The sequence below is a fragment of the Paenibacillus sp. J31TS4 genome, assembly GCF_018403265.1.
Taxonomy (GTDB): Bacteria; Bacillota; Bacilli; order Paenibacillales; family NBRC-103111; genus J31TS4.
Map to the genome: position 1 here is coordinate 690,799 of NZ_BOSI01000001.1, position 225,936 is coordinate 916,734.

A 225,936-nucleotide genomic window follows, 5' to 3' on the forward strand; every position below is an offset into this window, starting at 1 on the left:
GCGGCCACGATTGCGATGATGAACAGGCTGCCGATGACGAGCGTAAAGTTGAACACCTGAAACCCGTAGATGATGAGGTAGCCCAGCCCCTCCTTCGACACGAGGAATTCGCCGACGATGACACCGATCCACGCCAGCCCTACGTTGACCTTGAGCGTGGAGACGATCGCCGGAAAGGAGGCCGGCAGAATTGCCTTAAGGAATTCCTGCCTGCGGCTGCCGCCGAAGATGCGGACGACTTTGCGGTAATGGGCATCCACCTCCTGGAAGCTCGAGTAAATGACGAGCGTCGTGATGATCACCGTAATCGCAAGCGTCATCGCAATGATGGAGAGGAGGCCGGGACCTAGCCCCACGATGAACAAAGGGCCGAGCGCGACCTTCGGCATGCTGTTCAGCACGACGATATAGGGGTCGAGCACGCGCTGCAGAAACGGCGACCACCAGATCAGGATGGCGAGCCCTGCCCCGAGCAGCGTTCCTAGGACGAATCCGGCCACGGTCTCCGCCACGGTGACCCCGATATGAGGGAGCAGCGTTCCTTCGAGCAGCTTGTCGTACAACAGCCTGAATACTTTGCTGGGGTAGCTGAACAGCAGCACATCGATCCACTTGCTACGCCCCGCGAGCTCCCATAACGACAAACCGCCGAGGAGGAGCAGCGCCTGGGTGAGACGAACCAGCCAAGCCGTGCGCCGCCGGCTGGCTCTGTACGCGGCATAGACACGGCCGGTCAGCTTCTCTCGTTCGGCGCCGGCGTTATGTGGCGTCGGCATGGCGGTCCTCCTCCTCTCCGTGCCGGCTTCGCCCGCCGGCGTTCTTGGCCTCCAGCTCGCTCCAGATCTCGTTGAAGATCGGGTAGAAGTCCGGATGCTCCCTTGCCCGGAACGGCGTTTCCTTCCGGATGTCTTCGGGGATCGACACCTCCCGGCGGATGCGGCCGGGATGGCGGTCCAGGACGATCACCCGGTCGCTCATCGCGATTGCTTCGGCAAGATCGTGCGTGACGAGGAGCGCGGTTTTGCCCTTCTTCTTGAGCGTCTCGACGATCAAATCCTCCAGTTGAAGCTTCGTCTGGTAATCGAGCGCCGAGAACGGCTCGTCAAGCAGCAGCAGCTCCGGCTCCGTCGCCAGCGTTCGAACGAGTGCGACCCGCTGCCTCATCCCGCCCGACAGCTGCTGAGGAACCCAATCCTTCGTATGCGCGAGCCCCATCTCCTCAAGCAGCCGGAGCGCCCGCTCCTCGGCCTCCGGCGTCCGGTTTCCGGTCAGCTCCAGACCGATCTTGACGTTCTGGAGAATCGTGCGCCACGGAAATAGATAATCGCTCTGCAGCATGTAGCCGACCTTGCCGTCCGGCCGGCTGACCGCGCGTCCGTTCACCATGACCGCGCCTTGCGTCGGCCGGAGGAGGCCCGCAATTAGGGAAAGAATCGTCGTCTTGCCGCACCCGCTGGGACCGACTAAACTGACGAATTCGCCGGGAGCCAGCGCAAGATTGATCGCTTCCACCGCCAGGGACGCTCCTTGCTCGGTAACGTAGACGTGAGTAACACCTTCCAGGCGAACCTCTTCGTTCATCCGATCCCCTTCCTTTCTCTGTCTGCCGGCGGGTGGCCGGGCGGATTGGCGGGCCGCCCGGTGTCGTTTATTTGATGGTCTCGATCGCTTTGTTAGCAAACCGGTTGTCGACCAGCGCCTTGTGCTCGACCCGGCTCTTCAGCTCCCCGGCCGCCTGCATGACGTCGAGCAGATTGTTCCATTCCTTTTCGTCGACGATCGGATCGGTGGCAAACGAGCCTTGGTCCTTGTAGCGTTTGACGACGGCCTTTACGATTTCTTTGTCCGTGTCTGGAAAATACGGCAGCACGGCGTCCGCAATTTCTTCCACCGATTTGGCTTTCACCCACTGCTGGGCTTTGTAGACTGCGTTCGTAAACTTCTGGATGACCGCCTCGTTTTTGCCGATGAAGCTTTTCTTGGCCATGAAGACGGTATAAGGCAGCTGCCCGCTCTCGACACCGAACGAGGCGATAACATAGCCTTTGCCTTCCTTCTCGAACACCGACGCCTGCGGTTCGAACAGCTGCACATACTCGCCTGTACCGGAGGCAAATGCGCTCGCGATGTTGGCGAAGTCGATGTTCTGGATCAGATTCAAATCTTTTTGAGGATTGATGTTATGCTTCTTGAGCGTGAATTCGCCGGCCATCTGCGGCATGCCGCCCTTGCGCTGGCCGAGGAAGGTGCTCCCCTTGAGCTGATTCCAGTCGAAGCCCGGCATCGGCTTGCGCGCGACGAGGAACGTCCCGTCCGTCTGGGTCATCTGAGCGAAGTTGATGGCCGGATCCTCCGTCCCCTGCTGCTGCAGGTAGATCGACGTCTCCGAGCCAACGAGCGCCACCTCAATGCCGCCCGACAGCAGGGTAGCCATCGTTTTGTCCCCACCCGGAATCGTCGTCAGCTCGACATCCAGCCCCTCTTCCTTGAAGAAACCTTGCGTGATGGCGACGTATTGCGGCGCGTAGAAGATCGAGCGCGTCACTTCTCCTATCCGCACCTTTGTGACTGTGCCTCCCTTGCCGCAAGCGGCCAGCAGCACGCCGGCCAGCAGCAGGACGGCGAGGACGGCCGCCAGTTTCCGTTTCATAGTACCCCTCCCGTAGGTAAGTCGCTTCTTCATCGTATGCGGGCGCCCGGCAAATGGTTATTTGACGGGGGATGGCAGGTTGTGCGGAATCCGGAGGGACAGGCCGGCAACGGCAAAAAGCCCCGCCTTGAGGCGGGGCTGGCTGTGGGAGCGGCGGATGAACGGCTAAAGGCCGTAGATCCGGCTGTATTTCTCTTTCAAATAGTGGACGAGATAGTTCGGATTGAGCTCCTCTCCCGTGACCTGGAGAATGAGCTCGGATGGATCAAGCAGCTTGCCGTGACGGTATATCTTGTCGGTCAGCCATTCCTTGATCGGCTGCAGCCGTCCTTCGGCGATCAGGCCGTCCAGATTGCCCAGCTCGGACGCGAGGGTATGACGGATCTGGGCCGCGTACATGTTGCCGAGTGCATACGACGGGAAGTAGCCGAAGGAGCCGCCGGACCAATGGACGTCCTGGAGCACGCCCTCGCCGTCATTGGCCGGCTCGATGCCCAGATAGTCCTTGTACTTGGCGTTCCATGCCTCCGGCAGATCCGCCACCCGTACCGAACCGTCGAAGAGCGCCTTCTCGATCTCGTAGCGGACCATAATGTGCAGGTTGTAGGTGAGCTCGTCGGCCTCGATCCGGATGAGCGTCGGCTCCGTCACGTTGACGGCCCGGTAGAAGGCACCCGCGTCCATATCGTCGAAGGCACCCGGGAACGCCCGCTGCAGATCGCCGAAGTAACGGGTCCAGAACGGCTCGCTTAATCCGATCATGTTCTCCCAGAACCGCGATTGGGATTCGTGGATCCCCATCGAGGTGCCTGAGCACAGATTCGTTCCGCGAAGCTCGGGCGAGATGTTCTGCTCGTACAGCGCGTGACCGCCCTCGTGGATCGTCCCGAACAGCGCGGTCGTCAGATCGTTCTCCTCGAATTTGGTTGTGATCCGGACATCGCCCGGATTCAGCCCCGTTGCGAACGGATGGACCGTCTCGTCGAGCCGGCCGGCAGCGAAATCGTAGCCCATTTCCTTCAATATGAACAGATTGAACGCCCGCTGCTGCTCTTTCGGAAAGCGCTGGCGGAGAAATCCGGTGTCAGGGCGGCGGCCCGCCTGCTGCACGGACGCGAGCAGCGGGACAACTTCCTTGCGCAGAGCGCCGAACACCTCATCCAGCTTGGCGACCGTCATCCCCGGCTCGTATTGGTCGAGCAGTGTATCGTATTTGTTCGCGCCGTAGCCCCAGCGCTCGATGAACTCGTGCTGGAAGGCGACTATCTGCTCCAGATAGGGCTGGAACCGTGCGAAGTCGGACGCGGGCTTCGCCTCCTCCCATACCGATTCGGCCTTGCTTGTCAGCACGACGTAAGCCTCGTAGCGGTCCTGAGGGATCTTTTTGCTCCGCTCGTATTCCTTCTTGCTCTCGACGAGCATTTTGCGTTCGATCGGGCCAAGCCGGTCCTGCACCTCCGGACGGGTCAGCTCGTTTATGTAGTCACCCATCTCGTCCGAGACGGTCAGCTTGAACATCTCCCCGGACAAGAGGCCGATGACCTCCGAACGGCCCTCCACCGCTTTTTTCGGCGCACCGGTGCGCAAATCCCAATAGAGCAGGCCCAGCGCCTCGTCATAGCTCCTGATTTTTTTGACCAGCTGCTTGTAGCCTTCCAGCTTGTTCTCGAATCCGTTCATCTGCTCGCTTCCTTTCCTTCTGGGAATAGTTGTTGCGTCTCTCCTGATCATACTTCGTCCCCGTCCTCTTATCAATGTCACGCGCCAACGTGGTACAATACGGGAGAAAGGAGGGAATCCGATGAACATTCGCATCACGCAGGAAGCCGCGGACGAGCTGAAGCGCCGCTACGGAGCCGGCGGCTACGCCCTCCGGCTTGTCTACGACACGGAAGGGTGCGGCTGTGCGGTGAACGGCGTTCCTCAGCTCCAGGTGGTGGAGGCGGATGAAGCCGGACTAGCCAAGCTGCGGCAGGCAGCGGACGAACCGGTGCCGCTTTTATACGATCCGCTGCAGGAGATCTACTTCGAAGATACTCTGACGCTGGGCTTCCAGCCGAACAGAGGAGCGTTCCGCCTCGCCAGCGCCGGCCAGATTTACAGCGCCGACCTGGTGCCCTCCGACCGGAGGAACTAAGGGAAGACTTACCAAACAAGAGGCTGTCCTCCATGATCCGAACGATCATCGGAGGACAGCCTCTCGTTATGCCGGGCAAGTACCCTGCTTACAAATTGTCGTATCCGTCGTCCACGAGGTCGATTCTGCCCGTCGTCGGATCGATAACGAGGCCGTGAACCGGAATCTTCGGCACGAGCGGGTGTTTGCGGATCAAATGCACGCTGCTCTTGATGCTCTCGGTAACATCGTCGAAGCCTCTCAGCCAGCGTTCGATGTTCATACCGGAATGTTCCAGCACCTCCAGCGTCTGAGGGTCGATGCCTCTCTCCACGAACTTGCGCTTCATCTCCTGCGGGTTGATGCTGCTCATGCCGCAGTCGTGATGGCCGATAACGAGTACCTCCTGGGCGCCGAGCTCGTAAATCGCGACGATGATGCTGCGCATAATCCCGCCGAAGGCGGTCGACACCATGCCTCCTGCGGACTTAATGATCTTCACGTCGCCGTTCTTTACGTTCATGCTTGCCGGCAGCAGCTCGATCAGCCGCGTATCCATGCATGTGAGAATGACGAATTTTTTGTTAGGGAATTTAGAGGTTAGGTAAGGCTCGTACATCTTGTTCTCGACAAACTCGCGGTTGTAATCCAGCACTTCATCCAACAATCTCTCCACGTTGCGCTCCCTTTCTCCGGTCCTTTCGTTTGCACGTGACCGCTCTAGATTCAATTCCTCTCGGCCCGACGGCCTATCCCTTTATTGTAAGCAACGTACGGCCCACTTTCAACGCTTAAGCGCTCGAAACACAAAAAAAGACCTCCCCGTTGGAGGCCTCTAAGAGGATGGATTCGCTGGAGAAAAGAAGATAATGCCTCTGATTCTCCGTTCGATCTCGGGAAGTTCGGGACTCGCTTGGTTATTGGAGATCAATCAACAGAAAGCGCGCCCCCGTCCGCCCTCCTAGCAGAAGAAGGTCCGGAACGCCTTCGATTCTGGCTGCATCACGGCGGCCCAGCTCCCGAGTTCCGTTCACGATTAGAGACCCCTCCAATACCTTCAGATAGAGCCGCCTGCCCGGCTCCTGCTCGTAGGCGAGCATATGAATCGGGTCCAGGTCGGACAAAAAGAGGGTTGCGTCCTGATGGATTCTGGCGGTACCGGCGCCCCCCTCGGGAGAGACGACCGGCAGCAGCTTGTTGCGCATCCCCGCCGGGTCAAAGCGAGCCACCTCGGTCGACGGCGGAAGTCCTGCCGTCTCGGGCAGAAACCAGAGCTGCAGATAATGCGCCGCCTCTTCCCCCGGATTGGATTCGGCGTGCTGCAATCCGGTACCCGCCGAGATTCTCAGCACCTCGCCGAACCCTGCGGTATGGATTTTGCCCAGATTGTCCTCCGACTTAAGCTTTCCTTTCAGGACGAGCGTCACCATCTCCATCTCCCGATGGGGATGAGCGCCGACTCCCCTCTTGGGGAGCAGCGTCTCGTCGTTCAGCACGCGGAGTGCCCCGAAGCTTTGATTATCGGGATCGTAATACTCGCCATATGAGAAGGAATAGCTGCTGCTCAGCCAGCCGAGATCGACGCTTCGGCGGGAGGAAGCGGGATAAACGTTTATCATCGGGATCGGGTGTCCACCTTTCTGTACCTGCCGAACGGGCGCCCCGCGGGTCGGCCGGTCATCGGCCTTCGTTTTACGGCCCTAACGGCCGCAGCGGATTCGCACGATTAGCTTGCTGAAGTTTTAGCGGCAGCTGTCTAGTTACCTGCAAGCTTCTTTGGCGTTTTTACCCAATTCCCCCGCTGCTTTAACAGCCAAAATAAGGAAAGGGAAAGAAAAAAGCTCAGCCGCTTAATGGCTGAGCTTGCAGGACCTGCCGCGCCGCAAGGGCTGGTGCCTGGGCCGGTCGCTTAGTTGAGGACCTTGACCAGACGTTTGACCGGTCCGTTCGGCGTCTGGACGACCTCGTAAATTTTGATTTTCCGGTTGAAATCGATTTGATCGCTCGTATTCGTGAACGTGAACAGCTTGGAGCCGGTAATCAGCTTCTGCGTGCCGGTCAAATTCGCCTCGGCGGTTCCGATCACCCGGTCCAGCGAATCGACGACCTCCATATACAGCTTGCTGAACGATTCGTTCACGACCACCGGATCCTCTCGGCCGATGTCTAGAATCATCCGAAGCTTGTACGCGTAAGCCCCGTTGTTGTACGTAGCGCTGATCGAATAATCACGGAAGTCAATCGAGAACGGATAGAACGAGACGGGACCGCTCTCTTCCTCTGCCTGAATGCCTACCCGGTAGGAGCCCAGGTACGTCCTCGCTCCTGCCAGCGTCTTGTCCTCGAACAGATTCAGCACGTAGGCGTCCTCGGTGGCTTCCGCCTCCTCCGGCGGGATTAGGAAGGAGTAGGTGACGAGCGTGCTTCCGTTGTTCACGAGCTGCTCGGTCACTGTCTGCTGCCGGGTCCCCCCATAGCCCGCTCCGCTTTTGCTGACGAGCTCGGTCTGCAATGCCGGCAGCGAGAGCGTCGATCCGCTCCGATTCGTAACCTTTACCTTCGCAACTGCGATCGAGTAGCCGTTGTCGTCTGTATGGTACGAGCGCAGGGATACGAGCGAGATGTCCATCTTCTTGTCGACGAGCGAATTCTTCTCGAGGGCAAACGAATCCCCAATCCGGTAGTCCTGCACCCGCGCCGCCGTGAGCTGTGCGTCCTTGATCGCCTTGTCCATTGCGATCACCTGGACGGGCAGCGCTCCCGAGCCCGCAGAGCCCGCAGCAGATGAAGAAGGACTGTTCGCGGCGGCATTGGTCCCGGAGGCAGTCTGTCCGGTTCCGGCGGCCGCTCCCGTACCGGTGCTAGCCCCCGTTCCCGCTGAGCTGCCGGTGCCCGTGGTCCCAGTGGCAGTGCTCCCGGTAGAGTTAGAGGACGTGCTCGACACGCCTTGCGCCGAGCCTTTCTTCTCAAGCAGCACGAGCTGAACATCCGCCGGATCGGTACCGGCGGGCAGCAGTGCGGTGAACCGGTAGGTCGCCGATTCCTTCGCCCCCAGATAGGCCGGGCGGGACGACGTATCCGCCGAAGCGGAGATCGCCGCGCCGCCCTCGAGCTGGTACAGACCGCTCAGTGACGGCAAGGCCGTCAGCTTGCCGTTCTCGTTCGTCAGCGTCACCGAGGCCGTATAGAGGATGCCGTCGGTTTTGTCCGTGAAGGTGGCGCTGTCCGCGGTGATTCGGAGTCCTTCATAGCCTGCCGGGGAGTAAGCTCTTGTATCACCGATCGCGAGCGGCTCGAGTCCCGCCCTGCCGTCAATGGTGCCGATCGTTTGCTGTTCGGTGCCCGCTTTCTTCGTAAACTGGAGGGAAAAGGCCTGCTCGCCGAACGTCTCGGGGACACTCGCCTGGAACGTCAGCTTGGTCGGCTGATGCGGAAGCAGTGCCTCGGACAAGCTCGCGAGAGCGGCTGTGTAGAGATAGCCGCTCGCGTCGCGTAAATCGTAGGTCAGCCCTGCGGGAAGCTTGACGCTGGCGGTTCCTTGGTTCTCGGCCAGCACATCGACATACATCGTCCATGTTCCGTCTTTTGCTACCCGGAAGCTTTGCAGCGGGCGGAAAGCGATGCCTCCCGTGTCGGACAGCGTACTATCGATGTCGTGCAGGTTGATCACGAGCCGGTCGCCCGCTTCCTGGCTCTGCGCCGCCCGGTGGGCCGACAGTGTCCCTAACTCCCTCGTATAGTCCGGCTCGGAGGCATCCCAGGCGAACAGCTCGACCTGCAGATCTTCAAAGCCGGCCGCCGAACCTATCTGGGAGCTGAACTTGAACTCCTCGGTTTTTCCCGGGTAGACGCGTGCCTGCCCTGCCTCAGTCAATGATGCGGTATAAACGTTACCGGCTCCGTCCAAGACGTGAACGCCATACTGGTTGAAGTCGATCGCGCTTCCGCCTCCGTTGTTCAGCTCAAGCGAAAAGCGAAGCGTCTGAGAGCTGGACCCGACGGCCAAGCTGACGTCGTCCAGTGTAAAATAGACCGAATCGCTCAGAAACACGCCCTGTTTGCCGGCCATCGCCGGATAGGGAGCCATTGTCATCGCGGAGACGGAAAGAACCAGCGCGGCTTGTTTCCATTTGCGGGTGAAACTGCTTATGCGTAAAACCAATTCGTTCTACCTCCTCATTGAGTAAGCTTGCTGCTGTGCGGCCGAGCCCGTCAATCGAACCGAAGCGCATCGATCGGCCGCAGCCGGGAGGCCTTGTTCGCGGGATAAATCCCGAATACGATGCCGACCAGCACCGAGAACAGAAAGGCATACAGGCTGATTTTGACCGAGATGCTGGTCGCCTGACCGGGCTGCAGATAGGGCAGCGCGAGCGACAGGGCGACGCCGAGAACCAGGCCGATCAAGCCCCCGAGACCGCTGATCACGATCGATTCGAACAGGAATTGCAGCAGAATGTTCCGCCGCTTCGCCCCAATCGACTTGCGGATGCCGATCTCTCTCGTTCGTTCACTCACGGTGACCAGCATGATGTTCATGATCCCAATGCCGCCGACCACGAGCGAGATGCATGCGACGCTGACCAGCTGGCTCGTCAGCGTGTCGGTTGCCGCCGTCCGTGCCGCGATGAGCTCGTCCTGGTTAACGAGCATGAACCCGCTCGTCGATTTGAATTTATAGGTCAAATATTGGGTCATCGTCTGCTTGGCTGCGGCGATGTCCTCCTTGCTCGTGGCCTCGAGATACGTGGTGCGGATATTGCCAAGCTTGAACTGGCGCCTCGCGGTCTCGAGAGGAACGATCACCGAGCCGTCCACGGAGGTTCCGCTCATGTTGGAGCCTTTCTCCTTCAGCACGCCGATGATCGTGAAGACGATGCCGTCGATGTTCAGTTCCTCCCCGACCGGGTCGGCAGATCCGAAGAACTTCTCCGACACCTTGCTTCCGAGCACCGCCACGTTCTGCCGGAATTCCAAGTCGCTCGCGGACAGGAACCGTCCGGAGGCCAGCTCCGTCTTCGTTATGGCGCGGTACCGGTCGTTCGTTCCGATGACGGTATAGCTCTCCTGCTCCGTCGCATACTTCACGTTCGATCCCGCCTTGGTCACGGTCGGCGCGATCGTATCGATTTCGGGCAGCTGCTCGAACTTCATCAGCTCCGCGTAATCGAGCTGGGTCGCGCGGCCGGTGCCCAGAATGTTGACCACTATTGTATTGGCGCCGAGACTTTCGTACTGCTTGGCAATTCTCTCCGTGGTCCCTTGCCCGATAGCGACCAACGTAACGACTGAGCCGACGCCTATGATGACGCCGAGCATCGTCAGGAATGTCCGGAGCGGGCTACCGGTGACGGTGCGCATCGCCATGCGAATCAATTCTGTCAGCTTCATCCTGCAACCTCCTGCCGGCTCGGTTCGGCGGGTAGAGGCGCCAGCCGCTTGTCATCTACGATTTGACCGTCTCGAATGGAGACAACCCGTCTGGCGCTCTCGGCGATATGGGCATCGTGCGTGATCAGCACGATCGTATTCCCCTGTTCGTTCAGCTGGATCATGAGCTCAAGCACCTCAGCGCCGGTTCGCGAGTCGAGTGCGCCCGTCGGCTCGTCCGCGAGCAAGAGGGACGGCTGCATGGCGAGCGCCCGCGCGATCGCCACCCGCTGCTGCTGCCCGCCGGACAGCTCGCTCGGCTTGTGGTGCCCGCGGCCCTCCATCCCGAGCAAGCCGAGCATTCTTAGCGCCCGCTCTCTGCGCTCCTTGCGCGGCACCCCGGAATAGACAAGCGGAAGCTCGACATTCTCGATGGCGTTCAGCTTCGGCAGCAGGTTGAATTGCTGGAAGATGAAGCCAATCTTCGTATTCCGAAGCTCGGCCAGCCGGTTGTCGGACATTTTCTCAGTAGCGACACCCTCAAGCACATACGAGCCCGAGGTCGGCACATCGAGGAGGCCGATCGTGTTCATCAACGTGGATTTTCCCGAACCGCTCGGTCCGATGATGGCGACAAAGTCGCCCTGCTCGACCGACAGCGATACATTTTTCAAGATTTGGAGCTCCTCGGAGCCCCTGCGGTAGGACTTTACAATATTTTTCAGTTCGATCATGGGCATGACGAGCCTCTCTCCTTCCGTCCGCCTATTGCCTGCCGCCGGGATTGGCGCCGCCGCCCTGGCCGCCTTGACCGCCTTGGCCACCCTGACCGCCTCCGCCCTGGAAGCCTCCCGTCGGTCCTCCTTGACCGCCGGCCCGGTCCGCGCCACCTGCAGGTATCATTTGACCGCCTTGACCGCCTTGGCCCCCCTGGAACTGCTGGCGCATCTGGTTGGCGTCCTGCTGGTTCATCTTCTGCGAACGCTGGATCACCGGTACGACGACCTCTTCCCCTTCTTTCAGGCCTTCCGTGATCTCGATCTGCGTCTTGTCCTTGATGCCGATCTTGATCTCCCGCTTCTCCGTCGTGCCGTCCGGCAGCTTGACGGTCACCATTCGCTTGCCCTGCTGGGTCTGGATCGCTTCCGTCGGCAGCACCAGAATGTCCCGCTTGTCCTGAATGAGAATCTGGCCCGTGGCGGTCATTCCGTACCGGAGGTCCTTGGTGTCGCTGACCAGCAGCACGACGTCGAAGAACGTGACGCCGTTCGTCGTGGTCCCGACCGTGGAGACCTGGCTGACGACGGCCTGGAATATCCGTCCCGGCAGGGAATCGACCCGGACCTCCGCCTTAAGGCCGGTTTTGATGCTGGGCAGGTCGAGCTCGTCCACCTGAATCGGCAGCTGCATCTTGTCGGTCGCGGCTACCGCGCCAAACTGGACGCCGTTCGCCACCTTCGCCCCAACCGGATAGCTGGCGAGAATATTCGTCCTCTTGTTGACGAAGTCGGTGGAGAAGACGCCGTCGATGGGAGCGGTTACCGTAAGCGCGTTCACTTTTTCCTGCAGTTCGTCGACGGTCACCTGCTGCTCCTCGTAGCTGATCCGCTTGCTCTCGAGGTTATCCTTGAGCGAATTGTTCACGATCGCGGCGATCGGCTCGCCTTCCTTCACCATCTCCCCATTTTTGAAGGGCAGCGACTGAATCGTCCCGCTCACTCCAGCCATGACGGAGACGACCTTGGAATATTGCAGCGTCCCTCCAGAACGAGACTCGCTGACGCGGCCGCTCAGCGGGAAACTGCCCTTCGTGATGACGATGCCGGCTTCGAGCGTCGATTCGCTGCCTACCGCAATCTCGACATCTACGAGCTTGCCGCCTTTCGCATCGGCCTTGGGCGTTGTACCCACCGCCTTGACGGTTCCCGTCTTCGTAAGCAGGAAGCCTTCCGGCGTCAGATCGATCGTGTCCCCCTGCTTCAGCTGAACCGCGTCCTCAAGCGGGAACGTCAGCGTGACGCCCAGTGAGCTCGGATCGGCGATCGTGGCGATCTTGCTCGCCTCGTTCACGTTGGAGCCGACGTCCAGATTGTTCGCATACGTGAGCTTGCCCGAGAGGGGTGCCGTCTTGTTGAGTGAATTCATTTGCGTTTGCAGGTCGTTCGCTTCCTTGGCCAGCTTGTCGAGCGTGGTTTTCGCCTTCTCAAGACTCGTCTCCAAGGTGGCGTTCGACAGCTGAAAGAGCACATCGCCCTTCTTGACGCTTGTATTGCGTGACAAATTCATCACCTTGACGGTGCCTTCGCTCGGCGCGACGATCATCTGGGAATCGGTCGCCTCCAGCTGCGATGTCCCCGATACCGAGGATCGGATGCTGCCCTTCTTGACCGTGGCCAGCACCTCCGCCGGCGCCTGTTCCGCCGCCTTGGTCTTGCCGACGGACAGGTAGAAGGCGGTGCCGCCTCCGCAAACCACGACGGCCGCCAGTCCCGTGAGAACCCATCTGCTTTTCCACCAACCCATTGCTCTCTCCCCTTCTTCGCTACTGGCCCGGAGGTGCACTCGGCACGCGGCGAACCTCCGGGCAAAAAAAAGATCCTGTCTAGACAGACAGGATACCGGGCAAACGTGATCAAACTATGCGATAAGTGTAAAAGATGTGTGAAATTTTGCCAGTTCCGGCCGCCACTACGAGGCGTTCCGCGTCTGCTCGCGTTCCCGATACAGCGGGAAGCGTATCGTAAAGGAAGTGCCTTCGCCCACCCGGCTGTCCACCGCAATCGTCCCGGACATGCCGAGCACGAGGTGCCGCACTATGGTCAGCCCTAGCCCGGTTCCCTCCGTTCCGTGTCCCCGCGACGGATCCGCCTTGTAGAAGCGATCCCAGATCCGGCTCAGCTCCTCCGGCGTCATGCCGATCCCTTCGTCCGCCACCTGAAGCGTGACGGCATCCGCCGCCATGCCTACCCGCACCGTAATACGCTGGCCGGCCGGCGTGAACTGCATGGCGTTGTACAGCAGGTTGTTCACGATTTGGGCGTACCGGTCGGGATCGAGGCGCGCGACCAGCTTTTCTTCCCGGCCGTCCTCGTCCTCAGGAAGCCACACCTCGAGCCGCACTCCTTTCTCGAGCATGGACGGTGCAAGCACGTCGACCGTCTGCTTCGTCAGCCGGACCACGTCGACCGGACGGATGTGAAAGCTAGCCGAGCTGTTCTGAATTTTGGCCAGATCAAGCAGCTCGCTCACCAGCCGCTGAAGCCGCTGCACCTCCTGATCGCAGATCTTGAGGTAATGCGGCAGCTTGTGGTCGGGGATGACCTTGTCGTTCATTGCGAGGATCAGGCCGCGCAGCGTGGTAAGCGGAGAGCGCAGCTCGTGGGACACGTTCGCGAGGAATTCCTGCCGCGTATCCTCCCACTGCTGCAGCTGCTCGACCATGAAGTTAAAGCTCCTCGCGAGCTGACCGATCTCATCGTCGGTCTTCCCTTCCACCCGGATGGTGAAGTCGCCCTCCGCGAGCGCGAGCGCCGCCTGATTCATCTGCTGCAGCGGGCCCGCGAGCTTGCGGGACAACGTGAACAGGATCAGGCCGACCGCCGCCAGGCTGAACAGGAGGGGCACCCATATGTTCCAGCGGACAGCTGCGATCAAGGAGGAGATATCGTTCACCGGCGTCAGCAGGAAGAACACCGCGCCCCCCTCCCCGTCCGGCTTCTCCGGCATAAAGTAGACGAGGTAGTTCTCGACGAAGCGGCCGTCCGGCGAGCGCAGCTGGCTGATCGTGTAGCCGGTCCCGCCCTTCGCCGCCTGGTGGAAGCCCTCGGCGAATTCCGGCGAGAGCGGCCGGCCCTCTCTCTCGGGCTCGGTGCCGTATTGGATCGATCCGTTCGGCCCGACGATCCACACCTGGCCGTTGAAGCTGCGGGCGATGAGACGGATGCCGAAGCGGAGCTCCCGGCTGTACAGCGAGCCCTCGTTATAGCTGCGGAGCATCTGCCGGAGCTCCTCAGACCGGTCGAGCAGCAGCTCTTTTTTATCCTTATAGAAAAGATCGGAGAAGTAGGAATTCCAGAACAAAGCCAGACCGACGAAAAACAGGATGCAGGTGGCCAGAAACGACAGAAACAGCTTCAGGTAGAGGCTTTGGCGGAAGCGGTTAAGCATGCGTCACCTCGAACGAATACCCGATTCCCCAGAGCGTCTGGATCGACCAGTTCGGATAAACGCCCAGCTTCTTGCGGATGTTCTTCACATGCGCGTCGACCGTGCGGGTCCCGCCGGCAAAATCGTAATTCCATACGTGCACGAGCAGGTCGTCGCGCGTGAAGACCCGGCCGGGCGAGCTGGCCATGAAGTAGAGCAGCTCGATCTCCTTGGGCGTGAGATCCGCCTTGATCCCGCCGGCCACCACCCTGTAGCGGTCGAGATCGATCCACAGCGTGCCGAAATCGAGCACCCGGTGCCCGGCTGCCGCGGCTGCCGTCTCTCTGACAGCCGGCTGCGGCCGGGGAGCGGCACGGCGCAGCACCGCCTTAATCCTGGCGACGAGCTCATTCGGATCGAACGGCTTGACGATGTAATCGTCGACGCCGAGATTAAAGCCGCGCAGCTTGTCGATGGGCTCGTCTTTAGCCGTCAGCAGGATGATCGGAATGTCCGCCACCTCTCCGCCCTCCTGGCGGATGAGCCGACACAGCTCGAAGCCGGAGATGTCCGGCAGCATGACGTCCAGCAGGACCAGCCCCGGCGGGTCCACGCGCAGCTGGTCGAGCAGGCCGTGCCCGTTCGGACGGAGCACCGGCTCATAACCGGCGTGCTCCAGGTAGAGCCGAATCACCTCCCGGATATTCGGCTCGTCGTCGACGATCAGCACTTTGTTCGCATTCATTCGCTCCGCCCTCCCTTCTGCCGCAGCCTCGCCTGCTCGCGCAGCAGCCGCTGCCGCTCACGCTCGCGGATGACCTCGGAGCGGTCCCGCAGCTTGTGCTTGTGCAGCAGCCAGTTAGCGGCGGGATCGCTCGGTTTGCCCCAGCCGCTTCCGGCATCCGGCAGCGCGGCGAGACAAGCCTGGAGCAGCCGCTCATCGGTGATAGGCAGATCGAGATCGCGGAACGTCCGCTCCCCGCCCGCGCCCGCAGCCTCTAGGCTCGACAGCCGTTCGCGAAGCCGTGCAAGCAGCTCCTCGCCCGCCAGCCCCAGCTCGGCGAGAGGCTCCCGCTCGAGGTGCCGGAGCGCGCCGGCCGTCATCTTGCGGGCGCCTGCCAGATTGCCCCGGCGCTCGTGGTACTGGCCGACCGCCAGCTGGATCAGCCCGAGCCAGGCGCCCCGGTACGGGCTCCCCGGCTCGCTCTTCCAATGCTCCTCCATGATCTCGTGGCACTCGAAATAATCTCGCTCCGCATGATAGGCTACCAAATACTCGACGTATGCTTTTGGATACTTGTCCATCCATTCTCCCCGTCCCGAAAAAAGTTCTGCCAACATTTTAGCAAATCGGCATAAAAACTGAAACCAATGTCGAGGTTATACGTATCTAGTAGAGCAGAACTATACCACCTACCCTATTTATTACAGGAGGAATGACATGAAACTGAAAAAAATGATCCTGGTTATGCTATCCGCTTTCGTCTTCGTTGCAGCGGCCGGTATCGGTCCGTCCGTGGTCGACGCGAAGCCGAGGGGGGGAAGTTATAAGTCGAATTCGGGCTCGTTCAAGGCCCCGTCCAACAGCACGAATCAGTCGTCCACGAACGGGGCGACGAAGAAAGCCGACCCGTCCACCACGAAAAGCACGAACGGGACGGCCGCGAATACGGCGTCCAAGCCCGGCCTCTTCGGCGGCGGCGGCTTCATGAAGGGCATGCTGTTCGGCGGTCTGGCCGGCATGCTGCTCGGCGGCATGTTCGGCACCGGGTTCTTCGGCAGCATGATGGGCCTGCTCGTCAACCTGATCGCCATCTATCTCATCATCATGGCCGTTGTCATGGTCGTGCGCTACTTCCGCCGCAAGAAGGACAACGATCGCGATGAGAAAAGGACACAGTTTGACAGATGACGCTGAACGAACAAGAGATTATGAACGCGATCTGCCTGCATATCGCGGAACGCAAGCAAATCCAGCCGTCGCAGGTGCAGGTTCAGCTCATGTGGGACGAGGATCTTGGTTTCTCCGCCGAGGTGATCGCGGAGGGGCGCAGCCAGTACCTCATCGAAGCGAACATGAAGGAAGCGATTGAGCGCTACATGCTGAACCAGCACGGGCGCCGCGTCTTCCGCAGCCAGATTGAGCTGGACGTAGAGGACGAGATGTTCGCCGTCATCCACGAGGAGTAGTGCGAGGCGCCATTCTTTTAACCAGAAGAGGCAGACCCTAGGTCTGCCTCTTCTTTGTTTGTTCCGCATCCATTAAGCGATACGTCGGCTTGGGCATCCCGATGCACGTCTTGGCCTGAAAGTGTTGCAGCACCCACTGACCGGGATTGCCTCCAAAACACCGCCAGGACACCATTACAGAATCGACGCCCAAGTCTTGACGGCGGTGAGCGCGATCAGAACGACCAGGCCGTAGCGCAAATACTTGACGTTCAGCTTGGAGCTGACGGCCGAGCCGATCGGCGCTCCAATCAGGCTGCCTATGACGGTGAACAGGATAGGAAGGATGGGGAGAGTGCCCGTCGTCAGCTTCCCGATCACGCCGCCGATCGAGGAGAGGAAGACAATCGCCAGAGAAGAAGCGATCGTCACCCTCGTCGGAATTTTTAATATCGTAAGCATGATGGGAATAAGGATGAACGCTCCGCCCGCCCCAACGATTCCGGATACGATCCCGACCAGAAAAGCCGAGACGGCGGCGATCGTCCGGTTGAACGAAACGTCCCCCTCCGCATGCCGGCTCCCCCGGTTCGGAATGAGCATCAGAATGACGGCAACAATAGCAAGGACGCCATAGATCAGATTGATGACGCCGCTGTCCAGAAATCGCGAGCCGAACCCGCCGAGCAAGCTGCCGAGCAGGATGCTGATTCCCATAACGAGCACAAGAGGTTTGTTCACCACCGCTCCCTGCCCTCTCCTCTGCTTGCGGCGGAATGCGAGCACCCCGGCCAGCGAGGCGAAGAAGACCTGGAACATGCTGATGGACGATACCTGCTGCGCCGAAAAATCGGCTACGCCCGCAGCCGATGGAACAAACAGCAGCAGCGGGTAGTTGATGATGGCGCCTCCGATGCCGAGCAGTCCCGAGAAGAAGGATCCGATCAGTCCCAGCGCAGTCATGACGACCGCGAGCAAGAAGTCCATAAACTATCTCCTCCCTCCTTTGAATAGACCATATCCGCCTATACAATCGAAGTCCGGATAGGATATAATAATTCCTAGTAATTATATAAGATTAAAGGTGGTATCCAGCGATGTCTCTGCTCAAATGGATGTTTGCCAGCAAATGCCCCAAATGCGGCGAGCCGCTGGTCGCAAGCGGCGACGGCGTATGCTCCGTGAAAGCCTGTCCCCATAACCATTATACGGAAGAAACCTACAGCTCGCTCGGTGTCCAAATCGTCTACGATGAGGAGCCGGACAGCTTGAACTAGCGGATGCCGTTCCAGGAGGAACGGGTCCGCTTTTTTTTGTGTGTGCTGCCAGCGGCATTTCTTGTACGCGAACCCGCCTGTCCGAAAAACTGGATCGGAATCAGACCACGCCCTGCGGCCCGGCGTTACTTGTCGTGAACGGCGCAGCGGTTCGGACCGATCTCCATTTCGCGTTGCTCTTCCTCATCCGGCGTCAAAAGGCCCATGTTCGTTTGCCTAATCTCCTGGTAGGCGTTCGGCTGCTGCGGAAGATGCTCGGTAACGGTTGTACGGAACTCCGCCTCGTCCTGGATGTTCAGTCCCGGATTGAATCGGTACAAATCGCCCAGACGGGCCGCTACCTTGCCCCTTTCCCCTAGTTCCGTGATCTTGCCGAAGTGGGCAGGAAGCACGATCAGCTCCTCCGAGAGCTCCTTGTAACGGGCATACAGCGTATGCCGCAGATCGCCTACCCAATCCTCCGCCATGCCGGCCAGATCGGGGCGGCCTATCGATTCGATGAACAGAATGTCTCCTGTCAGCAGATACCGGTCATCGACGAGGATCGACGTACTCCCGCTCGTATGGCCCGGCGAATGCAGCGGCTGGATTCGGATCGTCGTCTTGCCTACCGTCAGATCATGCCCTTCCTCCAACTTCTGATAGGCGTAGACGACTTCACCGGCATCCTTCTCCGGCAGCCAGTAGACGGCACCGGTCCGCTCGGCCAGCTTGCGACCCCCGGAGATATGGTCCGCATGCAGATGGGTATCGAGCACATGCTTGATCCGGACTCCCTTGTCCCTCGCGAAGTCCTCGAAGACGTCGACCATCCGCACGGCGTCCACGACGACGGCTTCCCCGCCCGAGACGATCATGTAAGACAGGCAGCCTTTGCCGATGCGCACAAATTGGTAAATCACGCCTCCGTCCTTCATCCTGCCGACTTCCACCGGCTCGAGATGCTCGCTCCATGCCTTCATGCCGCCCTCGAGGTAAGATACCGTCTCGCGACCGGCTTCCACCAGCTGCTCCGCCACGAACTTGGACGAGCCTTCCTTGGCGCAGACGACGAGCACGTCCTGATCCGCCGGAAGCTGCTCCATGGCGGCGTCGACGCCGTCCAGCAGGTCAAAGTAGGGAATATTGACGATCCGAATGCTCTCCCCCTCGACCTTCCAGTCCTGGAAATCCGATTCGTTGCGAACGTCAAGGATGAACAGCTCTTGCTTGTTCAAGACGTATTGCGTCAATTGTTTGGCCGTCATGGCCTGAAGTCCTTTCTTGGTGCTCATACTGCCCGTCTCCCCTTTCTATGGTCAGCGCCGCAGCGCACTCTCTCTATTGGTTTGCTTCTTTAAACAGACTAGTTTCATGGCCAATATACAAGGGGCCGTCGCCCTTACTCGTCCGATTCCGTAGGACCTGTCCATCCGGCCATCCCAGCCAGCACATTCTTCACATTTCGGTAGCCTTTGCCGGCGAGCTGCCGGCAGGCAAGGTCGCTTCGATTCCCCGTCCGGCAAACGACATAAATCTCCTCGGCTGGGTCCAGCTCCCCTGCACGATCCTCCAGCTCCCCAAGCGGAATGGATTTCGCTTCCGGAATCCGGTGGAACGCGTACTCCGCCGGTTCCCGCACATCCAGAATCGTCATCCGCTCCCCCTTCTCCAGCTTGTTCATCAGCTCACCGGCTGTGATCGTATGCGGGTACCTAGCCTCCTCCTTCGCTTCATGAGGACCGGCTTTGCGCAAATAGTGCTTGAGCACGTCGCCTTCCTGCACAGTGCCCAGGTATTGATGGCCTGTGTTTTTGGCCCAGCTCTGGATGTCGGCCGTGGAGCCTTTGTCGGTCGCCTGGACCTCGAGCACATGACCCGCCTCGAGCACCTGGATCGCTTTCTTCGTTTTAACGATTGGCATTGGACAAGCGAGCCCTTTGCAATCGAGAATTTGGTTCGCATGAATCTGGCTAGCCATTCCACAATCCCTCCGTCTCATCGTGTTGTCTTGTTCATGCCCCGCCTGTCATCTGTCTGTCCGCTCCTGGCGGACGAAAGATGCAGTCAGCCTAAGTTCCTTAGGCTGCCCTCTTATTTGCCAGACGGCTGCAATCTGATGTGCATTGTCATATAATACTTATACCCCTATAGGTATATGGTACGATAATTATTATAGATTCCGCCTAAGAAAATGTCAACCCGGTACGCTTGGAGAAGGGTGCCAGCCCTCTTCGGTCGAATAAGTCAGGAACCTCTGCCCCCGTCCTTCTACCGGCAGAGATGGAATCCGGGAGGTAACTGTTCATGTACAAATCAATAGAAGCTTTTCCGTTCGAAGCTTTATGCGACCGCCTGCAGCTGGGCAAGCTGAAGGAGGATCCTTCCTCTGTCACGGGCGGATTCCTGCACCGGATGTATGTCCTGAATACGGCTTCCGGCAAATATGCGTTGAAGGTGTTGAACCCGGCTATTATGGCTAGGCAGGAGGCGCTCGGGAATTTCGTCCGTTCCGAGCGGATCGCCCAAGAGGCGGCCCATACGATTCCCGCTCTGCCCGCTAAACGGTGGAACGGCGAGGCGCTTCAGAGGCTGGACGGCCGGTTCTTCCTGCTGTATGAATGGCAGGAAGGAGCTCGTCTTATGCCAGCGGAGATAACAGAAGAACACAGCGCGTGCATCGGCCGTTTGCTGGCGGAGCTGCACCGGACGGATTTTTCCGGGCTTGATCTTGCTCCGGCCGCACCGGGCCCCCTCCAGCCCACCGACTGGAGGATGCTGGGTACCCAGGGAGACGCGGCAGGGGCTCCATGGGCTCCCTTGTTGAACAGCTATTTGGACTCTCTCTTCGAATGGCAGGACGAGACATTGCAGGCGGTGGAAGCGCTAACCCGCGGCCAGCGGATCAGCCATCGGGATCTGGATGCCAAAAACGTCCTTTGGTCGGGCGGCCGTCCGGTCATTGTGGACTGGGAATCCGCCGGGTATGTCCATCCAATGGCGGATATGACGGAGACCGCGTTGTACTGGGCCGAAACAGAGGACGGAACGATCGACGGAAGCCGCTTCCTGGCTTTTCTCGGGGCGTATCGCCAAAGAGGCGCCGCTCCGTCCGCCGATTGGCGAACCGTACTTGCGGCCGGCTATCGGGGCAAGCTGGACTGGCTTGCGTACAGCTGCAGACGATCGCTCGGCCTCGAGGGAGCGGACGAACAGGAGCGGCAAACCGGATCGTCGCAAGTCGCACATACCTTGCACGCTCTGCGGCGTTATGCCGATCAGCTCCCGGCGCTGGAGCGGTGGCTCTGCGACGCTTTCCGCTGAAGGCGCCGGGGAGCTGCCCAGAGCCCAGGGCGCTATCCGCCGGCAACCGCTCCGCGCAACAAAAAAAAGCTGCGATGGCCTCGCAGCTTTTTCCTTTGGTCCCCGATCCTATTCGCCGGGTTCCCGGGTGAATTCGAGCAGCAGCCTCTTCTCGAAGCCGCCTCGCTCGGTCTTTTTCTCTAGGCGCACCGCCTCAAAGGCTTCCGGTGAGACTCCGTCGTTCTCCAGAATGGCGTACACCACCTCCATGAGGTCGGCCAGCTCTTCGACCCGCCCGCTCGGCGCGGCCTCCAGATATTCGCGCAGCTCCTCCTGGAGCTTGGTATCCAATGCCTCCGCATACTCCCGTTCGCCGAGTTCCCTAACTTCATAGCGGACACCCCGAGCTTCCAGCAGCCCCGGAATGCGGTCGCGGATGAGCTTCCGATGGACGATCATTTGCCCGCTCCCTCCTTTTCCTCTCTAACTAAACTATCCATTCGTTTCGCTCTGAGTGTAAGGAGGATCAGACGAATGGTCAAGCGTGTCAGTTTGTTAACATAAGAACGATTACCGGACCTCTTCTTCCACCTTGCGAACAGTTCTGACTATAGAACAACCGCAGTGTCCGCTTGCTGTCCGGACGGCCGGCTCGGTGCGATCCGCTGCTTCGCCAATTCAGCCCTGCTCTGCTCCGTAAAGAGCGACTTGTAGTAGCCGCCCCACTCCATCAGCTCCCGATGGCTGCCGCTCTCCGCAATGCCGCCTTGCTTCATGACGAAGATACAGTCCGCGTGAATGACCGTCGACAACCTGTGCGCAACCAGAATGACGGTTTTCTCCCGTCCCGCCTCCATTACCGATTGCTGGACCAGCTTCTCGCTTTCGTTGTCCAAAGCGCTCGTCGCTTCGTCCAGCAGCAGAATCGAAGGATTCTTGAGGAAGACCCGCGCCAGCGCGATGCGCTGCCTTTGGCCGCCGGACAGCTTGATTCCCCTCTCGCCGACCTCGGTTTCATACCCTTCCGGCAGACCGCTGATGAAAGAATGCGCATGGGCTTTTCGGGCAGCCCGCATGACCTCGCTGTCCGCCGCGTCCAATCTGCCGATCCGGATGTTGTCCATGACTGAGGAGCTGTACAAGAAGCTGTCCTGCGTCACAATGCCGATATGGTCCCGAAGGCTGGCAAAGGAAAGCTCCTTGACGTTCACCCCGTCGATCAGCACCTCCCCGTCCTCCACATCGTACAACCGGGTCAACAAGTGCAGAATTGTGCTTTTTCCCCCGCCGCTCTCGCCGACAAAGGCATACGTCCTGCCTTTTTGCAGCGTGAACGACAAATTCCGAATCAGCGGACGATCTTTCCGGTAAGAGAACGAGACGTTGCGAAAGGCGATGGCGTCCCGAAACTCGCCGAGCTCCCGCGGCTGCTCTCTCTCCTGAACGGAAGAGGGAGTATCCAAGAAATCGAAGATTCGCTTCATGGCCACCCCGCCCTCTGCAATGGCCGGGAACGCCTGGACAAGAGCGCTCACGGGCGCTCTCATTCGATCGACGTAAGCGAAGAAAGCGATCAGCGCGCCCAGCGTCAGCCGGCCATCCAGGACTAGGAGACTGCCGGCCAGCACCACAAGGAACGGCGTCGCGTCGGCCAGGACGTTGACTGCGGCAAGCGACATCGCGTTGACGCGCGCCTGGCGGTCGGTCAGATGCTCGAAGCGAACCAGATGCTTTCCCAGCTCTTCTTTATCCTTCCGCTCGGCTGCAAACAGCCGGGACAGGAACGCTCCCTGGATTTTTTCGAAGACGAATCCGCTCAGCACCGAACGATATTTCATCAGCTGCCGCGTCGTCTGCTTGAGCCTCTTGGAGAAGAAATGGGCCAGCGCAAACTGAAGACCGACCAGCAGCACCGCCATTAGTGTCAGCGGCGCATGCAGGCTGAGCATAATGCCGACGACGAAGAGCAGCACGGTCAGCTCGATCCATACGTTCGAGAACATAGCGGTCATATACCCTCTTATCTTCTCGATGTCGTCAAAAAACCGGGTTCCGATCTCGCCGCTTTTATGGTCGGCGAGATAGTCGGCGTCGAGCTTGTGAACCTTCTGAAACGTATCGGTGCGCAAATCCCGGATGATGTTATTGTTAGCCTTGTGAAGAAACCACTGCCGGACGTATTCCATCGGCCCGCGAATGAGGAAGAAGACGGCGAGAACACCGGCCGCAAGCAGAAGCAGCTGGTTCAGCTTCTCTCCATAGGCCATTGTTTTGTCCGGGAGCAGATGGTCGAACAGATACTTCATGATCAGGGGGACGGACAGCGGAATCAGGAATCGGAAAAGACTGCCGATAAAGCCAAGCAGGTACAGACCGATCTGTCTTTGTGCATACGGTCGAAATCGTTTAAACAGCTCCATAACGGACACTCCTTGTCGTTCGCGTGCGAACCAATTGGGATAGCTCCATCTTAGAGCAGTCCGGCTCCCTCTCCCGCGCAAATAACAATCCTCCGCGCGCAAAACTAGAAGCCTCTCCCCGCAAAGAAATGCGTGCCTCCCGCAAAAATTGCCCTACCCGGCATCCTGGCATTCCGCAGACAAATAAAGGCCGCTCCCGAGGGAGCGGCCGATCCAGGACAGGCGGTTATGCCGCCGGTTTGCTGCGTGCTGGCTTGGTCTTGTACTTGCCCGCAAACCAGAACATAAGCGGAACGAGGCAAGCGGTGGGCAGCAGCCAGAGCAGGAGGCTTGTAGCCTCCACCCCGAGCAGTCTCGGCACGCCGAAGACGAGGAACGCCGTCACGGTCGCGATGCAGCAGGACAGCATACCGACCAGGTGCTCCACGATCCAATGCGAAGGCCCGGAGGGTGGTCTCAGCCAGTATTTGAGCTGCAGGAACCCGAGGAACAGCCCGATGAGCGGAAAGGCTTGCAACAGGGGAAAGCCGATCGCCCATCCGTATCCGGATATCCCGAGACCGCTGATAACCAGCAGCGACGGGAACAGAAGGTCGACCGCTCGTCGATGCGGCGTTTTCCGTCTCTTGAAACGCAGCGCACGCAGGCCGTACCAGGCGGTGGCTGAGCTCAGCACGGCTACGAAGATCAGAAACCAGGAATACGGAATGGCGTCCTCGTCGGGGCCCGCATCCCAGGTCAGACGGTAGAGTCCCATCAGCAAGGCGGTGATGGAGACGGCACCCATCGCGGCGACATAGAGCCAGCCGATGACGGCATGCGCCCGTCCTCCCTTCCTGGTGACCAGCGGAAGCCAAAAGACGGCTAGCGCCATGAAGCCTGCGAGAATATGAAGCAAACGAAGAACCGCAAAGAATGTTTGCATGATGGGATCTTTACTCCTTTTCAATTGGCATTAACGGTTCCCCGCGGGGACATTCACCACATACGATGTCGTGACCACCTGCCCGTCTCGCTGAAACTGGGCCCATACTTTGTACAGACCGCTTCCCGGGAACGCCGCTTCGAATTTCGCTTCCGGTCCCGTCCCCTGGCCGGTCTCGGCATGCACGTGAACATACCGTTCCCCGTCCTCCGACAATACGACGACGTGTCCGATCGCGCCGAGATAGGGCTCGAGGTTAGTGACCGGCCTGCCAGTGATCGATTCGGTGATGGTGAATGTCAGTGCGGCTTCCTTGCCGGCCTGCAGGCCTGCCGCCTCAAGCCCCACGGCCAGTCCTCCGGACACTTCGACGTCCGTCGATTCCCGAAGCGCTGAGGAAGCGGGTGCGTCGTTTCCCACGACCTGTACCCACCCCAGCTTGGAGATCGCGTCTCCTCCGACCGGCTTGAAGTCTGCGATGAATCGGTACGTTCCTCCGGATGGGAAGACGTGTTCTACTTCGAACACGCCTTCCCCGCGGTATACCGGATGGAGGTGGGCGAACGCGGACAAATCCCGGCTAACGACGATCAGATGCAGCAGCTTCTCGTGATGCTCTTCGAATGCTTCGATCGGCGTCCCGTCTGCTCGCACAAGCTTGAGACGGATCATTGCCGGTTCGCCGCTGCCGCCAAGGCCTCCTGACACGCTCCACATCGCCGTCACCGTATCTGCCATCAGCCGGCTGCTGACGGCCAGCGCTCTTTCGTTCTCCCAGGAAGACTTCATCCCGCAGCCCGACAGTCCGCTCAGTAATGCAGCAAGTAAGAGTACTAGCGTCATCTTGATGCGCTTATTCATAGCGCAGCGCCTCCCCGAGCTTGGTTTTGGCGGCCCGGGCAGCCGGGAGCAGGCTGGCGGTCAGACTGACGGCCAGGCCGAAGAGGGCAATCAGCAGCAGGATGCCGGGCGATACGCGGAACGGGAAGGTCAGCGAGTGGATGTCGAGGAACCGGGTCGTCAGGTAGAGCAGCAGCGTGCCGAGCAGGATGCCGCCCAAGGTAGCCGCCGCCCCGATTCCCATTCCTTCCAGCATAACCATCCGGACGACCTGGCTCCGGGTCACGCCGACGGCACGCAGCATGCCTAGCTCCCGAATCCGCTCCATGATGTTCATGAGCAGCGTATTCGTAATGCCGATGCCCGAGATGACAGTCGCCAGAATGATGAGGAGATGAACGACGCTGAACGAGCCGGTATAGACCGCGCTGATGACGGACACCCAATCCTCCGGTCCGAACATCTCCTCGATCCGCGCGCCGAACCGGTCAAAGATGTTCTCCCGCAGCTGCAAAGGCGCATAGTCCTCTTGCTTCAGCACGAGAGCGTTCCTTTCGTATTTCACTCCAAAGCTGGTCCGGAAATGCTCCTTGTTCATGAACGCTCCGTAGCCGCTGTTCTTCATTGTCTCGACGACGCCCGCCACCCGGAAGGAACGCGGTCCCTCAGGCGTCTCCAGCAGGATCCGGTCGCCGACCGTCCCGCCCCACAGCTGGTACGAGATACGGTCCATGAGCAGCTCATCGCTCGCCAATCGTCTGATCGTCTCACCGGGCGCCGACCCCTCGGAGGTGAACAATGGGAACCGGTCGATCCAGTCCTCGCCGACCCCGTAAACCGGCAGCTTTCGCTTGTCGCCGTTCAGATGCCAGACGACCGCCTGTAGCGGATACGTCACCGCGTCCGCGACACCTTCCGTGTCTCTCAGCAGCTGCAGATCGTCAGGCTCGATGTGGTGGAGCATGACGTCCAGATTTCCGCCGTAAGTCGCATGAATGACGCGTTCGTAGGTTTGAATGAGAGCGGCGTTCAACGAGCTCATGAGCACGATCATCGCAATGCCGAGACACAGGATGACGGACGTCATCGAGGTACGGCCGAGGCTGCGGGACAGATTCCGGCCGGCCAGCTCTCCCGTGAAGCCGAACAAAGTCCGGTAGAGCGGCTTCAAGCAGGCGACGAAGCCGCGGAACAGGTACGGGAACACAAGCGCGACCCCGGTCAGCAGCGGGACGAGCAGGACGAGATGCGGAATGAAGAAGCCGGACAGAATAAGGACCATTCCCGCTATCAAGGGCCAGCGCCTGCGGACCGGGCGGGTCTTCTTCCGCAGCTCGTCGGCTACGCTCGATCGGCCCGCCTTCCGGATCGGATACAGCGAGGCCGCGAGCGGAATCAGAATGCCCGCCGGCACGGCGGCGAGGAAGCCTGCTGCCAGTGCGGTACCCGCCTCCTGGTGAATACTCAGCAGCAGGAAGAGCAAGGCCTTGAGACCAGCCGCAAGTCCAGAGCCGGCCAGCAAGCCCGCTGCCGTTCCGATCAGCGACAGGAAGAGCACTTCATAAAGAACAAGCAGGCGGAGCTGATCCGAGGTGTACCCGATCGTCCGCATGGCCGCAAATTCGCCGCGGCGCTCCTGAACGCTGACATAGAGGGAGTGGAAGATGACGAATGCGCTAAGCGAGATGCCGAGGAAGCCGGCCATATACAGCGCCAGGAAGAACGTATTGACATCCTTGAACTGAGCATCGGCGTCGAGAAGCACCGGCTGCACGTACAGCTCCTCCCCCCGCTCCTTCAGCTGTCCTGCGACTCGTTCCTGCACCCGGGAAGGGTCCGTTCCGTCCAGTATCTTGATGCTAATGCCTTCGATCTTCCCGGCTAGCCCAAACCAATCCTGAACGGCCGACAACGGCACGACGACTGTCCACGGATGGTATTTGGCCATCGTCCAGCTGGATGGGCCCATCAGCTCAATGGTGTAGCGGACGACGGCCGCTATCTTGATCTCCCGAAGGCCGGTATCGGTCACCAGAGCGATCGTATCGCCGACGTCGGCCCCCCATACGCGGGCGGTCCGGTCCGAGATCACCGCTCCGTCCGTGCCCAGCTTTCCCTTGACGACCTGGAACGCGGTAAGGGCGGTATCCGTGTCGCTGTAGCCACGAAGATCGACCCGCTTCTGAATATCGGTTATGCCTGGAGCGTCCCATTTGAGCTTGGCGCTGTGCTTGAGCATGGCTACGGAGGCGGTGCCTTCCACCGCCTGAATCGAACTGATCGCATTCTCCCGGAAGTAGGCGTCCGTTCCCTGAACGGTAAAGTCGGCTTTCCCGAACACCGACTGCAGGTATTGGGGGAGCGCCTTCTTGGCCGATTCGACGGAGGCGATCACCCCGAGGATGGAGGCGACGCCGATCACGATGGACAGCAGCGTCAGCAGCGATCTTGTTTTGCGGCGCATCAGATTGCGCCATGCGAGCTGCCGGAGTGTCATTTCGCCACCGCCTTTTCCGCTTCGTCCGAAGCGATGGCGCCGTCAAGCAGCGTGACGACCCGGCTGGCCGCTTCCGCCGCATACCGGTCATGGGTTACCATGACGACGGTGATCTGCTCCTCCCGGTTTAGGCGGGACAGGAGCTCCAGGACATCCCGGCCGTTCTTGCGATCCAGATTGCCTGTCGGCTCATCCGCCAGGAGCAGCTTGGGCTTCATAGCCAGCGCCCTCGCGATGGCAACGCGCTGCTGCTGCCCGCCGCTCAGCTGGGAGGGGAAGCTTTTCTCCTTACCCGTCAAATTCACTTGCCCGATCAAGCGGGCAACGGCACGCTCCATCTCCGCCTTCGGCGTTCTGCTGGCGGCCAGCGACAATGCGATGTTCTCGGCCGCCGTCATCATCGGCAGCAGCTGATAATTCTGGAAGACGAAGCCGACCTTGGACCGGCGGAACAGCGTCCGTTCCTTCTCGCTCAGCTTCTCGAGCGGCTCTCCGTCCACCCGAACGCTTCCTGTCGTGGGCAGATCCAGTCCTCCGAGCAGTTGAAGCAAGGTGCTCTTTCCAGACCCGCTCGGCCCCATGACGGCTACGAATTCGCCTTTCCGGATCTCGAGATCCGTTTCCTGCAGGGCGGTGAACGTTCCCGCTTCCGACCCGAATACTTTGGCTGCCTTTTCCAATTTGATCATGATCTTGGTTTCCTCCTCCATGGCCGCCCCCCGGGCGCGCCTGTTCCGATCTGGATTCATCATAAGCCGGCAGACCGTCCTCGAACGCGCAAACGATGGAGTGGGGAGCCGCAATTATTTGCGGCCGGCACGCAAAAACGGTTAGGAAACCATAAAAAAGAGGCCTCCGAGGAGGCCCCTCCCGTGCTTTTCCGGCATCCGGGCGATCTAATACAAATCTTCCGCCGGAAGAATGCCCAGCTGCTTCGCTTTCTTGATCACCTCGACCCGGGAACCGACATGGAGCTTCTGGAACAATTCCGTCAAGCTGTATTCCAGCGAACGCTGACTGATCATCAGCGTTTTGGAAATTTCCTTGTTGCTCTTGCCTTTGGCCAGCTCGCGAAGCAGTTTGTCCTCTTCCTGCGTAATGGTCTGGCGCTCCTTGCCCGGCTCTCCCTGGATGACGATTTCCTGGCGCCGGAGCTGCCTCAGCAGCTGCATCGGCACGATCGCTTCCTTGCGGGCGGCGCAGCGCAGCGCCTGGATGAGCTGCTCGCGGGTGGACGTCTTGGCGATAAACCCGGATACGCCCGATTCCATAAGCAAGTTGAAATGCGGCGCAATTTCGAAGCCCGAATAGATGAGGATGACGGCATCCGGCACGTATTCCAATAGTTTTCTGGTCAAGTCCGCCCCGTTGACATGCGGCATGTACAGATCAAGCAGCATCACGTCAAACGGCTTCAGCCGAACGAGATCCGGCACGGCGTAAACATCCGTCTCAATCGTAACGTTCATGTCCGGCTCGGCTTCTATCAGCATCTTGGTACCTTCCACGACCGAGCGGTGGTCGTCTACCAATAAGATATTCATCTTCATCACCTTGCCTTATGTTTTGGGAAACCGGACCTTCACCCGGAAGCCCCGGCGGGGCGCAGAGTCGAAGGCGATGGTTCCTTCCAGGCTCATGACCCGCTTCTCGATGCCAGCCAGCCCCATATGCTGGAACGAGCCGCCGAAGGCCGACAGATCCAGCCCGACCCCGTCGTCCGCATACTGAAACACGATCTCGTCGTCCGCTTCGTGCAGCGTGATCTGCACGAGGGATGCCCGGGAGTGCTTGTTCGCATTGTTGAGCAGCTCCTGAACGATACGGTAGAGACCGAGAATCTGCTCTTCGTTCAAGGGGCTTGCGAAGCCGTCGGCGGAAAATACGATCTCATAATTGGCGAACATTCTCGTATAAGAGAACAGGCTCTTCAGTGACTCCACCAGCCCCATCTTTAGCAGGAAGGGCGGTCTCAGCTCGTTGCACGTAATGCGAATCTGGTGGATGGCATCGAGTAGTCCCTCCTCGATTTGGCGTAGGTCCTGCCCGGTTTCCCGGTCGAATTCCCTTTGTGACCGCAGCGACTCCAGCTTGCGGTACCAGATGATCAGGTCTTGAAGGACGGTATCGTGCAGGTCGCTCGAGAGCGTCGCCCGCTCCTTCTCCGACAATTGAAACAGCAGCCTCAGCATCCATCTGGGCGTTTCCTTGGAGGCGACGTTCTCCTCAAGCCGCTTCATCAAATCCTCGATGAATTGGAGGTTGTCGTACAGAATGGTGACGTAATGGACCGCCGTTTCCAGCCACTCCTCCTCGATTCTGGGCAGCATTCCCCGCTGCGCGATCTTCAGGAATACCGGATGCACGTTCTCTCCAATCTGAATCCAGCTGCAGCCCGAATCCTCGGGTGCCAGCCCTTCGCCCCTGGGCACCCGGACGATTGACGCATCGTCGACTTTCAGAACGGTCCTCACCTCTTCGAGCAGCCGGTTTTCGAGCTCCGACACCTTCATGACGTTGGCGAGGTCGTGGGATAATCGGTTCAGGCTTTGCTGCAGCTGCTTGTATCGCTTCTCGCTCTCGACAAGCTCCCGTTCCTCCCGCTTGCGCTCGGTAATATCCTTCACGATTCCGTGAATGCCGTTCAGCTGGCCCGATAAGAAGATCGGCACCAGCGTCATGCTGACGATTCTCTCTTCCCGGCCCAAGGGGGCCAGCCGGCATTCGATAGCCTGGGATTCGCGCAGCCGGATGACGGCGTGCAGCGCCTCATAGACGCTCGGATGATCTTCGTCGTGGACAACACCGAGCAGGCACCGGTTGTACAACCGGTTGGACGGCATGCCGGTGATCGCTTCGAAGACCGGGTTCGCGTTGACGACATAGAAGCCGGTCAGCTCGACGGAAAAGACGCCGTCCAGGTTGTTCTCGAACAGCGATTTGTACCGCTGCTCGCTTTCCTCGAGGGCAAGCGCAGATCGCTTTTTCTCGGTAATGTCGAGCAGAATGCCGTCCAACCGTTCGATGGCGCCTTGATGACCGATCGACGGCTGGACGATGAGCTGGCCCCAGCGCTCTTCATCCGGCACATGAATGAGCCGGATCTCCTGGTTGACCCGCCCTCCCTCGTCCAATCTCTGTTTCACTTCGCCCATCAGCCGGACATTGTCGTCCGGATGGATGTGGTCGTGGAGCCGGATAGGTCGATCCATGATCTCGTCCCGCGGAATGCCTGTGACTTTCCGGATGCTCTCCGAGCAGAAGGAATAGCGCGTAAATTGCTGGTCGGTTGACCAGACCGCGGCATCCACGCTGTCCAGGATGTTCTCGAGCAGTTCCTCCGTCTGCTTGCGCTTCGTCACATCGCGGGCGACCGCAACGACGTAGCGAACCCGCCCGTCGGGGCCCAGCACCGGCTTTACGCGGGATTCGATATGCAGCGTGTGGTCATTCGCGTGAATAACGCGGTAGCCGAGATCCAGCTCCGTTTTGTCCGTCATCACTTTCTCATGAATCGCCCTTACGCGCGCGCGGTCGTCGGGATGGATGATGTCGAATGCATCCATGCCTTCGTATTGATCCAACCGGTAGCCGGTCATCCGGCAGAACGACGGAGAGACGAAGAGAACCCGGGACTCGCTGTCCACAAGCACGATCGTATCCGAAGTGTTCTCAGCTATGATCCGGTACCACTCGTCTCGCTCCTCGTCCGGCCTCTCCGGCCGGATCCCTTTCGGAAATACGGTGTAAGCGGCGATCTCCCCTTCGTCGGTGTAGATCGGGATTCTCGTGCCTTCCTGTAGGGCACTCCCTTGTCCGGCGCCTTCGCCACACAGCCTATTTGCCCACAGCAGTTCTCCGTCGGGACGTAGGATCGTCATGGGGACCGGCATGGTTGTCATCAGGCGTTTGGCCCCTTCGATGATGTCGCTGTACATGGAGAGTTGCATCTGGTTCCCCCTCGGTTCCTCTTTCATGCCTCCATTATAGGGGATTGCTCCCGCCGAATCGCGCAAAAAAATAGCGGCCCTCCGCATTTTCTGCGAGAGGACCGCCTTGTCGTGCCAATTCCGGACAACAAGCAGGTTCCGGACTGTTCATCCGCGAACGCTTGACCGTTCGAGAGGGGCTTTTTCCTTTACTCTACCAGACCGAGCGCCTCATACACCGCCCGCGAGACAACCCCGCTGACCGGCAGCCTGTGATCCCGCTGGAACGCCTTGACGGCGGCCGTAGTCCCGGACCGGAACCGGCCGTCGCTGATTCCCTTGTAGTAGCCGGCGCTCCGAAGACGCGTCTGAATTAGCTGAACGTCTCCTCCGATATCGCCTTCCGCAAGAGACCGCGGATTCTGGTCCGGGTCGCCGAGCACATGGCCGTAAATGGTCACCTTGGTGCCGACCGGAATCATCTCATACAGCTCCGTCACATCCCGGTTGCGCATTCGGACGCAGCCGTGGCTCTGGTGCTGCCCAATCGACTGCGGCCTGTTCGTCCCGTGGATGCCGTACGTCCCCCAAGGCACATTCAAGCCGAGCCAGCGCGGTCCGAACGCCGGCCCCCAATCCTTCCCTTTATAGATCACTTGAAACTCTCCAACCGGCGTAGGCGTCGATAGATTGCCGACCGCCACCGCGTAGGTTTTGACTTGCTGCCCCTGCGCCTTCACGACGAGCCGGTGCTGCCGGGGATAGATGTCGATCGTATAGACGCTCGGAACCGTGACGATCGGCAGCGAGGGATCGGCATGAGCGGGGGAGGAGCGGAGGCCGGCCAAGATGGCGGCAAGCAGCAGAGCCGCGAAGACAACGCGCGGCCGCAGCCGGATGATCCGGTTCATGACATGCAACCATCCTTTGCATTGTGTATTGGACAGGGGGACGGACTCATCGGTGCTTCCAGTAGTATGCCATTCCACGCAGGCATCTATGAACGCCGCCGATTGTCCGCCCGGTTGATGAACTTGTCAGGAAGAGATGGGCACGCTATTGTGGATGGACAGGCGATCCCCTGCACCGAATCCCGGATGCGCATGCAAGTGACTCCTGGTTGCCGTGTCGTTCCGGCACCCCCTTCTTGCATGTCGGAGCGCCTGATATCGGTTCTATCGAAGGAGGCGACTCGTCCCATGAACGAATCCTATTTGCACCAGGCGGTCGAGCTGGCCAGACAGAATGTGACCGAAGCTCGTGGGCGCCCGTTCGGTGCTGTCCTGGTCAAAGACGGCGAGATCATCGCCACCGGCGTCAATGAAATTCTGGCCACGGGCGATCCGACGGCGCACGCCGAACTGCTGGCCATCCGGCGGGCAGCAAGCCGGCTCGGAACGCCCCGGCTGACCGGCTGCACGGTATACGCCAGCGGGCTGCCGTGCCCGATGTGCCTCAGCGCCATCTATCTGGCGGGCGTCGAGGCCGTCTATTTCGCCTTTCCGAACGAAGAAGGGGAAGCCTACGGTTTGTCATCGGCTGCCGTCTATGAGCAGCTCGCTCTTCCGCTCGAGAAGCAGGAGCTGCCGATCCGCAGCCTTCGCGCGCATGTCCGCGGCGAGCATCCGTATGAGCTATGGCGCCGGCTGCAGCAGACGGGCAAGAGCTAATCCTTCCTTCGCGGTGGAAGACCACAACGGCCAGCAGCCTGAGCGTCCGGTTACCCGTTGGCGTTCAGGCTGCTGGCCGTTATCTGTTTGCGCTTGAAGCCATTGCTATCTTCGAACCCATGCCGCTTCCCGACCCGCTGGCCGCTGCTTGCATCCACAGCCGGGTCCTTCCGTGCTTCGACCTATTACACGGGCGATCTCCATTCTTCCTCGAGCCCGAGCCCGGTCAGATCCGCAACCCGGTTTTCCAGTTCCGCCTCGTACAGCCGCCAAATGATCCGAAGCCCCTGCAGGCTCGACGGCCCATCGGTCAGCGGCTTGGCCCCCGTCCGGATGCACTCCAGGAAATGCAGCGCTTCGTACTGCGTTTTTTTGCTTGTGTTGGTATCCTCAAAGAGAATTTCGGTCTTCGACGCAGTCTCCATATTCGCCCGCTCCGCGCGAATGTTGGAATGCAGGTACAGCCGGCCTTCTTTATGATTGTACTCCAGCATGCCCTCCGTGCAGTGGACGTGAATGCTGTAGCCGAGCCGTGTGCCGCGGGCCCCCCAGGTGCCGAAATGGTACGCCAGCTTGCCGCCCTCGAATTCCAGCACGACGTTGCTGGTGCCCTCCTTCTCCATCCACGGCGTGCCGAAGTTGGTCCCCATATGCGTCCCCCGGACCGGCTTGCCCAGAAACCAAAGCAGCAGATCGACATAATGGCAGCCGTGGCTGAAAAATTGACCGCCACCCAACCTTTTGGCCGATTCCGTCCAGTGCCCGGACGGAAACCGGGTATACTGCTCTGTCCAGATCGACATCTGGAACACTTCGCCGTACGTCTTGGCATCGACGAGCTCCTTCAGCTTGCGGATGACCGGCCAGAACCGGACAGGGTAAGCTGTCATCAGCACCAGCCCCGCTCGCTCGGCCGTCTCGATCAGCTCGAGACATTCCGTCTCCGTGTTGCACATTGGCTTCTCCATCAGCACATGCTTGCCGGCCTTCAGGCAGGCCATGCCCACTTCGTAATGCAGGTCATGCGGCAGGGCGATCAGCACCGCATCCACATGGGCCAGCAGCTCCCGGTAATCCGTTACGGCGGTCTCCGCATTGGTCGCTGCCGCAGCAGCCTTCACTCTCTCCATATCGATATCGCATACGGCCGTCACCTTCATGCGGTCCTCCAGCTCCTCAAAGCCTTTCGCATGCGAGCCGGCCATGCCGCCGCATCCAATAATGCCCAATCGAACGACTTCCATCCGCTTTTGCGCCTCCTGTCTTTCGTCCCTTTGAATGGTTAAGACCGACCTGCACCGTTTCCGCTAACACCGGTGGCTTTTCGCCGAGGGCAGCTGCCACCGTCCGGTCCACCTCTATCATAGGGGAATGGCGGCCGTGTGCCTTTATCCAAACGGCCGCTCGTTTTGTCCATTTGGCTTTCTGGACCTGCCCCAAGACGAGGCAGTAAAAGCGCGGACAAGGCTATCAAGCGAAACGGACAAAAAGAAATACAACACCTGCCGATTAGGGCGGGTGTTGTGGGATTGTGGGATTGGGGTTTGTCAGCGAATGGCCGGCAAAAGGTCGGCGGATGCGTGCACCTCTGCCACATGAGCAGCAAACTCTTCGAACGTCTTCCCCCGGAAGGTCACCCCAGTTCGCCCGTTCTACCCCGTTCGCCTTAGCTGCGAGCCGCCTGTCCGCCTGCCGGCCTAAGTGCGGCCGCGAACGGCTGTCCGGCCAAATGCGGATTGCTCTGTATCAGCTTGATCGCCCGCTTCCGCGTCCCGGGGCCGATCGGCACGCCTCCCAGCCGGTCCAGCAGCAGCCACCGGCACCACGCGAGCGCTTCGAAGCGGTCGAGGTCCTCCTGCTCCACCGGGACTTGCGCCAGGTAGGCACGCCGAAAAACGCCAGCGAGCCGGTCGGAGACGTACATCCTCATGATCGTCACCGACCAAGCCAGGTCGTATCGGCCGTCTCCGAACTGGCCGTTCGTCCAGTCGATTATCGTATAGCGGCCGTCGTGCTCGACCAGGTTGCGGAGGTGGTAATCGCCATGAATCAACTGATCCTGCCTGAGAGGGCCCGCCCCCACCAGCGTTTCAACCGCCTCCTGCAGATCGGGGTGAGCGGCGAGCGAAGGAAAAAAATAATCGACGAAGCCGAAGCGCGGGAAATGTCGCTCGTTCTCCAGCTCTATCTGCGTACGGTGTACCGCCGCCAGCATGCCCGCCAATTCCCGGACCTGCCCGGATTCTACCTGCCGGACCGGATAGCCGTCGTCGCTTGTGAGCAATGCTCCCCGGCCCTGCTCATCCGTTCCCCAGCCGACCGGACGCGAGACCGGCAGCCCTGCACTTGCCAGGACAGCCAGCAGACTATACTGCCTCAGCGGATCGGGTCGCGCCGTCTTGTTCCAGTGCTTAAGCACATAGGAAGCGCCTCCCGCCTGCACTCGGCGCATCTCCGCCTCGAACCCCGACTCCATCTGCTCCATATGAAACTCGCCGCTTGAGAGAAACGGCGCGATCTCAGGATGCAGCTCCTTCCATTGGAAATGAATTCCCGCATCATTGCCGGCTGCATGCTCGTTATCGATTGGTTGCACGACGATCTCCATCCCTTCCCGACCTTCTCTTCTATTAGGTGCGAAATCAATACTAGAAAAGATATATAAGTTTTACGCATGTAAGTTGAAATCGACTAAGAAAGAACCAATTTGAACTTTTGACGACTGCCTCCTTCTGGACCATTTGGAATTCGCTCGTCCAATGGAAGGAAGCCCAGCTTCTCGTAGAACTTTCTTGCGGGTTGTCCATCCGGACTATCCTCGCCAAATGTGATGACTGTTACTTCTGCAGGAGCAGGGGTTCGTCTCAAAACATGGCCTACTAAAGCGGTTGCTACTCCTTTGTTTCTTGCTTGCGAGGAAACAGATAACCACCCAATCTTATAGTTCGGGGCATTGGAGGAAGAAAATAAAAGTCCACCTAACAATTTAGATCCAGGCAACCCATCGTTGTCTCTCACACAAAAAGCACTGCCTTGCTTCATATTCTTCTCTACTGCTTGTATAAACTTTGGATCGTTTCCCATAGGTCCAAAAAGGAATTCAACCTCAGAAGCTAGCTCTAACCACCCTTTGAGGTCATCCAGCGTAGCATTTACGACTCTCATAATGAACGTCCTTTCGTCTCCCATAAACCGATGAAAAAACATAATTCCTTTGAACTAATAAGCACCATGTCTTCTTCCTCTTATTCGATGCTGCGTTCACATACTCCTTGCTGTCCAAATAGCGATAACGCCAAAAAAGACGGCTCACGCCGTCCGAGCTTAGCTATCTCCAAGAAAGCAAAAACACGCGCCTCGCCGAATACGGCGTCCGCGCGTGCTTTCCCTATACTCGAGTTTGATCATTAAACAACGTCGTAGCCCTGCTCCTCGATGGCCTCCTTGACTTTGGCAAGGGAGACCTTTCCTTCTTCGTAAGAAACGGCGACCGTGCCGGAGGCCAGGTCGACCTTGCCGTTCGCTCCAATCTCCTCCAAAGCTCCCTCGATGGCGCGCACACAGTGCCCGCACGACATTCCTTTGACCGTTAACGTTTCGTTTTGCATGATTATTCGCTCCTTTTTTCTTATATTGGACAAACGATCGGTTGGATTCGCCTGCCGTATTCGCTTTCGACATATGCTTTCTATTTTTAGAATACCCCAGTACCCTATATTATGTCAATGGATAAACGCTCACCGCTTGCGAAAAAGCCAAGAGTCAAGAATAGGGGCCACTCTAGGGCCCCAGCCCGATCGATCACTTCATCAGCTTGTTCATGGTGGTCAACAGCTCGTTCACTACGTCGCTGTCGCCTTCCTGGAGACGCTCAATGACGCAGCTTTTCATATGATGCTCCAGCAGCAGCCTGCCCACTCCGTTCAACGCCGACTGAATGGACGAAATCTGATTGAGCACATCATCGCAGTAAGTATCCTTCTCAATCAACCCCTTGACTCCCCGGATCTGGCCTTCGATCCGGTTTAGCCTGCTGATTAGGCTGCTCTTCGTCTTGTCAGAATGATGGCTCTTCCGCTCCGTTGCGCAAGCCTCATGCCCGCGGGCTTCTACCGCCGTGCTGCTGTCGTCCGGCGCAAGCTCCCCTACGTTCACCGTCCCTGCTTCCCATTCCCGGTTATCTTCCATCTTGCCGCCCCTTCCTCGATCCTCTGGTTTTCTTCTTATTGTAGCATAGTCCCCCCACCTATACCAGATGGACAGCACCCCGAACAGACAGGACCATACGCCGACCGGCACGCTTGGAAGCCGCCGAATTGTTAGCCCAAGCCCAAATTGTTTCCTTGATGAAAAATTTTGTTGACACTCAAATTTTGTTTGCCTATACTAACATCATCAGACGGATAACTCAGTTAACGGCGTATTTTTTTACTATAAATTTTGCCCGAGGCAAACAATTTGTCCCTATCGAAAAACAGGAGGGTGAACCCTATGTCGAACAAAGAAGTTGCGTTATCGGAAGCGGAAACCGGAAGCCGTCTCGTCCTAAGCCGCATCGAGGTGGATGGCGGCATGCGAAGACGGCTGCTCGATCTCGGCTTCGTCCCCGGCAACGAAGTCGAGGTCATCCAGCGGAGCCCGCTCGGGGACCCGACGGCATTCCGTGTCAGCAATACGACGATTGCGCTTAGACGAGAAGAAAGCTCCCGGATCTTCGGGGAGCCGGAAGGAGAGGAACTTGCATGAACACTTACACCGTAGCGTTGGCAGGCAACCCGAACACCGGCAAGAGCACTCTCTTCAACTCCTTAACCGGCATGCGCCAGCATACCGGCAACTGGGCAGGCAAGACGGTCCTGACTGCGGAGGGCGACTGTGTTCGCGGCGGCACCCGATTCCGGCTGGTGGATCTCCCCGGCACGTATTCTCTCTACTCCAACTCGGCGGACGAGGAAGCCGCCCGGGATTACATTATTTTCGAGAATCCCGACTGCGCGATTGTGGTGCTGGATGCAACCTCGCTCGAACGGAATCTCAATCTGGCCCTCCAGGTGCTAGAGATGACTAGCCGAGTTGTCGTCTGCATCAATCTGATCGACGAAGCTGAGAAGCTAGGCATTCGGATCGATCTTCAGACCTTCCGGCAGCGGCTGGGCGTTCCGGTTGTCGCCATCTCCGCTCGGCACAACCGCGGGGTCGACGCCCTGATGGAGCTCGTCGAACAAGTCGCCAGCGGCCAGCTGGCCCCGCATCCAACCGTTCTAACGTATGGTGACGAGATTGAGCACAAGATCGGGGAGCTTGAGCCCCTGGTCCGTTCCGCTCTCGGCACCCGGTACCCGACCCGCTGGGTCGCCCTCCGCCTGCTGGACGGAGACGAGGGTCTGCTTGCCTCGCTGAAGAAGCGGCTGCATGACCGTGCCATGCCGCAATCGGGCAAGGAGGGGGAGATCCGCTATGAGCGCACCGCATGCCACTAACACTCCGGACCCTCTCGATTCGCTGCTTGCCCAAGCGCAGCGCCTCGCCTCCGGCACAACCGTTCGCGACCGCATCGTCGGCGATATTTACCGCAGCAGCCGCGCGATCTGCAAAGCCGCCGTCCGTTACGAGGATAAGCGCAAGCTTGCGAGCACCCACAAGCTTGACCGCATTCTGACCTCCAAGCTGTGGGGTTTCCCGATTATGCTCGCCGTGCTGGGCGTAATCTTCTGGATTACGATTGCGGGAGCGAACGTGCCATCCTCCCTGCTGGCCGATTTCTTTGGCGTCATCGAATCGTACCTGACCGCAGGCTTCGAGGCGGTTCACGCTCCAGCCTGGCTTCACGGCGTGCTCGTTCTCGGCTTTTTTCGCGGCACGGGTTGGGTTATTAGCGTCATGCTTCCGCCGATGGCGATTTTCTTCCCGGTTTTCGCGCTGCTGGAGAACTTCGGCTACCTGCCCAGAGTCGCCTTCAACATGGATCGGCTGTTCAAAAAATCGGGCGGTCACGGCAAGCAGGCGCTGACGATGTCGATGGGCTTCGGCTGCAACGCCGCAGCGATCTTGTCGACGCGGATTATCGAATCGCCGCGCGAGCGGATGCTAGCCATTCTGACGAACAATTTCGTCCCCTGCAACGGACGCTGGCCGACTCTCATTCTGCTTTCCTCGCTGTTTATGGCTGCGGGAGTGGCGAGCGGCCTCCAGACGCTGGCTACGGCCCTGGTCGTCATGGGCTTCGTCTTGTTCGGCATCGTCGTCACGCTGACGGTTTCCTGGCTGCTGTCCAAGACGGCACTGCGGGGCGTTCCAACGCATTATACGCTTGAGCTGCCGCCTTACCGGAGACCCCAGATCTGGAAGACGATCCTGCTGTCCTCGCGGGACAAATCGTGGAACGTCCTCAAGCGGGCCGTCATCGTGGCCGCCCCCGCCGGCATTCTGACCTGGATTCTAGGCAATATCTACATCTCGGGGGACAGCGTTCTGCAGCACATGGCAGCAATTTTCGAACCGTTCGCCCACGCGATCGGACTGGACGGCTACATTATTATGGCCTTCCTGCTCGGCCTCCCGGCCAACGAGATCGTGCTGCCGATCCTGCTGATGGGCTATATGGCGTCGGGCGCGATGGTCGATGCCGACGGACTCGGCAATATCAAGGAGCTGTTTCTAGACCACGGCTGGACCTGGCTGACGGCCCTCAATATGATGCTGTTCTCATTGCTTCATTATCCGTGCGGCACGACCTTATTCAACATCTACAAAGAAACGAAGAGCGCCAAGTGGACGTTCCTGTCCGCTGTGATTCCGCTGGCGATCGCGATTGGCGTCACCTTTATCACCGCCCAGGCAGCAAGAGCTTTGGGCTGGGTATAACGGCAAAAAGGGAGGAGCCCCATATGGGCTCCTCCCTTTTTGGTATGCCTGGCGGATTGGTTATCCGGTGAAGAAAACTTGCGGTATATTGCCTGCTTACTTCGCGGAGTAACCGCCATCTACCGGGATTTCGATGCCGGTAATGTAAGAAGAATCGTCGGAGGCGAGGAACAGAACCGCCTTGGCGATGTCTTCCGCTTCTCCGAGGCGCGGAATCGGGGTCATGGACAGGAACCAGCCTCTCATCTTCTCGTCGTTCATCAGGTCGACGGTCATCGGGGTTTTGATGAAGCCCGGATGAACCGAATTGACGCGGATGTTGTCCTTGGCGAAGTCAACGGCCGTCGCCTTGGTCAGCATGCGGACAGCACCCTTGGAGGCGGTATAGGCGCCCGCTCCGCTGCCGCCGGTCAAGCCGGCGATCGAGGAAATGTTAACGATCGAACCGCCGCCGTTTTTCTGCATATGCGGAATGACGTGCTTTTGGCCCAGGAAGGTGCCCGTCAGGTTGATCGACATAATGCGGTCCCATTGCTCGAGTGTCATCTCCAGCATCGGAGTCGCGCCGGAGATGCCGGCATTGTTGACCAGAACGTCGATCTTGCCGAATGCTTCGATGGTGCCTTCCACGACGCGGACCCAGTCCTCCTCGGATGCGACGTTCTGCTTGAAGCCGATCGCTTCGCCGCCGTTCTCCTTGATTTCTTGGACGACCTGCTGTGCCTTCTCTTCCTGAATATCCGTGATGACGACCTTGGCGCCCTCTTGGGCCAGGAGCATCGCGTCCGCTTTGCCCATTCCTCCGGCGGCACCGGTTACGATTGCGACTTTGCCTGTCATTTTCCCCATGTTGTGTTCCTCCCCATGATGTTTGCTGTGGTGTGATGAATGGCCGCGGTCCTTATACCGGTTCGTTCGGCCGGCCGTCAAGCCCGGCTGCCTCGCTCCCATACCTTCCGGGACTTGGCGCCGATCCGGTCATAGGAGGCGATCAGCGCATCAAGCTCCTCGCTTGAGGTGTCCTCTAGCAGCTCCTCCATGAAGTCCATCCAATGCTTGTCCATCCGATTGACGACGCCGAGTCCCTCCTCCGTTATGCTCAAGAGGACGGTCCTTCTGTCCGTTTCGGGAACGGTGCGCTCTACATATCCTTTTCGAACCAATTTATTCGCAAGGTTCGTCACCGCCGGCAGCGTGACGCCGAGCGCTTCCGCCAGCCGCGAACTAGACTGCGGACCCTCCATCTTAAGGAGATGGAGGATAGCATACTGCGATGCCGTCAAATCGCTCTCCAGCAGCTTGGAGAACTGGATGACGAACTGCGTGATCTGACCGGAGATCAAACGGGATAGCTGTTCTTTCTTGCTCTGCTCGAACCCTATCACCCCCCATATGCTTAAAGGCGAATCCAAGCGTCATGATAATAGTTAAAAGCTCTTAACAATTCAATATTAAAATAGAAAACGGGCGAAGTCAACCTGTCTTCGAAGGCATGCGGTTGACCACCCTCCTGTAACGCCAAGCACCGGGCTGGGAGACTCGCGCGAAAACATACTACCGTTTTCGGACTCAGCAGCGTTTAGTATGAGGCTCCCTCCCGTCCTTCATGCGGGATTCCTGGTATACCGGCGATCGATAACGCAGAACGGCACCAAGCTCCCCTCCCTTGACAACCACAGCCGGTGTGGCCCGCCGGGCACGGGCTTTTCCCGCTCCATCGCTTCGTGGTATACTTTGATCATAATGACTTTACGGAAGGCAGGGACTCCCATGAAGGTTTGGAAAGAAGTATGGCATTGGGGAAGCTCGCTCGGCATTGCGTTTCTGCTTGCCATGCTGATCGGCGTCTTCGTCTTCCAGCCGACCAAAGTGTCCGGCCATTCGATGGATCCGACACTGCGCGACAATGAGCGGGTGTTCGTCTCCAAGCTGTCTCATACGTTTTCATATGAACCGGATTACAACGACATCGTCATCTTGGACAGCCGCGTCGACCGGGAGCGCACGTTCCGCGACGACGTGCTCGAGAACGGGCTGCTGAGCCTCCTCTCCGGCAAGGCCGACGAACAGATTATCTTCATCAAGCGGGTCATCGGCAAAGCAGGAGATGAGATTGAATTCAAAGACCATAAAGTCTACCGGAACGGGGAACCACTGGACGAACCGTATCTGAACGAGCCGATGACTTATACATCCAGCAAGAAGTGGGTCGTACCTGAAGGCCATGTCTTCGTACTCGGCGACAATCGCAACCATAGCCTGGACAGCCGGGATATCGGCTATATCCCGCTCAGCCACGTTCTGGGCAAAAAAATGTAAGCAGCGGCACGCCGCAGCAGCAAACCCCGCTTCTCCCTACACCGGAGAAGCGGGGTTTTTGCGTACCGGTGCCCCTTTTTCAGCCGGTCACTTGCCGGGGGCCGCTTCACTCCCCCCTTGTTTCGGGTAAGGAAGAGAAGACGGTCGGTGCTCCGGAAGCGCCGCAGCCAGCGAAGAGGAGGAGACTGCCATGAGTTTGACCGAACAGCAAATCGACGAGCTGAAGAAGGAGCTGCTGGAAGAAAAAGAGGACCTGGAAGCCCGCCTCGGCCAGGGGGAAGGAGTCGATGAGGACGAGTCGCTCCGCGAATCGGTCGGCGAGCTGAGCGCCGTCGACAACCACCCGGGCGACCTCGGCACGGAGCTGTTCGAGCGCAGCCGCGATCTCGCGCTTCACGATACCGACGAGGAGCATTTGGAGGAGATCAACCGGGCGCTGGAGAGCATGGAGAACGGACAGTACGGCCGCTGCATAACGTGCGGACGCGAGATTCCGTTCGAGCGGCTCCAGGCGCTGCCGTTCACCGAATACTGCGTCGAGCATACGCCGAACCGCTCGGTCCCCGACGACCGGCCTGTGGAGGAGGACGTCATGTCGCCGAACTCGGGCCAGCTGCACCGGGGCCTGAACGACGAGCGGAACGAATCGCTCGGCGAGAATGCCTGGGACCGGGTGGAGGATTACGGCAACTCGGATTCGCCCGCCATGTCGGAGAACCGGGATATGGCGAGCTACGACGACGGCATGCTGATCGAGGACGACGCCGACAAAGGCTATACGGTCGACAAAACCCTCGCCAACCCTTCGGAGAAACCGGACGAGACGGATCCGGACCGCTGAAGCGCCGCGCGGAAGCGCACAAAAAACCGGATCGCTCCTTGAGCGGTCCGGTTTTTTTACTGCTTGGTCTTGTTACACGCTCGATGCGGTTGGTGCGGGTACACTCTTTTGGTGGTGCGGTACAAGTCCTATACCAGGCAGCGCTCTGCGAGCAGCTTGCCGTACATCGACGCATACTGCTGGGCCGAGCGCCTCCAGCTGAAGTCTTTGCGGCCCATATTGTCCGCAAGCGTCGCCCACAGCTTGGGATCCTGGTACAGCTTGACCGCCCGTTCGATCGTATACAGCATGTCGTGGGCGTTGTAATTGGCGAAGCTGAAGCCGTTGCCCTGTCCGGTGAGTTCGTCGAACGCCTGCACCGTATCCTTGAGTCCGCCTGTCTCCCGCACGATCGGAGCCGCCTTGTAGCGGAGCGCGATCAGCTGACCGAGGCCGCACGGCTCGAACAGCGACGGCATGAGGAACAGATCCGAGCCGGCGTAGATACGGCGGGAGAGCGGCTCATGGAACCGGATATTCGCGGATAGCTTGTCCGGATACCGCCCGGCCGCGTCCCGGAACAGCTCTTCGTAGGTCCGATCCCCTGTTCCGAGCACCACGAGCTGCACGTCAAGCCTCAGGATATCGTCCAGCACGCAGGCGATCAGGTCGAAGCCCTTTTGCTCGACGAGCCGCGAGACGATACCGATGAGCGGCACGTCCTCCCTCACCGGGAGTCCGACCTCCTCCTGCAGCCTCGATTTGTTCAGTCTCTTCTTGGCCATTGAATTCCGGTAGGGCACCGCCAGATTCGGATCCTTCATCGGATCGTAATCGGCGGCGTCGATGCCGTTCAGAATGCCGAGCAGGTCGTCTCCTCTCGCGCGCAGCATGCCGTCGAGCCCTTCCCCGAACGCCCTGGTCCGGATTTCCTCCGCATAGGTCGGACTCACGGTCGTAACCGCATCCGAATAGACAAGCCCGCCTTTCATGCAGCTGCCGTCGCCGTAGAACTCCAGCTTGTCGGCTGTGAAGTATTCGTCGCCGACGCCGAGCAGATCCTGCAGCAGCCCGCGGTTGAACCGTCCCTGGTACTTCAGGTTATGGATCGTGAAGACGGTGCGGATGCGAGCGTACTCCTCCTGGTGGCCATGGTGCACCTTGAGGCAGAACGGGACGAGCCCGGTTTGCCAATCGTTGCAGTGCACGATATCCGGGAGAAAGCCGAGACGCGGAATCGCGTCCGCCACCGCCCGGCTGAAAAAGACGAACCGCTCGGCATCGTCCCCGTAACCGTAAATGCCCTTGCGGCGGAAATAAAATTCGTTGTCGATGAAATAATAGACGACGCCTTCCAGCTCCAGCTGTTCCACCCCGCAATACTGGTTGCGCCACCCGACCGGAACGGTGAACGAATCGAGGAGCGTCATCCCGTCGCGGTACGACTCCGGAATGTCTTCATACTTCGGCAGAATAACGCGAACGTCATGGCCAAGCTCCTTGAGCGCTTGGGGCAATGACCCGATGACGTCCGCCAATCCCCCTGTTTTGACGAATGGGACCGCTTCGGAAGCGGCGAACAAAATCTTCATGCTTACCTTACCCTCCTTGCCCTGACGGCTAGATGCGTTTGCGCTTCGGCGCGAGGAACGGGGCGTTCGGGCTGCCCTTGAGCGTGCTGCCCCTGCCTACCGTGACATCCTTATCCAGGATCGCGTTCTCGAGGGAAACGTCTTCTCCGATGACGCAGTTCTGCATCACGATGCTGTTGCGGATCTTCGCCCCTTTGCCGATCTTGACGCCGCGGAAAACGATGCTGTTCTCGACCTCACCCTCGATCCGGCAGCCATTCGCGATGAGCGAATTGGCGACATGCGATTGCTCCGTATAATGGCACGGAGGCTCATCCTTGATCTTCGTATAGATCTGGTTGCCGGTATCATAAAAAAGCCGCGTCCAGATGTCCGGATTGAGCAGGTCCATGCTGTGCTTGAAGTAGGCGGGGATCGTGTTGACCACGCCCAAATAGCCCTTGTACGCGTACCCGTAAATCTTGAGCCGCTCCCGGTTGTTCATGATGGCGTTCCGGGTGAAATGGTCGTAGCCCTTGGCGAGTGACGTCTCGACCAGGTCGAGCAGCAAATCCTTGCGCATGACGAAGATGTCGAGAGAGATCTTCTCGCTGTTCGTCGGGCCGAAGTGATCGAGGATGTCGGTCACCCGGCCTTCCGCGTCGGTCTCGATCCGCCGGCATTTGCCCAGCTGCGGCTCGCCGGACTGCTGGTACACCATCGTTATATCCGCGCCGCGCTCGATGTGTGCGTTCACGACTTCCTTCAGGTTGATGTTGCACACCATGTGCGAGCGGGCGATGACAACGTACTCCTGCGAGCTGCGGTAGAAGAAATCCCGGTGCTTGTGGAAGTAGTACAGATCGCCCTTGAGCATCTCCTGAACTTCCTCGACGGCCGGGGGCAGCAGAAACAGGCCGCTCCTCTTACGGGCAAGATCCCATTCCCGTCCGGAGCCGATATGGTCCATCAGCGACCGGTACTTCGTATGTGCAAAGACGGCAACCGAGTGGATGTCCGAGTTGACCATGCTCGACAGAATGAAATCGATCAGCCGGTATCGGCCCCCGAACGGGACGGAGGCTATGGTGCGGTTGTACGTCAGCTCTTCGAGATCGTCCAGCTCGTTCACCAGATTGATTACGCCCAATACTTGCTTCATAGGAAACCGCCTCCCCTTCCGTTAGTTGTCGAGCATATCCGAGGTGCCGATCAGCTGGATATCCGCTCCCTCTTCGCTTCTGTATACGGCTCCGTCCTCCACGACGGCGCCTTCGCCGACGATTGCCTTCTCGATGACGACGTTCCGTCCGATCTTGACGTTGGGCATGAGGAACGAATCCTTGATGCGGCTGCCCTCTCCGATCCGGACGCCGTACGATAAGACGGAATGCTCGACCTCCCCCTGGACCAGACAGCCCTCGTTAATGAGGCAGTTTCTCACGTGCGCGGATGCCGCCACGTATTGGGCGGGCTGGTTCGGATTGACCGAATAGATCCGCCAGGAGCGATCGTTCAGGTTGAGCTGGGAGTCCGCCTCAAGGAGATCCATGTTCGCCTCCCACAAGCTCTTGATCGTACCGACGTCCTTCCAGTAGTCCTGGAACGGATACGCCATGATGCGGCGCTCGTCTCCGAGCATGGCCGGAATGATATCCTTGCCGAAGTCGTTGGAAGAGGCCGGATTGGCTTCGTCCTCTTCGAGATACCGCTTCAGCACCTCCCAGGTAAAGATATAGACGCCCATCGACGCAAGATTGCTCTTCGGCTCGGCCGGCTTCTCGACGAACGAGGTGATTCGATTGCCTTCGTCGGTATTCATGATGCCGAACCGGCTCGCTTCGTCCCACGGCACTTCCAGCACCGCAATCGTTGCGTCGGCCTGCTCTTTTTTGTGGAAGTCGAGCAGCAGGTCGTAATCCATCTTGTAGATATGATCTCCGGAGATGACCAGCACGTACTCGGGCTGGTACCGTTCGACGAATCCGATGTTCTGGTAGATGGCGTTGGCTGTCCCCTTGTACCACTCCCCTCCATCCTGACGGACATAGGGCGGCAGGACGGCCACTCCGCCTTCGTTGCGGTCGAGGTCCCACGGGCTGCCGATGCCGAGATAGGAGTTCAGTACGAGTGGCTGATACTGCGTCAAAACGCCGACGGTATCGATCCCCGAGTTGGTGCAGTTGCTGAGCGGAAAGTCGATGATCCGGTATTTGCCCCCGAAGTGGACGGCCGGCTTGGCCAAGTTGCTCGTAAGGGGGCCGAGCCGCTTGCCCTCTCCTCCAGCCAGAAGCATGGCGACAATCTCTTTTCTCTTCATAGACGCTGCTCCTCTCCTCATTTGGATGCGTGAGATGATCGTAAGGACGTTTACAGAGTAGGCTGTTTGGCGTTCCGGGCGGTTGTCCGGCGTGAAACCGACGCTGCCTTCGGCTTGATGGAGGACCGTTCTGCCTTCTGCCGAACGGCCTGCTCCGCCTTGCGCCGCTTGGCCGCCTCCCGTTTCAGGATGAAGCAGCCAAACGGCGGGATGGTGACCTCGGTGCTGTACGGCTTGCCGTGGAACGGCTTCTTCCCTGCCGTCACCGGCGCTCCGTTATATTGGCCGGAGCCGCCGTACTGGGGCCAGTCGCTGTTCCAGACCTCCCGCCAATCGCCCGAAGCGGGAACGCCGATCCGGTACCCGTGGTAGACGGCCGGCGTAAAGTTGCAGACGATGCACAGATCGTCCGCCCTTCTCTTGCCTCTGCGGATGAATGATACGATCCCCTGCTCCGCATTGTCCGCATCGATCCACTCGAAGCCGGCCGGCTCGTGATCAAGCTCCCACAGAGCGGGCTCCTCCGCATAGAGCCGGTTGAGCCCACGGACGTAGTCGTGCATCTGCTGGTGCTTTTCGAACTCAAGCAGATGCCAATCCACCTGCTCGAGATCCTTCCACTCGGAGAACATGCCGAGCTCGCCGCCCATGAATAGCAGCTTTTTGCCCGGATGGGTCATCCAGTAGCCGTAGAACAGGCGCAGGTTCGCGAATTTGCTCCAGTAATCGCCGGGCATTTTGTCGAGCAGCGATTTTTTGCCGTGGACAACCTCGTCGTGGGACAGGGGCAGCACATAATTCTCCGAGAAGGCGTACATAAGCGAGAACGTAATCAAGTTGTGCCGATGCCGGCGTTCTTCCACGGGAAGCGCCATGTAACGCAGCATGTCGTTCATCCAGCCCATGTTCCATTTGTAATTGAAGCCCAGTCCCCCTTCGTGGACCGGACCGGTAATAAGCGGGCGGTCCGACGAGTCCTCGGCGATCATGAGCGCCTGGGGATAATAGTGAAAGACCGTCCGGTTTAGTTCCCGGAGGAACGAGAGCGCCTCGAGATTGTCGGTCCCTCCTTCGGCGTTCAGCGTCCACATGGACGCCGGCTTGTCGAAATTGAGCTCCATCATGCTGGCCACGGCATCGACCCGCAAGCCGTCGATATGATATTCGTTCATCCAGAAGAGCGCGTTGGAGATAAGGAAGCTCCTGACCTCTCCCTTGCTGTAGTCGAACGTCAGCGTGCCCCACTGCGGCTTCTCCGCTTTGCGGGAATCGGCGTATTCGTAGGCGGGGGTGCCGTCGAAAAGCCGAAGGCCCTGCGCATCCTTGCAAAAATGGCCGGGCACCCAGTCCAGGATGACTCCGATCCCCTCTTGGTGGCAGCGGTCAACGAGCAGCTTGAATTGATCCGGCGTGCCGTAGCGGCTCGTCACGGCATAGTAGCCGGTGATCTGGTAGCCCCAAGAGCGGTCGAACGGATGCTCGTTGACGGGCAGCAGCTCGATATGGGTGAAACCTTGTTCTTTCACGTAGGGGACCAGCGTATCCGCCAATTCTTCATATGTATAAAAGCTTCCGTCCTCTTTGGTCCGCCAGGATCCGAGATGGACCTCGTAGATCGCCATCGGCCGCTTGTAGCTCGTTCTCCGCTTCTTGGTCCGTTCCCAGGCGCCGTCTCCCCAGAGGTAGGCTCCCAGCCGGTGGACGACCGAGGCGGTGGCGGGACGCAGCTCGGCATAAAAGCCGTATGGGTCGGCCTTGAAAAGGCGCTCCCCGTCCGGGGTCACGATCACGTATTTGTAAACGGCCCCTTCCTCCACTCCGGGAAGAAAGCCCGTCCATAGGCCGCCTTCCGTTCGTTTCTCAAGCGGATACTCTTCCGCATCCCAGCCGTTGAAATCTCCGGCGACGCTCACGCTCTGCGCGCGGGGCGCCCATACGGTGAAGCGGACACCCGGCATCCCTTCCTCGACGGTCGGATGGGCGCCCATCCATCGATAGCTGTGATGCTGGGTTCCTTGATGAAACAAGAACAAATCCTGCTCGCTCGGCAATGTCGTCTTCATCCGTCTCCTTAGCCTCTTTCTGTACCGTTGTCAGCTGGCGGGGCGTCCGGGGACACCACCGCCGGCACCTGTTCCGGATAGTATTCCCAATGGAAGACAGGCTGTATCTGTTTCCTTACCCGATTCGAAGCGTTAAGAAACCGAGCAGCCAAATGTCAAAGTTTTCTGTCTTCTCATGCCGGCCGGCTGCGGCTGGATAACAAACTCCCGGTCATGTAGAATAAGAACATTATCAAGACTATGACTATTACGAAGAGAGGTTTCCTCATGTATGTGGCAAATGGATGGCAAGACTTTGAATTAATCGATACGGGCGGCGGTGAAAAGCTCGAACGCTGGGGCGGGTTCGTCCTTCGCCGTCCCGATCCCCAGATCATCTGGCCCATCGCCGACGAATCCGGCCTTTGGCTGGAGGCAAGCGCCCGGTATTACCGCAGCTCGAGCGGAGGCGGCCAATGGAAGGAGCGCGTGAAGCTGCCGGAGAGATGGACGATCCGCTACAAGGAGCTGGCCTTCCACATCAAGCCGACGAGCTTCAAGCATACCGGTCTCTTCCCCGAGCAGGCCGCCAACTGGGACTGGATGATGGACAAGATCCGGTCCGCGCGCCGGCCGATCAAGGTGCTTAATCTGTTCGCTTATACCGGAGGGGCCACGGTCGCCTGCGCCTCGGTGGGCGCGGAGGTTGTGCATGTCGACGCCGCCAAGGGAATGGTCCAGTGGGCCAAGGAAAACGCCGCTCTCTCCGGACTCGCCGAGCGGCCGGTCCGTTACATAACGGATGACGTCTTCAAATTCGTGCAGCGGGAGCAGCGGCGCGGCAACCGCTACGACGCGATCATCATGGACCCGCCCTCCTACGGGCGCGGGCCGAACGGGGAGATGTGGAAGCTGGAGACGAATCTGTATCCGTTCGTCGAGCAGTGCTTGTCCATTCTGACGGACAACCCGCTCTTCTTCCTGATCAACTCCTACACGACGGGCATCTCCAGCTCGGTTCTCGTCAATATTCTGACGATGACGCTCAAGCAGCGGTACGGCGGGCAAATCAGCGCAGGCGAAATCGGCCTGCCGATCACCTCCTCCGGGCTCAATCTGCCGTGCGGCATTCTCGGCCGCTGGGAGTCTTGAGATGAGGAGCTCCCGGCCCGCCGTCCCGGTGCTGCACGAGGATAACCATGTGCTCGTCGTCGTGAAGCCGGTCAACATGCCGACCCAGGAGGACGCATCGGGGGACCTCGACCTCCTGACCGCGCTCAAAGAGGATCTCAAGGAGCGGCACCAGAAGCCTGGCAACGTCTTCCTTGGGCTCGTCCACCGGCTCGACCGACCGGTCGGCGGCGCTATGGTGTTCGCCAAGACGTCCAAGGCGGCTTCGCGGCTGTCGGACGCCGTCCGAACCCATAAGCTGGGCAAGACCTATCTGGCGGTCGTACGAGGCCGTCCGGCCGAAGCCTCCGCCCGGCTGGTCCACCATCTGCGCAAGGACAGCCGGACGAACACCGTCTCTGTCGTGCGAGCCGGCAGCGAAGGAGCCAAGGAAGCGATTCTCGATTACGAGACGCTCGCTAGCCGGGACGAACTGTCTCTCGTCCGTGTCCGGCTCAAGACGGGGCGTCCTCATCAGATCCGCGTCCAGCTGGCGACGATCGGCTGCCCGCTCTATGGCGATCAGCGCTACGGAACGTCTGTCAACAAGCCTGGACAGCAGCTCGCCCTTTGGGCGGCCGAGCTCTCCTTCCCCCATCCGACGCTCGGAGAGACGCTGACGTTCACCAGCAGACCGCCTGCCGACGATCCATGGACGCTGTGGCCGGACCTGCTGCCGGCGAGGTTTTGACGTCAGCCTGTCCTAGCGTCGCCCGAGCATACAACAACCCCGCAAACGGGAACCCAGGCTTCTGCCTGGTCTTTCTGCTTGCGGGGTTGTTCATGCTGTCCGTGCATCCGGCTTGACCCGGACGATCTTATTTAGTTGTGTGCCGCTTCTCTCTTCCGCCCAAAGGGCGGAGCTACGAAGCATTGGCTATTTTGCCCAGCAGATACACGAGCAGCTGCTGGTTATGAGCGGAAATTCGGTTTAGATGGCTGTTCAAAAACTGCTCTCTCACCTCGACGCCTCGCGTGCATTCCGAATGGCCGAGCTCGGTCGGCTTGATCCAGACGATCCGGCGGTCGTGGCCGTCCCGCTCGCGGACAATAAGGCCGCCCTTTTCCATCCGGTCGAGCAGCGTTGTAATCGCGGCCGGCGTCGTTTCAAGATAGGCAATGAAATCCGAGGGTTTCATCTTGTCATTGGCCCGCAGAAGCTCCAGAACATGCAGCTGCCCTTCCGTAAGGGTGGGGGCCAGCTGAGTTTCCATATACGTCTTCATGTCCTTGGAAAGCTTAAACCATAGCTTGGCAAAGTCGTTCGTATACATCTGCGCATCCCTCCGGGTATCAGGAATATCTCCATTATACCACCCGGATAGCGGAGCGAAAAGGTTAGTTGCGTTAATACTTTATTACATTAATCGATACGATCAGGCAGGGATGTGTACCATTAGACGGCATTCTACATACTATGCCTATAGGCGCACCCACTGGATCATCGGACTATTACTCTCGGCCCTTCGGGCAAAGGAGGATCCCTTATGGATCAGGAAGCGAAACGAGAGCTCGTCGAACGGGCGCTCAAGGAAGGTTTAATCCACGACCCCAGCTGGCAGCACCGGCTTGAGGAGCCGATGCCCGCCTGGGCTGTTCTGGAACTGGTTCTCCATCTTCTCGAGCGCCTCGATCCTCCCGGGATCGGCTACGACTGACCCGGCGTCTTCTTCAGAAGATGTACAACTGTCACGCCTTTGGTTGCGGGTACGATCTGCTTGCCGTTCGATTTCCGTTCTTCGATCGGGGCTTTCTCGGTGGAGACCGCCACCTTTTCCCCGTTCGACAGAATAGTGGTCAGCTCGAACGCTTCTTTGACGGCGAACGCCTGCACAAGCGCGCTGCCATTGGAACGCACCCGCTTGCCGTCCTTGAACTCAAACGTGAAGACGCCCTTGCCTCCCCGTCCCTGCACCGGATAATCGAGCAGGAGCGACCGCTTGGCGTAGCCGAGATCGGACATGACCAGGATCTCCCCTTCTTCTCCCTCTACCCATTCGGCGGCGACCACCTCGTCGCCTTCCTTCAGTTGGATCCCCCGGACGCCGGCCGCCGCGCGGCCCATCCGGTTCACTTCTTCTTCCGGGAAGCGGATGCACATGCCCGTCTTCGAGACGAGCAGCAGCTCCTTCTTGCCGTCCGACAATTCTACGGCGATCACCTCGTCGCCCTCCGCCACCTTGATAGCCAGTACGCCGCTCGAACGGTTCGTCTGGTATTCCTTCAGCTCCGTCCGCTTTACCTGGCCCCGCCGGGTTACGAACAGGAGCGAGCGGTCCGCCTCCTCGAAGCTCTTGACCGGAATGACGGCCGCGATCCGGTCGTCCTTGGGGAGCGGAATGACGTTCACGATCGCCGTTCCGTTTTCCTTCCACTTGTACTCCGGAATTTGATGGACAGGCAGCAGGTAATACTGTCCCTTCCCCGTGAAGATCAGCAGATTCTCCAGCGTATTCACGTCGAGCAGGAACCGAAGATAGTCCCCTTCCTTGAGACCCGTATTGTCCGTCTCCCCGCCCGAGCGGGTAAAGGACAGCTTGCTGGTCCGCTTGATATACCCTTCGCCGGACAGCGCCACCAGCACATCTTCGGAGGTGACCATAACCTCGACGTTGACCTTCAGCTCCTCGATCTCTCCCTGGATTTCGGACCGGCGGTCGATGCCGTACTTGGTGCGAATCTCCGTCAGCTCGGTCTTGATCACCTTGAGCAGCTTGGCCGTGCTGGCGAGTATGCCGCGCAGCTGCTCGATCAGCTTTCTGAGCTCCTTCAGCTCCTTCTCGAGCGAAGTAATCTCCAGATTGGTCAGCCGGTACAGCTGGAGCGTCAGGATTGCATCGGCTTGCCGCTCGGTGAAGCCGTACTGCTCGATCAGGTTTTTCTGAGCATCCTGGCGATTTTTGGACGCCTTGATCGTGGCGATGACGTCGTCCAGAATGTTCAGTGCCTTGACAAGCCCCTCCAGCACATGGGCGCGGTCCTCGGCTTTTTCGAGCTCGTAGCGGGTCCGGTAGGTGACGACTTCCTTCTGGTGCTCGATATAGGCTTCGAGCAGCTGCTTGAGGCCAAGCTGCATCGGTGTCTTGTTGACGATCGCCACCATATTGAAGTTGTAGTTGACCTGCAGATCGGTTTTCTTCAGCAGGTAGGCGAGAATGCCCTGGGCGTCGGCCTCTTTCTTCAGCTCAACGACGATCCGCAGGCCGTTGCGGCCGCTCTCGTCCCGCACCTCGGCAATCCCCTCGACTTTTTTCTCGAGCCGGATGTTTTCCATCGCCGTAACGAGCCGCGACTTAACGACCTGATACGGGATCTCGGTGATGACGATCTGCTGGCGTCCGCCTTTCAAATCCTCAATCGCCGTGCGGGCGCGTAGGTAGATCCGCCCTTTGCCGGTGCGGAACGCTTCCTTGATCCCTTCCTCGCCCATAATAATGCCGCCGGTCGGAAAGTCCGGACCTTGAACCGTGCGCATGAGCTCCTCCAGCTCGATCTGCGGGTTCTCCATGACTGCGATGCAGGCGTCGATCACTTCCCGCAAATTATGCGGCGGAATCTCGGTTGCGAAGCCGGAGGAGATTCCGCTCACTCCGTTGACAAGCAGATTGGGGTAACGCGAAGGCAGTACGACGGGCTCCTTCGCCGTATTGTCGAAGTTGTCCTTGAACTGGACCGTCCGCTTGTCGATATCTCGCAGCAGTTCCATCGCGATCGGCGACAGCCGGGCCTCGGTATACCGCATGGCGGCCGCCGGATCGTCGTCGATCGAGCCCCAGTTGCCATGGCCGTCGATGAGGACATGCCCCATCTTCCATGGCTGCGCCATCCGCGCCATGCCCTCATAGATCGACGAATCCCCGTGCGGGTGATAGTTGCCCATGACGTCGCCTACCGTCTTGGCCGATTTGCGGTAAGACTTGTCCGGCGTGTTGCCCGCTTCGTACATGGAATACAGGATGCGCCGCTGCACGGGCTTAAGGCCGTCCCGGACGTCGGGAATGGCGCGGTCCTGAATGATATATTTGGAGTACCGCCCGAACCGGTCGCCGACCACATCCTCCAGAAAGGCGGGTAATAGTTGTTCCAGCATACTCATGTGTCGTTACGTCTCCTCTATTCTTCGAATTCCGTAAAGTCCACGTTCTCGATAATCCAGCGCTTGCGCGGGTCGACCTTGTCGCCCATAAGCGTCGTTACCCGGCGCTCCGCCTTGGCCGCATCCTCGATCATCACCTGGAAGAGTGTGCGCCCTTCCGGGTTCATCGTCGTCTCCCACAGCTGCTCGGGGTTCATCTCCCCAAGTCCTTTGTACCGCTGTATTTCGACGTTCTTCCCGAGCTCCTTCAGCGCAGCCTGCAGCTCTTCGTCGGAGAAGACATACTTCTCGACCGAGTTTTTGCCGGCCTTCTTGCTAAGCTTGTAAAGAGGCGGCTGGGCGATGAAGACGCGGCCGGTATCGATCAGCGGCTTCATGTAGCGGTAGAAGAAGGTCAAGAGGAGCACCTGGATGTGAGCGCCGTCGGTATCGGCATCCGTCATGATGATGATCTTGCCGTAATTGCTCTCTTCCTCGGCGAACTCGCTCCCTACCCCGGCGCCGATCGCCGAGATGATCGCCTTGTATTCGTCGTTTTTGAGAATATCGGTAAGCTTGGCCTTCTCCGGGTTCATCGGCTTTCCCTTAAGCGGCAAAATCGCCTGATGCTTGGAATCGCGTCCCTGCTTGGCCGAGCCGCCTGCGGAGTCTCCTTCGACGATGAACAGCTCGTTTTTGGCGTAATCCTTGGACTGCGCCGGCGTCAGCTTGCCGTTCAGGTTCGAGCTCTCGCTTCTTCCTTTCTTGCCGGAGCGGACCTCCTCCCGCGCCTTGCGGGCCGCTTCCCGCGCTTTCGCCGATTGGACCGCCTTTTTCAGCATCATCTGGGCGATCTGCGGATTCTCCTCTAGGAAGACTGCCATCTTATCGGAGACGACCGAGTCGACGGCGCTTCTGGCCGAGGCGCTGCCGAGCTGGTCCTTCGTCTGGCCGACGAATTCGACCTCGCCCATCTTGATATTGATGACGGACATGAGGCCTTCCCGCAGGTCGTTGCCCTCGAGATTTTTATCCTTCTCTTTCAAAATGCCCGCCTTGCGGGCATATTCATTCATGATTCGGGTATATGCGGTCTTGAAACCGGTCTCGTGCGTCCCTCCGCCCCGCGTCGGGATCGAGTTGACGAACGAAACGATCGTCTCCGTGTAGCCGTCGTTGTATTGAAGGGCGATTTCGACCTCGATGTCGTCCTTCTCGGCGGCGAAATGAATGACATCGTGCAGCACCGTCTTGCCGTCGTTCAAATACTGGACGAACTGGCTCGCGCCCCCCTCGTATTCGAACGTGTCCTGCTTATCCGTCCGCTCGTCCTTGATCGTCACCTTGAGGCCCGAATTCAAAAAGGCGATCTCCTGCAAACGCTCGGCGAGTGTGTCGTAGTTCAGGGAGATGCCGCTCTGGAACACGCGCTTGTCCGGCTTGAACGTCACCTTCGTGCCGGTCCGGTTCGTTGTTCCGGTAACCTCCAGGCCGGTGACCGGCTCGCCGACATGCTCCTTGCCGTTCTCATCCGTCCAATATTCGAATCGCTGCTTGTGGATTTTCCCGTCTCGGTAGATTTCGACCTCCAGCCATTCGGAGAGCGCATTTGTTACCGAGGCGCCCACGCCATGAAGGCCGCCGGACTTTTTGTAGCCCGCGCCCCCAAACTTTCCTCCAGCGTGCAGGATGGTGAATACGACCTGCGGAGTAGGGATGCCCATCTTGTGCATACCCGTCGGAATGCCGCGTCCATTATCGCGCACCGTACACGACTGATCCTTGTGGATCGTTACGTCGATCGCGGTGCAATGCTTGGCCAGATGCTCGTCGACGGCATTGTCGACGATCTCCCAGACCAAATGATGCAGACCCGAGCTGCTGGTGCTGCCAATATACATACCCGGCCGCTTACGTACCGCCGCCAGGCCTTCCAGTACTTGTATGTCATCCGCTTCATAGGCAGGAGAAGCGGCTTTATGCTCTTCTGTGAATAAGTCAAGCTGTTCCGTCATGCACGTGCCTCCTGATTTCAGTTCTTGACGATGAATTAGTTCAATATGTCCTTGCGTTCAAAGACAACAAACGCGACTATCAGACCGCATACCGCCCAAGCCGCCAGCACGGCCAGCGAAAAAGAGAGCGTGACGCCGGGGATCGGAGGCATTTGACCGGTCAAGAAGTTGACCGTTTCCAAGTTTACCATAAAAAAATACTTTGCGCTCTGCCACGAGGAGACCATGTTGGACAGGATCGTTCCCGCGATCAGTGTCGCCAGCATGATGCCCATGCTTGCTGCCGTGCTGCGGACGAGAACGGAGACCATGAGGGACAGGCAGGCGACGACGGCACATGAGAACCAGGCCAGGCCGAATTCCATGATGAGATAAAGCCACTGGGGAACGGCATGAACGTTCGCCGTGCTCAGCTCGTCGCCCGCAATCTGGTAACCGGTCAGGACGGGAGCGGTCCAGCCCGCGTACCCGAACACCAGTCCCGCAATGAGATAAGACAGGATGCCCGTCGCCAGCAGGATAAGAGCTACGAACATGAGCAGCGTAAGGAGCTTGCTCAGCAGCACCTTCCACCGGCTGACCGGTCTTGTGAGCAGGAGCTTGATCGTCCCGGTGGAATGCTCCGATGAGACGATGTCTGAGCCGATAACCGCGATAAGCAGCGGTACGAACAGGCCGACCGCGTTCTTCATGAAGTCTCTTGCGAACGTCACTCCGTTAGGCGACTGCGGATCGACATTCTTCTCGAGCGCGTACTGGAGCCGTTTGACCTCTACGCGGATATACTTTTTGATCTCCTCGGGCACCCGATTGCTGCCGAGCCGGTTCGTATAATCGATGATCTGCTGCTGCGTCGTCACGCGCCAATCCTGCGTCCCGAACTGCTTGCGATAATTCTGCGCTACCTTCATCTGCGCATAGGTGAACATGGGAATGAGGATAGCGAGGATCAGCAGCACGACGAGAAACCGCCGCTTCTTGAGCATCTTGATCGTTTCGTTCTGGACAAGCGGATAGATGCTACCCAATGCGCTCACCCTCCGTCAGCCGCAGGAACAAATCTTCCAGCGTAGGATTTTTCTTTTGAATGGAAAATATGCCGATTCCCGCTTCCGCCAATTTGCGATTCACCTCGGGCACGCGCGCTTCCTCCATCGGAACGGACAGCGCACAGCCTGCATTGCGCCCTTCGCCCGGCCTATCCGGGGCGGGGAGATCCTCTTCCGGCCGCTCCTCCGCTTCGGTCCCCTCTTCCTCGGCAAGCCGGACCGGAGCCAGCCCGAGCTCCTGGAGCATCCGCTCGGCCTCGTCCGGACGGTCGACCCGCCAGACGATCGTGTCGTCCGCTTGCCGGAGGAGCTCCTCCACCTCGCCTACTGCGATGACGGTGCCCTGGCTGATGATGGCGACCCGGTCGCACATCAGTTGGATCTCGCTCAGCAGATGGCTGGAGACGAAGACGCTCAGGCCGGTCTCCGCGAGGCGCCGGATGAACTGGCGCATCTCCTTAATCCCCTGGGGATCGAGACCGTTCGTCGGCTCGTCGAGAATCAGCAGCTTGGGATTGCCGAGAAGCGCTTGAGCAATCCCAAGCCGCTGCCGCATACCGAGCGAGTAAGTCTTGACCTTGTCATGGATCCGCTTCTCCATCCCGACGATCGCCACGACCTCCCGGATCCGCTCGGACCCGACGCCAGGCAGCATGCGGGCGAAGTGCTCGAGGTTCTCCCAGCCGGACAGATAGCCGTACAGCTCCGGATTCTCCACAATACAGCCCACTTGCTTCAGTGCCTCATTCGGATGCTTGTCCATCGGAATACCACCAATTTTGATCGAGCCCTCCGTCGGCCGGATCAGCCGCACCAGCATACGGATCGTCGTCGTTTTGCCGGCTCCGTTCGGACCGAGGAAGCCAAAGACTTCCCCGGGGCCTACATCGAACGAGATTCCTTTGATGATCCATTTGCTGCGGATTTTCTTCTTCAAATTCTGAACAGACAACACATGTTCGGTCGAATTGGCCGTCATCTTCTTCTCTCCCCGGATCGCCATTACTGGAGTGCTTGCAGCACCCGCTGCGCCATCCGCTCATAGCCTTCGGCGTTCGGATGGAAGTGGTCGCTGTACAGGTATTGGTTCAGTTGTTTCTCGAACAGATCGTACGTCGGCACGACCGTTATATTCGGATGCCGGTTGGCCAGCTCGTACGCCTTGGCATTCCACTGGCCGAGGAGCCGGGAACCTTCCCGGGCCGGATCGTAATCGAGGAACGGATGATACAGGCCGAGGTAAACGATCGAGGCCTTGGGGTTCAGCTCAGCAACGGCAGCAAAAATTTTGCCAAGCCTCTCCTGAGCCTCCGGCATCTGCTTGCGCACATTGTTAAAATTGAGCGCAGGCTGCGTGGCGTCTCCCGGCTTTTGCGTCTGGCTGAATTGGAACAGGTCGTTGCCGCCGATCGTGATGAGGATAATGTCCGCCTTGCGGAGCGATTGGGGGATCTCGCTCTTCGGATCGGTGACGTACTGGAGCAGCTCATTCGTGCGGATTCCGTTCACACCGTAATTCCATAGAAACACGGGCTTGTCCAGCGTCTTTTCCAGCCCCCGCTTCACCTTCCCCACGTAGCCTTCGCCTGTCGTATCGCCAAGTCCTTTGGTAAGCGAGTCGCCGATGGCGACGATTTGGAGCTTGTCCGGTTCCTTCGTATGGTCCACGGGTGCCGCCTCCTCCGCCTGCCCGGGGCCTGCGGCCTGCGGGTACAGAATATCCCGGACCGCATATGCGAATCCGAATACAAACAGTAACGTGGACAGCAAAGCAGCCAGTCCGGCGATTCGCCATAGCAGCCGCGTAGACGTCATGGGCAGTCTCCTCCAATGGTTGGCGCATCTGATGGTTTCCCTACATTACCATTTAAGAGTAAAGGTTCGACCAGCTTTTTGCAACTTGCCGCCTGGATCCGTTCGGCGAAACAAAAAAGCCCGCCCCAAGGGGCGGGCTGCCGTCCGGCCGGCTAACCACACGGCTTGACAGCTCAAGCTTCCATTTGTTCGATCATCCGGTGCAAATTCCCCAGGCTGGTCCGGAGGCTGTCCAGCGGATTCCCCGGGCAGACATCCTGTTCGACGGCGTACCAATCGACCCCGTAGGCCTCTCCCCACTTCAGGATCGGCACGAAGTCGATCACGCCGGTTCCGACCTCGGCGTACGACTGCTTCTCGTCGCGGCTCATATCCTTCAGATGGAGAATCGGCATGCGGCCGCGGTACGGTTCGAGATAAGAGAGCGGATCCCGGCCTGCCTTCTTCACCCAATAGACGTCGATTTCCGCCAGCAGCTTGTTGTCCGGAACCGGCTCGAGCAAGTAGTCGAGCGCATTCCGGCCATCCACCTCCGTCTCGAACTCGAACGCGTGGTTGTGATAGCTGACCCGGAACCCGCCTGACTCCACCTTGCGGGCGACTTCGTTCAGGAACCGCCGCACGTCCCGGTAGCCGGCTTCATTCCGCATGTCGTCCGTCAAGAAAGGGCAGACGAGGTCGACCGTGCCGAACAGCCTGGCCTGCCTCAACACCTCGTCCAGCTCCTGGTCCAGCTCGGCGTAGGATACGTGCATGCCCGCCGCCTGCAGCCCGGTTTCCCGGAGCACTTCCGCTATCCGCTCCGGCTCATAGCCGTGAAGTCCCGATATTTGCACTCCCGCATATCCCATGGCGCGAATTTCCCTCAGGACGCCCGGAAAGTCCGCTTTTGCTTCGTCTCTTACCGTGTACAGCTGTGCCGCCAGTTTGTTCTTCATGTCCAGTCTCTCCTTTGCGTTCGATAGAATGGAAAACGCTTTCCTTCCTTGCCGGAACAATCGCCTGACGCATGTGCGCCAGGCGGCTCTCCCGTGGAGACGGCCGACTCTTGTCAGCTCGCTTCCTCGGACAAAAACTTGTACTGGGCCTGGATTAACCCGTAGTAAATGCCCTTCTCGGCCATCAGCTCGTCGTGGTTCCCGGTCTCCATAATCCGGCCGTGGTCGAGCACGACGATATTGTCCGCGTGGCGGATCGTGGAGAGGCGGTGCGCGATGATGAACGACGTCCGGCCGGCCAGCAGCGTTTTCATCGCTTCCTGGATCTTCAGCTCGGTCTCGGTGTCGATGCTGGCCGTCGCTTCGTCCAGAATGAGGACGCGCGGATCGGCGAGCAGCGCCCGGGCGAACGACAGGAGCTGCCGCTGTCCCATGGACAGCATGCTCCCTCTCTCCTGCACCTCGGTATCGTATCCGCTCGGCAGCGCCATGATGAAGTCGTGCGCATGCACGGCCTTGGCCGCCGCCTCGACCTCCGCGTCCGTGGCGTCCAGCTTGCCGAACCGGATGTTATCCCGGATCGTCCCCGAGAAGATGAACGTATCCTGAAGCACAATGCCGATCTGGGAACGCAGGCTCGTCAAGGTGACGTCGCGAATGTCGTGCCCGTCGATCAGCACCCGCCCCTCGACCGGATCATAGAACCGGCAGAGCAGGTTGATGATGGTGCTTTTGCCGGATCCGGTATGCCCGACGAGCGCGATGGACTGGCCGTCTTTCACATCGAGCTGAATTCCCTTGAGGGCGGGACGCCCGGGCTCGTACTCGAACACAATGTTGTCGAATTGGATCTCGCCCCGGATCGGCGGCAGATCCTTCGCCTGCTTGGCCTCCGCTACGGTCGGCTGCTCGTCGATGAATTCGAAGATACGTTCCGACGAGGCCATAGCCACCAGCAGCTGGGAGTACAGCTGGCCGAGCCGGTTGATCGGCTCCCAGAAGTGGCCGATGTAAGTAGCAAAACCGACCAGAATCCCGACCGTGATCTCCCCACCCTGCACCAGCTTGGCTCCGTAGAGGAACAGGATGCAGTAGCCAATCGCTCCGGTCAGCTCGATCAGCGGACCGAACGACTGGTTGAGCGCGGACGCCCGGTTCCACGACAGCCGGTTTGTATTGTTCATATCTTCGAAATACTTGATGTTTTCCTTTTCCTGCGTATAGGCCTGGGTAACCCGAATGCCCTGGATGCTCTCGTTCAAGTGGGAGTTGAGGCGGGACTGCTTCATCCGCACGTCCTGCCAGCCGAGCCGAATCTTCTTGCGAAGCTTGGCCGAGACGATGAACATGAGCGGGACCGTAACCATAATCGCCAAGCCGAGCTTGAAGTTCAGCATGAGCAGAATAATGATGATCCCCGCCAGCTGAACGCAGTCGATGAGCACGTTTACGACCCCGTTCGTAAACAGGTCCTGCAGCGAGTTGATATCGTTGGTGACCCTCACGAGTACGGAGCCGGCCGGCCGTTTGTCGAAGAAGCGGAACGACAGCCGCTGGATATGACTGAACAGGTCATGGCGCAAATCGTAGATGACCCTCTGGCCGATGACCGAGGTATACTTGATCCGGTAGTTGCTTGCCAGACACTGCACGATATAGGCGAAGGCCATGAGAGCGACGATGAGGAACAGCAGCCGGGCGTTCTTCACCTCCGGCATGAGCGCATGGTCAATCGCATAAGAGATGAACATAGGAATGGCCAGCTTGGTCAGCGTGACCAGAATGACCGTGATCAGAATGATCGGCAGCATCTGCTTGCTGTACGGCTTCATGTAGGTCGCCAGCCGGCGTACCTGGTTCCAGTCGAACGGCTTTTCGATGATGTCGTCGTCCTGGTAGACGAAGCGCTGCTGCTTGCCTTCGGACGGCTGGACGCCGCCCGTTGCGGCTTGCTGCTTCTTACTCAATTGGCCCACCTCTGCTTAACGGGATAAGTTTCGACCTGCGGGCGGTCGGCATACTGAATATTGTAGGTCTCGAGATAAGGACCATCCTGCTCGAGCAGCTCCGCGTGCGTGCCGCGCTGCACGATCTCTCCTTTGTCCAGAACGATGATCTCGTCGGCATGTCGTAAGGAGGAAATCCGGTGTGCTATAATAAAGGTAGTTCGTCCTCTCATCAGCTCGCTGAAGCCCGCCTGGATCTCATGCTCGGTTTCCATATCGACCGCGCTCGTCGCGTCGTCCAGGACGAGAATCTTGGGATCCTTCAGCAGTGCCCGCGCAATCGCGATCCGCTGCTTCTGACCGCCCGACAGTCCCATGCCGCGCTCGCCAACGACGGTATCGTAGCCGAGCGGCAGCTCCATAATGAAGTCATGTGCTTTGGCCAGCTTGGCCGCGCGGACGATCTCCTCCATGGAGATATCGCGCTTCCCGTAGGAGATATTGTTGCGAATCGACGCGGAGAACAGGAACGTCTCCTGGAAGACGATGGCGATTTGGCTGCGCAGCGATTCGATGTCGAGATCTTCAATCGGAATGCCGTCGATGAGCAGCCTGCCTTCTTTGACGTTGTAGGCTCTCATCAGAAGCTGGATGATCGTTGACTTGCCCGACCCTGTTCCGCCGAGAATACCGATGACACTCCCTGGCGCCGCTTCCAGATTGATGTTCCGAAGCGCGGGACTTTTGTCCGGATAGGCGAACGTGACGTTCTGGTAGCTGACGTGCCCCTTCAATCGGTCGCCCGAGACGTCGATCGCCTTGTCGTTGTTCTTGACGTGGACGAAGTGATGGAGCACCTCCAGAATCCGCTCTCCGGATGCTTTGGATTGCGTGAAGTTGTTGATATGAACCCCGATGCTCCACATCGGGCCGATAATATACCAGATCAGGCTGAAGAAGGCGACGAGCTCGCCGACGGACATGCCGCCCTGGATGACGAAGTAACCGCCGGTGCCGAGCAGGATGACGACGCTCAGGTTCGCGAACAGTTCCATAACCGGAAAGTAGCGCGCCCAGATGTTCGACGTAAAGATGTTCGTCCCTTTGTAATCTTCGCTTCTCGCCGCGAATTTCTCAACCTCATACGGCTCTCTCGCGAACGACTTGACGGTCCGCACGCCGGTAATATTCTCCTGCACCGCGGTGGTCAGGTCGCTCATGGATTTGCGGACGCTGCGGAACGCAGGATGGATCCGGCTCTCGAAGCGGACGGCCGTGAACGCAAGGAACGGCATCGTCACCATCGTGATGAGAGTCAGCTTCCAGTTGATGCTGAACATCATCGCGAAGCCGAAGAGCAGCATGCACAGGACGTTGAGAATTTGCGCGAAGCCGAACCCGATGAATTGGCGCATCGCCTCGAGGTCGGCGGTCAGCCGGGACATGAGGTCGCCGGTTCTCGCCTTGTCGTAATACTGGAACGACAAATACTGCAGCTTGTTGTACAGCGCATTCCTCAAGTTGTACGCGACCCGGTTGCCGAGACGTCCGCCGGCGAAGCCCTGCAGGAAAGCGAACATCCCCTTCACGCTGACCACTACGACGACGAGCAGCGCCAGCATCGGCACCTTGCCGAATTCTCTCGGCGCGATCACATCGTCGATCAGATACCGCAGCAGGTTCGGGTAAACCAGGCCGAGAGCGGTCGCCACCACCATACAGATGATGGACAGGAAAAGCAGCTTTTTCTCATGCCAATAATACTCCTTCAACTGCTTAAATACGTTCATGACGCAGCCCTCCCCAAGCACTCGGCTTTTGTGGCGGACGCCCGCTTCCGCGGCGCCGCACCGGGTCTGTCATCCGCATAATGCCCACTCTGCCTGATTCCCCTTTTCGGTTGTCATTGCCTGCCCGTACGGGAGGCGTAACCCTCAATAATCTTTAGCAATAGTAACACCATCCCCAAGGAGCGGCAATTGGTGTATGGTTGCTTAATTCCGGCTGTGGTTACGTATCTCTATAAATTCATTGGAAGATCACCGAAATGCTTTAAAATCATCCAAATCCCCCCATTTCCTTGCCGTTTTCTTCCGCTTCGCCTTCCCCTCTGATTCCGGGGCTCCTTCCCCTTCCGCTGCTGCCCGCAGAACACAAAAACAGGCATCGGAAGCCGGGGCTTCGATGCCTGTTTTTTGAAGGGTTCGTACCGATCAAACGTCCAATCGCATAAGATTCGCGTGGAGCGATTCCAGCTGTTTCACATCAACATGCTGGTCGAGCGAGGCGCGAATGCCTTCGTAATGCTCCCGAAGCGTGCCCATGTCCTGCTCGAGCAGCTGCGCCATCCGTTCTTCGGCCTGTATGCGGTAAGCATTCTTGAGCAGAGCGAGCTGCTCGTCGAGATACCGGCCGACGTCGGCCAACAGCCGACCCTCCAGCTCTTCCCGCAGCTTCGTTCTGCCGCCCTCCTCGAAAAAGAACTTGCTGTTCTTGTAGAAGCGCGTCAGCCAACGGCTCTCGGGCTCCTCCGCCGCAACCGTCTCCGCCACCTCCGGCGTCTCGAAGGCCAGCGTCTCGGTCTCCGGCTCCGGATAGCCCGGCAGCAGGGCGGATGTCTTGTGCCACAGCTGCCCGCGGCGTTTGCGGGCTTCCTTGGTCAGCGTCTGCTCCAGCCGGAGCGTCGTAGCCAGCACCTCCTGGGAGGCGTCGTAGCTCAAATAGCGAACGAGCTCGTGCCAGCTCGAGCGCAGCGCCGAACGAATGTCGCCCTGATCCTCCCGGAGGGCGCCCGGGTGGAACGAGAGCGCGAAGAAATCACCGAACCGGTAAGAGAGGCGCTGCCGGATGTAATAGACCAGCTCCTCCGCTTCCTTGTCGAGCTGGCCGAGCAGGTCGGTCAGCTCGGCCTTGGCAAGCAGACGGCTCGCTTCCCCGAAACGCTTCTCCAGCTCAGCCAGGCTGCGCCGTTTCTCTTCCTCTCCCTTGCGGGCGTTCGCAATCCATTCAGCCAGCATGCCTGCGGCCCGGTTCACCTCGCCGGCGGCCGACTGGACCGCGATGCCGGTCAGCTCCTCCATCGAGAACCGGATGAACTGCCGTTCGAACTCGGCGATGCCCGACTGCTCGACGAGGCCGTCGTCCCCGCGCTCTTTTCCTTCCAGCGCAAGCATGCTGGAGACCGGGTAGATGCGCGGCTGCCGGACGCCGTGCCGGGCAAGGTTCTCCTCGACGTGGTGGACGACCGCGTCCAGCTCGGCTTCGTCGGCGGCGAGATCCGCCGCGTTGACGAGGAAGAACATTTTGTCGAGCTCGAACGCCTCCTTCACGCGTCCGAGCTGCAGCAGGAATTCCCGGTCAGCCTGGGAGAACGCGTGATTGTAGTAGGTCACGAACAGAATGGCGTCCGCGTTCTTGATGTAGTTGAAGGCGACGCCCGTATGCCGGGCATTGATCGAGTCCGCCCCGGGCGTGTCGACGAGCACCATGCCCTGGTCGGTCAGCGGATTCGCCGCGTGCAGGGCGATCGCCTCCACGAAGCAGGACTTGCTCTCGTCCGCGACGTAGGCGGCGAATGCCTCGAAGCCGACGGTCAGCTCCTGGCCGAGATTCCCGTTCGCCTCTGCCCAGCCCCGCTCGACCGCCTTGAGGAACGTGAAATGCGGCTTGCCGCCCTCGTTCACCTGGCTCGGCGCGAGACCCGCAATCGTCCGGAGGCTGTCCTCCCACCCGCCGGCGCTAAAGCCAAGCACTTGAAGCGAGTGGCGCACCTCATCGAGCATCGCGTCGCTGCGCTTCATGCGCACGATGACCGTGCCATGCGGATGCTCATTCGTCGCCGGCAAAATCGTGTTGATCGCCGCTGTCGTCGGATTCGGCGAAACCGGCAGCAGCCGCTCGCCGACCAGGGCGTTGGCGAGAGACGACTTGCCGGCACTGAAGGCGCCGAACAGCGCGATCGTGAAGCGGTTCGTCTCCATGCGCGAAGCCTTGTCGCGCATCGCCCGAACCGCCGACGCCATCGGCGGCAGCTCCGCGAGCAGCTCCGCCGCCTGCCGCAGCGCGCCCGCCGCCTTGCCGAGCCGCTGCCGCTGGCGCTGCGCCTGGGCTGACGCGCCGCCCGCCGGCTGCCCGGCGGCTTCCCGCGCCCCGGCCGCTGCTGCGGCCCGCGCGGCGAGCGCGCCTGCGGCCGGTGCCGCCGGCGCTTCCGCCAGGGCGGCGGCCGCCTCCGGCGCGCCATCGCCGTCCCGGGCCGGCGGCGCGTAGCTGCGCCAGTCCGGCAGTGCCGCGGCGGGAGCCGCGAGCCCGGCGCGCGCCTCGGCGAGCAGCCGCTCGCGGTAGGCGGCAGCTTCATGCTCGAGGCGCTGCAGCTCGTAGAGCGAGGCGAGCCGCTGCCGCAGCGCCGCCAGCGAGCGCTCCGTCTCCGCCGCTTCGGCAGCCCACCGCCGCTCGAGCAGCTCGAGCAGCGTATCGATCAGCCGAAGCGCCGCCTGGCGGAAGCGGCTTTTGGCCTCCGCCGCGATCTGCCGCGAATACGTCAGCGTGTATTCGCCGGTAAAGCCGGCGCTGGTGTTCACCTGCGAGGCGAGCCATTCGGGCGTAACGCTCTGGTCCAGCTCCGCGAGCGCTTCGGCCGGCAGCTCATCTTGCAGCCGGTACTCCTCGGCGAGACGGCGGAACAGATCCTTCAGATGCCACGACAAGCCGGCCTGGACCTTGGACGCGAAATCCGCATGGAACGCCTCAAGCCGGGTTTCGATCTCCTTCGCCGTCTTCTCCGCTCTGCCGAAAAAGCCGACCTTGAAGCCGGGCTTCCGGCTCTGCAGATAATGCTCGGCAAGATCCCGGGTCGGCGCCGGCGTCAGGTTGGCGTTCTCAATGATCGAGACGGCTTCCTGACGCCACGTCTCCCGTTTCTCGGTAGAGAGGCCGGTCAGCGCAGCCAGCCGGCTCTCCAGTCGGTCCGCTTCGGCGAGCGCCTCCTCCCGGTCCGCCATCTCCTCCGCCTCGCGCGCGAGCTCCGCCCGCTGCTCCGCGCCCTTCGCTTCCTGCCAGTCGGCGTGCGCCTCGATCAGCTGCTCGGCCGAATCGGCCACGCTTCGACGATTGAGCGCGTCCGCCTGCTTCAGCAGCCCATGGAACAGCCACAGCAGCTTGTCCCATTCGTTGTTCGGGTGCTCGGGATGCTTGAGAGAGAGGAACAGTATACCCTCCGGACGGATATGCCAGTGGGCGAACGAGTCGCTCACGCTCTTCCGGTAGTCCTCGAACTGCAGCTCGTTCTCCCGATGCTTGTCGATCTGGTTGACGATCAGATAAAGCGGCTTGCCCCAATCCTGCAGCTTTTTGGTGAACGCAAAATTGAGCTCCGATTGGACGTGATTGTAGTCCATGACATAAAAAATAACGTCCGCCAGGTGAAGGGCGGACTCCGTCGCCAGCCGGTGAGCGTCGTCGGTCGAATCGATCCCCGGCGTATCGAGCAGCGTCGCCCGGTCGCCGAGCAGCGGCAGTGGATGCCGAATCTCCACCGCTTCGATCTCTTCGCCGTTCTTGCAGTAAGCCTCCAGATCGTCCAGTGGCACCGATACCGGCTCGTCCGAGCCCGTCCGATAGACCCGCGCTTCGCTCTCTCCGCTGCGGATCGTCACCAGATTAGCGCTGGTCGGAATCGGACTGGATGGCAGCAGTGCCTTGCCGCACAGGCGATTGATCAGACTGGATTTTCCCGCCGAAAAATGGCCGCAGAACGCAACGTCCAGACGGCCCGCTTCCCATTTATGCAGCAGCTGATTCAGCTTGCGCGCATTGTTGTAATCTCCCGCGGCCAGCATTTGTTCGGCCAACACGCGGATGGTGTCTCCCCCGCTCATCCAAACCCTCCATACGATTCCTTGCCGGAACCGTTCTCTATTCTTATTTCTGGACAAGAAAAAAAACCGAATTTCTTCGGTTTCTAGTGTACCACACTTTCTTTAGACGGGAGAAGGATTTCGAACACGTCGCCGTGCTGCAAAATCGTAATGTCCTTTTCCTTGACCTTCATGACAACCACATCCAGCTTGGCCTTCATCCGGTCCAGGTAGTTCTCCGGCACCTCGCCGGATTCACTTACGACGACGCCTTCGATTTCCTTCTCCTCATTTTCGCCAAGCGGCGTCTTCAGGATTTCCTCGTAGATGTCCGAGAAAACTCCGAAGTTGTTCGTATACACCGATATGCATTTCAAGATTCTTCATCCTTCCTGGGTTTGGTCGAGCGGGAGGTTTGGTTTTGCCTTGCCTGTCCGCCCGGGGAGTTTCCGACTTTTTCTAGTGTCGGCATTCCCTGCCGCTTTCATTCTTCGCTTGCCCTCCTTGCACAGATGGAGAAGCGGGCAGCTTCCGCAAAGCGGGCTCTGGGCCTTGCAGTGATATCTCCCAAAAAAAATCAACCGATGATGCGTCAGCGTCCATTCTTCCCTCGGCACCTGCTTCATCAGCTTCTTCTCGACTTCCAGCACGGAATCGGTCTCGGCCGCAAGTCCCAGCCGCTTGGACACCCGCTCCACATGGGTGTCAACGGCAATCGCCGGCTCTCCGAACGCGTTCGATACGACCACGTTCGCCGTCTTGCGCCCGACGCCGGGCAGCTTGACCAATTCTGCATGGCTGCTGGGCACCTCTCCTCCGTACTCAGCCAGGAGCATGCGGCACAACTGCTGGATATGCTTCGCCTTGTTGCGATACAACCCGATCCGCTTAATGTCCTGTTCCAGCTCCTCGAGCGGGACTGCCAGATAATCTTCGGGGGATTTATACTTCTCGAACAATGTCGCCGTCACTTTGTTGACGGTTTCGTCGGTGCATTGAGCCGATAGCAATACCGCAATGGTCAGCTCGAACGGATTGCTGTGATGAAGCTCGCAGTGGGCATCCGGAAACATGGACCCGATGGTGTCCAGAATTTCCCTTACTTTTTGCTTGGTCATCGCGTCCATCTCCTTCGGCTTCAGCCCTCTTGCGGGTTAATCTTTACTAGTGTAACGAATGCGTCCCACCGGCGCAATGCGTTTTCCGTGCCAATTTTCCGAACAAATAGGGCTTCCGGAGCGCTGACGGACAAAACCGTCTGGCGGCAGGCATAAGCCTTTCGCCAGACGGTTGCCGCGTCGCTGCTCTTCGATTCGGGATGCTGACGCCGGTTCCGCTTATTCATCATCCGTTATCCGTTATAGCCAAAAGCGATCCGCAATGCGATCGGGGCTTGCGCCCTTATCAGCGGACTTCGATTTTATCAAGCGCCTTGCCCTTGAACGTCAGCTTGAGCGAGCTGTTCGCAGCGAGGTCGGTCCAGTTGATGGCCGTGCCGCCGGCGGACAGAAGCTTGGTGTCCGGAGTTCCCGTATAGACCTTGGTGGTGCTGTCCTCTTCCCGGACGGTAATCGACCGGGCGGGCGCGTCCTTCGCCGTCAGCATGACATTCTTGACCGTAATCGTCTGGAGCAGATAAACCGTGTCGGTTGCGGCGTTCAGGCTGGCTCTGACGCTCGTGCCGATCGGCAGCTGATCGATAGGTACGGAATCTTTGCCGAGCTGCTCCGCCGTTCCGTAGGAATTATATTTCAGCGTCAAGTACTGATTGTCGACCGTCTTCAGAATGAGCTCGTTCGTGCTTTTGTTGACGGAGGTCAGAATGCCTTCGTAGCCGTTGTTCAGCGTAATCTTGATCAGATCGCCCGAACCGTTGAAGGTAAGATCCACCTTCTGTCCGGTCGTGAACAGCGACTTGAACGATGCCCACGGCACTTTGGAGCCGCCAAATATGAGATCGATGTTCTCGTTGATCGTATAGACGCTCGGCGTGCCGTTCTCCTCTACGATGAAGTATTTCTTGGTTTCATTGTAGTCCGTAATCGTAGCGCGGTAGGTCGTCTCGAGACGGCGCTCTTCGATGAACGCTTTGACGACCTGGCTCTTGCTGTCGATATACAGGGTCACATCGTCCCCTGTCTTCAAATCGCTGACCGTTGCATACGGCGTTCCCTTAAGCACAACCTCCAGCGATGGCGTGTAGGTGTAGGAGCCGAGGCGGCCGTCCGCCATCTTGATCGTCAGGTACAGGTTGCGGTTGTCGTTCTTCAGGTCGATCAGCTTGCCGGACGCGATCGTATCGACGCTGGATGCTTGGATGTCCAGCGCCACGACGACGTTGTTCTCGACCTGGAAGCGGACCGTATCACCGGCGAACAGATGATCCAGACTACGCTCGCCGCCCCGGTACGTAACCGTTACGTCACCCGACAGCGGGTAGGTGGTCTGGCCGGTATCCGGATCTTGGACGGTAATGCTCTTCTTGTCGTCACTCAGTGAGAGAAAAGGGCCTTCGGCCGTTTTGTTCACAGGCACTTCCTTTACCGTAATGTGAACGACCTTGCCGGTCGCACCCGGCAGCCGTCTCAGCTCGATAGCGCTTCCCGGTGCAAGGCCCGCGAGGCTGAGACCGGAGCCGCCTTTGTCCACTACGGCGACGGAAGCCGAGAGATCGTAGGTAGTGGTCGTTCCGTCATCCGCCTTGAGGCTCAGCTTGCGCGCCTCCACGTCGACAGAGGTCACCACGCCGGCGGCGGACACGAGCTCCGCCGCCTGCTCCGTCTCGAGCATGTACACGACGCCGTCCTGGCCGATGGCGGTGACCTGGTAGCCCGGCTTGATGCCGCTCCAGGTCACGAGGCCGGATTCTCCGTAGAAAAAGGCGTCGGCAAAGAGCGGGAAGGAGCGGGTCTGCCCGTCGGCTCCCACGACCTGAACCGAGGAGGACGAGATGGCCATGACGGTGCCGCTGAACGCATAGTCGGACGGCAGCGCCACGCTTGCAGCCGCACGGCTGAGGAACGCCGACATCTGGGCGCGCGTGACCGCTTCTTTGGGACGGAACGTATTGTCGTCGAACCCGTCGACGATCTTGAGGGCAACCGCAGCACCGACAAACCCTGCATCCGATGCGGACAGCTTGTCCTTATCCTTGAAGGAAGACTGTGCGGTCTGGTTTTCGGCCATGCTCTGCTTGCCGATCGCCCGGATCACGACCTTCGCCACCCATTCGCGCGTAGCGCTCTTCGTGCCCCAGGAGCCTGTACCCGACTCTTCCTTGATGTTGATCAGATTGTGGTCAATCGCCGTCATGACGTAGCCTCTCGCGTAATCGCTGACCGTGAAGGGCAGCACGGCGTTGTCCGTCTTCACCTTCAGCGCTTCGTCTTCGAGGCCCATCAGCCGAACGGCCAGGATGAGCACGTCCTGCTGGGAAACCGCCTGCTCCGGATTGTACAGCCCGCGGTCGTCTCCCTGGATGATTCCCTGCAAAGTAAGCTTAGTTATGTACTTATGGGCCCAATGGCTCGTCGCCACGTCGGCGAAAGTGAATTTCGGAGCGGCTGCTTGCGCAGCCGCCTCCGAAGTATTGCCGACAGGGGCTGCCAAAACGGCCTGACCGGGAACGGCTCCCAATACCATTGAAGATATAACCAACGAATAAAGAACTTGCTGCTTCTTCGATTTGCCCGGTCTCATAAAAAAGATCCCCTCTCCTTAATGAACATCTGGAAAAAAGGGCCAGCGAAGGCTGGCCTTATTGGTTATATTAATTTCGTTTGATCGGATGGGGGAAGGACACATGCCCCATCAGCGATTCCTCCTGCTTGCCTTCCAGCAGGATATCCAGCGTCTTCACTTCACTGAATTGGAAGAGCGTCTTCTTGAGCGCATCAAGTGTCAGCAGCTCGCCCTGGGCGCCCCAGCGTCCGCTCGGATCAATCTTCAAGTCGACGACCAGATTGCCTTCATCGATCTTCGCGCTGGTGAACGTAAAGCCGGAGAGCAGCGCGCCCAGCTTGGGATCGGGGGACGACTTGAGCGTCGCGAGTGCCGCCAGATATTTGGACGAATCGGTCGTATACTTGATTTCGGACGCCTTCTCTACGAGCTTCTCGCCGCTCTCGTCGCCGTAGTAGGACTTGATCTGCATCGTTTTTTGAGCATTGGCGGTCGGAGACGGAGAGACGGCTCCGCCCGAGCCGTTCGCCTGGTTGCCGGACGGCGATGTGACCGGACTTGCCTGGCCGATCGGCTGCTCTTTTTGACCGCACGCAGTAAGGGACAGAACGGCCGCAGCCGAGACGGTGACTAGAACTATGGACAGTTTACGCATGTTGGCTCACCCCTTATTGAATCTTCAAAAACGATTTGATACCGTCTACGATACCTTGAGCAACGCGGTCCTGGAAAGCCGGACTGTACATTTTTGCCTCGTCTCCGCTATTGGAGAGATAGCCGATTTCCAGCAGGACAGCCGGCATGTTCGTTTTGGTAATGACGCGGAAATTGTTTTGGCGCACTTTGCGGTCCGGCAGCCCGGCGGCCTGCGTTACGAAGCGGTGCATGATGTTGGCCAGCTGGATGCTATCTTCCTTCCAATAGTACGTTTCCGTTCCGGTTACGTTAGGCGTGTACTTGTTGCCATGGATGGAGACGAAGACGTCGACGCCGGCGTTGTTTGCTTTGGCCACACGCTCGTCCAGCTCAAGGAACGTGTCGTCCGCACGAGAAAGAATAGGATTGATCAGCGGCTCCTTGTCGAGCAGAGCCTTCACCTTAAGCGCCATTGCCAGGTTGAAGTCCTTCTCGTATTTGCCGGTAAGCGAGACAGCGCCGGAATCATGGTCGCCATGTCCCGCATCGATCATAACGTTATAGCGGGTTTGCTTCAGCTTGATGATAACCTGATTCGCGGTCTTGTTCTCGGTTACGGTGTAAGAGACTTTGCTGTTCAGATCGATAACGACGCGCACGGAGGCAGGGTTGTCCGAATAAAGGGAATAGCGGACCTTCGCGATCGCACCGCTGCCGTTCACCTCTCCGAGCTTGGGATTCAGGGCTTGTCCCAGTCGGTTATTCGGCAGATCCACTACGATCCGCTCCGGGCTCGACAGATAGAAGTGCGATGCGGTCAGTGCAGCGGAGCCTTGAATAACAATCTCGTCGCCGGTTGCCTTGATCGACTGAATGACTGGGCCGGATGGCGTCGGAGGCGGTGTTTGAGAACCGCCAGGCAGCTGAATGCCGCCGCCAGCTCCAGGGTTCGTGCCTCCTCCGGAAGGAGGAGTGGTGGGAGGCGTAATCCCGCCCGGTTTGGTCGTTACATAGACCGCCCGCTTGTCGTTGTCCCAGTCCACCTTGATGCCGAGCGTCTCGGCCACGAAGCGAATAGGCACCAGCGTGTTTCCGGCAATGAGCACCGGAGCAGCGTCCATCGCTACGGTCTTTCCGCCCACTTGTGCATTCCGTTTGTTGATCCAGAGGTCGATGTGGGTGTTGTTCTTGTCAATGGAGACCTTGAGCTCTTGCTGGTTCCATTTGACTTCGGCACCGAGATTCTCGGAGATGATCCGGATCGGAACCATCGTATTCTCATTAATGAGACGGGGGGCAACTTCCGGAACCAATAGTTTGCCGTCCAAGTAGAGTGGGATCTTTTCTTCGGCATGGGTGACAGTCGGAATGATGATTAGGAAAAGACACAACGCCAGCAAGGAAGATACTACCTTTTTCATTATACACCTCTGGAATTTAATAGAATATGCCGTGCACCGATAAATTAGACGCAAATATTACCAAAAAGTTGCGCAAAAAAGCTCCCGATCGACACGAAATTCGTTTCGATCGGGAGCTTTTTGGGTAATGGGGCCGAATTGCGCGTTGCGGCCCGGTTTTTCATAGGACGTTTCATAGGAAGCCCCAGGCCCTTCCTCCGCCGGCGGACGGAGATGGAGCCCAGGGCGAATACGGCCGCTTACGCCAGGCCGGCAGCTGCTTCGCCGGAGCCAAGGCGGCCGGCATGCTTGCGCTCGTACGCCGCGATCTTGTCTTCCTGCTGCAGCGTGAGGCCGATGTCGTCGAGGCCGAGCAGCAGGAATTGACGGCGGTGCTCGTCGAGGTCGAACGACAGCTCAAGCCCCTGCCCGTCTTTGATCGTCTTATTCTCAAGATCGACGGTCAGCTGGTAGCCTTCCTGGGCGGCGGTCCGCTGGAACAGATCCTCGACCTGCTCCTCGGACAGCACGATCGGGAGAATGCCGTTCTTGAAGCAGTTATTATAGAAGATGTCCGCAAAGGACGGAGCGATGACGACCCGGAAGCCATAATCCATAATCGCCCATGGTGCATGCTCACGCGACGAGCCGCAGCCAAAGTTGACACGGGAGATTAGGACGGAAGCGCCATCGTAGCGCGGCTTGTTCATTTCGAAAGCGGGGTTTACTTCGCCGTTCTCCAGAAATCTCCATTCGTAGAACAAATACTGGCCGAAGCCGGTCCGTTCGATCCGCTTCAAAAACTGCTTGGGGATAATGGCATCGGTATCCACGTTCACGCGGTCAACCGGAGCGACGATGCCGGTATGCTTTTTGAAAGATTCCATATGTCAGCGACTCCTCATCTATTAATTGAATGTCCAGTTCCGTACGTCGACAAAGCGGCCTTCGATGGCAGCGGCGGCTGCCATAGCCGGGGACACGAGGTGTGTCCGTCCTCCGCGGCCCTGGCGGCCTTCGAAGTTCCGGTTCGAGGTGGACGCGCAGCGCTCGCCCGGGCTCAGCACGTCGGGGTTCATCGCCAGGCACATGCTGCAGCCGGCATCACGCCATTCGAATCCGGCTTCCTCGAAGATCTTGTCGAGCCCTTCCTGCTCGGCCTGCAGCTTGACGCGGCCCGAACCCGGAACGACGATTGCATTCACCTTCGGCGAGACCTTGTAGCCTTTGGCGACCGAAGCTGCCGCACGCAGGTCCTCGATCCGTCCGTTCGTGCAGGAGCCGATGAAAACGCGGTCGATGGCTAGCTCGCTCATCGGCGTTCCCGGCGTCAGCCCCATGTATTCCAGTGCCTTCTCAGCGGCTTTGCGCTCGTTGTCCGAAACGAAGCTGGCCGGATCCGGAACGAGGGCGTTGATGCCCGTGCCCATCCCCGGGCTTGTTCCCCAGGTCACCTGCGGAATCAACGATGCGGCGTCGAATTCGACGACGCGGTCGTAAACGGCTCCTTCGTCGGTCACAAGCTGCTTCCACTCGGCCACCGCCGCGTCGAAGTCTGCTCCTTGCGGGACGTATTGGCGGCCGCGCAGATAGCTGAACGTCGTCTCGTCCGGCGCGATCAGGCCGGCGCGAGCGCCTGCTTCAATCGACATGTTGCAAACCGTCATCCGCTCTTCCATCGAGAGGCCGCGGATCGATTCGCCAGTATATTCAATGACGTAGCCGGTTGCGAAGTCGGTGCCGTACTGCGCGATGATGCCGAGAATGAGGTCTTTCGCAGTGATGCCCGGCTTCAGCTTGCCGTTCACGCGCACTTCCATCGTCTTGGATTTCGCCTGCTGCAGACATTGGGTGGCCATAACGTGCTCCACCTCGCTCGTTCCGATGCCGAAGGCGAGAGCGCCGAACGCGCCGTGCGTCGACGTGTGGCTGTCGCCGCAAACGATCGTCTTGCCCGGGTGCGTCAGGCCGAGCTCCGGCCCCATGACGTGGACGACGCCCTGGTCGATATTGTCGAGATCATAGAGCGTTACGCCGAAGTCCGCGCAGTTTTGGGACAGGGTGTCGATCTGCTGCTTGGAGATCGGATCGGCGATATTGAAGCGGTCCTTGGTCGGGACGTTGTGGTCCATTGTCGCGAACGTCAAATCTGGACGGCGGACCTTGCGGCCGGCGAGACGAAGTCCCTCGAACGCCTGGGGAGATGTCACCTCGTGCACCAGGTGCAGGTCGATGTACAGAATGCTCGGCTTGCCGGCTTCCTCGTAAATAACGTGGTTGTTCCAAATTTTTTCGTATAATGTTTTGGCCATGTTCGGTTCACCTCTACGCATGATATCCGTTCCACCCGGCTTTGCCTAGATGGCTGCGGGTTTGGAGTTGTCAATAATCGTAGCATTTCTTTCTTCATTGTTCCAAGATATAATATCTATAGCATTGATAGGTAAAACCAATAGAGGCAACATAAAAAGGCGGGCTCTCCGCCCGCCTTCCCGCCTTCAACATCGCACACCAAAGGAGCATCTACCCAATGGAATTACGCCAGCTGCAGTACGCCGTCCAGATCGCCGCGGAGAAGAATTTCTCTCGCGCGGCCGAAAAGCTGCATATCGCCCAACCCTCGCTCAGCCAGCAGCTGTCCAAGCTGGAGAAGGAAATCGGCGTCCTGCTCTTCCAGCGCAACACGAACTCAGTCGAGCTGACCCGCGCGGGAGCCGTCTTCGTCGAGAAGGCGCAGAGCATTCTCGATCAGGTCACCCAGCTGCGCAACGAGATGGAGGATATCTCGCAAGTGAAGAAAGGGAAGCTGGTCGTCGGGACGCTGCCGATCACGGGCTCCCACCTGCTGCCTCTCGTGCTGCCGGTATTCCGCCAGCGCTTCCCGGATATAGAAATCGTCCTCGTCGAGGAGACGTCGTCTCGGCTGGAGGGACTGACCGCTAGCGGGCAGACCGATATCAGCCTCCTGTCTCTCCCCATGGAGGAGAAGTCGCTCACCTATCTGCCGCTAGTCGACGAGGAGATTCTGCTTGCCGTCCCCGCCAAGCATCCGCTGGCCGCCCTGGCCGGCCGCTCCGAGAAGGAAGGCCCCCACGTGGACCTCGCCGACCTGGCCGGCGAGCCGTTCGTCGTGCTCAAGAAGGGACAGGGCTTCCGCCAGATGATGTTCCTCCTGTGCCAGTCCGCCGGCTTCGACCCGCAGGTGGCGGTCGAGAGCGGCAATATCGTCACCGTCCAATCGCTTGTCGCGGCCGGTCTCGGTATCGCCCTGGTGCCTTCGCTTGTCGCCCGGGCGTCCGAGGCGCCGTTCACGCCCGTCTATCTTCCACTTAAGGGACACCCGACCCGGTCGATCGTCATCGCTTACCGGAACGGGCGCTATCTGTCTAAAGCGGCGGAAGCGTTCATCTCCACCGTCCACGAGGTGTTCGGGCCCCCCAAGGAACGAACATCCGGTTAATCGAGGCGGTACAGTCCCGGTTTGCGGTCTTCGAATACGGGGATTTTCCGCCTGACGGCCTCGACCTCCGCGACGGGTACGTCGGCCGTCAGAATCGCCTCCTCTTCTCCCCCCTCGAGGAGAATGTCGCCCCAAGGGCCGATGATCATCGAGTGGCCGAAAAAGGAAGTCGTCCCGCTGGTGCCGACACGGTTGCAGGCGATGACGACCGTCTGGTTCTCGATCGCCCGGGCGAGGAGCAGCGTCCGCCAATGGGCGAGACGGGGATGCGGCCATTCCGCGGGAACGAACAGCAGCTTGGCGCCGCCCAGCGCGTAGGTACGCGACAGCTCGGGGAAGCGGATGTCGTAGCAGATTTGGAGCCCGGCAGGGATACCGTCAATGTCCGCCCGGACGAGACGGTCGCCGGCCAGGAGATGCTTTTCCTCGTCCATGAGACGAAACAGGTGCACCTTGGAGTACTGGGCCGTGACGCGCCCTTCGCGGTCGAAGACATAAGTCGTATTGTATACGCCGTCCTCCCGCTTCTCGGCGATCGAGCCGGCTACTGCATGGATGCTGTGCTCCCGGCAGAACGACCCGATGACCTCCTTGGTTCTCTCCCCGTTCGAATCGGCCAGCTCGCCGATCCGGTCCAGCGCATAGCCGGTGTTCCACATTTCGGGGAAGACGAGGACGTCCGGCTTGGGATCGGCGGACGCCGCTTCGGTCATCATGCGGTGCAGACGGGCGAAGTTCGCCTCGGTGTCGCCGACGGCAATCTCCATTTGCAGAAGACTGACCCGCAGCGACCGTAGTTCAGTATTGGAAGTCAAGACAATCCCTCTTCTCGTTCAAGTTGTTCCTCTATCATAGGAAAAAATGGCGGCAACGGCAATCGGAGTTCTTATTCCCTGTAAACTGCTCGGTTCAATCAGCATTCATCGCTATACAGCGCTCCCTGAATCATGGTAAAGTAGGACTACTGTTAACGGAAAGTAATGGAGCGTGAAACTGTATGCAGCCAACATCCCGAATCGCCATTGCGCCCGCCGAGCGGATGCAGACGCTGCCGGCCCAGTTTTTTGCCGGTCTGGTGCAAAAGGCGAACCAACGCGTGCTGGAAGGCCGCGACGTCATCAATCTGGGGCAGGGCAATCCCGACCGCCCCACTCCTCCTCATATCGTGGCCAAGCTGCAGGAAGCCGCCGCGAACCCGCTCTATCACAAGTATCCTCCCTTCAGCGGCTTCGGCTTTTTGAAGGAAGCGGTCGCCGAGCGCTACCGTGAGGACTACGGAGTCGAGCTGGATCCCGAGACCGAGGTCGCCATCCTGTTCGGCGGCAAAACCGGACTCGTTGAAATCAGCCAATGCCTGCTGAATCCCGGCGATGTGTGCCTCGTCCCCGATCCGGGCTATCCGGATTACTGGTCGGGCGTCGCGCTCGCCGAAGCCCGCTTGGTGCCGATGCCGCTTCTTGCGCAGAACCGGTTCCTCCCGGATTACTCCCTCCTCTCGGCCGCCGATCTCGAGCGCGCCAAGCTGATGTTCGTTAACTATCCGAACAATCCGACGGGAGCGTGCGCCCCCCGCTCGTTTTACGAGGAGACGGTAGCCTTTGCCGAGCGTCACGGCGTCGTCGTGGCGAGCGACTTCGCTTACGGAGCGATCGGCTTCGGGGACAGCCGGCCCGTCAGCTTCCTGGAGATCCCCGGCGCCAAGGAGGTCGGCGTGGAATTTTATACGATGTCCAAAACGTACAACATGGCTGGCTGGCGCGTAGGATTTGCGCTCGGCAACCGCGAAGTGATCCGCCTGCTCAATCTGATGCAGGACCACTACTATGTCAGCCTGTTCGGAGCTGTGCAGGCCGCCGCGGCCGAAGCGTTGACCGCCTCTCAGGACTGCGTCCGCGAGCTTGTCTCCGTGTACGCCTCCCGACGCCGTGCTCTATACGAAGCGTTGGACCGGATCGGCTGGCAGGCTGAGCCGTCGGAGGGGTCGTTCTTCTGCTGGCTGCCCGTTCCGGAAGGATACACGTCAGCTTCGTTCGCAGACAAGCTGCTGCAGGAGGCCGATGTGGTCGTGGCGCCGGGAATCGGATTCGGTGCAAGCGGCGAAGGGTATGTCCGGCTAGGCCTGCTCTCGACCGAAGAGCGGCTCGTGGAAGGAGTCGAGCGGGTCGGCCGGCTCGGCTTGTTCCGCTGATGGGTGTTGTGGCAGGTGACCTGATCCCGGGCCGGGTCGGCCGGGACGCAAGAACGTCGGTAGCCCCGCCAATTTCGCATCTTTGGGCCCTTTCTCCGTTCTTTACAAAGGCGGAACGATAGTGCTATTCTAGCTTCAACAGCAGCCCATGACTGCGACAAGGCGAGGAGCGCTGGACGCTTCCCGCCGCCGCCCGCCGGCGACTGCGGGACCGACTTTCGTCCATCTGGGCGAAAGTTTTTTTGCTAACGAGGTCGTGAAGACCCGTTGTTTCTGAAGGAAAGAAGGGATCGCATGCAGCCGAGGATCGTCGTCAAAATCGGGAGCAGCTCGATCACATCGGATCACGGCGGACTCGACCGCGACAAGGTCGCGTTCTTCGCCTCCGAGCTGAGCTCTCTCCACAAGAAAGGCTACCAGGTCCTTCTCGTCACGTCCGGCGCCATCGCAGCCGGCTTCACCCTGATCGGCTACAAGAAGAGACCGAAACTGCTGCACGAGAAGCAGGCCTCCGCCTCCGTAGGCCAGGCCATTCTAATGCAAAATTATCAGGAGGCGTTCGCAAGAGAAGGCATCCTCGCCTCCCAGATTCTGCTGACGCGCTCCGACTTCTCGAGCCGCAAGCGGGCGCTCAACGCTTCCCGCACCATCGAGGAGCTGCTCGTGCACGGCATCGTGCCTGTCATCAACGAGAACGATACCGTCTCGATCGACGAGCTCAAATTCAGCGAGAACGATACGCTGTCGGCGCTCGTGGCAAATCTCGTGAAAGCCCGGCAGCTCGTCATCATCACCGATATGGATGGCCTGTACACCGAGGACCCGCGCAAAAATCCGGACGCCCAGCGCATCGACCGCGTCGAGGAGATCACGGACGAGATTGTTGGCCTCGCGGGAGGCGCAGGCTCCTCCGTCGGAACGGGAGGCATGCGCTCCAAGGTGGAGGCGGCCCGCATCGCCGTCCGCGGCGGCATCCCGGTCTTCGTCGGCAAGGTAGCCACCCCCGGAGATCTGAATGCGGCGGCTGCGGGCAGCGGCCGCGGGACGTATTTCGAAACCCAGCTGCACAGTCTGCCGATGAAGAAGCAGTGGGTCGGCTTCCACTCGCTGCCCAAGGGAAGTGTCAGCGTGGACGCCGGGGCCGAGCTTGCCCTCCTGAACGGCGGGAAAAGTTTGCTGCCCGCAGGGATCAAACAGATCGAAGGCGAGTTCGAGCGGGGCGACGTCATTGAGGTGCTGTCGCTCGACCGCCGTCCGCTCGGCCGGGGCATCGTCAATTACGCCTCCTGGCAGCTGAAGGAAATAGCCGGGATGACGACCACAGATGTGAAGAACCGGATGGACGTTGCCCGGATCGAAGTCATTCACCGCGACGAATGGGTATCTACCGTATAGACGAATAGGTTTCTACCGTATAAGAAGACAGTGAATTCCATACCATGGGAGGGCGTAGACGAATGAGCGAAGTGAAACAGCTGGCCGAACGCGCCAAACTAACGACCACGCTGCTCGGTACACTCACAACCGAGGAGAAGAACGAAGCGCTGTCCGCGATGGCGGACGCGCTGGTCCGCGAGCAGGAGTCTCTCCTCGCTGCGAACAAGGAGGACCTGAGGCGCGGCCGGGAGAACGGAATGAGCTCGTCTCTCCTCGACCGTCTCGAGCTGAACGAGAACCGGATCGCCTCGATGGCGGACGGGCTGCGGGACATCGTCAAGCTGCCTGACCCGGTAGGCGACAAGCTTGAGGAGATCCAGCGGCCAAACGGCCTGCTCATCCATAAAATCCGGGTGCCGCTCGGCCTCATCGGCATCATCTACGAAGCGCGCCCCAATGTGACGGTAGATGCGGTCGGCCTGTGCCTCAAAACCGGCAATGCGGTACTGCTGAGAGGCGGACGCGATGCTCTGTCCTCGAACCGGCGGATCGTCGAGATTCTCCGCGATGCTCTGGCGTCCACTCAAGTCCCTGCCGATGCCATCCAACTTGTTACCAGCTCGGACCGTTCGTCCGTCGATGAGATGCTGCAGCTGAACGGGCTGCTGGATGTCATCATTCCGCGCGGCGGCGCCTCGCTCATCCAGAATGTCGTCCGCAATGCGACGGTGCCGGTGATCGAGACGGGAGCCGGCATCTGCCATACGTACATCGACGCCTCGGCGGATCCCGACATGGCGGAGCGGATCGCCCTGAATGCGAAGGTGCAGCGTCCCTCGGTCTGCAATTCCATGGAGACGCTGCTCGTCATTGAGGATTTTGCCGGCCCGCATCTGACGGCCCTCGCGGACAAATTGTCCGCCGCCGGCGTGGAGCTCCGGGGCTGCCCAAGGACGAGAGAGCTCGTTCCGAACGCGAAAGAAGCGACTGAGCAGGATTATGCCACCGAATATAACGATTATATTCTCAATGTAAAGGTCGTCTCCCAGCTCGAGGAGGCGCTCGCCCACATCCGTACATACGGAACCATGCATTCGGAGTGCATCGTGACGGAGGACCGCCGCAACGCGGAGCGGTTCCTGAACGAAGTGGATGCGGCGGCGGTGTATGTGAACGCCTCTACACGGTTTACCGACGGAGGCGAATTCGGCTTCGGCGCCGAAATCGGCATTAGCACGCAGAAGCTGCACGTCCGCGGGCCGATGGGCCTGCCCGCTCTTACGTCAACCAAATATTATGTCTACGGCACCGGACAAATTAGAGAGTAATCGACGCCGTCCGGAATCGGATAGGGATATGGAGGAGCTATGCTGACAACCAAAGACCAACCTACCATCTTGTTTATCGGTGCCGGCTCGATGGCCGAAGCCATCATCCGAGGCCTCGTCAAGGGGCCTTTGTTCACCGCCGGCACCATCCTCGCCACAACCCGCACCAACCGGGACAAGGCCGCCGAGCTTGCCTCCCGGTTCGGCATCCGGACAGGCTGCGGCCTGGACGCGACGATCGACTTCCTGCAGCAAGCGGACATCGTTGTCCTCAGCATGAAGCCCAAGGACGTCGCGGCCGCGCTCGCCGAGCTGAAGGGCCATCTGCGCTCCTCCCAGCTGCTCGTGTCGGTGATCGCCGGCCTTACGATGGCGACCATTGCCGCGCTCGTTCCCGAAGGCATGCCGATCGTCCGCACAATGCCGAATACGTCCAGCACGATCGGCCTTGGCGCCACCGGCATCAGCTTCTCGTCCTCGGTGACCGAAGCCCAGCGCGAGCTGGCACTCGCCGTATTCAAGACCACCGGTATGACGGCCGTCGTGGAGGAGCAGCAGCTCGATATCGTGACCGGCGTCTCCGGCAGCGGTCCCGCCTACATCTATTACATGATGGAGGCGCTGATCGGCGCGGGCGTCCGCGGCGGCTTGCCCGAGGAAGAGGCGCGCCGTCTGACGGTGCAGACCGTGCTCGGCGCCGCCCGCATGGTCGAGACGACCGGCGAGAATCCGGCGGAGCTGCGCCGCAAGGTGACATCCCCGAACGGCACGACGCAGGCAGCGATCGACACGCTCGACAGCTACCAATTCCTCGAGGCGGTCCGCAAGGCGGCCATGCGAAGCGCGGAACGCGCCAAGGAGCTGGGAGAGGCGCTGTCCGTCCAGCTGCTTACCGACAAAGCCGAGGCGGCCGGGAATGCGGCATCAATCGTCGGATCCGGCCACGACGGCGGAAAGAGGTGATCCCATGTCCTATTGTGTAGCGACTTATCGGTGTTACGACGAGACAGCCGATTTCGCCAAAAAAGCCGCCGGTATCGCCGTCGGCCTGACCGTCGGCAGCTGGACGGAGCTGCCGGAAGCGCGCAAGGCGGCCATGCAGCCGTATCTTGGCCGCGTGCTCGACGTGCAGGAGCACCGGTCCCCGGACGGCGAGCGGTACGGCGATCTGACCATCGCCTATCCTGACGTCAATTTTAGCCGCGATCTGCCCGCCCTGCTCGTGACCGTCTTCGGCAAGCTCTCGATGGACGGCAAGATCAAGTTGATCGATCTCAAGTTCTCGGACGCATTCCTGTCGGCGTTTCCCGGTCCCCGCTTCGGCATCGAAGGGGTCCGCGAGCTCGTCGGCGTCCATGACCGGCCGCTCTTGATGAGTATCTTCAAGTCCGTCATCGGCCACGACCGCGCCGGCCTGGTGGAGCAATTCGCCCGCCAGGCGCAGGGCGGCGTAGATCTGATCAAGGACGATGAAATCCTGTTCGAGAACCCGCTTACGCCAATCAGCGTCCGGGTGCCGGCCTGCATGGATGTCGTCCGCCAAACGTACGAGCAAACCGGCCAGACGGTTCTGTACGCGGTCAACCTGACCGGCCCGACCTCCGGCCTGGTGGACCGGGCGCGGGAAGCCGTCTCTCTCGGCGCGAATGCCCTTCTCTTCAACGTACTCGCCTACGGGCTCGACGTGCTGCATGAGTTAAGCTCGCATCCCGATATTCAGGTGCCGATTGCGGCGCATCCGGCGATGTCCGGCGCCTTCTATCCGTCCCGCTATTACGGGATTGCGGCTTCCGTCCTGCTCGGCAAGCTGATGCGCCTCGCCGGCGCGGACCTCGTGTTGTTCCCGTCCCCTTACGGCTCAGTCGTTATGCCTCTGGAGGAAAATCTGGCGATTCGACATGCCTTGGTGACGACAGACGGAAACGCCGATTACCGATCGGCCGAGAGCCCAGATGGACTGTCCCTGCGGACAAGCTTTCCGGTTCCGTCCGCCGGCATCCATCCCGGCCTCGTGCCGTGGATTCTCCGCGATTTCGGCCATGACGTCGTGGTGAACGCGGGGGGCGGCGTGCACGGCCATCCGATGGGCGCAGCCGCCGGCGGTCGAGCCTTCCGCCAAGCGATCGACGCTACAATGCAGGGCGTCCGGCTTGCCGATTACGCTGCAAGCCACCCGGAGCTGCAGGCTGCAATCGACGCATGGGGGGTGAAGGAATGACGACACGATCCGGCAAAAAGCCGATCGTCTTTTGCGACTTCGACGGGACGATTACGGTGAACGACAACATTGTGGAGATCATGAAGCACTTTCACCCGCCAGGCTACGAGAAGCTGATGGCGCAGGTCACCCGGCGGGAAATGTCCGTCCGCGAAGGGGTCGGCCGCATGTTCGCACTTCTTCGCTCTGACCAAAAAGAAGAGATCGTCGCCTTCGCCAAAGCAAGCATCCGGATCCGCGAGGGCTTCCCGGAGCTGCTCGCTTACTGCAAAGAGAAGGACATCGACTTTCTCGTGACGAGCGGAGGCATCGACTTCTTCCTGCTGCCCGCCCTCGAGCCGTTCGATCTCAAACCCGAGCAGATCTACTGCAATGCGAGCGATTTTTCGGGCGAGCATATCAAGGTAACCTGGCCCCATCCTTGCGATGAGGAATGCGACAATAACGGCGGCTGCGGCATGTGCAAAACGACGATCATCCGCTCCTACCCGTCCGCCCGGTACGTGAAATTCATGATCGGCGACAGCATAAGCGACTTCCCGGGCTCCAAGCAGGTGGACTACATCTTCGCCCGCTCGCATCTCGCCGAGGAATGCCGGTCGCTGGGTATGCCCTATATGGGCTACGAGACGTTTCATGATGTCATCCGCCAGCTTGACCAATTGCTCGCCAAGGAGGTATTCTGATGTCTGTTTATCTGCTGGAGGACCGGCAGCGCGCATTCGGAGAGCTTATGGAGATCAAGGAGCTCCTCGCCTCGCGCGGCTGGTTCCCCGCGACAAGCGGCAATCTCTCCGTCCGCGTCGGTCCCGTTCTGGACGGTCAATTCCGATTCGCAGTAACGGCAAGCGGCAAGGACAAGTCCGTTCATACTGCGGAGGATTATCTCATGGTGGACGAGAACGGCCAACCGGTGGAAGCGACCTCGCTCAAGCCTTCGGCTGAGACACTCATTCATTGTGAGATTTATAAGGCGACGGGCTGTGGCGCGATCTTCCACGTCCATACCGTTTACAATAACATCGTCTCCGATCTGTTTGGGGACGAAGGAGCTATTCCCATCCAGGGCGTCGAACTGATCAAAGCGTTGAATATCTGGGAGGAGGACGCCCGCATCACCGTCCCGGTGCTTCCGAATTATGCGGAAATTCCGCGCATAGCCGAGCTGGTAGCCGAGGCGATCGTGCCCCGCGTCCCCGGCATCGTGCTGCGCAATCACGGCATCTATGCGTGGGGAGCCAACGCGTTCGAAGCCAAACGCCACCTCGAAGCGTTCGAGTTTCTGTTCGAGCATACGTACCGGACGCGGCTGCTCGGACGTTAATCTGCCTGCGCCTGTCCGCCTCATGCGGCTCAGAGCGTTTCCTAGCATGCCGGAGAACGTAAATCCCGCTTCAAACGACAAACACCCTGCAGGGTCAGCGCCATCGGCCCCTTCAGGGTGTTTTTTTTTTGCGTTGCTATCGTTCATTCGTTTACAAGCTCATGCCTCGCCTACTCACCGGTCAGCTTCTCCGCCTTGTCCGACAGATGCCGGAAAAGCTCGATGAGATGCTGGATGTCCTCCTGGGGAATATCTCCGAACAGGTCATTGAGCAGCGTCTGCCGGCGCTCCTTGAGCTCCACGAGGATTTCCCTTCCCTTCTCCGTAATGCCGAGGTATACGATCCGGCGATCCTCGGCGGAGCGGGAACGTTCAGCCAATCCGGCTTCGATCAATTTGTCCGATATGCCGGTGACGGCGCCGGAGGTGATACATAGATGCTCTGCGAGCGCGGAAATTTTTTGCGGGCCTTCCGTCTGCAGCCTGTTGAGCAGGATGACATTCGTCCGCGAGATATGGATGCCCCGCTTGTTCCACACGCCGTTTATGTTCTTTTGGAAGCGCCGGAACACTTCCTCCAGTTGGTTGATCTCCTCACGCTTGGATATATCGTTCAGCCTCCCTTGCCCTGGCCCAGCCTCCTCGCCGTCCACCGGGCGTTATGCCGGAATGCCGCCGGGTACGCTACTTAGCTGCTAGGTCTCTCTTGACCGGTCCCTCTAGCGGCCGGTCCGGAACCGTTGGGCGTGCTCCTTCGCCTGCTCGACCGAATAGATGCGGTTTCGGCTCCATTCCAGCAGTATGCGGTCGATATAGCGGAAGTGTACCTTGCCCGCGAAGACGGCTTCCTTCAGCGCGGCCAAAATCAGCTCCTGCTTGTAGCTGTCCTGGTCCAGCCACCCGGCAATCGTCTCCAGCTCCATCGGGGTCAGGGGCCGGCCGAATTCCTTCTCGAAGATCGAGAAAATATCCTTGGCGTCGGTCTCCGCGGCCGCCTGCTTGTCCTGCTCCGCCGCACGGCGTTCCCGGTCCGCCCATGCCTCGGCGAGCTTCCGGTATACCCCGTCCAGATTGTAGCGCTCGGACTGGACGCCCGAGACCAGATCGATCTGCTCGTCAATGCTAATCCAGCCGCTCTTCAGCAGCTTCTGAAGCGTCTTGATGACCTGCTCGGGCGTAGCCGCCATCCGACCCTGGATCTGCTCAATCGTCGGAAATTCGAGCTTGTCTTTGTCCAAAAACGCCATCAGCTGAATAATCAGCATCGCTTCGGTTTCATTCAGCTTCAGAGAGGGATAGAGCTTCAGGAACAGATAGGGGACCGGCTGCGTCCCTTCCCGCAACGCTCCCAGCATCCCATCCTCCAGCCGTTTCCATTCCTCCTGCTTCTTCAAAGCACCACCCCGTTCCCCGCTTGTTCCGTACGCATTACGGATACAACCGGTACAGCAGGCGTGGGAACGGTATGGTCTCGCGAACATGGTCGAGACCGCAGATCCAGGCAACCGTCCGCTCCAGGCCGAGGCCGAAGCCCGAATGCGGCACGCTTCCGTATTTGCGCAGATCCATATACCATTGGTATGCCTCTTCGGACAGCTCATGCTCCCGGAAACGCTCCTCCATAAGCTGCGGGTCGTCGATCCGCTGGCTGCCGCCGATGATCTCGCCGTAGCCCTCCGGCGCGATCATATCCGCACAGAGCACAACCTCCGGACGCTCCGGATCCGGCTTCATGTAGAACGCCTTGATCGCCGCCGGGTACTTCGTGATGAAGACCGGCTTTTCGTAGGATTCGGCGATCGCCGTTTCGTGCGGAGCTCCGAAGTCTTCGCCCCACTGAATCTCGTGTCCGTTTTCCTGCAGGAATTTGATCGCGTCGTCGTACGAAATCCGCGGGAACGGCGCTTGGATCTTTTCCAGCTTGGACACGTCGCGCCCGATCGTCTCAAGCTCATGCTTGCAGTTCTCAAGAACCGACTGTACGACGTAGGCGATGAACTCCTCCTGAACTTTGAGGCTTTCATCGTGATTGACGAACGCCATCTCCGGCTCGATCATCCAGAATTCGATCAGATGCCGCCGCGTCTTGGACTTCTCGGCACGGAAGGTCGGGCCGAAAGAGTAAACCTTGCCCAGCGCCATGGCGGCGGCTTCCATATAGAGCTGCCCGCTTTGGGTCAGGTAGGCGTCCTCTTCGAAATATTTGGTATGGAACAGGTTCGTCGTGCCTTCGCAGGAGGATGGCGTCAGAATAGGCGGATCCACGAGGTGGAAGCCGCGGTCATCGAAGAACTGCTGAACCGCCCGGATAATCTGGGAGCGGATAATGAGGATCGCCCGCTGTCTAGGCGCGCGAAGCCACAGATGACGATGATCCATCAGGAAATCGACGCCATGCTCCTTGGGGGTGATCGGGTAATCGTGTGCAATCTGGATCGGCTCGATACCAGTAATACTAAGCTCATAGCCGCTCTGACTGCGCGTGTCCTCGTTCACGACGCCCGTGACGTACAGAGACGATTCCTGGGTCAGATTGGCTGCCGCCTCCCATACCTCCGGCGTCACCTCGCTCTTGACCAGCACGCCCTGGATGTAGCCGGAGCCGTCCCGGAGCTGCAAAAATTGGATCTTGCCGCTTTTCCGTTTATTGTTTAGCCAGCAGCCGATCGTGACGGTTTGCCCGACGTGGCTGCTGACTTCGCGAATGGTGCTTTTGTTCATGCCTGCATCCTTCCTTTGTCCTCAAACTGCCCGTAACCCGGGAGTCTTTATTGTACTATGTTTGCAGACTTTTTGCATGAAGAACCGGACATTCCTTCCACCGCTGCTCCGAAGCGGTTAAGCGATCCGGCCGGTTCCGTCCCCGCGGGCTAGCAGGAGGTGATGGATCTCCTCCTATGACGCCGAACACCACGCTCTGGGCAAAAAAACAGCCTTAGCTCGGGGTCACCCAAACTAAGGCTGTTAGAGCATCGCGCAGGTGCAGCTATCCCGCCGGCAGCAAAGACTGCTTGTCCTGCTTATGCGGAGCTGCGCTGCTTCAAGATCGCCAGCAGATTGCGGAATTGGTCCCCGGAGAGCACTTCTTCCTTCAGCAAAATGCCGAGCGACTGGATAAAGACGGAACGGTACGATTCGAGCACTTCGCGCGTCCGCGCGGTGAGGCTGTCGAGGATGGAGGCATTCGCCTTCATCAGTTCTTCCTTTGTCACCATTTCGCGGTCGACGATGCCAAGACTAGTCAACCCGGAGTCCATCATCATCTTAACGAGGTTCAACGCCTGCTCGAAGTCATTGCGCGAGCCCGTGCTCCGGTTGCCGTAGAACATTTCTTCGGCGACTGCGCCGCCGAGCGCGATCATAATCCGCTCTTCCAAGTACTCTTTGGTGTAGAGGTATTGGTCGTCCTGCGGGTTGTGACGTACGAAGCCGAGCGCCGGACCACGGGGGCTGAGCGAAACCTGAGATACGGTTCCAGGCTTGACCACCTCGGCCATAATCGCATGGCCGAGCTCGTGGTAGGCAACGCGCTCGCGTTCCTCCCGGCTCGTCTCGCGGTCGGTTTTCTCGCCCATCATTACCTTGTCGATCGCGAGCGTCAGATGCCGCTGCTCGATCTTCTCGGCCTGGTCGCGCATCGCGTAGATTGCCGCCTCGTTCATAACGCTCTCCAGCTGCGCGCCAGAGAATTGGAACGATTCCTCGGCAATCTTCTCGAGATTGACCTCGTCGGCCAGCGGCTTGTTCTTCGCATGAATATTCAGGATGTGCAGCCGGCCCTTCTTGTCCGGTAGATCGACCTGAATGTGACGGTCGAACCGGCCCGGCCGCAGAAGCGCCGGATCCAGCATTTCCTTGCGGTTCGTCGCCGCGACGATTAGAATGCGCGGCGTATCCGACGTATGGATGCCGTCCATCTCGGTCAGCAGCTGGTTCAGCGTCTGATCGTACTCGCGGTGCTGGCCGCCGTCGCGCTTGCCGCCGATGACATCAATTTCGTCAATGAAGACGACGGCGCTTTCCTTGTTTTCCTTCTGAGCCATCGTTCTCGCTTTCTTGAATAGATCGCGGATCCGGCTCGCGCCTACCCCTACGTACATCTCGACAAACTCACTACCCGAAGCGGCTACGAAGACCGAGTTCGTGTAATGCGCGGCAGCTTTAGCCATCAGCGTCTTGCCCGTTCCGGGAGGTCCCGTCAGCAGAATGCCCTTCAGCGGACGGATGCCGAATTTTTTAATATCGTCCTGCTTGATAATGAATTCGAGCGCTTCCTTGAGTTCGTGTTTGGCGCGGTCCTGCCCTCCGATCTGGTCGAACGACAGGGGGGCCGGCTTGCGGACGTTTTTGGTGCGGTCCGCCTTGGTGTCCATATTCATTTTGGGGCGTGCCACATACAACAAGGAAACGGCGATAATAGCGACCATCAGAATGGGAATGATATTAAGACCGAGAAACGCAAGAAACAGCAGCACAACGGGAACGATGCCGATCAGAATTTCCTTCCCGTATTTACTCATTAGGCCACACCCCTATCTTAGCCGAGACCCTAGGCAATATGATGAACTTGCTTTTGCCGTTGTAGGTGAGCTCAATATACACATTCTTCGCATCCATCTCGGATTCGGTCTTCAGGCCGGGCAGGCTCGCCGCTTTGTCCGCAAGCGTCTGCGGAATCTGGGCGTATTGGCGCGTCTCCATCGCTTGGGCGATGTCGAATAGTACGACCGACCACCACTTCTCCAGCTCCGGAGAGGATTCGTTCGTGATCTTCACGTCCAGGTTGCGCTTGCCGATGATTCCGGCTCCCTCTTGTTCCAGCTTCTGGTACAGCTCACGCAGGTTTGCCTGCTCGTTCAACTTCAAGTTTATATGAACGGATTCATTCGTTAAATCCATCGTTACATTCTCTACTCCGGGTGCCTCGGAGACGATCTGCGTCAAGGGTGTTTCCATCGCATAGCTCCGATAAACGAACCAGCCACCAAACAACAGGACGCTCGAACAAGCTACAGTCAGTAAGATTGGCAACAATCGCAGCTTCATCGCCACCCACCTTTCTATCCTCTATGATATATAGACAGTATATCACAGAATATATCACGAATGTTAGAATAAAGTGTGAAGAAAAGGAAAGCCGCCCCAGATTGCTCCAAGACGGCTTCCCCCGATTAACGTACGCTTAGTTTGTAAGTATCGATCGGAGATCCGTCTTCGAAATGGTAAAAGTCGTAGTAGTATCTCTCCCCGCCCGCTTCCGGACGCTTATAAAACACTTCCCAAACGAGGACGCCGCCTGTACGGCCGGCGCTTACCCGAAGCACCTCCACGTCCGCTCCCTTGGCCTTGGTGGCCGTCTGCGCCATTTGCGAGGTTACCCCTTCGGACGCGGGTTTTGCAATCATCTCGCCTTCCGACACCCATACGATAACTTCCTGGTCCTCGGCGTTCTTCCCGAACACAACCGTGTACGGCTCGTCCCCCGTGTAGGGCTGGAGCTTGGTGACCGTCGTGACGTGCCCCGCCTGCCTGGCCCTCTCGGCCGCCTGATTCAGCACGGCTTCTTCCTCCGCCTGGATGACGGTGTAATACCGGAAGACGAAGACGAGACAGGCGGCGGCGATGACGCTGAGCGTCCATCCGACACGCTTCCTGGTCAGTACTCGCATCTCTTGTCGCTCCCTCCTCTTACCGGTTCATCAGCGAGGAGAATCGTTTCCCGAATTCCGCTTTGATTTTTTCCTCGTCGAGCGTGACGCATTCGCCGCCGCGTACAATCGCGCGGCCGTCCACGTAGACATCCGTCACGTCCTGTGCAGACGCCGAATAGACGACATGCGAGGCGTAATTGGACGCCGGCTGGAAGTGCGGCCGGTCAATGTCGAGCGCGATAAAATCGGCCTTGGCCCCCGCCTTGAGCACGCCGACGTCGTCGAGCCAGATCGACTTGGCCCCGGCCGACGTTCCCATTTTGAGCGCCTCCCCGGCTGGCACTGCGGTCGGATCGCCCGTCATTCCCTTATGGATGAGGGCGGCGAGCCGCATCTCCTCGAACATGTCGAGGTTGTTGTTGCTCGCCGACCCGTCGGTGCCGAGGGACACGAGAACGCCGGCTTTCAGCAATTCGGGCACCCGCGCCACTCCGCTCGCCAGCTTGAGGTTGCTGCCCGGGTTATGCGAGACCCGGACATCATACTCGGCCAGCTTCGCGATCTCCTCGTCATTCAGATGGACGCCGTGAGCTACGAGGCACGGCCGGCTGAAGACGCCCAGCTTCTCCAGATGGGCAACCGGACGAAGGCCGTACTGCTGGACGTTCTCTTCGACCTCTCGAGCGGTCTCCGACATATGCGTATGGAGCGGAAGATCCAGCTCGTGAGCGGCCTCCACCAGCTTAACGATGTAGTCGGGCGGGCATGTGTATGGCGAATGAGGCGCGATCATCGTGGTGATCCTTCCGTCCGCCTGTCCGTGCCAGTCGCGGGCGAATTGCTTCGCTTCGGCCAGCTTGGCATCCTGCACCTCGGGCGGGCACAGCCCGATGACGCCCCGGGTCAGACAGCCCCGCATGCCCGACTGCTCGACCGCCTGAGCAACCTCGTTCATATGGTCATACATATCCACGAAGCAGGTGGTGCCGCCCTTGACCATCTCGAGAATGGAGAGCAGAGTTCCCCAGCGGACGTCCTCCGCTTCGAATTTGGCTTCATTCGGCCACATCTTCTCCTGCAGCCAAACCTGCAGCGCAAGGTCGTCGCCGATGCCGCGCAGAAGCGACATGGCCGCATGGCCGTGCGTATTCACGAGACCGGGCATGAACAGCTTTTTCCGGCCGTCTACGATTTCGTTTACTGTGTCCGCTTGAACGGGTTTATCCGGCCCGATATAAGCGATACGTCCGTTTTCGACGAGCATGGATCCTTCCACCCACGGGTTCTCCGGATCCATCGTCAGCAATTTTGCGTTTTGAATCAGCAAGGTCGACAATGAACGATTCCTTCCTTTATGTAAATTAGTCCTCTCCTCAAGAGTACAACTAACGGGATGCCAAATCAAGGCGGTTCCCGGCCCGCCTACCGGGCCTTTTGCGCATCCGACGCTTCATTGCTTTTCTCCGGTCCGATGTGCTATTTTTATGGGAGGACTTGCAGTCTTTGAACGCGAGGAAAGGGGCCATAACAACATGCTTGGTAACAAAAATAAGGACGCCGATTTTCTGGCTCTCCTGGTGGAGGCCGCCGAGAACACGCTGGAAGCGGCGCACGTCTTCCGGGAAGCGATAGTAGGTTCCGCTCCCCCTTCCGCTTTTTACAGCCGGCTTAAGGATTTGGAGAACAAAGGCGACCAGATTACCCATACGATCTACAAGGGCTTGAACCAAGTTTTCATTACGCCGATCGATCGGGAAGACATCATGGAGCTCGCCATGAAGGTGGACGATGTCATCGACGGGATCGAGGCGACGATCGCCCGGTTCGATTACTTGAATATTGAAACGACGGACAGCTTCATGAAGGACTTCTCCGCCGTCATCGTCTCCTCCTGCCAGCACATTCTGGATGCCTTCAAGCTTCTGACGAAGAAGAAATTCGCCCAGATCTCCGAGCATACGGTAGCGATAAACAGCGACGAGAACGAAGGCGACCGGCTGATGAGGGAAGGGATCCGGACCATCTTCACTAATCCGAAGGATCCTTATCACGATTTCAAGCTTAAGGAGCTGTACGAGCGGCTCGAGCAGACGACCGACGCCTGTGAGGATGTAGCCAACATACTGGAGAGCGTAGTGCTGCGCTACGGCTAATCCGGCCATCCAGCTCTCTATAACAGAAAGAAGGGGCGGCTGCGCATGAGAAGCGCAGCCGCCCCTTCTTCCTTCACGACGGACCAGAACCGGCTTTCCGTGTCGGGTCCCATGTGGACAGCTACATAGATCTTATGCGACGACCGCGATTCGGTGTGCCACCGGAGAACGGTCGCCTTTTTTTACGCCCTTTTCTTCGCGACTAGCTGATATGCGCAAGAATATTCACTAGCTTATTATAGGGATCGCGGACAAAAAAACGACGAACCCCCCATGGTTCATTCACCGGTCCATATACAATGGGGAATCCGGCTTGCTGCATTCGTTCGTAAGCTTCCTCTATGTCATCCACTTCAATAGATAGCTCTGGCGTCTCGGTTCCGGAGCCTCCTTGTGAGGCAACGCTTATTTGAACTTGGCTGTACTCCTTCGAACCATAGGTCGCTATCCAGCCGTGGTCCATCAATAGGGTAAGACCTAGAGCGTCTTGATAGAAAGCTCTTGCTTTCTCCATCTCGGGCGTATGAATATTGGGAACGATCCGTTTAACAATCATCTGTAGCCCTCCTTTACATCCGCCTATTTACCGATACCCAGGGAAAAGGCCTAATCACCATCAAGAGACCCTTAACGACCTCCATATTATCCCACATTGGTTCCTCCGTCAAATCCGGACACGTGCATCACAAAAACCCCCCTCCTAGCCTACAGGGGGATCCTGTCGGTAGAAAGGGGGTTGCTTCATGGGGCGTCACGATGTCTCTTGGCCAGGCTGGCATGAAAGTGGACCAGCCGTACGTAGGAGCCCCGCGGCTCCTACGCAGGCGGCTCTCCCCCTAGGCGCATCCGTCCAAGGATATCCTGAGGGGCTCTCCCGCTCCAACAGCCGTTAGTCCAGGTAATAAGCGAGGCTTTGCAGCTCGGCCGTAAAATCGGTATGGTGGACCCTAACATGGGAGGGCACCTTGAGCACGACCGGAGCGAAGTTCAATATCGCCTCGATGCCGGCCTCGACGAATTGGTCCGCCACCCCCTGCGCCTCGGCAGCGGGTACGGTAATGATGCCGATGCGGATCTTGTCCTGTCGGATCGTCTCCGCCAGCTTGTCCATCGGCTGGATGACCAGATTGTGGATCTTGGCCCCTACCTTGTCGGGCGTCGCGTCGAAGACGGCGGAGATCTTCATTTGGTCCTGCTTGTAGGCATTATAGTTGCACAAGGCTCGCCCCAGGTTGCCCGCTCCGACGAGCACGACCTGGATCGTCTTGTCGAGCTTGAGAATTTGGCGGATCTTCTCGATCAAATATTCGACGTCGTAGCCGATTCCCTTCTTCCCGAATTCCCCGAAGTACGCGAGATCCTTGCGGATTTGGGCCGGATTGAGATCCAGCTTGCTCCCAAGCTCCTGCGAAGAGACCGTCGTGACGTTCATTCGGCTTAGTTCTGTTAAAAAACGGAGGTAAATCGGCAGCCGCCGCACGACTGCCTCTGAGATGCGTTCCGTCTTCATTCCTGTCCTTCCTCCATCCATTGCCGGATCCGGGGCACCATCTGATGGGTCGGCATATGCTCGATCTTGGGCCCCGGAAGCGAGTATAGAAAATATTTGCCGTAGCTCGTGTCGATCACCCGGGTATCGTACAACAGGACGATTCCTTTGTCGCTGGCGCTGCGCACGAGCCGCCCGAAGCCCTGCTTGAACCGGATGACCGCCTGCGGCACGGAGAGCTTCAGAAACGGGTTCTTGTTCTGCTTCTTCAAGCTCTCGCTCTTCGCCTCGGCCACCGGATGGTTCGGCGGCTGAAACGGCAGCCGGACGATCGCCAGGCACGTGAGCGCCTCGCCTGGGATATCGACGCCCTCCCAGAAGCTGCTTGTGCCGAGCAGGACGGCGGCACCGCTGTCCTGGAACATGCGCGTCAGCTTGCTCCGGTTGAAGCTGTCCATCCCCTGGCCCAGCACCTGGATGCCGAGCGGTGCCAAACGCTCCTTCAGCTCGGGATAGGCCTGCTTAAGCATCCGGTAGGACGTGAAGAGGACGAGCATGCGTCCCTTGGTTGTCTCCGCCACCTCGGCGAGCGACTGGACCAGCTTGTCGACGAAATACGCTTCGCCGCTCGCCCCTTTGATGTTGGGGAAGTCGCGCGGAATACAGACGAGCGCCTGCTTGCGGTAATCGAACGGAGACGGCAGCATGACCGTCTTGAGCTTATCCGACTTCGCGAGTCCGATCGAATCCGTTGTATAGTCGAACGACTTGTCTACGGATAGAGTAGCGGAGGTCAGGACGACGCTGTCCTTCTCGTCGAAGAAATATTGCTGCAGATACGGACTGACGTCCATCGGAACGGCTATGAGATGAAGCGATTTGGCTTTGAACTGCGGGCTCGCTTCCATCCAGTAGACGTAATCCTCGTCGGACCGCTTCATGAAGAAACGAAGGTTGTCGCGATGCCGGTACAAATCCTTGAGCGTACCGGTCAGATCGGTGACGAGGCTCTTGATGTCGAGTTCGTCCTGGACGTCCTTCAGTTCCTGCAGCAATCGCTCGAGCTGGCGCAGCGCGTCGGTCAGCAGGAGGAAGAGGTTGTCCTCCATGCCGCCGAGCAGCGTCCATTCCGCAGGAAGGGCCTCCCCCTTGAGCCGGAGCACGAGTCCCCCCGTCTCGCTGGAATCCGCCTGACGGCCGCCGATGAGCGAATACAGAGCATCCGTGAGTTCGTCCCACTGGGTCCGCACCTCGGTCAGCAGCTCATAGACGCGCTCAATGACGGCCCCCCAGGCGGACGTGCGCTCCCCCGCCTCTCCCTCTCCTTGCTGCAGCTTTATGCGCAGCTGCGGCAGCTGGCCGGTTCGCGAATCCTTATAAAGCCACAGCAGCGTGTTGAAGAAGGACAGGTAGCTGACCTCCGTCCCCATATGCTTGCTCGCCACTTCCTCGAAGTGGTGGGCTTCGTCGACGACGAGATGCTTGTAGCCCGGCAGCAGCCTGTGCTCGGCCTTCACGTCGGTGAAGAGCAGGGAATGATTCGTTATAACCACGTCGGCTTTGTTCGCCTGGTGGCGGGCACGGTGGTAGAAGCACTTTTTGAACCAAGGGCAAGCCTTGTTCAGGCACGAATCGGCGTCGCTCGAGACGCTACGCCAGAATTCCGCCCCCTTGCCGCTGTTCAGATGCAGCTCCTCCTCGTCACCCCTCGCCGTTTCGCTGAGCCAGACGAGCATCTGAGCCGCCGTAATCCGGTCATCCTTCGGGAAGACATAGTCGCCCAGCGTGACCTTGTTCTCAAATTTGCGCAGACACAGATAATGGCTTCTGCCCTTGAGCACGGCAGCCTGAAACGGCACCGGAAAGATCTCCTGCAGAATGGGCAAATCCCGCTCCTGCAGCTGCTCCTGCAGATTGATCGTATGCGTGCTGACGAGGATCTTCTTGTCCTCGCGGATGCCGTGATACAGCGAGGGGATCAAGTAACCGAGCGACTTGCCTGTTCCCGTCCCCGCTTCGATCAGCAGATGCTTGTCCTCCTCGAACGAGCTCGCTACTTCCCGCAGCATAATCTCCTGCGCCTCGCGGTCCTCGTACTGGGCGAACTTGCTCCGCAGCCGGTTCTTGATTTCCTCGTAGAACTGCTCGAACGGCACTTGAGCGGCCGAGCGATCGACCGGAACGGCCTCCTCGTTCTCCTCGCCCCAGTCGTCGACGTTCAGGGCGAACTGCCGGTAATACCGGCGGTCGTCCTCCTCACCGGTCGCCAGACTCTCCCCCCGCTCCGCCATTTCCTGCAGGAACCAGGCCAGATCGCTGTTCGCGTAATCGTTCTCGAAGATCGCCGCCATTCGCTGAACGACTAGAAGCGGCAGCTCCTCAAAGCGACCAAGGCACTGGAGCCAAATCTCGGCAGTCGCCTCCGCGTCCGAATCCGCCTGGTGAGGGCGCTCGTGCCGGATTCCCAGCGCGTCCGTGACGTTCGACAGCTGAAGGCTTCCCATCGTCGGATACAGAATCCGCAGCAGGTCGATCGTGTCGAGCACCGGCCCGGAGAACGGCATATAGCCGCTCGCATCGAGCGCCCGTTGCAGAAAGCCTAGATCGAAATGGACGTTGTGGGCCACCAGCGCGCAGTCGTAAAGCATCGGCTGCAGCTCCATCAGCACCTCGTCGATCCCGGGAGCGTCCTTGACCATCTCGTCCGTAATGCCGGTTAATTGGGTGATAAAGGGCGGTATGGCTACCGATGGCTTCACCAGCGATGCATAACGCCCGACGATACGTTGTTCCTCTATAAGAATAAGACCAACCTGGATGATTTCGTCCGCAGGCTGGCCTCCCGTTGTTTCGAAATCCAATACGGCATAGTTCATGTCGCCTTGTTTCCATCCCTTCCCTTGCGCCTGCTTTCTTAGCATACCAGACTGGCACAAAAAAAGGGAGCGGGAAAATCCTCCCCTCCCTCGCTACATAAGCCGCTTTCCGACCTGCCCGACGACGGAGCCCTCCACGCACGCGGGGTCCTCCAGGTAAGCCTGCTTGAAGCATTCGAGCGCTTGTTCGAGATTGTCGTTCTCGACATGAATGCAGCCCATCGCCGTGTACGAGATGGCCTTGACCCGGCCGTTGTCGGTCAGCGGCAGCAAAAACAGAAACTGTCTCATCGCCTCTCCGTGATGCCCGAGCTGGAGATGGGACATGGCCAGATAGATGCGCGCCAGTAAAAAGTCCGGATGCCGCCGAATCAGCTCGTTCAGCTTGCCGGCGGCGCGGTCGAACATGGATAATTTATAATACCCTTGGGCTTGCACGAATTCTTCCTGCTGGGGCTCCTCTAGGCTTATGGCCGAGGCGGCGGCTGTTGCTGCAGCCGATTCCTCACCCTCCGGCTCGAAGGTGGATTCCCCAGCATGCTGCCGGATGATGGCCATGACCTGGCCCAGCTTCTCCTCGAACAGGAGCCATTCTTCGAGACAGCTGTCTCCCATTGCCTTGAGCACGAGCAGCTGCTCCTGCAGAAACCGCTGCTCTTCCTCGGATGCCGCTTCGTAATCGGTCATAATGTCGGCCAACACGTCATGCATGGTCGCAAACAATGGTTTAAACATTCGTCATCCCACCCTGTATGCGGAGTCGCACGCGGCCTATCCCTCGTGTACCCTCATTGTGCGTCAAGGGGGGTGGTTTCATACCTGCCTATGTCGCCCTGCCCGCCCCTCCCGACATGTTGGGAACCGGGCCGGAGCGTTGCCCGGACGCCGACTTAAGCGGTCGTGGAATGGGGCTCCTGATGCAACAGCCTGTCGATCTTGTTGCCGGCTCCCATGATCGCCACTTTGGGCGCATGGGTCCGGATCTCCTCCTCGTTCAGCAGAGCGTAGGAGATGATGATGACGATATCGCCAGGCTGGACGAGACGGGCCGCCGCGCCGTTTAGGCAAATAACGCCGGAGCCGCGGGGACCCGGTATAATATAGGTTTCAAAACGCGCGCCGTTGTTATTGTTGACGATCTGCACCTTTTCGTTCGGCAGCATATCGACCGCCTCGAGGAGGTCCTCGTCGATCGTAATGCTTCCGACATAGTTTAAATTGGCTTCCGTAACGGTTGCCTTGTGCAGCTTCGCTTTCATCATGGTTCTAAGCATGGACCTCGGCCCCTTTCTTCTCGTTGTTCCATGGCAGCAGGACGTTGTCGATGAGCCGCGTCTTGCCGTAGCGGACCGCGCAGGCGACGAGCAGCCGGTCATCGCCGGGCAGCTCCTGCCGCATAGCTTCCTCTGGGGTCAGCAGGGACGGATAGGTCAATACCTCGACATAGTCGATATCGGCCAGCGGCGACCGCTGAATGCCTTCCATGATGCGGTCCCGCAGTGCGGACGGATCGGCGTTCTCCGCGAGCCACGTCTCCGCCTGCCGGAGCGTACCCGGCAGACTGAGCGCCTGCCGCCGCTCCTCGTCACTCAAATAGACATTGCGGGAGCTCAGCGCGAGTCCGTCAGCGTCCCTCAAGGTCGGACAGGGAACGATCTCAGTCGGCATGTTCAGATCGCTCGTCATCTGCTGCACCACCGCCACCTGCTGGGCGTCCTTCATGCCGAAGTATGCACGGTCCGGCTGCACGACGTTCAGCAGCTTGGACACGACTGTGGCGACGCCGTCGAAGTGGCCGGGCCGGGAGGCACCGCACAGCCGCTCGGTCAAGCCGGACACGGCGACCGTCGTCCGGATCGGACGCGGATACATCTCCTGGGCGCTTGGCAGGAAGACGAAGTCGACGCCGCACTCCTCCGCAAGGCGCAGATCCTTCTCTTCATCACGCGGATATCGGTCGAAGTCTTCGTTCGGTCCGAATTGCAGCGGGTTAACAAAAATGCTCAGCACGACCGTGCCGCATTCCTCTCGCGCCTTCTTCAGCAGGCTCGCATGTCCCGCGTGTAGATAGCCCATCGTTGGGACGAAGCCGACGCCCGCCAACCCGTTCTCCGAGCGGCGCGTACGCCTTTCGGCCAGCTCATGTCTAAGTTCTTGAATGGTACGTACCGCTTTCATGGTCTCCCTCCCTTTCCACTATGTCTCAGTTCTTACTGCCGTATAGATAAGCGGCGACGTCCTGCTCTCCCTTGAACGAATGGGAAGCGTCCGGGAATGTCCGCGCTTTGACATCCTTCACATAGCCGGAGAGACCGTCGCGGATCTGGCTGCCGATATCGGCATACGTCTTGACGAATTTCTTCGGATAGGTTTCCGAAGCGTACTGCAGGAGGTCGTGGAACACGAGCACCTGTCCGTCACAGCTTGGTCCCGCGCCGATCCCGATGGTCGGAATCGACAGCTCCTTCGTCACCAGCTCCGCCAGCTCCTCCGTGACCAGCTCGAGCACGACTGCGAACGCGCCGGCCTGCTCGAGCGCTTTGGCGTCCTCCAGCAGCTTGGCCGCCTGCTTTGACGTCTTGCCCTGCACCTTGAAGCCTCCGATCTGATAGACCGACTGGGGAGTCAGCCCGATATGTCCCATAACGGGCACACCGGCCTTGGTGATAGCCTCTACCGTGTGGGCGATCTCGGTGCCGCCCTCCATTTTGATCGCCTTGCACAGCCCCTCCTGCATGAGTCGCGCCACGTTGGCGAGCGTCGTATCCAGGCTCCCGTGATAGGTCATGAACGGCAAATCCGTGACGACGAACGTGTCGGGCGCTCCCCGCGTAACCGCGCGGGTATGATAGATCATGTCATCGAGGGTTACCGGCAGCGTCGATTCATAGCCCAGCACGACGTTCCCGAGCGAATCGCCTACCAGGATGACGTCGATGCCCGCCTCTTGCGCCAGACTCGCCGACGGATAGTCGTAGGCGGTCACCATCGTAATCGGGTCGCCGTCCTTTTTCATTCGTTTCATACGCGAGGTCGTGATCGGTTTCTTCTCCATCTCCATTCTCCCTTCTTTTCTCCCGCCATCCGTTTGCTTGTTCTCTCTCTGAGCTTGAACATAAAAAAACCTTTTAGCCGCAACTAAAAGGAGGTCATGAATACATAGAAACACACTGTATTTATGATCCTTCTGTCTCGGTCCTTACGGCTCAGAGCAGAATCCGACATAAATGCCAATACGCTTATTAAGGATAGTATCATTGTGTCCGGCGCAGCGCCGGATTAGCCAGGCAGGGAAGTGCAGTTCCTTCACGGATACCGCCTTCGCAGCTTCATTATACCAAATTTTACGCATTGGGTACCATTCTTTTTTCATCCCGTTCGCCTTATAGCGACACGTCTCCCGAAAACACGCGCACCCTTTCGCCTTCCCGAGTGCGAACCAAGAGCGCTCCCGATTCGTCCAGCGCTTCGGCCGTTCCATCCACGGACCCTGTGGGCGTTTGAACGCGCACATGTCGCCCCAATGTGACGCTGAGCGCTTCCCACAGCGTCCGAATCGGGCCGAAGCCTTCCCGGAGATAGAGGTCGTACAGCTCCTCGAACTGCTCCAGGAACCGGCATACCAGCTGAACCCTGTCGACGGCCGCTCCCGATTCGATTCGGAGCGAGGTCGCCCTCTCCTTGAGCTCGTCCGGGTAATCGGCCTCCGTCAAATTGGCATCGATGCCGATGCCGAACACGACATGCGTCAGCCGGTTGTCCTCCGCGCCCGATTCCAGCAGGATGCCGCTGAACTTCTTCCCCCGGGCCAGCAGATCGTTCGGCCATTTGATCCCGGCTTCCACCCCGGTCTCTCTGCGAATCGTCCGGCACAGTGCGACGGCCGTAAGCAGCGTCAGCTGGGACGTGCAGGCCAGCGGAATCGCCGGCTTCAGAACGAAGCTCATCCACACGCCTTTCCCCTTGGGGGAATGCCAATGGCGGCCCATCCTTCCGCGCCCATCGGTCTGCTCCTCGGCGAGAACGAGCGTCCCCTCGGGACAGCCTTGACGGACTAGCTCATGGATGTGAGTTTGGGTCGAGCCTACCTGCTCCAGCAGCTTCAGCGAGCGGCCGATCGTCTTCGTCCGCAGACAGGCGGCCAGCTCGGCGGCGCTCATCCTGGACGGTTCTCCTGTTAGACGGTAGCCCCGTCTCGGCGCCGAATCGAACTCGTAGCCGTCCTTGCGCAAATTCTGCATTTGTTTCCAGACTGCCGTGCGCGAGCAGCCGAGCAGCCTGCTCAGCTCTTCTCCGGACCAATAGCGGCCGGGCTCCTCCTGCAGCAGCGTTAGCAATCGTTCTTTCATCGTGTCCTCACTCTTCGTCATATGTTTTGGCACGGCTGAGAAGCGCCTCCGTCTCGTTGGGAACGGTACCTATCGCCGCTTCCTCCAGCAGCCTCGCCATGCATGCCGCCAGCCAGGGACCGGCCGGCCGGTCCAAACTCCGGATCAGATCGGTACCTTTGACGGCCAGCGCTTTGCGGTCGCGCACCGGCATTTCCTCAAGCCAGGCTCGTCCGTTCTCTACTAGCGTTCGAGCCGTATGCTGCCCGAGCCGCTCAAGAGGCTCCGCTTCTCCCCCTGCTTCCCCGTCTCCAGCGACTGCCGTAATCGCCTCGCTCCATTCCAGCCAGTCTCGAGCCGTTTGCTCGCCATGGGACAAAACCATGCGCTTCCACAGCCGTTCCAGCCGACCGTTCGCTCCCTGCCCGGCCGTCCCATCCTGCCGGACGGCAACGGCGAGATCCCTTTCCAGCCGGAGGATGCCAACAATGCTCTCGATCAGCTTGCCGGGAAACGTCAAGGCCGCGAGCTCGTCCTTCAGTAGGTCGAGCGGGGTTTGCATCCAACGCATCAGCAACGCCCAGCGAAGCTCGGGTCGGATAAGAAGGGGAAGGGCGCTCAGTTCGGCGGGCATCGCCTCCTTGCCCGTCCAGCTGGCCGAGATCGCAAGCGTCGTCTCCCGCTTGAGGTGATGCAGCAGCCGGCTCTCTGCAAGCAACTCCGTCCCCCGGTACGGATCCGGTCCTCCCATCAGCTTGTTCCACTCCGTGAATACGCGTTCGATGGCGACATGCCGCAGCAGCTCCCGGTTGGTGAGAAGCGCCTGCCACGTCTCTTCTTCGACGCGAAACCCCAGATTGGAGGCGAACCGGATGCAGCGGATCATTCGAAGGGCGTCCTCCCGGAACCGCTCCTCCGGCCTGCCTACGCAGCGAAGCACCCCGGCCCTAAGATCGGCTTCGCCGCCGAACGGGTCGATCCGCTCACCATCTCGGTTCAACGCGATGGCGTTAATGGTGAAATCCCGCCGTTTCAAATCCTCCTCGAGGCTGGTGACGAACGCAACTTCCTTTGGCCGGCGATGGTCCTCGTAGTCCGACTCCGTCCGGAACGTCGTGACCTCATAGGGCACCCGTTCCAACATCACGGTGACGGTCCCGTGCTGCAGGCCTGTCGGAATTGTATGCTCGAACAAAGCAACCACCTCGGACGGCTTGGCCGAGGTGGCGATATCGATATCATGGGTCGGCTTCCCGAGCAGCGAGTCGCGGACATAGCCGCCCACGATATAGGCTTCATAGCCGTGCTCCTCCAGCCGCCGGAGCAGGGAGGCGGCCCGCTCCTCTACATGCAGGTTCATCGGTGCTGACCCTCTTCCTTGGCAGCCGCTCCACTGGAATCCGGCGGGAAGCCGGGACACGGCCGTCCCAGCACACGGCTGTAGATTTGCTCGTACTCACGACGGATACGGTCTCCGCCGAACCTCTCGCGGGCCCGCACGAGACAGGCTTCGCGCATCGCTTCGTGCAGCGTGTCGTCCTCCAGCAGGCGCAAGGCAGCGTCGGCCATGCCCTCCGTATCTCCGATTGGCCGCAAATAGCCGGTCTCCCCGTCTGCGACAAGCTCGGGAATGCCGCCCGCATCGGAACCGACCGTCGGCACTCCGCAGGCCATCGCCTCGAGCGCCACCAGGCCGAAGCTTTCCTTCTCGGAGGGCAGAAGGAGGACGTCGGCGAGCGAAATCACTTCGGCGACATCGGCCTGCTTGCCCCAGATCACCACCTGGTCGGAGAGTCCGAGCTCGCGCACCTTGTTGATCGCTTTGTTCAGCTCGGGCCCCTCTCCGACCAGAAGAAGACGGGCTTTCCGCTTCTGCTGGACGCGGGCGAAGATATCGATGACGTCCATTACGCGCTTCACCGGACGGAAGTTCGAAATGTGGAGCAGCAGCTTTTCGTCGTCGCCGGCAATCTCCCGCCTGCGGGCCGTCACGTCGCGCGGATAATAGACACGGGCATCGACGAAGTTGTAGGTCAGCTCGATGGGACGCTCGATCGCAAGCGTCTGCCTCGTCTCGGCGATCAAATCCTCCGATACCGCCGTCACCGCATCGCTGCCTTGAATCGCGAACTGGATCAAGTCGCGCAGCGACCCGTCCCGGCCCAGCACTGTGATATCGGTGCCGTGCAGCGTCGTCACGATTTTGAGATGCTCGCCTACCATCTGCTTGGCCAAGAGCGCGCATACCGCATGCGGGATGGCGTAATGAACGTGCAGAAGATCCAGCTTTTCCCGCTTCGCTACCTGAGCAAGCTTGCTAGCCAGCGATAGATCGTACGGAGGGTAGCGGAAGACATAGTAATCGCTAACCTCCACCTCATGATAAAAAATGTTCTTATCAAAGCTCCCGAGCCGGAAGGGCAGGCTGTTCGTAATGAAGTGCACCTCGTGCCCCTGTTCAGCCAGCAGCTTGCCCAGCTCGGTTGCTACCACGCCGGAGCCCCCGAGCGTAGGGTAACAAGTAATCCCGATCTTAAGCCGGTCTTTGCCCATCTGCTTCCTCCTTGCTGCGGCTAGAGAGCCGCCGGTCTATTCCGAACGGGCGAAGACATCCACTAGATGAGGCAGCTGGGTCACGAAGCCCTCCGCATACCGGATCAGCCGCCTCTGTCCCAGAACACGGTCACGAGCGGCCACGTTGTCGAGATAGCCCTGATTGAGAGGGGTCTTCACGCCCGTGCCGCCTGCTACGAATTGGGAGCCGTACGCCCGTAGCGTCTCCATCTTGGTCTCGTATACATCGGTGACGTCAACCATCAGGTCCGGCTCTGCCGTATCGTTAATGAAATAAAAAACCAGATCCTCCACCTGAACGGGCGGAGAGTCGGGCAGGTACTGCTTCAGCTTGGCGTTGAACACGGCTTCGCGAACCATCTTGCTGCACTGTACATGGTCCGGATGCCGATCCTCCCAATAGGGAGCAAAAACCAGGCGGGGCCGGTAACGCCGGATCGCCCGGACGATGGGGTCGATGTGGACTCGGTCCATCGTCAGACCGCGGTCTGGAAGACCGAGATTGCTTCTGTCCGCCAGTCCGAGGAGACGGGCCGCCTCCTGCGCTTCCCGTCTTCGCGATTCCACCGTTCCGTTCGAGGACATTTCCGCGTTGGTCAGGTCACAGATGCCAACCTTGAGCCCTCGCCGGGTATGCTTGACGATCGTCCCGCCCATTCCGATCTCCGCATCGTCAGGATGCGCGCCGAAGACAAGAATATCGAGCGCCGTCATTTGGCATCTCCCGGCTTGTACTTATGGACAAGCTCTCTCCAGGCGAAATCCCCACGGTCCACCGCCTTCACCAGCAGCTCGGCGGAAGCGACGTTCGTCGCGACCGGCACGCCCTGGACGTCGCACAAGCGCAGAAGCGCCGTAATGTCAGGTTCGTGCGGCTGGGCCATGAGCGGATCCCGCAGAAAAATGAGCAGATCCAGCACATTCGTAGCGACGAGCGCCCCGATCTGCTGATCGCCGCCAAGCGGACCCGACATGAATCGCTCCACTTGAAGGCCTGTCGCATCCATAATTTTCAGCCCGGTTGTTCCGGTCGCGTACAGCTGATGCTTGGCGAATACATGCTTGTAGGCGATGGCGAAATTCACCATCTCGTCTTTTTTGCGGTCATGAGCGATCAGTGCGATTTGCAAACTCACTGCCTGTCCCTTCTTTCCTTGTCAGAATCCTGCTGCCCGCGTATGCGTATGTGCGTCTAAGCGCGCGCTAGTCAAGAAAATGCTCGAAGCCGTATACCATGCCGGTCGTCTGCATGACCTTTTTCACGGACAAATTCACACCCGGCATGTACCCGGCACGGTCGTAGGAATCGTGACGGATTTTGAGCGTCTGTCCATACCCGCCGAAAATGACCTCCTGCTGCGCAAAAACGCCTGGCAGACGCACGCTGTGAATGCGGAATCCTTCGTAGTATCCGCCGCGGCTGCCTTCGATCGTTTCCTTCTCGTTCGGATTGCCCTGCCGCAGCTCCTGGCGGTTCGCAGCGATCATCTCCGCCGTCTTGACCGACGTGCCCGACGGGGCGTCCAGCTTCTGGTCTCCATGATATTCAATGATTTCCACATGCGGCATATAGCTTGCAGCCTGCGCTGCGAATTTCATCATCAGAATCGCGCCGATCGAGAAATTGGGGGCGATCAGCCCGCCGATACCGGCTTCCCGGCATCGTCTGTCCAGGTCCTCGATCTGCTCGGGCGTGAAGCCGGTCGTTCCGACGACCGGCCGGACGCCATGGCGAATCGCGAGCTCGGTATTCGCCATCACGGAGTGCGGCGTCGTGAAGTCAACGAGAACGTCCGGCTTGCTCTCTACGAGCGCGAGCTCCAGGTCCGTCGTAAGGGGAACTCCGCAGGTCTCCTTGCCCACCATGCTACCTGCATCCATGCCGCTGGTGGAATGCGCGACTGCGGCTGCCAGACGAAGCTCCGGGTCCTCAAGGACCATCTTGACGACCTCGCGTCCCATCCTGCCGCTTGCGCCTGCTACTGCTACTTTTATTGGTTCCGACATGTGATTCATCCTTTCGTTGCTGTTGGTAAAAAGGAAGGATGGTCAGCGTCCGATACGGAACGCCTTCCATAGCCGGACAGCGTCAGGATGCCGCGGATCGAGCCGAAGGGCTTCCCGGATCGTGCGCTGGGCCTCTTCTGTCTGCCCGTTCTCCTTATAGGCTAGGCCGAGGAGCACGTAGCCGTCGACAAAGAGCGGGTCAAGCTCCAGCGCTCTCTTAAGCGCCGGGATCGCACGCCGTTCTGCATCTCCCGTTTCTATCGCCTCTTTGGCTTCCTGCGCGAGCACACGCGCCGTGATCCTGGCCAGATGGAGACGATAGGTCTCGTTATCCGGATCCAGGCGGCACGCGGACTCGGCCTGCCCCCTGGCCGGCTCCAGCCGTCCGCTTCTCGCAAGCGTAATGGACAGCCGGTACCGGTAATCCGCGTTGTTGGGATCGGCCTTCAGCGCGGCTTCGAACCAGGCGACAGCCCGTTCGTAATCCCCGTCCAAGATGGCCTCGTAGGCTTTTTGGACCGCTTCCTGTCCGCCGCTCTCCTTCATCGCTTCCCATCCCTTCCGGCTAGAGATGGTACAGCATATGTCTATTCCGTCTGTTCGGTGTTATCGATTCTTGTCCACCGGTCGGCGTCGCGGGTTTGGAACTTGTTCATGACAGCGTCATGTGCGGCCGTCAGATCGATGTTCATCGAATTGGCGAAGCAGATGAGAATGAACAGCAAATCGCCGAGTTCATTCTCGATGGAGTTCTCCTCTTCGGTCGGCTTTTTGGGCTTCTCCCCGAATTGGTGATTCACTTCCCGCGCCAGCTCCCCCACCTCCTCGGAGAGACGGGCCAGCATCGAGAGAGGACTGAAGTAACCTTCCTTGAACTGAGATATGTATTGATCGACTTCCCGTTGCATGTCCTGCAAAGTCTTGTCCGCCATGGGCGAAACCTCCTTCCGTTCGCGCGGGTTGCGCTTCCTGCTGCCAGCTAGAATCCATGTTACCCGATCGCCAAACGGAAAACAAATGCTTTTTGCGGCTCAAACGGGAAAGCGGGTATACTGAGAAGGAACCGATCCTGACTAATTATTCCATACCGCGCACCTCGCCCGGACGAGGCGTCCTGCGCTTCTACGGAGGAGTGTTCATGATGAAGAAACCGTCCGCCGATCTCATTCGCAGTCTGCTTCTCACCCTTGCGGGAACGGCCATCTATGCGTTCGCTCTTCAATATTTTGTCATCCCCAACGAGCTGATGGAGGGCGGGCTTACAGGGGTGGCACTTTTGGCCAAATATGCCGCCAACATTCCTCCCTCTTTGACGACGCTCGTGCTAAACATTCCGTTGTTCGTGCTCGGCTACAGGGTTTTTGGCAAGCAGGCGATGGCCTTCACGATCCTCGGCACCCTTTCCCTCTCCTTATTCCTGTGGGTCATGGAGACGATCCTTGAGCTCGGGTGGATATCGCCCTTCCGGGGACACGATTACTTCCTCGTGACGCTGTACGCCGGGGTATCGCTCGGAACCGGCCTCGGTCTCGTCTTCCGCGGCGGAGCGACGACGGGCGGCGTCGATATTCTGGCCCGTTATCTCAATAAAAAGAGAGGGATGAGCATGGGCCAGGTCATCCTCTCGATCGACGTGCTGGTGATCGGATCTTCCCTTTTCTATATCTCGCAGGAAAAAGTGCTGTACACGATGGTCGTCGTGTTCATCGCCTCCCGGCTGATCGATTACATAACGGAAGGGGCTTACGCGGCCAAATCCTTCACGATCGTCACCGCACAACACCACACGCTGGCCGAAGCGATCACGAACGAAATGGAGCGCGGCGTCACCATTCTGACGGGCAGGGGCGCTTACTCCAAGGAAGAAAAGGATGTGCTCTACTGCGTCGTCGCCCGCGCAGAGGTCAGGAGGCTGACGGCCTTCATCAAGGCGGCCGACCCTTCCGCCTTCATCATCATTTCCGATGTTCACGACGTTCTTGGGGAAGGCTTCAAGACCGACTAATCGCCTGCCGAGACGAGCAAGCTCCCTAACGGAACGTCCGCCGGGAGCTTGTTTGCTTTGCTTACAGGCCGCCCTTGTTGCGAGGGACGCGAGCGATGCTTTTGTCCGAATGAAACATCTTCCAGGCGACGAAGCTCAGCACGGCTATGATGAAGCTTCCCATGAACAGCGTCCAGAGGATGGGCGTGTCGCCTCCCTGGACAGGCAAATACGCGGTTTTGTCCCGCTGCCGGTGAAAAATCTCGCGGAACTCCTGCTCCAGAGCCGCCGCTGTCTTCTGGATGTCTTCGTAATTCGTAGGTGCTGGCTTAAGCAGCTTGTTCAAATGGGTGAACAAGGAATCAAGCTTTTCCACATCCGCCGGCTCCCGGCTGACATAGAGAGAGGGCCGGATCATCCGGTACTTTTGTTCAGCCGACGCCGCCGCCGCGATCGCCTCTCTTTCCAGCTTTTGCGCCGCCGCCGATTTGAGCTGTCGGAGTGCTTCCATCTGGCCTCCTTCGAATTGGAGCCACATCGGGGACTGCTTATGCGTCAGCGCATCCGTGATGAGCCGCAGCTTGACGGCCGCTACCCCCGCGTCCTCTCCGGAGAACCGGACTGCCTGGAAGACGCGCTTGCTCTCCTCAACCGTATCCGTCAGCGCCTTCATGCCCTCCAGTGTCGTCAAGCCCGTATAGGAGATACCGGTCACTTGTTCCTCCAACCGGTCAAGCGTCTGCTTGGCCGCTTCTATGTCGCCTGCAGCCGTTGCCTGGTACAGCTCTTCCGCTGTTCCGCCAAGCCGCTCCAGTTTTGTCCATTCCGCCGAATCCTGTCCGGCCGTCTCGCGCCGAATCGGATCGTTCTCCATCGTCCCGCATCCCGCCAGGAATGCGACGATCAGGACTGCAACCAGTCCACCCAGCAGGCCGTGCCTTGTCACCAACATGGGACATCCCTCCTACCAACATGGTATGGAGGGATGTCCCACTTTAGAACCGATTTGAGGGTCTGTGCGTAGCCGTCTTTTTCTGTGCCGCTTTCCCGTATGTGACAACCAGAATCAGCAGACTGATGACGCTGAGTGTCCAGGTGAACGCTTCGATCGTTCCCAGATCGTCCCACAGCACCCGCGACAGATACGGATAGATCTCTTCCCGGTAATCGAAATAATCGCTTGCGAACAGCCAGATGGCCGATACACCGATTCCGGTCCACGTCAACCGGAAGAAGCCGACGTAAAGCAGTGCTTCGACCGCCATGCCGACATGCGAGGTCATCAGCATGTAGTCCTGCCAGACGAACGGGACGCCATGCGCATTCTCAGCGAGGATCATCGTCACCGCCCAGACGCCGTATTTGAACGAGGCGGCTACCGCCAACGCTTCCCAGATGCTCCGGAGTCTGGATTGTTGACGGGTGCCTCCCCGCTTGACGGCATCCCGAAGCAGATACCCGACCGCGATCGTAAAAAACAAACTGGCTGTTGGACTGTCGGGCACGAGAATTGTCAGCCAGATCGGCTTGGTTGCTACCGTGTCCTCCAGCTGCCCTGCATACCAGTAATAACCGTAGATGGTCCCGACCAAGTTGATCCAGAACAAGCTCCACAAAGCAAATGGAGCCTGCAGCAAGGAACGGATCCACCACCATGCATTGCCGTTTGCCTTCACGCCATTTTGCCTCCTCATTTCCATTAGCAAGCCCGAAAGCTCCAAAAAAAAGCCCGACCACTCGGTCGAGGGTCAGGCTTTCGTTTCGTTATTGGGCTTTTTTCTGCTTCGCCAGCCAATCGGCCAGCTTATCCAGATCGGCATCTGACAGGCCTTGAGCCTTGCTTGCATCATACTGACCAGGCGGCATCGAGCCGACCCCGTTCTTCATGATAGCCAGCAGACCGGCTTTGTCATGCTTGTCGCCCACTCCGCGCAGTGCCGGAATCTTCGCGGCTGCCTGCCCTTTCAGGTCAGCACCGTGACAGGAGACGCAAGTCGACTTCTGGTAGATCTGCGCTGCTGGATCGGATTCGTCCACAATCGCAGCCACCTGAGTCGTCTTGCCTGCCGACGGAGCCGGCTGCCCGGACTTCTTCGCGGCCTGGCGTTCTTCCTCGGCCTTGATATGCTCCGGAATTGTTCCGGTCGCTTCCAGCTCCTTGGTGTAGTGATGCCAGGAGAAGACCGTCAGATAAATGACAGAAATCAAGGACAGGAACATCAGAGCAGATGCAATCGGACGACGGTAGAACCGTCTTTCCTTACCGGTGTCCAGGAACGGCGCGAGGAGCAGGCCCCCGAACAGAAGACCCGGGAAGACCAGCGTTCCGATGACGACGTACTGATCGGACGCGTAAGGATACTTGAGCAGCTGGTACATGAACAGGAAGTACCAGTCCGGCATTGGAATAAACGAAGTATTCGTCGGATCGGCCGGATAGCCGAGTGGTGCAGGATCGGACATGACGAGAACCAGAACCCCGACCAGGGCGACGACCGCTACCATCCATTCTTTCAAGAGGAAGTTCGGGATGAATACTTCGGATTTGCCCGGATATGCGGCGTAGTCATAGGCAACAGGCTTGTTCGATCGCTTGATGACGCGCGAGTCGCCGACGTAGACTATTTTTTCGTTGGACTTGGGACCGTGGGCCACGTTTTCCCCCTCCTTCTCTTATAGCGGACCTGCAATTCCCTGCTTCCGGATCATGTAGAAGTGTCCACCCAGCAATGCCAGGAGAACCGCAGGGAGAAAGAATACGTGTAGAGCAAAGAATCTTGTCAAGGTCTGGGCGCCGACAATATCGCCGCCTTGCAGGAAGGTCTGTATATACCCGCCTAAGTAAGGCACCGAAGCGGCAATCTTGATGCCGACCTGGGTAGCAAAGTAGGCTTTGTTATCCCAAGGGAGCAGGTACCCGGTGAATCCAAGGCCCAGCATGACGAAGAAAATCAACATACCCACTACCCAGTTCATCTCGCGGGGTGCCTTGTAAGAGCCCGTGAAGAAAACTCTGAGCGTATGTAGGAACATCATGACGATTACCAAGCTAGCACCCCAGTGGTGCATCCCCCGTACGATTACCCCGAACGCGACTTTGTGCTGGAGGTAGTCGACGCTCTTATACGCGTTGATAATATCCGGTACGTAGTACATAGTCAGGAACATTCCGGATAAAATCTGGATCAGCGTAATGAAGAATGTCAAGCCGCCGAAGCAGTACACAAAAGCGGAAAAGTGGTGAGCCGGGTTAACGTGCTCGGGAACCTCGTGGTCCGCGACGTCCCTCCACATTGGGGTAATGTCAAGGCGTTCGTCTATCCAGTTGTAAACACCTTTCATCATTGTAGAGCACGCCTCCTTATTTCACAATCGAATTCGCATGCAGTTCACCCAAGTAGACGAAACCGTTCTCGATCTTTACGTCATACTCGTCAAGCGGCGCAGGCGCTACAGCCAGGTTCTTGCCTTCCTTGGTGTAGTGGGCGCCGTGGCACGGACAGAAATACTGATCCTTGTAAGATGGGTTATTGTTCCAGTTAACGGTGCAACCCAGGTGCTTACAGGTTGGGTTCAGCGCGAAAATCTTCCCGCTGCTGTCCTTGGCAATCCACGCTTCCAGCTCCGGATCGCTCTCGTACCAGCCATCGACCTGATGAACCTGGAATTTGAAGGACTTCGGCTCAGCCGTAATCTTGCTCTCCTCCACGACCTTTACCCAGTCGGAAGCGCTCTTAGGCTGGAGAACCGGATCAACGGCAAACCGCACCATAGGAACGATGACACCGGCAGCCAAAAAACCAGTGGTTCCGCCGAGCGTGTACGCCAGGAACTGGCGGCGCGACATCTCCCGCTTAGCGCCGGGCTTCCGTTCGGAATGCGAATGGCTTGTGTTCTCGCTCATGTACTTGTTCTACCCCCTTTAACCATATATGTCACGTCGCATTCGACAAGGCATTACATAATATTCTAGGACATAACTATAATAGCCTACGCCCATGGGGGCGTCAAGAATGGCAATGGAAGGGCATACGGCCGTTTCCGACCCTTTCGCGAAAGATTTAACGAATTTGTCACAACTTCCATGACAATAGCGTGTCCATCCCTGGACAAATCATGCACTTTCTGTCACGCGCTTATGCTTCCACCTGTTCTTCCGCCTCTTGCTGGGACTCCCGCCATAGCTCCTCGACGAGAGAGCGGACATGCTCGCGTCCTTTGGCCGCTGTAGCCGGTGTCAGCACGAGATCCGCCTCGTCGAACGCCAGCTCCTCGATGAGCGGGCTTGCGGTGATCAGGATCACGTGCCGGAAGCCGGTTTGCTTCAGATTGCGGCAAATCAAATTGACCTGCTGCTGGAACGCTTCTCCGATCGCGGCATAGTGAAGTGCCGGGTAGGTTACCATCCTCCCCTTGTACGCTGTCTCGAGCCCGATCATTTGCTCGCCCAGTTCCTCCAGCGCTTTGGTCGCCTGCCAGGGCGACTGTTTTCCGGTCATCCCCGTGACCGGCAGCAGGCACGTATCGAGGTACGGCATCAAGCTTTCCCAGTCTTCTTTTGAAATATCGCTGAATTTCATATACGTCCGTTCCCCTCTCTAAATTCTCTCCCCTTGGCCACATAGTTGTCCGTCGTGCGCTTCAGTCTCGCCAGATCCGCCTCGGTCAGCTCCCTGACCACCCGGGCTGGGGAGCCCATGGCCAATGTGTACGGCGGGATGGTCTTGTTCTCCGTGACAATGGAGCCGGCTGCGATCAAGGCATATTCACCGATCGAAGCGCCGTTCAGGACAATCGCTCCCATCCCGATCAGCGAGCCTCTGCCGATCGTGCAGCCATGAATAATGGCCCCATGTCCGACGGAGACATCCGGTCCTACGAGGAGCGGCTGATCCGTATTCACATGCCCGATGCAGCCGTCCTGAATGTTGGAGCGCGCGCCGATCCAGATAGGAGCCAGATCGCCTCGCAGCACGGCATTGTACCAGATGGAGCAGTCCTCCTCCATCGTGACATCCCCGATCAATTGAACGCCCTCTGCCTGAAAGACAGAGGGATGAAGGGACGGGGTGATTCCGCGGTAAGGAATATGCATGGTGGCACCTCCGATAGCTTGTTCTGTGGGCGATTGTAGCAATGCGGCTATAGCTTGTCAATCGAGAGCTCGATGCCCTTCTCTTCCTCGGGTACATAAATCCCCCGTATGACCACGCGGCCGAGAGGCGTGATGCACGCCACCTCTCCATGTCCCTCGTCCTGGCCGAGCCGCAAGAGTCCGAGATGCAGCAGATTCGCCAAAATCCGCTGCCGCAAAATGGACGAAGGCGCATCGTAATAGTAAGGCTTGATGAGTGGCAGCAGCACCTGCTCCAGCGAGTCGACCGTTACCCAGTCGCCGGCAAGCTGTTCAATCCAATGGACGATCGCTTGTAAGTTGGGGATCGGCCCTTTGTACAGCTTGAGCCAGAATTCATACAGCTCCTTGACCCGGTCCGCCGGTGCGGCCGTCGCCGCGGCTTGTCCCGCCGGGGTTAGCGTCAGCTCCGGTCCCGTCTCCTCGAGCAGGCCCGAGAAGTAGCAGAAGTCGTAGAGCAGGGAGAACCGGTCCGGGTATTCTTTGTACCGGCGGCCGTAGCCGAACCGCCAGGCTGTTCGACCGATCATCTCCTCGGGCACCGCGAGACCGTCGAGCAGCTGCTGCAGATTCTTCTTATATAAATAGCCGTCGGCAGACAGCGGAAGCGGCTGCTTTCCCACTGTCCGAAGGAATGCCTGAAGATCGGCAGACAGCAGTGTCTGCTCGTCCCGATAGACAGCCGGTTCCCGGCCGGTCGCGACCAGGGAGGTGCCGAAGCGCTTCGCCATCGCTTCCCGAAAGCGTCTCTTCAAATCTTCCGGAACGAGGAACAGATAGCGCGTATGCTGGGAATGCCCGTTGAACAGCCAGCCGCGGCGCTTGAATTGCGCGATCAGCTCCCTCGGGTTCCATTCTGCCCTTTCCTCAGGGTCGAACTTGGTTTGATTGGCTCTTGCCATTAGTTCTTCCAGACTGAATTTGTTCCGCCGGTCGAACAGCAGCGAATTCAGAAACCGGATATCCTCTGTCTGCAAGCCGCCGATCTGCTCCTCGAACAGTTCGCGCTTGCCGATTACGGACAGTATCGATTGAATGAGCTGATGCTTCGAGTTCGAACTGCAGTCGCAGTCGTATGTCTTGGCAATGCGGCACAAGTCCTGGATATCGGCGTAGGCCAGCATCTCTGCCAGGTTCATAAGTCGTCCCTCCGGTTCCTATCGTGTTACGTTTAGTATGAACCGGAATTAGCAGGATATTCCTTTACCTCTGAATGGCCGAAATGCGAAAGAAGCGCCTAGGCGCTTCTTATGCGGTGTTGTGTTTTCGGATCTTAGCGCTGGTACATGCTCATAAGAAGCGCCCTGGCGCTTCTTATGCGGTGTTGTGTTTTCGGATCTTAGCGCTGGTACATGCTCATAAGAAGCGCCCTGGCGCTTCTTATGCGGTGGAGTGTTCTTATCCATTAGAGATCTTTCGTGGACATAAGAAGCGCCCTGGCGCCCCAATCCTCCTCATGATCGGATACGGGAGAGCCAGTTCATGATGAGCAGCGTGCCGATCAAGCCGAGAAGAGAGACGACGATCCAATAATTCGGGTTTGTCTGGATCGGACCCAGCTTGAGAGGCTCGATCAGAGAGGTCGCGGCGAATGAGCTCCCGGCCATCTGCTTCGCCACCATCGGTTCGTAGCTCGTCGGCCCCGATGCACTAGCGGTAGGGTGCAGCCCGAATTTGTCGCCGTCCTGCGCGAGCAGCTCATTCTTGCTACCCGGCCCCCCGATGGCATAGACGAAGCTGAATAGAAACAGCGCCAGGCAGAACGCAACCATGATCAGCATATTTCTTCTCAACTTGTAGGGAAGCGAGTAGATTCGTTCGGCCACCGGAATCCGCCAGGATTCCTGCTCGTAGATCTGGCCCATGACCCGGCTCGCGACCGATGGCGCTGGCTGCTCCTGCAGCCGATCCGGAAGCGGAACCGCCTCTTCGGGAATCATCTGCCCTTCACTTTCTAGAAATAGCAGGCTCTCCTGCCAGATGGTCCACTCTTCCCGGCAGCTATCGCAATGCTCAATGTGCCGGTCGACTGCCTGTCTTCGCTGCTCCTCTTCCGGAAGGTCAAAATACTCCGCGATCCATTCCTGGATCTGGGTACACTCCATTGTTCGTCACCCTTCGCAGTCTCCGAATATCGGTTCCATGATGTAAGGTTCCAGCTGGAGTCTGACGCTTGCCCGAGCGCGGAACAGCAGGGATTTGACGGCACTGACTGTTTGCCCCAGCATGGAGGCAATCTCCTGATAATCCAACTGATCGTATTCCCGGAGAATCAGCGCAGTTCTCTGCTTGTCGGGCAGGTTGTTGATCGCTTCCCGGACGAGCGAGACCTTCTCGTTGCGGAGAATGGTTTGCTCCGGCAGTGCTTCGGGTGCCGTTTGAGGGGTATGGCCGCTCTCCTCGAGAGACACCTTGGCGTGCTTGTTGCGCCTGAGCTCGCTCAGTACCGTATTGCGGGCGATCGTATATAACCATGTCGAGAAGGCGGCTTCCACTTCCCGGAAGGTCTGCAGGCTGCGAAACGCCTTATAGAACGTCTCCTGGCAGAGATCGTCCACCATGCCCTCCATATGGGAACTCTTCAGCATGTGATAAATGAAAGCGTAAATTTTACGCTCGTAACGACTCATGAGTTCAGCATACAGCTCCACATTGCCGTCCTTAATCTCACGAATTAACTGCGAATCCGTCATTACAAGCGGTCCTCCTCGGCAGTCGCGGCGTCACCTAGCTGCCTTGTACTTGTTTGTACTGCGCCGGCGGCAAAAAGTTGCGTTGCTCCTTGAAGCATACGTCGGAAAAAAGAAAAGATGACGAAAGAGCGCCAGTCGATCCGTGCGCTCCTCATCCCCAATATCTTCAAATAAGGTCAATTTGGGTCGATAATTGGTGCCGTCTTCCAGTAGCTCTTAATTACTTCTTTGATAATACTCAAAATCCTTCCTCTTTCGCTAAATTTTTCGCAGAAATCTGTGAAATTTATGTAAACATGGTTCTTTTCGACCAGACAAAGACAAAAAAAAAGACCTGCCGGATGCCGGCAGGCTGCACAGAGTGCAAATATTCGGATAGGAGTGGAGAGAAACCATACTGTACTTTTATTATATGTATCCGTTTTCATTCTGTCAATACCATTTATGAAAACGTTTTTATGGCATTTACGCATGGACGGCGTACTCCTCCGCCAGCAGTTCCTTGGCCCGTTCATAATGACTGGCCTCCCGAAAGGACAAGCGGAGAACACCTGGGACATCCGCGCGGCTCTCCATGATCTCAATGTTGCTCAAGTTCACCCCGTGGCTTCCAAGTAAGCCGGTTATGCTGCCGATGACGCCCGGATGGTCCGGCACGTCGACGTACACGTCATGCATGATGGCCTGGAAGCCTTTGCGCCGCTCCGGCAGCTTGGCCCGGAACGTGCGGGCGGACTCGAACTTCCGCTCGATCCCTTCGCCGTCCGCCGTTTCCAGAAGACGAGCCATATCAGTAAGCTCGCGGTTCCAGTCGGCGATCAGCTTTAGGACTACGTCGCGGTTATTCACTAAAATGTCGCGCCAGACGACAGGGTCACTGTAGGCGATCCGGGTAAAATCGCGAAACCCACCCGCCGCCAAGCGTTGATAGAAGGAATCCTCTTCGTTGTAGCCGGCGATCTGGTTCACTAAGGCAACCGCAATGACATGCGGGAGATGGCTGATCGCACCAATAATGGAATCGTGCTGCTCCGCATCCATCCGGACGACCTGCGCCTTGGTCTCCTGCAGCAAACCGACCAGCCTGCTGTACGAATGCTCGGGCGTTCCCGGCAGCGGAGTCAGGATGTAGAAAGCATTCTCGTACAGAATGGCCGAGGCCGCCTCAACACCGGAGCGCTCGGAACCAGTCATCGGGTGCCCTCCGATGAAGCAGGCACTGCCAAGCGGCAAGCGGGCGGCGGTTGCCACGATAGACGCTTTGGTGCTGCCAACGTCGGAGATGATGCAGCCGGGCTTGAGTGGAAGAGCGGACAGCCGCGTAAGATAGTCCCCCAGTACCCCGACCGGCACGCACAGGAAGATGAAGTCCGCTCCCTCCGCCGCCGCTTCAAAGTCCGTCGTCGCCTCGTCCACGACGCGGCGCTCCAAATATTTAATTACTTCGGCTGGATCCGAGGAGTGGCCCACCACGGTCAACCCCGGCTTGCCCTTGAAGCAAAGCGCGAGAGACCCTCCCATCAGACCTACGCCGTATATCGCAATTCTTGCCGATGTTCCAAACGATCCTTCCATGCTACGCCTGGACCGCCGCTTCCGGAACTTCCGCAAGAACCTCTTCGAGGTATTGGATGAACTTCTCGTTCTGTTCCCGGCTGCCGACGGTGACACGGATCCGGGTCGGCAGGCCCCATCCCTTGTCGCTGCGCACGATCATGCCGCGGCGAAGCAGGCCGTTGAACACCTCGTCTGCGGGGCGTTTCACGTCGATCATCACGAAGTTGCCGTGTGCCGGATAGTAGCTCAGTCCGAGACGGTCGCACTGTTCATTTAGATAACGGATGCCTTCGGCATTGGCTTGTCTGCATTTCTCGACGAATTCCTTGTCCAGCAGTGCTGCTTTGGCCGCCGCTTGAGCCATGCGTCCCGTGTTGAACGGCTCCCGCACCTGATTGATGGAACGAATAACCTCGGGCATCGCAATCCCGTATCCGATCCGTAGCGAAGCCAGACCGTGAATCTTGGAGAAGGTGCGCAGAAGAATCAGGTTCGGATACGCGTTCAGCAGCTTGACGCCGTCCGGGTATTCGTCCGTCATGTTGAATTCAGCGTACGCTTCGTCCAGCACGACAAGCACGCGCGAAGGCACCTTGGCCAAGAACGCCTCGACTTCTGCTTGTGTCAGCATGGTGCCAGTCGGGTTGTTTGGATTGCAAATCCAGACGATCTTCGTTTTCTCGTTTACGCGGGCCAGCATGCCATTCAGATCGTGCTTGCCGTCCTGAAGCGGTACCTCGATGCAGACTGCGCCTTCGACCTCGGCATTGTGCTTGTACTGAGGGAAGGTCGTCTCAGCCATCACCGTTTCGTCGCCGCGCTCGAAATAAGCACGGGCAATGAGGAGAATCAGCTCGTCGGAGCCCGCGCCGAATATCAGCTGGTCCTTGCGTACGCCGTAGTGCTCGGCGACGACCTCGGAGAGGGAGACGGCGGCTCCGTCCGGGTACAGGCTCAGATTGCCCATCTCGGACAGAATCGCTTCCTTGGCATTCGGCGAGCAGCCGAACGGGTTCTCATTGGACGCCAGCTTGATGACTTCGGTCAGGCCGAGCTCCCGCTTTACGTCCTCGATCGGTTTACCCGGCTGGTAAACCGGCAGGTGGACAATATTTTGTTTGGGCTGCACGGTTAACACCTCGATTATCGAAAATAGTTACGCCTTTAATTGTCGCACAAAATCGCGAATTTGCAAGAGACCTTCTTCTCGCGTCGCGGCTTGCGACAGAAGCGGCATCGCTTCTTCGATCTGTCTGACGATCGCGCTGCCCACCACGACTCCATCGCTGATGGACGCCATCTGCAGCGCCTGCTCACGGTTCGAGATGCCGAAGCCGATCGCTACGGGCAGGTCAGTCGCCTGCTTCACCGAATCGACGAACGCTTGCAGCCCGTCATAAAATTCCGAGCGCGTCCCGGTGACCCCAAGCGAGGACACGCAGTATAAGAAGCCGGCAGCCTGCGAGGTGATCTGCTGGATTCGCTCTCGGGACGTCGGGGCGACGAGCGGAATCAGGTGAATTTGATACGCCTGCGCCCGTTCGCGGACCGGTCCGCTTTCCTCAATGGGCAGATCCGGAATGATCAGGCCGCTGATGTCGTGTTCGGCGATCGTCTCGAAGAAGTGGTCGAGCCCCAGCTGCAGCACCGGATTGTAATAGGTGAACAGAATGAAAGGCAGCTGGCTGCCTCTCTTCCGGCAGGCGCTCGCCGTCCGGATGCAGTCCAGGATGGTCACCTGATGGGTGAGCGCGCGCTGGGAAGACCGCTGGATGACCGGGCCGTCTGCCAGAGGATCCGAATAAGGCACCCCCAGCTCGATCACGTCGGCGCCGGCTTCCTCAAGACGAAGTATGATGTCGACTGTCGTGTCCAAGTCGGGATCTCCGACGGTTAAGAATGGAATAAGTGCCTTTTCGCCTCTTTCTTTCAGCTCGGCGAAGCGTTGGTCAATGCGGTTCATAGTCCGTCTCCTCCCAGATACGACATGATGGACTCGACGTCCTTGTCGCCGCGTCCCGACAGGCTGACGACGATGATGCTGTCCTTGGGCATCGTCGGCGCAACCTTGATCGTCTGTGCAATCGCATGGGCACTCTCGAGCGCAGGGATGATGCCTTCCTTGCGGCTGAGCAGCTGAAGCGCCTCAAGCGCTTCGGCGTCCGTGACCGGGACGTACTCGGCTCTGCCCGAATCGCTAAGGTAAGCGTGCTCCGGCCCGATTCCCGGGTAGTCCAGTCCCGCAGAGATCGAATGCGCCGGCTGGACCTGCCCGTATTGATCCTGGAGCAGGTAGCTTAGCGACCCTTGGAACACCCCTTCGGTTCCCTTGGTGATCGTCGCCGCGTGCTCGTCAGTATCGACGCCCCTGCCGGCCGCTTCCACACCCATCAGCCGGACGCTTTCGTCACCGACAAACGGATAGAACAGACCCATGGCGTTGCTTCCTCCGCCAACGCAGGCGATTGCCAGATCCGGCAGCCTGCCCTCTTCCTCCAAAATCTGTTTGCGCGCTTCGTCGCCAATAACACGCTGGAAGTCACGGACGATCATTGGGTACGGATGCGGACCTACAACGCTGCCGAGAATGTAAAAGGTGTCTTCCACATTGGCCACCCAATAGCGCAGCGTCTCGTTGCCGGCGTCCTTCAGCGTGCGGGTTCCGGACGTGACGGGTACCACCTCAGCTCCAAGCAGCTTCATGCGGAATACGTTCAATTGCTGCCGTTTCGTGTCTTCCTCGCCCATGAACACCTTGCACTCGAGTCCGAGCAGCGCGGCGATCGTCGCCGTAGCGACGCCGTGCTGGCCGGCTCCGGTTTCGGCAATCACTTTTTTCTTGCCCATCCGCTTGGCCAGAACGGCCTGTCCAATCGTGTTATTGATCTTGTGGGCGCCCGTATGGTTCAAATCTTCGCGCTTAAGATAGATTTTGGCCCCTCCGAGATGCTCGGTGAGACGCTCCGCATAATAAAGCGGTGTCGGCCGTCCCGAGTATTGCTTCAGCAAGTAATTGACTTCTTCTTGAAAAGAAGGATCCTTCGCATTCTTGTGGTACGCTTCCTCCAGCTCCAGCAGAGCATTCATCAGCGTTTCCGGCACATAACGGCCGCCGAACCGGCCGAATCTTCCATATTGATCAGGCACTTGTGTCACGCCTGCTTCACCCTCTCTACGAATCGTTTTATTTTGTCGGCGTCCTTGCGTCCGTCCGTCTCAAGCCCGCTCGAGACGTCAACTCCGTCGGGCGTGTAGCTGTCCAGCAGCCGGCCGACATTGTCCGGCGACAGCCCGCCCGCCACGAGCAGGCGGATCCCCGCCTGGCGCGCCGCCTCCTGGGCCTCCGGGATGCGTTCCCAGGCGAACCGCTTGCCGCTACCGCCCCCGTATACCGGATCGTGTGTATCGAGCAGCACCGCATGTACCGAGCCGGCGTAACGGGCGATCCGCTCCGCGAGCGTATCCGCCTCGCTGCCCCCTTCTCCTGCAGCAGCCAGCGGCAGCGCCTTGATCACCTCAACGCCGAGCGTATCCGCCGCCCAGCGGCAAAGCTCCGGCGGCTCCTCGCCGTGCAGCTGCACGACGTCCAACGGCGCCGCAGCCAGCGTCTCCGCGAGCTCCTCACGGCTCGGATTAACAAAAACGCCGACCGACCGGGCAGCTCCCAGCGGGAAGCCTCTAGCTTCCGAACGCAGGAAGCCGGCCAGTTCGCCGGCTTGGCTGGGCGTCACTCTCCGCTTGCTTGGCGCGAGTAAGAGGCCGATATAGTCAACCTCCAGCTCCTTCATCTGCTCAAGCGTACCGCGCTCCGTTATTCCGCATACCTTGACCGCTATCTTCATGGACGAGCCGCCCCAGTCCGCTCCGAAGCGCCGAGCAGGTCGTGCACCGCCCGGCCTACATCGGGCTGGCGCATGAACGACTCTCCAATCAACACGGCGTCGGCTCCCGCCTTGACCAGCCGCTCAATGTCGGCCGGATAGCGGATGCCGCTCTCGCTGACCACTGTCTTCCCGTCCGGAATGAGCCCGATCAGCGCCTCGGTGGCCGCCAGATCCGTGACGAACGTGTGCAGATTGCGGTTGTTGATGCCGATCAGATCCGCATCCAGCTTCAGCACGCGCTCGAGCTCCTCACGGTCATGCACCTCGACGAGCGCATCCATGCCGAGATCGCGTGAGAGCGTGAGAAACTCCTTGATCTGTGCGTCGTCCAGGATGGCCGCTATCAGCAGCACCGCATCGGCACCCAGTAGACGGGCCTCGTAGATCTGCAGCGGATCGATCGTAAAGTCCTTGCGCAGAATCGGCACGTCCACGGCTTGCCGGATGGCGGTTAAATATTCGCTCGCTCCCTGGAAATATTCGCGGTCCGTCAGAACGGACAGGCAATCCGTACCGGCCTCCACATACGCCTGAGCGAGCAGCACCGGGTCAAAATCCGCCCGGATCAGCCCCTTGGACGGCGACGCCTTCTTGACCTCGGCGATGAGGCCAAGCGAGCGCTTGCGTCCTTCGTCCAACGCACGGGCGAAGCCGCGGCAGGCTCTTCCTTCCGCCGCAATACGCCTCTCGGCGTCCGCCGCGGTCAGCGTCTCCCGCAGCCGCTCTACTTCCAGCTTCTTGGTTGCTACGATTCGATCAAGATACATGGCTCAGCTCTCCCGTACATTGAATTAAGTCTTCCAGCTTCCGAAGAGCGGTACCGGAATCGATGACCTTCGCCGCCAATTGTACCCCATCCGTCAAGGTGGAACAATGCCCTGTCACATAGAAGCAGGCGCCTGCGTTCGCAAGCACGATGTCGCGGTAGGCTCCGCGGGACCCATGGAGAATGGACCGGAGAATATCGGCATTCTCTCTGGCGTCTCCGCCCGCCACATCCGCGAGCGAGTATGTGCCGAGACCGAGGTCGCCCGGCGAAATCTGGTACGTGGCCACTTGCCCGCCCTTCAACTCCGTCACCTGGGTCGAAGCGGAGATGCTGATCTCGTCGAGGCCGTCCTCGCTCGAGACGACCATCGCACGCTTCAGGCCGAGCTCTCCGAGCACCTGCGCGATCAGCTCCGTCTTGGCCCGGTCAAACACGCCCAGCAGCTGGCGGTCGGCTCCGGCCGGATTGGTCAGCGGGCCGAGCAGATTGAACACCGTGCGTACGCCCAGCTCGCGGCGGGGTCCGGCCGCGTGCTTCATCGACTGATGGTACGTCTGGGCGAACATGAAGCAGATGCCGATCTCGTCGAGGCAGCGGGCCGCCTGCTCGCTGTCGAGCGAGATGTTGACGCCAAGCGCCTCCAGAACATCGGCGCTGCCGCTCTTGCTCGACATCGCCCGGTTGCCGTGCTTGGCGACCCGGATGCCGCCGGCTGCGGCCACGATTGCCGATGCGGTCGAGATGTTGAACGTATTCGCGCCGTCGCCGCCCGTTCCGCACGTATCGAGGAGGTCGAACTGCTCCGTGGCGACCCGGCGGGATTTGTCCCGCATCGCTTGAGCGAATCCCGTAATTTCGTCCAGTGTCTCTCCCCGCATGCGCAGCGCCGTAAGCAGGCTGCCGATTTGGGCAGGAGTTGCTTGCCCGTCCATGATGGCGGACATGACGTTTCTTGCCTCCGTCCGTCCGAGTGTGCCGCCGCTAATCGTAACGGCTATCGCCTGCTGAACCGTGAATTGACCGTCCATTCCGTTCTCCCCCTTATCCCTGTTTAGCGCGTTTGCCCGCTCATGTAATAATCCCGATTGACCTCGACTTCCCTCTTCTTTCCGGGGAACAGCAGCTCCGCCGTCCGGATCGCCTTGAGCATCGCCTTGGCTTTGTTCTGGGTCTCTTCGTATTCCTTCTCCGGAACCGAGTCCCAAACGATGCCTGCACCGGCTTGCACATAGGCCTTACCGTGTTTGAAGACGATCGTCCGGATGGTAATGCACGTATCCATATTGCCCGTAAAGCCGAGGTACCCGATGGCGCCCGCGTAGCTGCCTCTCGCTTCGTTTTCGAGCTCCGCGATAATCTCCATCGCCCGAATCTTGGGCGCTCCGGAGACGGTGCCCGCCGGCAGACAGGACAGGAAGGCGTCGAAGAAATCCTTGTCTTTGCGAAGCTTGCCGGAGAGGTTCGAGACGATGTGCATGACGTGGGAATACCGCTCGATCTCCATGAACGTATCCACCTTGACCGATCCGAACTCGGAAACGCGGCCGATGTCGTTGCGGCCCAGGTCCACCAGCATGAGATGCTCCGCCCGCTCCTTCTCGTCGGCCAGCAGCTCCCGCTCGAGCGCCACATCCTCCTCGGGTGTCGCGCCCCTCGGCCGCGTGCCGGCGATCGCTCTGGTCTCGACTTTGTCTTCTTCAACACGGACCAGAAGCTCGGGAGACGTGCCGACGATGATCTCGTCGTCCAGCTTTAGATAATACATGTAGGGAGAAGGGTTCATCGTTCTGAGTACCCGGTACACCTGCAGCGGCTCAATCTCCGTCTCCGTCTCGAACCGCTGGGACAGCACCACCTGGAAAATATCCCCCGCCTGGATATAAGCCTTGGCTGCCTCCACGTTGGCGAGGAACGCTTCCTTGGTCACGTTCGAGCGAACATTTCCGAGCTCGACGTTGTCCGGAGCGAAGCCGCTTGGAGCGGGAAGCGGAGCGGACGGCTTCCGAAGCCGCTCGACGGTCTGGTCGATCCGCCGGCACGTCTCTTCGTAGGCCAGCCGGATGTCCGTATCGGTCGCCCCTTCCGGGATGTGGACGTTCGCGATAATCGTGATCTGCTGCTTGAAGTGGTCAAAGGCGATCACTTGATCGCAGAACAGGAAGTTGAGATCGTCCATCTGCAGATCGTCGTTCCGGTGTGCCGGAAGGTCCTCGTAGTAACGAAGCAGATCGTAGCCGAAAAAACCGACTGCGCCTCCCGTGAATCTCGGCAGGTCCGGAAGCGACGGGCTCCGGTAGGTCCGCATGTACGCTTTGAGCACCTCGAGCGGCTTTTCGTCCCGCCGCTGGGTTCCCGACCGGGTGGTCACCTGGATGCTTCCATTCTTTGCGCGCATGGTGAGGAACGGATCCGTTCCGATGAACGAATAACGCGCCCATTTGGCGCCGCCCTCTACGCTTTCCAGCAGGAAGGCATGAGGCTGCTCCGCCACGTGCTGGAAGAGCCGGATCGGCGTCTCGGTGTCGGCCATCAGCTTCCGGGTCACCGGAATCAGGTTGTACGCGGACGAAAGCCGCGTCACTTCGTTCAAATTGGGCGTATACATCGTCATCTCTCCTCCGTTCCTCTCTCCCTCTGGCCTGTCAGGTCGCCCTGCGGCGGGGAAAGGGCCAAGCACTTCGCTTGCAGGAAATCAAAAAAGGTCTCTGCCGGAAGGCAGAGACCTTGAAATGAGCAAATGATAGGCTACAATGGGAGATAGTTCGAAATAAGCCAATACAAGTTCGACAGATTTCCCTGCATACCCAGCCCCCTCAACGGCGCCGGCGCATGCTTCTGTCTTCCTCGATCGTCTCTCCCCTAGGCTCAGCTCAACTTCACTCATCTCAACTCTAACTCACTCGGCTAATCTAAGTTAAACTATACCAGTCGCAGAAGCAGCCGTCAACCCGCAAGTTGCTAGGAGGAGGTTCCCGCCTTGGCAATATCGGGCCGCAGGCTGACTGCGTTGTTCAGGTAGACGTGGCGAATTTCGTCCTGCTTCTTGTCGGTGTTCACGTGTGCCATAACCCGGATGCACTTGGGGAGGCTCGGTTCCACCGGAATTTCAAGCGAGCACATGACCGGCACCAGCTCCCAGCCCGGCATCTGGCGAATGGCCTTGGCCGGGAAAGCGGCGGTCAAATCATGCGTAGAGGTGACCCACACGCTCGCTATCTCCTCCGTCCGAATTCCGTTTCTAGCCACGATCTCCTGCAGGAGCTCGGCGGCCGCTTGAAGAATCTCCGTCTCTTCATTCCTCTCGACTGTCGTCGCTCCCCGGATTCCTCGTACCATCATGTCGGCTGCTCCTCCCGTTTCAGTTCCTCGACGATCTCTCGAACCCATTCGACCGGTATCTCCTTGTTGATCTCCACCGCTCCGATTGCGGTCGGCACGATGAACACGGCCCGGCCTTCCTTGAATTTCTTGTCATGCATAAGCGCGCTCATGATCGCATCCGTCCCGAGATGGGACGGGATGCGCACGGGAAGGCCGAACCGACGCAGCACGCGCTCGGTCGTCTCCTCAATCTCCCGCGGCCGGCCTAGGCGCACGGCCAGACGCGCCGATCCGATCATGCCGATCGAGATCGCTTCTCCGTGAACCAGCTCGTTATAACCCGAAACGGCCTCCAGCGCATGCCCGATCGTGTGCCCCAGGTTCAGAGTGGCACGCCGACCGTTTTCCTGCTCGTCTTCGGACACGACCTCAGCCTTGACGCTGCAGCCCTTATAGAGGGCGTAGGCCAGCGCTTCCGGATCCAGGCCCAGCAGCGCGTCGGCGTTAGCCTCCAGCCAGTCGACGAACAAACGATCGTTGATTAGCCCTTCCTTGATGACCTCGCTCAGTCCGGCCTTCACTTCCCGTTCAGGAAGGGTTTGCAGTGTCGCCGTATCATAGAGCACCATAACCGGCTGATGGAACGCGCCTATGATGTTCTTAGCAAGGCGGTGGTTGACCGCCACCTTGCCCCCTACGCTGCTGTCGTGAGCCAGAATCGTAGTAGGGATCTGGACGAACCGGACGCCGCGCATATAGCTCGCGGCTACGAAGCCGGCCAGGTCTCCCACAACGCCGCCGCCCAGAGCGACGACCGTCGAGCTGCGGTCCAGCCCCGCCTCCAGCGCGACTCCCACCAATTCGTCGAGCATGGCCAGAGACTTGGACGTCTCTCCCGACGGCACGACCCGGCTGACGACCCGATAGCCGCCTGCCTCCAAAATGCCAGTAAGCTTCCCCAGATAATGCGGGGCTACCTGGTCGTCCGTCACAATCAGGAGTGGCGACGCCTTGCGTATATCGTGCTTCTCAAACAACTCGCCGGCCCGTTCCAGCAAGCCTTCTCCAATATAAATAGGATAAGAGCGTTGTCCCAGATCAACCGTCAATTCCTTCATTAGTATTGCTCCACTTGCTTCAGATAGTTGGTGTAGTTCGTACGGATCTCCTCCATGGAATCGCCGCCGAACTTCTCCATGAATGCCTGCGCGACCTCCCAGGCCACCACATGCTCCATAATGACGCCCGCCGCGGGAACCGCACACGTGTCGGAGCGCTCGATTTGGGCCGTGAACGCCTCTTTGGTGTCAATATCAACGCTCGGCAGTGCCTTGTACAGCGTCGAGATCGGTTTCATGACGCCGCGCACCACGATCGGCTCCCCGGTTGTCATGCCGCCCTCGAAGCCGCCCGCCCGGTTGGTCGCGCGGTAGAATCCGCGGTCCTGCTCGTAGCGGATTTCATCGTGGACCTTGGAGCCCCGCCGTTCGGCCGCTTCGAACCCGATCCCGAACTCGACACCCTTGAACGCCTGGATGGAGACGACCGCCTGCGCGATCCTCCCGTCCAGCTTGCGGTCCCATTGGACGTGGCTGCCAAGACCCACGGGAACGCCTTCGATGACGACCTCCACGACGCCGCCGAGCGTATCGCCGTCCGCCTTCGCCGCGTCAATCGCCGCAATCATCTTGGCTTCGGCTTCCTTGTCCACGACGCGGACCGGCGATTCCTCCGTGATGCGCACCAGCTCGTCGATCGGCAGATCGCTGCGTTCTGCCGTTACGTCTCCGATCCGAAGCACCTGAACCGCCGTCTTGATGCCGAATTCAGCGAGCAGCTGCTTGGCGAGAGCGCCGATCGCCACGCGCATCGTCGTCTCCCGGGCGCTAGACCGCTCCAGAATATTGCGCATGTCGCGCTGATTATATTTGATGCCGCCGTTCAGATCGGCGTGACCCGGACGCGGCCGGTTAATTCTTCGGCGGCCTTCGCTGTCCTCCGGCACGGGCTCCGCTCCCATAATCTTCGTCCAGTGCTTCCAATCGTTATTCTCTACGACGAGCGTAATCGGCGCACCGGTCGTCCGTCCATGACGAACGCCTCCGCGGAACTGGATCGTATCTTTCTCGATCTGCATGCGCAAGCCGCGGCCATAGCCTTTTTGTCTCCGGCCGAGCTGCTCGTTCAGCTGCTCCTCGGACAAGTCCAGGTTGCTTGGCATTCCTTCCACGATGGCCGTCAGCTGCGGGCCATGAGTCTCACCGGACGTTAAGTATCTCACTATCGTTTCCCCCTCATCATATCCGATGCACGGACTCTCCAGGTTTTGCGCTTTAGCGCTTTTATGTGCTAATTATAGTATAGGCCCCCCGGTTTGACAAGGAATGGCCGTTTCTTTTTCCTGCCGGCGACACTTCCCGGGTCCCCCATCCCGCTGGGCAAAAAAAAGCACGCCGCAGTCCTACGACCGGGCGTGCCTTGAGAGGAGCAGGCGCTCCGTTGTGAGCCGTGCCTAGCTTATTTTGAACCGGCGCGGATTCGTTCGCCGGGCTTCGGCGCGCTGACCATGCCCATCACCCGCATGGAGTCGATGCCTAGAATCTGCGCGCATTCGTGGATGCTGAGCAACCCCCGCTGGTAGGCGGCGATCACCTTCCGCTTGTCCATCCCATCCACCTCCGTCACTCTAGCAGCTGCCGGCGTGCTTGTCCGGCTTTGCATCTAGCTTGGACAAGTTTGACAGCCGTTATGCAGGTCGGCTAAAGCTTACGGTAGAAAAAGGTGTCGGCCGGCTCGAACCCGTAGCGTCCCGGCGAGAAGATCTGCTCGGTGCTGCCGACGAACAGGATGCCGCCGGGCTTGAGCGCCTGAGCGAACTTCGTGTACAGCACCTGTTTGGCTTCGTCGGTGAAGTAGATCATGACGTTGCGGCAGACAATCCAGTCGAACTGCGAATCGAACGGATCGTTCAGCAGATTCTGGCGGCGGAACATCACCGCCTGCTTCAAGCGGTCCGCAACCCGGTAGGTCCCGGTTTCCTTGATGAAATACGTATCTCGGTACGAGGACGGTACCTCACGGAGCGAACGCTCCTGATAGACGCCCTGCTTCGCCCTGGCGAGCACACCCTCATCAAGGTCCGTCGCCAGCAGCTTGGCATCGCCCAGCGCTCCCAGCCGGTCCAGAATCATGGCCATCGTATACGGCTCTTCTCCGGTCGAGCAGGCGGCGCTCCAGCATTTTAGGCTGCGGTTGTTCTTCAGCATCTGGGGCAGATACGTCTTCTCCGCCACCTCCCACCGATTCGCATTGCGCCAGAATTCGGAGACGTTAATGGTCATCCGGTCCAGAAACTCGGCAAGAAGTGAAGGATCCTTCGCCATCTCCCTATAGAAGGCATCGAACGTCGGAAAGCCTTTCTTGCTGCGGAACGTGGTCAACCGGCGTTTCATCTGCGTCTCCTTGTACAGGTTCAGGTCGATTGCCGTCAGCCGTTTCACGCTCTCTACGAACGATTCAAAATCCTTGTCCTCCACGGGCGGTTCCTACTCTCCCCAAAAAACTTAGATCCACTTGCTGATGACGCGGTCGTAGCTGACCAGCTCGTCGGCCTTGAAGAAGTTGTTGATCTCGCGCTCGGCGCTCTCCGGAGAATCGGAGCCGTGGATCAGGTTCATTCCGGTATGCAGCGCGAAGTCGCCGCGGATCGTACCCGGCTGCGCGTCGGCCGTATTCGTTTTGCCCACCATCAGACGGGACAGAGCGATTACGTTGTCCGCTTCCCAGACCATGGCGAACACGGGACCGGAGGTGATGAAATCAACGAGCTCACCGAAGAACGGCTTTTCCTTGTGCTCGTCATAGTGGAATTCCGCCTGCTCGCGGGAGATGGTCATCAGCTTGCTGCCTACGAGCTGAAAGCCCTTTTGCTCAAAACGCTTGACGATCTCGCCGATCAGACCGCGCTGGACGCCGTCCGGTTTTACCATCAGAAATGTTCTTTCCATGTTCAAATCTCTCCTTGATTGTAGGTAGTGGTTGGTGATTCTCGGGTTGCTGCTTATCTATGAAAATCGTTCAATACGAACGGTCTCCAACAAAATAGGCGATATTGACAAGATCCTTCTTGGCTTGGATGTTCGGCAGCGCATCAAGGGATCGGATCGCTTTGTCGATGTAGCGGGACGCCCAGCGTTCCGCCTGAGGAATTCCGCTGCTGTCCCGGATCAGCTGCAGAAACCGGCTGACATCCGTCTGTCCATCCAGCCCGCGGATGCGCTCCAGCTCGTCCAGAATCGGCTGCCGGAACCGCTCCTCGCGCAGGGCAAAGATAACAGGCAGCGTAATGTTACCCTGCTTCACATCATTGCCCGGCGGCTTGCCGAGCTGCTTCTCGGTTCCGCTCAAATCAAGCACGTCGTCGCGGATCTGGAAAGCCATTCCTACATTATACCCATATTCGTACAGCTTGCGAGCGATACGGGGGTCCGCCTCGGCGGCGATGGCGCCGAGCTGACAGCTGATGGCGATGAGCAGCGCCGTCTTGCGCTTGATCCGCAGCAGGTAATCCCGCACCGACTGGCCGGTGTGGAAGAAAAACCGGATCTGCTCGATCTCCCCGATCGTCAGCTCGACGATCGCTTTGGACATGATCTGGTGAATCTGCGGATTCGGCAGCTGGGTCATGACGTCAAGCGCGCGGGCGAAGATATAATCGCCGGTGTACATGGCCACCCGGTTGTCCCATTTCGACTTGACGGTCAGCTGACCCCTCCGGGTCTCGGCGTCGTCGATGACGTCGTCGTGGACGAGCGAGGACATGTGAATGAGCTCCATCGGCACCGCGATATGCTTCAGCTTGTCCAGGTCGTACGTGCCGAACTGCCCGGCCAGCAGCACGAACACCGGGCGCAGCCTCTTGCCGCCCGCCTTCAGCAGATGGGCGGATGCTTCTCTAAGCTCCGGATGGTCCGAATGGACGCTGCGCTCCAGTTCCTTCTCGATTGCAGCGACGTCCCTCTTGATCCGAGCATAAATGGTTAACAAGTTCATCGGTTCACCTGTATGACGGTATTGTCTTGCCAAATCTGCAGCTTCACCGGTTCGTCCAGAAGTCCAAGCTCCCAGGCATACCGGTAAAACAGCTCGAGTCCCTGCCACTGGGGCTGTCCGAAATCGTAGCACAGGTTGCGGAAATAATCCGCCCAGTAGACTTTGTCGCCTCCGATCGACGAGACGGCGGCCTCGATCATCTCCTCCGGCTCGTCCAGGCCCTTGCTCTTGCTCCACAGAAACGCTTCGTACATCCGTTTCACGAGCTCCGGATGTCTAGCGATCGTCTCTCGGCGGATGGCCCAGACCGCGAACGACATCCACTGGCCGGTGTGCCGCCTCCACAGCTCGCCGAGATCGGTGACGTGGTAACCGGAATCGACCCATCCGGCACGGATGGCATCGTCGCCAATCAACAGCGCAGCGTCGGATTCCTTCATCATATCATCTAACGAGGGGGAAGCATAGAAATACGACGGGTTCCCGCCGTAAAATTTGGCGATTACTATTTTGAGCAGGTTAACCGAGGAGGCCGAGGTGGTCGGCAGCGCAATCGTCCCGTTCACGATCTCCTCGAACGGCTTGCGGTGGAACAGCAGAATCGACTTGACCGGACCGTATGCGCTGACGGACAGGTCGGGCATCAGGACGTAATCCCGATGAAACTCGCCGTATGCGAACGACGAGATCGGTCCCATATCGATCGTGCCTTCTGCAAGCGCCTTGTTAAGCCCGGTCGGGACCCGCTGCAGCAGCTCCACCTCTTCGCCGAACCGCTCCATAGGAAAGTAGTAAAAGATCGGCCAAACGTTCGTAAAGTCGATCCTTCCAACGCGAACCTTGTGCTGGTTAGTCTCCATTGTGTTCTCCCCATCTTTTGTACAGCTTGTGTTCGATCTCCATCGCATCCATCACCTTACCGACGAGGAAATCAACGATTTCGTTCAGTGACTGCGGCTTATGATAGAATCCCGGCATGGCGGGCAGAATGCGCACGCCCATGCGGGCCAGCGTCAGCATATTCTCCAAGTGAACCGCATGGAGCGGCGTCTCGCGCGGGACGACGATGAGCCGTCTTCCCTCCTTGAGCATGACGTCGGCGGCACGCTCGAGAAGATTGTCCGACGCTCCGCGCGACAGGCCGGCAAGGGTTCCCATCGAGCAGGGGACGATCACCATTCCCTGCGTGCGAAACGAACCGCTTGCGATGCTCGCCCCGATGTCCTGGATCGGATGGTAGACGAGCTGGCCCTCCTCCCCGCCCAGATGCTCGGCCAGCATCTCCCGCCGCTTGGCGGCGTTCCAGCCGAGCTCGTCGTGCAGCACCCGCCAGCCGGCATCGGTCACGACCAGATGGACCGTCTGCCCGGTTCTCAGCATCTCCTGCACGAGCCGGACGCCATAGACAGCACCGCTGGCTCCCGTCATTCCGATTACCCACGGTCTGCTCACGACAACACCACCAGATCAAGCAGAGTGAAGGCAAACACGACGATGCTGAGGACGCCGTTCATCGTGAAGAAGGCGGTGTTCAGCTTCGACAGATCCTTGGGCGAAACGAGCAGATGCTCATAGATCAGAAGGAAGTATGCGATCATAATCCCCGTAAAATACCACCAGCTGAGGTCGGTCATGAAATACAATGCGATCAGCCCGATCCCCATCACCAGATGGAAGACCTTGGCTAGCGCGAGCGACTGCGCAATGCCAAATCTGCTCGGAATGGAATGAAGCCCTTCCTTCTGGTCGAACTCCATATCCTGGCAGGCATAGATAACGTCAAACCCGGCGGTCCAGAAGGCGATCGTGAAATAAAACACAAGTGCCGTCAAATTGACAGACCCGGTAACCGCCACCCATCCGCCCAGCGGAGCCAGGGCGATCGTGAGCCCGAGGAACAAATGGCACAGCCAGGTGAACCGCTTGGTATACGAATAAAAGACGGTCATGAAGACGGCGATCGGCATCAGCTGCAAGGCCAGAGTGCTCAACTTCGAGGCGGCAACGAACAGCAGGACGAACGAAACGATAATAAACAGATAGACCTCTTTGGACGATAGCAGGCCGGCCGGGATGGCGCGTCCCGCCGTCCGCGGGTTTTTCTTGTCGATGACGCGGTCGATGACCCGGTTCAGCCCCATGGCGGCGCTTCTCGCTCCCACCATCGCCAGCGTGATCCAGCCAATTTGGCCCCAGGATGGCAGTTCGCCGTTCATGACATAGGCGCCGAGCAAGGCTCCCATGTATGCAAAGGGGAGCGCGAAAACCGTATGCTCGATCTTGATCATTTCCAGGAAGATTTTAATTTTCTTAACCATGATTTCTCTCCTCTGCCGGTTCTGGCTTGAGGCCGATATGTAATGCGGCGATTCCGCCGGTGAGCGGATAAGCCTGGACATCCGTCAAGCCCGTGCTGCGGAAGATGTCGGCCAGCTGCTTGTGATCGGGAAAATGAACGAGCGATTCGGGCAGCCATTTGTACTGCTCGTATCGTTTAGCAATCAGTTTGCCGAGCAGCGGCAGCAGGTGGCGGAAATAAAAATAGTACAGGCTCTTGAACGGCTCCCAGGTCGGCTTGGAGAGCTCGAGTGAGACGACCATGCCGCCCGGCTTGACGACTCTCCGCATTTCTCTGAGCACCTGTTCGAGATCGGGAACGTTTCGAAGGGCAAAGCCGATCGTCGCGTAATCGAACGTATTGTCCTCGTACGGGAGGCTCATCGCGTTGCCCTGCACGAGCGAGATCTGCTTGTCCATGCCCAGCTTCTCGATCTTGGCCGCTCCGTAATCGAGCATATGCTGGCTGAAATCAAGTCCCACAACCCGCCCGGTTCCGCTCGCTTCGGCCAGCGCAACCGTCCAGTCGCAAGTGCCGCAGCACAGGTCGATGGCCTGGCTGCCCGGTGCCACGTTCATCTTCTTCATCGTGAACCTGCGCCACACCTTGTGCTGACGGAAGCTCAGAATGTCATTCATCAGATCGTACTTGGGCGCGATGCTCTCAAATACGGAGTGAACAAATTCTTCCTTGGATTTCATGTTTCTCTCTCCTCAATGTTCTTCGATCAGCCTCGGCTTCTGGACGAATCCGCGGAACGTATCGCCGATGGCGGACAACTCGTCCGCCAGCGCTTTGGGGCTGATTTGCCCGACCAGCTTCATGACGATCTCCAGCTGGTCCGCCAGTAGGTCGTGCAGGTGCGGCCGCACGTCGTACTTGAGCATCATCGCCTTGAGGCGGCCCGCTTCCGGCTCTTCGGCAAGAAGCGTCCGCCGCTCTTCGCGGCTTGCCTTCTGCAGCAGATGCCAAAACGCCCAGCTGAACCGAAGCGGCTGCTGCTTGTCGAGCGAGAGCAGCTCCCGGGCCAGCACTTCGCAGCGGGTGAAGGCTTCAAGAATATCCGGCCACAGCTTGAGAGTACCGTCCTTGAACATGCTGTTGAACGAGCGGAACAGCTGGGTTTTGATCGCCACGGACTGCTCCAGGTAGTCCTCTGCGGACAGCTTGAGCTGCTTCATCCGCTGGTACAGGTTCATCTTGAGCCGATTCGCCTCGCAGATGGACTGGGACAGCTGGCGGATCACTTCGATCTGTCCGGCCTGGGACAGCAGCTGGTAAAAACGCGCGCTGAAGTAGTCGCCGGCCAGCACCTTGAGCTGACGGGACCGGGCGGCCGTTTGTTCCTTCCGCTCGCTTGATTCGGGCACGAGGTCATGGGTATCCATGCCGAGCTGAACAAGTGAGGTGACGAGGGCGTACAGCTCGCCGGATTCCTCCCGGATGCCGTTCGCTTTCATAAAAGCAAGAAGCAGCCCTGCGCGCGCCTCCGGGAAGTCCGGCAGGGACGTATGGCTCAGAATCATGTCGTATTCGATGTACGGCTTAGCCATGTCTTGAATGCGGGATGTGGTCATAGGGGCCTCCGAACGTCTAGCTTGTAACTACAACTTACAATTATAGCATAACCGCGCGGACAGGGCACCATCGGCGGTGATTTGGCCTCTTGAGCTGGCAGGAAGCTCCACCCTCCGTTAACGGGTTACCCGGCCCTTCCATTGGCTCGTATAGGCAACGCGATAGGTGGACTCCAGAAACCCGGCCAGCTGGTTCACGTTCGTCAACGCCGGCAGCGTATCGGTGTCTTCCTTCCTGGCGTCCATGGTGGCGAGTAATTCTCCGCGGCGTGAGGCGGAGTCGACGACGCGGACCCGGACCTGCGTCACGTTCGTCTGAGATTGAAAGCCGAACGAAGCGAGCTCGTACAGATCCTGATAGACGCCTGCCGAGCCGGCCTCTGTGTCGTACACGAGGTCGATCGAAAGAACGCCGTTCTTCCATTCGGCCCGCTGAATCGGAAGCTTCAGCTTCACCCGTGTCAGCTTGTCGACCAGATTGTGGTCGCTCAGCTTGTCAGACGACGCCTGACGGAAGACGGTCAGTTCGTTCTCGTCCATCCGGTTCATCCGGTCCCACTCGGGGATGAGGCTGAGAAAGAGCGCCAGCATGGCGGTAACGAGCGAGGTGGTCAGGACAGCGGATAGCCATTTCAAGAGACATCCCCTCCTACCACCATTGTACAATGAAAAAATGCAGGCTATGCCTGCATCCCTCATTCGTCCGTCTCGACCGATCCGAACTTGGTGAGAATGACTGCCTTGCCGCGCACCTTCACGGCAGAGGTGTGATCGGTAAACTGGGCGATCATGACCTCGCCCTTATCCAGCTTCTCGGTATGATGGAACTTGGTATCCTGTCCTCTCGTCAAGCCGATGACATGTACCCCGTTCTCTTTGGCTTTGATAATGAAGAAGTCATTCTGGCCTGCGTTATTCAACTGGAGCAGCCTCCCTGTTGTGTTGACTCATACTCCCCCTATGATGCTAAAAAAGAAGGCGTCTGTCAACCTGCCCTCCTGTACGCAACGCCCTCTTCCACGAGAAGCGAACAGCAAGAAAAAACGCTCCCTACTCAACGTTTCTGGAAGAAACGGTTGAATACGAAGCGCTTGGTCTTTGGATGCGAATGACGAGGCAAGCCATCGTTTCCATCCTATGCAAGAGTATGGTCGGAGTAACACGATTCGAACGTGCGACCTCACCCACCCCAAGGGTGCGCGCTACCAGGCTGCGCCATACCCCGACATCCTTTGCAAATAATATTATAGTAAGTCTTCCGTGCGGCGTCAACCCACTTACCAAAAAAAATGCAAACCGCAGCGCACCCTCGTAGACGGTACGGTCCGTACCCGGTTCCCCAGGCAGACGCACGAAAAAACCGTGAAGGCCGAAGCGCTCACGGTTCAGGATTTGATCATAAGGAAAGTCCATTATGTAATGGATTATTGGATTCCGTCTTTCAGAGCTTTCCCTGGCTTGAAGGAAGGAATTTTGCTGGCAGCGATCTCGATCTCCTCGCCGGTTTGCGGGTTACGGCCTTTGCGGGCGGAACGCTCGCGAACCTCGAAGTTGCCGAAGCCGACCAGTTGTACCTTGTCCCCGCTCTGGAGTGCTTCTGCAATCGCTTCGAAGACGGATTCCACTGCTTTCGTAGCGTCTTTCTTCGACAGTTCGGAGGTCTCCGCTACTTTGGCAATCAATTCGGATTTGTTCATTCTGTTCACCTCCTCTTGAAATATACGACACGCTCATACTTTCTGTTTTAACGGTTTCCGTCTAAATTATACGTATTCACCGCAAAAAACGAACAAACTTATAGTAATATACATGTTCTTCAAATTCAAGTATTCAACATGAATTTCACAAAAATGCGAGGCAAATCCGGGCTTTTTCGCCTGTCTGACTATACGGAAATACGCGAACAACCCAAAAACGGGCACCGGATGTCCGGTGCCCGTTCTTTCCTTTTCCTACAAGATAATGGCAATCAGTCCGCCGGAGCCTTCGTTAATGATGCGTCCGAGCGTTTCCTGAAGCTTATACCGCGCGTTATCCGGCATCATCGCCAGCTTGCCCTGGATGCCCTCTCGGACGATGGAATGAAGCGAGCGGCCGAAGATGTCCGAATCCCAGATTTTAAGCGGGTTTTCTTCGAAATCCTGCATGAGGTAACGCACCAGCTCTTCGCTCTGCTTCTCCGTTCCGATAATCGGCGAGAACTCCGATTCCACGTCCACCCGGATCATATGGATGGAAGGTGCGGTCGCGCGCAGTCTGACGCCGAAGCGGGAGCCCTGCCGGATGAGTTCCGGCTCGTCGAGCGACATCTCGGCGAGAGTCGGCGGGGCGATCCCGTAGCCGGTCGTTTTGACCATCTCGAGCGCCTCGGCATACTGGTCGTACTCCCGCTTTGCATGCGTGAATTCCTGCATGAGCTGGAGGAGATGATCCTTGCCGCGGATCTCGACGCCGACCACTTCCTGCAGGATGCGGTCGTACAGCTCGTCGGGCGCGTACAGATCGATCTCTGCGACTCCCTGGCCCATGTTCATGCCCGCCAGCGCAGCCTTGTCGATGAACTCATATTCGGCGAATTGGCCGACCACCCGGTCGACATCCCTCAGCCGGCGGATGTCCTGAACGGTTTCGCGGACCGACTTTTCAAAATCGGTGCGCAGCCAGTGATTTTCCTTGAGAACCATCACCCAGCTCGGCAGGTTGACATTCACCTCGTGAACCGGGAATTCATAAAGTACCTCGCGCAGAACCGACATGCAGTCCTCTTCGCTCATCGTCGCGACGCTCATTGCCATGACCGGAATGTCGTACTTGCTTGCCAGCTCGTGCCGTAGCTCCTGAGCCGACTCCCCGTGAGGCTTCATCGTATTGATGATGAGGATGAACGGCTTGCCGACCTCCTTCAGCTCTGCGATGACCCGTTCTTCCGCATCGACGTAGGACGAACGGGGAATTTCGGAGATGCTGCCGTCCGTCGTCACGACGACGCCGAGCGTCGAGTGCTCCTGGATTACTTTACGGGTCCCGATCTCGGCTGCTTCCTGGAACGGAATCGGCTCGTCGAACCAGGGGGTGGAGATCATTCTCGGCCCGTTCTCGTCTTCGTAACCTTTGGCTCCCTCCACCGCGTAGCCGACACAGTCGACCAGCCTAACGTTGACGTTGAGGCCGTCCGTTACGTTCAGCGTCACCGCGTTGTTCGGCACGAACTTGGGCTCGGTCGTCATGATCGTCCGGCCGGCGGCGCTTTGCGGCAGCTCGTCGGTCGCCCGGATCCGGTCGGCCTCATTCTTGATGTTCGGCAGCACGCCGGCTTCCATGAAACGTTTGATGAACGTGGATTTTCCCGTGCGGACCGCGCCTACGACTCCCAGGTAAATGTCTCCGCCGGTTCGTTCTGCGATGTCCTTGAAGATATCTACTCTTTCCAAAATGATCCCCTCCCACAGGATTTTAGCGAAGCAAGCGCTCCAACGAACCCCGGTTGACTTCCTTAGGAAACGGTTCGTATGCGGCCACACTCGTACTTTCACTTGGACTAGTATTACTATATGAGCCGTTTCATAGAGTATTCCGCTTTTTTTTTGGCGAACCTGCGTCCGCTAGAAAAGAAAGACCGCAGTCAAAGGAAGGGCCTCTGCTTATAATGCTATATGACCGCTGCCTCCCGGATATGCAGGCCTCGAAGGTACCGGCGGTAGGGAGAGAATTGGTGGGAGAATTCGGCATGCGAAGAAGACCGCTGGCGTTTGAGTAGAGGGCGTCATTAACGAGGCTGGCGTTTGAGAAAAGGGCGTCATTAGGACAGGCCCGTCATTAGAGGAGGGCCTCCCTCATATTGGGGCTTGCGGATAGAGGAAAGCCGAACAAGCCCGGCTGCATGCAGCCGGGCTTCTGTCGATGCCGCACCTTAGCGCGGCCGTCTTTCTTTCTTATTCTAAGCTCATTCTGTATGTCTAGCTGAGCCTCCGTGTTCCCGAGGAAGCCCGCTAAGGCATGATGCGAGGCTCCCCGTTCACGAGCTTATAAGGCTGCGACAAAGCCGGAACGTAAGGCGAATCCTTAACGAGCAGCTCGCGCAAATCCTCCACTCCCTTGGCCGCGTCCGCTCCCTGTTTGGCCAGCGTCTTGACCAAATCAAGCGAATAGTCGATATAGACCCGGCCTCCCTGGTTCATGACGACCGGCAGCATCTGGCCGGAGAACGGACTGCGCACCTGCAGCTCCTTGCGGTTCAGCAAGGTGTAGTCGATGGTCGTGTACCCGGAATCGAGCGAATGACCTGCCGGCGGTTTGCTGCCGTTCTGTCCCATATAATCGAAGACCTTCTTCTGCAGCTCCCCGACCTCCTGGTAGGACACGAGATCCATCAGCTTGACCGTCGGCTTGGTCTCCGCATCGACAAGCACATAGATGGAGGAACCGCCATTCTCGAACGCATTAGGCGGGATCGTGCTCAGCAGATGATACTCGCTCAGCTTCTTGAAATCGATCGGATACTTCTCATACAGCGGCGTCGAGCTGTCCTTGGTTTTGATCGGAAGCACGCCGGTTCTCTGCTTGAATTGATCTACGGCATTCTGCACGATGACGATGTATTCGCCGGGTGCCGGCGCCTGTTGGCTCTTCACCTGGCCTCCATACAGGCACCCGCTCAGCGTGGATGCCAGGAGCAACACCACCAGGCCGGCGGCGCCGCGTCTGCAGAGGCCCGTTAAGGCCGTCCATGCGGATGTCATATCGATTGTCTGTCCTTTCTTGTCAGGTTGCTCTCAGGAGAGCAGACAGCCCTTATAAGCCGTCCCGCTCCTCACGCTGCTTTTGCAGTTGCGCTCGAACCGCCGCCTTGAGCGGATCCTCCGGGACCTGGACGACCGCGGCGCCGGCAACCCGCGCTTGGCAGGCCAGCCGGTAGCCTTCGTCCGTCAGCGAGCCGAGCTTCAGCTTTTCGTTGCGTGCCAGCGGGGTCACTCCCTCGCCGCCCGGCACCCGCACCTTGCACATGAGACAGGCTGCCCGGCCGCCGCAGCGGGTGCGGATGGGCACGCCGGCCTTTCGCCCCGCGTCGAGCAGCGTCGTCCCGGGCCGGACGTCGATGCGCTTGTCATCCGGCATAAAGTGAACCTGCGGCATGGCGTCCCCTCCTATCGGCCGGACCCGCCCGGCGACTCCAGCAGGCCGAGCAGTTCAGCGCGGGCTTCAGGCGGAAAGGAGCCGGCATCCAGGAGCGCGCTCAGTGCGGCTGTCTGCTCGTCTCCCTGCCGCTTCATCGTCTCGGCAATCCGCTCATAGCGATCGGGCCGCTCCCGCAGCCAGTTGAAGACCAGCTCATGAGCAAGCGGCATCAGTAGGATCGGCCGGCTGAGGCCGGTCCAGCTGCTCGCATACGGCAGCAGCCGGTTCATGCTGACCTCATAGCGGCAGTCCCTCGCCATGACGCGGAAGCCGCCCACCAGCTCCACCGCCATGCCTTCGATAGCAAAATGGACGAGCTCCGAAGCATAGATTGGCGTTTCGCTGTAGGCGGGCTTGTCCGTCGCGTCAGCGGCGAGAGCTTCGTAGACGAGCTTGGCGCCGGCTTGGTCGGCGTACAGATCCAGATCGCGGGGAGGCCTGTCCAGCTGCACGTCCTGCAGCAGCAGTCCGCAGCTGCCTCCCACCATCCAGACGGCGTCCGCCCCCTCGAGCCGGTCCGCCACGCTTGCCAGTGCCTTGCGTATGGCATCCTCCATTCCGTCTCCTCCTCTTTCTCGCATCGCTCGGTTAAAAATACGGCTTGTTCCTTACTTTCACCGGACCCATCCCGATCACGGCCGTCTGGCACCCGAGCCGGAAGCCCTCTTCCAGTTCCTCTTCGTCCAGCCGGTCCCATTCCCGGTCGTTCGGCTCGGATAGAAACTCCGCCCCCTCCTCCACCAAGCAGCGGCAGCGCGCGCAGGTTCCGCGCGAGCACGAAAATCCCCAATCCACGTCATGCTTAAGAGCCAGCTCCAAGATCGTCATCCCCGTCTCCGGCTCGACTTCCTTGGTCACCCGGCGTCCCTTTAACTCTATCGTCAACCTGTTTCTCCCCCGTTCTATCGATGATGCGGTTACATGATGGATACGAGCATATACAGCAGAATCGGCAAGAACATCAGGAACGCGATCAACGAGAGAATCGACCGCACCCAGCCGTTTTTGCGCGTCCGTGCGAACGAGATGAGGAGCGAAGCCACTACCATCAAGCCGATCGCGATGAACGATGCCCACATTTTATCAAGGCTGCTCACTTCTGGTACCCCTTCCTTACTCCACGATAATGTCCAACCCAGTATACCATTCAAGCTCGCTTTTGTGAAACTTCGCTCCAGCAAACGAACAGCGGCTGCCCGGACGCCGAACGCGGCTGAGACAAGCCCGCCACACGGCGTTCTTTCACCGGTGTTCTCCCGCTTATTGACGCAAAAAAAGGAGCCTGCTCGGCAGGCTCCCGTCCGTTACTTCTTCGTCATCATTTTCATCAGCTGCTCCAGGTTGCCCGCATTGATCTGGCTGGATTTGACAGCCCGGATGATTTCGTTCACCGTGGACTCCTCCACCTTGATATTAACCAAAGCGGAGACCTGCCGGATCAGCTGCCTCAGCTGTTCTTCGCTCTGCAGCGTGGAGGGCTTCACCGTTCCGGCCAGCTTGTTAATGTCCTTCTCGGTGACGTTCTTGCCGGTTTTGCTCTTGACTAGGTTCAGAACGTCCTTTGGCATTTGCTTTCCGCTCATCTGCTTACCTCCCTTTACGGCTATTGCGCTGCCATAAAGTATAGTATGAGCGGGGCGTAATCGGGGTGTGGGCTATTCGGGCCAGGCCTCTACCGCTGCGCGAGCGGCTTCCTCCGCCTCGTGCTTCGGCAGCCGATCCATCAGCTCTTCGACGGCGCTCTTCGGGTCCATCTCCTCGAATAAGACGCGGTACAGCGCCTCGGTAATCGGCATCTCGACGCCGTGCCGGTGCGCAAGGTCCCGCGCCGCTTTGGTGGTTTTGACGCCTTCCACCACCATACCCATAACGGCAAGCGTCTCCTCCAGCGAATGGCCCTGGCCGATCATATGCCCGGCCCGCCAATTGCGGCTGTGGCGGCTCGTGCAGGTGACAATCAGGTCGCCGACGCCTGCGAGGCCGGAGAAAGTAAGCGGATTGGCCCCCATAGCCGCACCGAGCCGGGAGATCTCGGCGAGTCCACGCGTCATGAGTGCGGCCTTGGCGTTGTCGCCATAGCCCAGCCCATCGGACAGGCCGGCACCAAGAGCGATAATATTCTTAAGCGCTCCTCCGAGCTCCACTCCCAGGACGTCGGGATTCGTGTACACGCGCAGCGAGCTGTTGTTCAGCAGGTCTTGGGCTCGATCGGCCGCAGAACGCTTAACGGCTGCCACGACGATGGTCGTCGGAATGCGGCGGACGACCTCCTCCGCATGGCTCGGTCCCGAGATGACGACTATTCGCTCCGAATCGTAGGCGGGCAGCTCTTCGGCAATAACCGTCGTCATCCGCTTCAGTGTATCGGCCTCGAAGCCTTTGGCCGCATGCAGCAGCAGGGCGTCCGGAGAGAGGTATGGCTGAATGCGGCCCGCCACCTCTCGCATGCCCTTGCTCGGAGAGGCGATCAGGACGGCGTCCGCGCCTTTGACGGCTTCCTCCAACGAAGTCGTGGCACGGATTCTCTCGGGTAGCACCGCGTCCGGCAAAAATCGGCTGTTCGTATGCAGCCTGTTGATCTCCTCCACCTGCTCGGCGTTCCGGGACCACAAGATGACGTCTTGTCCGTTATCGGCCAGCACGGAAGCGAGGGCAGTCCCCCAGCTGCCGGCCACCAAAACGGCGGTATGGCGTTTGTTCATTCCTGCACACTCCTTCCCTGCAAGTCGTGGAGCCGATCAGCCCTTTTTGCCGAGCTTGCTTTCGGTCCGGTTAAACAGCTTCACGATATTCGAACGGTGCCTCACAAAAGAAAACACCGCGATAATGAGCGTCGCAATAAGCAGCTGCCAGGGCCACCCCATGAATGCTATAAAAATAGGCAAAAGGGCGGTAAACAGAAGCGACCCCAGCGAGACGTAGCGGGTCAGGACAATCGAGCCGATAGCGATGATGCCGGCGAACAGAGCGGGCAGGAAGCAGAGGGTCGCGGTTACGCCAATGGCAGTCGCGATTCCCTTGCCCCCCTTAAACCCAAAGAACACCGGCCAGTTGTGTCCGATAATGACGGCAAGTCCGCACAGAATCGGAATCCAAAGATTGTCGCCGCCGACCCAGCGGCCGAGCCAGACGGCCGCGATTCCTTTCATCACATCGAGTGCGAGAACGGCGATCGCCGGTCCCTTCCCGAGAATGCGAAGCGTGTTGGTCGCTCCTGCATTCCCGCTGCCGTGCTTGCGAATGTCGATCCCCTTGAGCAGCTTGCCTGCCAGAAAGCTGAAGCTGATGGAGCCTAACAAATAACTGACCACAATGACGACAAAAGCCATCCGTCCGTTCCCCCTTAGTCCTCCGCCGCTTTTCTACGGGTAAACAAACGCAGCGGCGTCCCTTCGAAATCGAATGCGCCGCGGATTTTGTTCTCCAGATAGCGCTCGTAAGAGAAATGCATCATCTCCGGGTCGTTCACGAACAGAACGAAGGTCGGGGGCTTGACGGCTACCTGCGTAGCATAATTGATGCGCAGCCGTCTGCCTTTGTCCGTCGGCGGCGGGTTGACGGCCACGGCGTCGGCGATCAGGTCGTTCAAAATCGAGGTGGTTACGCGCAGCGCATGATTCTCGGCCACCTGATCGACAACCGGCAGCAGCTTCTGCAGCCGCTGCTTCGTCTTGGCCGATACGAAGACGACCGGCGCGTAGGTCATGAAGAGGAAATGGTCGCGGATCTTCTGCGTGAACTGGTGCATGGTCTTGTCGTCTTTCTCGACTACGTCCCATTTGTTCACGACGAACAGGCTCGCCTTGCCCGCTTCGTGTGCGAAGCCGGCGATATGCTTATCCTGCTCAATGATCCCTTCTTCTCCATTAATGACGATCAAGACGACGTCCGCGCGCTCGATCGCCTTCATCGCCCGCATGACGCTATACTTCTCGGTCGTCTCGTAGACCTTGCCGCGCTTGCGCATGCCGGCGGTGTCAATGAGCACATACTTCTGCCCGTCGCGCTCGAACGGGGTATCGATCGCATCCCGGGTCGTGCCCGCGACATCGCTGACGATGACGCGCTCTTCTCCCAGAATCGCGTTGACGAGCGACGATTTGCCCACGTTCGGCCGGCCGATCAGCGCCACCTTGATGACATCCTCGCCGTACTCGTCCTCCCCCTCCTCGGGGAAGTGCTCGGCTGCGGCTTCGAGCATGTCGCCGATCCCGATGCCGTGCGCGCCGGAGACGGCGATCGGCTCCCCGATGCCGAGGCTGTAGAACTCATACAAGTCCTCCTGCCTCTTCAGGTTGTCCACTTTGTTCACCGCCAGAACGATGGGTTTGCCCGATTTGAAGAGAATGCTAGCGATCTCCTCGTCGGCCGGCGTAATGCCTGCCTTGGCGTCTACCATGAAGATGATGACGTCCGCTTCCTCGATCGCGAGCTCCGCCTGGACGCGGACGGAACGGAGAATGACGTCTTCTCCGTCTATCTCGATGCCTCCCGTATCAATCACACTATACGTGCGGTTCAACCATTCACCGGTCCCGTACAATCGATCTCTAGTTATGCCTGGTTTGTCTTCCACGATGGCCAGCCTGTCCCCGATCAGTCGGTTGAAGATAGTCGACTTGCCGACATTCGGGCGGCCAACGATGGCAATGACGGGTCTTGCCATTCCATCCACTCCCTGTACGTACGATTCTTTGCCAATTCAGTCCATGCTTCATCATAGCAAAATAACCGGCAGAAGTGAAGAAGGAGAGCGGGTGGTCTGCTTTCACAGGAAGCCCCTTCCCTCCACTCCGGTCAGTGCTTGACGAGGATCATCGTCCCATTGCCCAAATCGTGGGCCATCGCATCCAGAATCTTTTCCAGCCGAAACGAGAGCGTCTCCTTCTCTTCTTCCCCGTCCGCGACGAAGACGGGAACGCCGCCGCCGACGTGCTTGCCCGAGGTCGTGACGACCGCCATCACCCGCAAATCTCCCATGCTAACTCCCTCCCTTCGCTATCGTTCCTGCAGCCGCTTCCTCCCGTTATCTGCCTGGTGCTTCCGAGGGCAGCTTGACCGCATTCTCCAGCAGGGGAACTCGCCGGAACACCTGGCAGGCGAAATCCGGATCCTGGTTCAGCGGCAGGAGAAAGACGCCGAGCCGGCCGTCCTTCAGATCGAGCTTGGCGAGCGGCGTGAGCGAGGGCTCCCCTTCGTCCCGGTAGATGCCGAGAATAACGGACATGTCGTGCAGCATTGCCTGCCGCTGCCCCGGGTTCGCGAGCGTAGCCCGGCAGTTCGCATTCTTGGGAGTGGCCACCAGCCCCAGCCCCCGTTCCCGGATAATGTCCCGACTGCTTTGGAGGCCGATGTTCATGATGTAGATATCGCCGACATACAGGTCGGCCCCTTCCATTCTTACTTCTGCCGGCCGGATGTCGGCGATGCCACCGAGCGATTTGCCGGATTTGAAGTGCCAGCTGACTAGTACGGCAATGATGCCGACCAACGCTCCCCAATACCAGGCAAACAGAACACAGAACATCGTCGTTAGACACGCCGTTAGGATCGATAGGTAATTGCGCCCCTCGAACACCATGGCGATTCCTTCGATATAGGAGACGCCGCGGGGGACAAGCTCCTTGGTATCCAGTTTCGTGAGCGTCTCCCGTTCCATGCTTCGGACATCGCGGAACTGCTGGGCCGCAAGCGAGAGGAACGTGACGGCCGTGTACTGCTTCTCAAGAATGGACGGGACGACGAGTGCTCCCAGGCCGGCTGCGATGACGCCAAGCGAGAGATGAATGATCCGCCCGTGCGGGTAAGTCGGGTATTGGCGGTAATCGGTCTGCAGCATGACGAGCCGCGACAAGAACCCGAACAGGACGCCGATTCCGACGCCTACGGTATAGGGGTGATTCAGCAGCGCTTGCATCCTAGTCCCTCGCTTTCTTGCGCCTGGCCGCCAGTCGGCCGGCTTTGTCTCGGACCATTCGCGCCGCAGCGGCCAGCAGAATCGTAGTCAGCCGTGTCACGACGAGATACACCCACCAGCGGTCCTGCCACACGCCGTAGCCGAGCGCGGCTGCTCCCGAATTCGCGTATTGATGGAGAAGGGCTTCCGTCAGAACCGCGAGCGACAGGACGCCGATCTGCGGGAGCGGCTTTCGGTACAGACAGAAGATCAGAAGCGCCAGCCAGCACGTCAAAAATCCGTCTGGGCTCGGCAGGAGCATCGGCGCTCCTTCGGCAAGCGAGTGGACGAGAAAGCCAAACAGGCCGACCATGACCCCGCTTGCGAGCAGCTGGGCGCCGTCCATCGGCTTCCTCTGCCTGGCTGCCGCCCAGACCGAGATGCCCGCCAGCAGCAGCAGGGTACCATTCACCGGCCACCCTCCGATCGGTACTTGGACGAAAGAGAGTGCTATCCATCCGGTCGCGAACGCCACAAGGCCTCGTCCGGATATAGATCCGAACAAGAGCGGCTTCCACCCACTGGCCAGTAGAATGAGCGTCATGCCCATGACGACGATTGATGCGTATCCTGCGTTCATGCTTCCTCCCCACCTGCCCTGGCATTCGTTCCCGGTTAGTATGGATCGCATCGCTCCGTCTCATGCGAATCTGCCTGCTCTGCCTCCTCCTGCCGACCGGCATGCCAACAAAAAAAGCGGATTCCCGGAGGAATCCGCTTGTTACGCTAAGGTCTTACTTGAATTTGCTCAGCTTGTCGCCGAACAGCTCGCCAAGCGTCTGGCTGAGCTTCTGGTTCGGCTGGGCCACATAGTCGCCGTGGTTGTTGTCCTTCTCACGGCGGGAAGTTCTCTCCGGACGGGCCGGTGCGGCAGGAGCATCTTCGGTTTCCTTGATGCTCAGGCTGACGCGCTTCTCAGCCGGGTTCAGGTCGAGAATCTTCACGTTGACTTCCTGGCCTTCTTCCAGCACTTCATGCGGAGTGCCGATATGACGATGAGCGATCTGGGAAATATGAACCAGACCTTCTACGCCAGGGGCGATCTCCACGAATGCGCCGAAGCTAACGAGACGCTTCACGGTACCCGGTACGATAGCTCCGATCTCGAACTTGTCGCCCAGCTGCTCCCACGGACCTGGCTGAGCGGCCTTGATGCTGAGGCTGATGCGTTCGTTCTCCGGATCGAGCTTCAGCACCTTCACCTTCACCTGGTCGCCTTCCTTGACGACTTCGGAAGCTTGCTCGACATGATGCCAAGCCATCTCGGAGATGTGCACGAGGCCATCGATGCCGCCGATATCAACGAATGCGCCGAACGGAGTCAGGCGCTGAACGGTACCCTCGATCACCTGTCCGATCTCAAGCTTGTTCATGATATCCTTCTTGTTCGCTTCGTAATCTTCGTCCAGTACGTCCTTCTGGGAGAGGATGACCTTGTTCTTCTCGCGGTCGAGCTCCTTCACCTTCAGGCGCAGCGTACGTCCTTTGTAGTCGCTGAAGTCCTCAACGAAATGACGCTCCACCATGGAAGCCGGAATGAAGCCGCGCAGACCCACGTCAACGACAAGACCGCCTTTGACGACGTCGGCTACCTTAGCTTCGATCGTTTCGTTGTTGTCCATCTTGCTTTGCAGATCGTCCCATGCGTTCTCGCTGTCGATCGCGCGCTTGGACAGAACGAGCTTTTCTTTCTCGTCGTCAATGGTGACAACCTTCAGCTCGATTTCCTGGCCAACCTCAACGATGTCCGACGCATTGTTGATGGCGACGGAAGACAGCTCGCGCAGCGGGATGATCCCGTCGTATTTGTAGCTGACATCCACGAAAGCCTGGTCGTTGTCGACCTTGACAATCTTGCCTTTCACGGTGTCGCCCTTTTTAAGAGCCGTTACGTTCGCGTAATCCGCTTGCTCAGCGGACTCCGCACCTGCGGCATTGATCTCCGTTTCAGGAGTGGTTTCTTGCATTTTGGACTCTTCAGACATTGTCAATAACCTCCTCGTTTACCAACCCATTTATGTAAGGATGGGCATAATCGGCATGGTAAGCACAACTTTATAATTCCAAGATACCATGTCCATGCAGATCAATCAATTTTTCCGGTCGTTTTTATGTTCCGCGACCATCGCTCGAATCGTCTGCATGATGGCTTCGGTTGCCGCCTCCAATTGATCGGAGCCGCCTTCCTTATAAGGGCTAAGATCAATCGGCTTTCCGTAGTATACCCTCATCTTGCGGAACAGGGTGTAGTCCCCGACGACCGCCACCGGAATGACGGTAGCGTTGGATTTGAGGGCCAGCATGGATGCGCCCTTCTTCCCCATTCCGCCGGGATTTTTACGGGTTCCCTCCGGAAAGATGCCCATCACGTGGTTGTTTTTCAGCAGTCCAATCGCATTGCGGATGGATTCTTTGCTAACGCCGCCGCGCTTGACGGGGAAGGCGCCGAGCTGTTTGATGAGCCAGCCGAAGCCGGGAATGCGGAACAGCTCTTCCTTGGCCATATAATGCACCTTCCGGTCGAGCGGTATACCGACAACGGGCGGATCCTTCAGGCTGATATGATTCGCACATAAAATGACGGGGCCGTCGGCCGGGATGTTCTCCAAACCCTTGACTTCCAAGCGGTACAGCAGACCGAAGTACACGCGCAAGATAAAACGGACGATCCTGTAGATCATAGGCTCTTCCCTCCGCTTACCCGGCTGCGGCAAATCTCCAGCACTCGCTGAACAACCTCACCCAGATTCAAATCGGAGCTGTCCAGCAATACCGCGTCCTCCGCTTGCATGAGCGGCGAGGTTTTGCGCGTCCGGTCGAGTTCGTCTCTAGCGGCGATCTCCCGTTCGAGCTCCTCCACCGTGACGGATGGCGGATCCATCTCTTTGTGCCTACGTTCCGCTCTTACCCGCGGGCTGGCGGTTAGAAACACCTTGACCTCCGCATCGGGCAAAACTTGTGTGCCGATGTCCCGTCCATCCATGACGACTCCCTTACGGGCCGCCATCTGCTTCTGCTTGTCCGCCAAAAGCCGGCGCACCTCCGGAATCTGGGCGTACAGGGATACGGATCGGTTGATCTCGGGAGACCGGATCTCCCGGGTGACGTTAACGCCGTCGACGATGACCTGCTGGCCGTCCTCCCCCGGCGTCAATTCGAGACGCATGAGCCTGGCCATCTCGGCCACCTGGTCCTCCTGGTCGGGAGCGATGCCGCTTTGGATCGCCTTCCACGTGACGGCGCGGTACATCGCACCGGTATCCACGTAGACAAAGCCGAGCTCCCCCGCCACGAGACGGGCTACCGTGCTCTTACCGGCTCCCGCCGGCCCATCAAGAGCAACATTGAATCTTTCCAAAGAACGTGCCTCCTACCTGAATCTGCTGACAACCGGCTGAATAAAAAAACAGGCGATTTTGCCTGCTATCGTCCAAAAGTATACCACATGGGGCCCCTCCATTGCAAAAAGGAACAAGGCCTGCCGCAGGCAGGGCAGGGCCTTGATTATTGCTTGCGAAACTCGAGCTGCCGTTCGAAGCAGAACCGGATAAGCGTCTGGCGGTCCCGCTCGGTGATCTCGATAAACTTGACCATGGCAATCTTTCTGCCGGTCTCCAGCGTATGAATGCGGACGATTTCGCCTTCGAACTGCACATGATCGGGCTTGTTTCCACGAAATTGCAGGAGCAGCCAGCAGCTGATCCGCGCCCCCTCCTTGAGATTCGCGTTTTGGGGGCAGAGAAACGAGATCCCCCCTCCGCTCACGTCCTCCGTAGCAGCCAGGAACAAGGGATGGCCCTCCGTCCGGACCGACAGCTCCAAGTCGGCCGGCACGCGGAGGAAGCTGCGCCGCTGAATCTTGCTGATCGAGTCGGGCTTCGGCATGCGGATCGTGACAAGCCGGACCACGTCTTCCTTGAAGCCGGTCACGGACGTCTGGAAGTAATGCTTGATTCCGCCCTCGGTAATGAAATAAACCGACAGCTCGTCCCCCGGGAACAATTTTTTGAGCCGGCCTGACTTTTCGTTGATGGGAATTTCCATATGAATCATATCGCTGCTCATATCGGCGATCCGGGACTTGAACTCCATCCTGGCTTCTTCATCATCTATGGACTGAACTTGGTAGTAGAGAACTTGATTGACCTTCGGCAGCAAAGGAGCCGCACCTCCCGCAAAGTGTACGCTTCATTATACACCCGCCCCGGCGGCCTGGAAAGAAATGCTTTCGTAAAAAAGAGAAGAAGCCGAAGCTTCTTCTCTGGGAACCATGCTAGCGTGCCGCCTGCACATCCTGCTGCCGAACATTCTCAATTTTTTCTTCCGTACCGTTCTCCGCGTTGAGATAGATCTTGTACAGGCCTCCGTTGATCCGACCCATAAACTCGCGGCAGAGCACCTCCTGGTCCATATCTCCCTTGATCAGCGCCAGCTGGTGCCGCTCCACCTTGAAGTTCGGATTGAGCGACTTGCGCGCCTTCTCCTCCGATACCGCCGGCGCGGAGAACTTGCGGTCCTTGTTGTGCTCAAAGATATAATCTGTGGAGTTGAACGAGGTGACATCGCCGTTGTCCATCGCTACCTCGACGACCATCTTCTCCGGATAGACGATAACACCGTCCTTCTTGTTCGCAAAGGTGATGGTGGCTACGTTGGCGTACTCGTCCAGCGCCACCGGCTCCATCGTACCGAAGCCGTGCTGGTCCAAAAACTCCATCGCCTTGTCCCGCGCGGCCCGGACGTCGAGCTTCTTCTCCTTGGCTGTCCGCGGCGCCATATACCAGATCAGCTGGCCGCCCTTCTTCGTATAGTCGACGTGAACCTCCTGGCCGTCAGGCCGTTTGCCCGTCACGCTGTACGTGTTCGCTTCCGTCCCGGCTCCGTTCTCGACGACCTTTAGCTGGTTCGCGTCCATCTTGAGAAACGACGCCGCCTGCTTCTTCACCTGATCCGGACTCGCGTCGGTTCCAGCCAGTGCGCTGAACGTCTTGTTCTGGTTCACCGTCGCCATGGACGGCCCCCAATCGACCTCCGAATATTCGCTTACCTTGCGGTTGACCGTCGTGAAGCCGTCGATGATGGTATTGTCCTGCGTTTTGTTCTCCTGGGCCATGGCAACTTCGACGTCCATCCAGCGCAAATTGTTCGCGATGATCTTGTTCTGAACGCCCCGCATCTCGCCCGTAATTTCCTTGGACCGCTCGTAGAGCGTGGTGAGCGTCTTCACTTCGTCTTGGGAGAGCGGATTCTTGCCCAGATCGCGCACCGCGGTTCGGTAGCTGAACTTCGCCATATTATCCAGGAATTCTTCCGTCTTGTTGAAAGGCAGCAGCGTGAGCGGCAGCTGGTTGATCTCGTTTTGTGCCTCGCTTGTAATCCGCCAGACATTGACGAGTCCTTTCCGGTAGCTATCCTGGGACGCCGAATTGACGGCCAGCGTGTTGCCAAGTTCGGTATGCAGCTTGTCCAGATGGAAGGACAGATCGTGGAAAGCCCGCTGGTATTGGTTTTCCGCTTTAATAAGGACCGCATTTTTCTCCCGGTTTTCCTGGTATCCCCAGACACCGGCGCCAATCAGCCCGACCAGGGCGATTGGCAGCAGAATGGCGCTAACTCGAGCGTACATAAGCTTACTCCCCCTCTTACTTCATAAGTTGGAGATAGCTTTCGTTATTGGCGAAAAGATTATGCATTCCCGCCGCTTCCTTCCGCCCCCGCGGTTCGTCCGCCAATCTACACGAACAAAAGCCTCGTCCTGCAGGACGAGGCTTTTGTTCGACTGGAAGCCGGCCATTCCGCTAGCTATCCATCACGTCGATATCGAATTCCTTCTCGTTGTCGCACAAGCAGCGCTTGAAGCCGGTGTCGATCTTTCCCTTCTGACGGCTGCCCTTCAGAACGAATCGCTCGCCGCAGCGCATGCAGACAATGCTCACCTTCACTCGGTCGTCCGCCATTTCGATGCCTCCGCTTCTATAACAAGCATTGGTCTTTAGTATGGCCCGATAGACGCCGTTTCAAACCGCCGGCTCGGTCAAGCTCCCGGGCCGGTCATGCCCGTTCGTCGAGCATGAGGCCTCGCAGCGGGGACCTGTCGTTGGCGTGCTGCACCTTCCATAGGCTGCGCCCCCACAGGAACAGCATGAGCGGCAGCATCCAGTAGAGCCAATACGTCTCGGCCTTGATCAGGATCAGGTCGAAGACCCCGTGGTACAGGATCGGCGTGGCAATCGAAGCGAGCAGGAAGATATTTTTGCGAGCGGGATGGAACTTGGCGCTGCCCATATAGTATCCCATCGCCACGCCGAATAACGCATGTCCCGATACGGGCATCAGCGCGCGCACCATCAGGTCGAGGAACGACGAATAATTAAGGAAGACGTAGAACACGTTCTCCATCGTCGCAAACCCGAGCGAGACTGCCACCGCATAGACGATGCCGTCGTACGGCTCGTCGAACGCCAGGTGCTTATAGATGACCAGGTAAAGGATGAGCCACTTGAACAGCTCCTCGATCCCCCCGGAGTAAACGAACGAGAACACGTACGGATTCTCGCCGAAGGCAAGGACAAGCGCCCGCTGCACCATCATAATCGGGAAGACGAGCAGCACCCCGAACAGGAAAAGGCGTAGCACCATATGAATAGGCTCCGTTTCGTAGCGGTCCTTCAAATAGAAATAAGAAAGAAGTGCCAGCCCCGGCGCTACCGCCGCGGCCAGCAGAGAAAGCCATGTCATTATATCCAGCCCCGGAACCGTGCGGCTTCCGCCATTTTGCGAACCCCGACCATGTAGGCCGCGAGCCGCATGTCGACGTTCCTCGTCTGATGGAGCGAGTAGACGTTCTCGAAGCCCTGGATCATGACATCCTGTAGCTTCGCATGCACCTCTTCCTCGGTCCAGTAGTAGCCCTGGTTGTTCTGTACCCATTCAAAGTACGAAACGACCACGCCGCCTGCACTTGCAAGCACGTCGGGCACGAGCAGAATGCCGCGCTCGGTCAGAATTTTGGTCGCCTCCAGCGTGGTCGGCCCGTTCGCCGCCTCTACCACGATGCCGGCTTGGATGCGGTCCGCGTTGTCCTGCGTAATTTGGTTCTCAATCGCAGCCGGAACCAAGATGTCGCAGGGCTGCTCGAGCAGCTCCTTGTTCGAGATCGTATTCTTGAACAGCTTGGTCACCGTCCCGAACGAATCCCGGCGGTCCAGCAAATATTCGATATCGAGTCCATTCTCGTCGTACAGCGCGCCGTGCACGTCCGAGATCCCGACGACCTTGGCGCCCGCTTCGTGCATCATCTTGGCGAGGTAGCTGCCCGCGTTGCCGAAGCCCTGGATCGCCACCTTGGCGTCCTTGACGGCGATGCCGCGCTTCTTCAGCGCTTGATCGATCATAATCGTCACGCCTTTGGCCGTTGCCGTCTCGCGTCCTTGCGAACCGCCAAGGACGATCGGCTTGCCGGTGATGAAGCCGGGCGCGTCGAATTCCCGGATCCGGCTGTATTCGTCCATCATCCAGGCCATGATCTGCGAGTTGGTCATGACGTCCGGAGCCGGGATATCCTTGGTCGGGCCGACGATCTGGCTGATCCCGCGGACATAGCCGCGGCTGAGCCGCTCGAGCTCGCCGAACGACATCGTCCGCGGGTCGCAGATGACGCCGCCCTTGCCGCCGCCGTACGGCAGGTTGACAATGCCGCACTTGAGGCTCATCCAGATGGAGAGCGCCTTGACTTCGTCCTCGTTTACGTCGGGGTGGAAACGCACCCCGCCCTTCGTCGGACCTACGGCATCGTTATGCTGGGCGCGATAGCCCGTGAACACTTTTATTTTTCCATCGTCCATTTTAACCGGAATCCGGACAGATAGCATCCGGAGAGGCTCTTTGAGCAGGTCGTACATTTCATCCGGGTAGCCTAATTTGGTCAATGCCTCTTTAATCACTACCTGAGTCGATGTGAGAACGTTTAGATTTTCCGTAGTCATGAATTTCCTCTCCGATCGATCGGTTATGTTCGTTCTCGGCGCTTCCCTTAACAGCGCCAGTCTTGACAGCATCAAGTATTAGAATACCACTTTTTAACCGTTATTGACATGGCAAAAACTTGTCGGCGCTAACTTTTCGTGTCAGCTTACAAAAGAAGACGCCCCTTGCCAGGGGCGCCCGTAAACGGCTCGCTATTCAATGAAAATGAGTGCACAATTGCTGGACGGCATCCGTCCGGATAATGACCTTCCCGTACTCCTCGAGTACGGCTTGAGTAACCGAAGTGGCTTCCCCAAATTCGGACAATACCGCGATGACGGCTTGATACGCGCTCTCCCGATCCTCCAGCCAGGCCGGGTCGATCTGCAGCACGTACTTGCCTTTGTACGAATACAGCGTGCCTCCGTCCTCCACCAGAGGGAGCAGAACTTTGGCCATCCGCAGCAGGTCTTCGAAATCGGCGAACATATAGGTGATCGTCTCGCACTGCTCGAGCGTCACTTCCATCTCATAGACATCCTCATCATCCTCAAGGAGATCGTCAGTTTGACCGGAACTCATCTTCCCGCGGGTAACGATGACGACCATCCCCTGTGCAGGAAGCGCGAATACTTCCACGGCAAGCGGACCGGAGGCGTCAAAGCCGAGCTCGGAGTAAGCCTGCTCCATCATCTCGCTGAACAGCTCGTGGACTTTGGGAATTTCGCGCCACATATCGTCTTTTTGGATCCCGCGCTCGGTTAGATCGTCAAAGGTCAGGAAAATCCGTATTTTATCCGAACTTAATCGCTCAATCTTCATGTGGGATCCCCCTTTAACTGGTCGTCCGTTACCAGGGACCGGCCGCTTGACCGGATGCTTGCTGTTAGTAACAGAATATGAACCATAATGGAATTGGTGCTGGGTCGGTGCCCGATAAGAAAAGGCGTTTCACCGTCCGTCCCCAAGGGATTTCTGGTGAAGCGGATCCTTACTCTATTATAGCATGTTCTTAAACTTTATTGCCAATCCACAAACAAAAGATGTCCGGATGCAGACGAAAACCTAGCGCCTCCCGATCCGGCGCTAGATTTCGTTTCGTGCTGCCCGTTCGTTTACTTGTGGATCGGGCTGAAATCCGACTTGTGGTTGTGCTGGAGAATGTCCTGCACGGTCGCTTTCAGCTGCGGATCCTCGTCGATCAGGTGCTCCACCTGCTCCATGCTTCCACCCTGCCGGCCAGCCGCCTGCCTGGCGTTCTCGTGCTTGGAGCCGTTCGCCTCCGAACGGGATTGGTGCCCGCTCTTCCCGGAAGAGCTGCTCATGGCACCCATTTGAAAGCTGGAAACCGCCTGCTTCGCCTTGTTCAGGAACTGTCCGGCCGTACCCTCCGAGTTGGCGAGTCCGGCAAGCATGGAGCCGCGCCGGTTCAGATAGACGACGGCCGCCGCCCCTGCGAGTCCCCCCAGAAGAAATGTGCCCAAACGCATGCTTTTCCCTCCTTGGCTGATTAGTGCTGTTTCGGCTTTCATGCAATAGTGTAGCTTCCGGAGGCCATGCGTATGAGCGCAAAAAACAGGAAGGACGCAAGTTGGGATCGCCGCTACGAAAGTGCTACAATGGGACGGACAGGAAGTTCATCCCAACGAGAAGGAAGGTGTTGTCATGAACCGCTCGCTCAAGCCGATCGCCGCCCTGGCCGTCATGACCGCTCTTCTGGCGGCCTGTCAGCCGGGCGGAGCCGGGACAACCGCCGGGCCGGCCACGACGGACGCAACTCCGTCCCCTCCGCCGGCGGGAGCCTCCACCTCCCCGTCCCCGTCTGCGGCCGTATCCGCCTCCCCATCTCCCTCGACCTCGGCGAATCCGGGGGCGACCGCAGGTGCCGGAGAACAGCAAAGCGTCCGCCCTTTATACAAGATGAACAATGCCTATGACCTTGTACCGCTCGAGGCCGAAACCAGCAAAAAGGTCGTGCTGCTGACGTTTGACGACGGCCCCAAGGACACTGCCACGCTGACGCCGATTCTCGACGCGCTGGATAAGCACAAGGCGAAGGCGATTTTTTTTGTCAACGGCAATCGGGTGAAGGCGCATCCCGAGCTTCTCAAGGAGATTGACCGCCGCGGCCAGACGATCGGCAACCATACGTGGAGCCATAACGATCTCGCCAAACAGTCCAACGCGGAAATCGACAAGGAGCTGGAGGATGTGCAGGCAATCGTCAAGGAAGTGGTCGGCTACGCGCCCGTCTTCCTCCGTCCCCCGTTCGGCAGCTCCAACGCGTATGCCCGTCAAAAGGCGGAGGAGCTCGGCCTTCTGCGCATGAACTGGTCGAACGGCTCTCTCGATTGGGACGCCTCCACCAAAAACAAGCCCCAGCTCGTCATCCAAAATGTGCTAGACCAGCTGCATCCCGGCAGCAACATCCTGATGCATGAGCTTCCCTGGACCGCCGAAGCGCTCGATTCGCTTCTCACCCGGCTGGAGGAGCAAGGCTACGGATTCGTGGACCCCGCCTCCATACAGCATCCGTAGAGGCAGTCTGGTCCAGATTGTCCGGGATTGATGGTCTAGCTGTCCTTGCGTCCGAATCGGATGATGCAGCCCAGGATGAAGTCGATGAGAAAATGAGCGATCACCGGCGTCCAAAGCGTACCGGTCGCCGCATACAGCCAGCCGAGGCCGTAGCTGATCGCGAAGACAAGGCCGGTCATGAGCCAATGCTGCAAATAACGGACGTGGATGACGGCGAACAGGATGCTTGTCCAGTATGGACCGAAGCCGAGCGCCTCCTGCACGCCGCCCCTGAACAGCAGTTCTTCGCAGACGGATACGAATGCGCAGAGGAGGGCAATGTGCCAAAGCGGCAGGTCCGCGAACAAACGTTCGTTCACTCCTCCATCGTCCGTTACGTGCTCCGGTACGAGACGGGTCACGAACAGATCGGTCGATACGACCAGCAGGGCGAATCCCGCTCCCCAGCCGACCGCGGCTATGGGTGATGCTCCTGCTCCGAACAGCGTCCAGGGCCAGCCAAGTTTCCAGCCGACCAGCGAGGCGCCCAGCAGCAGGCAGAGCAGCTGCGTCAGGTAAACATTGAGCAGCAGCGTCCTGTCGTCCAGCTCGCTCACGTCTACACGGCGCAGCTCCGGCTTACGGAATTTCCAGCGCTTCATTCCGATTCCCTCCTAGTCTATTCTCCCGGCTGTAGAAGCCGGACCTGATGCTCCCACGCAAAGAGCCGTCTGTCCAGACGGCTCTTTTGCATGGCCGGACGGCCGGATCCCCGATCAATCGTAAGCAAAGCCCCGCAGCGCGGCCAGCGCCGCCATCCCGCCTTCCACGTTCACCACTTCCGGGAAGCCGTTCCCCGCCAAATACCGACTCACCATTTCGCTGCGCACGCCGTGGGCACAAAGGATATAAATCGGCTTTTCTCTCGGAAGCTCCTGCAGCTTCTCCGGAATCTGCTGCATCGGCAGCAGAGTCGGTTCCTCCAAATGGTAATAGTCCCATTCGATCGGCTCCCGGACGTCTAGCACGACGGCCTCCTTCAGGCTGCCGCTCTCCAGCAGCTCGAGAAAGCGGGCCGGGTCTATCGATTCGTACTCCATCGCTCACCGCTCCTTCTATTGTCTATGAGCAAGAATACCTGTTCTGCCCGCGTTCATCAAGTCCGTTCGCCGCCATTCCCTCTCTCTTACCGCCTTCCGCTTGTCCCTATTGTCTTTATTTTTGTATTGACACTCCCGTATGCCCGTGATACATTATGAAAAAATCGATATGCTTCAAAAGCCATGATGGAACCAAGCATAAGAGAGTCTCCAGAGAGCCGGTGGCAGGTGCAAACCGGCGGCAACCTTATGTGGAGCATTCCGGAGTTGCTGCATTGAACGCTTCGCCAGTAGATGCAGCCGGAGGAAACCCGTTACGTTTCAGGCCGAATTCTTCGGCCGCAGAGGTCGACCGGTGCAAGCCGGCGGCGAATAAGGGTGGTACCGCGAACTGAACTTTCGTCCCTTTATACGGTTTCCGTATGAAGGCAGGCGAAAGTTTTTTTGGTTTCGCCCGGCCTCACGGAGCCATGTTCACTCAATTATACTAGGAGGTTAGTCAGCATGTTCAAGGTGTTGGTTTCGGACCCGATCAGCGATCTGGGGATCCGGCAGTTGCAGGAAGCTCCCGATGTGGAGGTAGTCAAGCAAACGGGACTGAGCGAGGATGAGCTCGTCGCCGTGATCGGGGAGTACGACGCTCTTCTCGTGCGCAGCCAGACGAAAGTAACAGCACGCGTCATGGAAGCGGGAACCCGCCTCAAGGCGATCGGCCGTGCGGGCGTCGGAGTGGACAACATCGACCTCGAGGCGGCAACAAACCGCGGCATCGTCGTCATCAATGCGCCGGACGGCAATACGATCGCGACTTGCGAGCTTACCTTCGCCATGATGATGGCGGTCGCCCGCCAGATTCCGCAGGCGTACAAGAAAACCGTCTCGGGCGTGTGGGACCGCAAGTCGTTCGTCGGCGTAGAACTCCGGAACAAAGTGCTTGGCATTCTCGGTATGGGCCGGATCGGCAGCGAAGTCGCGAAGCGGGCCAAAGTGTTCGGGATGGAAGTCATCGGCTTCGACCCGTTCCTGACCCAAGAAAGAGCCGCCAAACTCGGCGTTAAGCTCGGCACCGTGGACGAGATCGCGGAGCAGGCTGATTTTATCACCGTCCACACGCCGCTCACGAACGAAACGCGCAACCTGCTCGACCGCCCGCAATTCCAGAAGATGAGACCCGGGATCCGGATCATCAACTGTGCCCGCGGAGGCATCATCAACGAGCAGGCGCTGGTCGAAGCGATCGACGCAGGCATCGTCGCGGGCGCCGCATTCGACGTATTCGTCGAGGAACCGCCGGCTCCGGAGCATCCGTTCCTGAACCATCCCAAAATCATCGTCACGCCGCACCTTGGCGCCTCGACCGTCGAAGCCCAGGAAAACGTAGCAATCGACGTCTCCGCCGAGCTCATCCACATTTTGCGCGACGAGCCGTTCAAAAACGCCGTCAACATGCCGCCGGTGCCGCCGGTCGTCCTGAGCAAGCTGCAGCCTTACTTCAAGCTCGGCGACAAGCTGGGCCGCTTCGTCGGCCAGATTACCGAAGGGCCGGCCAAAAAGCTGACTATCTCCTACTCCGGGGAATTGGGTGACATCGATACGAATCCGCTCAACCGGTACCTGGTCAAGGGTCTCTTGTCCAACCATCTCGGCAGCGAAGTGAATATCGTCAACGCCATGCATATGGCCAAGCTGCGGGACATCGAGATCGTCGTGCAGAAGACGACCACTTCGGAGAGCTTCAAAGATCTCATTACCGTAACACTCCAGACGAGCAAAGAAACCCGCACGATCGCAGGCACGCTGCTCGAAGGCTACGGAGAGCGGATCGTCAAGATCGATCAGTATACGGTCGACGCCGTGCCGGAAGGCTTCATGATTCTTATCTCGCATAACGACAAGCCGGGCATGATCGGCCGTGTCGGGACGCTCCTCGGCACGAACGACGTCAACATCGCATCCATGCAGGTCGGCCGGACCGAAGCGGGCGGCGCCGCGATCATGGTGCTCGCCATCGACAAGGAAGCTACCGGCGACGTGCTTGTCCAGCTGGCGTCGCAGCCCGAGATCATGAAGGCCCGCCAGATTACCCTCGCCTAACGGATTCGAACCGTGAGACGTTTCCCGGAGGAGCGGGAAAGCTCGGTGTTTAAGGAATGGGCTATCGTGATCGTGGCCCTCTCTCCTTCTGTTAGGACGCCGGGATGTTTCACGACCAACAAGATTAGCCAGCAAACCCTGACAGGGCCGTTCGACGAACGGCCCTTTTTTTCGTGGGAGATTCCGCAGACAGCCCCGGCAGCCGACGGAAGCCTCCACGGTTCGCCGACTGTGTCGTCCCTCCTCGCTGCGCCTTGCACGTCACGTGCCGCAAACGCCAAACAGGCTTCCCTCCGCCGCAGCGGGGAAAGCCTGTTCCGTATGCCCGTTCGTTTTCCATTGCCCTACTAGCGCTTGTTCCCGTCTGCCTTGGGAGCATACAACGGAAGCAAAATGGTGAAAGTCGTTCCTTCGCCCAGCGCGCTTCGAGCGGTAATCGAGCCATGATGGGCATCGATGATGTTCTTGACGATCGCAAGCCCGAGACCGGTTCCGGTCTGGTTCCCTCTTGTCCTCGCTTTGTCGGCCTTGTAGAACCGCTCGAAGATGTACGGCAGCGCCTCCGGCGGAATGCCCTCGCCCTGGTCCTGAATCTCCAGCTTGACGGAAGGGATCTTCGCTCCCTCGGCCATGCTGCACCGGATGAACAGCTTGCCTCCCGCCGACGTATGGCGGATGGCGTTGTCGAGCAAATTCGTCAGCACCTGCTCCAGCCGGTCTTCGTCAGCCGCTTGCAGCACGACGTCCTCCCCGCATGGCTGCATCTCAAGCTCAAGCCCCCGGTCCTTGCACAGCACCGAGAATTTCCGGAAGACCCGCTTCAGCATGGACGAGAGATCCAACTCGCGGAAGGTCATCTCCATGTGGCCGGCTTCCATCCGGGCCAAATCGAGCAGATCCTTGACGAGCCGGCCCATCCGAAGCGATTCGTCGTGGATGACCTGCACCAGCTCCTGCCGCTCTTCCGGCGAGCTGACGATATCATCGAGCAGTGCCTCGCTGTAGCCCTGCAGCATGGACAGAGGCGTCCGCAGCTCATGCGAGACGTTCGCCACGAAGTCCTTGCGCATCTTCTCCAGCTTGACCTCCTCAGTGACGTCCCGGAGCACGGCCACGACGCCCCGCACCTGATCGCCTGCCCAGAGGGGAGCCATCACGACGGACCACACGTCTTTTTGCACATGAATCCTCGTGCTCGCCCCTCTCGTCTCACGCAGCACCTGCTCATACAGCTCCACGAGCGGATCGGGAATGCCTCCGAGTGCTGTTCCCGGCGAGACGGGAGCGGCGGCGGCCGGCGACTTGCCGTCCTCCCATTCGATGCCGTTCCACTTGTCGAGCAGCTCCTCGCCATGCGTGTTGGTGAAGATGACCGAGCCTTCGGTATCGAAGGACAGGACGGCGTCGTGCATGCTGTGCAGCACGCTTCCGAGATTCTGCTTCTCGTTGTTCAAATCGTGGATCGTCTGCTCAAGCTGCCCGGCCATCAGGTTAAACGTCTGGGTCAGTTCGCCGATTTCGTCCGACGTAACGACCGGCACCCGGCGGTCGTACTGCCCCTGCGTGATGGAATCCGCCGCTTTCTTGAGCCCCATAAGCGGCCTGGTTATTCGGGTAATGAGGAAAAACGCGAAGAAGGTCGTGAGCAGAAAGCCCATCATCGAGACGGAGGCGAACAGCTTCTTGACGAACAGCTGCGTGTCCTCCACCGACTTCATCGATTGGTACAGCACGAGCACATGGTCGACCTGCCTGCCCTGTTCGCTCAGCGGCACGGCCAGCACCAGGTAATCCACCGACCAGGAAAGCCGAGATTTGGCATACTTCTCGTTAACCCGCTGGCCGCTGAACGCCTGGTTCATCTCGCCTTGGTTCAGCACATCCTCAACCTTGATCTGCTGTTGACCGTCTGTGAAAAGCGGGAGCCCCTGGCCGTACTCGTTCTTGGTTACGATGCGCAGGCCGGCGTCCTGCGCCTCTAGAATTTCTTTAATCGAATCGAAATACTGCTTTTCATTCAGATGAAGAACGGCTTCTTCGGCGACTTTGTCGGCCAGGCGGTTCAAAATCCGCGCCTGGTTGTTGGCGTTCGGGAAGCTGGTATCGATGTATTGAAAAAGAAACAAGCCAAGGATGAGCAAAACGACGGCCACGAGACCGATGATCGTCATCCAAAGCTTGCCAACAACTGTTCGAAAAATATACACTATTTGGGCACCTCGAGCTTATAGCCGACGCCCCACACCGTTGTGATCATGGACGCCGCTTCCGCGGATACCTTGTTCAATTTTTCCCGAAGCCGCTTCACGTGCGTATCCACCGTCCGCAAATCGCCAAAAAACTCGTAGTTCCAAACATCCTTGAGCAGCTCCTCACGCGAGAACACCTTGTCTGGCGAGACGGCGAGGTAATGCAGCAGTTCGTATTCCTTAGGCGTCAGCGTCACCTCTTGTCCGCCGGCAGTCACGCGGTGCGCGTCATGCTCGATGATCAAATGCGGGAATACGATATTATTGCTCGAATTCGATTCCTTTGACAGGTAGGCCGTTGCGGACGAACGCCGCAGGATGGCCTTCACCCGATAGATCACCTCGCGGGGGCTGAACGGCTTGACGACATAGTCGTCGGCGCCGACTTCAAAGCCCTGAACCCGATTCGCTTCCTCCCCTTTGGCAGTCAGCATGATGACCGGGGTTGCCTTGGACTGGCGCAGTCGCGTGCAGACCTCGATCCCGTCCATGCCCGGCAGCATCAGATCCAGCAGAATGAGATCGAAGTCCTGGGCTGTCGCCTTTTGCAGCGCCATCTCCCCGTTCTCCGCTTCCTCGATTTCGTACCCTTCTTTCTCCAGATACATCCGGAGCAAGCGGCGAATCCGCTCTTCGTCGTCCACAACCAGAATGCGTGCGTTCGTATCCGTCACTGGAAGTCCCTCCTTCTCTCTCTAATCTCCATGTAGCCGACGGCTACTTATCTTCCATCATTATACACCGGCGTACGAGTGAAGTCCCGCAATGAGAAGGTTGACACCGATCAATGTGAACATAACCACGATAAAGCCGATTACGGACAGCCAGGAAGACTTCTTGCCCTGCCACCCTCTCGACAGCCGCAAATGCAAGTAAACCGCATAGAACAGCCAGGTGATGAACGCCCAAACTTCCTTCGGGTCCCAGCCCCAGAACCGGCCCCACGCTTCATGCGCCCAGATCATCGCGAAGATCAGCGCGCCGAGCGTAAAGATCGGGTAGCCGATGGCGATGGCCCGGTAGCCCACCTCGTCGAGATCCTCGGGGTCCAGTCCCTGGACCGCCGGGTTCAGCACCGCGCCGAGCGGCTTGCGGGCCAGGAGGCGCAGGATGCCGTACAGCAGGGCGCCGAAAATAACCGACCAAATCACGGTGTTCAGCTGACGTCCGGCGTTCTTGCCTTCCATCCAGGATGGAGCCTCGAACAGCGGCTTCGTCATGCCGAGGAACGGCTTCATCTCGACCATCTGGGAGCCGCTTGGCTGCACGATCGGCGGCAGCACGTAGGTCTCATCCTGCTTCAGCACCTGAGGCTGGCCCGCCGTATCCGAGACGGTCACTTCCTTGACGAACGTCGCTTTGTACCCCGCCGCGTTGAAGCTGAACACGGAGCCGATGAATGCGACGATCAGCAGGATGAACACGATCGTCCATTCGAATGCGCGCCGCTCCCAGACGGGAGACGGATTGTCTCCCTTGTAGCGGATTGTCCGCGCGAGGTGCATCAGGCCGGCCGCGAAGCCGACGCCAAAGAACGCTTCTCCCGCAGCCGCCGTCGTCACGTGAATTTTGAGCCAATAGCTCTGCAGTGCCGGAATGAGCGGCTGCATCTCGCTCGGGAAGACCGAGGCGTAGGCGAGCACGATGAAGCCCACAGGTAGGGCGAAGACGCCCAGTACCGGCAGCCGGTAGATCAGGTAGACAATGATGAAAGCAAGAATGATCATCATGCCAAGAAACGTCATGAATTCGTACATGTTGCTCGTCGGGATATGCCCGCTGGCGTACCATCTCGTAAAGAAGAACAGCAGATGCGCCGCAAAGCCGACGACGGTCATTATGAAACCTGCCGAGCCAAAGCGGCGGGACACCGCCTCCGGCGATTTGCCTCCCATTCGTTTGCCGGTGATGGAGACGACAAACAAGATGAACGCGAGGCAGTATAATAGGAATGCGACCAACAGGTAGCTGCTGCTGGCCGAGCTGATCTTGTCGATGAAGCTCATCCGTTCGTTCCTCCCTTATCTAATGCCTTCTGTTCTATCGGCATCCCGATCTTGGTCAGAGACGTCGCAATTTCTCGGCGCAGCCCGTACCAGTTCTTGTTGGTATGAGCCCCGAGCGACAGCTCGCGCCCGTCGAGGCGCAGCCAAATCCGGCGATGCTGCCAATAGAACGTCATGACAAGCCCGATCATCCCGATCGCGGAGCCGACCCAGATAAAGGGCATCGCGCGGTCCATGCGGATGTTCAAATAGCTCGTATACGCGGCGATCTGAACATCGTCCATCGAATCGACGGAGATGGCGAGCGTCTTAGCGAGTTCCCCGTTGATCGCGTCCTGGCGAAAGTTCTGCTGGTCGATCTGACGGGGAAAATACATAAAGACGCTCCCTTGGGCAGGAAGATCGGGGCCGGTGACCTGAAAGATGAAGGCCGGAGCGTTGGGCGAATTGGACTGGGTAATCGGCTGTCCTTTGTCGTCCATTCCGAAGTCTTTGAAGTAGCCCTTCAGCTCCAGATGATAGGGACCCGCGTCGTAGCTTTGCGCCGGATTGTTCATATTCAGATGAATCGGTCCGAACGCCTCTCCGGTCTTCAGGTTACGTACTTTCGGGTCCATCGACAGGATCGTGGGCGTTTCTTGAAAGTCGAACTGGTACGCGAGCAGCCCTTTGTAATCAAGCGGCTTGTTGACCTCGATCTTTTGCCGGTGGACCTCCTCCAGAACGGGATCGTCGTCGTCGCAGCGGTCGGTGCACCGGTACAGCACCGCTTGAGTTTCGTACAGCTTGGCGACCGAACGGTTCTTCTCCCGGAATTCCTCGGACATTTCCTCCGGCTTGTAGTAGTCAACCGTAAACTGCTCATTCTTCAAGTAGTAAGACGTATCCGGAATTTTGACCGGAACACCTTCCAGGAAGCCCATATGCTTGTCCATATGCCAACCCGGAATGCTCCGCATGACGACCGCGAGCAGAAAGATGATCAGTCCGATATGTAGAATGTAAGGACCCCAGCGGCTGAACCGGTTCTTCTCCGCCAGCAGCGCTGCTCCCTCGGTATGGACGCGAAACCGCTGCTTGCGCAGCTGTTTGCCCAGCTTGTTCACCCATTCCTGCGCCTCACCGTCCTCCTCCGAGAACGGCATCGTCTGGATGAGACCCGCCCGCTGCCGATTGATGAAGCTCAGATGCTTGCGGATCTGCTGCTTGCTCAGCGCCTTGTAGAGAGGCAGCACCCGGTCCAGGCTGCAGATAACCAGCGAGGTGCCGATCATGAACAGCAGCAGGATGAACCACCACGATTCATACGTGTGGGACAGCCCCAGCTTGTAATAGATTTCGCCCAGTGTCCCGTATTCTGCCTTATAGAAGGTAGACGGGTCCATGTTCAAAAAAGTCGATTCCTGCGGAAAGATGGTGCCGAGACTGGAGGCGAGCAGCGTGAAGAAGATGAGGTAGACGGCAATCTTGACAGAGGAGAAAAAGTTCCAAACCTTGTCAAGAAGCGACGGGTTCGCCTTTTGCGAACGTCTCGCCGCTCCGTCATACCGCATCTCCAGCGGTTCGCTCGATTCCGTGTTCTCCAGCGGCTTGCCGCAGGATTCGCACAGTACGGTTCCTACCGGGTTCTGGTGGCCGCACTCGCATTTCGTGTTCTCGAAAATCAATTGTCTTGCCACCTCCGAAGCTACTTGTTGCCGTTGCCTGCCGCAGCGACGGAAGCGATCGTCCGGTCCAGATAAGCTTCGTCCATGAGCCCTTCCTTGATGACGGCGATCTTGCCGTCGGGCTTCACGAAGACGGTTGTCGGGTAGTTCAGGACGCCGTATTCGCGGCGGATTTTGTCTTTGCTGTCAAGCAGGATCGGGAACGTCACGCCGAGCTGGTCTACGAAGTTTTTGGCGGTTACCTTGCTCTCCGCCACGTTCACGCCGAGAACGACCACATCCTTGTCCGCCCACTTGGCCGCTTGCTTCTGGATATCCGGCATTTCCTCCCGGCAGGGCGGGCAGTACGTCGCCCAGAAGTTGACGACTACCGTCTTGCCTTTATAATCGGATAGCTGGTGCGTTTTGCCGTCGAGACCAGTCAGAGTAAACTCCGGGGCTTTGGAGCCGACCTTTGGAATCTCTGTCTTGTCGAGCACGCTGCTAGCAATCGTCCAGCCACCGAGGATGACAACAGCGAGCAGAATGCAGATTTGTATCCACTTTCTATTTCTTCCCATCTGGATCACCTTCTAGCCTGGTTAATGAGAATCGTCACAGTCACTTTGATTATAACGAAGGAACCGTGCGCGGTTTATCGGGGATTTTGAACATTGTGTGTCTCCCGGTTCGTCTCCATGGCCGCGTCGGTCAGCTCCTTGATCTCCTGCTTCGTCAGCGGCCGGTATTTGCCTCGCGGCAGCCCCGACAGATGGAGCGGGCCGAACTGAATCCGCTTAAGCCGGGTAACCGGATACTTGACGGCCTCCATCATGCGGCGCACCTGCCGGTTGCGGCCTTCGTAGATCGTCAGGGAAACGACTGTCTCGTTCTTTTCCGGATTGACGTCGTGATAGTCGACCTCCGCCGGAGCGGTCATCCCGTCTTCCAACTCGATGCCGGACGACAGCCTCTCGAGCACGCTGCCGTGGGGCACACCCTTCACCGTGGCATGATAGGTCCGCGGAACATGGTACTTCGGGTGGGTGAGCAGGTTCGCGAATTCTCCGTCGTTCGTCAGAATCAGCAGTCCTTCCGTATCGTAATCGAGCCGGCCGACCGGGTAGACTCTCTCCTTTACCTGCTTCAGAAAATCGGTCACCACTTTGCGCCCTTTCGGATCCTTGACGCTTGAGATGACGCCCTTCGGCTTGTGGAACAGCAAATAGACCTTCGCCTCGCGGCCGATGGCCCGCCCGTCCACCTTTATCTCGTCATTCGCCGGATCCGCTTTGGCGCCGAGGTCCTTGACCGTCACCCCGTTCACTTCCACTCGTCCGGACGTAATATACTCTTCGCTCTTTCTGCGGGAAGCGACACCCGCTTGTGCCAGAATTTTCTGCAATCGTTCCATGTATTAGGTTCACCTCATGCTAATGATACCCATCTCGGGTACAAAGCACAAGCGACGGCTCTCGAACGGCCGTTCCAGGCGACTGAACAGACAAACCGCCGCCCGGACGGATGCGTCCGGGCGGCGGGGGAAAAGCCAGTTCCAGTCGTATATTCGGTTGCGTCGGCCCATGTTGCCGACCAGCATGTCCCGCTCCCGTCAAGCGCCGAAAACAAGCGCACAAATGACGATCGACGCGACGAAGCCGATAATGTCGGAGAACAACCCTACCTTGAGCGCGTAGCCGGCCTTGCGGATGCCGACGGCGCCGAAGTAAACCGTGAGGACGTAGAGCGTCGTATCGGTGCTGCCCTGAATGGTCGAGGCGATCCGGCCGATCATCGAATCGGGCCCATAAGTCTGAATGAGGTCGGCGGTGTAGGCGAGCGATCCCGAACCTGTAAGCGGCCGGAGAAAGGCGAGCGGCAGCACTTCGCCGGGAACGCCTACGAGATCCAGCAGCGGCCGCAGCAGGCCGATTAGCAGCTCCATGGCGCCCGATGCCCGGAAGACGGTGATCGCCACCATCATCCCAACCAGCTGGGGGATAATGGAGACCGCCGTCTGGAAGCCGTCCTTGGCGCCTTCTACGAACGATTCGTAGACAGGTACTCTGCGGGAAGCTGCGTAAAGCGGGATAAAGACGAGCAGCGCCGGAATCGACCAAGCCGACAGCAGCGAGACGAATTCGTACAACGAGCGTCACCCCTTCCGGTCGGGCATGGCGGGCAGGCGCGAGCGGTACCAGCGGTCCGCCAGGATGGCGGCCGCGGTCGCCACGGCCGTCGCCAGCAGCGTCGTGCCGACGATCTCCGCGGGATTGGCGGACTGGGCGCTGATCCGTATGGCAATCAGCGTCGTCGGTATAAGCGTGATGCTGGACGTATTCAACGCCAGCAGCGTACACATGGCGGGCGTGGCGGCCGAAGGATTCGGGTTCAGCTTCTGCAGCTCCTGCATCGCCTTGATTCCCATCGGCGTCGCCGCATTGCCGAGGCCAAGCAGGTTGGCGCTCATGTTCGACATAATGTAGCCCATCGCCGGATGATCCGCCGGTACGCTCGGGAACAGGAAGCGGACGACGGGCCGCAGCAGCTTCGCGAGCGCCTTGAGCAGACCGGCATCCTCGGCGATCCGCATCATGCCGAGCCAGAAGACCAGGATGCTGATGAGACCGAAGCAGATGGTCACGCCAGACTTGGCCCCGTCGAAGACCGCTTGTGTAACGGCATCCATATTCCCCTGCACGGCGGCGGTCACGATCCCGCTTACGAGAAAAAACAGCCAGATCCAATTCACCATCCCGCGTCTCCCCTTTCCCTTCGTGTCCCCTGCGCACGGTTACCGGATCGTGGCGCCCCCTGCAAACAAGGCGCGCAGCACCGAGCCAGCGGTCTGCAGAAAGCTTCGCTTGGCCGGCGCCTCCGTCGGCTTGAACCGGAACGCGGCATCATCCTCCTGCCGTATGCGCGTGCTGCCTTCCGAATAGAGCGGCACCGAGCCGATCAAGCGGCCGTCCAGCGACAGCTCCACCCTGCCCCGGTCCCCCAGCCGGTAGGCGGCGGACTCGGGCTTCTCGAGCACCAGCTGCTCGGTCAGCTGCTTCTCCTCTCCCTCCAGCAGGGGGTAGCGGAAGCTGCGGCCGAACAAGATGCCGTCGGCCGCCTTGTCTCCCTGCTTGATGACCGTGGCCAAAGGGTAATGCTCGAAGCCGTAGTCGAACAGCCGCTTGTGATCCGCCCAGTCATCGGGATCGGACAGGGTGACGACCGCCAGCTGCTGGCCGTTTTTGGTCGCCGACGAGACGAGACAGCGCCCTGCCGTTTTGGTGTATCCGGTTTTGACGCCGTCCGCGCCCGGATACAAATACAGCATCTTGTTTTTGTTGCGCCAGACGGCATCCCACTTCTCTTCCGGCCGGGCCACCTTTTTCATCTCGGTTTTCACGATCTCCTGGAAGACCGGGTTGCGCAGCGCATAGGCGGTGAGCAGAGCCATATCCCGCGCGGTGGAATAATGGCCTGCCTCGTCGAGACCGTGTGGATTCTTGAACTGGCTGTTCCGCATGCCGATCTCCTGCGCCTTCTGGTTCATCAGAAACGCGAAGCCCTCGACCGAGCCTCCGACATGCTCGGCGATGGCGGTCGCCGCGTCGTTCCCCGAGCGGAGCATCATGCCGTACAGCAAATCGTGCAGGCTCATCTGCTCGCCCAGCTTCAAATAAATGGAGGAGCCTTCCTTGCCGAACGCCGCCTTGCTGACGGTCACCCGGTCGGACAGCTTCCCCTCCTCGATGGCGACGATCGCCGTCATGATTTTGGTCAGGCTGGCGATCTTCATCTGTTTGTCCGGCTGCTTCTCATAGAGCAGCCTCCCCGACTGTACGTCGATCAACGCGGAAGCCTCCGCGTTCGTGGTGACGGCCGGCTTGGCCGCCCCCGCCTGTCCCGGGGCGGCGAGCCACCCTCCCAGCAGCAGCGGCAGTGCGCATAGTATCAGCAATGCCTTTCTCATCGGTTCCTCCCGGCTCATAGACTGGCCTGACTGACTCTCGTTCCGTCTGCTTCATTGTATGCTTGGCCCGTCAGGAACATGTCCTTCGGTTTCGGACGGGCCGAGGGAGCTGCATTGTTCCAACAAAAACAGCCATGCCTCGTGCGGCATGGCGGACGGCGCGCATCGTAAGGAACCGATCGCTGCCTGACTATAGAAAGCTTCCTTATTAAATATAGCTAGCTATCCTCATAAGAGCGCTTGTCATGGTTAGAGTCAGCGTCATAGATAGCGAGCGACGGGGATAAAGCCGACTCTAGCTCGCCTGAGTCTATCACCTGAAGATAAGACGCGCCCTTGCTGACTTCAAAAGAGACGGGACAGCACCTGCTCCACCTTGCCGAGGTGGCGCTGCATGAGAAGGGCCGCCTGCTGTCCGTCCCCCGCGCGGATGGCGGCGGCTATACTCGCGTGCTCCTCCAGCAGCCGATCGGCGGTGGCCCGTTCCCCGTAGAACCAAAGCTGACGGGTTTCCTTGATCGTCTGCTCGAACCGCTCGGTGAGCGATTCCATCATTTGCAGCAGCAGCGTATTGCGGGAAGCGCGCGCAATCTGCAAATGAAACCGGATGTCGAGCTGTTTCTCCTGCTTCTCGTCGCCGGCAGAAGCCGCCATGCTGCGGACGATGGCATCGAGCTCCGCCGCATCCTCCTCGGTCCGGTGAAGCGCGGCGAGCGACGCGCAGCCAGACTCCAGCACCTTGCGCACCTCCATCATTTCGCGCAGCGAATCGGCGTCGGCGAAGAAGGCGGAGAGGCCCTCCCGGCCGGTCCCCCCGCCCGCCCCTTCCCCGGATCGGGGAAGCTCCTGCTCGACGAACGTCCCGCCTCCCTGCCGGATCGACAGCCAGCCCATCGCCTTCAAGGCGCTGAGCGCTTCGCGGATCGAGGAGCGGCCGACCCCGTAGCGCGCCGCCAGTTCGACGACCGAGGGAAGTCTTTGTCCCGGCTCCAGCTCGCCCTCTTCTATTTTTCGTTTCAGATCGTCACGGATCCATTCGTAGCTCTTCTGCGGCTTGCGTGCCAGGTCCATCGCTTCGGTTCCTCCTGCTCGTTCCTCCGCCCGTGCTGTGGGGCGAAAAAGGATATACACTTCTTTTATCATAAGCTATAATGAAACCAAAGTCATCTGATGACCTGATCTATTCATTTTCTATTCAACCAATGGAGGTATTTGCGATGCTGGAGCCATCCCTCAGCAGGAAGCTGACCGAAATCGTCGGCGACGGATTCTACCGTGAGGATTCGGAAGCCTTGATAACACATTCCTATGACGCGACCCCCATGGTGCAAGCGCTGCCAGACGGCGTTATCTATCCGGCCGACAAGCATCAGGTGGCCGCCATTCTGAAGCTGGCGAACGAGCATCGGATTCCGATCGTGGGGCGGGGCGCCGGCACGAATCTGTGCGGAGGCACCGTCCCTGTCGAAGGCGGCATCGTCATGGTGATGAACCGCATGAACAAGCTGCTCGAGATCGACCAGGACAACCTGACGGCGACCGTCCAGCCCGGCCTGAACACCAAGCAGTTCCATCTCGCCCTTGAGGAGCTCGGTCTCTTCTACCCGCCTGATCCGAGCAGCATGGTGATCTCGACGCTCGGCGGCAACATCATGGAATGCGCCGGCGGACTGCGCGGCCTCAAGTACGGGACAACCAAGGATTATGTTCTCGGTCTGGAGGCGGTGCTTCCCTCCGGGGAGATTATTCGCACCGGCGGCAAGCTGTACAAGGACGTGGCCGGCTACGACCTGACCAAGCTGCTCGTCGGCTCCGAGGGGACGCTCGCCATCGTCACGGAGGCGGTGCTGAAGCTCGTCCCCGCCCCCAAATACAAGAAGACGATGGTAGCGATGTACCGGGACATTCACGCGGCTGCCCGGACCGTATCTAAGATCGTCGGAAACCGGATCATTCCGGCGACACTCGAGTTTCTGGACAATGCCACGATTCGCGTCGTCGCCGAATTCAACAAACTGGACCTGCCGCTCGACATGGAAGCGATGCTGCTGATCGAGCAGGACGGCGGAGACCAGGGGCTGATCGACCGCGATATCGACAGCATCGTGGCCATCTGCCGGCAGGAAGGCGCGGATGAGGTCCGCATGGCCCAGACAGCCGAGGAAGCGGAGAAGCTGATGACGGCCCGCCGCAGCGCTTTGTCGACACTGGCCCGCATCCGGCCGACGACCATACTCGAGGACGCCACCGTGCCTCGGTCAAAAATTGCCGAGATGGTGCTCGCCATCAACGAGATTGCGCACAAGTACGACGTTACCATCTGTACGTTCGGCCACGCCGGAGACGGCAACCTGCACCCGACCTGTCCAACGGACGCCCGCAATCCCGAGGAGATCCACCGGGTCGAGGAGGCGTTTGCCGAAATTTTCGACGCTGCTATCGCACTCGGCGGCACGATCACGGGCGAGCATGGAGTCGGCACCGTTAAGGCTCCGTTCCTCGAATGGAAGATCGGTCCGGCCGGCATTGAGATAATGAAAGGCATCAAGAGCGTATTCGACCCGAACAACATAATGAACCCCGGCAAAATCTTTGCCAAGCAATCAAGAAAAAGAGTGGTGGTCCAGCGATGAGTACAGCCAAACCCGTCCACGAAGAGCGAAACCCGGTCGGGGCGATCGGCGAGCCGTCCCCTCCCAATCTGGCCAGCATGGCGCGCAAGCCGGTCAACCCGCTCGCCGAGGCTCTCAAACAGAGCCTCGATTACGAAGAGCTGACGAACTGCATGCGGTGCGGCTTCTGCCAGCCGGCCTGTCCCACGTTCACCGAAACCGGCATCGAGGCCGCATCCCCGAGAGGGCGGATCGCCCTCATGAAGGCGGTCGCCGACGGGCTCATGGAGCCAGACCAGGCGTTCAAGGACCAGCTCGATCTCTGCCTCGGCTGCCGCGCCTGCGAGCCGGTGTGCCCGTCGGACGTCAAATACGGGCATCTGCTGGAGCAGGCCCGCGACACGATTGAGGAATATGCCGAGCATCGGCCGCAGGTCAAGCTCGTCCGCACCGTCATGCTGAAGCATGTGTTCCCGAAGCAGAAGCTTATGAAGCTGGTCGGAGCCGGGCTTGCCACGTACCAGAAGAGCGGGCTGCGCTGGGTCGCGCGCAACGCCGGCATTATGAAACTCTTTCCTGAGAATCTGCGCCAGATGGAGCGGATCCTGCCGGATGCGACCCCACGCGGAGTCGTCGAAAGGATCGGCGAGCACTACCCGGCCAAGGGAGAACCGATCGCCCGTGTCGCCATGTTCCGCGGCTGCCTGATGGACGTTCTTTTCACGGAGACGAATGTGAACACCGTCAAGCTGCTCTCGGAGGCCGGCTTTGAGGTGGTCATCCCCAGAACGCAGAACTGCTGCGGCGCTCTGCACGCTCATAGCGGGGAGCAGGAGCTGGCACGCGAGCTGGCGCGCAAAAACATCCGGGCTTTCCGAGAAGCGGGCGTCGATTATATCGTCTCGAACGCGGGGGGCTGCGGCGCCCTGCTGATGGAATACGACCATCTGCTTAAGGATGATCCCGCCTACGCCGAAGACGCCAAGTGGTTTGCCGAGCGGGTGAAGGATGTCAGCGAGATGCTCTATGACATCGGCCGCGTGCCGTCGTTCCGCGAGCCCGGTATGAACAATGGAGAGGAGAAGGCTCTCACGATCACTTACCAGGACTCGTGCCATCTTCGCAATGTGATGCGGGCATCGAACGCTCCCCGCAAGCTGATGCGCGAGGTGAAGAACGTCCGGTACGTCGAGCTGAAGAATGCGGACAAATGCTGCGGCTCGGCCGGCACCTACAATCTGGTGCAGCCGGAGATGTCCACGCAAATTCTCGATCACAAGATGGAGCATGTAAAAGCGACGGACGCACGCTACCTGCTCACCAGCAATCCCGGCTGTCTGCTGCAAATGAAGCTGGGAATCGAACGTGAATCGATCAGCGGCTCGATGCAGGCGCTCCATCTCGTCGATTTCCTGTACGATCGGCTCGAGAAGAAAGAGACGGGCGCCACCTCGTAATTCTACGGCCGGTGCACGAAGCATGCCCGGCGCGGTCATCCCGCCGCTGCCGCCTCACATAAACAAGCCCGCAGGGCATGCCGTTATCCGGCAGCCTGCGGGCTTTGTTTGCTTTTTTAAGAAACCTACTTCCCGCCTGTTCTCAGTGCCTCTCGGCCCTTTAGACGATGAAGTTTTGGTTGTCGTTCTTGCTGCTGCCGCCGCTTTGGGCCGACTTGCCCGATCCGGCCATCTGGCTGGATCCGGCCGTGGAGCCTCCGCTCTGCGTGATGAAGCCGTTGCTGCCCATCGTGCCGCCGCCGGCCATCCCGCCAGTCATCCCGCCGGCCGCGCCGCCGGTCATGCCGCCGGTCATCCCGCTCGTCCCACTTCCCTTCATCATCGTCTGGATCTTTTCGACTACGCGAGGGGCGGATTCGATCAGCCGCTCCATCAGATGAGTCTGGTTGTCAAGCGGAACGATTCGGACGCCCTGGTTTCCTACGACCAGGAAAGCGATCGGCGTAATCGAAATCCCGCCGCCGCTGCCGCCGCCGAAAGGAAGTGCTACAGAAGCGTTATGCCCGTTCGGGACGCCTGCCTGTGTTCCGCCTCCCTGCTCGCCCGAAAATTCGCTGCCGCCGGCGGCAAAGCCGAAACCAACCTTGGAGATTGGCATAATGACGCTGCCGTCCGGCGTTTCGACCGGGTCGCCTACGATCGTATTCACATCGACCATATCCCGGATATTTTCCATCGCCGTCTTCATTAAACCTTGAATCGGATGCTCGGACATGGGGTTGCCTCCTTAATGAGTGAAGTATGCCGTTCCTTGAAACAAGACGCATAACGGGTATGCTCACGTTTAGCATCTCCTCAGTTCCTCGGCCTCATGTACGCTGGTGAGAGGGACTTGAAGGAGCCGAGGGCTCATGCTTCCGTCAAAGAACCCTGCCGCGCCTGCTCCTTCCTCATTCGCAGCAGCCGGTTAGCGAGTGTCATTCCTGCCACGAGCAGCGTGCCCACCCGAATCTCGAGCCGGCAGACAACCTCGGTCGTGAACGTCAGCTCGTTATATTGGGGAACGACGGCCAGCTGCGGCCGGGTTCCCTCGGCAAGCGGGAGGTAATGAAACATGCCTCCGCACAGCGAGGACTGGATCGCCCAGACCGCGCCTACGGACATCGCGGTTTCGGGAGCGTCTCCCAGCCCGATATGCGTGTTCCAGGAGAACCCGGTGCAGCGGAACTTTGCTATCGTTTCCTTAAGCCAGCCAAAGTAATCCGGCACGTTTTCGATAAAACTAGCAAACCGGTCGAACCAATCCCGAATCTTCTCCCTGGTCAGCAGCTCTTTGTTTCCTTCCGCTTTCTCCGGTTGATGCACATTCATACTTTTCGTTTTGATATCCCAGCCCTTTTCCCAGCCTTTGAAGGCAATTTTGGGAACTTGGACTTTTCGCTTGACAAGCCCGAACAAGGCATGGATCTCCATATAGAGGTCGTCGTTCTTTTCCTGCCGGGACAGATACAGCTTGATGCGCAGCCTGGACGCCAGCACTACTCCCGCCGCCGCGGCGAAGAGCAGCAGCCCGCCGACGAGCCACCAAATACTCATGTGACCGCTCCTTCCGCTCCTTTCGACCTTACACTTCCTTTACGGACAATAGAAAAAACTCCGTCCGAAGCAGTCCAAAGTCTGCCTCTGTACGGAGTTTAGTATGGTCGCCGCCAGCGGTTTGCATGCGCGAAAGGTTCAGTCCTTGTCGTCCTCGCGGGATGCCGAAACCTCCTTCATGAAGTCGGGAAGCTCGTCTAGGTCGGGCAGCTCGGGCAGGTCGGGGAGAGGCTCTTCCTCTCGCTCCTCCATCCCGGCGGGAGACGAATCTCCTTCCGGAGAATGCGCATGCTGCCGTTCCAGCAGCTCGTGCTCCAGCTCCTCCATCGAGATCTGCTCGTCGGCGTCCAGCTTGTCGAACAGCATTCTTGCTTCTTCGTCCAGCTCGAGGTCCTTCTCGAACTTCTCCTTGTCGGGCAGCTGCGTAATGCTGCTCAGCCCAAAGTAATCGAGGAACGACTTGGTCGTCCCATACAGAATCGGTCGGCCGATCGCCTCCGCACGGCCTACCTCCTCGATCAGCTCCTTGGTGACCAGCGTCTGCAGCGCCCGCTCGGCCTTGACCCCCCGGATTTCCTCAATCTCCACCCGGGTGATGGGCTGCCGGTACGCGATGATCGACAGCGTCTCCAATGCCGCCTGTGACAAGGAAGCCCGGTGAGGAGAATGCGCCAGCTTCTGAAAATAAGACGCGTGCTCGGGCAGCGTCGCGAGCTGGAACGTATTGGCCAGCTCTACGATCTGGATCCCTCTGCCGGATGCAGCCAGCTCATGCTGCAGCTCGCGAACGAGCCGCAGCGCTTCTTTGTTGTCGATCTCCAGCACGTCGGCCAGCTGTCTGCTGTCCAGGCCCTCATCCCCGGCCACGAACAGCAGCCCTTCCACCGCTGCCTTCAACTGAGGTTGGCTCCTCTGCAAGTCCATTCTCCCTTCCGTCCTCTCTTGCCTGTATCACAATCTCGTCAAACAGATTGTGCTGGTAGCATTGAATGCGTTTGGTCTTCATCAGCTCCAGCAAGGCGAGAAAGGTGACCACGATATCTTCGCGGGTACATTCTTCCTCGAACAGCTTGCTGAACAGCACCTTGCCGCCTCGGCCACCGACCAGATGCAGCACTTCCGCCATACGGTCCTTGACGGAGATTTCGTCGCGGCGAATCTTCGTAATGCGTCCGCGCTCGACCATCTTGGTGAGCGCCTTCCGGAACGCGCGAACCAGATCGTCCACCTCAAGCCCCTCGACCGGGTTGCCCGAACGCTCCGGGACATAGGGAGCCAAATCCTCCGGTTCTCTCATAAACAGGAGGCTTCGTTCCGTCTCAAGACCCCGGAGATGCTCGGCGATGCCTTTGAACTTGCGGTATTCGATCAGCTTCTGGACAAGCTCCGCCCGCGGGTCCAGCTCGTCTTCTTCCTCGCCGGCGTCCCAATCCAGCTCCAGGACGGGCGGCTTCGGCAGCAGCATCTTGCTCTTGATGGACAAGAGCGTCGCCGCCATGACCAGAAATTCGCTCGTCACATCCAGCTCCAGCTCCTGCATGACGTTCAAGTATTCGAGGTACTGCTCGGTAATCAAGCGTACCGGGATATCATAGACATCGACCTCAGCCTGATCGATCAAATGCAGCAGCAGATCCAGGGGGCCTTCAAATTGCTCCAGCTTGAATGTTACCTTCACTCGGTTCTCCCCCGCTCATATGGAATAGACGGACAGCAGCAGGCGGCTCACCCAGAGAAACAATGGCTGCAGCATCCGCTCGCCGAGCGGCAGCGCGAGCAGCAGGACCAGGACGAGCTGGCTCCACTTGTCAACGGACGGGAGCAGAGATTCGCCTGCATCCGGACGCCGGGCGCGCAGCCACAGCGCCATGTCCAGCGGATAGAGGGGCAGCAAATTCAGGAAGACGAGATAGACGGTCATTTGGAACCCGTAATCGACGAGGCCCTTGGCCAGCGTTTCGATCCAGGTCATCGAGGCGTGGCTGCCCCAGCCGGCCATGCCGTACGACGCCCAGCCGAGCAGGACGGCAAGCACGAGATACGCGAGCGCCCCCGACCCGTAAATGAGAAAAGCGGCGCGGGATCGCCGGCCGCCCAAGGCGGCCGGATCGATCGGCACCGGCTGTCCATAGCCGTATGGTCCGAACAAGGTCATGAGCAGGCCGAGCGGAGCCACATGCCGCAGCGGGTTTAAGGACGCCCGCCCTCTCTGCCTTGCCGTACGGTCTCCGAGCATTCCCGCGATCGCCGCCTGGACGTATCCATGAACCGTCACGACGACGAGAAGCGCGAGGACGCGGTACAGCAGGGAATCGAATTCCAAAAACCCCGCCCCCATTAAGCCTTCAGCTGCTTAACCAGGTTCACCATTTCGATGGCGGTTGCGGCCGCTTCCCAGCCTTTGTTCCCGGCCTTCGTGCCTGCGCGCTCGACAGCCTGTTCGATCGAATCGGTCGTCAAGACGCCGAACACGGTCGGCACGCCTGTTTTGAGGTTGATCGCCGAGACGCCTTTGGAAACTTCGCTGCAGACGTAGTCGAAGTGCGGAGTCGATCCGCGGATGACCGCCCCGAGTGTGATCACTGCATCATATTTGCCGGACTCCGCCATTTTTTGGGCGATCAGCGGAATTTCGAATGCCCCCGGTACCCAAGCGACGTCGACCTCTTCCTCGGCCGCGCCATGGCGCTTGAGCGCATCCAGAGCGCCCGACAGCAGCTTGCCCGTAATGAATTCGTTGAACCGGCCCACTACGATGCCGTAGCGCGCTTCCTTGGATACTAGATGTCCTTCATAGATTTTAGCCATATCGGGTTACTCCTCCGTTTGGTCGGCCGCAAAAACGAGCAGATGGCCGAGCTTCGATTGTTTGGTGTGCAAATAGTTGGTATTGCTTTCGTTCTCCGGCATCTGGATCGGCACGCGCTCGGTCACTTCCAAGCCGTAGCCCTCGAGACCGGTAATCTTGCGAGGATTGTTCGTCAGCAGGCGCATCTTGCGGACGCCGAGATCCTTGAGAATCTGCGCCCCGATCCCATACTCCCTCAGGTCGGGAGCAAAGCCCAGTTTCAGGTTGGCGTCAACTGTGTCTAGCCCTTCCTCCTGCAGCTTGTAGGCCTTCAATTTATTGATCAGGCCGATGCCTCTGCCCTCCTGCCTCATATAGAGCAGAACGCCCGAGCCCGCCTCGTCGATCTGGCGAAGCGCCGCTTCCAGCTGCGGACCGCAGTCGCAGCGGTGCGAGTGGAACACGTCCCCCGTCAAACATTCGGAATGGACGCGGACCAGCGTCGGCTTGCTGCCGTCGATTTTGCCCTTCACGAGAGCGACATGCTCCTTGTTGTCCACTTGGTTCGTGTAGGCGACGGCGTTGAAGACGCCGAAGTCGGTCGGCAGCTTGACCTCGACCTCCCGCTTGACGAGTTTTTCCTTCTCGTTGCGGTAATGGATCAGGTCGCGGATCGTAATCACCTTCAGCTCGTGCTGCTTGGCGATCTCCATCAGGTCCGGCACGCGCGCCATCGTCCCGTCTTCCTTGATCACCTCGCAGATGACGGCCGCCGGATAGGACCCGCACAACCGGGCGAGGTCGATGGCCGCTTCCGTATGCCCTGCTCTCCTCAGCACGCCGCCGTCCTTGGCGATCAGCGGGAAGATATGGCCCGGACGGCGAAAGTCGGACGGCTTGGCGTTCGCGTCCATCAGCGCCTGAACCGTGAGCGACCGCTCATGCGCCGAGATGCCGGTCGTCGTATCGACATGGTCGATCGAAACGGTAAAGGCGGTGCCGTGGTAATCGGTATTGTGCGTAACCATAGGCGGCAGCGCCAGCTCCTTGGCCCGCTGCTCGGTAATCGGGGTGCAGACGAGGCCGCGGCCTTCCCGGATCATGAAGTTGATCATCTCCGGGGTTGCCTTCTCGGCCAGCGCAATGAAGTCCCCTTCATTCTCCCGGTCCTCGTCGTCCACGACGATGACCGCTTTGCCCTGCATCAGCTCGTAGATCGCTTCCTCAATTGTATCAAACCGGACGTTGTCCGTCATGTTGATTCCCCCTTTTCAATGCAGAAAATGCTATGCGATGCCATCTTAGCTCCCATCCTGGCGGCACAGACCATTTTTGTCTGCCCTCAGGACGTTTACAGAAATCCGTTCTCCGCCAAAAAGGTAGCCGTGAGCCGCGAAGCCGATGCTTGCCCGCGGCCGCCGGCGGCTCCCTCGTGCCCGCGGAAGGCAAGCAGCCGCTCGACATATTTGCCGAGCACATCGCATTCGATATTGACGGCATCTCCCGGAGTTTTGTGCTGCAGGATCGTTTCGGCAAGCGTGTGGGGAATGATCGACACGGAGAATTCCGCCTCGGTCGCCTCCACCACCGTCAAGCTGATGCCGTCCACCGTGATCGAGCCTTTCGGTACGATATATTTGAGCGTATTGGGGTCATGCGGGGAAAATCGGAAAACCACGGCGTTATCCTCCGCCGCCCGCGACAGGATGACGGCCGTCGTATCGACGTGCCCCTGCACGATATGGCCGCCGAACCGGCCGCCCGCCGCCATCGCCCTCTCCAGATTGACGGGAGCTCCCGGCTTCAGGGACGACAGCGTCGTATGCCGGAACGTCTCAGGCATGACATCGACGGTGAAGGTGCTGTCGTCGTAGGCGACGACCGTTAGGCACACGCCGTTCACGGAGATGCTGTCGCCGATCTGTACGCCCTTCAGCACCCGGCTGCCCTCCAGCACAAGGATCATCGCCTGCCCTTGCCGGGCTACCCGTCTCAGGCGCCCTACTTCTTCAATCAGTCCGGTGAACACGGGCTTCCGCCCTCCTTCCGTATTGGGGATAGCCGATGAGACAGAAGTCCTCCTCGAACGTTTGGACCGTAAGACGCGTCAGGCGCACTGCCTCCTGCATCTTATCGAACCCGCCGAACCGAAAATTGCCCGGCGCGGCGTCCCCTCCGATAATCTTGGGTGCATAGAACAAATAACACTTGTCGATCAATCCGTGCTCAAGCATGGCGCCGTTCAGGCGGCCGCCTCCCTCCAGCAGGATCGAGGCGATCTCCCGCCGGCCCAGCTCCCGCATCGCCGCCGCCAGGTCGACCTCGGGCCCTTCACCGCAGACTACGACCTCCGCACCGGCTGCCTCGAGCAGCTGCCGCCGCTCGGGAGAGCCGAGCTCCGTCGTGAGCACGAGCACCCGGCCGCCTCCCTTGAGCACATTCGCGTCCTCCGGCAGCCGGAGCCTCGAGTCGACCACGATACGAGCCGGGTCCAGAGCCGGAACCGACAGGCGCGTGGTCAGATGAGGATCGTCCGCAAGCACCGTGCCGATGCCGGCCATGATCGCCTGGTACCGGTGACGCAGCGTATGGACGAAGGCGCGAGACCGTTCGTTTGTGATCCACTTGCTGTCACCCGTCCTACTCGCGATTTTGCCGTCCAGCGTGCTGGCGGTCTTGAGCGCGACGAAAGGCATGCCGGTCACAATGTACTTGTTGAACGCCTCGTTCATCGTCCTGGCCTCTTCCTCGAGCAGTCCGACCTCCACCTCGATCCCGCTGGCGCGCAGCCGTTCCACTCCCGAGCCCGCTACGAGCGGATTCGGATCCAGCGTGGCCACGACGACCTTGGCCACCTTCTCGTCGATGAGCCGGTCGCTGCAGGGCGGCGTCTTGCCGTAATGGGAGCAGGGCTCCAGCGTGACGTATACCGTGCTGCCCTCCGCCTCCGGGCCGGCCATCCGCAGCGCATTCACCTCGGCGTGTCCGCTGCCGCGCTTCAGGTGAGCGCCCGTGCCTACGATACGGCCCTCCTTCACGATGACGCAGCCAACGACGGGATTGATCCCCGTTTGCCCCTGAGCTCCCTCGGCCAGCTGGAGCGCCAGTCTCATATAGCTTTCGGCCGTCAGGATGTCCATGGACACCGCCCTCCCTTACTGCGCCGTAACCGGCGCATATTCATACAAAAAAAGCCCGCCGCAAATGATGCAGGGGCTTTGGGATGCAAGTAGCAAAAGCAAACCAACCGTCTGGCCAAGCTGATTCAGATCCACATGCGGGAACAGACGGCTTGCATTCCAGGAATGCACCGCGACCTCAAGCACACGACGCCTCATAAAGCAGTCGCCGCGCACGTCCATGTGAACCGAAGCACTTGCGCTGCCGCTCGTTCGGTTCGATCTTCCTTCTCCCATCCAGACTATACTGTCGGTTTCGGATTTGCACCGAATCCACCGGCAGGCGGCTGCCTGCACGGGTCACGGACTTGCCGGCGCCTTCCGCTCCGCTGGAGGGAGGCTCGTGCCGGAATCACCGCCGGTAGGGAATTTCACCCTGCCCCGAAGGAATGTATGTGTTGTAACAAAAAAATCTTATCACTCGCTACGCGAAAATGCAAGCTTCCTGCCAGCCTCTGGCAGGCGGGAGTGTTCTCGTTTACAATAGTTGGCATAAGAGATGCGGTGTTTCCAATTTTGGTCGTGCCGCCAAAAAAGGAGCTGTTCCGTATGACCGAATCTATACAAGCCGGCTCCCTCCTTCCTCCCGCAGCCTGGTTTCAGGCTTATCGGCCCGAGGATCATGAGGACCCTTACCCATTCTACCGCCGGCTTCAGAGCGAGCAGCCCATCCTCTATCTGGAGGAACGTCGCATGTGGGCCGTATCCCGCTACGAAGACGTCGAGCGGATTTTGAAGAGCCCTGCAGCCGTCCGGGAGAGAAGAAACACCCTGCCACCCGAGAAAAGAGACCAAGTCCCCGCGCCGGCTCCCCAGTGGGCCTCCATCCGCCGGATTACCGACAGCTGGATGCTGTTCCGCGACGCTCCGTCGCATACCAGGCTGCGCGGCCTCGTTCAGCCCGCCTTCTCTCCTCGTCGAACCGAGAGACTGAGAGCCTCCGTCACCGTGATCGCCGGCCGGCTCGCGGCAACGCTTGCCGAAATGCCGGAGCCCGATCTCATCGCGGACTTCGCGTTCCCTCTCCCCGTGCTCGTCGTCGCCGATCTCCTGGGCGTTCCGTCCGAGGATCACGCCTTGTTCAAGGAATGGTCGCATGCCGTCGCCCGGCTCCTCGATGTGGCTATCGTCCTCCCCGATGACGTACCCGTCATTAGCCGGGCGATGGAAGAGATGGAGGTTTACTTCGCCGATCTAATCCGCGCGAGAAGGAAATCGCCGGGCGAAGATCTCATTAGCTCTCTGCTGGCGGCAGCAGACAGCGGCGACCGGCTGAGCGAAACCGAGCTCATCTCTACCTGCATTCTGCTGCTCGTTGCGGGACACGAGACGACCGTCCATCTCATCGGCAATGCCGTACAGCTGCTGCTGACACATCCAGACGAGCTGGCTTTGCTCCGCTCGAACCCCCGCCTCCTGCCGTCTGCCGTGGAGGAGACGCTCCGCTTCGAGAGCCCCGTTCAGATGACCGACCGCCTGCTTGCCGAGCCCTTGCTGCTTGGGGGCGAACGGCTCGAGCAAGGTGCGAACGTGATGCTGCTCCTCGCTTCCGCCAACCGGGACTCGGACCGTTTTCCAGAGGCGGACCGCTTCCGGGTCTCGCGTTCCCCGAACCGCCATCTCGCGTTTGCGTCCGGCCCCCATTTTTGCCTGGGGGCCCCGCTCGCCCGGGTGGAAGGAGAGGAGGCGCTGCGGGCGTTTCTAGCCGTCTCGTCGGCGCCCGAGCTCGTGCCCGAGAAGAGTAGGCGCCGAGCGACTATTCTGTTCCGCGGATGGGAGGAGCTGCGCGTCAGGCTGTAAGCCGGCCGCGCCTGGTGATCCCGGACCAACCAGCAAGGCGCCTGCTTCGGGGAACAGCCCCGCAGCAGGCGCCTTGGCTTTATCCGACCGAGCGGGCCTTCCAGCCGACCTCGATCGCGTCTTTCTTCTGCTTGGCGGCGTACATGACCTGATCGGCATGGTTCACCAGCTCTTCGGCGGAGGCGTACCCTCCATGGTCGACGACAATGCCCATGCTGATCGTGACGGAGACCTCTTCCGCCCCTCCGAACGGGAGACGAATCTGCTGGATGCTCCTGCGGATCGCCTCCGCCGTTTCGAGCGCTTCCTTCTTGTCAGCCCCAGGGAAGACCAGAGCGAATTCCTCGCCGCCCCAGCGTGCGGCGTACGCCCGGCTCCCGACATGGCGGCATAGCCGCGATCCGACCTCTCTCAGCACCTCATCCCCCGCAATATGCCCGTAGCGCGAATTGAAGGAGCGAAAATCGTCGATATCGATGACGGCGACCGCCAGCGGCCGGCCAATCGCGCGATGCCGGCGGAACACGCTGTCCAGCTTGCGGAACAGGAAACGCCTGTTGAACAAGCCGGTGCATTCGTCAATCATCGACTGCCGGTACAAGCGGACAAGCCCAAGCGCCGCAGCAGCTCCGCCCGCCGCCTCGGGAATCCAGGCTAGCCAGGAATAAGGCTTGCCCGCCTGAAGCAGTCCCCAGCTCGTCCCAAACACTAGCAGTCCCGCAATTACACCTATAAGTCCTGTCTTCCATCGCATCATGGCGCCTCCCACGGATCGATCCGGTCATACTTGCGGAGCAGGTCGGTCAGCGCCTCGCGCAGCAGCGCCGACTCGGTCTTCTTCTCCTTCTCCGCAAGCGCCTTGAGCCTGCGAAGCATAGCGGCCTGATAGTGGCAGGCTTTGAGCACCATCTCATCGCTAGGCGGAAGCGCCACCTGATTCCGGCCCGCCTCCTTGGCGGTCGTCAAGGCAGCGTCGGCGGCATGAAGAAGCGTGTCCGCATCCTTGGCATCCCTCGGATATTGAGCGACGCCCGCGGTCAGTCGGATCGGAGGCAGGTCCTCCAGCTCTCCGGCTACCGGACTAGCCGCCACCAGCCCCCGCAGCTGCTCCATCCGCAAGAAAGCCTGCTCCAGGCTCGCCCCCTCGAGCAGGACGGCGAAAGCGTCACCGGAGAGGCGGAAGCAGCAGCACCGGCCGAAAGAGCCCGCCAGAAGCTCCGCCACGGCGATTAAGACGCGGTCCCCGCCCTCTCGGCCGAAATCGCGGTTGATGGCCCCGAAGTGATCGAGGTCGAGGAGAGCGACAGCCGTCGGCTTCTCCCGCTTAATAGTGTCCGCCAGCAGATCCTGCAGGCTGGCCTGGCTGCCAAGGCCGGTCAAAGGATCGAGTCTTCCGTGCATGTCCATTCCCCTTTTATATGTACGTCTATATATTCTATCATCTATAGATAACAAAAATTGTAAAAGGGGAGACATTATTTGTCAATGGGCGAGTGGCCCTAGTTCACCTTCGAGTCGCACAAAAAAAGGAACCCTTATAAGGGTTCCTTTGGTCAGCAGCCGGAGCCGCCGGTAGGCTTGTCCGTTATGCAACTTCGACTACCTTGACGGTTTCCATGCGGTCGCGGCCCTGGAACTCGTCGACGAGCTCCATTCCCTTGACGACCTTGCCGAAAACCGTATGCTGCCCGTCGAGGTGCGGCTGCGGCTTGTAGCAGATGTAGAACTGGCTGCCGCCGGTGTTGCGGCCGGCATGCGCCATGGCGAGCGTTCCGCGCTCGTGCTTGTTCGGGTTAATCTCACAGTTGATCGTATAGCCGGGTCCGCCGGTTCCGTTCCCATTCGGGCAGCCGCCCTGTGCTACGAAGCCGGGGATCACGCGGTGGAACAGCAGGCCGTTGTAGAAGCCCGAGTTCGCCAGTTTCTCAAAATTGGCCACCGTGTTGGGGGCATCCTTTTCGAACAGATCGATGACGACTTCGCCGCCGTTTGCCATTGTAATAATCGCTTGCTTTGCCATTGTGCATTCGCTCCTTTGATCTGCTGGGGATAGAGGAAAGTTCAGAAATAGGCAGGGGACAGCAAAAGCCGGCTGATGCCCTGCCTGACCAATTAAACCGTGCGGGCCGCCTCAGGCTTGCGAAGCCGATCCGGTACGACGTCGTTGCCGACCACATCGCCGAGCGACTCGCGCTTCACAACGACATCGGCCTGGCCGTCCTTGACGAAGACGACGGCCGGTCTGCGGATCCGGTTATAGTTGCTCGCCATGGCATAATTATACGCGCCCGTGCACGAGACCGCCAGCAGGTCGCCGCTCTCCGCACGCGGCAGCTCGACGTCCCAGATCAGCATGTCGCCGCTTTCGCAGCATTTGCCGGCAATCGAGACCGTCTCTTCGTTCGGCTCGGAGGCGCGGTTCGCCAGCATGGCTTCGTACTTCGACTCGTAGAGCGCCGGACGCGGATTGTCCGTCATGCCTCCGTCAACCGCTACGTATTTGCGCACGCCTGGGATATCCTTGAACGTGCCGATCGTGTACAGAGTGGTGCCGGCGTCGCCTACAATGCTCCGGCCGGGCTCGACCCAGATCTCCGGGATCGGATAGTCGTGACGGCTGAAATAGCTGCTGATATCCTCGGTGATCGCCTTGATGTACTCCTTGATCGGTAGAGGCGTGTCGCCCTCTACGTAGCGGATGCCGAAGCCGCCGCCCAGGTTGACCACGCGGAACGTTACGTTCAGCTCGGCCCGTACCTTAACTGCGAAGCCGATGACCTTCTCGACCGCCATCTTGAAGCCCTCGACCTCAAAAATCTGGGAGCCGATATGGGAATGGACGCCCAGCACGTCGATATACGGCAGGCGGGACGCCTCTTCAATGACCCGGTAGGCGGAGCCGTTGCCCAGGTCGAAGCCGAACTTGGAATCCTCCTGGCCGGTGGAAATGTAATCATGGGTATGCGCTTCGACGCCGGGTGTAATCCGGAACAGCACCTTGGCGGCCTGCCCCTTCTCGCCGGCGAGAGCATTCAGCAGATGCAGCTCGACAAAGTTGTCCACAACGAAGCAGCCGATTCCAGCGTCCAGTGCCATCCGGATCTCGTCCGGGGTCTTGTTGTTGCCGTGAAAATGAATCCGCTCCGGGGGAAAGCCCGCCTGGAGCGCCGTGTGCAGCTCGCCTTCGGAGACGACGTCGAGCGATAATCCTTCCTCTTCCACGATCCGGCACATCGCCATGACGCAGAACGCCTTGCTTGCGTATGCCACCTGGAAGCGCAGGCCCGATTCGCGGAAGGCGTCCACAAACTCGCGGCAGCGCTGCCGGATGAGCGCCTCGTCCATCACATAGAGGGGCGTGCCGAAACGAGCGGCGAGCTCGGTCGTGTCGCAGCCGCCGATTTGCAGCCGGCCTTGCCCGTTAATTTGACTTGTCCCATGTAAATACATCCGTTCCTACCTCTTCCCTTAGACGCAAGTTCAAGGCCAGTGCGGCCCCTTAAAACAATTTCTTTTAAGGTACCATAACCTAATAAGGAAGACAATAAGCCAATTACCCGGCGGAGTCCGGGCACGGACAGTCAAATCTTCAGTAAATCAGCCACTCGAACAGCGAGCCGAGCACCTTGCCGAACACCATCGCCATGAGCAGCAAAATGAGTTGACGGCTCATGCCGAGCCGCTTGGCGAGGATCGGGAGCACGTTGATGATCTCGGTCAACGCCGCGGCCAGCATACCGACGAAGACGCCGCAGAACAGGCCGGCGACGGCCGGTGCCAGTCCCGTCAGCCGCGTGCCCCAGCCGAAAAAATCCGCGAACGTCCAGTAGACGGAGCCGCCGATGACGGCGCCCTCGTACCAGCCCAAGCAGCTGCCGGAGCGGGTAATCTGCGCGAGACGGGGAATGATGTCGAGCACCACGAGAAAGGCGACCATCCCGCTGCCAACGGCCAGCCCTCCGGCGAGACCGATCAGCACCTGGGCAAGGCCGGACGCTGCCTCCGTGAGCGAAATCATGGGTTACTGCCTCCCCGTCCGCCCTCGGAGACCGAATGGGGCTGTTCTCCGCCCTCCTCATCCGCGAGCTTCGCATATTCCTCCGTTATTATGTAGTGGTTCATGTTCTCCTGGTAGAGGAACATTTCTACCTCAAGCGGACTCGGCTCCTCGTTGAATTTTTTCTTGAACAGATGGTTGAAGAACAAAATCATCCCGATGCCGATCCCAAACGAGTAGGGAATCTGGAGCAGATACGGCCGTTCGCTGTCGGAGCCGGTCAGCAGCTCGTAGATCCGCTTGTGAACCTCCAGCATGCTCACGTCCGCATGAAAGTTCATGATCGCCATTCCCGAGCCGATGAAGAGGAGCAGCCAGACGAGTGCGATGACGAGGGGATGCGCGGGACGCTCTCGTCCCGCGATCTCCACGAGGGCGTGGGGCTCGCCGTACAGCTCGAGCTGCAGGCCGGGGAACGATCGGCGGATATGCCGGATAACGTAGAGCGCGTCGATCAGCACCATGTTGCCGTCCTTTGGCTGCGGCAGGCGGATCGGCAGGCGCCGAAGCCGTTCCTCCAGTCCCGGCTCGCACTGCAGCTGAGCGACGGCTCCCAGCTCGATCACATCGCCTGGCTCGCAACGTACCCGTTTGCGAAATCGCAGATAAACGACTGCTTCTTCTCCGCGGATTGGCATGCCCCTCCCTCCTTCTCCAACGCCCCCATATGTTCGGCAGGCAAATCCGGACATATGTCCTGTCAACTGGCGGATAAGGATAGTATGCCCAGCGGATACAAAAAAAAGAGGCGACCCGGCCGCTGCCCGGCCTTCGCCTCTTTCCTGATTGGTTCTTTCACAGGTCGTTACTGGGCGATCTGTTCCCGGATCGCTTGGAGAATCTTCTTCTCGAGCCGGGAGACCTGAACCTGGGAGATGCCGAGCCGCTCGGCTACCTCGGACTGCGTCTGATCCCGGAAGTACCTCAGATAGACAATCAGCCGTTCCCTCTCGTTCAGCATGCCGATCGCTTCGTTCAGCGCCATCTTCTCGAACCACTTGTCCTGCGTCTCGTCCGAGATCTGGTCCATAAGCGTAATCGGATCGCCGTCGTTCTCGAACACCGTCTCGTGAATCGACGTCGGAGGCTTGTTGGCCTCCTGGGCAAGCACGACGTCCTCCGGTTCCAGCCCCAAATGGTCGGCCACCTCTTTGATCGTCGGCAGCCGGCCGAGCGTCTTGGACAGCTCGTCCTTCGTCTTGCGGACCTTGTTGGCCAGCTCCTTGAGCGAACGGCTGACCTTCACCGTGCCGTCGTCTCTTAGGAACCGCTGGATTTCTCCGATGATCATCGGCACTGCGTAGGTGGAGAACTTGACATCGTACGACAGATCAAATTTGTCCACCGATTTCAGCAGGCCGATGCAGCCGATCTGAAACAAATCTTCCGCCTCATATCCCCGGTTCAAAAACCGCTGGACCACCGACCAAACGAGCCGGATGTTGCAGCTGACCAGAGTATCCCTGGCAAGGGTATCGCCCGATTGGCTGAGAGCGATGAGCCGTTTGACCTCCGCATCGTCAAGATAGCTGTGAGTGGCATGCTTCAAATCGACATTCATATCCAAATCCCCTAATTATAGAGCGCTTTTTTGGTTTCGATTCGCTTGGTCATCCGGATCGAGGTGCCGCGGCCCGGCTCGGTCTCAACCTCCAGCCGGTCCATGAAGTTCTCCATGATGGTAAAGCCCATGCCCGACCGTTCCAGCTCCGGCTTGGTGGTGTAGAGAGGCTGGCGCGCCTGCTCCAGATCGGAGATGCCCCGGCCGTTGTCCTCGACCGAGATATGGACGGTTTCGTCCTCGATCTCGCAGGTGATGGTGACGATGCCGTCGGGATTGCCGTCGTAGCCGTGAATGATCGCATTGGTAACGGCTTCCGAGATGACCGTCTTGATGTCGGTCAGCTCGTTCAAGGTAGGATCGAGCTGGGAGACGAAGGATGCTACGGCGACACGAGCGAACGATTCGTTTTCGGAACGGCTCGCGAATTCGAGCTTCATGAAATTGTTGCTCACGATACGACCTCCAGACTGGAGACCGCGCGCCGCTCGTTCTCCTCGATAGTGAGAATCTTGAACAGACCCGACATCTCAAACAGGCGGTAGACCGCCGGACTGACACTGCATACGACCATGCGGCCGCCTTTGGCCACAACCTGCTTGTAGCGCCCCAGAATGACGCCCAGTCCGGAGCTGTCCATGAAGTGAAGATGCTCCAGGCTGAGGATAACGTGAGTGACGGTGGGGCGGGTCAGCGCCTCCTCCATCCGTTCCTTGACCAGCTCGGCCGTATGATGGTCCAATTCTCCGCTTAGCCGGACGATCAGCATGTTGCGCTCGTAATGCAAATCGATTTGCAGACTCATCTGTGCATTCCTCCTCCATCTTGCCCATCTCATTCTACGAGACGGAGGGGGAATCCTTCCCTGCCGACAAAACTAGAAGAAAAGCGCCAGAACTAGGGAAATGCCGCTAGGTTCCGACGCATTCCGCATCATTGGACGAAGAACAGCTCTCCGGCCGTCCGCTTAAGCAGCGTCCACCAGCCTGCCTTCGGGACATCTTGGGGAGCGTAGAGCGGAAACTCCTTCAGCTGCTGCTCTCCTTTGTAGATGACCAGCTTGCCGATCTCCTGTCCTGCGGCCAGAGGTGCCTTGAGGCGCTCATGGAATTGGATCTCGTGGCGGATCGAGCCGTCCGCTTCGCCTTTCTTCATCAGAATGCCGTATTGGTGCTTCGCGACGAGCGGGATTTCACGGACCAACCCTTTCTCGACGACCAGCGAGCCAAGCGAATCACCGGACTTGACCACTGGATGATTCGTATACTGCGAGAATGCGAAATCGAACAGCTTGGTCACTTCCGCGTTGCGTGTCTTGGTGTCGGGCTCGCCGAGCACGACGGCTACGACGCGGAACGAATCTTTCTTCGCGGTTGCGGTCAGACAAAATCTGGCTTCGCTCGTATACCCGGTTTTGAGCCCGTCCGCTCCCGAGTAGAACCGTACCAGCTTGTTCGTGTTGACGAGCCAGAACGGCTTTTCCGTATCCTTGCGCAGGTAATCCTGATAGGCCCCGGTAAACTTGGTTATCTCCTCGTGCTTCAGCAGCTCTCTCGACATAACGGCGATGTCGTGGGCCGAAGTATAGTGATTCTCCGCCGGCAGCCCGTTGCAGTTCACGAAGTTGGTGTTCGTCATCCCGAGCTCCTTGGCTCTGGCATTCATCTGCTGAACGAACGCTTCCTCAGAGCCGGCCAGCTTCTCGGCCATTGCGACCGACGCGTCATTGCCCGACGCCATCGCAATCCCTTTGAGCATATCCTGCACCGTCATCTCTTCACCCGGCTCCAGGAAGATCTGGGAGCCGCCCATTGAGGCGGCGTATTCGCTCGTCCGCACCTTGTCGGACAACTGAATCTTGCCGTCGCCCAGCGCCTCCATGATGAGCAGCATCGTCATCACCTTCGTGATGCTTGCGGGAGGAAGCTTCTCATGCATGTTCTTCTCAGACATGATCGTCCCCGTGTCGACATCCATGAGCACCGCCGACTTGGCATTCGGCGTCAGGTCGACCGGCTGCTGCGCGGTTTCCTTGGCATAAGCGGCGGGTGCCAGCAGCAGAAGTGCGAGCAGGCCGGCCGTCCAGCCGGAAATCCATCGTTTCAACATGAATCTGTCCCCTTTCTGGAACCTAGTAACTGGTAATGGGTAAAACGGCTGCTGCCTATCATTGTTGACGCCTTTGCAGCAAAATATTCCCAGATAGGTTCACAGATCGCTCAATTCTGCTGTGCGTGAAATCACAGGAACCGGCAGCGATGCGGATTATACTCAAATCAGCAACGAATTACCGCAATTGTCCAGAGGGGGAATTGACCATGTTACAGCCATCCACTATTGAAACCATTAAAGCTACCGTCCCTGTTTTGCAAGCGCAGGGCCGGCAGATTACGACACGATTCTATCAGCTGCTGTTCGAGAAGCATCCCGAGCTTCTTAACGTCTTCAACCATACCAACCAGCGGGAGGGCCGACAGCAAGCCGCACTGGCGGGCGCCGTCTACGCCGCTGCCGCTCATATTGACCGGCTGGAGGCGATTCTGCCGGCCGCCCGGCTCATTGCCCAGAAGCACCGCAGCCTCGGCATCAAGCCGGAGCACTATCCGATCGTCGGCGAGAACCTGCTTCTCGCTATCCAGGACGTGCTTGGACTGCCCGCCGACCACGAGGTTATTCGGGCATGGGGAGAGGCTTACGGCATGATCGCGCAGGTGTTCATCGACCTCGAGGCCGAAATGTACCGGGAGGCAGCTGAGCAGCCGGGTGGCTGGGATGGCTTCCGCGAGTTCCGTATTGCCCGCAAGGTTAAGGAGAGCGACGTCATCACCTCCTTTTACCTGGAGCCCGCCGACGGCGGGGCGCTGGCCGGCTTTGTCCCCGGGCAGTACATCACCGTGAAGGCGGTCATTCCCGGCGAAACCAACACGCATCTGCGCCAGTACAGCCTGTCGGACCGTCCCGGCACCGGTTACTACCGGATTACGGTCAAACGGGAAGCCCACATGGACGGGCGTCCGGCAGGCAAGGTCTCGACCTGGCTCCACGACCACGTGCAGGCAGGCGATTCTCTGCCGCTGAGCGCACCGGCTGGCGAATTCGTCCTCGACGCGCAAGCCAACCGTTCTGTCGTACTGCTCAGCGCCGGCGTCGGCCTGACTCCGATGCTCAGCATGCTGGCTTCGCTCCGCGACAGCGGCACGGACCGCCCGGTCTTCTTCCTGCACGGCGCCCGGAACGGATCGGTTCACGCCCTGGGAGATTCGGTGAAGGAGCTGACCGCTGGGCTGCCTAATTTCCGCGCCTACGTCACCTATTCGGAGCCGGCCCAGGACGACCTGATGCAGGGGCGGTGCGACGGAACCGGGCGCCTGGATCTGACTCGGCTCCCCTTCGCCCTCCCGGACGCCGAGGTCGATTACTATCTGTGCGGACCGGCCGGCTTCCTGGCCGACAGCTACGCCGCCCTGCGGAAGCTGGGCATCGCCGACTCCCTCATCCATTACGAAGCGTTTGGTCCGGAGCCGGGACTCCGCCAAGCCTACGGGGAAGAAGCTTTAACCGCTGCTCGCTGACCGGCTGAAGCATTGTCCTCCTACATCGCAGCCATAACGCAAAAAAAGCCGAAGGGCTCCTGAATCAGGAGCCCTTCGGCTTTTTTGACGTTTGCTAGCTGTTGCGGCCCCAACGAACCGATCATCCCTTGCGCAGCAGCCGGTTCACCGTCTCCCTCCGCAGGCCGATCCACTGCCCGACCTCTTCCTGATTCAGGACATCCGTCACGTCGGTGTCGCGGATATAGCGGGAGAACCATTCCCGGAACAACCGCAGCCGGTCGGCCGGCAGCGGAGCCGTCAGGCTGTCCATTCGCTGCTGCATCATGCGCAGCCGGCTCTGCAGCACCTCGGCGGCCTGCTTGTATCTCACCGGCTCCTCCTCCAGCTGCCGGTACCAATCCGCCGCCGGCAGGACGTCGACCTCGGACTCGACGAGAGCGACCGCCGTCCCGTGATAATCGTTGGGCGACAGCAGCGAATGATGGGGAATGACCTCACCCGGAATAATCAGATTGAGCAGAACGACGCCGCCGTCCGGGTGCAGCCGGACGATCTTGAGCATGCCTTCCCGCAGATGATACAGCGGCCCGCGGTCCCCTTGCCGGAACAGCACGTCCCCTTTATGCAGTCTGATAGCCGTCCCCTCCTCTCTCCTCCATCCTGTGTTGCCTTAGCCCAAAAAAACGGCCACCCTGCGCACAGGATGGCCGTTCCCTTAAGCCCGTACCGGATCGATGCGGTGCTTATTTGTTCATCATATGGATTGCATGGCCGAGAGCAGCTTCCGATGCTTCGTTCACGATCTCGCCAAGTGTCGGATGCGCATGGATGGTGAGGGCGATGTCCTCAAGCGTAGCGCCCATTTCGATTGCCAGACCAAGCTCGGCAATCAGGTTGGAGGCTTCCGGACCTACGATTTGGGCTCCCAGCACGATGCCGGTATCCTTGTTCGCTACGACCTTCACATAGCCGTCTGTGTTGTTCAGCGACAGCGCACGGCCGTTCGCCACGAACGGGAACTTGCCGACCGCCACGTTGATTCCCTTTTCCTTGACTTCGGTCTCGGTGAGGCCGACGCTGGAGATTTCGGGATCGGAGAAGACGACGAGCGGAATGGCCTTGTAGTCGACCGCGCTCGGCTGTCCGGCGATCGCTTCCGCGGCCACCTTGCCCTCGTACGAAGCTTTGTGGGCAAGCGCAGGGCCGGCTACGATGTCGCCGATCGCAAAGATATGCGGGATACTGGTACGGCCTTGCTCGTCTACCTCGATGAAGCCGCGCTCGTTCATTTTGATGTTGATGAGGTCGAGGCCGAGATCGCCGTCGGTGTTCGGGCGGCGGCCGACCGTGACGAGAACGTACTCGGCGGTCACTTTCTTCTCTTCGCCTTCAACCGTGAACGTTACGGTAACGTCCTTGTCGGTTTGCTCGGCGCTTTGAGCCATCGCTTTGGTGAACACTTCGACGCCGGTCTTGTCGAGGTTCTTCTTCACAAGCTTCGGCAGGTCCTTCTCAAAGCCCGGCAAAATGGCGTCGGAGCCTTCCAGAATGGTTACCTTGGTGCCGAATTTGGAGTACATTTGGCCAAGCTCGACGCCGATGTAGCCGCCGCCGATCACGACCAGACTCTTCGGAAGCTCCTTGAGCTCGAGCGCTTCGGTCGAGGACAGGATGCGTCCGCCGTACGGGAAGGCTTTGAGCTCGATCGGACGGGAGCCGGTTGCGATGATGCAGTTTTTGAACCGGTAGCGCGGCGATTCATGATCGTTGAACACGCGCGCCTCGTTCTCGTTGATGAACATCGCTTCCCCTTGGAATACCTGCACTTTGTTGCCTTTGAGCAGGGAACCTACGCCGCCGGTCAGTTTCTTGACGACGCTGCCCTTCCATTCCTGAACCTTTTGCCAGTTCACCTTGACGCCTTCGACCTCAATGCCGATGGCAGGGGAACCGTGCGTGGCCTCCTCATAATGATGGGCTGCCGAAATAAGAGCCTTGGACGGGATACAGCCGCGGTTCAGGCAGACGCCGCCGAGCTCGGCCTTGTCCACGATGAGAACGCTCTGTCCAAGCTGAGCGGCCCGGATGGCGGCTACGTAGCCCCCGGGACCAGCACCAATGACAAGAGTATCGATATCTAGAGAAGCATCTCCAACTACCATACATTACACCTCCATGACCAGCAGCTCGGGATCGGAAAGAAGCTGCTTGATATAGTTAACAAAGTTTTGTGCCGTTGCGCCGTCAATGAGACGGTGATCGAAGCTGAGCGAAAGCGCCATGACCGGAGCGGCCACGATCTCGCCGTTCTTGACTACAGGCTTCTCCGAAATGCGGCCGGTACCGAGAATGGCCACTTCGGGGAAGTTGATGACCGGCGTGAAGAACATGCCGCCGGCCGAGCCGATGTTCGTGATCGAAATGGAGCTGCCCTTCATTTCGTTAGGCGAGAGCTTGCCCTCGCGGCCGCGAGCGGCCAGGTCCCGGATCTCGTCCGCGATAGTCCAGATGTTTTTGCGTTCGGCGTTTGCTACAACCGGGACGATCAGACCGTTGTCGGTGTCGGTCGCAATACCGATATTATAGTACTTTTTGTAGACAATTTCTCCTGCCGCCTCGTCCAGCATCGCATTCATGATCGGATATTCGCGGCAAGCGGCGACAAGCGCCTTGACGATGAACGGCAGATAGGTCAGCTTGACGCCCTTTTTCTCGGCCATCGCTTTGCCTTTTTGACGCAGCGCTACGAGCGCGGATACGTCCACTTCGTCCATCAGCGTCACGTGAGGAGCGGTGTAAACCGATTTGACCATCGCGTTCGCAATCGCCTTGCGGATGCCCTTGAACGGCACGCGCTCTTCCGGACGGTCTCCCGCTGCCGGCTGAGCCGACACGGCAGGAGCAGCGCCCTGCTTCGGCGCCTCGGCGGCTTGCGCCGCTTCGGCAGCGGCAGGCTTGCCTCCGCCGGCCGCGAAGCCTTCCACGTCCTCGCGGGTGATGCGGCCGTTCTTGCCCGTGGCCGTCACGTCTGCCAGGTTGACGCCTTTTTCGCGGGCAAGCTTGCGCACGCTAGGTGTCGCCAGCACTTCCTTGGAGGAAGCGGCCGGTTTGCCGGCTTCTGCTTGCGCGGTAGGCGCACCTTCTTTGTCCATCGGTGTCTTGACGGAAGCCTCGTTCACGTTTTCGACGACGGCTTCTCCGATGTTGTCCTCGACTTTGTCTTGCGCGGAGCCGCCGGTGCCGGCTTCTTCCTCGCTGTCGTCCTGTTCCGGCACGTCGCCTTCGGCGTCGATGACGGCAACTACGTCGCCGATATGACATACTTGGCCTTCCGAAACAAGGATTTCCTTCACGGTCCCGTTAACGGGGCAGGGCACTTCCACGACCGCCTTGTCGTTTTGGACGTCCATGATCAAATCTTCGTCGGTTACCTTGTCGCCGACCTTGATGTGCAGCTTCACAATCTCGCCTTCGTGCAGGCCTTCGCCGAGCTCTGGGAATTTGTACTTAAACAATGCCACGGGCTACCCCTCCTTGTTCATATGAGTTCGTTCTTAGAAATCGAGAACTTGATTCAGGCCGGCAACGATCCGGGCCGGGTTCGGCAGCCAAGCGTCTTCGATCTGAGCGAACGGATAGATGGTATCCGGCGGAGCGACGCGAAGAACAGGCGCTTCGAGGTGCAGGATAGCTTTCTCGTTGATCTGGGCGATGACTTCGGCCGCGATGCCGGACGTGCGCTGGGCTTCCTGCACGACGATGGCGCGGTTGGTCTTCTTGATGGATTCTACGATCGTGTCGATGTCGATCGGCATGATGGTGCGCAGGTCGATGACCTCCACCTTCGCGCCGCGGGATTTCTCCAGCTCTTCGGCTGCTTTGAGCGAAGCATGAACCATCGCGCCGTAAGTAATGATGGTGACGTCGGAACCTTCACGGACGACATTAGCCTTGCCGAGCGGAACCGTATATTCGCCTTCCGGCACATCGGCGCGGAATGCATGGTACAGATTGAGGTGCTCCATGAAGAAGACCGGATCGTTGTCGCGAATGGCCGAGATCAGAAGGCCTTTGGCATCGTACGGATTGGACGGCACGACGACCTTGATGCCCGGAGTCTGGGCGATGAGGCCCTCGAGCGCGTCGGTGTGCAGCTCGGCTGCCTTGACGCCGCCGCCGTACGGCGTGCGGAATACGATTGGTGCGTTGTAGCGTCCGCCGGAGCGGTACCGCATCCGTGCCGCTTGCACGCAAATCTGGTCCATCGCCTCAAAGATGAAGCCGACGAACTGGATCTCGGCGATCGGACGGAATCCTTGCACCCCGAGACCGACGGCCAGACCGCCGATGGCGGACTCCGCCAGAGGCGTATCGAATACGCGGTCTTCTCCAAATTCGGCCTGCAGGCCTTCCGTTGCGCGGAAGACGCCCCCGACCTTCCCTACGTCTTCCCCGAACAGCAGTACGTTCGGATCGCGCTTGAGTTCGACGCGCATCGCATCTCTCACTGCTTCTTTCAAGTTCATTTGAGCCATGACTTCCCGATTCCTCCTTAGAAAATGTCCCTCTATTGCCTAACGTCTCTGTAGGCGCCGCGGAGTCGCTGCCCCCGCTGCCGCTCCGTGCCAGACGGCTCCGACCGAACAGCCCGAAGCCTCGCGCCGGACGATCTTATTGGAAATCCTTCTTTTGTTCTTCAAGATGCTGCGGAGTCGTCTCGAACATGCTGTCGATCAGGCCGGGAATGGTCATTTTCTCGGTTTGCTCGGCTTTTTTGATGTGCTCGTTAACGGCTGCCTTCGCTTCTTCCTTCACGCGTGCGTCGTCTTCCTCGGACCACAGGCCTTTGTCGCCGAGGAATTTGCGGAAGCGGACGAGCGGGTCCTTCAGTGCCCATTCGTTCTCTTCTTCCTTGGTCCGGTACTTGGAAGCGTCGTCCGCCATGGAGTGCGGGCGGTACCGGTAAGTAATGGCTTCGATCAGCGTAGCGCCCTCGCCGTTGCGTCCGCGCTCCGCCGCTTCCTGAACCGCCTTGTACACGGCCAGGACGTCCATTCCGTCGACCTGTACGCCGCGGATGCCTGCCGCAACCGCTTTGTGGGCGATCGACTGGGCCGCCGTCTGCTTGGCGTACGGAGTCGTAATCGCGTAGCCGTTGTTCTGGACAACATAGATGACAGGCAGCTTGAAGACGCCTGCGAAGTTCATGCCCTCGTAAAAATCGCCCTGGGACGAACCGCCGTCACCGGTGTAAGTAATAGCAACATTCTTTTTGCCGCGCTTCTTGAAGCCCATCGCAATACCGGTCGCATGCAGAATCTGGGCGCCGATGATGATTTGCGGCATCAGCACATTTACGTCCTCAGGAATTTGTCCGCCGTGCTGGTGTCCGCGGGAATACAGGAACGCTTGGTACAGCGGAAGGCCGTGCCAAACGATCTGCGGCATATCGCGGTAGCCCGGGCATACGAAGTCTTCTTTCTCGAGAGCGAATTCGCTGCCGATCATCGTCGCTTCCTGACCGGATACCGGCGCATAGAAGCCGAGGCGGCCCTGGCGGCCGAGGTTCACGGCGCGCTCGTCCCACGTTCTGGTAAACGCCATCCGGCGCATGAGCTCTTTCAGTTGGTCATCACTGAGATCGGGCAGATCTTTCTTATTCAGAACTTCGCCGTCGGGCGAAAGGATCGAGTACATTTGTACCTCTTCCGCCTTAACTACGTGTGCATTACTCATTATTTATCCGCACCTCGCTAATGATATTTGTTACCTCAAGGAATCTGTTATACAATTTATTATAGTACTGTCTCAGTGCTTTTTCCACTATTAGATTAAATACGACGGGTTTGGCGGCCATCTGTTAAAAAACAGCTGTCGAAAAGTTATATAACAGTTTACACAGCTTGGATGATCCTGCCTACCGGTTTAGCTTGCCCTTGGGGAGGCCTGAACTTACATCCGGCCCGTTCCCGCCGCGGCCGGCAGCCTATTGAAGAGAGGAACGATCGCTATGACCCATCCCGATATTTACCACCGGACGATCCTAAAGAAACAAGTTGAGTCGTCCATCCTTGGCACCGTCCGCGATTACTGGGTATATTTGCCTCCCGGCTACAACGAGCTGCTCAGCTATCCCGTCGTCTACTGCCAGGACGGAGTCGAGTTTCTGAACTACGGACGGATCGCCACGACAGCCAATCAGCTGGTGCTGGAGGAGGACGCCGTCCCTCCCATTATCGTCGGCGTGGCCGTCGACATGCCGAATCGCAGCGAGCAGTACGATCCGACCGGGAGTCAGTTCGACGCCTACTGCCGGTTCTGGACTCAGGAACTGCTTCCCGCGGTAGAGCGGGAATTCCCGGTACGGGCGGAAGAACGGGTTCTCGCCGGCGATTCGCTGGGCGGCACCGTCAGCCTGCATCTCGCGCTGGACCACCCGGACCTCTTCCGCAGAGTCATCTCCCTGTCGGGCGCGTTCCTGGACGCCACGCAGCAGAAGCTGTCCGGGGAAAACGACTTGAGCTGGCTGGACATTTATATGGTGATCGGCCTGCAGGAGGAAGAGGTCAAAACTTCCCGCGGCACGTACGACTTCCTGAGCGCGAACCGCATCGTCCGCAAGCTGCTGGAGGAACGCGGCGCCAAGGTCGAGTACCTCGAAGCCGAAGGCAAACACCTGTGGGGCTTCTGGCAAAAGCTGCTGCCCGCCGCCCTCGCCCGGTATCTGAAGTAACTTTGCTTCGAGCATGAAAAAAGCTGCGCCTAGCGGTCATAACGCTGGCGCAGCTTTTTGATCGTTTCGGCGAGGTCCGGAGTGAGCAGCCGCTCCGGCGTCGTCCGTTCCACCTGTCCGCCGCCGCTGACGACGACATCCAGCACCGATGCGACGAATTCATCGGCGGTAATTGGGCCGATCAGCTCGGTCAGACTCGCCATCCGTCCCTCCTGCACGTCCGGATAGGCCCCCGGAGCCGCGTCCCGTCCCGCCCGCTCGTAGAACGATTGGACAAGCGCCGCGCGCTCCCTGCCTTCGCCTTCAATATTTAGAAATGCTTGAATGACGTAGCCGTTCGTCTGCCTTCTCTGCGCAATACCGCAGAATTTGCGTCCGCCGATGCTGAGGTCGAAATCTCCGGGGCAATACGAGCCCCCGATCTCCCCGTCCTCGACACCGGCCGTCCAAGGCGCGAGCGCCCTGCGGATCAGCTCGACCATCTTGAGGAAATCGTCACGGAAGTCGATGGTCCGCGTCGGGTTCGGCAGTACGAGAGACAGGTTCACGACACCCGGATCGAGCGGAACGGCCGCCCCTCCCGAATTGCGTACGATCGCCTCGATGCCGCGCTGCCTCAGCTCGGCCATCGCCTCCTCCGCATGCGGCAGACGCCGGTCCCGGAGACCGACGACAAAGGCGGCGGGATGCCTCCAAATATGCAGCGCCGGCTGCCCGGAGCGTCCGACCTCCCCACACATGCGCTCGTCCCAGGCGAACGGCAGCAGCGCCGGATAGGCTTCCCTGCCGTCTCCGCTGTACCAAGCGGTCAGCTTCGCGGGTTGACCCATCTCCCTATTCGCTTCCTTGCTGTTGATGTCCACTTCTGCTCCTTCTTTCCTATAGGTTCGGTTCGATTCATCCTCTATAGCGGCCGCTTCCGCCTCAGGCGTCTATACGGGGCAAGACCGCCGGCGAAAAAAAGAGCGACCTGCAGCATCTCTGCAGTCCGCCCTTCTTTGATTCCTGTGTTTTCGTCCCTGCCGATTATTCGACGATCAGGGTCGATTTCATGTCGGCGTGTCCCGGACCGCAAGGCAGCGTACACATGATCGTGTATTTGCCGGGCTTGTCGAACACGACATCCTGTTTGTTGTTTTGCTTGTCCAGCTTCACCGGAGTCCCTTCGATCGCTACCGCGTGAATGCCTTCCTTGATGTTCAAGGATACCTTCACGGATTCGCCGGCCTTCACTTTGTACTCGGCCTGGTCGAACTTGAAGTTGGACGCTTCCAGCTTGAGGGAAGGGCCGGTATCGGTTTCGGGCGCGTTCTCTGCGGCATGCTTGTTCACAACGGAGAATGTTGTGCCAATTCCAACAAGACATGCGAGAACGAGCAGCGCAGCCATCAAATACTTCTGCATCGTGTAAATCCCCTTTGTCATGTAGTCGCTATCGTCTATTGTACTAAGAAAAACAAAAAAACCCAAATTGAATCTTCCCAAGTTCTTGAACATTTTGTGACAAACGGCTATTGCAACCGGCATGCCCCTATGGGGTGCCCGTCTCTGCCTGTCCATTCGCATCTCGTCCAAGCCCTCGGCCAGAGGTCACGTTCTAGTATAGCTTACTTCTCGGGTTCTGCATACCTTTCCAGTGCTGAGGAGCTGCCCCGCTATTCACGCCGCTCCCCTCAGGCCCGCATAAGAAAGCACCTAACGGCCAAAAGGCGCGTCAGGTGCCGAACCATTACCTGTCGGAAAGTCGGATGTCCGACTATTTCTATACTCTCTTGGCCCCAATATAACGCGGCCCCCAATAGCTGCTGTTCAAGCTGTCGATCTTGACGCCGGACGACGTTGTAGCCGAGATGAACTGGGAGTTGCCGAGATAGATTCCCACATGTGACGGAGACGAAGACGACTTGCCCGATGTCTGGAAGAAGACGAGATCCCCTTCCTGTAGCGAACTGACCGTCTTACCGCTGGCGGCATACATAGAGCCGGAGGTGCGCGGTAGGCTGATGCCGTTCTTAGCGAAGACATAGCTGACAAAGCCGGAGCAGTCGAACCCGCCCGGCGTCGAGCCCCCGAATACATAGGGGACGCCCATGTATTGCTTAGCGGTCGAGATAACGGGAGAGGTCTTCGGTGCATACCAGGCGGGAGCGTGGTATTTGCCGTCGGCGCCGATAATGACGATCCAGTTGGCGGCATCCCATTGGAGCAGATAGCCGAACGTGTCGGTGAGGAACCGGAGCGGAACGAAGACGCGTCCGCCGGAGAATTGCGCGGGAGAATCGAGTTGGACGGCCTTGCCGTCCACCTTAGCCTGCGCCTGCCCCGTCGTCAGGGTGATGGAGCGGCCTTTGCCCTTGATGGTGACCTCCACCGTCTGTCCGCTCTGGTTCGCGCCGACCTGGAAGCCGAGCTGCTCGCTCACCATCCGGACCGGAACCATCGTGAAGCCGGCAGAAGAAATAAAGGGCTTGGCGTCGGGGAACGAGACCAGGGAATCGTTCACCTGCACCTTCAATCCGTAAGAGCTCGGCGGAACGGCGGCTTCTGCGCCCGTCGCGCTGCCGAACCAAGCGGTAGATAACAATGCCGACGATAACAATACGATTTTGCCAAAATGCCTCAGATGCTTGTCCTCCTTATGCCTCCGAGGTTAGTTGACGGATTCGGGAAGAAGACCTCCCTAGCCAAGCTATGCTGCGCCTGACATTCACCCCAAAAAAAGTCCCCCGTACCCGAGCGTTGTGTTCGCAGCGGGATTCGGCATTTCTATCAATCGTTACTTGTCCAAGGTACCATAGGTTGCCAAAAGGGTTCAATCCCCTTTGGAAGAAAAAGGGTCTTTATGAGGTTGTGTTCAATAAATTGTAACAAGTTCCGAGAACTTTTTTGCCCGAAGTTCCGTCCTACCCCGTGACAGCGGGCGTCAAATCGTTCATACTGAAGGGATACCGGGAAACCCACATAGCAACCAAAAAAGGAGGAATGCCTATGCTGAGGAAGCTTGGGAGCCTAACCTTGTACGTTAAGGACGTCGAGGAGGCGCTGCATTTTTACTTGGATTGTCTGGGGATGGAGAAGCGAAGCGACACTACACTGCCGAACGGTTCGCGCTGGCTGACAGTCGGAGTGCCTGGACAGGATGTCGACCTGGTCCTGCATGATCCGAAGCAGTGGCATGAACCCCATCAGGCGGAGAAGCTTGAGGCCGATATCGGCCGTACCCCTATGCTGGTTTTCGAAACCGACGATTTTTCCCACACATACGAGACGCTGCATGCCAAAGGCGTTCATTTCCTGACCGAAGCCACCGAGCGACAATACGGCAAGGAGGCGGTGTTCCAGGACCTGTACGGCAACCGGTTTCTGCTGCTGCAACCGACGCCGCCCGCCTTTGCGCCAATCGGGGATTAGGCCGCGTGTCGCCCCGCTAGCCGTACTCCCCTTCCGAACGATCTTCCGTGCCGGTGAGATTCCGAGCGATCCGGCCCTTCCGTGCCTAAGCCTACAAACCAACGCCCGTGCCGGGTTCGGCACGGGCGTTATATGTTTGGAGGGCTGCAGGCGGTTAGCCCGGAAGCTGCGCCGCCATTTCCCTCATGAACGCTACGAAGTCTGCTTTGACGCGCTCCGTCGTCCCGATCACTTCCTCATGCGAGAGAGGCTGCTCGAGAATGCCGGCCGCCATATTCGTCAGGCAGGAGACGCCGAAGACGGCCAGGCCCGCATGCCGGGCGGCGATAACTTCGGGCACGGTGGACATGCCGACCGCGTCCGCCCCCAGCGTGCGAAGCATCCTAATCTCCGCCGGCGTCTCATAAGCAGGGCCGAGCATGCCGGCGTACACGCCTTCGTGCACCCGCAGCCCGAGACGCTCGGCCGTCTCCTGGCCGAGCCGCAGGAGCGTCCGGTCATACGGCTCCGACATGTCCGGGAAGCGAGGGCCCAGCTCCGGATCGTTCGGTCCGACCAGCGGACTGCGGCCCATCAGATTGAGATGATCGCGGATCAGCATGAACTCACCGGGCCGGTAAGCCGTATTGACGGCTCCCGCCGAATTGGTGACGGCCACCGTCCGGATGCCGAGCTTCTTCATCACCCGGATCGGGAAGGTAACCTGTGCGCCCTCATAGCCTTCATAGAGATGAAAGCGGCCCTTCATCATCAGCACCGGGCGGCCGTCAAGCTTGCCGACCGCCAGCTCTCCCGCATGACCTTCCACCGTGGATACCGGAAAATGAGGAATCCGGTCATAGGGTAGAGCCGTCTGGTCCTCTAGCGACTCGGCAAGGATGCCGAGCCCGGAGCCCAGGATAAGTCCGATCTTGGGCTCCATACCCACTCGCTGGCGGATCCATTCCGCCGCCTCCGCAATCTGCTGCGCTTCCTTGCCGGATGGCTGGTTGCTCATTCTTTGCACTCCTCTCGTCGGGGACCCGGCCGGATCGCACAACCACTTCCGCCTAATTGCGGCTCCCCTCTCTTCCTATTTGCTTCTGCCTCCATTGCTAAACCTTACGCATCGGACGCGGCCGCCTATCCTTTGGCCCGCGGATGCGTCCGGTCGTACACTTCCTTCATTTTCTTGTGGGTGACATGGGTGTAAATCTGGGTAGTTGCGATATCCGCGTGACCGAGCATCTCCTGCACGGCCCGCAGATCCGCTCCGTTCTCGAGCAGATGGGTGGCGAACGAGTGGCGCAGCATATGCGGCGTGATTTCTTTGGGGATCGCCGCTTCCTTCGCGTGCTTCTTGACGATTTTCCAGAAGCCCTGGCGGGTCAGCCGGTTGCCCCACTGATTCAGGAACAGCGCATCCTCCGCCTCCTTGCCGCCGTGCAAGAGCGGGCGGGCCGCCTGCTGGTACCTGCTCACCCATTCCGCCGCGGTGCGTCCGAGCGGAATGATCCGTTCCTTGGACCCTTTGCCGACCACCCGCAGGAAGCCCATGCCGAGATTCAGGCTGCCGCTGTCCAGCGCGATCAGCTCGGACACCCGCATGCCGGTCGCGTAGAGCAGCTCGAGCATCGCCTTGTCCCTTAGTCCCTGCGGATGCGACGGATCCGGCGCTTCGAGCAGCCGCTCCACCTCCCCCGTCGTGAGCGCCTTGGGCAGTCGCAGTTCCTGCTTCGGCGAATCCATATGCGCAGACGGGTCCTTGGTTGTGATCCGTTCGCGCACGAGGAACTGGTGGAACGAGCGGATGGACACCATCATCCGAGAGACGGTCGAGGCTGCCTTCCCTTCCTTGCGCAGCTTGAGCAGGAAGGACTGGATGTGACGCTTGTCCGCATCCTCGGGCGAGGTGACGGACGCTTCCTTCATGTAAGCCAGATAGCCGGTCAAATCCCGTTCGTACGATTCGAGCGTGTTGGAGGCGAGCCCGCGTTCGACAGATAAATAATGAATGAACGACTGCAGATGCGAAATCATACGAATTCCCCCTTGTCCCCTTAGTTTCCTGCATTTGGCTCGGGATTGCAAGCCGATGCCCGGAACGAGAAACGACGAAGAGGAGGCAGCACAGGGATGCGGCCCTCGGACCGCGTGCCCCGCATCCGGCATTCGAAAGGGAACCGGACCGCCGCGCGCATCGCTCTCCGCTCCCTCTATTCTCCGTACCACAGGAACAGCTTCAGCCGCTCGATGAACGTCGTATCCCGGCCGGCTTCGACAGCCTGGTGGATGAACACCTTGACCGCCCGCCCCTCCGGCTCGCGATATTTGGGGAACGGCTCGATCCAGACCGACAGGACGCTCATCACTTGATAGAGGACGATTGTCAGCAGCAAGAACAACAGCAGAAATCGGGCCCGGTACAGCCATTTGCGCAGCGGGACGATCATGGAGACCCACTCCTTTCCAAACCTGTCCTTGTGGATAGAGTATGTCCGAGATCCGGCCTGTATACCGGGCAGGACTGACGTACCGCCGCCGGTGGCCGCTGATGTGCGGAAGATGGCGAACCGTAGATATCCCCGCGGAAAGGCACATAGTGCTGCGCCAATCAGCCGGCTGGTAAGTGCCTGCCCGAACGACCAGGCGGTGGAGCGGCCGAGACGCCGCTCCGGGTTGGGCGGGGGCCTGCCTAACCGGCCAGGCTGCCCGGGCATACACTGAAGGACACGGCAGCCGTGCCTGCCGGCGATTCGTCAATTCCACGGAAACGGAGAGAATGCTCCATGTCATCCCTGTCCAAGCTGCTGAAGGAGGCGCTCGCGCAGCCGCCTTCTGCTGCTCAAGCACGCCCCGCCAAGCTTAAGAGGCATCTGCTCGTGTTCCATACCGAGAAAGGCTACCGGCTCTGCCTGAAGCATCTGCGCGCAAACAAGGTGCATCCGTTCAAAGCCATCCGCTGTCTGCGCGCCGTGTTGTGCCGGTTTCCTCTTCACGCCGACCTCACCCCGCTGAGGCAGCATGCATTGGTAAAGCGCGTCGAGGCGGATCGCCGCCTGCGCATTCACAACGTGGGGCCTCGCTCCGGCAGTCGCGCCAGGCTGCACGCTTCCTGCGCCTCCAACCGGCCTCCCCAGGTCGTTCCATGGGGAATCCGCCGAATCGGGGCTCCCCTGCTTTTTTCTCGCAATCAGGGCAAGCAGATCCGCGTCGCGGTGCTCGACACTGGGATCGCCCGGCATCCCGATCTGAAGATTGCCGGCGGGGTGAACACGATCGACGGCGGGTCCTCGCTCGACGACAACGGGCACGGCACGCATGTCGCGGGCACGATCGCGGCACTGAACAACCGGTTCGGCGTTGTCGGAGCGGCCCCCCGAGCCTCGCTGTACGCCGTTAAGGCGTTCAACCAGTTCGGCACTGGCTATGTCTCCGACCTAGTCGAAGGCATCGACTGGTGCATCCGCAACCGGATGCAAGTGATCAACATGAGCTTCGGCCTGCTGACGAACAGTCCCTCCCTGCGAACGATGATCCGCAAGGCTCATAAGCAGGGCATCGTCTTAACGGCCTCGGCTGGCAACAACGGTGCCAAGTCGGGTGGCCTCGACTATCCCGCCCGCTATCCCGAGACGATCGCCGTCGCGGCCTCGACCCGCGAAGGCAGGATCGCGTCATTCAGCAGCCGGGGAGCCGGGATTGACGTCGCCGCTCCCGGTCAGGCCATCTGCTCCACCTACTTGAACCGTGGCTACGCCTCGCTGGACGGGACGTCCATGGCATGCCCCCACGCTTCCGGAACCGCGGCTCTGCTGCTGCGGGCCAATCCCCGTCTTACGCCCGCCCGGGTGAAGAAGCTGATGAAGGCGACCGCCCGGCCGCTCAAAGGCTACAGCCCGCTGGCTCAAGGAGCCGGTGTCCTGAATGCCGCCAGAGCGGTACGCCTCGCCTAGAAGACCATCCCGGGAGCGGCTGCGTGCCGCTTCCGGCCCTTTCCCCTTCTCCGGAAACAAAAAAACACTCGGCAAGCCCAGGCTTACGAGTGTTTTCCTCTTATACGGCCAACCGGTTCGGCCGGCTCGCTTCGTTTATCGATGCAGCGGTGGCAGATCCCCTGAAAATCCAGGCGGTGATCCAGCACCTTGAAATTATATTCGGCTTCAAGTCTCTCCTCCAACGGAGTGAGCCAGTCGTCCATGATTTCGTCAACCGCCCCGCACTGCACGCAGATGAGATGGTGATGATGATGGTGCGTGCTGTCGTTGCGAAGATCGTAGCGGGCGACGCCGTCGCCGAAGTTCATCTTCTCCAGAACGTGCAGCTCGCTTAGGAGCTCGAGCGTCCGGTATACGGTGGCGAGTCCGATCTCGGGAAATTTGTCCTTGACCAACATAAAGACGTCTTCTGCGCTCAGATGGTCCTCTTCATTCTCCAAAAGCACGCGAACCGTGGCTTCTCGCTGGGGAGTCAGCTTATACCCTTGGGACTGCAGCTGCTGTTTGATCTTTTCAATCCGCGCTTCCATATTCCCTCCCCCTAGCGATCCCTTGAACGCCCGGTACAGGCTTCTGCAGGGACCTCTACCTTGCTGATTGGTGTGACGACAACAAGCGGTGGCGTATATCTACGGTCACCTGTTCTCATTATAGGGGGAGTTCTTTACCAAAGTCAAACCCTTTATAGGCCCTGGCTGCGCTCAGACAGGCGAGTCGCAGCGGAGCCTCCCTTGCCAGTCATGTCCAGCCGGAGGCAGCGGCGGGTTTGGCCGGTTATCCTTGCAGGAACGGCGTGACCCACTTCATCATGACCGGACTTACCATCGCCTCGAACAGCGACACGCCGATCATGAGCAGGGCGAGCACCATCGCTCCCGAGGAATAGTGAAGGAAAGAGGCGTAGACGCTCCCTCCACGCTGCCAGAAGCGGTTGCGCACTAGCAGAATGGAGAAGGACATCGCTCCGGCGCTCGCGGCGAGAATGACTGGAATGGCAATCAGATTCTGCGGCGCGACCGAGACGAGTGCGAACAGCATGCCTTTCCAGGAGTAGGTCCCGACCAGGTAGCCGACCGTAAAGCCGATCAGCACCCCTTTCAGAAAATCCAGCGCAAAGATAAGCGGCATTCCGATCACCGACAGACCCAGCAGCCAGATGAGAACGACCCACTTGAGGTTCATGCCCAGCGCATCGAAAAAGGACTGCTTCGCGTCAAAGCCTGTCCCGAGTGTAACCAAATCGAAAAACCCGCCCAGATGGCGGGCGATCTCTTCCTTCTGCTCCAGCGTGAGCGCGTTCACCATAACCGAGCCGAAGACAACCCCTGTCAAAAACAAGGCGCCGACGAATAAGTAATACGACATCGGCTCTCTCTGAAACAATCCCGACGGCTTCGGCATTGGGCTTCCTCCTCTCGTCCGACTCGTTGGTTCACGATATGCGAAAGAGCCGGCCCGTATTCCTAAACGGACTCTCCCGGAACGAGAAAACGCCCTCTCTCCATGAGCCATGAGCCGGCTCACAGAGGAAGGGCGTTAAAGGACCGAAGCTCAGACTTCCGGCAGGCCGTCCCGCCCGCCTCAGTCCGCATTCGGCTTCCGGGGCGCGATCCGGCCGTACTGACCGCCGCCTCCCGCTACGACGCCGAGCTCGCCTCTTCTGGCCCGGCCGATCTCATCAGCCACGGGCTCCCCCGCCGTCTCGGCAATCTGCTCCAGCGGAGCCTCGTGCAGAATCGCCATTTCGGTGCCGAACCGGTCCAGCAGCGCCTCCCGCTTGCGCGGTCCTAGACCTGGGATGAACTCGAGCGGCACCTGAAAATAATACGGCGGCCGGGAACTAACCGCTCCCGGTTCGTCGCGGTCGGCGATCTCGCGGATCCGGTCGGCGACTCCCCGGACGATCTTGTGGCTGCCGCAATAGAGGCAGCGCTCGACCGCCAGCTGCTCCTCGTCCAGAATCGACTCGCAGGCGGCGCAGAAGGTGCGGTGGTACTTGCCCAGTCTCGGATTCAGCCCGTAGTTCGCGAGGATGCCCCGTCCATCCTGTCCCGCCAGCGCCTGCACCAGTTCGTCGTAGCTGGGCTCGGCGAGCTGGAGACGGTTGTATTCTCTGGCGATCTTGCCAAGCGAATGCGCGTCCGAATTCGTGACGAACGGGAGCCGGTCCAGCTCGGACAAGCAGCCCGCCATCTCCGTGTCGGAGCTGAGGCCCAGCTCGACGGCGGCGAGCCGGTCCACGTCCAGCAGATCGGCCATACACCGCGTACAGCTGCCGTAGATACTCCGGTGGGGCGTAAAAATATGCGCCGGGATGACCATGCCGCCCCGCCCCAGCACCTCCTCCTGCAGGACGCGAGCCGGTACGCGGATGCGCTGCGAGCTGAGCACGACATTTTTCATATACGGCCGCATCCAATCGGTGAATGCCTGCATGGTAGCCAGATCGCGAAAATAGACGAGCAGATGGGCCGGCCCCATGCCGGGGTCGCGCACCTCGATCTCGCTGCCAAGGATGATCGTCGTCCGGTGATAACGGATGCCCCCTCCCGGGAGCTCGGTCATCTCCCCGCTATCCAGGCAGCGGACGATATCGGCCTGCACCGCCGGAGAATGGCTGTCGATAATGCCGACGATGTCGATGCCCTTGCGCTCGGACGCTTCCTTCGCAATGTTGTAGAACGTCAAATCTCGCGCGCCGCTGATTTTGACCGGCGTCCCGTTGTCAGTTCGCCCGATGTGGATGTGAAGGTCAGCGTAATACGGGTTCATTGTGCTTCTCCGGTGATCCGGTAGACCTGCCAGGCGTAGACGGCCATGATCGTCTTGGCGTCGCTGATCCGTCCTTCGGCGATATACCGCTTCGCTTCGTCGAACGTAAGCTCCTCCACCTCAAGGAACTCATCCTCGTCGGGACGGGCCTCTCCGGCCTTCAGATCCTCGGCGAGGTACAGATGGATGAGCTCGTCCGCGAAGCCAGGCGACGTATAGAACGAATGAAGGCGGCGCAGCTGGACGCAGCTGTAGCCGGTCTCTTCCTCTAGCTCGCGGCGGATCGCCGCCTCCGGATCCTCGCCAGGCTCTAGCTTGCCGGCCGGAATCTCGACCTGCGAGCGTCCCAGCGCCTTGCGGTACTGCTCGACGACGAGCATCCGGTCGCCCTTCAGCGCGAGGACGCAGACTGCGCCCGGATGGCGCACGATCTCACGGGTAGAGACGGAGCCGTTCGGCAGCTCCACCTCTTCCACCTGCACGGTAATGATCCTGCCTTCGAAGATCGTGTCGGTCTTGATCGTCTTCTCTTCGAATTTGTTGTTCATCGTCTTGTCCTCCTCCTATAGCTCCCGCCCTGCGATTTGTCCCCGACAGGTATATCTTGTCCCATCTCTCCATATGTTGAAGAAACGAACGATTTCATCCGAGCTAGGGGGACTTCCTACTATGAAAAGTTATTACGCACCTGACCGTCTTCGTCTCGTCGGCAAGGCATGGGAAGTGAAAGCCATGCTGGGCCGTCTCGTCGACCGTACCGACGCTAAGACTGCCACGCTTGCCGGCCTGCTTGCCCGAGTCGACAGCGGGGCGCCGCGCCATGCCGCCCATCGGGAGTCTCGCGGCGGCCACCGGTCGAAGGTCATCCCTTTCCGGTAAGCGCCCGGATTCTTTTGGTCCGCAGCCCGTTCGCATAGACGGCCCAGACTACCGCCGCGACAACCATCATGTCGAAGCAGACATTGAATTGAAACAAGTGCTTGGCCAGATCGGCCTCTCCGTCGCCGATGAGAGGCACCATGTAATTCAACAGGCCGATGACTGGCAGGAGCAGCAGCAGCTCAAGTCGGAACCGGCCCCGTTCATCCCGGGTTCTCCTGTACCAGCTGGCCCATACAATCAGATAGGCCAGGAGAAACGCGATCAAGCCGGGAAGCGAGTGCGGCAATACGGATTGCTTGAAAGAACTCCATAGCGTAAAGAAATGCGATAGAGCGCCGGGAGGCTTGCCCTCGGTTTTTTCGTAGTTGCCGAGATACGACGGCTTGATCGCAAAGGCGTTGTCCGCCGCCGCCTCGAGCTTGGACCAGAAACGGGCCGGATGCTTGAGATAAAAGAGCCCTACCCGAGCATGGCTGATCTTCTCGTTCAGCACTTGCTCGAAGGCCGGATCCTTGATGTCGATCGGCAGATCCGGAATAAAGTAATTCGTATTCTTCAGCACCGCCCACTCCTCGGGCAGGCCCAGCTCCTTCAGATCCTTCTCCGGCGTCGGAGAATCCTTGAGGATGCCGTAGAAGACCGTCTGGTATTTGTTGATGATCTTGATGCTCGGGTCGATCGACAGGTAAATGATCCCCGCCGTCAAAGCCAGCAGCACTGAGCCGGCGACGACGGTACGCCGCCAGGCCCGGTCGCTGTGCATCCGCCACAGCCGCAGGCCGGTCAGGAGCAGAAAGATGCCGATCGGCGCGTTCTGCACCTTGGCGCCCGTCACGAAAATAGCCGCCACGTAAAACAAGACGAGCCAGCCGACCGAAGCCCGTTCCCTTGCCGCCAGCAAGAGGCCAAGGCCGAAGGTCAGGAGCAGGAACAGCAGGGATACGGGCTCACCGAACAAGGAATTGAAATACGCGAGATACCCCCCGTCCGCGAACACGACCACGAGCACGGCCGCAACTATCCAGCTGGTCGCGGCGAATTCAGTCCGGCAGGCGCGGACGATCAGATAGAAGGCGGCTCCGAGGAGCAGCGTGTACAGAGCGGCCAGGAAGCGAATGTCAAAGTAGTTCGGATCCATCAGGACGTTCAGCAGCCCCGCCAGCTTGACGAGCAGCACCTGGGAGGAGACGTAGCCGCCCAGCGCCGTCAGCACGTTCCCCGTGATCTGGTAGTCGCTTGTGAAATAGCTGAAATATTTGTCCGCATACTCCTGGGTTATGTAAGACAAGCCGGCCGAGCCCATGATGCGTTCGAAATCTCCGTTGTTGGCCATGCCGACGAGCGGCTTCACCATAAGAAGCCAAATGGCGATGATGACGGCAGCCGCTGCCGCCGCCGTCTCCGCGCATAACAGCTTGCGCAGCATGTACGATTCATCCTCTCCTATATCCTATAGCCGAAAATATGTGGCCTCCCCATTGTGCCGGTCGGATTTCCGAGCGGCCTGTCCGATGTCTGACGATGGAGCGCCGGCGGCCGATCATCCTGGGAAGACCGATTCGAATTCTTCTCTCGTCATGCCGAACAGCAGCTGGTCATGATACTGTCCGTTCGCATACAGCATGCGGCGCTGTCTGCCTTCTACCGCGAACCTCAGCTTCTCATGCAGCCGGATGGACCGTTTGTTGAAGGAATAGACGATAGCGTTTGCCTTCTGGTAATTCAATTCAAAAAAGTAATACGCGAAGACGAGCTTGATCATCTCGCGCGCATAGCCTCTTCCCCAATACTCCCGATCCACGGCCAGGCCATAGCGGAACGTGCCGGAGCGGGGATCGCACGAAAAAGTGAGGATAGAGCCAACCGGTGTGCCCTCTCGATTCTCCGCCATCCACCGGAAATTGTCATGCTCTCCCCGCGCGGCATGCTTCTCGATCAGCTGCCGGACGCTGTCCCGGGACTGCGGAAAAGCGATGCGGTCAAAGTGCTGCGACATCTCGTCGTCCAGCCCCCACCGATAAAGCGTGTCGGCATCTTGGGGCTCCAGTGCCCGAAGACGGATGGAATCCCCTTGCCAGATGCTGTACTGCATAATGGTTCTCTCCTTCCAATCGACAACCTGTTCCCGTCCAATGCGGGCTTTACCATTGTAGCAAGCGGCTCCTTTTGTTGGCAAACTTCGCTGGAATTGTTCCCTTCCCGCAGGCGCTCGACCGGAACGAAGCAAGCCCGGCAGGCTCGCGCCGCCGGGCTTGCAGTTGATAGACATTGTGAGACGGTTCAAGGCGTGTTCGGGAAGCCGCTTCTACGCCGTGCGGCCTTCCGCCACTTCGCCGATGATGGCCAGCACGAGCTCGGCCAGGCTGACCAGCTCGGCAACCTCGATCTGCTCCTTCGTCGTATGGATGTGCTCGTAGCCAACCGCCAGGTTGACGGTCGGAATGCCCATTCCGTTAAAAATGTTGGCGTCGCTGCCGCCGCCGGTATGGAACGTGCCGGGCGTCTTGCCAATCTTGCGTGCCGCCTCCATTGCCAGTCGCACGACCGGAGCGCTCTCGTCAAACTTGAACGACGGGTACACGATGACACTGGAGAAATCGACCGAGCCGCCCATATCCGCGGCCGCCGACTCGCAAGCCTGCTGCATCGCCGCCAGCTGCTTCTCCAGCTTCTCCATCACGAGGCTGCGGGCCTCCGCGACGAGCTGCGCCTGCTCGCAGACGATATTGGTCGGGCCGCCGCCCGAGAAGCTGCCGATGTTCGCCGTCGTCTCGAAGTCGATCCGGCCGAGCGGCATGCGGGACACCGCCTTGCTGGCGATCGTGATGGCGCTGACGCCGTCTTCCGGATTGACGCCGGCATGCGCGGATTTGCCAGTGAAGGTCATATGAATTTTGGACTGGGCGGGCGCCGCGACGGCAATCGTGCCGACCTTGCCGTTCGAATCAAGTGCGTAGCCGAAGTCCGCTTCCATCCATTTTGGATCCATGGCGCGCGCGCCGGCGAGACCCGATTCTTCGCCCGCCGTGATGACGAACTGGATGCGGCCGTGCTTCGCGCCTGTCTCCTTGAGCACCCGAATGACCTCCAGCATCGCGGCGATCCCCGCCTTGTCGTCGCTGCCGAGGATGGTGGTGCCGTCGCTTCGGATGAAGCCGTCGGCGTCGATGCGGGGCCGGATGCCCTTGCCCGGCGTGACGGTGTCCATGTGGGAAGTGAAGAAGAGCACCGGCGCTTCTTCGGCGCCGGGCGTCGCTTCGAGATTGCAGATCAGGTTGCCCGCCCCGTGCCCGGAGCGCTCCTTGGAATCGTCCTCGACGACGCTCAGGCCGAGCGCGCCGAACTGCTCTGTCAATACTTTGCTGATATCCTCTTCATGCTTCGTTTCGCTGTCCACCTGCACCAGTTCCATGAACTGCCGGACCAGCCGCTCTTTTTGGATCATCGGACTTCCTCCCAATGGTTACTTACGTTACAATAAGATAAGGCTCGGCCTGTCATCCCCTACATTCGAGGAGTGGAAACCCAAAAAATGAGAAACGCGAATAAATGGTTCCGTGTGGTCGTGTTCGTCATGCTGTTCAGCATGGTGATCTCCACGCTGTTGTTCAGCTTCAGCTTCCTGTTTCAATAAGCCGATCCCGTCGCCGGGACCGGCTTTTCTTATGTTTGGGCCACACCTCAATACAGCTTCGTATCCGGGGTGTAGCTTTCGAGATTTTCCTTGATCCGCTGGAGGAACCGGCCGCAAATGACGCCGTCCAGAATCCGGTGATCCAGCGACAGGCACAGATTCACCATCGAACGGACGGCGATCATGTCTTGGATGACGACCGGCTTTTTCACGATCGATTCGAACGTCAGGATGGCCGCCTGCGGATAGTTGATGATCGGATAGGACAGAATCGAGCCGAACGAGCCTGTGTTGTTCACGGTAAACGTACCGCCCTGCAGATCGTTCAGCGTCAGCTTGCCCGCTCTTGCCCGCTTCGTCAAATCGTCGATCTCGTGGGCGAGCCCGGCGATATTTTTCTGGTCCGCGTTCTTGATGACGGGCGTGACCACCATATCCTCCGTCCCGACGGCGAGAGACAGATTGATGTCGCGCTTGACGATAATCTTGTCGACCGCCCAGACCGAGTTCAGAATCGGGTAGTCCTTGATCGCATTCACGACCGCCTTGAGCAGGAAGGCGAGGTAAGTCAGATTGATGCCTTCCTTGCGCATGAATTCTTCTTTCCACTTGTTGCGCAGCACGACGAGATTCGTCACGTCGACCTCGATCATCGTCCAAGCGTGCGGAATCTCGGACACACTCTGGCGCATCCGGCTGGCGATGGTGTTGCGGATCGGGCTCACGTCCAGGAGATATTCTCCTCGGCTCGCCTTCTCCTCCTCCAGCTCGACCCAGGAAATCGGCGGATCCTGCGTCAAATGGAGCCCCGTCGAGCGGACGGGAGCGAGAGCCTTGTCGTCCCGTTCGCCCGCGACCGGAGCGGCAGGGACTTGTGGCGCCTGCGCGGACGGCAGGGCAGCTGGAGCCGCACTGACGGATGCGGTTTTGTGCGCCCCGCTTTCGATATGCGCCAAGACGTCTTTGCGCGTAATCCGTCCGCCCAGCCCGGTTCCCCGGATGCGGCTCAGATCAAGCTGATGCTCCTGCGCCAGCTTGAGCACGGCGGGAGAATACCTTGCCCGCATGCCACCTTCGGCTTCTGCCTCTTGTGAAGCTTCTCCGTTTCCGGCCGTCTGCGCCGCATCCCCGCCGGCATGCGCTCCTGCCTCTGCGGCCGCCGATGCGGGCACCGCTATGTAACAAATCACTTCTCCAACCTCAGCCGTCTTGTTCTCGCCGACGACGATCCGGGTCAAGGTGCCTTCTATGGGAGACGGCATCTCCACGTTCACCTTGTCGGTCATCAGCTCGCACAGGACGTCGTACTGCTCGATATAGTCGCCGGGCTGCTTCAGCCACTTGCCCACCGTCGCGGAGACAAGCGTCTCCGCCAGGTGGGGCACCGTGACGGCTGTCTCGATCCCGTTTGCTTCGTTCATCGTTCGTCCTCCTATCGGGTGTATCTGCCGGTCCGGCTTTGGGCCGATACGCGGCTCTCCGGGACTCCCTTCGCCAGTGTGCCTCGATGGCTGGGAGCCGGCCTACAGCTCGGCCAGCCGCCTCATCGCTTCCTTGGCTTTTTCCGGATTGATCAGGAACGCCTTCTCCAGAATCGGACTCATGCCCACGGCCGGCACATCCTCACCGCACAGCCGCATGATCGGGGCGTCCAGCTCGAAGAACAGCTCCTCAGAGATAATCGCCGACACTTCGGCGCCTACTCCGCCCGTCTTGTTGTCCTCATGAACGATCAGCACCTTGCCTGTCTTGGCGGCGGCCTCCAGAATCGCTTCCTTGTCGAGAGGCTGCAGCGTCCGGAGGTCCAGCACATGCGCACTGATGCCTTCCTTGGCCGCCAATTCCTCCGCCGCTTTGAGGACATGATGAACCGTCATCCCGTATGAAATGACCGTGATGTCGGTACCTTCGCGAACGACGGAGGCTTTGCCGATCGGGACGGTATAATCGTCGTCCGGCACCTCGCCGGAGATCATCAGGTAGCATTTTTTGTGCTCCAGGAAGAGGACCGGGTCCCCTCCCCGTACGGCCGCTTTCATGAGGCCCTTGGCGTCATACGGCGTGGAGGGCGCGACCAGCACGAGACCCGGCGTTCCGAAAAAGACCGATTCGGGACATTGCGAGTGGTAGAGCGCTCCCCCGCCCGTCGCCCCGTAAGGAGCGCGGATGACGACCGGGCAGTCCCAATCGCCGTTCGAGCGGTAGCGGATTTTGGCCGCCTCGCTGATGATCTGGTTCGTCGCCGGGAAGATGAAATCGGCGAACTGCATCTCGGCGATCGGGCGCATGCCGTACATCGCCGCACCGATCGCGACGCCCGCGATGGCCGATTCGGCCAGAGGCGTGTCGAGCACCCGCTCCTCGCCGAACTGGTCCCGCAGGTGCTTGGTCGCATTGTTGACCCCGCCCTTGCCGACGTCCTCGCCGAGCACGAACACATTCTCGTCGCGGCGCATTTCCTCCTCCATCGCGGAGCGGATTGCTTCTAAATATGTGATAACCGCCAACGCTTAGTCCTCCCTTCCCGGCTGCGCATAGACGTGCCGGAACAGGTCCTCCGGCTGCGCATGGGGCGCCGCTTCCGCATACTGCGTCGCGTCGTTGATTTCTATCTTGAGCTGCTGCTCCAGCTCCGCTTCCTTCGCATCGTCCCATATGCCGCAGTCGATCAAATATTGACGGAACCTCGGCAGCCCGTCCTTGCTCCGGTTCTCCTCAACTTCTTCCTTTGTCCGGTACAGCATATCGTCGTCCGCTGTGGAGTGGGGCGAGACGCGGTACATCATCGCCTCGATCAGGGTAGGGCCTTCGCCCCGCACCGCTCTCTCCCGCGCTTCCTTCACGACGCGGTAAACCTCGAGCGGATCGTTCCCGTCCACCCTAACGCCCGGGAAGCCGTAGCCCGCCGCGCGGTCCACGATCCGGCCGGCCACCTGCTTGTGAAGCGGAACGGAGATGGCGTACTGGTTGTTCTCGCACATAAGGATGACCGGCAGCTTGTGCACGCCCGCAAAATTGCAGCCCTCGTGAAAATCCCCCTGGTTGCTGGAGCCTTCTCCGAAGGTGGCGAACGATACGAAGTCCTTGCGCTTCATCTTGGCGGCAAGCGCGAAACCGACCGCGTGAGGCACCTGCGTCGTCACGGGACTCGAGCCGGTGACGATCCGCAGCTTCTTGTGGCCAAAATGGCCCGGCATCTGCCGTCCCCCGCTGTTCGGATCCTCGGCCTTGGCGAATACGGACAGCATCAATTCCCGCATCGTCATGCCGACGCTGAGGACGAAGCCGTAATCGCGGTAATAGGGGAGGTAGTAGTCCTTCTCGCGGTCAAGCGCAAATGCCGCACCGACCTGGGCAGCCTCCTGGCCGATCCCCGACACGTGGAAGGCGATCTTCCCGCTTCGCTGCAGCACCAGACCGCGCTCGTCGAATTTGCGCGCTCTCAGCATCATCGAATACATCTCCACCGCTTCCCGATCGGTCAGCCCCAGCGAACGATGTTTCGTCATTTGTCCGACAGACATGGAGTCCCTCCTTCATTATGGACCGCCGCGTCCGGGCAGTGACAACGAGGAACCTCCCCCGCTCCCGGACACCGTCTCCTTAAAGCTGCAGAGTCGCCTCTGCAGCCGATTTAATTCAGCTCTGACAGCCATCAGCCTCGCAAAACCGCACCTCCGCCGAATGGACGGGGATCTGTCTGTTCGGCCGGCTGTCTCTACTAGCATACGCCTTGTTGCCGTAATTTAATACCTGGTCCTAATACTTGCTCCCGTCTATCATACCACAGCGTCTGTCTTCTGAACAGTCGTCCGCTTAGATTCCGATCGCCCGGCCCTGTACGGCGAGCATCGCCTCGGCCAGCGCCTCCGACAAGGTCGGGTGCGGGGCGACCGCTTGTCCAATCTCCCACGGTGTCGCATCGAGCAGCTGGGCGAGTCCCGCCTCCGCAATCAGATCGGTCACATGGGGACCGATCATATGGACACCGAGCACGTCGCCCGTCCGCTCGTCGGCGACCACCTTGACGAAGCCCTCCGCCTCTCCTTGCACGAGCGCTTTGCCGATCGCCGTGAACGGCACCTTGCCGACGCGGACCGCGTGGCCGCGCTCCCGTGCCTCCTGCTCGGTCCAGCCTACGCTCGCCGCTTCGGGCCGGCTGTAGATGCAGCGCGGAATCCGGTGCGCCTCGTGCCGTACCGGCTCGCCGCCAGCCAGATGCTCCACGGCCGCCAGTCCCTCATGGCTGGCGGCATGGGCGAGCTGCACGCCGCCGATGACGTCCCCGATCGCGTAGATGTGCGATTCGGCAGTCTGAAAATGCTCGTTAACCTGAATGAACCCGCCCTCTATGGCGATGTTCGTATTCTCGAGTCCCAGGTTCTCGACATTGCCTCGTCTGCCGACGGAGACGAGCAGCTTGTCCGCCTCCAGCGCTATAAGTCCGTCCTTGCCCTCCGCCTCGATCTTGACGGAGCCGTCGCCGCGCTCAAGCGTGTCCGGAAGCACCTTGGCCGACGTGTGAATCGTCACGCCCCTCTTCCGGAGCTGCTTCTCCAATTCGCGCGACACCTCCTCATCCTCCAGCGGCAGGAGACGCGGCTCATATTCGACCAGCGTAACGGCCACGCCAAAGTCGCTCAGCATCGAAGCCCATTCCACACCGATAACGCCGCCTCCGACGATCAGCATGGAGCCCGGCAGCGTCTCCAGACGCAGCGCGTCGTCGCTCGTCAGCACTGTCTCCCCGTCCGCTTCAAGGCCCGGCAGGAGGCGCGGCCGCGAGCCGGTCGCGATAATGAGGTGCCTCGGCACCAGCGTCTCGGACTCCCCATCCTCGAATTCGACGGCGACCGAGCCGCTACGTGGCGAGAAGATCGACGGACCGATGACCCGTCCGCTGCCCCGGTAGACGTCAATCTTGTTTTTCTTCATCAAATATTCGACACCCCGGTGGAGCTGGTCGACGATCCCCTGCTTGCGCGACTGGACACGCGCAAAATCAACGGCCACCGACTCGGTTACGATGCCGAACGTCTCGCTGTTTTTCATCTGGGCGAGCAGCTCCGCGCTTCTCAGCAGCGCTTTGCTCGGAATGCAGCCCTTGTGCAGGCAGGTCCCGCCGAGCTTCTCCTTCTCGACGATCGCGGTCGCCAGACCGAGCTGGGCCGCTCGGATGGCGGCTACGTAGCCTCCCGTTCCTCCTCCGAGTATGACGACATCATATGGTTTGCTCATAAGCGAATAGTCCCTCCAACGTTAACTTCCCGGCGCTCCGGGTTCTGGTCAGCTATGTAAGCGGCGGCTCACGGTCCGCCTCGGCTTTGTCCTCTATTGTACTCTTCCTTTTTACACGAAATATAGGGGGGATTGCAAATTAGACATGCCTCCCGTTTGGGAGTATGATGGAAGGTGAACGACTCGCATGCGAGAAAGAGGAATCGAACATGAACAGCACGCTTTCGCGCTTCGCCGCCGCTATCCTGCTCGTCATCCCCGGCATCGCCGCTACCTATGGCTTTCTGGCCATGAAGGACGCATTCTTCGCCCAGTTCGGCCATCCCGAGGACGACCCGCATTTTCTCTGGGGCAAATTCCTGCTGGGTCTGGTCCTGTTCGCGGCCGGCGTCTGGTTTATCGGCGGATGGATCTTCTTCCGGGACCGGAAGCGCAATTACGTGGCACCCAGGTTTAAAAAGAAGAAAAAGCGGTGATCGCCGCCGCTTCGCTCTCCTGTGACAAATGTCACCGTTTCCCCTGCCTATTCCGGGTAAACTGGAAGCGAACGGTACGGGATCGTACTGCACAATTTCTATTGTTGAGGTGAGGACCTATGCTGTTTACCAACATTCTCGTCGCTTTCGACGGCTCCGAACCGTCCAGCAAAGCATTGGACAAAGCGATCGCCTTCTGCCGCGAAGACGCATCGGTCAAGCTCCACGTCCTGCACATCATGAACCTGCGCACGATGATTATCGGAGAAGCGATGATTACCCCGCCGGCCAACTATGAGGCCGATCTAATGAAGGAAGCTGAGGAAATCGCCGAGGAAGCGAACCGGAGAACGGCCGGTCTGCCGAATGCGCAAGCTGCCGTCGTTTACCAGGGACCGCCCGCCAAGACGATTCTGGAATACGCCAAGGAACAGGGCTGCGACCTGATCGTCATCGGCAACCGCGGCCATAGCGGCTTCACCGAGATGATGCTCGGAAGCGTCAGCCACAACGTCGCCCAGCATTCGCCCATTCCGGTCCTTATTGTTAAGTAAGTAAAAAGCGAATCGCCCGCCGGCCCAGCCCGCGGACGATTCGCTTTTTTATTCCGCCGCCACGTTCGACGGAACACTGGCTGGCGCTTCGATACTATTCGCCGATCGACGGCTGTCCGCTCCTGGCGGTCTTGCGGTACGCCATCGGCGTCTGCTGCAGCAGCTGCTTGAAGACCCGTCCGAAGTGCGCAATCGACTCGAAGCCAACCTCCTCGGCAATCGCCGTGATTCGCTCGTCCGTATCGAGCAGGAGCCGCTGGGCTTCCTTGATCCTCACGCTGTTCAAGTATTCGACGAAGGAAAAGCCCGTCACCTGTTTAAACGTCCGGCTCAAGTAGTAAGGACTAATGAAGTGCGTCTCCGCCAGCTCGGTCAGCGTAACCGGCGAGCGGTAATGCTCGTTGAGATAGGCGACGATCTCGTAAATCTTCTTGTGCAGAGGGCTCGCATAGGAAACCTCCTCCTCCTGGTCCGGCTGCATCGCCCTCCCCGAGAGGATGAGCAGCTGGGCGAGCAGCGCCCGAAGATACGTATCGGAATCCGCGCCGCGGCTCCTCTGCTCCTCGAGCATCGCCTGCAGGATGGCCTCGGTCCGGCGTTGCCCTTCCGCCGTCAGCTGGATGCGCTTGGTTGCGCTTCGGAAGGGCGACAGGAGGCTGGGATCGCGAAATCCCTCCAGGAATTCGTCGTCGAAGTGCACCAGAATGCGTTCGTGATCGGTGACCGGTCCGCTGTCCGCCGTCTTGTGCAGATCGTACTTGTCGATGAAGACGAGCCCTCCGGCCTGCACCGGGTACGTGCGGTCCTTGATAAAATAATGCCGCTCTCCCGCAGCCAGATAGTAGATTTCATAATAGTCGTGAAAGTGGTGCATCGCCATCGTGAAAGGCGATTTGCGTGCCACCCGCTCGATCGAAAAGCCCTTCATGCGCGTGCCTCCTTTCCCGCCATTATAAAGCAATTCTTGCGGGAAAGAACAGCAATATTTGTCAATATATTCGGAGATTTGCGCAAAGAATGAATAGTTTATGTTCTTTTCTTGCGCTACTATTGCGGATATGGAAGACAAATTCATGCAACTACCTGCTTCGGCCAGCTTCTCCCCGTGCTCTTGCCGGGCCTGGAAGAGCATGGCGAGCGAGCGGTAGGAGAAGGAGATGGCACGCATGGCACGTACCCGATACGCCCTGGTGGGAACCGGAGGACGGGCGGAATTTTTCTATGGAGCTCTGGCAAGCGAGTTTCGCGAGACGTCCGAGCTGGTCGCGTTCTGCGATCTGAACGGTACGCGGCTTGCCTATGCGAACCGCCTGCTGACGGAGAAGTACGATCACCCCTCCATTCCCGTCTATCCGGCCGAGGCGTTCGATCGGATGATCGAGGAGCAGAAGCCGGACGCGGTAATCGTGACGTCGATCGACCGGACCCATCATACGTACATCATCCGCGCAATGGAGCTCGGCTGCGACGTCGTCTCCGAGAAGCCGATGACCGTCGACGAAGAGAAGTGCCGGGACATTCTGGACGCCATCCAGCGGACCGGCCGCAAGCTGCGCGTCACGTTCAACTACCGGTACGCCCCGCACAACACCAAGATCCGCGAGCTGATCCGGGACGGTGCGGTCGGCGACGTGCTGTCCGTCCACTTCGAATGGCTGCTGAACACGAAGCACGGAGCGGATTACTTCCGCAGATGGCACCGCGACAAGCGCAACAGCGGCGGCCTGCTCGTGCACAAGTCGACGCACCACTTCGATCTCGTCAATTTTTGGCTCGGCTCTCAGCCGGAGACGGTGTTCGCGATGGGGGGCCTCATGTTCTACGGCCGGGACAACGCCGAGAAGCGCGGCGTCACGCAGTTCTACCAGAGAGCCCATGGGAACGAAGCGGCGAGGAACGATCCGTTCGCCCTGCATCTCGAAGACAACCCGCATTTGAAAGCGCTCTATCTGGACGCCGAGAAAGACGACGGCTACCAGCGCGACCAGAGCGTCTTTGGAGACGGCATCAGCATTGAGGATACGCTCGGGGTCATGGTCCGTTACCGGAGCAAGGCGATCCTTACCTATTCGCTGAACGCCTATCTGCCCTGGGAAGGCTACAATGTCGTTTTCAACGGGACGAAGGGGCGGCTCGAGGTCAATGTCGTTGAGCAGCCATATGTCAATTCCGGCGGCGACAAAGCGCAGGAGGGCGCCCTGAAGTCCAAGCGGATTACCGTACATCCGATGTTCGCCGAACCCTATTCGGTCGCCATTGAGGAACGCCCGGGCGGCCACGGCGGCGGCGACCCGGTCCTGCTGAACGATCTGTTCGGCATACCGGAGCCCGATCCGCTGAACCGCGCCGCCTCCCATATCGACGGCGCTCTGTCGATCCTGACCGGCATCGCCGGCAACCGTTCGCTGCAGACCGGCCAGCCGGTCCGGATCCGCGACCTGGTCGTCTTGCCCGAACGCACAGCCCCTTAAGGAGGAATTCCGATGAGCGAATGGATGACACTAGTTCAAACGATAGACGGTCCAGACAGCGCGGCGCAAGCCGCCGCGCGCCTGGAGGAAGAGGGCCGGAGATTGTATCCGCAGTCGTATGCAGAGCATGAGGGTACCCGCCTTTTGATGGTGCAGGATGCAGACGTCAAACGGATTGCCGTTTGGGGCGACGGCCCCCTCTACGACGAGCTCGACGGGGAAGAGCGGGACGGGGTCAAGCTGTGCCCGCTCACCCATCTGAACCGGCTCGTGCTGAACAAGTATCTGGCCTATACCGCTCCCCGCGCCTTCGGCACCGAGGTGGCGACGATCGGCCTAGGCGACCGGCTGGGTCTCGCTTCGCCCGGTCATATCCAAACGGTGAGAGGCCGCGGCATCCTGCCAATCCTGGCGCAGCAGAGCATCCGCGAGCTGAATTTGACGGGACGCGATTACAAGCAGGTGCTTGACGCCGCCTGCTTCGCGGCTTTTCAGGAAGGCTACCGGGACGGCTTCGGCGCGGACGGCGACCATCTGAAGGTCGAGCGGGATATCGAGATGGCGCTAGACCTGGGCTTCACGATGCTGACCCTGGACTGCTCCGAGAAGATCGACAACACGATCGTAGACAAGACCGCCGAGGAACGGGAGGCGCTGTACGGCATTCTGCCGGCTCCTGTCCGCGAGCATTACGAATCGGCATACCTGGACCGGACGTTCCGGGTGGGACCGCACGCGATTGCGTTCGACCGCGGCCGCCTCATCGAATATGTTCTCGTGTACGGAGAAGCCATCGTGTTCATGAAGCACATTTACGACCGCTACATCGCCACCTCTTCCCGCCCGATCGACTTCGAGATCTCGATCGACGAGACGCTGACGCCGACCGATCCGGCCGCCCATTATCTGGTGGCGAGCGAGCTCTACCGGCAGGATGTGCGCATCTACAGCATGGCCCCCCGCTTCTGCGGCGAGTTCCAGAAGGGCATCGACTATATCGGCGATATCGCCAAGTTCGAGGAGGAGCTGCAGGTGCATGCAGCTATCGCCGACCACTTCAGCTACAAGCTCAGCATCCATTCGGGCAGTGACAAGTTTAGCGTCTTCCCTCTCATCGCAAAGCATACGAACGGCCGGTTCCATGTGAAGACGGCCGGCACCAACTGGCTCGAGGCGGTCCGTACGGTGGCGCGGGTCAATCCCGGACTGTACAGGAGAATGCATCAATACGCGCTGGATCATTATGAGGAGGCGCTCGCCTACTACCACGTGACGACCGACTGGAATGCCATCCGGCCGCTGGCCGAGACGAGCGACGAAGAGCTCCCGTCCTACATGGACGAGAACAACGCGCGTCAGCTCATTCACATCACGTACGGAATCTTGCTGAATGCAAAGGACGAACAAGGAAACAGCCGGTTCCGGGACGAATTCTATCAGACGTTGACCGATCAGGAAGATGCGTACGACCTAGCCCTTCGCCGCCACATCGGCAAACATCTCGACCTGCTCGGCAAATAGGCAAATAATTAAGGCAAAGGAGAGCCGAAAACCATGACCATTCTTTCGGAAGACCAGCTGCGGCAGGTGATTGAAGACGCCGTCCAGCGGCAGCCCGTAACCGACATGCACACCCATCTCTACTCCCCGAATTTCGGCGATATACTGCTGTGGGGCGTTGACGAGCTGCTCACCTACCATTACCTCGTCGCCGAGGTTATGCGGTGGAGCGACATCCAGACAGCGGACTTCTGGAAACTGAGCAAGCAGGAGCAGGCCGAGCTCATCTGGCAAAAGCTGTTCCTCGAGCACTCTCCGATCAGCGAGGCGTGCCGCGGGGTGCTGACCAGTCTCCAAGGCTTGGGCGCAGACCTGTCGACCCGCGATCTGGCCTCGTATCGGGAGGCGATCGACCAGGCTAGCGACAATGCGGCGCAGGTCCGCCGGGTGCTCGAGCTGGCGAACGTCGATCATGTCGTCATGACGAACGATCCGTTCGACGACAAGGAACGGCCGATCTGGCTGAACGGCACCAAGCCGGATGCGAACTTCCACGCGGCGCTGCGCATTGATCCGCTGCTGAACGATTATGCGAACAGCAAGCATCGGCTGCGCGAGTGGGGGTACGACGTATCGGACGAGTGGGACGACCGCTCGGCCGCGGAAGTGACGCGGTTCCTGACCGACTGGATCGAACGGATGGATCCCGTCTACATGGCCGTCTCCCTCCCTCCGACGTTCGCCTTCCCCGAGGAGTCGGACCGCGGGCGGATTATCCGCGACTGCATCCTGCCCGTCTCACGCAAGACCGGCATTCCGTTCGCCATGATGATCGGCGTCAAAAAGCGCGTCCACCCCGAGCTTCGCGACGCCGGCGACTACCTGGCCAAGGCCAGCATGGAGCCGCTGGAGCACCTGCTCTCCACGTATCCCGACAACAAGTTCATCGTAACGATGCTGTCCCGGGAGAACCAGCACGAGCTGGCGGTACTCGGGCGCAAATTCCGCAATCTGCTCATTTTCGGCTGCTGGTGGTTCCTGAACAATCCGATCATCATCAACGAGATGACGCGGATGCGCTTCGAGCTGCTGGGGCTGAGCGTCGTGCCGCAGCATTCCGACGCCCGGGTTCTGGACCAGCTCATCTACAAGTGGAAGCACTCCAAGGAGCTGATCGCGGGCATCCTGTTCGACAAATACGCCGACGTCCTCCGCACCGGCTGGCCGCTGGATGCCGCCGAAATCCGCCGGGACGTCGCGGATCTGTTCCGCAACAACTTTTGGCGGTTCGTGGGCCGCGAGAACATGGTCCGCTACGACGACGAACCGGCTCCAAGCGCCGCTCTTTAGCGGAGGAGACGCGGGTAGTTGGATGTAAACTTCAGAAAAGAAGCAGCCCCAAGGCTGCTTCTTTTCGCATGTCCACATAAGCACATCCGGCAGCCTTGTAGCCGGCGCTGGACATTGTTCCCCTCCCGCGTTACACTGATTTCCATCAGCGAAAAGTTTTCCCATATATGAATTTAACGGCATTTACGAAGAGGAAGGAAGTGGTAATTATGACCAACCCGCCTGCCAAAGTGAAATCCGCAGACCGCGTGCTCGATATTCTGGAGCTGTTCGGCGGTGCCGCCGAAAGCTATACGCTGACGGAAATCGCCAAGCTGCTAGAGATGCCTCCGAGCAGCACGTACCAAATTCTCCGGAACTTGCTCATCCGGGGTTATCTGGAGACCGACAAGTCGGAGAAGTCGTTCCGCCTCGGCTACAAGCTGTTTGAGATCCGCGCACGGTACATGAAAGGCACATCGCTCGCGGCCGAATTCTACCGGGTGACCGACAAGGTCGTAGAGGATCTGAACGAGACGGTGTTTCTAGGCATCAAAGGCGGAGACCGGCTGATCTACGTTGCGGAGAAGCAAA

General features: G+C 59.2%; 226 protein-coding genes, 1 tRNA gene, 1 pseudogene, 2 riboswitches and 1 other annotated feature (2 of these 231 cut by a window edge). Of the genes and pseudogenes, 41 read left to right on the forward strand and 187 right to left on the reverse strand.

Annotated elements, in window-relative coordinates:
* The 4 genes from KJS47_RS03050 to KJS47_RS03065 all read right to left on the reverse strand — a co-directional run.
* Positions 1-776 carry the 5' portion of an ABC transporter permease gene (locus KJS47_RS03050; RefSeq protein ID WP_213522668.1) on the reverse strand. Its footprint begins 55 nt before the window's first position, so the window shows 776 of its 831 coding nt (coding positions 1-776); its start codon is at positions 774-776; the stop codon falls past the left edge of the window.
* Positions 760-1,581 (reverse strand): ABC transporter ATP-binding protein, encoded by an 822-nt coding sequence (locus KJS47_RS03055; RefSeq protein ID WP_213522670.1) that lies wholly within the window; start codon positions 1,579-1,581, stop codon positions 760-762. The genes KJS47_RS03050 and KJS47_RS03055 overlap by 17 nt, the downstream gene beginning before the upstream one ends.
* 67 nt (positions 1,582-1,648) lie before the next feature.
* Positions 1,649-2,650: an ABC transporter substrate-binding protein gene (locus KJS47_RS03060; protein WP_213522672.1), complete on the reverse strand. Its 1,002-nt coding sequence runs from the start codon at positions 2,648-2,650 to the stop codon at positions 1,649-1,651.
* 165 nt (positions 2,651-2,815) lie between these two features.
* The gene (locus KJS47_RS03065; protein ID WP_213522674.1) at positions 2,816-4,330 is read right to left on the reverse strand and encodes a carboxypeptidase M32; all 1,515 of its coding nucleotides are present in this window, start codon (positions 4,328-4,330) and stop codon (positions 2,816-2,818) included.
* 121 nt (positions 4,331-4,451) lie between these two features.
* On the opposite strand from KJS47_RS03065, the gene KJS47_RS03070 reads away from it, so the two are divergent.
* The gene (locus KJS47_RS03070; protein ID WP_213522676.1) at positions 4,452-4,787 is read left to right on the forward strand and encodes an iron-sulfur cluster biosynthesis family protein; all 336 of its coding nucleotides are present in this window, start codon (positions 4,452-4,454) and stop codon (positions 4,785-4,787) included.
* Positions 4,788-4,875: 88 nt separating this feature from the next.
* Here the strand turns inward: KJS47_RS03070 and KJS47_RS03075 are convergent, their stop codons facing one another.
* The 9 genes from KJS47_RS03075 to KJS47_RS03115 all read right to left on the reverse strand — a co-directional run bounded on the left by KJS47_RS03075 (position 4,876) and on the right by KJS47_RS03115 (position 15,587).
* On the reverse strand, positions 4,876-5,385 hold the full coding sequence (locus KJS47_RS03075; RefSeq protein WP_213524938.1) for a beta-class carbonic anhydrase: 510 nt from the start codon (positions 5,383-5,385) through the stop codon (positions 4,876-4,878).
* A gap of 298 nt (positions 5,386-5,683) precedes the next feature.
* Positions 5,684-6,385: a pirin family protein gene (locus KJS47_RS03080; RefSeq protein WP_213522678.1), complete on the reverse strand. Its 702-nt coding sequence runs from the start codon at positions 6,383-6,385 to the stop codon at positions 5,684-5,686.
* A gap of 290 nt (positions 6,386-6,675) precedes the next feature.
* A complete protein-coding gene (locus KJS47_RS03085; protein WP_213522680.1) occupies positions 6,676-8,928 on the reverse strand; it encodes a hypothetical protein in 2,253 nt (750 codons plus the stop codon).
* 50 nt (positions 8,929-8,978) lie between these two features.
* The gene (locus tag KJS47_RS03090; protein WP_213522682.1) at positions 8,979-10,157 is read right to left on the reverse strand and encodes an ABC transporter permease; all 1,179 of its coding nucleotides are present in this window, start codon (positions 10,155-10,157) and stop codon (positions 8,979-8,981) included.
* Entirely contained in the window at positions 10,154-10,876 is a 723-nt protein-coding gene (locus tag KJS47_RS03095; protein WP_283772047.1) for an ABC transporter ATP-binding protein, read from the reverse strand. The genes KJS47_RS03090 and KJS47_RS03095 overlap by 4 nt, the downstream gene beginning before the upstream one ends.
* Positions 10,877-10,901: 25 nt before the next feature.
* Complete coding sequence (locus KJS47_RS03100; RefSeq protein WP_213522684.1) at positions 10,902-12,659, reverse strand: permuted SH3 domain-containing protein; 1,758 nt, start codon at positions 12,657-12,659, stop codon at positions 10,902-10,904.
* Between the two features lie 165 nt (positions 12,660-12,824).
* Positions 12,825-14,303 (reverse strand): sensor histidine kinase, encoded by a 1,479-nt coding sequence (locus KJS47_RS03105; RefSeq protein WP_213522686.1) that lies wholly within the window; start codon positions 14,301-14,303, stop codon positions 12,825-12,827.
* Positions 14,296-15,027, reverse strand: a complete 732-nt coding sequence (locus tag KJS47_RS03110) for a response regulator transcription factor (protein ID WP_213522688.1) — start codon at positions 15,025-15,027, stop codon at positions 14,296-14,298. Before KJS47_RS03110 ends, KJS47_RS03105 begins: the two co-directional genes overlap by 8 nt.
* Positions 15,024-15,587, reverse strand: a complete 564-nt coding sequence (locus KJS47_RS03115; RefSeq protein WP_213522690.1) for a DUF309 domain-containing protein — start codon at positions 15,585-15,587, stop codon at positions 15,024-15,026. The genes KJS47_RS03110 and KJS47_RS03115 overlap by 4 nt, the downstream gene beginning before the upstream one ends.
* A gap of 136 nt (positions 15,588-15,723) precedes the next feature.
* Between KJS47_RS03115 and KJS47_RS03120 the strand changes: the two genes are divergently transcribed.
* Both KJS47_RS03120 and KJS47_RS03125 read left to right on the forward strand, forming a co-directional pair.
* On the forward strand, positions 15,724-16,194 hold the full coding sequence (locus KJS47_RS03120; protein WP_213522692.1) for a hypothetical protein: 471 nt from the start codon (positions 15,724-15,726) through the stop codon (positions 16,192-16,194).
* A complete protein-coding gene (locus KJS47_RS03125) occupies positions 16,191-16,472 on the forward strand; it encodes a YxcD family protein (protein ID WP_213522694.1) in 282 nt (93 codons plus the stop codon). The genes KJS47_RS03120 and KJS47_RS03125 overlap by 4 nt, the downstream gene beginning before the upstream one ends.
* Before the next feature lie 174 nt (positions 16,473-16,646).
* Here KJS47_RS03125 and KJS47_RS03130 read toward each other — a convergent pair whose 3' ends face one another.
* Positions 16,647-17,438, reverse strand: a complete 792-nt coding sequence (locus KJS47_RS03130) for a sulfite exporter TauE/SafE family protein (RefSeq protein ID WP_213522696.1) — start codon at positions 17,436-17,438, stop codon at positions 16,647-16,649.
* A 110-nt stretch (positions 17,439-17,548) separates the two neighbouring features.
* Between KJS47_RS03130 and KJS47_RS03135 the strand changes: the two genes are divergently transcribed.
* A complete protein-coding gene (locus tag KJS47_RS03135; RefSeq protein WP_213522698.1) occupies positions 17,549-17,728 on the forward strand; it encodes a hypothetical protein in 180 nt (59 codons plus the stop codon).
* 125 nt (positions 17,729-17,853) lie between these two features.
* Here the strand turns inward: KJS47_RS03135 and KJS47_RS03140 are convergent, their stop codons facing one another.
* Both KJS47_RS03140 and KJS47_RS03145 read right to left on the reverse strand, forming a co-directional pair.
* Positions 17,854-19,002 (reverse strand): MBL fold metallo-hydrolase, encoded by a 1,149-nt coding sequence (locus KJS47_RS03140; protein ID WP_213522700.1) that lies wholly within the window; start codon positions 19,000-19,002, stop codon positions 17,854-17,856.
* Positions 19,003-19,109: 107 nt separating this feature from the next.
* Positions 19,110-19,688, reverse strand: coding sequence for a sulfurtransferase TusA family protein (locus KJS47_RS03145; protein WP_213522702.1), 579 nt, complete (start codon positions 19,686-19,688; stop codon positions 19,110-19,112).
* A gap of 326 nt (positions 19,689-20,014) precedes the next feature.
* Between KJS47_RS03145 and KJS47_RS03150 the strand changes: the two genes are divergently transcribed.
* Positions 20,015-21,031: a phosphotransferase gene (locus tag KJS47_RS03150; RefSeq protein ID WP_213522704.1), complete on the forward strand. Its 1,017-nt coding sequence runs from the start codon at positions 20,015-20,017 to the stop codon at positions 21,029-21,031.
* A 108-nt stretch (positions 21,032-21,139) separates the two neighbouring features.
* Here KJS47_RS03150 and KJS47_RS03155 read toward each other — a convergent pair whose 3' ends face one another.
* The 9 genes from KJS47_RS03155 to KJS47_RS03195 form a co-directional block, all read right to left on the reverse strand.
* Entirely contained in the window at positions 21,140-21,469 is a 330-nt protein-coding gene (locus tag KJS47_RS03155; RefSeq protein WP_213522705.1) for a nucleoside triphosphate pyrophosphohydrolase, read from the reverse strand.
* 149 nt (positions 21,470-21,618) lie between these two features.
* On the reverse strand, positions 21,619-23,430 hold the full coding sequence (locus tag KJS47_RS03160) for an ABC transporter ATP-binding protein (RefSeq protein ID WP_213522707.1): 1,812 nt from the start codon (positions 23,428-23,430) through the stop codon (positions 21,619-21,621).
* A 226-nt stretch (positions 23,431-23,656) separates the two neighbouring features.
* Positions 23,657-24,355, reverse strand: a complete 699-nt coding sequence (locus tag KJS47_RS03165; RefSeq protein ID WP_213522709.1) for a DUF2306 domain-containing protein — start codon at positions 24,353-24,355, stop codon at positions 23,657-23,659.
* 30 nt (positions 24,356-24,385) lie between these two features.
* Complete coding sequence (locus tag KJS47_RS03170; RefSeq protein WP_213522711.1) at positions 24,386-25,216, reverse strand: hypothetical protein; 831 nt, start codon at positions 25,214-25,216, stop codon at positions 24,386-24,388.
* Positions 25,209-27,692, reverse strand: a complete 2,484-nt coding sequence (locus tag KJS47_RS03175; protein ID WP_213522713.1) for an FtsX-like permease family protein — start codon at positions 27,690-27,692, stop codon at positions 25,209-25,211. The genes KJS47_RS03170 and KJS47_RS03175 overlap by 8 nt, the downstream gene beginning before the upstream one ends.
* Positions 27,689-28,381, reverse strand: a complete 693-nt coding sequence (locus KJS47_RS03180; protein WP_213522715.1) for an ABC transporter ATP-binding protein — start codon at positions 28,379-28,381, stop codon at positions 27,689-27,691. Before KJS47_RS03180 ends, KJS47_RS03175 begins: the two co-directional genes overlap by 4 nt.
* A gap of 207 nt (positions 28,382-28,588) precedes the next feature.
* The gene (locus KJS47_RS03185; protein WP_213522717.1) at positions 28,589-29,236 is read right to left on the reverse strand and encodes a response regulator transcription factor; all 648 of its coding nucleotides are present in this window, start codon (positions 29,234-29,236) and stop codon (positions 28,589-28,591) included.
* A gap of 15 nt (positions 29,237-29,251) precedes the next feature.
* Positions 29,252-31,642, reverse strand: coding sequence for a sensor histidine kinase (locus KJS47_RS03190; RefSeq protein WP_249716071.1), 2,391 nt, complete (start codon positions 31,640-31,642; stop codon positions 29,252-29,254).
* A 188-nt stretch (positions 31,643-31,830) separates the two neighbouring features.
* Positions 31,831-32,532 (reverse strand): L,D-transpeptidase family protein, encoded by a 702-nt coding sequence (locus KJS47_RS03195; RefSeq protein WP_213522719.1) that lies wholly within the window; start codon positions 32,530-32,532, stop codon positions 31,831-31,833.
* 288 nt (positions 32,533-32,820) lie between these two features.
* On the opposite strand from KJS47_RS03195, the gene KJS47_RS03200 reads away from it, so the two are divergent.
* Complete coding sequence (locus KJS47_RS03200; RefSeq protein ID WP_213522721.1) at positions 32,821-33,291, forward strand: nucleoside deaminase; 471 nt, start codon at positions 32,821-32,823, stop codon at positions 33,289-33,291.
* Positions 33,292-33,476: 185 nt separating this feature from the next.
* Here the strand turns inward: KJS47_RS03200 and KJS47_RS03205 are convergent, their stop codons facing one another.
* The 5 genes from KJS47_RS03205 to KJS47_RS03225 form a co-directional block, all read right to left on the reverse strand.
* Positions 33,477-34,535, reverse strand: a complete 1,059-nt coding sequence (locus KJS47_RS03205; RefSeq protein WP_213522723.1) for a Gfo/Idh/MocA family protein — start codon at positions 34,533-34,535, stop codon at positions 33,477-33,479.
* 422 nt (positions 34,536-34,957) lie between these two features.
* Complete coding sequence (locus tag KJS47_RS03210; RefSeq protein ID WP_213522725.1) at positions 34,958-35,899, reverse strand: aminoglycoside phosphotransferase family protein; 942 nt, start codon at positions 35,897-35,899, stop codon at positions 34,958-34,960.
* Between the two features lie 83 nt (positions 35,900-35,982).
* Positions 35,983-36,456: a GNAT family N-acetyltransferase gene (locus KJS47_RS03215; protein ID WP_213522727.1), complete on the reverse strand. Its 474-nt coding sequence runs from the start codon at positions 36,454-36,456 to the stop codon at positions 35,983-35,985.
* Positions 36,457-36,698: 242 nt separating this feature from the next.
* The gene (locus tag KJS47_RS03220) at positions 36,699-36,899 is read right to left on the reverse strand and encodes a cation transporter (protein WP_213522729.1); all 201 of its coding nucleotides are present in this window, start codon (positions 36,897-36,899) and stop codon (positions 36,699-36,701) included.
* Positions 36,900-37,092: 193 nt separating this feature from the next.
* The gene (locus KJS47_RS03225; RefSeq protein WP_213522731.1) at positions 37,093-37,479 is read right to left on the reverse strand and encodes a metal-sensitive transcriptional regulator; all 387 of its coding nucleotides are present in this window, start codon (positions 37,477-37,479) and stop codon (positions 37,093-37,095) included.
* A gap of 303 nt (positions 37,480-37,782) precedes the next feature.
* On the opposite strand from KJS47_RS03225, the gene KJS47_RS03230 reads away from it, so the two are divergent.
* From KJS47_RS03230 to KJS47_RS03240, 3 genes are read left to right on the forward strand one after another with little or no spacing between them, the layout of a single operon-like run.
* Positions 37,783-38,037, forward strand: coding sequence for a FeoA family protein (locus KJS47_RS03230; RefSeq protein WP_213522733.1), 255 nt, complete (start codon positions 37,783-37,785; stop codon positions 38,035-38,037).
* Positions 38,034-38,771 carry a FeoB small GTPase domain-containing protein gene (locus KJS47_RS03235; RefSeq protein WP_213522735.1) on the forward strand — a complete coding sequence of 246 codons (738 nt, stop codon included), beginning with the start codon at positions 38,034-38,036 and terminating at the stop codon, positions 38,769-38,771. The genes KJS47_RS03230 and KJS47_RS03235 overlap by 4 nt, the downstream gene beginning before the upstream one ends.
* The gene (locus KJS47_RS03240; RefSeq protein ID WP_213522737.1) at positions 38,749-40,155 is read left to right on the forward strand and encodes a nucleoside recognition domain-containing protein; all 1,407 of its coding nucleotides are present in this window, start codon (positions 38,749-38,751) and stop codon (positions 40,153-40,155) included. Before KJS47_RS03235 ends, KJS47_RS03240 begins: the two co-directional genes overlap by 23 nt.
* Before the next feature lie 96 nt (positions 40,156-40,251).
* Here KJS47_RS03240 and KJS47_RS03245 read toward each other — a convergent pair whose 3' ends face one another.
* Positions 40,252-41,004: an SDR family NAD(P)-dependent oxidoreductase gene (locus KJS47_RS03245; protein WP_213522738.1), complete on the reverse strand. Its 753-nt coding sequence runs from the start codon at positions 41,002-41,004 to the stop codon at positions 40,252-40,254.
* Positions 41,005-41,081: 77 nt separating this feature from the next.
* Positions 41,082-41,540 carry a MarR family winged helix-turn-helix transcriptional regulator gene (locus KJS47_RS03250; RefSeq protein ID WP_249716074.1) on the reverse strand — a complete coding sequence of 153 codons (459 nt, stop codon included), beginning with the start codon at positions 41,538-41,540 and terminating at the stop codon, positions 41,082-41,084.
* A gap of 385 nt (positions 41,541-41,925) precedes the next feature.
* Here KJS47_RS03250 and lepB point away from each other — a divergent pair, with 385 nt between their 5' ends.
* Positions 41,926-42,474 (forward strand): signal peptidase I, encoded by a 549-nt coding sequence (gene lepB / locus KJS47_RS03255; RefSeq protein WP_213522739.1) that lies wholly within the window; start codon positions 41,926-41,928, stop codon positions 42,472-42,474.
* A 190-nt stretch (positions 42,475-42,664) separates the two neighbouring features.
* Positions 42,665-43,315: a TraR/DksA C4-type zinc finger protein gene (locus KJS47_RS03260; RefSeq protein WP_213522740.1), complete on the forward strand. Its 651-nt coding sequence runs from the start codon at positions 42,665-42,667 to the stop codon at positions 43,313-43,315.
* Positions 43,316-43,443: 128 nt separating this feature from the next.
* Here KJS47_RS03260 and glgA read toward each other — a convergent pair whose 3' ends face one another.
* The 4 genes from glgA to glgB are packed head-to-tail and all read right to left on the reverse strand — an operon-like array spanning position 43,444 to position 49,248.
* The gene (gene glgA / locus KJS47_RS03265) at positions 43,444-44,886 is read right to left on the reverse strand and encodes a glycogen synthase GlgA (protein WP_213522741.1); all 1,443 of its coding nucleotides are present in this window, start codon (positions 44,884-44,886) and stop codon (positions 43,444-43,446) included.
* Between the two features lie 28 nt (positions 44,887-44,914).
* The gene (gene glgD / locus KJS47_RS03270; protein WP_213522742.1) at positions 44,915-46,027 is read right to left on the reverse strand and encodes a glucose-1-phosphate adenylyltransferase subunit GlgD; all 1,113 of its coding nucleotides are present in this window, start codon (positions 46,025-46,027) and stop codon (positions 44,915-44,917) included.
* Positions 46,028-46,048: 21 nt separating this feature from the next.
* A complete protein-coding gene (locus tag KJS47_RS03275) occupies positions 46,049-47,185 on the reverse strand; it encodes a glucose-1-phosphate adenylyltransferase (protein ID WP_213522743.1) in 1,137 nt (378 codons plus the stop codon).
* 50 nt (positions 47,186-47,235) lie between these two features.
* Positions 47,236-49,248: a 1,4-alpha-glucan branching protein GlgB gene (glgB, locus tag KJS47_RS03280; protein WP_213522745.1), complete on the reverse strand. Its 2,013-nt coding sequence runs from the start codon at positions 49,246-49,248 to the stop codon at positions 47,236-47,238.
* Between the two features lie 267 nt (positions 49,249-49,515).
* Between glgB and KJS47_RS03285 the strand changes: the two genes are divergently transcribed.
* Together KJS47_RS03285 and KJS47_RS03290 are read left to right on the forward strand one after the other, a co-directional pair.
* Positions 49,516-50,379 carry a class I SAM-dependent methyltransferase gene (locus tag KJS47_RS03285; RefSeq protein WP_213522747.1) on the forward strand — a complete coding sequence of 288 codons (864 nt, stop codon included), beginning with the start codon at positions 49,516-49,518 and terminating at the stop codon, positions 50,377-50,379.
* A 1-nt stretch (position 50,380) separates the two neighbouring features.
* Positions 50,381-51,088: an RluA family pseudouridine synthase gene (locus KJS47_RS03290; RefSeq protein WP_213522748.1), complete on the forward strand. Its 708-nt coding sequence runs from the start codon at positions 50,381-50,383 to the stop codon at positions 51,086-51,088.
* A 172-nt stretch (positions 51,089-51,260) separates the two neighbouring features.
* Here KJS47_RS03290 and KJS47_RS03295 read toward each other — a convergent pair whose 3' ends face one another.
* Entirely contained in the window at positions 51,261-51,671 is a 411-nt protein-coding gene (locus KJS47_RS03295) for a MarR family winged helix-turn-helix transcriptional regulator (protein WP_213522750.1), read from the reverse strand.
* Between the two features lie 213 nt (positions 51,672-51,884).
* Here KJS47_RS03295 and KJS47_RS03300 point away from each other — a divergent pair, with 213 nt between their 5' ends.
* Positions 51,885-52,055, forward strand: a complete 171-nt coding sequence (locus KJS47_RS03300; RefSeq protein ID WP_213522753.1) for a hypothetical protein — start codon at positions 51,885-51,887, stop codon at positions 52,053-52,055.
* Here KJS47_RS03300 and gyrA read toward each other — a convergent pair.
* From gyrA to leuC, 16 genes are all read right to left on the reverse strand, one after another.
* Complete coding sequence (gene gyrA / locus KJS47_RS03305) at positions 52,046-54,493, reverse strand: DNA gyrase subunit A (RefSeq protein ID WP_213522755.1); 2,448 nt, start codon at positions 54,491-54,493, stop codon at positions 52,046-52,048. The genes KJS47_RS03300 and gyrA overlap by 10 nt on opposite strands.
* Positions 54,494-54,510: 17 nt before the next feature.
* The gene (gene parE / locus KJS47_RS03310) at positions 54,511-56,487 is read right to left on the reverse strand and encodes a DNA topoisomerase IV subunit B (protein ID WP_213522757.1); all 1,977 of its coding nucleotides are present in this window, start codon (positions 56,485-56,487) and stop codon (positions 54,511-54,513) included.
* A gap of 35 nt (positions 56,488-56,522) precedes the next feature.
* On the reverse strand, positions 56,523-57,515 hold the full coding sequence (locus tag KJS47_RS03315) for an ABC transporter permease (protein WP_213522759.1): 993 nt from the start codon (positions 57,513-57,515) through the stop codon (positions 56,523-56,525).
* A complete protein-coding gene (locus KJS47_RS03320) occupies positions 57,508-58,515 on the reverse strand; it encodes an ABC transporter ATP-binding protein (protein ID WP_249716076.1) in 1,008 nt (335 codons plus the stop codon). Before KJS47_RS03320 ends, KJS47_RS03315 begins: the two co-directional genes overlap by 8 nt.
* Before the next feature lie 23 nt (positions 58,516-58,538).
* The gene (locus tag KJS47_RS03325; RefSeq protein WP_213522764.1) at positions 58,539-59,351 is read right to left on the reverse strand and encodes a GDSL-type esterase/lipase family protein; all 813 of its coding nucleotides are present in this window, start codon (positions 59,349-59,351) and stop codon (positions 58,539-58,541) included.
* A 173-nt stretch (positions 59,352-59,524) separates the two neighbouring features.
* Entirely contained in the window at positions 59,525-60,289 is a 765-nt protein-coding gene (locus KJS47_RS03330) for a sugar phosphate isomerase/epimerase family protein (RefSeq protein WP_213522765.1), read from the reverse strand.
* A 113-nt stretch (positions 60,290-60,402) separates the two neighbouring features.
* Entirely contained in the window at positions 60,403-62,256 is a 1,854-nt protein-coding gene (locus tag KJS47_RS03335) for an ABC transporter ATP-binding protein (RefSeq protein ID WP_249716079.1), read from the reverse strand.
* Positions 62,253-64,025: an ABC transporter ATP-binding protein gene (locus KJS47_RS03340; protein WP_213522767.1), complete on the reverse strand. Its 1,773-nt coding sequence runs from the start codon at positions 64,023-64,025 to the stop codon at positions 62,253-62,255. The genes KJS47_RS03335 and KJS47_RS03340 overlap by 4 nt, the downstream gene beginning before the upstream one ends.
* 423 nt (positions 64,026-64,448) lie before the next feature.
* Positions 64,449-68,108, reverse strand: a complete 3,660-nt coding sequence (locus KJS47_RS03345; RefSeq protein ID WP_213522768.1) for a dynamin family protein — start codon at positions 68,106-68,108, stop codon at positions 64,449-64,451.
* A gap of 83 nt (positions 68,109-68,191) precedes the next feature.
* Positions 68,192-68,464, reverse strand: a complete 273-nt coding sequence (locus KJS47_RS03350) for an NAD/NADP transhydrogenase alpha subunit (protein ID WP_213522769.1) — start codon at positions 68,462-68,464, stop codon at positions 68,192-68,194.
* Between the two features lie 6 nt (positions 68,465-68,470).
* Positions 68,471-69,205, reverse strand: coding sequence for an endonuclease III (gene nth / locus KJS47_RS03355; RefSeq protein WP_213522770.1), 735 nt, complete (start codon positions 69,203-69,205; stop codon positions 68,471-68,473).
* Between the two features lie 286 nt (positions 69,206-69,491).
* Positions 69,492-71,786, reverse strand: a complete 2,295-nt coding sequence (locus KJS47_RS03360) for an S-layer homology domain-containing protein (RefSeq protein WP_213522771.1) — start codon at positions 71,784-71,786, stop codon at positions 69,492-69,494.
* A 70-nt stretch (positions 71,787-71,856) separates the two neighbouring features.
* The gene (locus KJS47_RS03365; RefSeq protein WP_213522772.1) at positions 71,857-72,423 is read right to left on the reverse strand and encodes a GerMN domain-containing protein; all 567 of its coding nucleotides are present in this window, start codon (positions 72,421-72,423) and stop codon (positions 71,857-71,859) included.
* Positions 72,424-72,436: 13 nt separating this feature from the next.
* Positions 72,437-73,825, reverse strand: coding sequence for an N-acetylmuramoyl-L-alanine amidase family protein (locus tag KJS47_RS03370; RefSeq protein WP_213522774.1), 1,389 nt, complete (start codon positions 73,823-73,825; stop codon positions 72,437-72,439).
* 239 nt (positions 73,826-74,064) lie between these two features.
* On the reverse strand, positions 74,065-74,691 hold the full coding sequence (leuD, locus tag KJS47_RS03375; RefSeq protein WP_213522776.1) for a 3-isopropylmalate dehydratase small subunit: 627 nt from the start codon (positions 74,689-74,691) through the stop codon (positions 74,065-74,067).
* A gap of 21 nt (positions 74,692-74,712) precedes the next feature.
* The gene (gene leuC / locus KJS47_RS03380) at positions 74,713-76,116 is read right to left on the reverse strand and encodes a 3-isopropylmalate dehydratase large subunit (RefSeq protein WP_213522778.1); all 1,404 of its coding nucleotides are present in this window, start codon (positions 76,114-76,116) and stop codon (positions 74,713-74,715) included.
* Between the two features lie 218 nt (positions 76,117-76,334).
* Between leuC and KJS47_RS03385 the strand changes: the two genes are divergently transcribed.
* Positions 76,335-77,264 (forward strand): LysR family transcriptional regulator, encoded by a 930-nt coding sequence (locus KJS47_RS03385; protein WP_213522780.1) that lies wholly within the window; start codon positions 76,335-76,337, stop codon positions 77,262-77,264.
* Here KJS47_RS03385 and KJS47_RS03390 read toward each other — a convergent pair.
* Complete coding sequence (locus KJS47_RS03390; protein WP_283772048.1) at positions 77,261-78,079, reverse strand: carbon-nitrogen family hydrolase; 819 nt, start codon at positions 78,077-78,079, stop codon at positions 77,261-77,263. The genes KJS47_RS03385 and KJS47_RS03390 overlap by 4 nt on opposite strands.
* Before the next feature lie 182 nt (positions 78,080-78,261).
* On the opposite strand from KJS47_RS03390, the gene KJS47_RS03395 reads away from it, so the two are divergent.
* The 7 genes from KJS47_RS03395 to mtnB all read left to right on the forward strand — a co-directional run bounded on the left by KJS47_RS03395 (position 78,262) and on the right by mtnB (position 85,699).
* A complete protein-coding gene (locus tag KJS47_RS03395) occupies positions 78,262-79,452 on the forward strand; it encodes a pyridoxal phosphate-dependent aminotransferase (RefSeq protein ID WP_213522782.1) in 1,191 nt (396 codons plus the stop codon).
* A 294-nt stretch (positions 79,453-79,746) separates the two neighbouring features.
* Positions 79,747-80,847, forward strand: coding sequence for a glutamate 5-kinase (gene proB / locus KJS47_RS03400; protein WP_213522784.1), 1,101 nt, complete (start codon positions 79,747-79,749; stop codon positions 80,845-80,847).
* A gap of 62 nt (positions 80,848-80,909) precedes the next feature.
* Entirely contained in the window at positions 80,910-82,157 is a 1,248-nt protein-coding gene (locus KJS47_RS03405) for a glutamate-5-semialdehyde dehydrogenase (protein WP_213522786.1), read from the forward strand.
* Positions 82,158-82,196: 39 nt separating this feature from the next.
* Positions 82,197-83,120, forward strand: a complete 924-nt coding sequence (gene proC, locus KJS47_RS03410) for a pyrroline-5-carboxylate reductase (protein ID WP_213522788.1) — start codon at positions 82,197-82,199, stop codon at positions 83,118-83,120.
* A gap of 4 nt (positions 83,121-83,124) precedes the next feature.
* The gene (locus tag KJS47_RS03415; RefSeq protein ID WP_213522789.1) at positions 83,125-84,375 is read left to right on the forward strand and encodes a 2,3-diketo-5-methylthiopentyl-1-phosphate enolase; all 1,251 of its coding nucleotides are present in this window, start codon (positions 83,125-83,127) and stop codon (positions 84,373-84,375) included.
* Positions 84,372-85,061, forward strand: coding sequence for a 2-hydroxy-3-keto-5-methylthiopentenyl-1-phosphate phosphatase (locus KJS47_RS03420; RefSeq protein WP_213522791.1), 690 nt, complete (start codon positions 84,372-84,374; stop codon positions 85,059-85,061). Before KJS47_RS03415 ends, KJS47_RS03420 begins: the two co-directional genes overlap by 4 nt.
* Positions 85,061-85,699: a methylthioribulose 1-phosphate dehydratase gene (gene mtnB, locus KJS47_RS03425; protein ID WP_213522793.1), complete on the forward strand. Its 639-nt coding sequence runs from the start codon at positions 85,061-85,063 to the stop codon at positions 85,697-85,699. The genes KJS47_RS03420 and mtnB overlap by 1 nt, the downstream gene beginning before the upstream one ends.
* Positions 85,700-85,869: 170 nt before the next feature.
* On the opposite strand, the gene KJS47_RS03430 is transcribed toward mtnB, so the two are convergent.
* From KJS47_RS03430 to KJS47_RS03460, 7 genes are all read right to left on the reverse strand, one after another.
* A complete protein-coding gene (locus tag KJS47_RS03430) occupies positions 85,870-86,352 on the reverse strand; it encodes a MarR family winged helix-turn-helix transcriptional regulator (RefSeq protein ID WP_213522795.1) in 483 nt (160 codons plus the stop codon).
* Between the two features lie 66 nt (positions 86,353-86,418).
* The gene (locus tag KJS47_RS03435) at positions 86,419-87,093 is read right to left on the reverse strand and encodes a DnaD domain-containing protein (protein WP_249716081.1); all 675 of its coding nucleotides are present in this window, start codon (positions 87,091-87,093) and stop codon (positions 86,419-86,421) included.
* A gap of 34 nt (positions 87,094-87,127) precedes the next feature.
* Positions 87,128-88,420 carry an asparagine--tRNA ligase gene (gene asnS, locus KJS47_RS03440; protein WP_213522797.1) on the reverse strand — a complete coding sequence of 431 codons (1,293 nt, stop codon included), beginning with the start codon at positions 88,418-88,420 and terminating at the stop codon, positions 87,128-87,130.
* A gap of 299 nt (positions 88,421-88,719) precedes the next feature.
* The gene (locus KJS47_RS03445) at positions 88,720-90,219 is read right to left on the reverse strand and encodes an AAA family ATPase (RefSeq protein WP_213522799.1); all 1,500 of its coding nucleotides are present in this window, start codon (positions 90,217-90,219) and stop codon (positions 88,720-88,722) included.
* The gene (locus KJS47_RS03450) at positions 90,212-90,655 is read right to left on the reverse strand and encodes a hypothetical protein (RefSeq protein ID WP_249716084.1); all 444 of its coding nucleotides are present in this window, start codon (positions 90,653-90,655) and stop codon (positions 90,212-90,214) included. The genes KJS47_RS03445 and KJS47_RS03450 overlap by 8 nt, the downstream gene beginning before the upstream one ends.
* 215 nt (positions 90,656-90,870) lie before the next feature.
* A complete protein-coding gene (locus KJS47_RS03455) occupies positions 90,871-91,368 on the reverse strand; it encodes a cell wall elongation regulator TseB-like domain-containing protein (RefSeq protein WP_213522803.1) in 498 nt (165 codons plus the stop codon).
* Positions 91,369-91,387: 19 nt separating this feature from the next.
* The gene (locus KJS47_RS03460; RefSeq protein WP_213524946.1) at positions 91,388-92,647 is read right to left on the reverse strand and encodes an amidohydrolase; all 1,260 of its coding nucleotides are present in this window, start codon (positions 92,645-92,647) and stop codon (positions 91,388-91,390) included.
* 235 nt (positions 92,648-92,882) lie between these two features.
* On the opposite strand from KJS47_RS03460, the gene KJS47_RS03465 reads away from it, so the two are divergent.
* Positions 92,883-93,503: a DUF47 domain-containing protein gene (locus tag KJS47_RS03465; protein WP_213522805.1), complete on the forward strand. Its 621-nt coding sequence runs from the start codon at positions 92,883-92,885 to the stop codon at positions 93,501-93,503.
* Between the two features lie 202 nt (positions 93,504-93,705).
* Here the strand turns inward: KJS47_RS03465 and KJS47_RS03470 are convergent, their stop codons facing one another.
* The 15 genes from KJS47_RS03470 to KJS47_RS03540 all read right to left on the reverse strand — a co-directional run bounded on the left by KJS47_RS03470 (position 93,706) and on the right by KJS47_RS03540 (position 107,709).
* Entirely contained in the window at positions 93,706-94,059 is a 354-nt protein-coding gene (locus KJS47_RS03470) for a VOC family protein (protein ID WP_213522807.1), read from the reverse strand.
* 333 nt (positions 94,060-94,392) lie between these two features.
* Positions 94,393-95,013: a redox-sensing transcriptional repressor Rex gene (locus KJS47_RS03475; RefSeq protein ID WP_213522809.1), complete on the reverse strand. Its 621-nt coding sequence runs from the start codon at positions 95,011-95,013 to the stop codon at positions 94,393-94,395.
* On the reverse strand, positions 95,010-97,868 hold the full coding sequence (dinG, locus tag KJS47_RS03480) for an ATP-dependent DNA helicase DinG (RefSeq protein ID WP_213522810.1): 2,859 nt from the start codon (positions 97,866-97,868) through the stop codon (positions 95,010-95,012). Before dinG ends, KJS47_RS03475 begins: the two co-directional genes overlap by 4 nt.
* A gap of 93 nt (positions 97,869-97,961) precedes the next feature.
* Positions 97,962-98,603, reverse strand: a complete 642-nt coding sequence (locus KJS47_RS03485) for a tetratricopeptide repeat protein (RefSeq protein WP_213522812.1) — start codon at positions 98,601-98,603, stop codon at positions 97,962-97,964.
* 155 nt (positions 98,604-98,758) lie between these two features.
* Positions 98,759-99,142, reverse strand: a complete 384-nt coding sequence (gene panD, locus KJS47_RS03490) for an aspartate 1-decarboxylase (RefSeq protein ID WP_213522813.1) — start codon at positions 99,140-99,142, stop codon at positions 98,759-98,761.
* Positions 99,135-100,046 (reverse strand): pantoate--beta-alanine ligase, encoded by a 912-nt coding sequence (gene panC, locus KJS47_RS03495; RefSeq protein ID WP_213522814.1) that lies wholly within the window; start codon positions 100,044-100,046, stop codon positions 99,135-99,137. Before panC ends, panD begins: the two co-directional genes overlap by 8 nt.
* Positions 100,047-100,071: 25 nt before the next feature.
* The gene (panB, locus tag KJS47_RS03500) at positions 100,072-100,929 is read right to left on the reverse strand and encodes a 3-methyl-2-oxobutanoate hydroxymethyltransferase (protein ID WP_213522815.1); all 858 of its coding nucleotides are present in this window, start codon (positions 100,927-100,929) and stop codon (positions 100,072-100,074) included.
* Between the two features lie 322 nt (positions 100,930-101,251).
* Positions 101,252-102,217 (reverse strand): biotin--[acetyl-CoA-carboxylase] ligase, encoded by a 966-nt coding sequence (locus KJS47_RS03505; protein WP_213522816.1) that lies wholly within the window; start codon positions 102,215-102,217, stop codon positions 101,252-101,254.
* A gap of 7 nt (positions 102,218-102,224) precedes the next feature.
* Positions 102,225-103,556: a CCA tRNA nucleotidyltransferase gene (locus tag KJS47_RS03510; RefSeq protein ID WP_213522817.1), complete on the reverse strand. Its 1,332-nt coding sequence runs from the start codon at positions 103,554-103,556 to the stop codon at positions 102,225-102,227.
* Positions 103,553-104,749 carry an N-acetyl-alpha-D-glucosaminyl L-malate synthase BshA gene (gene bshA / locus KJS47_RS03515; protein ID WP_213522819.1) on the reverse strand — a complete coding sequence of 399 codons (1,197 nt, stop codon included), beginning with the start codon at positions 104,747-104,749 and terminating at the stop codon, positions 103,553-103,555. The genes KJS47_RS03510 and bshA overlap by 4 nt, the downstream gene beginning before the upstream one ends.
* Positions 104,750-104,785: 36 nt before the next feature.
* Positions 104,786-105,484, reverse strand: coding sequence for a bacillithiol biosynthesis deacetylase BshB1 (gene bshB1 / locus KJS47_RS03520; RefSeq protein WP_213522821.1), 699 nt, complete (start codon positions 105,482-105,484; stop codon positions 104,786-104,788).
* Positions 105,481-105,906 (reverse strand): methylglyoxal synthase, encoded by a 426-nt coding sequence (gene mgsA, locus KJS47_RS03525; protein WP_213522823.1) that lies wholly within the window; start codon positions 105,904-105,906, stop codon positions 105,481-105,483. The genes bshB1 and mgsA overlap by 4 nt, the downstream gene beginning before the upstream one ends.
* Before the next feature lie 67 nt (positions 105,907-105,973).
* Positions 105,974-106,777: a 4-hydroxy-tetrahydrodipicolinate reductase gene (gene dapB, locus KJS47_RS03530; protein ID WP_213522825.1), complete on the reverse strand. Its 804-nt coding sequence runs from the start codon at positions 106,775-106,777 to the stop codon at positions 105,974-105,976.
* Positions 106,778-106,819: 42 nt separating this feature from the next.
* On the reverse strand, positions 106,820-107,323 hold the full coding sequence (locus KJS47_RS03535; protein WP_213522827.1) for a tetratricopeptide repeat protein: 504 nt from the start codon (positions 107,321-107,323) through the stop codon (positions 106,820-106,822).
* A gap of 41 nt (positions 107,324-107,364) precedes the next feature.
* Complete coding sequence (locus KJS47_RS03540; protein ID WP_213522829.1) at positions 107,365-107,709, reverse strand: nucleotide pyrophosphohydrolase; 345 nt, start codon at positions 107,707-107,709, stop codon at positions 107,365-107,367.
* Between the two features lie 206 nt (positions 107,710-107,915).
* Here KJS47_RS03540 and KJS47_RS03545 point away from each other — a divergent pair, with 206 nt between their 5' ends.
* Positions 107,916-108,782 (forward strand): YitT family protein, encoded by an 867-nt coding sequence (locus tag KJS47_RS03545; RefSeq protein ID WP_213522831.1) that lies wholly within the window; start codon positions 107,916-107,918, stop codon positions 108,780-108,782.
* Positions 108,783-108,843: 61 nt separating this feature from the next.
* Here KJS47_RS03545 and KJS47_RS03550 read toward each other — a convergent pair whose 3' ends face one another.
* The 57 genes from KJS47_RS03550 to KJS47_RS03830 form a co-directional block, all read right to left on the reverse strand.
* Positions 108,844-109,713 (reverse strand): sporulation protein YpjB, encoded by an 870-nt coding sequence (locus KJS47_RS03550; protein WP_213522834.1) that lies wholly within the window; start codon positions 109,711-109,713, stop codon positions 108,844-108,846.
* A 43-nt stretch (positions 109,714-109,756) separates the two neighbouring features.
* Positions 109,757-110,437, reverse strand: a complete 681-nt coding sequence (locus tag KJS47_RS03555) for a DUF1405 domain-containing protein (protein WP_249716086.1) — start codon at positions 110,435-110,437, stop codon at positions 109,757-109,759.
* Positions 110,438-110,525: 88 nt separating this feature from the next.
* Entirely contained in the window at positions 110,526-111,416 is an 891-nt protein-coding gene (locus KJS47_RS03560) for a c-type cytochrome (protein ID WP_213522836.1), read from the reverse strand.
* 18 nt (positions 111,417-111,434) lie between these two features.
* Positions 111,435-112,106, reverse strand: coding sequence for a menaquinol-cytochrome c reductase cytochrome b subunit (gene qcrB / locus KJS47_RS03565; RefSeq protein WP_213522838.1), 672 nt, complete (start codon positions 112,104-112,106; stop codon positions 111,435-111,437).
* Between the two features lie 16 nt (positions 112,107-112,122).
* Complete coding sequence (locus KJS47_RS03570) at positions 112,123-112,665, reverse strand: Rieske (2Fe-2S) protein (RefSeq protein ID WP_213522840.1); 543 nt, start codon at positions 112,663-112,665, stop codon at positions 112,123-112,125.
* Between the two features lie 232 nt (positions 112,666-112,897).
* Entirely contained in the window at positions 112,898-113,341 is a 444-nt protein-coding gene (locus KJS47_RS03575; protein ID WP_213522842.1) for a DUF2487 family protein, read from the reverse strand.
* Positions 113,338-113,856 (reverse strand): gamma carbonic anhydrase family protein, encoded by a 519-nt coding sequence (locus KJS47_RS03580; protein ID WP_213522844.1) that lies wholly within the window; start codon positions 113,854-113,856, stop codon positions 113,338-113,340. The genes KJS47_RS03575 and KJS47_RS03580 overlap by 4 nt, the downstream gene beginning before the upstream one ends.
* A 47-nt stretch (positions 113,857-113,903) precedes the next feature.
* Positions 113,904-115,034 (reverse strand): hypothetical protein, encoded by a 1,131-nt coding sequence (locus KJS47_RS03585; protein WP_213522846.1) that lies wholly within the window; start codon positions 115,032-115,034, stop codon positions 113,904-113,906.
* Positions 115,035-115,349: 315 nt separating this feature from the next.
* A complete protein-coding gene (locus KJS47_RS03590) occupies positions 115,350-116,000 on the reverse strand; it encodes an anti-sigma factor family protein (protein ID WP_213522848.1) in 651 nt (216 codons plus the stop codon).
* 6 nt (positions 116,001-116,006) lie between these two features.
* A complete protein-coding gene (locus KJS47_RS03595; RefSeq protein ID WP_213522850.1) occupies positions 116,007-116,588 on the reverse strand; it encodes an RNA polymerase sigma factor in 582 nt (193 codons plus the stop codon).
* Between the two features lie 465 nt (positions 116,589-117,053).
* Positions 117,054-118,163: a prephenate dehydrogenase gene (locus KJS47_RS03600; RefSeq protein ID WP_213522852.1), complete on the reverse strand. Its 1,110-nt coding sequence runs from the start codon at positions 118,161-118,163 to the stop codon at positions 117,054-117,056.
* Position 118,164: 1 nt separating this feature from the next.
* A complete protein-coding gene (gene hisC, locus KJS47_RS03605; RefSeq protein ID WP_213522854.1) occupies positions 118,165-119,274 on the reverse strand; it encodes a histidinol-phosphate transaminase in 1,110 nt (369 codons plus the stop codon).
* A 27-nt stretch (positions 119,275-119,301) separates the two neighbouring features.
* Positions 119,302-120,108 (reverse strand): tryptophan synthase subunit alpha, encoded by an 807-nt coding sequence (gene trpA / locus KJS47_RS03610; RefSeq protein WP_213522856.1) that lies wholly within the window; start codon positions 120,106-120,108, stop codon positions 119,302-119,304.
* Positions 120,105-121,301, reverse strand: coding sequence for a tryptophan synthase subunit beta (gene trpB / locus KJS47_RS03615; protein WP_213522858.1), 1,197 nt, complete (start codon positions 121,299-121,301; stop codon positions 120,105-120,107). Before trpB ends, trpA begins: the two co-directional genes overlap by 4 nt.
* Entirely contained in the window at positions 121,298-121,987 is a 690-nt protein-coding gene (locus KJS47_RS03620) for a phosphoribosylanthranilate isomerase (protein WP_213522859.1), read from the reverse strand. The genes trpB and KJS47_RS03620 overlap by 4 nt, the downstream gene beginning before the upstream one ends.
* The gene (gene trpC, locus KJS47_RS03625; RefSeq protein ID WP_213522860.1) at positions 121,984-122,796 is read right to left on the reverse strand and encodes an indole-3-glycerol phosphate synthase TrpC; all 813 of its coding nucleotides are present in this window, start codon (positions 122,794-122,796) and stop codon (positions 121,984-121,986) included. Before trpC ends, KJS47_RS03620 begins: the two co-directional genes overlap by 4 nt.
* Positions 122,786-123,826: an anthranilate phosphoribosyltransferase gene (gene trpD / locus KJS47_RS03630; RefSeq protein WP_213522861.1), complete on the reverse strand. Its 1,041-nt coding sequence runs from the start codon at positions 123,824-123,826 to the stop codon at positions 122,786-122,788. Before trpD ends, trpC begins: the two co-directional genes overlap by 11 nt.
* 23 nt (positions 123,827-123,849) lie before the next feature.
* On the reverse strand, positions 123,850-125,403 hold the full coding sequence (gene trpE / locus KJS47_RS03635) for an anthranilate synthase component I (RefSeq protein ID WP_213522862.1): 1,554 nt from the start codon (positions 125,401-125,403) through the stop codon (positions 123,850-123,852).
* A gap of 353 nt (positions 125,404-125,756) precedes the next feature.
* Positions 125,757-126,137 (reverse strand): chorismate mutase, encoded by a 381-nt coding sequence (gene aroH, locus KJS47_RS03640; protein WP_213522863.1) that lies wholly within the window; start codon positions 126,135-126,137, stop codon positions 125,757-125,759.
* Complete coding sequence (gene aroB, locus KJS47_RS03645) at positions 126,134-127,237, reverse strand: 3-dehydroquinate synthase (protein ID WP_213522864.1); 1,104 nt, start codon at positions 127,235-127,237, stop codon at positions 126,134-126,136. Before aroB ends, aroH begins: the two co-directional genes overlap by 4 nt.
* Complete coding sequence (aroC, locus tag KJS47_RS03650) at positions 127,237-128,400, reverse strand: chorismate synthase (RefSeq protein ID WP_213522866.1); 1,164 nt, start codon at positions 128,398-128,400, stop codon at positions 127,237-127,239. The genes aroB and aroC overlap by 1 nt, the downstream gene beginning before the upstream one ends.
* A gap of 236 nt (positions 128,401-128,636) precedes the next feature.
* On the reverse strand, positions 128,637-128,786 hold the full coding sequence (locus tag KJS47_RS03655; RefSeq protein WP_213522868.1) for a hypothetical protein: 150 nt from the start codon (positions 128,784-128,786) through the stop codon (positions 128,637-128,639).
* 92 nt (positions 128,787-128,878) lie between these two features.
* Complete coding sequence (locus tag KJS47_RS03660) at positions 128,879-129,655, reverse strand: CheR family methyltransferase (protein ID WP_213522870.1); 777 nt, start codon at positions 129,653-129,655, stop codon at positions 128,879-128,881.
* A gap of 27 nt (positions 129,656-129,682) precedes the next feature.
* A complete protein-coding gene (gene ndk / locus KJS47_RS03665) occupies positions 129,683-130,126 on the reverse strand; it encodes a nucleoside-diphosphate kinase (RefSeq protein ID WP_213522872.1) in 444 nt (147 codons plus the stop codon).
* Between the two features lie 70 nt (positions 130,127-130,196).
* Positions 130,197-131,171: a polyprenyl synthetase family protein gene (locus KJS47_RS03670; protein WP_213522874.1), complete on the reverse strand. Its 975-nt coding sequence runs from the start codon at positions 131,169-131,171 to the stop codon at positions 130,197-130,199.
* Positions 131,168-132,031 (reverse strand): menaquinone biosynthesis protein, encoded by an 864-nt coding sequence (locus KJS47_RS03675; RefSeq protein WP_213522876.1) that lies wholly within the window; start codon positions 132,029-132,031, stop codon positions 131,168-131,170. The genes KJS47_RS03670 and KJS47_RS03675 overlap by 4 nt, the downstream gene beginning before the upstream one ends.
* Positions 132,021-132,623, reverse strand: a complete 603-nt coding sequence (locus tag KJS47_RS03680) for a UbiX family flavin prenyltransferase (protein WP_249716088.1) — start codon at positions 132,621-132,623, stop codon at positions 132,021-132,023. Before KJS47_RS03680 ends, KJS47_RS03675 begins: the two co-directional genes overlap by 11 nt.
* Positions 132,620-133,489, reverse strand: a complete 870-nt coding sequence (locus KJS47_RS03685) for a UbiA-like polyprenyltransferase (RefSeq protein ID WP_213522878.1) — start codon at positions 133,487-133,489, stop codon at positions 132,620-132,622. Before KJS47_RS03685 ends, KJS47_RS03680 begins: the two co-directional genes overlap by 4 nt.
* Positions 133,482-134,210, reverse strand: coding sequence for a demethylmenaquinone methyltransferase (locus KJS47_RS03690; RefSeq protein ID WP_213522880.1), 729 nt, complete (start codon positions 134,208-134,210; stop codon positions 133,482-133,484). Before KJS47_RS03690 ends, KJS47_RS03685 begins: the two co-directional genes overlap by 8 nt.
* A 12-nt stretch (positions 134,211-134,222) precedes the next feature.
* Positions 134,223-135,086, reverse strand: a complete 864-nt coding sequence (locus KJS47_RS03695) for a heptaprenyl diphosphate synthase component 1 (protein WP_213522882.1) — start codon at positions 135,084-135,086, stop codon at positions 134,223-134,225.
* 117 nt (positions 135,087-135,203) lie between these two features.
* Positions 135,204-135,722: a hypothetical protein gene (locus KJS47_RS03700; protein ID WP_213522884.1), complete on the reverse strand. Its 519-nt coding sequence runs from the start codon at positions 135,720-135,722 to the stop codon at positions 135,204-135,206.
* A 59-nt stretch (positions 135,723-135,781) separates the two neighbouring features.
* Positions 135,782-136,006, reverse strand: coding sequence for a trp RNA-binding attenuation protein MtrB (gene mtrB / locus KJS47_RS03705; protein WP_213522886.1), 225 nt, complete (start codon positions 136,004-136,006; stop codon positions 135,782-135,784).
* Between the two features lie 228 nt (positions 136,007-136,234).
* A tRNA-Pro gene (locus KJS47_RS03710) sits at positions 136,235-136,311 on the reverse strand.
* Positions 136,312-136,510: 199 nt separating this feature from the next.
* Entirely contained in the window at positions 136,511-136,783 is a 273-nt protein-coding gene (locus KJS47_RS03715) for an HU family DNA-binding protein (RefSeq protein ID WP_213522888.1), read from the reverse strand.
* A gap of 255 nt (positions 136,784-137,038) precedes the next feature.
* Positions 137,039-138,517: a stage IV sporulation protein A gene (gene spoIVA, locus KJS47_RS03720; RefSeq protein ID WP_213522890.1), complete on the reverse strand. Its 1,479-nt coding sequence runs from the start codon at positions 138,515-138,517 to the stop codon at positions 137,039-137,041.
* Positions 138,518-139,075: 558 nt separating this feature from the next.
* The gene (locus tag KJS47_RS03725) at positions 139,076-139,825 is read right to left on the reverse strand and encodes a DUF3939 domain-containing protein (RefSeq protein ID WP_213522892.1); all 750 of its coding nucleotides are present in this window, start codon (positions 139,823-139,825) and stop codon (positions 139,076-139,078) included.
* Positions 139,826-139,877: 52 nt separating this feature from the next.
* Positions 139,878-140,219, reverse strand: coding sequence for a 2Fe-2S iron-sulfur cluster-binding protein (locus KJS47_RS03730; RefSeq protein WP_213522894.1), 342 nt, complete (start codon positions 140,217-140,219; stop codon positions 139,878-139,880).
* 11 nt (positions 140,220-140,230) lie between these two features.
* Positions 140,231-140,818 carry a nucleotidyltransferase domain-containing protein gene (locus KJS47_RS03735; RefSeq protein WP_213522896.1) on the reverse strand — a complete coding sequence of 196 codons (588 nt, stop codon included), beginning with the start codon at positions 140,816-140,818 and terminating at the stop codon, positions 140,231-140,233.
* A 31-nt stretch (positions 140,819-140,849) separates the two neighbouring features.
* A complete protein-coding gene (locus tag KJS47_RS03740; RefSeq protein ID WP_283772049.1) occupies positions 140,850-141,146 on the reverse strand; it encodes a 2Fe-2S iron-sulfur cluster-binding protein in 297 nt (98 codons plus the stop codon).
* 32 nt (positions 141,147-141,178) lie between these two features.
* Positions 141,179-141,358: a DUF2768 family protein gene (locus KJS47_RS03745; RefSeq protein ID WP_213522897.1), complete on the reverse strand. Its 180-nt coding sequence runs from the start codon at positions 141,356-141,358 to the stop codon at positions 141,179-141,181.
* Positions 141,359-141,565: 207 nt separating this feature from the next.
* On the reverse strand, positions 141,566-141,844 hold the full coding sequence (locus KJS47_RS03750) for a stage VI sporulation protein F (protein ID WP_213522898.1): 279 nt from the start codon (positions 141,842-141,844) through the stop codon (positions 141,566-141,568).
* A gap of 72 nt (positions 141,845-141,916) precedes the next feature.
* Complete coding sequence (locus KJS47_RS03755) at positions 141,917-142,963, reverse strand: NAD(P)H-dependent glycerol-3-phosphate dehydrogenase (protein WP_213522899.1); 1,047 nt, start codon at positions 142,961-142,963, stop codon at positions 141,917-141,919.
* A 36-nt stretch (positions 142,964-142,999) separates the two neighbouring features.
* Complete coding sequence (gene plsY, locus KJS47_RS03760) at positions 143,000-143,590, reverse strand: glycerol-3-phosphate 1-O-acyltransferase PlsY (protein ID WP_213522900.1); 591 nt, start codon at positions 143,588-143,590, stop codon at positions 143,000-143,002.
* Positions 143,591-143,604: 14 nt separating this feature from the next.
* Positions 143,605-144,927, reverse strand: coding sequence for a ribosome biogenesis GTPase Der (der, locus tag KJS47_RS03765; protein WP_213522901.1), 1,323 nt, complete (start codon positions 144,925-144,927; stop codon positions 143,605-143,607).
* 131 nt (positions 144,928-145,058) lie between these two features.
* Complete coding sequence (locus tag KJS47_RS03770; RefSeq protein WP_213522902.1) at positions 145,059-145,241, reverse strand: capping complex subunit for YIEGIA; 183 nt, start codon at positions 145,239-145,241, stop codon at positions 145,059-145,061.
* Between the two features lie 46 nt (positions 145,242-145,287).
* Positions 145,288-146,178 (reverse strand): YIEGIA family protein, encoded by an 891-nt coding sequence (locus KJS47_RS03775; RefSeq protein ID WP_213522904.1) that lies wholly within the window; start codon positions 146,176-146,178, stop codon positions 145,288-145,290.
* A 1-nt stretch (position 146,179) separates the two neighbouring features.
* Positions 146,180-146,797: a hypothetical protein gene (locus KJS47_RS03780; protein ID WP_213522906.1), complete on the reverse strand. Its 618-nt coding sequence runs from the start codon at positions 146,795-146,797 to the stop codon at positions 146,180-146,182.
* A 154-nt stretch (positions 146,798-146,951) separates the two neighbouring features.
* Complete coding sequence (rpsA, locus tag KJS47_RS03785) at positions 146,952-148,202, reverse strand: 30S ribosomal protein S1 (RefSeq protein WP_213522908.1); 1,251 nt, start codon at positions 148,200-148,202, stop codon at positions 146,952-146,954.
* Positions 148,203-148,307: 105 nt separating this feature from the next.
* A complete protein-coding gene (locus tag KJS47_RS03790) occupies positions 148,308-148,898 on the reverse strand; it encodes a lysophospholipid acyltransferase family protein (RefSeq protein ID WP_213522910.1) in 591 nt (196 codons plus the stop codon).
* Positions 148,895-149,575, reverse strand: a complete 681-nt coding sequence (gene cmk, locus KJS47_RS03795) for a (d)CMP kinase (RefSeq protein WP_213522912.1) — start codon at positions 149,573-149,575, stop codon at positions 148,895-148,897. Before cmk ends, KJS47_RS03790 begins: the two co-directional genes overlap by 4 nt.
* 146 nt (positions 149,576-149,721) lie before the next feature.
* Complete coding sequence (locus KJS47_RS03800) at positions 149,722-150,375, reverse strand: flagellar brake protein (protein WP_213522914.1); 654 nt, start codon at positions 150,373-150,375, stop codon at positions 149,722-149,724.
* 115 nt (positions 150,376-150,490) lie between these two features.
* Positions 150,491-151,843: a germination protein YpeB gene (ypeB, locus tag KJS47_RS03805; RefSeq protein WP_213522916.1), complete on the reverse strand. Its 1,353-nt coding sequence runs from the start codon at positions 151,841-151,843 to the stop codon at positions 150,491-150,493.
* Between the two features lie 172 nt (positions 151,844-152,015).
* A complete protein-coding gene (locus KJS47_RS03810) occupies positions 152,016-152,174 on the reverse strand; it encodes a hypothetical protein (RefSeq protein WP_213522918.1) in 159 nt (52 codons plus the stop codon).
* Positions 152,175-152,268: 94 nt separating this feature from the next.
* On the reverse strand, positions 152,269-152,955 hold the full coding sequence (prsW, locus tag KJS47_RS03815; protein WP_213522920.1) for a glutamic-type intramembrane protease PrsW: 687 nt from the start codon (positions 152,953-152,955) through the stop codon (positions 152,269-152,271).
* Positions 152,955-154,202 (reverse strand): Glu/Leu/Phe/Val family dehydrogenase, encoded by a 1,248-nt coding sequence (locus tag KJS47_RS03820; RefSeq protein ID WP_213522922.1) that lies wholly within the window; start codon positions 154,200-154,202, stop codon positions 152,955-152,957. The genes prsW and KJS47_RS03820 overlap by 1 nt, the downstream gene beginning before the upstream one ends.
* 196 nt (positions 154,203-154,398) lie before the next feature.
* Entirely contained in the window at positions 154,399-155,004 is a 606-nt protein-coding gene (locus tag KJS47_RS03825) for a genetic competence negative regulator (protein ID WP_213522924.1), read from the reverse strand.
* 293 nt (positions 155,005-155,297) lie between these two features.
* Positions 155,298-155,672, reverse strand: a complete 375-nt coding sequence (locus KJS47_RS03830) for a hypothetical protein (protein ID WP_213522926.1) — start codon at positions 155,670-155,672, stop codon at positions 155,298-155,300.
* Between the two features lie 175 nt (positions 155,673-155,847).
* On the opposite strand from KJS47_RS03830, the gene KJS47_RS03835 reads away from it, so the two are divergent.
* Positions 155,848-156,720 (forward strand): polysaccharide deacetylase family protein, encoded by an 873-nt coding sequence (locus KJS47_RS03835; protein ID WP_249716090.1) that lies wholly within the window; start codon positions 155,848-155,850, stop codon positions 156,718-156,720.
* 35 nt (positions 156,721-156,755) lie between these two features.
* Here the strand turns inward: KJS47_RS03835 and KJS47_RS03840 are convergent, their stop codons facing one another.
* Both KJS47_RS03840 and KJS47_RS03845 read right to left on the reverse strand, forming a co-directional pair.
* Positions 156,756-157,361 (reverse strand): CPBP family intramembrane glutamic endopeptidase, encoded by a 606-nt coding sequence (locus KJS47_RS03840; RefSeq protein WP_213522928.1) that lies wholly within the window; start codon positions 157,359-157,361, stop codon positions 156,756-156,758.
* 114 nt (positions 157,362-157,475) lie between these two features.
* Positions 157,476-157,799: a rhodanese-like domain-containing protein gene (locus KJS47_RS03845; RefSeq protein ID WP_213522929.1), complete on the reverse strand. Its 324-nt coding sequence runs from the start codon at positions 157,797-157,799 to the stop codon at positions 157,476-157,478.
* Between the two features lie 174 nt (positions 157,800-157,973).
* Positions 157,974-158,209: a binding site (T-box leader), on the forward strand.
* Positions 158,210-158,303: 94 nt separating this feature from the next.
* On the opposite strand from KJS47_RS03845, the gene serA reads away from it, so the two are divergent.
* The gene (gene serA, locus KJS47_RS03850; RefSeq protein WP_213522931.1) at positions 158,304-159,893 is read left to right on the forward strand and encodes a phosphoglycerate dehydrogenase; all 1,590 of its coding nucleotides are present in this window, start codon (positions 158,304-158,306) and stop codon (positions 159,891-159,893) included.
* A gap of 347 nt (positions 159,894-160,240) precedes the next feature.
* Here serA and KJS47_RS03855 read toward each other — a convergent pair whose 3' ends face one another.
* The 10 genes from KJS47_RS03855 to KJS47_RS03900 all read right to left on the reverse strand — a co-directional run bounded on the left by KJS47_RS03855 (position 160,241) and on the right by KJS47_RS03900 (position 170,832).
* Complete coding sequence (locus KJS47_RS03855) at positions 160,241-162,100, reverse strand: sensor histidine kinase (protein WP_213522933.1); 1,860 nt, start codon at positions 162,098-162,100, stop codon at positions 160,241-160,243.
* A complete protein-coding gene (locus KJS47_RS03860; protein WP_213522935.1) occupies positions 162,100-162,816 on the reverse strand; it encodes a response regulator transcription factor in 717 nt (238 codons plus the stop codon). Before KJS47_RS03860 ends, KJS47_RS03855 begins: the two co-directional genes overlap by 1 nt.
* A gap of 60 nt (positions 162,817-162,876) precedes the next feature.
* Positions 162,877-164,148 carry a cytochrome c biogenesis protein CcsA gene (gene ccsA / locus KJS47_RS03865; RefSeq protein ID WP_283772050.1) on the reverse strand — a complete coding sequence of 424 codons (1,272 nt, stop codon included), beginning with the start codon at positions 164,146-164,148 and terminating at the stop codon, positions 162,877-162,879.
* On the reverse strand, positions 164,145-165,812 hold the full coding sequence (resB, locus tag KJS47_RS03870; protein ID WP_213524952.1) for a cytochrome c biogenesis protein ResB: 1,668 nt from the start codon (positions 165,810-165,812) through the stop codon (positions 164,145-164,147). Before resB ends, ccsA begins: the two co-directional genes overlap by 4 nt.
* 23 nt (positions 165,813-165,835) lie before the next feature.
* A complete protein-coding gene (locus KJS47_RS03875) occupies positions 165,836-166,375 on the reverse strand; it encodes a redoxin domain-containing protein (RefSeq protein WP_213522937.1) in 540 nt (179 codons plus the stop codon).
* Positions 166,376-166,449: 74 nt separating this feature from the next.
* On the reverse strand, positions 166,450-167,208 hold the full coding sequence (locus tag KJS47_RS03880; RefSeq protein WP_213522939.1) for a pseudouridine synthase: 759 nt from the start codon (positions 167,206-167,208) through the stop codon (positions 166,450-166,452).
* A gap of 198 nt (positions 167,209-167,406) precedes the next feature.
* Positions 167,407-167,943, reverse strand: a complete 537-nt coding sequence (locus tag KJS47_RS03885; RefSeq protein WP_213522941.1) for a spore maturation protein — start codon at positions 167,941-167,943, stop codon at positions 167,407-167,409.
* 6 nt (positions 167,944-167,949) lie between these two features.
* A complete protein-coding gene (locus KJS47_RS03890; protein ID WP_213522943.1) occupies positions 167,950-168,549 on the reverse strand; it encodes a nucleoside recognition domain-containing protein in 600 nt (199 codons plus the stop codon).
* Between the two features lie 39 nt (positions 168,550-168,588).
* Positions 168,589-169,761: a D-alanyl-D-alanine carboxypeptidase family protein gene (locus KJS47_RS03895; protein WP_213522945.1), complete on the reverse strand. Its 1,173-nt coding sequence runs from the start codon at positions 169,759-169,761 to the stop codon at positions 168,589-168,591.
* A 345-nt stretch (positions 169,762-170,106) separates the two neighbouring features.
* Positions 170,107-170,832: a FadR/GntR family transcriptional regulator gene (locus KJS47_RS03900; protein ID WP_213522947.1), complete on the reverse strand. Its 726-nt coding sequence runs from the start codon at positions 170,830-170,832 to the stop codon at positions 170,107-170,109.
* Positions 170,833-170,978: 146 nt separating this feature from the next.
* Between KJS47_RS03900 and KJS47_RS03905 the strand changes: the two genes are divergently transcribed.
* Both KJS47_RS03905 and KJS47_RS03910 read left to right on the forward strand, forming a co-directional pair.
* Positions 170,979-172,394 carry an FAD-binding oxidoreductase gene (locus KJS47_RS03905; RefSeq protein WP_213522948.1) on the forward strand — a complete coding sequence of 472 codons (1,416 nt, stop codon included), beginning with the start codon at positions 170,979-170,981 and terminating at the stop codon, positions 172,392-172,394.
* 77 nt (positions 172,395-172,471) lie between these two features.
* Positions 172,472-173,830, forward strand: coding sequence for a (Fe-S)-binding protein (locus KJS47_RS03910; RefSeq protein WP_213524953.1), 1,359 nt, complete (start codon positions 172,472-172,474; stop codon positions 173,828-173,830).
* 349 nt (positions 173,831-174,179) lie between these two features.
* Here the strand turns inward: KJS47_RS03910 and ytfJ are convergent.
* The 9 genes and pseudogenes from ytfJ to ribD form a co-directional block, all read right to left on the reverse strand.
* Positions 174,180-174,605, reverse strand: a pseudogene (gene ytfJ / locus KJS47_RS03915) (GerW family sporulation protein); the annotation flags it as partial.
* 134 nt (positions 174,606-174,739) lie between these two features.
* Complete coding sequence (locus KJS47_RS03920; RefSeq protein WP_213522950.1) at positions 174,740-175,426, reverse strand: DUF2953 domain-containing protein; 687 nt, start codon at positions 175,424-175,426, stop codon at positions 174,740-174,742.
* A gap of 138 nt (positions 175,427-175,564) precedes the next feature.
* Entirely contained in the window at positions 175,565-176,323 is a 759-nt protein-coding gene (gene scpB / locus KJS47_RS03925) for an SMC-Scp complex subunit ScpB (protein ID WP_306433004.1), read from the reverse strand.
* The gene (locus KJS47_RS03930) at positions 176,280-177,104 is read right to left on the reverse strand and encodes a segregation and condensation protein A (RefSeq protein WP_213522954.1); all 825 of its coding nucleotides are present in this window, start codon (positions 177,102-177,104) and stop codon (positions 176,280-176,282) included. The genes scpB and KJS47_RS03930 overlap by 44 nt, the downstream gene beginning before the upstream one ends.
* A 15-nt stretch (positions 177,105-177,119) precedes the next feature.
* A complete protein-coding gene (locus KJS47_RS03935; RefSeq protein WP_213522956.1) occupies positions 177,120-177,749 on the reverse strand; it encodes a zinc metalloprotease in 630 nt (209 codons plus the stop codon).
* Between the two features lie 14 nt (positions 177,750-177,763).
* The gene (gene ribH, locus KJS47_RS03940; RefSeq protein ID WP_213522957.1) at positions 177,764-178,234 is read right to left on the reverse strand and encodes a 6,7-dimethyl-8-ribityllumazine synthase; all 471 of its coding nucleotides are present in this window, start codon (positions 178,232-178,234) and stop codon (positions 177,764-177,766) included.
* Positions 178,235-178,240: 6 nt separating this feature from the next.
* A complete protein-coding gene (locus tag KJS47_RS03945) occupies positions 178,241-179,470 on the reverse strand; it encodes a bifunctional 3,4-dihydroxy-2-butanone-4-phosphate synthase/GTP cyclohydrolase II (RefSeq protein ID WP_213522958.1) in 1,230 nt (409 codons plus the stop codon).
* A gap of 95 nt (positions 179,471-179,565) precedes the next feature.
* Entirely contained in the window at positions 179,566-180,243 is a 678-nt protein-coding gene (gene ribE / locus KJS47_RS03950; RefSeq protein WP_213522959.1) for a riboflavin synthase, read from the reverse strand.
* The gene (ribD, locus tag KJS47_RS03955) at positions 180,224-181,354 is read right to left on the reverse strand and encodes a bifunctional diaminohydroxyphosphoribosylaminopyrimidine deaminase/5-amino-6-(5-phosphoribosylamino)uracil reductase RibD (RefSeq protein WP_213522960.1); all 1,131 of its coding nucleotides are present in this window, start codon (positions 181,352-181,354) and stop codon (positions 180,224-180,226) included. The genes ribE and ribD overlap by 20 nt, the downstream gene beginning before the upstream one ends.
* Positions 181,355-181,614: 260 nt before the next feature.
* Positions 181,615-181,786, reverse strand: a riboswitch (FMN riboswitch).
* A 156-nt stretch (positions 181,787-181,942) separates the two neighbouring features.
* On the opposite strand from ribD, the gene KJS47_RS03960 reads away from it, so the two are divergent.
* Positions 181,943-183,193 carry a cytochrome P450 gene (locus KJS47_RS03960; RefSeq protein ID WP_213522961.1) on the forward strand — a complete coding sequence of 417 codons (1,251 nt, stop codon included), beginning with the start codon at positions 181,943-181,945 and terminating at the stop codon, positions 183,191-183,193.
* A 79-nt stretch (positions 183,194-183,272) separates the two neighbouring features.
* On the opposite strand, the gene KJS47_RS03965 is transcribed toward KJS47_RS03960, so the two are convergent.
* From KJS47_RS03965 to KJS47_RS04010, 10 genes are all read right to left on the reverse strand, one after another.
* Entirely contained in the window at positions 183,273-183,947 is a 675-nt protein-coding gene (locus tag KJS47_RS03965) for a GGDEF domain-containing protein (protein WP_213522962.1), read from the reverse strand.
* Positions 183,947-184,594, reverse strand: a complete 648-nt coding sequence (locus KJS47_RS03970; RefSeq protein ID WP_213522963.1) for a GGDEF domain-containing protein — start codon at positions 184,592-184,594, stop codon at positions 183,947-183,949. Before KJS47_RS03970 ends, KJS47_RS03965 begins: the two co-directional genes overlap by 1 nt.
* Before the next feature lie 184 nt (positions 184,595-184,778).
* The gene (locus KJS47_RS03975) at positions 184,779-185,213 is read right to left on the reverse strand and encodes a peptidylprolyl isomerase (protein WP_213522965.1); all 435 of its coding nucleotides are present in this window, start codon (positions 185,211-185,213) and stop codon (positions 184,779-184,781) included.
* 92 nt (positions 185,214-185,305) lie between these two features.
* Positions 185,306-186,643 carry a diaminopimelate decarboxylase gene (gene lysA, locus KJS47_RS03980; RefSeq protein WP_213522966.1) on the reverse strand — a complete coding sequence of 446 codons (1,338 nt, stop codon included), beginning with the start codon at positions 186,641-186,643 and terminating at the stop codon, positions 185,306-185,308.
* Positions 186,644-186,782: 139 nt separating this feature from the next.
* A complete protein-coding gene (locus KJS47_RS03985; RefSeq protein WP_213522968.1) occupies positions 186,783-187,211 on the reverse strand; it encodes a stage V sporulation protein AB in 429 nt (142 codons plus the stop codon).
* Positions 187,208-187,888: a stage V sporulation protein AA gene (locus tag KJS47_RS03990; protein ID WP_213522970.1), complete on the reverse strand. Its 681-nt coding sequence runs from the start codon at positions 187,886-187,888 to the stop codon at positions 187,208-187,210. Before KJS47_RS03990 ends, KJS47_RS03985 begins: the two co-directional genes overlap by 4 nt.
* Before the next feature lie 167 nt (positions 187,889-188,055).
* Positions 188,056-188,811, reverse strand: coding sequence for an RNA polymerase sporulation sigma factor SigF (sigF, locus tag KJS47_RS03995; protein WP_213522972.1), 756 nt, complete (start codon positions 188,809-188,811; stop codon positions 188,056-188,058).
* Positions 188,812-188,822: 11 nt separating this feature from the next.
* Positions 188,823-189,251 carry an anti-sigma F factor gene (gene spoIIAB / locus KJS47_RS04000; protein WP_213524954.1) on the reverse strand — a complete coding sequence of 143 codons (429 nt, stop codon included), beginning with the start codon at positions 189,249-189,251 and terminating at the stop codon, positions 188,823-188,825.
* Positions 189,252-189,262: 11 nt separating this feature from the next.
* On the reverse strand, positions 189,263-189,616 hold the full coding sequence (gene spoIIAA / locus KJS47_RS04005) for an anti-sigma F factor antagonist (protein WP_213522974.1): 354 nt from the start codon (positions 189,614-189,616) through the stop codon (positions 189,263-189,265).
* Between the two features lie 128 nt (positions 189,617-189,744).
* The gene (locus KJS47_RS04010) at positions 189,745-190,920 is read right to left on the reverse strand and encodes a D-alanyl-D-alanine carboxypeptidase family protein (RefSeq protein ID WP_283772051.1); all 1,176 of its coding nucleotides are present in this window, start codon (positions 190,918-190,920) and stop codon (positions 189,745-189,747) included.
* A gap of 209 nt (positions 190,921-191,129) precedes the next feature.
* Here KJS47_RS04010 and hmpA point away from each other — a divergent pair, with 209 nt between their 5' ends.
* The gene (gene hmpA / locus KJS47_RS04015; protein WP_213522976.1) at positions 191,130-192,383 is read left to right on the forward strand and encodes an NO-inducible flavohemoprotein; all 1,254 of its coding nucleotides are present in this window, start codon (positions 191,130-191,132) and stop codon (positions 192,381-192,383) included.
* A 121-nt stretch (positions 192,384-192,504) separates the two neighbouring features.
* Here the strand turns inward: hmpA and KJS47_RS04020 are convergent, their stop codons facing one another.
* The 5 genes from KJS47_RS04020 to pdhA all read right to left on the reverse strand — a co-directional run bounded on the left by KJS47_RS04020 (position 192,505) and on the right by pdhA (position 198,101).
* On the reverse strand, positions 192,505-192,999 hold the full coding sequence (locus KJS47_RS04020; protein ID WP_213524956.1) for a Crp/Fnr family transcriptional regulator: 495 nt from the start codon (positions 192,997-192,999) through the stop codon (positions 192,505-192,507).
* A gap of 109 nt (positions 193,000-193,108) precedes the next feature.
* Positions 193,109-194,527 (reverse strand): dihydrolipoyl dehydrogenase, encoded by a 1,419-nt coding sequence (gene lpdA / locus KJS47_RS04025; protein WP_213522978.1) that lies wholly within the window; start codon positions 194,525-194,527, stop codon positions 193,109-193,111.
* 3 nt (positions 194,528-194,530) lie between these two features.
* On the reverse strand, positions 194,531-195,886 hold the full coding sequence (locus KJS47_RS04030; protein WP_213522980.1) for a dihydrolipoamide acetyltransferase family protein: 1,356 nt from the start codon (positions 195,884-195,886) through the stop codon (positions 194,531-194,533).
* Positions 195,887-195,919: 33 nt separating this feature from the next.
* Positions 195,920-196,900, reverse strand: coding sequence for an alpha-ketoacid dehydrogenase subunit beta (locus KJS47_RS04035; protein WP_213522982.1), 981 nt, complete (start codon positions 196,898-196,900; stop codon positions 195,920-195,922).
* Between the two features lie 136 nt (positions 196,901-197,036).
* Entirely contained in the window at positions 197,037-198,101 is a 1,065-nt protein-coding gene (pdhA, locus tag KJS47_RS04040; RefSeq protein WP_213522984.1) for a pyruvate dehydrogenase (acetyl-transferring) E1 component subunit alpha, read from the reverse strand.
* Between the two features lie 274 nt (positions 198,102-198,375).
* On the opposite strand from pdhA, the gene KJS47_RS04045 reads away from it, so the two are divergent.
* Positions 198,376-199,098: an alpha/beta hydrolase gene (locus tag KJS47_RS04045; protein ID WP_213522986.1), complete on the forward strand. Its 723-nt coding sequence runs from the start codon at positions 198,376-198,378 to the stop codon at positions 199,096-199,098.
* Between the two features lie 29 nt (positions 199,099-199,127).
* Here KJS47_RS04045 and KJS47_RS04050 read toward each other — a convergent pair whose 3' ends face one another.
* The 3 genes from KJS47_RS04050 to KJS47_RS04060 all read right to left on the reverse strand — a co-directional run bounded on the left by KJS47_RS04050 (position 199,128) and on the right by KJS47_RS04060 (position 201,601).
* Positions 199,128-199,961, reverse strand: a complete 834-nt coding sequence (locus tag KJS47_RS04050; protein WP_213522988.1) for a lipoate--protein ligase family protein — start codon at positions 199,959-199,961, stop codon at positions 199,128-199,130.
* A 163-nt stretch (positions 199,962-200,124) separates the two neighbouring features.
* Entirely contained in the window at positions 200,125-200,502 is a 378-nt protein-coding gene (locus tag KJS47_RS04055; RefSeq protein WP_213522990.1) for a cupredoxin domain-containing protein, read from the reverse strand.
* A 358-nt stretch (positions 200,503-200,860) separates the two neighbouring features.
* Positions 200,861-201,601: a C40 family peptidase gene (locus KJS47_RS04060; protein ID WP_249716093.1), complete on the reverse strand. Its 741-nt coding sequence runs from the start codon at positions 201,599-201,601 to the stop codon at positions 200,861-200,863.
* Positions 201,602-201,722: 121 nt separating this feature from the next.
* Positions 201,723-201,871, reverse strand: a riboswitch (cyclic di-AMP (ydaO/yuaA leader).
* Positions 201,872-202,086: 215 nt separating this feature from the next.
* Here KJS47_RS04060 and KJS47_RS04065 point away from each other — a divergent pair.
* Positions 202,087-202,509: a VOC family protein gene (locus KJS47_RS04065; RefSeq protein ID WP_213522992.1), complete on the forward strand. Its 423-nt coding sequence runs from the start codon at positions 202,087-202,089 to the stop codon at positions 202,507-202,509.
* Between the two features lie 154 nt (positions 202,510-202,663).
* On the opposite strand, the gene KJS47_RS04070 is transcribed toward KJS47_RS04065, so the two are convergent.
* The 3 genes from KJS47_RS04070 to KJS47_RS04080 all read right to left on the reverse strand — a co-directional run bounded on the left by KJS47_RS04070 (position 202,664) and on the right by KJS47_RS04080 (position 204,941).
* Positions 202,664-203,506, reverse strand: coding sequence for a purine-nucleoside phosphorylase (locus tag KJS47_RS04070; protein ID WP_213522994.1), 843 nt, complete (start codon positions 203,504-203,506; stop codon positions 202,664-202,666).
* A 125-nt stretch (positions 203,507-203,631) separates the two neighbouring features.
* Positions 203,632-204,528, reverse strand: coding sequence for a site-specific tyrosine recombinase XerD (gene xerD, locus KJS47_RS04075; RefSeq protein WP_213522996.1), 897 nt, complete (start codon positions 204,526-204,528; stop codon positions 203,632-203,634).
* A gap of 176 nt (positions 204,529-204,704) precedes the next feature.
* Entirely contained in the window at positions 204,705-204,941 is a 237-nt protein-coding gene (locus KJS47_RS04080; protein WP_213522997.1) for a DUF4227 family protein, read from the reverse strand.
* A gap of 336 nt (positions 204,942-205,277) precedes the next feature.
* On the opposite strand from KJS47_RS04080, the gene KJS47_RS04085 reads away from it, so the two are divergent.
* On the forward strand, positions 205,278-206,444 hold the full coding sequence (locus KJS47_RS04085) for a S8 family peptidase (RefSeq protein WP_213522999.1): 1,167 nt from the start codon (positions 205,278-205,280) through the stop codon (positions 206,442-206,444).
* Between the two features lie 83 nt (positions 206,445-206,527).
* On the opposite strand, the gene fur is transcribed toward KJS47_RS04085, so the two are convergent.
* The 4 genes from fur to KJS47_RS04105 all read right to left on the reverse strand — a co-directional run bounded on the left by fur (position 206,528) and on the right by KJS47_RS04105 (position 209,806).
* Positions 206,528-207,016 carry a ferric iron uptake transcriptional regulator gene (fur, locus tag KJS47_RS04090; RefSeq protein WP_213523001.1) on the reverse strand — a complete coding sequence of 163 codons (489 nt, stop codon included), beginning with the start codon at positions 207,014-207,016 and terminating at the stop codon, positions 206,528-206,530.
* 244 nt (positions 207,017-207,260) lie between these two features.
* Positions 207,261-207,887 (reverse strand): stage II sporulation protein M, encoded by a 627-nt coding sequence (gene spoIIM / locus KJS47_RS04095; RefSeq protein ID WP_213523003.1) that lies wholly within the window; start codon positions 207,885-207,887, stop codon positions 207,261-207,263.
* A 180-nt stretch (positions 207,888-208,067) separates the two neighbouring features.
* Entirely contained in the window at positions 208,068-209,258 is a 1,191-nt protein-coding gene (locus KJS47_RS04100) for an endonuclease Q family protein (RefSeq protein ID WP_213523005.1), read from the reverse strand.
* The gene (locus KJS47_RS04105; protein WP_213523007.1) at positions 209,255-209,806 is read right to left on the reverse strand and encodes an NUDIX domain-containing protein; all 552 of its coding nucleotides are present in this window, start codon (positions 209,804-209,806) and stop codon (positions 209,255-209,257) included. Before KJS47_RS04105 ends, KJS47_RS04100 begins: the two co-directional genes overlap by 4 nt.
* Positions 209,807-209,927: 121 nt before the next feature.
* Here KJS47_RS04105 and mciZ point away from each other — a divergent pair, with 121 nt between their 5' ends.
* On the forward strand, positions 209,928-210,137 hold the full coding sequence (mciZ, locus tag KJS47_RS04110) for a Z-ring formation inhibitor MciZ (protein WP_213523009.1): 210 nt from the start codon (positions 209,928-209,930) through the stop codon (positions 210,135-210,137).
* Here the strand turns inward: mciZ and wsfD are convergent.
* The 3 genes from wsfD to KJS47_RS04125 all read right to left on the reverse strand — a co-directional run bounded on the left by wsfD (position 210,121) and on the right by KJS47_RS04125 (position 213,585).
* Positions 210,121-211,566, reverse strand: coding sequence for a glycan biosynthesis hexose transferase WsfD (gene wsfD / locus KJS47_RS04115; RefSeq protein ID WP_213523011.1), 1,446 nt, complete (start codon positions 211,564-211,566; stop codon positions 210,121-210,123). The genes mciZ and wsfD overlap by 17 nt on opposite strands.
* 114 nt (positions 211,567-211,680) lie before the next feature.
* Positions 211,681-212,232, reverse strand: a complete 552-nt coding sequence (locus KJS47_RS04120) for a GNAT family N-acetyltransferase (protein WP_213523013.1) — start codon at positions 212,230-212,232, stop codon at positions 211,681-211,683.
* A gap of 213 nt (positions 212,233-212,445) precedes the next feature.
* Positions 212,446-213,585 carry a M20/M25/M40 family metallo-hydrolase gene (locus KJS47_RS04125; protein ID WP_213523015.1) on the reverse strand — a complete coding sequence of 380 codons (1,140 nt, stop codon included), beginning with the start codon at positions 213,583-213,585 and terminating at the stop codon, positions 212,446-212,448.
* 87 nt (positions 213,586-213,672) lie between these two features.
* Between KJS47_RS04125 and prli42 the strand changes: the two genes are divergently transcribed.
* Positions 213,673-213,774, forward strand: coding sequence for a stressosome-associated protein Prli42 (prli42, locus tag KJS47_RS04130; RefSeq protein WP_213523017.1), 102 nt, complete (start codon positions 213,673-213,675; stop codon positions 213,772-213,774).
* 47 nt (positions 213,775-213,821) lie between these two features.
* Here prli42 and KJS47_RS04135 read toward each other — a convergent pair whose 3' ends face one another.
* The 4 genes from KJS47_RS04135 to lpdA (KJS47_RS04150) form a co-directional block, all read right to left on the reverse strand.
* Positions 213,822-215,195 carry a dihydrolipoamide acetyltransferase family protein gene (locus KJS47_RS04135; protein ID WP_213523018.1) on the reverse strand — a complete coding sequence of 458 codons (1,374 nt, stop codon included), beginning with the start codon at positions 215,193-215,195 and terminating at the stop codon, positions 213,822-213,824.
* A 102-nt stretch (positions 215,196-215,297) separates the two neighbouring features.
* Positions 215,298-216,281 carry an alpha-ketoacid dehydrogenase subunit beta gene (locus tag KJS47_RS04140; protein WP_213523020.1) on the reverse strand — a complete coding sequence of 328 codons (984 nt, stop codon included), beginning with the start codon at positions 216,279-216,281 and terminating at the stop codon, positions 215,298-215,300.
* 3 nt (positions 216,282-216,284) lie between these two features.
* Positions 216,285-217,298 carry a thiamine pyrophosphate-dependent dehydrogenase E1 component subunit alpha gene (locus KJS47_RS04145; RefSeq protein WP_213523022.1) on the reverse strand — a complete coding sequence of 338 codons (1,014 nt, stop codon included), beginning with the start codon at positions 217,296-217,298 and terminating at the stop codon, positions 216,285-216,287.
* A 292-nt stretch (positions 217,299-217,590) separates the two neighbouring features.
* Positions 217,591-219,012 carry a dihydrolipoyl dehydrogenase gene (gene lpdA / locus KJS47_RS04150; RefSeq protein ID WP_213523024.1) on the reverse strand — a complete coding sequence of 474 codons (1,422 nt, stop codon included), beginning with the start codon at positions 219,010-219,012 and terminating at the stop codon, positions 217,591-217,593.
* A 209-nt stretch (positions 219,013-219,221) separates the two neighbouring features.
* Here lpdA (KJS47_RS04150) and KJS47_RS04155 point away from each other — a divergent pair, with 209 nt between their 5' ends.
* Both KJS47_RS04155 and KJS47_RS04160 read left to right on the forward strand, forming a co-directional pair.
* Positions 219,222-219,488 carry a DUF2627 domain-containing protein gene (locus tag KJS47_RS04155; protein WP_213523026.1) on the forward strand — a complete coding sequence of 89 codons (267 nt, stop codon included), beginning with the start codon at positions 219,222-219,224 and terminating at the stop codon, positions 219,486-219,488.
* A 119-nt stretch (positions 219,489-219,607) separates the two neighbouring features.
* Positions 219,608-220,042 carry a universal stress protein gene (locus KJS47_RS04160; RefSeq protein WP_213523028.1) on the forward strand — a complete coding sequence of 145 codons (435 nt, stop codon included), beginning with the start codon at positions 219,608-219,610 and terminating at the stop codon, positions 220,040-220,042.
* A gap of 94 nt (positions 220,043-220,136) precedes the next feature.
* Here the strand turns inward: KJS47_RS04160 and KJS47_RS04165 are convergent, their stop codons facing one another.
* Positions 220,137-220,970 (reverse strand): helix-turn-helix transcriptional regulator, encoded by an 834-nt coding sequence (locus KJS47_RS04165; RefSeq protein ID WP_213523030.1) that lies wholly within the window; start codon positions 220,968-220,970, stop codon positions 220,137-220,139.
* A gap of 238 nt (positions 220,971-221,208) precedes the next feature.
* On the opposite strand from KJS47_RS04165, the gene KJS47_RS04170 reads away from it, so the two are divergent.
* From KJS47_RS04170 to KJS47_RS04185, 4 genes are all read left to right on the forward strand, one after another.
* Entirely contained in the window at positions 221,209-222,513 is a 1,305-nt protein-coding gene (locus tag KJS47_RS04170; protein ID WP_213523032.1) for a Gfo/Idh/MocA family oxidoreductase, read from the forward strand.
* A 12-nt stretch (positions 222,514-222,525) separates the two neighbouring features.
* Positions 222,526-224,034 carry a tagaturonate epimerase family protein gene (locus KJS47_RS04175; protein ID WP_213523034.1) on the forward strand — a complete coding sequence of 503 codons (1,509 nt, stop codon included), beginning with the start codon at positions 222,526-222,528 and terminating at the stop codon, positions 224,032-224,034.
* Positions 224,035-224,067: 33 nt separating this feature from the next.
* Positions 224,068-225,363 carry a glucuronate isomerase gene (locus tag KJS47_RS04180; protein ID WP_213523035.1) on the forward strand — a complete coding sequence of 432 codons (1,296 nt, stop codon included), beginning with the start codon at positions 224,068-224,070 and terminating at the stop codon, positions 225,361-225,363.
* Between the two features lie 209 nt (positions 225,364-225,572).
* On the forward strand, positions 225,573-225,936 hold the beginning of the coding sequence (locus KJS47_RS04185; RefSeq protein ID WP_213523036.1) for an IclR family transcriptional regulator. The gene runs 407 nt beyond the window's last position; the window shows 364 of its 771 coding nt (coding positions 1-364); the start codon lies at positions 225,573-225,575; its stop codon lies off the right edge, out of view.

Excerpts from the sequence above, each read along its gene's own strand:
- KJS47_RS03055 (WP_213522670.1), bottom strand. The coding sequence starts at position 1,581 with ATGAACGAAGAGGTTCGCCTGGAAGGTGTTACTCACGTCTACGTTACC.
- KJS47_RS03060 (WP_213522672.1), bottom strand. The coding sequence starts at position 2,650 with ATGAAACGGAAACTGGCGGCCGTCCTCGCCGTCCTGCTGCTGGCCGGC.
- KJS47_RS03065 (WP_213522674.1), bottom strand. The coding sequence starts at position 4,330 with ATGAACGGATTCGAGAACAAGCTGGAAGGCTACAAGCAGCTGGTCAAA.
- KJS47_RS03070 (WP_213522676.1), top strand. The coding sequence starts at position 4,452 with ATGAACATTCGCATCACGCAGGAAGCCGCGGACGAGCTGAAGCGCCGC.
- KJS47_RS03075 (WP_213524938.1), bottom strand. The coding sequence starts at position 5,385 with ATGTACGAGCCTTACCTAACCTCTAAATTCCCTAACAAAAAATTCGTC.
- KJS47_RS03080 (WP_213522678.1), bottom strand. The coding sequence starts at position 6,385 with ATGATAAACGTTTATCCCGCTTCCTCCCGCCGAAGCGTCGATCTCGGC.
- KJS47_RS03090 (WP_213522682.1), bottom strand. The coding sequence starts at position 10,157 with ATGAAGCTGACAGAATTGATTCGCATGGCGATGCGCACCGTCACCGGT.
- KJS47_RS03095 (WP_283772047.1), bottom strand. The coding sequence starts at position 10,876 with ATGCCCATGATCGAACTGAAAAATATTGTAAAGTCCTACCGCAGGGGC.
- KJS47_RS03100 (WP_213522684.1), bottom strand. The coding sequence starts at position 12,659 with ATGGGTTGGTGGAAAAGCAGATGGGTTCTCACGGGACTGGCGGCCGTC.
- KJS47_RS03105 (WP_213522686.1), bottom strand. The coding sequence starts at position 14,303 with ATGCTTAACCGCTTCCGCCAAAGCCTCTACCTGAAGCTGTTTCTGTCG.
- KJS47_RS03110 (WP_213522688.1), bottom strand. The coding sequence starts at position 15,027 with ATGAATGCGAACAAAGTGCTGATCGTCGACGACGAGCCGAATATCCGG.
- KJS47_RS03115 (WP_213522690.1), bottom strand. The coding sequence starts at position 15,587 with ATGGACAAGTATCCAAAAGCATACGTCGAGTATTTGGTAGCCTATCAT.
- KJS47_RS03120 (WP_213522692.1), top strand. The coding sequence starts at position 15,724 with ATGAAACTGAAAAAAATGATCCTGGTTATGCTATCCGCTTTCGTCTTC.
- KJS47_RS03125 (WP_213522694.1), top strand. The coding sequence starts at position 16,191 with ATGACGCTGAACGAACAAGAGATTATGAACGCGATCTGCCTGCATATC.
- KJS47_RS03130 (WP_213522696.1), bottom strand. The coding sequence starts at position 17,438 with ATGGACTTCTTGCTCGCGGTCGTCATGACTGCGCTGGGACTGATCGGA.
- KJS47_RS03135 (WP_213522698.1), top strand. The coding sequence starts at position 17,549 with ATGTCTCTGCTCAAATGGATGTTTGCCAGCAAATGCCCCAAATGCGGC.
- KJS47_RS03140 (WP_213522700.1), bottom strand. The coding sequence starts at position 19,002 with ATGAGCACCAAGAAAGGACTTCAGGCCATGACGGCCAAACAATTGACG.
- KJS47_RS03145 (WP_213522702.1), bottom strand. The coding sequence starts at position 19,688 with ATGGCTAGCCAGATTCATGCGAACCAAATTCTCGATTGCAAAGGGCTC.
- KJS47_RS03150 (WP_213522704.1), top strand. The coding sequence starts at position 20,015 with ATGTACAAATCAATAGAAGCTTTTCCGTTCGAAGCTTTATGCGACCGC.
- KJS47_RS03155 (WP_213522705.1), bottom strand. The coding sequence starts at position 21,469 with ATGATCGTCCATCGGAAGCTCATCCGCGACCGCATTCCGGGGCTGCTG.
- KJS47_RS03160 (WP_213522707.1), bottom strand. The coding sequence starts at position 23,430 with ATGGAGCTGTTTAAACGATTTCGACCGTATGCACAAAGACAGATCGGT.
- KJS47_RS03165 (WP_213522709.1), bottom strand. The coding sequence starts at position 24,355 with ATGCAAACATTCTTTGCGGTTCTTCGTTTGCTTCATATTCTCGCAGGC.
- KJS47_RS03170 (WP_213522711.1), bottom strand. The coding sequence starts at position 25,216 with ATGAATAAGCGCATCAAGATGACGCTAGTACTCTTACTTGCTGCATTA.
- KJS47_RS03175 (WP_213522713.1), bottom strand. The coding sequence starts at position 27,692 with ATGACACTCCGGCAGCTCGCATGGCGCAATCTGATGCGCCGCAAAACA.
- KJS47_RS03180 (WP_213522715.1), bottom strand. The coding sequence starts at position 28,381 with ATGATCAAATTGGAAAAGGCAGCCAAAGTATTCGGGTCGGAAGCGGGA.
- KJS47_RS03185 (WP_213522717.1), bottom strand. The coding sequence starts at position 29,236 with ATGAATATCTTATTGGTAGACGACCACCGCTCGGTCGTGGAAGGTACC.
- KJS47_RS03190 (WP_249716071.1), bottom strand. The coding sequence starts at position 31,642 with ATGCAACTCTCCATGTACAGCGACATCATCGAAGGGGCCAAACGCCTG.
- KJS47_RS03195 (WP_213522719.1), bottom strand. The coding sequence starts at position 32,532 with ATGAACCGGATCATCCGGCTGCGGCCGCGCGTTGTCTTCGCGGCTCTG.
- KJS47_RS03200 (WP_213522721.1), top strand. The coding sequence starts at position 32,821 with ATGAACGAATCCTATTTGCACCAGGCGGTCGAGCTGGCCAGACAGAAT.
- KJS47_RS03205 (WP_213522723.1), bottom strand. The coding sequence starts at position 34,535 with ATGGAAGTCGTTCGATTGGGCATTATTGGATGCGGCGGCATGGCCGGC.
- KJS47_RS03210 (WP_213522725.1), bottom strand. The coding sequence starts at position 35,899 with ATGGAGATCGTCGTGCAACCAATCGATAACGAGCATGCAGCCGGCAAT.
- KJS47_RS03215 (WP_213522727.1), bottom strand. The coding sequence starts at position 36,456 with ATGAGAGTCGTAAATGCTACGCTGGATGACCTCAAAGGGTGGTTAGAG.
- KJS47_RS03220 (WP_213522729.1), bottom strand. The coding sequence starts at position 36,899 with ATGCAAAACGAAACGTTAACGGTCAAAGGAATGTCGTGCGGGCACTGT.
- KJS47_RS03225 (WP_213522731.1), bottom strand. The coding sequence starts at position 37,479 with ATGGAAGATAACCGGGAATGGGAAGCAGGGACGGTGAACGTAGGGGAG.
- KJS47_RS03230 (WP_213522733.1), top strand. The coding sequence starts at position 37,783 with ATGTCGAACAAAGAAGTTGCGTTATCGGAAGCGGAAACCGGAAGCCGT.
- KJS47_RS03235 (WP_213522735.1), top strand. The coding sequence starts at position 38,034 with ATGAACACTTACACCGTAGCGTTGGCAGGCAACCCGAACACCGGCAAG.
- KJS47_RS03240 (WP_213522737.1), top strand. The coding sequence starts at position 38,749 with ATGAGCGCACCGCATGCCACTAACACTCCGGACCCTCTCGATTCGCTG.
- KJS47_RS03245 (WP_213522738.1), bottom strand. The coding sequence starts at position 41,004 with ATGGGGAAAATGACAGGCAAAGTCGCAATCGTAACCGGTGCCGCCGGA.
- lepB (WP_213522739.1), top strand. The coding sequence starts at position 41,926 with ATGAAGGTTTGGAAAGAAGTATGGCATTGGGGAAGCTCGCTCGGCATT.
- KJS47_RS03260 (WP_213522740.1), top strand. The coding sequence starts at position 42,665 with ATGAGTTTGACCGAACAGCAAATCGACGAGCTGAAGAAGGAGCTGCTG.
- glgA (WP_213522741.1), bottom strand. The coding sequence starts at position 44,886 with ATGAAGATTTTGTTCGCCGCTTCCGAAGCGGTCCCATTCGTCAAAACA.
- glgD (WP_213522742.1), bottom strand. The coding sequence starts at position 46,027 with ATGAAGCAAGTATTGGGCGTAATCAATCTGGTGAACGAGCTGGACGAT.
- KJS47_RS03275 (WP_213522743.1), bottom strand. The coding sequence starts at position 47,185 with ATGAAGAGAAAAGAGATTGTCGCCATGCTTCTGGCTGGAGGAGAGGGC.
- glgB (WP_213522745.1), bottom strand. The coding sequence starts at position 49,248 with ATGAAGACGACATTGCCGAGCGAGCAGGATTTGTTCTTGTTTCATCAA.
- KJS47_RS03285 (WP_213522747.1), top strand. The coding sequence starts at position 49,516 with ATGTATGTGGCAAATGGATGGCAAGACTTTGAATTAATCGATACGGGC.
- KJS47_RS03290 (WP_213522748.1), top strand. The coding sequence starts at position 50,381 with ATGAGGAGCTCCCGGCCCGCCGTCCCGGTGCTGCACGAGGATAACCAT.
- KJS47_RS03295 (WP_213522750.1), bottom strand. The coding sequence starts at position 51,671 with ATGTATACGAACGACTTTGCCAAGCTATGGTTTAAGCTTTCCAAGGAC.
- KJS47_RS03300 (WP_213522753.1), top strand. The coding sequence starts at position 51,885 with ATGGATCAGGAAGCGAAACGAGAGCTCGTCGAACGGGCGCTCAAGGAA.
- gyrA (WP_213522755.1), bottom strand. The coding sequence starts at position 54,493 with ATGAGTATGCTGGAACAACTATTACCCGCCTTTCTGGAGGATGTGGTC.
- parE (WP_213522757.1), bottom strand. The coding sequence starts at position 56,487 with ATGACGGAACAGCTTGACTTATTCACAGAAGAGCATAAAGCCGCTTCT.
- KJS47_RS03320 (WP_249716076.1), bottom strand. The coding sequence starts at position 58,515 with ATGACGGCCAATTCGACCGAACATGTGTTGTCTGTTCAGAATTTGAAG.
- KJS47_RS03325 (WP_213522764.1), bottom strand. The coding sequence starts at position 59,351 with ATGACGTCTACGCGGCTGCTATGGCGAATCGCCGGACTGGCTGCTTTG.
- KJS47_RS03330 (WP_213522765.1), bottom strand. The coding sequence starts at position 60,289 with ATGAAGAACAAACTGGCGGCACAGCTGTACACGGTAAGAGACGAAGCA.
- KJS47_RS03340 (WP_213522767.1), bottom strand. The coding sequence starts at position 64,025 with ATGAACGTATTTAAGCAGTTGAAGGAGTATTATTGGCATGAGAAAAAG.
- KJS47_RS03345 (WP_213522768.1), bottom strand. The coding sequence starts at position 68,108 with ATGAGCGGGGGAGACACCATCCGCGTGTTGGCCGAACAAATGCTGGCC.
- nth (WP_213522770.1), bottom strand. The coding sequence starts at position 69,205 with ATGACCAAGCAAAAAGTAAGGGAAATTCTGGACACCATCGGGTCCATG.
- KJS47_RS03360 (WP_213522771.1), bottom strand. The coding sequence starts at position 71,786 with ATGAGACCGGGCAAATCGAAGAAGCAGCAAGTTCTTTATTCGTTGGTT.
- KJS47_RS03365 (WP_213522772.1), bottom strand. The coding sequence starts at position 72,423 with ATGCGTAAACTGTCCATAGTTCTAGTCACCGTCTCGGCTGCGGCCGTT.
- KJS47_RS03370 (WP_213522774.1), bottom strand. The coding sequence starts at position 73,825 with ATGAAAAAGGTAGTATCTTCCTTGCTGGCGTTGTGTCTTTTCCTAATC.
- leuD (WP_213522776.1), bottom strand. The coding sequence starts at position 74,691 with ATGGAATCTTTCAAAAAGCATACCGGCATCGTCGCTCCGGTTGACCGC.
- leuC (WP_213522778.1), bottom strand. The coding sequence starts at position 76,116 with ATGGCCAAAACATTATACGAAAAAATTTGGAACAACCACGTTATTTAC.
- KJS47_RS03385 (WP_213522780.1), top strand. The coding sequence starts at position 76,335 with ATGGAATTACGCCAGCTGCAGTACGCCGTCCAGATCGCCGCGGAGAAG.
- KJS47_RS03395 (WP_213522782.1), top strand. The coding sequence starts at position 78,262 with ATGCAGCCAACATCCCGAATCGCCATTGCGCCCGCCGAGCGGATGCAG.
- proB (WP_213522784.1), top strand. The coding sequence starts at position 79,747 with ATGCAGCCGAGGATCGTCGTCAAAATCGGGAGCAGCTCGATCACATCG.
- KJS47_RS03405 (WP_213522786.1), top strand. The coding sequence starts at position 80,910 with ATGAGCGAAGTGAAACAGCTGGCCGAACGCGCCAAACTAACGACCACG.
- proC (WP_213522788.1), top strand. The coding sequence starts at position 82,197 with ATGCTGACAACCAAAGACCAACCTACCATCTTGTTTATCGGTGCCGGC.
- KJS47_RS03415 (WP_213522789.1), top strand. The coding sequence starts at position 83,125 with ATGTCCTATTGTGTAGCGACTTATCGGTGTTACGACGAGACAGCCGAT.
- KJS47_RS03420 (WP_213522791.1), top strand. The coding sequence starts at position 84,372 with ATGACGACACGATCCGGCAAAAAGCCGATCGTCTTTTGCGACTTCGAC.
- mtnB (WP_213522793.1), top strand. The coding sequence starts at position 85,061 with ATGTCTGTTTATCTGCTGGAGGACCGGCAGCGCGCATTCGGAGAGCTT.
- asnS (WP_213522797.1), bottom strand. The coding sequence starts at position 88,420 with ATGAACAAAAGCACCATTCGCGAAGTCAGCAGCCACGTCGGGCAAACC.
- KJS47_RS03445 (WP_213522799.1), bottom strand. The coding sequence starts at position 90,219 with ATGAGTAAATACGGGAAGGAAATTCTGATCGGCATCGTTCCCGTTGTG.
- KJS47_RS03450 (WP_249716084.1), bottom strand. The coding sequence starts at position 90,655 with ATGGAAACACCCTTGACGCAGATCGTCTCCGAGGCACCCGGAGTAGAG.
- KJS47_RS03455 (WP_213522803.1), bottom strand. The coding sequence starts at position 91,368 with ATGCGAGTACTGACCAGGAAGCGTGTCGGATGGACGCTCAGCGTCATC.
- KJS47_RS03460 (WP_213524946.1), bottom strand. The coding sequence starts at position 92,647 with ATGGATCCGGAGAACCCGTGGGTGGAAGGATCCATGCTCGTCGAAAAC.
- KJS47_RS03465 (WP_213522805.1), top strand. The coding sequence starts at position 92,883 with ATGCTTGGTAACAAAAATAAGGACGCCGATTTTCTGGCTCTCCTGGTG.
- KJS47_RS03470 (WP_213522807.1), bottom strand. The coding sequence starts at position 94,059 with ATGATTGTTAAACGGATCGTTCCCAATATTCATACGCCCGAGATGGAG.
- KJS47_RS03475 (WP_213522809.1), bottom strand. The coding sequence starts at position 95,013 with ATGAAGACGGAACGCATCTCAGAGGCAGTCGTGCGGCGGCTGCCGATT.
- dinG (WP_213522810.1), bottom strand. The coding sequence starts at position 97,868 with ATGAACTATGCCGTATTGGATTTCGAAACAACGGGAGGCCAGCCTGCG.
- KJS47_RS03485 (WP_213522812.1), bottom strand. The coding sequence starts at position 98,603 with ATGTTTAAACCATTGTTTGCGACCATGCATGACGTGTTGGCCGACATT.
- panD (WP_213522813.1), bottom strand. The coding sequence starts at position 99,142 with ATGCTTAGAACCATGATGAAAGCGAAGCTGCACAAGGCAACCGTTACG.
- panC (WP_213522814.1), bottom strand. The coding sequence starts at position 100,046 with ATGAAAGCGGTACGTACCATTCAAGAACTTAGACATGAGCTGGCCGAA.
- panB (WP_213522815.1), bottom strand. The coding sequence starts at position 100,929 with ATGGAGATGGAGAAGAAACCGATCACGACCTCGCGTATGAAACGAATG.
- KJS47_RS03505 (WP_213522816.1), bottom strand. The coding sequence starts at position 102,217 with ATGAAAGAACGATTGCTAACGCTGCTGCAGGAGGAGCCCGGCCGCTAT.
- KJS47_RS03510 (WP_213522817.1), bottom strand. The coding sequence starts at position 103,556 with ATGAACCTGCATGTAGAGGAGCGGGCCGCCTCCCTGCTCCGGCGGCTG.
- bshA (WP_213522819.1), bottom strand. The coding sequence starts at position 104,749 with ATGGGCAAAGACCGGCTTAAGATCGGGATTACTTGTTACCCTACGCTC.
- bshB1 (WP_213522821.1), bottom strand. The coding sequence starts at position 105,484 with ATGACGGCGCTCGATATTCTTGTCTTCGGCGCGCATCCTGACGATGCG.
- dapB (WP_213522825.1), bottom strand. The coding sequence starts at position 106,777 with ATGTCGGAACCAATAAAAGTAGCAGTAGCAGGCGCAAGCGGCAGGATG.
- KJS47_RS03535 (WP_213522827.1), bottom strand. The coding sequence starts at position 107,323 with ATGAAGGAGAGCGGCGGACAGGAAGCGGTCCAAAAAGCCTACGAGGCC.
- KJS47_RS03540 (WP_213522829.1), bottom strand. The coding sequence starts at position 107,709 with ATGGCGGACAAGACTTTGCAGGACATGCAACGGGAAGTCGATCAATAC.
- KJS47_RS03545 (WP_213522831.1), top strand. The coding sequence starts at position 107,916 with ATGATGAAGAAACCGTCCGCCGATCTCATTCGCAGTCTGCTTCTCACC.
- KJS47_RS03550 (WP_213522834.1), bottom strand. The coding sequence starts at position 109,713 with ATGTTGGTGACAAGGCACGGCCTGCTGGGTGGACTGGTTGCAGTCCTG.
- qcrB (WP_213522838.1), bottom strand. The coding sequence starts at position 112,106 with ATGATGAAAGGTGTTTACAACTGGATAGACGAACGCCTTGACATTACC.
- KJS47_RS03570 (WP_213522840.1), bottom strand. The coding sequence starts at position 112,665 with ATGAGCGAGAACACAAGCCATTCGCATTCCGAACGGAAGCCCGGCGCT.
- KJS47_RS03575 (WP_213522842.1), bottom strand. The coding sequence starts at position 113,341 with ATGAAATTCAGCGATATTTCAAAAGAAGACTGGGAAAGCTTGATGCCG.
- KJS47_RS03580 (WP_213522844.1), bottom strand. The coding sequence starts at position 113,856 with ATGCATATTCCTTACCGCGGAATCACCCCGTCCCTTCATCCCTCTGTC.
- KJS47_RS03585 (WP_213522846.1), bottom strand. The coding sequence starts at position 115,034 with ATGAACCTGGCAGAGATGCTGGCCTACGCCGATATCCAGGACTTGTGC.
- KJS47_RS03590 (WP_213522848.1), bottom strand. The coding sequence starts at position 116,000 with ATGGAGTGTACCCAGATCCAGGAATGGATCGCGGAGTATTTTGACCTT.
- KJS47_RS03595 (WP_213522850.1), bottom strand. The coding sequence starts at position 116,588 with ATGACGGATTCGCAGTTAATTCGTGAGATTAAGGACGGCAATGTGGAG.
- KJS47_RS03600 (WP_213522852.1), bottom strand. The coding sequence starts at position 118,163 with ATGGAAGGATCGTTTGGAACATCGGCAAGAATTGCGATATACGGCGTA.
- trpA (WP_213522856.1), bottom strand. The coding sequence starts at position 120,108 with ATGAACCGCATTGACCAACGCTTCGCCGAGCTGAAAGAAAGAGGCGAA.
- KJS47_RS03620 (WP_213522859.1), bottom strand. The coding sequence starts at position 121,987 with ATGAAGATAGCGGTCAAGGTATGCGGAATAACGGAGCGCGGTACGCTT.
- trpC (WP_213522860.1), bottom strand. The coding sequence starts at position 122,796 with ATGTATCTTGATCGAATCGTAGCAACCAAGAAGCTGGAAGTAGAGCGG.
- trpD (WP_213522861.1), bottom strand. The coding sequence starts at position 123,826 with ATGGACGGTCAATTCACGGTTCAGCAGGCGATAGCCGTTACGATTAGC.
- trpE (WP_213522862.1), bottom strand. The coding sequence starts at position 125,403 with ATGTATACGCCCAATTTGAACGAAGTGACGCGGCTTTCGTCCGCGTAC.
- aroH (WP_213522863.1), bottom strand. The coding sequence starts at position 126,137 with ATGATGGTACGAGGAATCCGGGGAGCGACGACAGTCGAGAGGAATGAA.
- aroB (WP_213522864.1), bottom strand. The coding sequence starts at position 127,237 with ATGAAGGAATTGACGGTTGATCTGGGACAACGCTCTTATCCTATTTAT.
- KJS47_RS03655 (WP_213522868.1), bottom strand. The coding sequence starts at position 128,786 with ATGGACAAGCGGAAGGTGATCGCCGCCTACCAGCGGGGGTTGCTCAGC.
- ndk (WP_213522872.1), bottom strand. The coding sequence starts at position 130,126 with ATGGAAAGAACATTTCTGATGGTAAAACCGGACGGCGTCCAGCGCGGT.
- KJS47_RS03670 (WP_213522874.1), bottom strand. The coding sequence starts at position 131,171 with ATGAACTTGTTAACCATTTATGCTCGGATCAAGAGGGACGTCGCTGCA.
- KJS47_RS03675 (WP_213522876.1), bottom strand. The coding sequence starts at position 132,031 with ATGGAGACTAACCAGCACAAGGTTCGCGTTGGAAGGATCGACTTTACG.
- KJS47_RS03685 (WP_213522878.1), bottom strand. The coding sequence starts at position 133,489 with ATGGTTAAGAAAATTAAAATCTTCCTGGAAATGATCAAGATCGAGCAT.
- KJS47_RS03690 (WP_213522880.1), bottom strand. The coding sequence starts at position 134,210 with ATGAAATCCAAGGAAGAATTTGTTCACTCCGTATTTGAGAGCATCGCG.
- KJS47_RS03695 (WP_213522882.1), bottom strand. The coding sequence starts at position 135,086 with ATGACCACATCCCGCATTCAAGACATGGCTAAGCCGTACATCGAATAC.
- KJS47_RS03715 (WP_213522888.1), bottom strand. The coding sequence starts at position 136,783 with ATGAACAAATCCGAATTGATTGCCAAAGTAGCGGAGACCTCCGAACTG.
- KJS47_RS03725 (WP_213522892.1), bottom strand. The coding sequence starts at position 139,825 with ATGACATCCGCATGGACGGCCTTAACGGGCCTCTGCAGACGCGGCGCC.
- KJS47_RS03730 (WP_213522894.1), bottom strand. The coding sequence starts at position 140,219 with ATGCCGCAGGTTCACTTTATGCCGGATGACAAGCGCATCGACGTCCGG.
- KJS47_RS03735 (WP_213522896.1), bottom strand. The coding sequence starts at position 140,818 with ATGGAGGATGCCATACGCAAGGCACTGGCAAGCGTGGCGGACCGGCTC.
- KJS47_RS03750 (WP_213522898.1), bottom strand. The coding sequence starts at position 141,844 with ATGAGCGGAAAGCAAATGCCAAAGGACGTTCTGAACCTAGTCAAGAGC.
- KJS47_RS03755 (WP_213522899.1), bottom strand. The coding sequence starts at position 142,963 with ATGAACAAACGCCATACCGCCGTTTTGGTGGCCGGCAGCTGGGGGACT.
- plsY (WP_213522900.1), bottom strand. The coding sequence starts at position 143,590 with ATGGCTTTTGTCGTCATTGTGGTCAGTTATTTGTTAGGCTCCATCAGC.
- der (WP_213522901.1), bottom strand. The coding sequence starts at position 144,927 with ATGGCAAGACCCGTCATTGCCATCGTTGGCCGCCCGAATGTCGGCAAG.
- KJS47_RS03770 (WP_213522902.1), bottom strand. The coding sequence starts at position 145,241 with ATGGGAGATTTGCGGGTGATGGCGGTCGTCACGACCTCGGGCAAGCAC.
- KJS47_RS03775 (WP_213522904.1), bottom strand. The coding sequence starts at position 146,178 with ATGCAAGCGCTGCTGAATCACCCCTATACCGTAGGCGTCGGAATCGGC.
- KJS47_RS03780 (WP_213522906.1), bottom strand. The coding sequence starts at position 146,797 with ATGAACGCAGGATACGCATCAATCGTCGTCATGGGCATGACGCTCATT.
- rpsA (WP_213522908.1), bottom strand. The coding sequence starts at position 148,202 with ATGTCTGAAGAGTCCAAAATGCAAGAAACCACTCCTGAAACGGAGATC.
- KJS47_RS03790 (WP_213522910.1), bottom strand. The coding sequence starts at position 148,898 with ATGATCTACAGGATCGTCCGTTTTATCTTGCGCGTGTACTTCGGTCTG.
- ypeB (WP_213522916.1), bottom strand. The coding sequence starts at position 151,843 with ATGTACGCTCGAGTTAGCGCCATTCTGCTGCCAATCGCCCTGGTCGGG.
- KJS47_RS03810 (WP_213522918.1), bottom strand. The coding sequence starts at position 152,174 with ATGGCGGACGACCGAGTGAAGGTGAGCATTGTCTGCATGCGCTGCGGC.
- prsW (WP_213522920.1), bottom strand. The coding sequence starts at position 152,955 with ATGACATGGCTTTCTCTGCTGGCCGCGGCGGTAGCGCCGGGGCTGGCA.
- KJS47_RS03820 (WP_213522922.1), bottom strand. The coding sequence starts at position 154,202 with ATGACTACGGAAAATCTAAACGTTCTCACATCGACTCAGGTAGTGATT.
- KJS47_RS03825 (WP_213522924.1), bottom strand. The coding sequence starts at position 155,004 with ATGAAGATTGAGCGATTAAGTTCGGATAAAATACGGATTTTCCTGACC.
- KJS47_RS03830 (WP_213522926.1), bottom strand. The coding sequence starts at position 155,672 with ATGCGTTTGGGCACATTTCTTCTGGGGGGACTCGCAGGGGCGGCGGCC.
- KJS47_RS03835 (WP_249716090.1), top strand. The coding sequence starts at position 155,848 with ATGAACCGCTCGCTCAAGCCGATCGCCGCCCTGGCCGTCATGACCGCT.
- KJS47_RS03840 (WP_213522928.1), bottom strand. The coding sequence starts at position 157,361 with ATGAAGCGCTGGAAATTCCGTAAGCCGGAGCTGCGCCGTGTAGACGTG.
- KJS47_RS03845 (WP_213522929.1), bottom strand. The coding sequence starts at position 157,799 with ATGGAGTACGAATCGATAGACCCGGCCCGCTTTCTCGAGCTGCTGGAG.
- serA (WP_213522931.1), top strand. The coding sequence starts at position 158,304 with ATGTTCAAGGTGTTGGTTTCGGACCCGATCAGCGATCTGGGGATCCGG.
- ccsA (WP_283772050.1), bottom strand. The coding sequence starts at position 164,148 with ATGAGCTTCATCGACAAGATCAGCTCGGCCAGCAGCAGCTACCTGTTG.
- KJS47_RS03875 (WP_213522937.1), bottom strand. The coding sequence starts at position 166,375 with ATGGGAAGAAATAGAAAGTGGATACAAATCTGCATTCTGCTCGCTGTT.
- KJS47_RS03880 (WP_213522939.1), bottom strand. The coding sequence starts at position 167,208 with ATGGAACGATTGCAGAAAATTCTGGCACAAGCGGGTGTCGCTTCCCGC.
- KJS47_RS03890 (WP_213522943.1), bottom strand. The coding sequence starts at position 168,549 with ATGGTGAATTGGATCTGGCTGTTTTTTCTCGTAAGCGGGATCGTGACC.
- KJS47_RS03895 (WP_213522945.1), bottom strand. The coding sequence starts at position 169,761 with ATGAGAAAGGCATTGCTGATACTATGCGCACTGCCGCTGCTGCTGGGA.
- KJS47_RS03900 (WP_213522947.1), bottom strand. The coding sequence starts at position 170,832 with ATGGACCTGGCACGCAAGCCGCAGAAGAGCTACGAATGGATCCGTGAC.
- KJS47_RS03905 (WP_213522948.1), top strand. The coding sequence starts at position 170,979 with ATGCTGGAGCCATCCCTCAGCAGGAAGCTGACCGAAATCGTCGGCGAC.
- KJS47_RS03910 (WP_213524953.1), top strand. The coding sequence starts at position 172,472 with ATGGCGCGCAAGCCGGTCAACCCGCTCGCCGAGGCTCTCAAACAGAGC.
- KJS47_RS03920 (WP_213522950.1), bottom strand. The coding sequence starts at position 175,426 with ATGAGTATTTGGTGGCTCGTCGGCGGGCTGCTGCTCTTCGCCGCGGCG.
- ribH (WP_213522957.1), bottom strand. The coding sequence starts at position 178,234 with ATGGCTAAAATCTATGAAGGACATCTAGTATCCAAGGAAGCGCGCTAC.
- KJS47_RS03945 (WP_213522958.1), bottom strand. The coding sequence starts at position 179,470 with ATGACGGACAACGTCCGGTTTGATACAATTGAGGAAGCGATCTACGAG.
- ribD (WP_213522960.1), bottom strand. The coding sequence starts at position 181,354 with ATGGACATCCTGACGGCCGAAAGCTATATGAGACTGGCGCTCCAGCTG.
- KJS47_RS03960 (WP_213522961.1), top strand. The coding sequence starts at position 181,943 with ATGACCGAATCTATACAAGCCGGCTCCCTCCTTCCTCCCGCAGCCTGG.
- KJS47_RS03965 (WP_213522962.1), bottom strand. The coding sequence starts at position 183,947 with ATGCGATGGAAGACAGGACTTATAGGTGTAATTGCGGGACTGCTAGTG.
- KJS47_RS03970 (WP_213522963.1), bottom strand. The coding sequence starts at position 184,594 with ATGCACGGAAGACTCGATCCTTTGACCGGCCTTGGCAGCCAGGCCAGC.
- KJS47_RS03975 (WP_213522965.1), bottom strand. The coding sequence starts at position 185,213 with ATGGCAAAGCAAGCGATTATTACAATGGCAAACGGCGGCGAAGTCGTC.
- lysA (WP_213522966.1), bottom strand. The coding sequence starts at position 186,643 with ATGTATTTACATGGGACAAGTCAAATTAACGGGCAAGGCCGGCTGCAA.
- KJS47_RS03985 (WP_213522968.1), bottom strand. The coding sequence starts at position 187,211 with ATGATTTCGCTCACGGAGGCAGCGTCCGGCCTTGCCCAGGTGCTGATC.
- KJS47_RS03990 (WP_213522970.1), bottom strand. The coding sequence starts at position 187,888 with ATGCCAATCCGCGGAGAAGAAGCAGTCGTTTATCTGCGATTTCGCAAA.
- sigF (WP_213522972.1), bottom strand. The coding sequence starts at position 188,811 with ATGAATGTCGATTTGAAGCATGCCACTCACAGCTATCTTGACGATGCG.
- spoIIAB (WP_213524954.1), bottom strand. The coding sequence starts at position 189,251 with ATGAAGCTCGAATTCGCGAGCCGTTCCGAAAACGAATCGTTCGCTCGT.
- spoIIAA (WP_213522974.1), bottom strand. The coding sequence starts at position 189,616 with ATGAGTCTGCAAATCGATTTGCATTACGAGCGCAACATGCTGATCGTC.
- KJS47_RS04010 (WP_283772051.1), bottom strand. The coding sequence starts at position 190,920 with ATGTTGAAACGATGGATTTCCGGCTGGACGGCCGGCCTGCTCGCACTT.
- hmpA (WP_213522976.1), top strand. The coding sequence starts at position 191,130 with ATGTTACAGCCATCCACTATTGAAACCATTAAAGCTACCGTCCCTGTT.
- lpdA (WP_213522978.1), bottom strand. The coding sequence starts at position 194,527 with ATGGTAGTTGGAGATGCTTCTCTAGATATCGATACTCTTGTCATTGGT.
- KJS47_RS04035 (WP_213522982.1), bottom strand. The coding sequence starts at position 196,900 with ATGGCTCAAATGAACTTGAAAGAAGCAGTGAGAGATGCGATGCGCGTC.
- pdhA (WP_213522984.1), bottom strand. The coding sequence starts at position 198,101 with ATGAGTAATGCACACGTAGTTAAGGCGGAAGAGGTACAAATGTACTCG.
- KJS47_RS04045 (WP_213522986.1), top strand. The coding sequence starts at position 198,376 with ATGACCCATCCCGATATTTACCACCGGACGATCCTAAAGAAACAAGTT.
- KJS47_RS04055 (WP_213522990.1), bottom strand. The coding sequence starts at position 200,502 with ATGCAGAAGTATTTGATGGCTGCGCTGCTCGTTCTCGCATGTCTTGTT.
- KJS47_RS04065 (WP_213522992.1), top strand. The coding sequence starts at position 202,087 with ATGCTGAGGAAGCTTGGGAGCCTAACCTTGTACGTTAAGGACGTCGAG.
- KJS47_RS04070 (WP_213522994.1), bottom strand. The coding sequence starts at position 203,506 with ATGAGCAACCAGCCATCCGGCAAGGAAGCGCAGCAGATTGCGGAGGCG.
- xerD (WP_213522996.1), bottom strand. The coding sequence starts at position 204,528 with ATGATTTCGCATCTGCAGTCGTTCATTCATTATTTATCTGTCGAACGC.
- KJS47_RS04080 (WP_213522997.1), bottom strand. The coding sequence starts at position 204,941 with ATGATCGTCCCGCTGCGCAAATGGCTGTACCGGGCCCGATTTCTGCTG.
- KJS47_RS04085 (WP_213522999.1), top strand. The coding sequence starts at position 205,278 with ATGTCATCCCTGTCCAAGCTGCTGAAGGAGGCGCTCGCGCAGCCGCCT.
- fur (WP_213523001.1), bottom strand. The coding sequence starts at position 207,016 with ATGGAAGCGCGGATTGAAAAGATCAAACAGCAGCTGCAGTCCCAAGGG.
- spoIIM (WP_213523003.1), bottom strand. The coding sequence starts at position 207,887 with ATGCCGAAGCCGTCGGGATTGTTTCAGAGAGAGCCGATGTCGTATTAC.
- KJS47_RS04100 (WP_213523005.1), bottom strand. The coding sequence starts at position 209,258 with ATGAACCCGTATTACGCTGACCTTCACATCCACATCGGGCGAACTGAC.
- KJS47_RS04105 (WP_213523007.1), bottom strand. The coding sequence starts at position 209,806 with ATGAACAACAAATTCGAAGAGAAGACGATCAAGACCGACACGATCTTC.
- mciZ (WP_213523009.1), top strand. The coding sequence starts at position 209,928 with ATGAAAAGTTATTACGCACCTGACCGTCTTCGTCTCGTCGGCAAGGCA.
- wsfD (WP_213523011.1), bottom strand. The coding sequence starts at position 211,566 with ATGCTGCGCAAGCTGTTATGCGCGGAGACGGCGGCGGCAGCGGCTGCC.
- KJS47_RS04120 (WP_213523013.1), bottom strand. The coding sequence starts at position 212,232 with ATGCAGTACAGCATCTGGCAAGGGGATTCCATCCGTCTTCGGGCACTG.
- KJS47_RS04125 (WP_213523015.1), bottom strand. The coding sequence starts at position 213,585 with ATGATCCAAAAAGAGCGGCTGGTCCGGCAGTTCATGGAACTGGTGCAG.
- prli42 (WP_213523017.1), top strand. The coding sequence starts at position 213,673 with ATGAGAAACGCGAATAAATGGTTCCGTGTGGTCGTGTTCGTCATGCTG.
- KJS47_RS04135 (WP_213523018.1), bottom strand. The coding sequence starts at position 215,195 with ATGAACGAAGCAAACGGGATCGAGACAGCCGTCACGGTGCCCCACCTG.
- KJS47_RS04145 (WP_213523022.1), bottom strand. The coding sequence starts at position 217,298 with ATGTCTGTCGGACAAATGACGAAACATCGTTCGCTGGGGCTGACCGAT.
- lpdA (WP_213523024.1), bottom strand. The coding sequence starts at position 219,012 with ATGAGCAAACCATATGATGTCGTCATACTCGGAGGAGGAACGGGAGGC.
- KJS47_RS04155 (WP_213523026.1), top strand. The coding sequence starts at position 219,222 with ATGAACAGCACGCTTTCGCGCTTCGCCGCCGCTATCCTGCTCGTCATC.
- KJS47_RS04160 (WP_213523028.1), top strand. The coding sequence starts at position 219,608 with ATGCTGTTTACCAACATTCTCGTCGCTTTCGACGGCTCCGAACCGTCC.
- KJS47_RS04165 (WP_213523030.1), bottom strand. The coding sequence starts at position 220,970 with ATGAAGGGCTTTTCGATCGAGCGGGTGGCACGCAAATCGCCTTTCACG.
- KJS47_RS04170 (WP_213523032.1), top strand. The coding sequence starts at position 221,209 with ATGGCACGTACCCGATACGCCCTGGTGGGAACCGGAGGACGGGCGGAA.
- KJS47_RS04175 (WP_213523034.1), top strand. The coding sequence starts at position 222,526 with ATGAGCGAATGGATGACACTAGTTCAAACGATAGACGGTCCAGACAGC.
- KJS47_RS04180 (WP_213523035.1), top strand. The coding sequence starts at position 224,068 with ATGACCATTCTTTCGGAAGACCAGCTGCGGCAGGTGATTGAAGACGCC.